General features: G+C 27.3%; 198 protein-coding genes, 4 pseudogenes and 2 riboswitches (1 of these 204 cut by a window edge). Of the genes and pseudogenes, 170 read left to right on the top strand and 32 right to left on the bottom strand.

Annotated features, from left to right (window positions below; all coding sequences use genetic code 11):
• The first annotated feature begins 128 nt into the window (after positions 1 to 128).
• The 3 genes from AAT22_RS12940 (at position 129) to AAT22_RS12930 (ending at position 3,251) form a co-directional block, all read left to right on the top strand.
• Positions 129 to 1,409, top strand: coding sequence for an ABC transporter permease (locus AAT22_RS12940; RefSeq protein ID WP_207642013.1), 1,281 nt, complete (start codon positions 129 to 131; stop codon positions 1,407 to 1,409).
• A 160-nt stretch (positions 1,410 to 1,569) separates the two neighbouring features.
• On the top strand, positions 1,570 to 2,241 hold the full coding sequence (locus tag AAT22_RS12935; protein WP_047001513.1) for a response regulator transcription factor: 672 nt from the start codon (positions 1,570 to 1,572) through the stop codon (positions 2,239 to 2,241).
• Positions 2,238 to 3,251, top strand: coding sequence for a sensor histidine kinase (locus tag AAT22_RS12930; protein WP_047001512.1), 1,014 nt, complete (start codon positions 2,238 to 2,240; stop codon positions 3,249 to 3,251). Before AAT22_RS12935 ends, AAT22_RS12930 begins: the two co-directional genes overlap by 4 nt.
• A 45-nt stretch (positions 3,252 to 3,296) precedes the next feature.
• On the opposite strand, the gene AAT22_RS19560 is transcribed toward AAT22_RS12930, so the two are convergent.
• The 4 genes and pseudogenes from AAT22_RS19560 to AAT22_RS19145 form a co-directional block, all read right to left on the bottom strand.
• On the bottom strand, positions 3,297 to 3,731 hold the full coding sequence (locus AAT22_RS19560) for an LPXTG cell wall anchor domain-containing protein (protein WP_278279858.1): 435 nt from the start codon (positions 3,729 to 3,731) through the stop codon (positions 3,297 to 3,299).
• Between the two features lie 651 nt (positions 3,732 to 4,382).
• Positions 4,383 to 5,144, bottom strand: a pseudogene (locus AAT22_RS19555) (family 10 glycosylhydrolase); the annotation flags it as partial.
• Positions 5,145 to 5,240: 96 nt separating this feature from the next.
• A complete protein-coding gene (locus AAT22_RS19150) occupies positions 5,241 to 5,393 on the bottom strand; it encodes a hypothetical protein (RefSeq protein WP_156174328.1) in 153 nt (50 codons plus the stop codon).
• 84 nt (positions 5,394 to 5,477) lie between these two features.
• On the bottom strand, positions 5,478 to 5,645 hold the full coding sequence (locus AAT22_RS19145; protein ID WP_156174327.1) for a hypothetical protein: 168 nt from the start codon (positions 5,643 to 5,645) through the stop codon (positions 5,478 to 5,480).
• A gap of 243 nt (positions 5,646 to 5,888) precedes the next feature.
• On the opposite strand from AAT22_RS19145, the gene pulA reads away from it, so the two are divergent.
• Positions 5,889 to 8,816 carry a type I pullulanase gene (pulA, locus tag AAT22_RS12920; RefSeq protein ID WP_047001534.1) on the top strand — a complete coding sequence of 976 codons (2,928 nt, stop codon included), beginning with the start codon at positions 5,889 to 5,891 and terminating at the stop codon, positions 8,814 to 8,816.
• A 314-nt stretch (positions 8,817 to 9,130) separates the two neighbouring features.
• On the opposite strand, the gene thiT is transcribed toward pulA, so the two are convergent.
• Entirely contained in the window at positions 9,131 to 9,784 is a 654-nt protein-coding gene (gene thiT, locus AAT22_RS12915) for an energy-coupled thiamine transporter ThiT (RefSeq protein ID WP_047001510.1), read from the bottom strand.
• 62 nt (positions 9,785 to 9,846) lie between these two features.
• Positions 9,847 to 9,947, bottom strand: a riboswitch (TPP riboswitch).
• A 188-nt stretch (positions 9,948 to 10,135) separates the two neighbouring features.
• Here thiT and AAT22_RS19455 point away from each other — a divergent pair.
• On the top strand, positions 10,136 to 11,212 hold the full coding sequence (locus tag AAT22_RS19455; protein ID WP_047001509.1) for a L,D-transpeptidase family protein: 1,077 nt from the start codon (positions 10,136 to 10,138) through the stop codon (positions 11,210 to 11,212).
• A gap of 124 nt (positions 11,213 to 11,336) precedes the next feature.
• Here AAT22_RS19455 and AAT22_RS12905 read toward each other — a convergent pair whose 3' ends face one another.
• Entirely contained in the window at positions 11,337 to 11,906 is a 570-nt protein-coding gene (locus AAT22_RS12905; protein WP_016206629.1) for a hypothetical protein, read from the bottom strand.
• A 218-nt stretch (positions 11,907 to 12,124) separates the two neighbouring features.
• Between AAT22_RS12905 and AAT22_RS12900 the strand changes: the two genes are divergently transcribed.
• Together AAT22_RS12900 and AAT22_RS12895 are read left to right on the top strand one after the other, a co-directional pair.
• Positions 12,125 to 12,469: a phenylpyruvate tautomerase MIF-related protein gene (locus tag AAT22_RS12900; RefSeq protein WP_016206630.1), complete on the top strand. Its 345-nt coding sequence runs from the start codon at positions 12,125 to 12,127 to the stop codon at positions 12,467 to 12,469.
• A 39-nt stretch (positions 12,470 to 12,508) separates the two neighbouring features.
• Positions 12,509 to 12,964 carry a GNAT family N-acetyltransferase gene (locus tag AAT22_RS12895; protein WP_047001508.1) on the top strand — a complete coding sequence of 152 codons (456 nt, stop codon included), beginning with the start codon at positions 12,509 to 12,511 and terminating at the stop codon, positions 12,962 to 12,964.
• Between the two features lie 139 nt (positions 12,965 to 13,103).
• On the opposite strand, the gene AAT22_RS12890 is transcribed toward AAT22_RS12895, so the two are convergent.
• Complete coding sequence (locus AAT22_RS12890) at positions 13,104 to 14,450, bottom strand: MATE family efflux transporter (protein WP_047001507.1); 1,347 nt, start codon at positions 14,448 to 14,450, stop codon at positions 13,104 to 13,106.
• A gap of 414 nt (positions 14,451 to 14,864) precedes the next feature.
• On the opposite strand from AAT22_RS12890, the gene AAT22_RS12885 reads away from it, so the two are divergent.
• Positions 14,865 to 16,076, top strand: coding sequence for a crosslink repair DNA glycosylase YcaQ family protein (locus AAT22_RS12885; protein WP_047001506.1), 1,212 nt, complete (start codon positions 14,865 to 14,867; stop codon positions 16,074 to 16,076).
• Positions 16,077 to 16,224: 148 nt separating this feature from the next.
• On the opposite strand, the gene AAT22_RS12880 is transcribed toward AAT22_RS12885, so the two are convergent.
• Together AAT22_RS12880 and AAT22_RS12875 are read right to left on the bottom strand one after the other, a co-directional pair.
• Positions 16,225 to 17,958 carry an ABC transporter ATP-binding protein gene (locus AAT22_RS12880; protein ID WP_047001505.1) on the bottom strand — a complete coding sequence of 578 codons (1,734 nt, stop codon included), beginning with the start codon at positions 17,956 to 17,958 and terminating at the stop codon, positions 16,225 to 16,227.
• A gap of 14 nt (positions 17,959 to 17,972) precedes the next feature.
• On the bottom strand, positions 17,973 to 19,691 hold the full coding sequence (locus AAT22_RS12875; RefSeq protein ID WP_047001504.1) for an ABC transporter ATP-binding protein: 1,719 nt from the start codon (positions 19,689 to 19,691) through the stop codon (positions 17,973 to 17,975).
• 341 nt (positions 19,692 to 20,032) lie between these two features.
• Between AAT22_RS12875 and AAT22_RS12870 the strand changes: the two genes are divergently transcribed.
• From AAT22_RS12870 to AAT22_RS12845, 7 genes are all read left to right on the top strand, one after another.
• Entirely contained in the window at positions 20,033 to 20,830 is a 798-nt protein-coding gene (locus AAT22_RS12870) for a DUF368 domain-containing protein (protein WP_016206641.1), read from the top strand.
• 228 nt (positions 20,831 to 21,058) lie between these two features.
• A complete protein-coding gene (locus AAT22_RS12865; RefSeq protein WP_016206642.1) occupies positions 21,059 to 21,334 on the top strand; it encodes a hypothetical protein in 276 nt (91 codons plus the stop codon).
• Between the two features lie 129 nt (positions 21,335 to 21,463).
• On the top strand, positions 21,464 to 21,994 hold the full coding sequence (locus tag AAT22_RS12860; RefSeq protein WP_047001503.1) for a flavodoxin domain-containing protein: 531 nt from the start codon (positions 21,464 to 21,466) through the stop codon (positions 21,992 to 21,994).
• 84 nt (positions 21,995 to 22,078) lie between these two features.
• Positions 22,079 to 22,213, top strand: coding sequence for a hypothetical protein (locus AAT22_RS19550; protein WP_278279856.1), 135 nt, complete (start codon positions 22,079 to 22,081; stop codon positions 22,211 to 22,213).
• 27 nt (positions 22,214 to 22,240) lie between these two features.
• Positions 22,241 to 22,498 carry a GNAT family N-acetyltransferase gene (locus AAT22_RS19450; protein ID WP_347457010.1) on the top strand — a complete coding sequence of 86 codons (258 nt, stop codon included), beginning with the start codon at positions 22,241 to 22,243 and terminating at the stop codon, positions 22,496 to 22,498.
• Between the two features lie 582 nt (positions 22,499 to 23,080).
• Complete coding sequence (locus AAT22_RS12850) at positions 23,081 to 23,272, top strand: hypothetical protein (protein WP_047001502.1); 192 nt, start codon at positions 23,081 to 23,083, stop codon at positions 23,270 to 23,272.
• Positions 23,273 to 23,540: 268 nt separating this feature from the next.
• Positions 23,541 to 23,984: a hypothetical protein gene (locus tag AAT22_RS12845; RefSeq protein WP_016206646.1), complete on the top strand. Its 444-nt coding sequence runs from the start codon at positions 23,541 to 23,543 to the stop codon at positions 23,982 to 23,984.
• A gap of 88 nt (positions 23,985 to 24,072) precedes the next feature.
• Here the strand turns inward: AAT22_RS12845 and AAT22_RS12840 are convergent, their stop codons facing one another.
• The gene (locus AAT22_RS12840; RefSeq protein ID WP_016206647.1) at positions 24,073 to 24,933 is read right to left on the bottom strand and encodes an AraC family transcriptional regulator; all 861 of its coding nucleotides are present in this window, start codon (positions 24,931 to 24,933) and stop codon (positions 24,073 to 24,075) included.
• A gap of 143 nt (positions 24,934 to 25,076) precedes the next feature.
• Here AAT22_RS12840 and kduI point away from each other — a divergent pair, with 143 nt between their 5' ends.
• The 8 genes from kduI (at position 25,077) to AAT22_RS12805 (ending at position 30,944) form a co-directional block, all read left to right on the top strand.
• Complete coding sequence (gene kduI, locus AAT22_RS12835) at positions 25,077 to 25,904, top strand: 5-dehydro-4-deoxy-D-glucuronate isomerase (RefSeq protein ID WP_047001501.1); 828 nt, start codon at positions 25,077 to 25,079, stop codon at positions 25,902 to 25,904.
• Between the two features lie 53 nt (positions 25,905 to 25,957).
• Positions 25,958 to 26,746 (top strand): gluconate 5-dehydrogenase, encoded by a 789-nt coding sequence (locus AAT22_RS12830; protein ID WP_016206648.1) that lies wholly within the window; start codon positions 25,958 to 25,960, stop codon positions 26,744 to 26,746.
• Positions 26,747 to 26,829: 83 nt separating this feature from the next.
• Entirely contained in the window at positions 26,830 to 27,468 is a 639-nt protein-coding gene (locus AAT22_RS12825; RefSeq protein ID WP_047001533.1) for an RpiB/LacA/LacB family sugar-phosphate isomerase, read from the top strand.
• A 24-nt stretch (positions 27,469 to 27,492) separates the two neighbouring features.
• A complete protein-coding gene (locus tag AAT22_RS12820) occupies positions 27,493 to 28,278 on the top strand; it encodes a carbohydrate-binding protein (RefSeq protein WP_047001500.1) in 786 nt (261 codons plus the stop codon).
• A gap of 151 nt (positions 28,279 to 28,429) precedes the next feature.
• Entirely contained in the window at positions 28,430 to 28,588 is a 159-nt protein-coding gene (locus tag AAT22_RS19300) for a hypothetical protein (protein ID WP_016206651.1), read from the top strand.
• Between the two features lie 100 nt (positions 28,589 to 28,688).
• Positions 28,689 to 29,045 carry an AraC family transcriptional regulator gene (locus tag AAT22_RS12815; protein WP_047001499.1) on the top strand — a complete coding sequence of 119 codons (357 nt, stop codon included), beginning with the start codon at positions 28,689 to 28,691 and terminating at the stop codon, positions 29,043 to 29,045.
• A 39-nt stretch (positions 29,046 to 29,084) separates the two neighbouring features.
• Positions 29,085 to 29,960, top strand: a complete 876-nt coding sequence (locus AAT22_RS12810; protein ID WP_016206653.1) for a methionyl aminopeptidase — start codon at positions 29,085 to 29,087, stop codon at positions 29,958 to 29,960.
• 108 nt (positions 29,961 to 30,068) lie between these two features.
• Positions 30,069 to 30,944 (top strand): PHP domain-containing protein, encoded by an 876-nt coding sequence (locus AAT22_RS12805; RefSeq protein ID WP_047001498.1) that lies wholly within the window; start codon positions 30,069 to 30,071, stop codon positions 30,942 to 30,944.
• A gap of 119 nt (positions 30,945 to 31,063) precedes the next feature.
• Here the strand turns inward: AAT22_RS12805 and AAT22_RS12800 are convergent, their stop codons facing one another.
• Positions 31,064 to 33,046, bottom strand: a complete 1,983-nt coding sequence (locus tag AAT22_RS12800) for a methyl-accepting chemotaxis protein (RefSeq protein ID WP_242849822.1) — start codon at positions 33,044 to 33,046, stop codon at positions 31,064 to 31,066.
• Between the two features lie 336 nt (positions 33,047 to 33,382).
• Between AAT22_RS12800 and AAT22_RS12795 the strand changes: the two genes are divergently transcribed.
• From AAT22_RS12795 to AAT22_RS12775, 5 genes are all read left to right on the top strand, one after another.
• On the top strand, positions 33,383 to 33,814 hold the full coding sequence (locus AAT22_RS12795) for a MarR family transcriptional regulator (protein WP_016206656.1): 432 nt from the start codon (positions 33,383 to 33,385) through the stop codon (positions 33,812 to 33,814).
• A gap of 146 nt (positions 33,815 to 33,960) precedes the next feature.
• Positions 33,961 to 35,697, top strand: coding sequence for an ABC transporter ATP-binding protein (locus AAT22_RS12790; RefSeq protein ID WP_047001497.1), 1,737 nt, complete (start codon positions 33,961 to 33,963; stop codon positions 35,695 to 35,697).
• A gap of 46 nt (positions 35,698 to 35,743) precedes the next feature.
• Entirely contained in the window at positions 35,744 to 37,621 is a 1,878-nt protein-coding gene (locus AAT22_RS12785) for an ABC transporter ATP-binding protein (protein WP_242849824.1), read from the top strand.
• A gap of 442 nt (positions 37,622 to 38,063) precedes the next feature.
• Positions 38,064 to 40,934 carry an exo-beta-N-acetylmuramidase NamZ domain-containing protein gene (locus AAT22_RS12780; RefSeq protein ID WP_052953961.1) on the top strand — a complete coding sequence of 957 codons (2,871 nt, stop codon included), beginning with the start codon at positions 38,064 to 38,066 and terminating at the stop codon, positions 40,932 to 40,934.
• A gap of 222 nt (positions 40,935 to 41,156) precedes the next feature.
• Entirely contained in the window at positions 41,157 to 41,840 is a 684-nt protein-coding gene (locus tag AAT22_RS12775; protein WP_047001495.1) for a 5'-methylthioadenosine/adenosylhomocysteine nucleosidase, read from the top strand.
• Positions 41,841 to 41,979: 139 nt separating this feature from the next.
• Here AAT22_RS12775 and AAT22_RS12770 read toward each other — a convergent pair whose 3' ends face one another.
• Positions 41,980 to 42,756 (bottom strand): hypothetical protein, encoded by a 777-nt coding sequence (locus AAT22_RS12770; RefSeq protein WP_047001494.1) that lies wholly within the window; start codon positions 42,754 to 42,756, stop codon positions 41,980 to 41,982.
• A 346-nt stretch (positions 42,757 to 43,102) separates the two neighbouring features.
• Between AAT22_RS12770 and AAT22_RS12765 the strand changes: the two genes are divergently transcribed.
• From AAT22_RS12765 to AAT22_RS12755, 4 genes are all read left to right on the top strand, one after another.
• Complete coding sequence (locus AAT22_RS12765) at positions 43,103 to 43,696, top strand: GNAT family N-acetyltransferase (protein WP_047001493.1); 594 nt, start codon at positions 43,103 to 43,105, stop codon at positions 43,694 to 43,696.
• Between the two features lie 67 nt (positions 43,697 to 43,763).
• Positions 43,764 to 44,147, top strand: a complete 384-nt coding sequence (locus AAT22_RS12760) for a VOC family protein (protein ID WP_047001492.1) — start codon at positions 43,764 to 43,766, stop codon at positions 44,145 to 44,147.
• Between the two features lie 23 nt (positions 44,148 to 44,170).
• Positions 44,171 to 44,329, top strand: coding sequence for a hypothetical protein (locus AAT22_RS19135; RefSeq protein WP_156174326.1), 159 nt, complete (start codon positions 44,171 to 44,173; stop codon positions 44,327 to 44,329).
• 61 nt (positions 44,330 to 44,390) lie between these two features.
• Complete coding sequence (locus AAT22_RS12755) at positions 44,391 to 44,855, top strand: pyridoxamine 5'-phosphate oxidase family protein (protein ID WP_047001531.1); 465 nt, start codon at positions 44,391 to 44,393, stop codon at positions 44,853 to 44,855.
• 118 nt (positions 44,856 to 44,973) lie between these two features.
• Here the strand turns inward: AAT22_RS12755 and AAT22_RS12750 are convergent, their stop codons facing one another.
• Entirely contained in the window at positions 44,974 to 45,270 is a 297-nt protein-coding gene (locus AAT22_RS12750; RefSeq protein WP_016206663.1) for a YciI family protein, read from the bottom strand.
• A gap of 158 nt (positions 45,271 to 45,428) precedes the next feature.
• Between AAT22_RS12750 and AAT22_RS12745 the strand changes: the two genes are divergently transcribed.
• The 7 genes from AAT22_RS12745 to AAT22_RS12715 all read left to right on the top strand — a co-directional run bounded on the left by AAT22_RS12745 (position 45,429) and on the right by AAT22_RS12715 (position 49,714).
• Positions 45,429 to 45,950, top strand: a complete 522-nt coding sequence (locus AAT22_RS12745; protein ID WP_016206664.1) for a GNAT family N-acetyltransferase — start codon at positions 45,429 to 45,431, stop codon at positions 45,948 to 45,950.
• 63 nt (positions 45,951 to 46,013) lie between these two features.
• Positions 46,014 to 46,844: a nucleotidyltransferase domain-containing protein gene (locus AAT22_RS12740; RefSeq protein ID WP_047001491.1), complete on the top strand. Its 831-nt coding sequence runs from the start codon at positions 46,014 to 46,016 to the stop codon at positions 46,842 to 46,844.
• 48 nt (positions 46,845 to 46,892) lie between these two features.
• Positions 46,893 to 47,819: a serine hydrolase gene (locus AAT22_RS12735; RefSeq protein WP_047001490.1), complete on the top strand. Its 927-nt coding sequence runs from the start codon at positions 46,893 to 46,895 to the stop codon at positions 47,817 to 47,819.
• Between the two features lie 52 nt (positions 47,820 to 47,871).
• Positions 47,872 to 48,303 carry a VOC family protein gene (locus AAT22_RS12730; RefSeq protein WP_016206668.1) on the top strand — a complete coding sequence of 144 codons (432 nt, stop codon included), beginning with the start codon at positions 47,872 to 47,874 and terminating at the stop codon, positions 48,301 to 48,303.
• 219 nt (positions 48,304 to 48,522) lie between these two features.
• A complete protein-coding gene (locus tag AAT22_RS12725) occupies positions 48,523 to 48,993 on the top strand; it encodes a hypothetical protein (RefSeq protein ID WP_016206671.1) in 471 nt (156 codons plus the stop codon).
• A 96-nt stretch (positions 48,994 to 49,089) separates the two neighbouring features.
• Positions 49,090 to 49,341, top strand: a complete 252-nt coding sequence (locus AAT22_RS12720; protein ID WP_016206672.1) for a hypothetical protein — start codon at positions 49,090 to 49,092, stop codon at positions 49,339 to 49,341.
• 91 nt (positions 49,342 to 49,432) lie between these two features.
• On the top strand, positions 49,433 to 49,714 hold the full coding sequence (locus AAT22_RS12715) for a hypothetical protein (protein WP_047001489.1): 282 nt from the start codon (positions 49,433 to 49,435) through the stop codon (positions 49,712 to 49,714).
• A 110-nt stretch (positions 49,715 to 49,824) separates the two neighbouring features.
• Here the strand turns inward: AAT22_RS12715 and AAT22_RS12710 are convergent, their stop codons facing one another.
• Entirely contained in the window at positions 49,825 to 50,733 is a 909-nt protein-coding gene (locus AAT22_RS12710) for a biotin--[acetyl-CoA-carboxylase] ligase (RefSeq protein ID WP_047001488.1), read from the bottom strand.
• Between the two features lie 219 nt (positions 50,734 to 50,952).
• Between AAT22_RS12710 and AAT22_RS12705 the strand changes: the two genes are divergently transcribed.
• From AAT22_RS12705 to AAT22_RS12605, 21 genes are all read left to right on the top strand, one after another.
• Positions 50,953 to 51,333: a hypothetical protein gene (locus AAT22_RS12705; protein ID WP_047001487.1), complete on the top strand. Its 381-nt coding sequence runs from the start codon at positions 50,953 to 50,955 to the stop codon at positions 51,331 to 51,333.
• 80 nt (positions 51,334 to 51,413) lie between these two features.
• Positions 51,414 to 51,602, top strand: a complete 189-nt coding sequence (locus AAT22_RS12700; protein ID WP_047001486.1) for a hypothetical protein — start codon at positions 51,414 to 51,416, stop codon at positions 51,600 to 51,602.
• A gap of 326 nt (positions 51,603 to 51,928) precedes the next feature.
• The gene (locus AAT22_RS12695) at positions 51,929 to 52,906 is read left to right on the top strand and encodes an ROK family protein (protein WP_047001485.1); all 978 of its coding nucleotides are present in this window, start codon (positions 51,929 to 51,931) and stop codon (positions 52,904 to 52,906) included.
• Position 52,907: 1 nt separating this feature from the next.
• Complete coding sequence (locus AAT22_RS12690) at positions 52,908 to 53,555, top strand: SIS domain-containing protein (protein ID WP_047001484.1); 648 nt, start codon at positions 52,908 to 52,910, stop codon at positions 53,553 to 53,555.
• A 59-nt stretch (positions 53,556 to 53,614) separates the two neighbouring features.
• The gene (locus AAT22_RS12685) at positions 53,615 to 55,231 is read left to right on the top strand and encodes a response regulator (RefSeq protein ID WP_047001483.1); all 1,617 of its coding nucleotides are present in this window, start codon (positions 53,615 to 53,617) and stop codon (positions 55,229 to 55,231) included.
• 10 nt (positions 55,232 to 55,241) lie between these two features.
• A complete protein-coding gene (locus AAT22_RS12680) occupies positions 55,242 to 56,258 on the top strand; it encodes a histidine kinase (protein ID WP_047001530.1) in 1,017 nt (338 codons plus the stop codon).
• A gap of 10 nt (positions 56,259 to 56,268) precedes the next feature.
• Entirely contained in the window at positions 56,269 to 57,726 is a 1,458-nt protein-coding gene (locus tag AAT22_RS12675) for an ATP-binding cassette domain-containing protein (protein WP_047001482.1), read from the top strand.
• Between the two features lie 106 nt (positions 57,727 to 57,832).
• A complete protein-coding gene (locus AAT22_RS12670; RefSeq protein ID WP_016206683.1) occupies positions 57,833 to 59,341 on the top strand; it encodes a sugar ABC transporter ATP-binding protein in 1,509 nt (502 codons plus the stop codon).
• Positions 59,342 to 59,386: 45 nt separating this feature from the next.
• Positions 59,387 to 60,415 (top strand): ABC transporter permease, encoded by a 1,029-nt coding sequence (locus tag AAT22_RS12665; protein ID WP_047001529.1) that lies wholly within the window; start codon positions 59,387 to 59,389, stop codon positions 60,413 to 60,415.
• A 34-nt stretch (positions 60,416 to 60,449) separates the two neighbouring features.
• Entirely contained in the window at positions 60,450 to 61,385 is a 936-nt protein-coding gene (locus AAT22_RS12660; protein ID WP_016206685.1) for an ABC transporter substrate-binding protein, read from the top strand.
• Between the two features lie 129 nt (positions 61,386 to 61,514).
• Positions 61,515 to 62,345 (top strand): pentapeptide repeat-containing protein, encoded by an 831-nt coding sequence (locus tag AAT22_RS12655; protein ID WP_016206686.1) that lies wholly within the window; start codon positions 61,515 to 61,517, stop codon positions 62,343 to 62,345.
• 82 nt (positions 62,346 to 62,427) lie between these two features.
• On the top strand, positions 62,428 to 62,973 hold the full coding sequence (locus AAT22_RS12650; protein WP_016206687.1) for a GNAT family protein: 546 nt from the start codon (positions 62,428 to 62,430) through the stop codon (positions 62,971 to 62,973).
• Between the two features lie 102 nt (positions 62,974 to 63,075).
• Positions 63,076 to 63,972, top strand: coding sequence for a GNAT family N-acetyltransferase (locus AAT22_RS12645; protein WP_047001481.1), 897 nt, complete (start codon positions 63,076 to 63,078; stop codon positions 63,970 to 63,972).
• A gap of 311 nt (positions 63,973 to 64,283) precedes the next feature.
• Positions 64,284 to 64,679 (top strand): hypothetical protein, encoded by a 396-nt coding sequence (locus AAT22_RS12640; protein WP_016206689.1) that lies wholly within the window; start codon positions 64,284 to 64,286, stop codon positions 64,677 to 64,679.
• Positions 64,680 to 64,912: 233 nt separating this feature from the next.
• Positions 64,913 to 65,401: a CarD family transcriptional regulator gene (locus tag AAT22_RS12635; protein WP_016206690.1), complete on the top strand. Its 489-nt coding sequence runs from the start codon at positions 64,913 to 64,915 to the stop codon at positions 65,399 to 65,401.
• 611 nt (positions 65,402 to 66,012) lie between these two features.
• A complete protein-coding gene (locus tag AAT22_RS12630) occupies positions 66,013 to 66,924 on the top strand; it encodes an ABC transporter ATP-binding protein (RefSeq protein WP_047001480.1) in 912 nt (303 codons plus the stop codon).
• Between the two features lie 3 nt (positions 66,925 to 66,927).
• Complete coding sequence (locus tag AAT22_RS12625; protein ID WP_047001479.1) at positions 66,928 to 67,674, top strand: ABC transporter permease; 747 nt, start codon at positions 66,928 to 66,930, stop codon at positions 67,672 to 67,674.
• A 14-nt stretch (positions 67,675 to 67,688) separates the two neighbouring features.
• The gene (locus tag AAT22_RS12620; protein WP_047001478.1) at positions 67,689 to 68,402 is read left to right on the top strand and encodes an ABC transporter permease; all 714 of its coding nucleotides are present in this window, start codon (positions 67,689 to 67,691) and stop codon (positions 68,400 to 68,402) included.
• 57 nt (positions 68,403 to 68,459) lie between these two features.
• Positions 68,460 to 69,164 carry a response regulator transcription factor gene (locus AAT22_RS12615; RefSeq protein ID WP_047001477.1) on the top strand — a complete coding sequence of 235 codons (705 nt, stop codon included), beginning with the start codon at positions 68,460 to 68,462 and terminating at the stop codon, positions 69,162 to 69,164.
• 1 nt (position 69,165) lies between these two features.
• Positions 69,166 to 70,566 carry a HAMP domain-containing sensor histidine kinase gene (locus tag AAT22_RS12610; RefSeq protein ID WP_047001476.1) on the top strand — a complete coding sequence of 467 codons (1,401 nt, stop codon included), beginning with the start codon at positions 69,166 to 69,168 and terminating at the stop codon, positions 70,564 to 70,566.
• 165 nt (positions 70,567 to 70,731) lie between these two features.
• Positions 70,732 to 71,688: a metallophosphoesterase gene (locus tag AAT22_RS12605; protein WP_047001475.1), complete on the top strand. Its 957-nt coding sequence runs from the start codon at positions 70,732 to 70,734 to the stop codon at positions 71,686 to 71,688.
• Positions 71,689 to 71,810: 122 nt separating this feature from the next.
• Here AAT22_RS12605 and AAT22_RS12600 read toward each other — a convergent pair whose 3' ends face one another.
• From AAT22_RS12600 to AAT22_RS19365, 3 genes are all read right to left on the bottom strand, one after another.
• Complete coding sequence (locus AAT22_RS12600) at positions 71,811 to 72,551, bottom strand: cupin domain-containing protein (RefSeq protein ID WP_047001474.1); 741 nt, start codon at positions 72,549 to 72,551, stop codon at positions 71,811 to 71,813.
• A gap of 227 nt (positions 72,552 to 72,778) precedes the next feature.
• Positions 72,779 to 72,946 (bottom strand): hypothetical protein, encoded by a 168-nt coding sequence (locus AAT22_RS19445; RefSeq protein ID WP_242849821.1) that lies wholly within the window; start codon positions 72,944 to 72,946, stop codon positions 72,779 to 72,781.
• Between the two features lie 309 nt (positions 72,947 to 73,255).
• Complete coding sequence (locus tag AAT22_RS19365; protein WP_207642012.1) at positions 73,256 to 73,972, bottom strand: hypothetical protein; 717 nt, start codon at positions 73,970 to 73,972, stop codon at positions 73,256 to 73,258.
• A 363-nt stretch (positions 73,973 to 74,335) separates the two neighbouring features.
• Between AAT22_RS19365 and AAT22_RS12590 the strand changes: the two genes are divergently transcribed.
• The 4 genes from AAT22_RS12590 (at position 74,336) to AAT22_RS12575 (ending at position 79,303) form a co-directional block, all read left to right on the top strand.
• Positions 74,336 to 76,051 carry a methyl-accepting chemotaxis protein gene (locus AAT22_RS12590; protein ID WP_084820766.1) on the top strand — a complete coding sequence of 572 codons (1,716 nt, stop codon included), beginning with the start codon at positions 74,336 to 74,338 and terminating at the stop codon, positions 76,049 to 76,051.
• A gap of 132 nt (positions 76,052 to 76,183) precedes the next feature.
• A complete protein-coding gene (locus tag AAT22_RS12585; RefSeq protein ID WP_016206701.1) occupies positions 76,184 to 76,798 on the top strand; it encodes a nuclease-related domain-containing protein in 615 nt (204 codons plus the stop codon).
• A gap of 47 nt (positions 76,799 to 76,845) precedes the next feature.
• Positions 76,846 to 77,565: an MBL fold metallo-hydrolase gene (locus AAT22_RS12580; RefSeq protein WP_047001473.1), complete on the top strand. Its 720-nt coding sequence runs from the start codon at positions 76,846 to 76,848 to the stop codon at positions 77,563 to 77,565.
• A gap of 271 nt (positions 77,566 to 77,836) precedes the next feature.
• Positions 77,837 to 79,303 carry a protein adenylyltransferase SelO gene (locus AAT22_RS12575; RefSeq protein ID WP_047001472.1) on the top strand — a complete coding sequence of 489 codons (1,467 nt, stop codon included), beginning with the start codon at positions 77,837 to 77,839 and terminating at the stop codon, positions 79,301 to 79,303.
• 96 nt (positions 79,304 to 79,399) lie between these two features.
• On the opposite strand, the gene AAT22_RS12570 is transcribed toward AAT22_RS12575, so the two are convergent.
• Positions 79,400 to 79,633: a hypothetical protein gene (locus AAT22_RS12570; protein WP_047001471.1), complete on the bottom strand. Its 234-nt coding sequence runs from the start codon at positions 79,631 to 79,633 to the stop codon at positions 79,400 to 79,402.
• Positions 79,634 to 79,968: 335 nt separating this feature from the next.
• Between AAT22_RS12570 and AAT22_RS12565 the strand changes: the two genes are divergently transcribed.
• The 3 genes from AAT22_RS12565 to AAT22_RS12555 all read left to right on the top strand — a co-directional run bounded on the left by AAT22_RS12565 (position 79,969) and on the right by AAT22_RS12555 (position 83,368).
• Entirely contained in the window at positions 79,969 to 81,153 is a 1,185-nt protein-coding gene (locus tag AAT22_RS12565) for a sensor histidine kinase (protein ID WP_242849820.1), read from the top strand.
• A 3-nt stretch (positions 81,154 to 81,156) separates the two neighbouring features.
• Positions 81,157 to 81,852 (top strand): response regulator transcription factor, encoded by a 696-nt coding sequence (locus AAT22_RS12560; protein WP_052953960.1) that lies wholly within the window; start codon positions 81,157 to 81,159, stop codon positions 81,850 to 81,852.
• Positions 81,853 to 81,970: 118 nt separating this feature from the next.
• The gene (locus tag AAT22_RS12555; RefSeq protein WP_047001469.1) at positions 81,971 to 83,368 is read left to right on the top strand and encodes a dienelactone hydrolase family protein; all 1,398 of its coding nucleotides are present in this window, start codon (positions 81,971 to 81,973) and stop codon (positions 83,366 to 83,368) included.
• Positions 83,369 to 83,624: 256 nt separating this feature from the next.
• On the opposite strand, the gene AAT22_RS12550 is transcribed toward AAT22_RS12555, so the two are convergent.
• The 3 genes from AAT22_RS12550 to AAT22_RS12540 form a co-directional block, all read right to left on the bottom strand.
• Entirely contained in the window at positions 83,625 to 84,569 is a 945-nt protein-coding gene (locus tag AAT22_RS12550; protein ID WP_047001468.1) for a DNRLRE domain-containing protein, read from the bottom strand.
• A 139-nt stretch (positions 84,570 to 84,708) separates the two neighbouring features.
• Entirely contained in the window at positions 84,709 to 85,002 is a 294-nt protein-coding gene (locus AAT22_RS12545) for a hypothetical protein (RefSeq protein ID WP_016206708.1), read from the bottom strand.
• Positions 85,003 to 85,167: 165 nt separating this feature from the next.
• Positions 85,168 to 86,907 (bottom strand): TPR domain-containing glycosyltransferase, encoded by a 1,740-nt coding sequence (locus tag AAT22_RS12540; protein ID WP_047001467.1) that lies wholly within the window; start codon positions 86,905 to 86,907, stop codon positions 85,168 to 85,170.
• Between the two features lie 154 nt (positions 86,908 to 87,061).
• On the opposite strand from AAT22_RS12540, the gene AAT22_RS12535 reads away from it, so the two are divergent.
• The 9 genes and pseudogenes from AAT22_RS12535 to AAT22_RS19440 form a co-directional block, all read left to right on the top strand.
• The gene (locus tag AAT22_RS12535) at positions 87,062 to 88,732 is read left to right on the top strand and encodes a glycosyltransferase (protein ID WP_047001466.1); all 1,671 of its coding nucleotides are present in this window, start codon (positions 87,062 to 87,064) and stop codon (positions 88,730 to 88,732) included.
• Between the two features lie 729 nt (positions 88,733 to 89,461).
• Entirely contained in the window at positions 89,462 to 90,076 is a 615-nt protein-coding gene (locus tag AAT22_RS12530) for a DUF6273 domain-containing protein (RefSeq protein ID WP_047001465.1), read from the top strand.
• 72 nt (positions 90,077 to 90,148) lie between these two features.
• A complete protein-coding gene (locus AAT22_RS12525) occupies positions 90,149 to 90,625 on the top strand; it encodes a pyridoxamine 5'-phosphate oxidase family protein (RefSeq protein ID WP_047001464.1) in 477 nt (158 codons plus the stop codon).
• 368 nt (positions 90,626 to 90,993) lie between these two features.
• On the top strand, positions 90,994 to 91,314 hold the full coding sequence (locus AAT22_RS12520) for a PadR family transcriptional regulator (RefSeq protein ID WP_156174324.1): 321 nt from the start codon (positions 90,994 to 90,996) through the stop codon (positions 91,312 to 91,314).
• A gap of 15 nt (positions 91,315 to 91,329) precedes the next feature.
• On the top strand, positions 91,330 to 92,058 hold the full coding sequence (locus AAT22_RS12515; RefSeq protein WP_047001463.1) for a DUF2812 domain-containing protein: 729 nt from the start codon (positions 91,330 to 91,332) through the stop codon (positions 92,056 to 92,058).
• A 169-nt stretch (positions 92,059 to 92,227) separates the two neighbouring features.
• Complete coding sequence (locus AAT22_RS19125; RefSeq protein ID WP_156174323.1) at positions 92,228 to 92,392, top strand: hypothetical protein; 165 nt, start codon at positions 92,228 to 92,230, stop codon at positions 92,390 to 92,392.
• Between the two features lies 1 nt (position 92,393).
• Positions 92,394 to 92,510, top strand: a pseudogene (locus AAT22_RS18845) (ATPase); the annotation flags it as partial.
• A gap of 398 nt (positions 92,511 to 92,908) precedes the next feature.
• Positions 92,909 to 93,403: a helix-turn-helix transcriptional regulator gene (locus AAT22_RS12510; RefSeq protein WP_052953959.1), complete on the top strand. Its 495-nt coding sequence runs from the start codon at positions 92,909 to 92,911 to the stop codon at positions 93,401 to 93,403.
• A 235-nt stretch (positions 93,404 to 93,638) separates the two neighbouring features.
• Positions 93,639 to 93,907, top strand: a pseudogene (locus AAT22_RS19440) (transposase); the annotation flags it as partial.
• Positions 93,908 to 94,014: 107 nt separating this feature from the next.
• On the opposite strand, the gene AAT22_RS12505 reads toward AAT22_RS19440, so the two are convergent.
• Entirely contained in the window at positions 94,015 to 94,569 is a 555-nt protein-coding gene (locus tag AAT22_RS12505; protein ID WP_047001462.1) for a class I SAM-dependent methyltransferase, read from the bottom strand.
• A gap of 184 nt (positions 94,570 to 94,753) precedes the next feature.
• On the opposite strand from AAT22_RS12505, the gene AAT22_RS19120 reads away from it, so the two are divergent.
• The 24 genes from AAT22_RS19120 (at position 94,754) to AAT22_RS12400 (ending at position 117,816) form a co-directional block, all read left to right on the top strand.
• Complete coding sequence (locus AAT22_RS19120) at positions 94,754 to 94,909, top strand: DUF6132 family protein (protein ID WP_008678881.1); 156 nt, start codon at positions 94,754 to 94,756, stop codon at positions 94,907 to 94,909.
• A 414-nt stretch (positions 94,910 to 95,323) separates the two neighbouring features.
• Positions 95,324 to 96,058, top strand: coding sequence for a glucose 1-dehydrogenase (locus AAT22_RS12500; RefSeq protein ID WP_047001461.1), 735 nt, complete (start codon positions 95,324 to 95,326; stop codon positions 96,056 to 96,058).
• 1,194 nt (positions 96,059 to 97,252) lie between these two features.
• Complete coding sequence (locus AAT22_RS12495; RefSeq protein ID WP_047001460.1) at positions 97,253 to 98,476, top strand: MBL fold metallo-hydrolase; 1,224 nt, start codon at positions 97,253 to 97,255, stop codon at positions 98,474 to 98,476.
• Positions 98,476 to 99,975 (top strand): hypothetical protein, encoded by a 1,500-nt coding sequence (locus AAT22_RS12490; RefSeq protein WP_047001459.1) that lies wholly within the window; start codon positions 98,476 to 98,478, stop codon positions 99,973 to 99,975. Before AAT22_RS12495 ends, AAT22_RS12490 begins: the two co-directional genes overlap by 1 nt.
• A gap of 5 nt (positions 99,976 to 99,980) precedes the next feature.
• The gene (locus tag AAT22_RS12485) at positions 99,981 to 102,506 is read left to right on the top strand and encodes a DEAD/DEAH box helicase (protein WP_047001458.1); all 2,526 of its coding nucleotides are present in this window, start codon (positions 99,981 to 99,983) and stop codon (positions 102,504 to 102,506) included.
• Between the two features lie 98 nt (positions 102,507 to 102,604).
• Positions 102,605 to 102,796: a hypothetical protein gene (locus tag AAT22_RS19115; RefSeq protein WP_156174322.1), complete on the top strand. Its 192-nt coding sequence runs from the start codon at positions 102,605 to 102,607 to the stop codon at positions 102,794 to 102,796.
• Positions 102,797 to 103,116: 320 nt separating this feature from the next.
• Positions 103,117 to 103,254 (top strand): hypothetical protein, encoded by a 138-nt coding sequence (locus tag AAT22_RS19110; protein ID WP_156174321.1) that lies wholly within the window; start codon positions 103,117 to 103,119, stop codon positions 103,252 to 103,254.
• Positions 103,255 to 103,591: 337 nt separating this feature from the next.
• Entirely contained in the window at positions 103,592 to 103,855 is a 264-nt protein-coding gene (locus AAT22_RS12480; protein WP_047001457.1) for a hypothetical protein, read from the top strand.
• 514 nt (positions 103,856 to 104,369) lie between these two features.
• Positions 104,370 to 105,281: a site-specific integrase gene (locus tag AAT22_RS12475; protein WP_047001456.1), complete on the top strand. Its 912-nt coding sequence runs from the start codon at positions 104,370 to 104,372 to the stop codon at positions 105,279 to 105,281.
• A 92-nt stretch (positions 105,282 to 105,373) separates the two neighbouring features.
• The gene (locus tag AAT22_RS12470; protein WP_047001455.1) at positions 105,374 to 105,898 is read left to right on the top strand and encodes a hypothetical protein; all 525 of its coding nucleotides are present in this window, start codon (positions 105,374 to 105,376) and stop codon (positions 105,896 to 105,898) included.
• 81 nt (positions 105,899 to 105,979) lie between these two features.
• Complete coding sequence (locus AAT22_RS12465) at positions 105,980 to 106,291, top strand: hypothetical protein (RefSeq protein WP_047001454.1); 312 nt, start codon at positions 105,980 to 105,982, stop codon at positions 106,289 to 106,291.
• Positions 106,278 to 106,742: a hypothetical protein gene (locus tag AAT22_RS12460; protein ID WP_047001453.1), complete on the top strand. Its 465-nt coding sequence runs from the start codon at positions 106,278 to 106,280 to the stop codon at positions 106,740 to 106,742. The genes AAT22_RS12465 and AAT22_RS12460 overlap by 14 nt, the downstream gene beginning before the upstream one ends.
• A complete protein-coding gene (locus AAT22_RS12455; protein ID WP_047001452.1) occupies positions 106,736 to 106,930 on the top strand; it encodes an SWIM zinc finger family protein in 195 nt (64 codons plus the stop codon). The genes AAT22_RS12460 and AAT22_RS12455 overlap by 7 nt, the downstream gene beginning before the upstream one ends.
• Before the next feature lie 126 nt (positions 106,931 to 107,056).
• On the top strand, positions 107,057 to 107,251 hold the full coding sequence (locus tag AAT22_RS12450) for a hypothetical protein (RefSeq protein WP_047001451.1): 195 nt from the start codon (positions 107,057 to 107,059) through the stop codon (positions 107,249 to 107,251).
• 19 nt (positions 107,252 to 107,270) lie between these two features.
• Positions 107,271 to 108,809, top strand: coding sequence for a recombinase family protein (locus tag AAT22_RS12445; RefSeq protein ID WP_052953958.1), 1,539 nt, complete (start codon positions 107,271 to 107,273; stop codon positions 108,807 to 108,809).
• Positions 108,810 to 108,956: 147 nt separating this feature from the next.
• A complete protein-coding gene (locus tag AAT22_RS12440; protein WP_047001450.1) occupies positions 108,957 to 109,160 on the top strand; it encodes a DUF4177 domain-containing protein in 204 nt (67 codons plus the stop codon).
• 637 nt (positions 109,161 to 109,797) lie between these two features.
• Positions 109,798 to 110,094, top strand: a complete 297-nt coding sequence (locus AAT22_RS12435) for a DUF1062 domain-containing protein (RefSeq protein ID WP_047001524.1) — start codon at positions 109,798 to 109,800, stop codon at positions 110,092 to 110,094.
• Between the two features lie 489 nt (positions 110,095 to 110,583).
• Positions 110,584 to 111,252: a response regulator transcription factor gene (locus AAT22_RS12430; RefSeq protein WP_047001449.1), complete on the top strand. Its 669-nt coding sequence runs from the start codon at positions 110,584 to 110,586 to the stop codon at positions 111,250 to 111,252.
• Complete coding sequence (locus AAT22_RS12425; protein ID WP_047001448.1) at positions 111,249 to 112,259, top strand: sensor histidine kinase; 1,011 nt, start codon at positions 111,249 to 111,251, stop codon at positions 112,257 to 112,259. Before AAT22_RS12430 ends, AAT22_RS12425 begins: the two co-directional genes overlap by 4 nt.
• Positions 112,260 to 112,353: 94 nt before the next feature.
• Positions 112,354 to 113,121 (top strand): ABC transporter ATP-binding protein, encoded by a 768-nt coding sequence (locus AAT22_RS12420; RefSeq protein WP_047001447.1) that lies wholly within the window; start codon positions 112,354 to 112,356, stop codon positions 113,119 to 113,121.
• Positions 113,111 to 115,168, top strand: a complete 2,058-nt coding sequence (locus AAT22_RS12415; RefSeq protein ID WP_047001446.1) for an ABC transporter permease — start codon at positions 113,111 to 113,113, stop codon at positions 115,166 to 115,168. Before AAT22_RS12420 ends, AAT22_RS12415 begins: the two co-directional genes overlap by 11 nt.
• 174 nt (positions 115,169 to 115,342) lie before the next feature.
• Positions 115,343 to 116,209, top strand: a complete 867-nt coding sequence (locus AAT22_RS12410) for a transglutaminase-like domain-containing protein (RefSeq protein WP_047001445.1) — start codon at positions 115,343 to 115,345, stop codon at positions 116,207 to 116,209.
• A 10-nt stretch (positions 116,210 to 116,219) separates the two neighbouring features.
• Complete coding sequence (locus AAT22_RS12405; RefSeq protein WP_047001444.1) at positions 116,220 to 117,077, top strand: AraC family transcriptional regulator; 858 nt, start codon at positions 116,220 to 116,222, stop codon at positions 117,075 to 117,077.
• A 196-nt stretch (positions 117,078 to 117,273) separates the two neighbouring features.
• Positions 117,274 to 117,816 (top strand): DUF1697 domain-containing protein, encoded by a 543-nt coding sequence (locus AAT22_RS12400; protein ID WP_016207562.1) that lies wholly within the window; start codon positions 117,274 to 117,276, stop codon positions 117,814 to 117,816.
• A gap of 183 nt (positions 117,817 to 117,999) precedes the next feature.
• Here the strand turns inward: AAT22_RS12400 and AAT22_RS12395 are convergent, their stop codons facing one another.
• Positions 118,000 to 118,749: an acyl-ACP thioesterase domain-containing protein gene (locus tag AAT22_RS12395; protein WP_047001443.1), complete on the bottom strand. Its 750-nt coding sequence runs from the start codon at positions 118,747 to 118,749 to the stop codon at positions 118,000 to 118,002.
• Between the two features lie 304 nt (positions 118,750 to 119,053).
• Between AAT22_RS12395 and AAT22_RS12390 the strand changes: the two genes are divergently transcribed.
• The 8 genes from AAT22_RS12390 to AAT22_RS12355 all read left to right on the top strand — a co-directional run bounded on the left by AAT22_RS12390 (position 119,054) and on the right by AAT22_RS12355 (position 128,773).
• Complete coding sequence (locus tag AAT22_RS12390) at positions 119,054 to 119,893, top strand: helix-turn-helix transcriptional regulator (protein WP_047001442.1); 840 nt, start codon at positions 119,054 to 119,056, stop codon at positions 119,891 to 119,893.
• Between the two features lie 413 nt (positions 119,894 to 120,306).
• Complete coding sequence (locus AAT22_RS12385) at positions 120,307 to 121,596, top strand: sugar ABC transporter substrate-binding protein (RefSeq protein WP_047001441.1); 1,290 nt, start codon at positions 120,307 to 120,309, stop codon at positions 121,594 to 121,596.
• A gap of 12 nt (positions 121,597 to 121,608) precedes the next feature.
• The gene (locus AAT22_RS12380; protein ID WP_047001440.1) at positions 121,609 to 122,526 is read left to right on the top strand and encodes a sugar ABC transporter permease; all 918 of its coding nucleotides are present in this window, start codon (positions 121,609 to 121,611) and stop codon (positions 122,524 to 122,526) included.
• Between the two features lie 14 nt (positions 122,527 to 122,540).
• A complete protein-coding gene (locus AAT22_RS12375; protein ID WP_047001523.1) occupies positions 122,541 to 123,395 on the top strand; it encodes a carbohydrate ABC transporter permease in 855 nt (284 codons plus the stop codon).
• 17 nt (positions 123,396 to 123,412) lie between these two features.
• Positions 123,413 to 125,176 (top strand): FAD-dependent oxidoreductase, encoded by a 1,764-nt coding sequence (locus AAT22_RS12370; protein WP_047001439.1) that lies wholly within the window; start codon positions 123,413 to 123,415, stop codon positions 125,174 to 125,176.
• 134 nt (positions 125,177 to 125,310) lie between these two features.
• Positions 125,311 to 126,426 carry a response regulator gene (locus AAT22_RS12365; RefSeq protein ID WP_047001438.1) on the top strand — a complete coding sequence of 372 codons (1,116 nt, stop codon included), beginning with the start codon at positions 125,311 to 125,313 and terminating at the stop codon, positions 126,424 to 126,426.
• A 9-nt stretch (positions 126,427 to 126,435) separates the two neighbouring features.
• A complete protein-coding gene (locus AAT22_RS12360) occupies positions 126,436 to 128,244 on the top strand; it encodes a sensor histidine kinase (RefSeq protein WP_047001437.1) in 1,809 nt (602 codons plus the stop codon).
• Positions 128,245 to 128,437: 193 nt separating this feature from the next.
• The gene (locus AAT22_RS12355; protein ID WP_047001436.1) at positions 128,438 to 128,773 is read left to right on the top strand and encodes a rubredoxin-like domain-containing protein; all 336 of its coding nucleotides are present in this window, start codon (positions 128,438 to 128,440) and stop codon (positions 128,771 to 128,773) included.
• A 199-nt stretch (positions 128,774 to 128,972) separates the two neighbouring features.
• On the opposite strand, the gene AAT22_RS12350 is transcribed toward AAT22_RS12355, so the two are convergent.
• Complete coding sequence (locus AAT22_RS12350) at positions 128,973 to 130,283, bottom strand: DUF4317 domain-containing protein (RefSeq protein ID WP_047001435.1); 1,311 nt, start codon at positions 130,281 to 130,283, stop codon at positions 128,973 to 128,975.
• A gap of 456 nt (positions 130,284 to 130,739) precedes the next feature.
• Here AAT22_RS12350 and helD point away from each other — a divergent pair, with 456 nt between their 5' ends.
• Positions 130,740 to 132,983 carry an RNA polymerase recycling motor HelD gene (helD, locus tag AAT22_RS12345; RefSeq protein WP_016207573.1) on the top strand — a complete coding sequence of 748 codons (2,244 nt, stop codon included), beginning with the start codon at positions 130,740 to 130,742 and terminating at the stop codon, positions 132,981 to 132,983.
• Between the two features lie 77 nt (positions 132,984 to 133,060).
• Here the strand turns inward: helD and AAT22_RS12340 are convergent, their stop codons facing one another.
• Together AAT22_RS12340 and AAT22_RS12335 are read right to left on the bottom strand one after the other, a co-directional pair.
• Positions 133,061 to 133,990, bottom strand: coding sequence for a TDT family transporter (locus tag AAT22_RS12340; protein ID WP_172655020.1), 930 nt, complete (start codon positions 133,988 to 133,990; stop codon positions 133,061 to 133,063).
• A gap of 11 nt (positions 133,991 to 134,001) precedes the next feature.
• Positions 134,002 to 134,487: a C-GCAxxG-C-C family protein gene (locus tag AAT22_RS12335; protein ID WP_016207575.1), complete on the bottom strand. Its 486-nt coding sequence runs from the start codon at positions 134,485 to 134,487 to the stop codon at positions 134,002 to 134,004.
• Between the two features lie 218 nt (positions 134,488 to 134,705).
• On the opposite strand from AAT22_RS12335, the gene AAT22_RS12330 reads away from it, so the two are divergent.
• Genes AAT22_RS12330 through AAT22_RS12320 form a run of 3 tightly spaced genes read left to right on the top strand, consistent with a single transcriptional unit; the run spans position 134,706 to position 137,353 of the window.
• Positions 134,706 to 136,001, top strand: a complete 1,296-nt coding sequence (locus AAT22_RS12330; RefSeq protein WP_016207576.1) for an SPFH domain-containing protein — start codon at positions 134,706 to 134,708, stop codon at positions 135,999 to 136,001.
• Between the two features lie 18 nt (positions 136,002 to 136,019).
• On the top strand, positions 136,020 to 136,685 hold the full coding sequence (locus AAT22_RS12325; protein WP_016207577.1) for a hypothetical protein: 666 nt from the start codon (positions 136,020 to 136,022) through the stop codon (positions 136,683 to 136,685).
• 26 nt (positions 136,686 to 136,711) lie between these two features.
• Complete coding sequence (locus AAT22_RS12320; RefSeq protein WP_047001433.1) at positions 136,712 to 137,353, top strand: hypothetical protein; 642 nt, start codon at positions 136,712 to 136,714, stop codon at positions 137,351 to 137,353.
• 177 nt (positions 137,354 to 137,530) lie between these two features.
• Here the strand turns inward: AAT22_RS12320 and AAT22_RS12315 are convergent, their stop codons facing one another.
• Positions 137,531 to 138,382: a Cof-type HAD-IIB family hydrolase gene (locus AAT22_RS12315; RefSeq protein WP_047001432.1), complete on the bottom strand. Its 852-nt coding sequence runs from the start codon at positions 138,380 to 138,382 to the stop codon at positions 137,531 to 137,533.
• Positions 138,383 to 138,611: 229 nt separating this feature from the next.
• Between AAT22_RS12315 and AAT22_RS18835 the strand changes: the two genes are divergently transcribed.
• From AAT22_RS18835 to AAT22_RS12190, 25 genes are all read left to right on the top strand, one after another.
• Complete coding sequence (locus AAT22_RS18835; protein ID WP_084820765.1) at positions 138,612 to 139,583, top strand: DUF2087 domain-containing protein; 972 nt, start codon at positions 138,612 to 138,614, stop codon at positions 139,581 to 139,583.
• Positions 139,584 to 139,871: 288 nt separating this feature from the next.
• On the top strand, positions 139,872 to 140,741 hold the full coding sequence (locus AAT22_RS12305) for an AraC family transcriptional regulator (RefSeq protein WP_047001431.1): 870 nt from the start codon (positions 139,872 to 139,874) through the stop codon (positions 140,739 to 140,741).
• Positions 140,742 to 140,930: 189 nt separating this feature from the next.
• Positions 140,931 to 142,079, top strand: a complete 1,149-nt coding sequence (locus AAT22_RS12300) for a 1-propanol dehydrogenase PduQ (RefSeq protein WP_047001430.1) — start codon at positions 140,931 to 140,933, stop codon at positions 142,077 to 142,079.
• Between the two features lie 163 nt (positions 142,080 to 142,242).
• The gene (locus AAT22_RS12295) at positions 142,243 to 143,079 is read left to right on the top strand and encodes a GyrI-like domain-containing protein (RefSeq protein ID WP_047001429.1); all 837 of its coding nucleotides are present in this window, start codon (positions 142,243 to 142,245) and stop codon (positions 143,077 to 143,079) included.
• A gap of 516 nt (positions 143,080 to 143,595) precedes the next feature.
• Positions 143,596 to 144,723 (top strand): membrane protein, encoded by a 1,128-nt coding sequence (locus AAT22_RS12290; RefSeq protein ID WP_047001428.1) that lies wholly within the window; start codon positions 143,596 to 143,598, stop codon positions 144,721 to 144,723.
• Positions 144,710 to 144,976: a hypothetical protein gene (locus AAT22_RS12285; RefSeq protein ID WP_016207586.1), complete on the top strand. Its 267-nt coding sequence runs from the start codon at positions 144,710 to 144,712 to the stop codon at positions 144,974 to 144,976. Before AAT22_RS12290 ends, AAT22_RS12285 begins: the two co-directional genes overlap by 14 nt.
• Before the next feature lie 84 nt (positions 144,977 to 145,060).
• The gene (locus tag AAT22_RS12280; protein WP_016207587.1) at positions 145,061 to 145,357 is read left to right on the top strand and encodes a BMC domain-containing protein; all 297 of its coding nucleotides are present in this window, start codon (positions 145,061 to 145,063) and stop codon (positions 145,355 to 145,357) included.
• Between the two features lie 25 nt (positions 145,358 to 145,382).
• Positions 145,383 to 145,688, top strand: a complete 306-nt coding sequence (locus tag AAT22_RS12275; protein ID WP_016207588.1) for a BMC domain-containing protein — start codon at positions 145,383 to 145,385, stop codon at positions 145,686 to 145,688.
• A 62-nt stretch (positions 145,689 to 145,750) separates the two neighbouring features.
• Positions 145,751 to 147,241 carry an aldehyde dehydrogenase family protein gene (locus AAT22_RS12270; RefSeq protein WP_047001427.1) on the top strand — a complete coding sequence of 497 codons (1,491 nt, stop codon included), beginning with the start codon at positions 145,751 to 145,753 and terminating at the stop codon, positions 147,239 to 147,241.
• A 49-nt stretch (positions 147,242 to 147,290) separates the two neighbouring features.
• Entirely contained in the window at positions 147,291 to 149,831 is a 2,541-nt protein-coding gene (gene cutC, locus AAT22_RS12265) for a choline trimethylamine-lyase (RefSeq protein ID WP_016207590.1), read from the top strand.
• Positions 149,832 to 149,885: 54 nt separating this feature from the next.
• The gene (gene cutD, locus AAT22_RS12260) at positions 149,886 to 150,839 is read left to right on the top strand and encodes a choline TMA-lyase-activating enzyme (protein ID WP_016207591.1); all 954 of its coding nucleotides are present in this window, start codon (positions 149,886 to 149,888) and stop codon (positions 150,837 to 150,839) included.
• A gap of 37 nt (positions 150,840 to 150,876) precedes the next feature.
• Positions 150,877 to 151,230, top strand: a complete 354-nt coding sequence (locus AAT22_RS12255) for a BMC domain-containing protein (protein WP_016207592.1) — start codon at positions 150,877 to 150,879, stop codon at positions 151,228 to 151,230.
• The gene (locus tag AAT22_RS12250; protein WP_016207593.1) at positions 151,227 to 151,667 is read left to right on the top strand and encodes a EutP/PduV family microcompartment system protein; all 441 of its coding nucleotides are present in this window, start codon (positions 151,227 to 151,229) and stop codon (positions 151,665 to 151,667) included. The genes AAT22_RS12255 and AAT22_RS12250 overlap by 4 nt, the downstream gene beginning before the upstream one ends.
• A 13-nt stretch (positions 151,668 to 151,680) precedes the next feature.
• The gene (locus tag AAT22_RS12245; RefSeq protein WP_047001426.1) at positions 151,681 to 152,337 is read left to right on the top strand and encodes an ATP--cob(I)alamin adenosyltransferase; all 657 of its coding nucleotides are present in this window, start codon (positions 151,681 to 151,683) and stop codon (positions 152,335 to 152,337) included.
• Positions 152,319 to 153,164 carry an ethanolamine utilization protein EutJ gene (gene eutJ, locus AAT22_RS12240; protein ID WP_047001425.1) on the top strand — a complete coding sequence of 282 codons (846 nt, stop codon included), beginning with the start codon at positions 152,319 to 152,321 and terminating at the stop codon, positions 153,162 to 153,164. Before AAT22_RS12245 ends, eutJ begins: the two co-directional genes overlap by 19 nt.
• Positions 153,165 to 153,178: 14 nt before the next feature.
• Positions 153,179 to 153,481: a BMC domain-containing protein gene (locus tag AAT22_RS12235; protein WP_047001424.1), complete on the top strand. Its 303-nt coding sequence runs from the start codon at positions 153,179 to 153,181 to the stop codon at positions 153,479 to 153,481.
• Complete coding sequence (locus AAT22_RS12230) at positions 153,478 to 153,741, top strand: EutN/CcmL family microcompartment protein (RefSeq protein ID WP_016207597.1); 264 nt, start codon at positions 153,478 to 153,480, stop codon at positions 153,739 to 153,741. Before AAT22_RS12235 ends, AAT22_RS12230 begins: the two co-directional genes overlap by 4 nt.
• A 17-nt stretch (positions 153,742 to 153,758) precedes the next feature.
• Entirely contained in the window at positions 153,759 to 155,087 is a 1,329-nt protein-coding gene (locus AAT22_RS12225) for a 4Fe-4S dicluster domain-containing protein (protein WP_047001423.1), read from the top strand.
• A 1-nt stretch (position 155,088) separates the two neighbouring features.
• The gene (locus AAT22_RS12220) at positions 155,089 to 155,637 is read left to right on the top strand and encodes a BMC domain-containing protein (protein ID WP_016207599.1); all 549 of its coding nucleotides are present in this window, start codon (positions 155,089 to 155,091) and stop codon (positions 155,635 to 155,637) included.
• Positions 155,638 to 155,691: 54 nt separating this feature from the next.
• A complete protein-coding gene (locus tag AAT22_RS12215) occupies positions 155,692 to 156,351 on the top strand; it encodes a cupin domain-containing protein (protein ID WP_016207600.1) in 660 nt (219 codons plus the stop codon).
• Between the two features lie 24 nt (positions 156,352 to 156,375).
• Positions 156,376 to 157,023, top strand: a complete 648-nt coding sequence (locus AAT22_RS12210; RefSeq protein WP_047001422.1) for a BMC domain-containing protein — start codon at positions 156,376 to 156,378, stop codon at positions 157,021 to 157,023.
• 38 nt (positions 157,024 to 157,061) lie between these two features.
• Complete coding sequence (locus tag AAT22_RS12205; RefSeq protein ID WP_047001421.1) at positions 157,062 to 158,621, top strand: acetaldehyde dehydrogenase (acetylating); 1,560 nt, start codon at positions 157,062 to 157,064, stop codon at positions 158,619 to 158,621.
• Positions 158,622 to 159,266: a phosphate propanoyltransferase gene (locus AAT22_RS12200; RefSeq protein ID WP_016207602.1), complete on the top strand. Its 645-nt coding sequence runs from the start codon at positions 158,622 to 158,624 to the stop codon at positions 159,264 to 159,266.
• Between the two features lie 87 nt (positions 159,267 to 159,353).
• Entirely contained in the window at positions 159,354 to 159,644 is a 291-nt protein-coding gene (gene eutM / locus AAT22_RS12195; protein WP_016207603.1) for an ethanolamine utilization microcompartment protein EutM, read from the top strand.
• Between the two features lie 292 nt (positions 159,645 to 159,936).
• Entirely contained in the window at positions 159,937 to 160,977 is a 1,041-nt protein-coding gene (locus AAT22_RS12190; RefSeq protein ID WP_047001420.1) for a helix-turn-helix transcriptional regulator, read from the top strand.
• A 67-nt stretch (positions 160,978 to 161,044) separates the two neighbouring features.
• On the opposite strand, the gene AAT22_RS12185 is transcribed toward AAT22_RS12190, so the two are convergent.
• The gene (locus tag AAT22_RS12185) at positions 161,045 to 161,434 is read right to left on the bottom strand and encodes a MerR family transcriptional regulator (protein ID WP_016207605.1); all 390 of its coding nucleotides are present in this window, start codon (positions 161,432 to 161,434) and stop codon (positions 161,045 to 161,047) included.
• Positions 161,435 to 161,729: 295 nt separating this feature from the next.
• Between AAT22_RS12185 and AAT22_RS12180 the strand changes: the two genes are divergently transcribed.
• Entirely contained in the window at positions 161,730 to 162,548 is an 819-nt protein-coding gene (locus AAT22_RS12180; RefSeq protein ID WP_016207606.1) for an aldo/keto reductase, read from the top strand.
• A gap of 181 nt (positions 162,549 to 162,729) precedes the next feature.
• On the opposite strand, the gene AAT22_RS12175 is transcribed toward AAT22_RS12180, so the two are convergent.
• Both AAT22_RS12175 and AAT22_RS12170 read right to left on the bottom strand, forming a co-directional pair.
• Positions 162,730 to 163,209 carry a DUF6773 family protein gene (locus AAT22_RS12175; RefSeq protein ID WP_047001419.1) on the bottom strand — a complete coding sequence of 160 codons (480 nt, stop codon included), beginning with the start codon at positions 163,207 to 163,209 and terminating at the stop codon, positions 162,730 to 162,732.
• On the bottom strand, positions 163,206 to 163,406 hold the full coding sequence (locus tag AAT22_RS12170) for a helix-turn-helix transcriptional regulator (protein ID WP_047001418.1): 201 nt from the start codon (positions 163,404 to 163,406) through the stop codon (positions 163,206 to 163,208). Before AAT22_RS12170 ends, AAT22_RS12175 begins: the two co-directional genes overlap by 4 nt.
• A gap of 292 nt (positions 163,407 to 163,698) precedes the next feature.
• On the opposite strand from AAT22_RS12170, the gene AAT22_RS12165 reads away from it, so the two are divergent.
• The 28 genes and pseudogenes from AAT22_RS12165 (at position 163,699) to AAT22_RS12035 (ending at position 190,396) form a co-directional block, all read left to right on the top strand.
• On the top strand, positions 163,699 to 164,829 hold the full coding sequence (locus AAT22_RS12165; protein ID WP_016207607.1) for a DEAD/DEAH box helicase: 1,131 nt from the start codon (positions 163,699 to 163,701) through the stop codon (positions 164,827 to 164,829).
• A gap of 61 nt (positions 164,830 to 164,890) precedes the next feature.
• Positions 164,891 to 164,990: riboswitch (purine riboswitch) on the top strand.
• 57 nt (positions 164,991 to 165,047) lie between these two features.
• Complete coding sequence (gene add / locus AAT22_RS12160; RefSeq protein ID WP_016207608.1) at positions 165,048 to 166,043, top strand: adenosine deaminase; 996 nt, start codon at positions 165,048 to 165,050, stop codon at positions 166,041 to 166,043.
• Positions 166,044 to 166,155: 112 nt separating this feature from the next.
• Complete coding sequence (locus AAT22_RS12155) at positions 166,156 to 166,785, top strand: plasmid pRiA4b ORF-3 family protein (protein WP_047001417.1); 630 nt, start codon at positions 166,156 to 166,158, stop codon at positions 166,783 to 166,785.
• A 226-nt stretch (positions 166,786 to 167,011) separates the two neighbouring features.
• Positions 167,012 to 167,374, top strand: coding sequence for a hypothetical protein (locus AAT22_RS12150; protein ID WP_016207610.1), 363 nt, complete (start codon positions 167,012 to 167,014; stop codon positions 167,372 to 167,374).
• Positions 167,375 to 167,532: 158 nt separating this feature from the next.
• Positions 167,533 to 168,507 carry a UV DNA damage repair endonuclease UvsE gene (uvsE, locus tag AAT22_RS12145; protein ID WP_047001416.1) on the top strand — a complete coding sequence of 325 codons (975 nt, stop codon included), beginning with the start codon at positions 167,533 to 167,535 and terminating at the stop codon, positions 168,505 to 168,507.
• 103 nt (positions 168,508 to 168,610) lie between these two features.
• Positions 168,611 to 170,377 (top strand): methyl-accepting chemotaxis protein, encoded by a 1,767-nt coding sequence (locus AAT22_RS12140; protein WP_047001415.1) that lies wholly within the window; start codon positions 168,611 to 168,613, stop codon positions 170,375 to 170,377.
• 198 nt (positions 170,378 to 170,575) lie between these two features.
• On the top strand, positions 170,576 to 172,234 hold the full coding sequence (locus AAT22_RS12135) for a SulP family inorganic anion transporter (RefSeq protein WP_347456979.1): 1,659 nt from the start codon (positions 170,576 to 170,578) through the stop codon (positions 172,232 to 172,234).
• Between the two features lie 264 nt (positions 172,235 to 172,498).
• Entirely contained in the window at positions 172,499 to 174,046 is a 1,548-nt protein-coding gene (locus AAT22_RS12130) for a glycosyl hydrolase family 18 protein (RefSeq protein WP_047001414.1), read from the top strand.
• A gap of 191 nt (positions 174,047 to 174,237) precedes the next feature.
• Positions 174,238 to 175,167 carry a DMT family transporter gene (locus AAT22_RS12125; RefSeq protein ID WP_016207615.1) on the top strand — a complete coding sequence of 310 codons (930 nt, stop codon included), beginning with the start codon at positions 174,238 to 174,240 and terminating at the stop codon, positions 175,165 to 175,167.
• Between the two features lie 22 nt (positions 175,168 to 175,189).
• On the top strand, positions 175,190 to 176,341 hold the full coding sequence (locus AAT22_RS12120) for a sensor histidine kinase (protein ID WP_016207616.1): 1,152 nt from the start codon (positions 175,190 to 175,192) through the stop codon (positions 176,339 to 176,341).
• 1 nt (position 176,342) lies between these two features.
• Positions 176,343 to 176,987, top strand: coding sequence for a response regulator transcription factor (locus tag AAT22_RS12115; RefSeq protein WP_040436767.1), 645 nt, complete (start codon positions 176,343 to 176,345; stop codon positions 176,985 to 176,987).
• An 85-nt stretch (positions 176,988 to 177,072) separates the two neighbouring features.
• Positions 177,073 to 178,008 (top strand): ABC transporter ATP-binding protein, encoded by a 936-nt coding sequence (locus AAT22_RS12110; protein ID WP_016207618.1) that lies wholly within the window; start codon positions 177,073 to 177,075, stop codon positions 178,006 to 178,008.
• 11 nt (positions 178,009 to 178,019) lie between these two features.
• Positions 178,020 to 179,117 (top strand): ABC transporter permease, encoded by a 1,098-nt coding sequence (locus AAT22_RS12105; protein WP_047001413.1) that lies wholly within the window; start codon positions 178,020 to 178,022, stop codon positions 179,115 to 179,117.
• Complete coding sequence (locus AAT22_RS19435) at positions 179,108 to 179,275, top strand: hypothetical protein (RefSeq protein ID WP_242849819.1); 168 nt, start codon at positions 179,108 to 179,110, stop codon at positions 179,273 to 179,275. Before AAT22_RS12105 ends, AAT22_RS19435 begins: the two co-directional genes overlap by 10 nt.
• Positions 179,276 to 179,290: 15 nt before the next feature.
• Positions 179,291 to 180,178: pseudogene (locus AAT22_RS12100) on the top strand (ABC transporter permease); the annotation flags it as partial.
• A gap of 64 nt (positions 180,179 to 180,242) precedes the next feature.
• Entirely contained in the window at positions 180,243 to 180,437 is a 195-nt protein-coding gene (locus AAT22_RS12095; RefSeq protein ID WP_016207621.1) for a hypothetical protein, read from the top strand.
• Positions 180,438 to 180,463: 26 nt separating this feature from the next.
• Positions 180,464 to 180,673 (top strand): hypothetical protein, encoded by a 210-nt coding sequence (locus AAT22_RS12090; RefSeq protein WP_016207622.1) that lies wholly within the window; start codon positions 180,464 to 180,466, stop codon positions 180,671 to 180,673.
• 204 nt (positions 180,674 to 180,877) lie between these two features.
• On the top strand, positions 180,878 to 181,471 hold the full coding sequence (locus AAT22_RS12085) for a class I SAM-dependent methyltransferase (RefSeq protein WP_052953957.1): 594 nt from the start codon (positions 180,878 to 180,880) through the stop codon (positions 181,469 to 181,471).
• Between the two features lie 36 nt (positions 181,472 to 181,507).
• Positions 181,508 to 182,380, top strand: a complete 873-nt coding sequence (locus AAT22_RS12080; RefSeq protein WP_047001412.1) for a class I SAM-dependent methyltransferase — start codon at positions 181,508 to 181,510, stop codon at positions 182,378 to 182,380.
• Entirely contained in the window at positions 182,370 to 183,587 is a 1,218-nt protein-coding gene (locus AAT22_RS12075; RefSeq protein ID WP_047001411.1) for a radical SAM protein, read from the top strand. Before AAT22_RS12080 ends, AAT22_RS12075 begins: the two co-directional genes overlap by 11 nt.
• Before the next feature lie 416 nt (positions 183,588 to 184,003).
• Complete coding sequence (locus AAT22_RS12070; RefSeq protein ID WP_047001410.1) at positions 184,004 to 185,416, top strand: HAMP domain-containing sensor histidine kinase; 1,413 nt, start codon at positions 184,004 to 184,006, stop codon at positions 185,414 to 185,416.
• On the top strand, positions 185,417 to 186,067 hold the full coding sequence (locus AAT22_RS12065) for a hypothetical protein (protein WP_047001409.1): 651 nt from the start codon (positions 185,417 to 185,419) through the stop codon (positions 186,065 to 186,067).
• 4 nt (positions 186,068 to 186,071) lie between these two features.
• Entirely contained in the window at positions 186,072 to 186,752 is a 681-nt protein-coding gene (locus tag AAT22_RS12060) for a response regulator transcription factor (protein WP_047001408.1), read from the top strand.
• Positions 186,753 to 186,863: 111 nt separating this feature from the next.
• Complete coding sequence (locus tag AAT22_RS12055; RefSeq protein ID WP_016207628.1) at positions 186,864 to 187,598, top strand: M15 family metallopeptidase; 735 nt, start codon at positions 186,864 to 186,866, stop codon at positions 187,596 to 187,598.
• A gap of 239 nt (positions 187,599 to 187,837) precedes the next feature.
• Entirely contained in the window at positions 187,838 to 188,419 is a 582-nt protein-coding gene (locus AAT22_RS12050; RefSeq protein WP_016207629.1) for a hypothetical protein, read from the top strand.
• Positions 188,420 to 188,731: 312 nt separating this feature from the next.
• The gene (locus AAT22_RS12045) at positions 188,732 to 189,409 is read left to right on the top strand and encodes a cadmium resistance transporter (RefSeq protein ID WP_047001407.1); all 678 of its coding nucleotides are present in this window, start codon (positions 188,732 to 188,734) and stop codon (positions 189,407 to 189,409) included.
• 105 nt (positions 189,410 to 189,514) lie between these two features.
• On the top strand, positions 189,515 to 189,979 hold the full coding sequence (locus tag AAT22_RS12040) for a GNAT family N-acetyltransferase (protein ID WP_047001406.1): 465 nt from the start codon (positions 189,515 to 189,517) through the stop codon (positions 189,977 to 189,979).
• Between the two features lie 48 nt (positions 189,980 to 190,027).
• A complete protein-coding gene (locus tag AAT22_RS12035) occupies positions 190,028 to 190,396 on the top strand; it encodes an ACT domain-containing protein (RefSeq protein WP_016207631.1) in 369 nt (122 codons plus the stop codon).
• Between the two features lie 140 nt (positions 190,397 to 190,536).
• On the opposite strand, the gene AAT22_RS12030 is transcribed toward AAT22_RS12035, so the two are convergent.
• The gene (locus tag AAT22_RS12030; RefSeq protein ID WP_047001405.1) at positions 190,537 to 190,920 is read right to left on the bottom strand and encodes a hypothetical protein; all 384 of its coding nucleotides are present in this window, start codon (positions 190,918 to 190,920) and stop codon (positions 190,537 to 190,539) included.
• A 406-nt stretch (positions 190,921 to 191,326) separates the two neighbouring features.
• On the opposite strand from AAT22_RS12030, the gene AAT22_RS12025 reads away from it, so the two are divergent.
• The 4 genes from AAT22_RS12025 to AAT22_RS12010 all read left to right on the top strand — a co-directional run bounded on the left by AAT22_RS12025 (position 191,327) and on the right by AAT22_RS12010 (position 195,207).
• The gene (locus AAT22_RS12025; RefSeq protein ID WP_242849818.1) at positions 191,327 to 192,472 is read left to right on the top strand and encodes a M20 peptidase aminoacylase family protein; all 1,146 of its coding nucleotides are present in this window, start codon (positions 191,327 to 191,329) and stop codon (positions 192,470 to 192,472) included.
• 233 nt (positions 192,473 to 192,705) lie between these two features.
• On the top strand, positions 192,706 to 193,179 hold the full coding sequence (locus AAT22_RS12020; protein ID WP_016207634.1) for a hypothetical protein: 474 nt from the start codon (positions 192,706 to 192,708) through the stop codon (positions 193,177 to 193,179).
• Complete coding sequence (locus tag AAT22_RS12015) at positions 193,172 to 194,515, top strand: TrkH family potassium uptake protein (RefSeq protein WP_047001404.1); 1,344 nt, start codon at positions 193,172 to 193,174, stop codon at positions 194,513 to 194,515. Before AAT22_RS12020 ends, AAT22_RS12015 begins: the two co-directional genes overlap by 8 nt.
• A gap of 38 nt (positions 194,516 to 194,553) precedes the next feature.
• The gene (locus AAT22_RS12010) at positions 194,554 to 195,207 is read left to right on the top strand and encodes a TrkA family potassium uptake protein (RefSeq protein ID WP_047001403.1); all 654 of its coding nucleotides are present in this window, start codon (positions 194,554 to 194,556) and stop codon (positions 195,205 to 195,207) included.
• A 73-nt stretch (positions 195,208 to 195,280) separates the two neighbouring features.
• Here AAT22_RS12010 and AAT22_RS12005 read toward each other — a convergent pair whose 3' ends face one another.
• Positions 195,281 to 195,701: the 3' portion of a response regulator gene (locus AAT22_RS12005; protein WP_047001402.1), read on the bottom strand. 278 nt of this gene lie beyond the right edge of the window; the window shows 421 of its 699 coding nt (coding positions 279–699); its start codon lies off the right edge, out of view — the gene reads right to left on this strand; the stop codon is at positions 195,281 to 195,283.

Genomic DNA, 195,701 nt, shown 5'->3' with positions numbered 1-195,701 from the left:
ATACTTTGTCAGCAGTCTGAATTATAAATATTATAATATTTATAATATCAATAATTATTTTATCAGTAGCATATTACTTAGTTATTAAGGCTGGATTAAATCCAGAAGATAGTAAGTTTGTTTTTTCTTTGATATTAGGAATAATAGGAACATTGCTATTTTTTATAAGTTTAGGTGGCTTTAGCATTTATATAGTTCAAAAAAATAAGAAGATCTATTTTAAAAAGCTTAATATATTTGTGTTAAGACAAATAAGCAGTAAGATTAATACTAATTTTGTATCTATGACAGTAATTTCATTAATGTTATTTTTAACTATAACAACACTTTCAACGGGTCTTAGTTTTAAGAATGCTTTAGAAAATAGTTTGAAAGATTCAACACCATTTTCGGCATCAGCATTTATGTATTTGGATGAAAAATCTAATTCAAAGAATATAGAAGAAAATCTTAATAAATTAAATTTTAAATTTAATGAAGATGAAAGATATGTAATATATACAGAATATAATTCAAAGGAGAAATTAGAGGATATTCTTAAGGATTATATGAAGAAATCAGAAGATGTAAGAACCTTTGGAGACAATAAAATTGAATTTATAAAGCTATCAGAATATAATAATATTTTAAATCTTAGAGGTGAAAAAGAAGTATATTTAAACAAAGATGAAGTTTTAATTTCTTCAATGTTTGTAGATAAAATTAAAGAAATCAATAAGTTTATTAAAAATGAAAAAACTATAACTTTAAGTAATAAAGAGTATAAAATAGCAAATTCAGAATTAATAGTAGAATCTTTTTATACTGACCAAGTATCAGGAAATATGTTTACTGTTATAGTTCCAGATGATTTTAGCGGAGAATTAATCCCTTCAAGGTCAATTTTAAATGTTAATTATCCAGAAGATAAGTATGAAGAAAAATATGTTGACTTATTTATGGATTTTATGAGTGAAAATTATACAAGCGACGATTATACTGATTTCATATTAGGTTATACAAGAAATCAAATTTATACTGGCAATAGAAGTATGACAACCATAATATTATTTATAACAATATATTTGGGCATAGTATTTTTAATTTCTAGTGCTGCAATACTATCACTACAGCAATTATCAGAGGCTGCAGATAGTAAGGAAAGATATAGTTCACTTAAGCGAATTGGAGCATCTAAAAAGATGATAAATAAAACTATATTTAAACAAACTTTAATATACTTTATGATTCCTCTTATTTTAGCCATAGTACATTCAATAGTAGGAATTAGAGTTATAAATGATTTTATAATATTATTTAACAAGCCAAGCATAGGGGCATCATCATTTGTTACTTTATTTACCTTAGTATCAGTTTATGCAGGATATTTTTATGCGACATACACTGGATGCAAAAATATAGTTAAATAGGAAAAATAGCAGCCTAACAAGGTTGCTATTTTTTGATATTGTATAGTATATAAATTATAGGAGGAAATAATTTAAGATTATATTATAAATAGTAAGTTTTGGTATATAATAAATATATTAATAAATTATGTAATAATAAAATTTATTATAGAGGTGAAAAATGTATAAGATTGTTATAGTTGAAGATTCAGAGTTCATAAGAGTGGAGCTTAAGACATATTTGGAACGATATGGATATGAAGTTGAAGCACCAGATTCATTTGAAAATATAATTGAATATATTAATAAAAGTAATGCAAATTTAATTTTACTTGATATAAATCTTCCTCTTTATGATGGGTATTATATATGTAGAGAAGTAAGAAAAAAATCAGATGTTCCTATAATAGTAGTTACAAGTAGAGATAGTCAAGTTGATGAGCTTATGAGTATGAATTTGGGGGCAGATGACTTTATTACAAAGCCATATAATACTGAAATACTAATTGCTAGAGTGTCTGCAATATTAAAGAGAAGTTATGGTAAAAATAGTAATGAAGAAATAATGAATTATGGGGATTTAAAATTAAATCTTGCAAATGGAAGTATATCATATAACTCTAATAATATAGAATTAACAAAAAATGAACTTAGGATTTTAGCATATTTAATAAAAAATAGAGGTAAAATTGTTTCAAGGGATACATTAATGGATGCATTATGGCAATCAGACTTATTTTTGGATGATAATACCCTATCAGTAAATGTAACTAGATTAAGAAAGAAGATTGAAGAAATAGGATTAAGTAATATTATAGAAACTAGAAGAGGATTAGGATATATAATGCCATGAATATATTAGAATATATTAAAGATAGAAAAGTTAGAATAATAATAAATATTTTCTTATTTATTATTGTAGCAATTACATTAATTGTTGCGGGTGTAAATAACTGGTTTGTTGTACTAATATTTTCAACATGGATATTACCGTTATTTATAAATATTTTTGCTGAATATTTTAAGCAAAACAGCTTTTATAAAAATATGATTTCTGTATTAGAAAATTTAGATAAAAAGTACTTACTCCCAGAAGTAATTGAAGAGCCTGAATTTTTAGAGGGAAAAATAGTTTATGATGCTTTAAAAGAAACAAATAAAAATATGAACGAGAATGTTAAATACTATAAGGAAAAGCAAGCAGAATATAGAGAATACATAGAAACTTGGGTTCATGAAATAAAAACTCCAATTGCTTCAACTAAATTAATATTAGAAAATGGAGAAAGTGAAAATTCATCTAAAATATCTTATCAGATAAAAAAGATAGAAGGATATATAGAACAAGTACTATACTATTCAAAAAGCGAAGATATAAGTAAGGATTATATTATAAAAGAATTTAATTTATCAGAAGCTGTTAAAATAGCAATAAAAAATAACTCTAAGGATTTTATAAATAAAAAAATAGCTTTGAAGCTTAATGAAATAGATATAATGATTTTTAGTGATATAAAATGGGTAAGTTTTATTATAAATCAAATTATAGGAAATTCAATAAAATATACACAAAAGGGAAAAGGAGAAATAAGAATATATACTAAGGCTAATGTAAATAGTAATTCTTTAATAATACAAGATAATGGAATTGGAATAAATAAAAGGGATATAAATAGAGTATTTGAAAAAGGATTTACAGGAGAAAATGGCAGGATATTTGGTAAGTCAACTGGTATAGGCTTATATTTATGCAAAAGCTTGTGTGAAAAATTAGGATTAGGTATTAAATTAGAATCACAGAGTAATGTAGGAACGCAAGTTGAAATAGTATTTCCAATAGGTAAGTTCACGTTATTTAATTAGTTATTTTAACAAAGGACAAGTAAAACTTGTCCTTTGTAATTATAGCTATTTCTTTTTAAATAAGCTTACCCCAGCTATAGTAAGCATTGATGCAAAGCTCAATAATATTGAAGAATTTTTTCCTCCTGTAGTAGGAAGTTTATTACCATTATTATTTTTTTCTTCAACAGGATTTTTAGTAGAATTTTCTTTTAATTCTTTTATTTTGGCCTCAGCTTTTATAAGCTTGTCTAAGTTAGTTATTGCTGAATCATTATTTGCAATAGTAACTAAATTTCTTGCAGCTTTAATAACATCTTCATCCTTTAAAGTTAAAGTTTCTAAAGTTGGAAGCTTGTCTATTGCAGAAATAGCAGCATTTTCCTTTAATATTTGTTCTTGCTTAATTTTTTCTATCTTAAGCTCTTCTATTTTATTTTCAGCAGAAATTAATACATTTAAATTAGTAACATATAAATCATTGTTTAAAGCTTTAACCAATGATCTAGCAGCAGTAACAATTGATTCATCATCTAATGTGAGTTTATCTAAAGATGGAATTTTATTAATTGCTTCTATAACAGGAAGCGCAGCAGCTTCATTATCTAAGGTTTCTTTATTAAATATTTTAGCGTCATTTTCTACAGAAGCATTATCTATTACTGTAACTGCATAAGTATAAGTTTTAGTAGAATCTATATTAGTATCAATAAACTCTCTACCAGATTTTACTCCGAAACGAGCAACTAAATTCCTAGGATTGGTTATATCAACTGTATCTAAATTTCCTTCTTGTCTGTAAATACAATAAAATTTACTATCACTATTACTATCATCCCAGCTTAGCTTAATTGTATTATCTTTAATTTCATATTTTGCGTTAGTAACAGGAAGAGTTTCTATTTTATCAAGCCAAGGCTTTCCAGGAACATTGGCAGGTAAGTTTAAATAGCTAGTTTGTAAAATTTTATTAGCATGATTTAATATATCAAATTTATCACCAGAAGTTACAACAGTCTTAGGTAGAAGTTTATCAAAAGAAAAGAAAGCACTTCCTTTAACGTTTTCAAATTTTTGATTAAATCTTAATTGATTAGCTATTTCATATGGATTTTTAAAATTATTATCCCAAGACGCATCTATATATTTATAATTAGGGTGTCCAATGTAAAGATGAGAATTGCTAACTCCTTTAAATTGATCATCCCACCATTTAAGTAATTCACCATATGGGGCAGCAGCAGTATTAAAAGCCCAATAAATCTGAGGCGTTAAATAGTCAACTAATCCTTCTTTTACCCATTTTCTTGTGTTAGCAAATTGATCTCTTAGACTTGATGTGGATCCAACTGGTGTATTAGAACCCTCAGAATAATTTTCTGCATGTCCCCATATTCCAAATGGCGAAATACCAAATTGTATAGATCTATTTTCATTCATATTGATAGTAGTAACTTTATTTTTTACTGCATTAATTAAAAGATCTATATTATTTTCTCTCCACTTAGCAGCATTTTCAACAGTGTATTCCCCAAATCCCCTATTATAATCTAGGAAAGTTTGCTTATCTAAATCTTGTGCATAGAAAAAGATATCTTTACCATTATCAGTATACTTATATGGATAAAAATAATCATCAAAATGAATTGCATCAACATCATATTTTGTTGCAACTTCCTCTATTCTTGAAACAACATAGTCAATAACTTCTGGTTTACCTGGATCTAAAAATAGCTTATTTTGAAATTCATAAACTAAAGCAGGGTTATTTCTAGCAACGTTATTTTCTGCAAGTTCGTTTAACTTTTCAGTAATAGATCTTTTATCAACATTGTTTGTGACTCTATATGGGTTAAACCAAGCATGGAATTCCATACCTCTTTTATGAGTTTCAGATATTAACCACTCTAATGGGTCAAATCCATTAAAAACAGGATCCTTGCCTTAGAATGTATAACTACTTCCACCCTTATGAAGATATTGATACCATGGAGCAATATCTGATGGATACTAAGCATCAAGCATAGGACTTACTTGAAAAGTAACAGCATTTAAATTCAATTCTTCAAATTTATTTAGAATTGAAGAAAGTTCAGTTTTAAATTCTTCTTCAGCAGATAAATTTGGATCACTTGTAACATCAGAAATATCAATATTTACCACAGTGGATAACCAGGCAGTTCTAAATTGCTCTTTTGGATTAACAAACTCATCTGGAATAGTTACTTGAGATCCATTTTTATAAAGTTATACTGGAGTGCTTTCATCGTACTCTACTTCTCCAGTGGCAAAGTTATAAGTTTTAAAATTAAATAAAGGTGACTCATTGTTCATTGCAAATGAGTTTTGCCAAGTGAAGGCTTGGCTTGAAATACTAGCTAGTAAAAATAAAGTCAAAGTTTTTTTCTTTATCATAATAATCTCCTAAATAATGAATAATAATACTTTTATATAAAAGTTTACAAGTTAATAATATTGCAACGCAAAAGAATTTATATTTCAATATTATTTAGAAAAAATGAAATTAATTTTCAAATATCTTTTAAGAGTTAACTTCAAAGTATTAATAGAATGATATAGTGACTATAATAAGACATACAGGGGCAATAATTATTTATGAGCATAAAATATAATAGAAGAATTTTAGGAGTTGAAAAAATGATAGATTATAAGGGTATTTATTATAATGATATAAACAATGACAACTCTTTAAAAGTACAAGAAAGATACAATAAAGAAATTAATAATATCAATTCATTAGAGATAAAAGCATCATGTAATGAGTTTTATTTAGAACAAGATATACAATTAATAGCATTAAAAGAATCTATATTTGGAATAAAAGAAATAAGAGATGTTAATTGGAAAATTGACTATTTAGGAAAAGATATAACATTAATAAATAATAAAATTAAAATTAGTAAAAATTTAAAAGAAAAAAAATCAATTAAAGTGACGTGTTTAGATAAAATAACAGGTGAAGAAGCATGTAGAGAGTTCCCAATAATTCTAAAAGAAGTAAAAGATACATTAATACATTTTATAAAAAGTGATGGTGATTATTGCGGTAACGGATATAAATGGGATCTCTGGAGTTTTTCAAATTATGGGAAGTCCTATGCGATAGAATTAGAAGAAAAAAATGATTTTGGAAGATGTGCCTTTGTTAAAGAAGAAAATATAATTGCAAGAAGAAGAGCTTGGGGAGACAACTGGGGAAATGATTGGTCAGAGCAAACAGCAACCTTTGAAATACCTGAATCAATTAAAAATTGTTATATTATTTATGGTGAAAACAAACTTATAACAAATTTAGAAGATGTGATTGAATATATAAAGCCTAAAATAGATATAGCACTAATGGATAATAATGATAATATAACAGCTTTTTTATCCAAAGCTCCAATAGATGGAACAAAATTTTATATTTATATAAATGGAATTAAGAAAGAAAATTGTAAATATATAATTGATAAATTATCAAAAAAAATAGAGTTTATGGATTTAAATTTAGATATAAATCCAAGTGATTTAATTGAAATAAGAGCGAATAACACCTTTCTTCCATGCAAGGTTACAATGAGAAGATACTTAGATAAATATTATTATCATGAAAATGATATGGGAATTGTATATGATGAAAAAAAAATTCACCTAAGAATCTGGGCTCCAACAGCTTTCAAAATAAATTTGTGTCTATATGAAAATTGGTATGATACTAATGAAAATACGAAAATTTCATACGAAATGAAAAAAGATAATAAAAGTGGGACTTATTATGTAAATATAGATAGGAAAAGTAGTGAATATAAATTTTATTTATATGAAATTTATTTTAAAGATATAGATAGAAAAGGAAAAGAATATATAAAAATAAATTATGCAGTAGATCCATATGCAGTATCGGTAGGAATAAATGGAGAAAAAGGATTTTTAATAGATATAAACAATGTTAAATCAATGCCTCTAGGATGGGTGTTTGATAAAAGACCACAGCTTTTAAGAAAGGAAGATTCTATAATATATGAAATTCATGTAAGAGATTTTACTATAAGTGATGATAGTGGAATAGATAAAAAAATAAGAGGAAAATATTTAGGATTAGCTAAAGAAGGAACAACTTATAAAGATAAAAATAGAAAAGTTATTATAAAAACAGGAGTTGATCATTTAAAAGAACTTGGGATAACCCATGTACATTTGTTGCCAATATTTGATTTTGGATCTGTTGATGAGAGAAAATCTAATAAAAATGGAAATAGAAATTGGGGGTATGATCCTAAAAATTATAATGCTCCAGAAGGAAGTTATTCAAGCGATGCATATAATCCAATTTCAAGAATAATAGAGCTTAGAGAAATGATAAAGGTACTTCATAAAAATGGAATAAGAGTAATTATGGATGTAGTTTACAATCATATGCAAGAAACTAGAGGGTTAGATAATATAGTTCCATCTTACTATTTTAGAACTGATTATAGAGGAAGATTTACAAATGGATCAGGGTGTGGTAATGAAATAGCAACTGAGAGACCTATGGTAAGAAAGTTTATAATTGATTCTATAAGACATTGGCTCAAGAATTACCATATAGATGGATTAAGGTTTGATCTTATGGAATTAATTGATATAGATACAATTAAAGAAGTAATAAAAGTAAGTAAAGAAATCGATGATAATATATTAATTTATGGTGAACCATGGAAAGGAGGAAATTCACCTCTTACAAATGGAGCACATAAAGGTAGTCAAAGAGGGGAAGATTTTTCTGTTTTTAATGATATATTTAGAGACTTTATAAGAGGAAATAATAGCCCTTCTAATGGATTTGTTAATGGAAACTCACATGATGGAGCTACTGCTTGGAGCATAATAGAGGGCTTAAAAGGATCAATAAATACGCTGACACTTAATCCAAGAGAAAGTATAAATTATGTAGATGCTCATGACAATTATACCCTTTGGGATCAAATAGAAAAAAGTTTAACACAAAATATAAAAGCTGAGGATTATAGAAAAATAACAGAAGAAAATATTTTAGACAATAATTTAGTGAGAAGAAATATACTAGCCTTATCAATAATATTGACAGCTCAAGGAATCCCATTTATTCAAGGAGGAGTAGAGTTATTAAGAACCAAAAATGGTGATCATAACAGCTATAAGAGTCCAGACAATATAAACGCTATATTTTGGAGGGATAAAGCAAAATATATTAGTGTATTTAATTATATAAAAGGGCTTATAGATATTAGAAAAAAGTTTAATTCTTTTAAATTAAGTACAAGAGAAGAAATAAACAATATTGAAATCTCATTTTTAAACGGAGACGAAAATGCTGGAGTAATAAAGTGGCACTTTAAAAATTTTAATAGTATAGAAAAAGACATAAATGATTTAATAGTCGTGTACAATGGAACTTCAATAGATAATTATGATATAAAGCAATATATACCAAATTTCCAAAATGAAGATTGGAGCATAATTGCTGATTCTAATAAGGCAGGTATAGACGTATTAAAGAAAGTTAAAACATCAGAAATTCCTAGATTAAAATCATATTCAATTATGATTTTATACTCATAAGAGTTAAATTGCGAAGCAATTTATATAGTTCACAGCGCACAATTCACAGTTCACAGTTTTTGGAATAAAGTAACAGGTAACAGGTTATGATATAAATTGCAAAGCAATTTATAAATGAAAGAATGAAAAAATTTAGGTTATTTTGCTGCACAAAACTAACTACTGTCCCTAAGCTTACCTTGAAGTAGATGTTTCTTAATTTTTAATTATAGTTTACATCTAGTACTTGTTACCTGATACCTGTTCCTTGTTACCTAAAAAAATAAAACAACTGTGCATTGTGCCTTGTGAACTGAAAAATGCTTCGCAAAATTTTACAACTGTGTACTATGAAGACTAGAACTTTTTTCTATAATTCTATTTAATGGCAGTAATGCAATGATAACTAAAACTACAATTAAGTTTCCTCCAACAACTGAACCATTAACAATTAGAGAATAAAGGGAAGGAGACCATCCATCAGGAGCAAATTGCCCAAAGAATAGAACACCTGATATAAAGTGAAATATAAATCTTACAAACATACCTATAAAAGTTCCAATTAGCTTTTTATTTTTGAAATATCCAGCAAGCCCAATAGCCATGAAAGGAAGAGGATAATCAAATAGTACTTGAATTGGATGAAGTATATAAGGACTTAAGATTAAATAAATAACTCCAAATAAGAATCCAGCAAGCATACCAATTTCAGGTCCATAAATAAAGGAAATTATTAAAATTGGTACCATACTTCCTAAATTTATACTTCCTGCGCCATTAGGCAAGTCTACTATTTTTATAAGATGAAGTATTGTAGCTAGTGCTAAAGCTATACCTATTCTAGACATTATTTTAGCATCCAGCTTAATCCTTTTAAACTTTATAAGAGCTAATATTAAAATTATTATTCCTATTAAAGTTGCCAAAGAAAGTGGGCTTTTAAAAATTTCAATAAAACTTTCTTTTATTGTGTTAATAAAATTATTCATAAAAAATACCTCCTAAAATATGCTAGGAGGTATCTATATAGCTTAATAAAAAATTAATTCTACAAAATACATTGTGACTTTCCTACGCTGGTATTATCCAGATCAGGTAAAGAGGGTTAATGATTAATCATTTCTCAGCCAAAAGGCACCCCTAGCACTTAAATTATTTAATTTATAAGTAAAGTTTATATAAAAATAATTAAAAAGTCAATAAATTTTATTAGTAGATATTTGTAATAAATTACCGTTTATTTATTTTTCAAAAAAAGGTACTATATATTTAAGGACACAGTGCATAGTTTAATGAATAAATTTTTATATTATTTATAATAGTTTATAGGATGGGGAAAAATGAGAAACAAAAAAAAGATAAAAGCAATAATAATTTTTCTTATATCTATTATTATTTTAATAAGTAGTAGTATTTATATTGTGAAAGCAAATAATGATAGAAAATTAAAAGTGCAAATAGAAGAAATAATTAAAGAATTTGATGATATTGAAATTATTAATATGAATAGTAATGAAGAAAATGTATATAACCATCTAAAAGAAAATTTTAATGGAAACATAGCTAATAAGAATTTAAATGGAGCAAATGATATTATAACTCAATTAAGTAATTTAAAATCATCAGTGGAAAAAAGAATTAAAGATGAAGAAGATAAAAAACTAGAAGAAGAAAAGATAAAAGAAGATTTAGGGAAAAAAGCTGTTGAGAAAGAAAAAAATGAGGAAAATGATTCTACAGTTTTAGAAAATAATAATAATGAAATAACTAATAGTAACAATAGTACACAAACTCAAAACAATAATAATCCTAAAATTGCTAATACATCTGTAGCAAAAAGCTCAAATCAAATAATTTCTGTTGTAAGTACAGGGGGAAGTACAGCGGAGTTAGTTTTATGGCAGAAAGATAGTAATGGTAATTGGTATGAATATGACAGTATGTTTGCAAGATTAGGTGAAAATGGAATGAAGAATGCAAGTGAAGTATATGAAATGGACTTATGCACCCCAACTGGAGTATATAGTTTAACAGAAGCATTTGGAGTAGCACAGAATCCAGGAAGTAAGATTCCATATAGAGTACTAGATGGGTCTGAATATTGGGTAGATGATGAAAGTTCATCTTACTATAATACAATGCAGTTTGGCTCTGCAAATGGAAGATGGAATTCAGCAGAGCATTTAATAGAGCATAGTAATGCATATAAATATTCATTAGTAATAGACTATAATAGATGGCCTGTAATTCCAGGAAAAAGCTCTGCAATATTCTTACATGTAGATGTTGGAATTCCTACATGGGGGTGTGTAGCTGTAGAATTAAATAAAATGAAGGAAATTCTACAATGGATAAATCCATCAGAAAATCCTCAAATAATGATTGCTTTAAATTATAGTACACTTTACTCTTATTAAGATATATTGGAATTATATAAAAGTTAGAAATAATTTTACATAAATATAGAAAAATATTTTACTATAATAAGGCTGGAATTATAAACAATATGATTCCAACCTTATTTTTTATAATTATTTTTAATTAGCCATATCGATAAATTCTTCTTTTTCTTGGAGAGGCAAGATAATTATAAGCAGATGTCCAATAAGAGATTAAATGTGGTTTATATTTTAGAACATCCTTTAAAAACTTATCAAACAAGTGAAGCTTGACTAATATTTTAATTATATCTTTAGGATATGGAGTTATTTTTGAATAAGGTTTTCTTGGATCTATTATCATAATTTTACCCTTTGAATCTACAAATATATGAGCATTTCTTATATTAATTCTTTTAAACTTTAATCTTTTTAAATCTTCAATAAGATCGATTATTTCTACTGATAGATTATATGGTAAGCCGTGTTTTGAAATATATTCAAAGAGATTATCACCACTTACATAGTCTCTTATTAAAATATTACTTATCCTTAATATAGGCTTAGGGAAAAAAGGGCTATCTAAGGTTTTTCTAAGGATTTCTTCTTCATTCTTAGCAGATTTTATGTTTTTAAATGTTTTAAGAGCATATCCTTCAGGGGTCAAGTATACAGAGCCTTCAGCTCCAGATCCTAAAAGTTTACAATCTTGAATTTCTAATAAGTATTTCATATTACCACTCTATAATAATTACTTTTAGATATTATATGCAAAAAAAGAAAATATGATATTAAATAAGTATTAATTAATGTAATAATAATATTAAAGGTAGGAAATATTAATTTTGTGCTATGATATATATAATTAATACAACTATTTACAGTTTTTATATTTAGATTTATAATTATCTAATTAATAGATTGTAGATAAGAAGTATGGAGGGGATAAGATTGCCATTTATAGATTCTAAAGTAACTGTAAAGTTAAATAAAGAAAAAAAAGATATATTAAAAGCTAAATTAGCAAATATAATAAAAAATATTCCAGGAAAAAGTGAAAATTATCTTATGATAGGATTTCAAGATGAATATTCACTATATTTTCAAGGTAAGGAATTAAATTATGGAGCATTTATAGAAGTTAAAATTTTTGGTAAAGCTTCAAAAGAATCTTTAGATAAAGTGACTAAAGAAATTTGTGAATTATACGAGTTAGAATTAAACATTCCTCAAAATGCAATATATATTAAATATGAAGAAGTAGAAAATTGGGGATTTAATGGTTTTAATTTTTAATTAAATTTTGCTTTTATATATCCTTTAGGGGGAATAAAGATGGAGTGGAAAATAAAAAGATTTGATGATTTAACCATAAGGGAACTCTATAGTATTCTAGAATTAAGAAATAAAGTGTTTGTTGTGGAACAAGAATGTATTTATCAAGACTGTGATGGAAAAGATTTAAGTTCATATCATTTATTTGCTATAGAAAATAATGAAGTTTTAGCTTATTTAAGAATACTAGATAAAGGAATTTCTTATGATGAAATATCTATTGGTCGTGTAGTAGTAAATAAAATCCATAGGGGAAAAGACTTAGGGAAAAAAGCAATGGAAAAAGCAATTGAATATATAAATGATATTTATGGTAAAAGTAAAATTAGAATATCAGCACAAGTGTATATAAAAGACTTTTATAAGAGTTTAGGATTTGAAGATGTTTCTAACGTATATTTAGAGGATGATATTCCTCACATAGAAATGCTAAGAGATATTGAAGATGACAATTAATAAAAAGGAAATTATAAAAAGTATTATTTAGTAGTAACTTTTATAATTTCCTTTTTAACTTCTATTTAATTAGTAATAATGAAGTTTGTCTTAATGTTAAATAAAGAAATAAGGAAACTTATATATTTCTAATTTTTCATTATGCTGCTAATTGTTTTTCTTTTAGAAGTACATTAATTCTTTTAAAGTAAGTGATTCCAAGAGGAATAGCAGCAGCAAACCAAGCAGCAGGGTCAGCTAAAGCAATTCCAGTAAAGTCTATTAATCTTGGTAATGTAAATGCAACTACAGTTCTAGCTATCATTTCAGCAACTCCAGCCATCATAGGAACAAAACTATCACCAATTCCTTGAAGAGTATTTCTATATATAAAAATTAATCCTAGTGGAATATAAAATATAGAAACTGTATTTAAATAATGCCTTGCATATGATATTACTTCTAAATCATTTCCGTCTATAAATAATTTTGTAAAGGCACCGCCAAATGATATTACTACAATTGTTGAGACTATACTTACAATAATACTAATAATAGTACATTTTTTAACCCCTTCTTTTATACGATCTATTCTCCCAGCACCAAGATTTTGCCCAGAATAAGTAGCCATTGCAACTCCAAAGGTAACAGCAGGCTGCATAACAAGCTGTTGAACTTTAGAAGCAGCAGTATATGAAGCTATTATTTTAGAACCAAAGTTATTAAGAGCACCTTGAAGTACCATAGCTCCAGCAGCAGTTATAGAAAATTGAAGTGCCATTGGAACACCAATTCTCAATTGTTTTTGAACATAGTTTTTTCTTAGTTTCCAGTGATGTTTTTTTAATTTTAATATAGGAAACTTCTTTACTATATATATTGCACATAATATTGCAGATATTGATTGAGAAATAATAGTAGCATAAGCAGCTCCAGCTACACCCATTGAAAAATTAAAGATAAACACAATATCTAAAACTACATTTAGTATTGAAGCAATAATTAAAAAGTATAGAGGAGTTTTACTATCTCCAAGAGCTCTTAATATACTTGACAGCATGTTATAAAATATTATTGCAACATTACCAGCATAAATAATAATGATATAAGACAAGGAATCATTAATAATATCAGCTGGTGTATTCATAAGTTCAAGTAAAGGTTTTGCAGAAATCATACTTATAAAAGTAACTATAATAGTCATAATTATTGATAAAATTAAGGAACTTGCAAAGGCTTTTTTTACACCTTCTTCGTCATTAGCTCCAAATCTTTGTGCAACTAAAACAGAAAAACCACCTGTTAATCCAATAACAAATCCATTAACTAAAAAAGCCATAGCACCGGTAGAGCCTACAGCTGCTAATGCGTTAACACCAAGGAATTTACCAACTATTATAGTATCAGCCATACTATAAAATTGTTGAAATATATTACCTATAAGTAAAGGAATAGAAAATGTTAAAATTAGTTTTACAGGATTTCCTGTTGTCATATCTTTTGTCATAAATAGCCCTCCATTTATATAAAATCCATAATAAATTTACACATATAAAATAATCTAACATTATAAAAACTTTCTCAATAATAACATTATAAAAAGTTATTATCAATATTATTTCAAATTTAGAAAATAAATTTGAGTTTTTAATACAAATAACAATTATAGAATTAGTAGAAATTTAATGCAATAAATATATAAAAAATATCTAAATGTGTACAAAATATACAAAAATAATAGATGAATTTAATAACTTTGTAACAACTTAAACAAACTATGTAAAAATATGTTAAACTATATTTATAAAAAAGAGGTTTAAAATGTAGTGTTATGAAATTAATTTAATTACAAAATGTAAACTGAATCATTATTATATAAATGTAAAATTAGATAAGAATAAAATTTTTGAGAGGTAAAAATATGCAAGTAATTAATATATCAAAGGAAGAATTAAGAAGATTCCTAGTAGTATATCAAGGATTATACACTAATAATACCTTTATTGGGGAAGAGGGAATTAAAAAGTTTATAGAGCGAGTTGGATGCATTCAATATGATCCGCTAAATGTTGTAGGAAGGAATGCAGATTTAGTTATTCAATCAAGAATAGAAGATTATGATCCTGTAATGTTAGAGGATTTACTTTATAATAAAAGAGAATTAATAGATGGATGGGATAAAATGATGGCTATATATTCTGTTAAAGATTGGCCATATTTTAAGAGAGTAAGAGATGAAAGAAAAAAAGAAGTTGAAAATGTATTAAAGAATAGGAACTCACTTGATGCAATAAACTACGTTGAACCTGTAAAAGAATTAATACAAAAAAATGGTTCCACTATCCCATCAGAAATTGATTTAGGTTCTGTAGAAAAAGGAAGATGGGGACATGGAAAGCTCTCAAGTGCTACAATGGATTATATGTGGAATAGTGGAGAGCTTGGAGTCAAGGAAAAGAAGAATACTCAAAAGAAATATGATTTAATTGAAAGATTATTACCTTCTGAAATATTATATGAGTCAGAGCCATTTCAAAATGATGAAGAGTTCTATAAATGGTATGTTAAAAGAAGAATAGGTAGCATAGGAGCTTACTGGGATAGAAGTGGAGAAGGTTGGCTAGGTAATTATATTTCTAACAAAACTTTAAGACAAAGAGTATTAAATGGATTAGTAGATGAAGGAGAATTAGTACTTATTAGAGTAGAAAATTTAAAAGAAACATTCTATTTAAGGAAAGAAGATATATCAATTTTAAATTATTCTACTTCAATTAATAGAAGTAATGTAAAATTTTTAGCCCCATTAGATAATTTAATTTGGGATAGGAAGTTAACTAGAGATATTTTTGATTTTGAGTATACTTGGGAAGTATATAAGCCAATAGACAAAAGAAAATATGGATATTATGTTTTGCCAGTTTTATATGGAGATAGAATTGTAGCAAGATTTGAACCAGAACTTCATAGAGGGAATAAGCCATTAGTAATAAAAAATTGGTGGTGGGAAGATAATTTTGAAGTTACTAATGATTGCATAGATTCTGTAAAAGAAGCCTTAGATAAGTTCTGTAAATATTTAAAAGCAGATGGAATACCAAAAGATTCATTTAACAAAATAAATAGAATATAAATATTTGCTGAAGATATTGAAATTGACCTTAAGATTAAGATATTAAATAAATTTAAAAAATAAAAATATATACTACTATTACTACAAATTTAAGGATATACTAATAAGCCTTTTAATAGAGAATTATTAGTATATCCTTATAAAATTTTTATGCTAAAGCAAATTGACTATTATATAGGTTAGCATAAAAACCACCTTTATTTAATAGTTCAGTATGATTCCCTTGTTCTATAACTTTACCATTATTCATAACTAAGATTAAATCAGCTTCACGAATAGTTGAAAGCCTATGAGCTACAATAAAGGTTGTTCTACCTTCCATTAATTTATTAAAAGCTTTTTGAATATAAATTTCTGTACGTGTATCTATACTGCTAGTTGCTTCATCTAATATAAGCATTGGCGGTTTAGATAACATAATTCTAGCAATACATAGCAGTTGCTTTTGTCCTTGAGATAGGGAACTATCATCTGTAAGTACAGTATCATAACCTTTAGGTAAATTCATTATAAATTTATGGGCATGAGCATTTTTTGCAGCAGATATTATTTCTTGTAAGGAAGCATCGGGCTTGCCATAAGCTATGTTTTCCTTAACTGTACCAGAATATAGCCAAGTGTCTTGAAGGACCATACCATATAAACCTCTTGTACTACTTCTAGTTACATTATCTATATTAATACCATCTATTTTTATTTCTCCAGAATTTATATTATAGAATCTCATAAGTAAATTAATTAGCGTTGTTTTACCACAACCAGTTGGACCAACTATTGCAATTTTAGATCCAGGTTTAACTTTTAAATTAAAATTTTCAATTAAACTTTTATCTGCGCTATATGAAAATGAAACATCATTTATATCTATATATCCTTCACAAGTATTTAAGGTAATAGAATCCTTAGAATCTGAAGTTTCTTCTTTTTCATCTAGAATTTTAAATACTCTACTTGCAGATGTAAATGCAGCTTGAAGTTCTGTTATAACTCCTGATATTTCATTAAATGGCTTAGTATATTGATTAGCATAACTTAAAAATGAAGAAAGCTGACCTATGCTTATAGTACCATTAATAGCACTAATAGCACCAATTATTCCTACGGTTGCATAAACTAGTCCATTAACAAATCTTGTGCAAGGATTGGTTAGTGCAGAATAAAATTGAGCTTTTTGGCCATAGGTATATAATTTCTTATTTATATCTTCAAAAGCTTGTTTAGATCTATCTTCAAAGGAAAAGGCTTTAACTATCTTTTGATTTCCTATCATTTCTTCAACATATCCACTTAATTCGCCTCGGACTTGGGATTGCTTTCTAAACATAGAATGACAATGCTTAGCTATTGTAGAAGCTGTAAATAGAGATAAAGGAGTTATTATAACAACTATTAAAGTAATTTTAATATTTATTGAAAGCATAAATATTAAAGTTCCAATTATAGTTATTACTCCAGTAAAAAGTTGTGAAAATCCTTGAAGAAGTCCGTCAGACACAATTTCTATATCATTAATTACTCCATTCATTATATTTCCATGAGAAGTACTATCTATATACTTTAATGGCAAGGAATTTAGTTTATTAAAAACATCAATTCTTAAATCTTTAATAGTTTTATAACTCACAATATTAGTACATCTAGTCATAATAAGTTGAAGAATTGGCGAAAATATAACTGTTATTGAAAGGAGAATTAATATTTTAAATAATTTTGAAAAGTTAACATTTCCTGGCCCTATTAATAAGTCTATTCCTTCTCCTATAATTATTGGAGTAAAAAGTGTAAGAGTTATGTTAATTACTGCAGTAAAAAAAGCTAGAATTGTATATTTATTATATGGTTTTGTATATTTCAAGATCCTTTTTAGTAATGGAAGATTCATGTATCAGTCACCTCCTAATTTTTTAATTGAGAAGAATAAATTTCTTTATATACTTCACAATTTTCAATTAGATAATCATGACTGCCAATACCAGCTATTTCACCATTATCTAGAACTATTATTTTATCTGCATTTTTAATACTGCTAGCTCTTTGAGAAACCATTATTACTGTAGTATCTTTGACTTTTTCTTTTAAAGCTTTTCTAAGATTAGCATCTGTAGTGAAATCTAATGCACTTGAGCTATCATCTAATATAAGTATTTCAGGATTAGAAACTAAAGCTCTGGCAATTGTAAGTCTTTGCTTTTGTCCACCAGACAAATTTTTACCTCCTTGAAGTATAGGAGTATCATATTGTTTTGGTAAGGATTGTACAAAAGATGATGACTGAGAAATTTCTAAGGCAGCTTCAATTTCACTTAAAGTTACATCTTCTTTTCCCCATTTTAAGTTTTCTAATAAAGTACCTGTAAATAATACAGCTTTTTGAGGTACTATTCCTATTAAATTCCTAAGAGATTTTAGTGAATAATTTTTAACATCAATTCCATTTACAAGTACTTGTCCCTTTGATGAGTCATAAAATCTTGGAATTAAATTAATAAGAGTTGATTTTCCTGAACCAGTGCCTCCTATAATCCCAATGGTTTCATTTTTATTAATAGTAAAAGATATATTGCTTAATGAATATTCATTAGAGTTAGTATATGAAAAGCAAACATTTTTAAACTCTATAAATGGATTAGTGGTGATATTATTAAGTTTAATAATATTATTTTCTGTTATTGTAGATTCAATTTCAAGTATTTCACTTACCCTATTAGCAGAAGTTGATGCTTTAGTTAATATAACTATTAATTGAGCAAAAACTATTAATGTAAGAAGAATTTGAGTTATATAATTTACAAATGCTATTGTTTCACCTTGAGTTAATGAGCCAGAATTTACTTTTATACCACCAAACCATAGGATAGCAACAATAGATAAATTCATAATTATATATGTAAGTGGATTAAGAAGAGCAGAGACTTTTCCAACGTTAATAGATATATCACTTAAATCATTACTAGCATTTTTAAATCTTAACTTTTCATTTTCTTCATTTGAAAAAGCTTTAATAACTCTTGTACCCTCAAGATTTTCTCTAGTTATTAAGGAAATAGTATCTAATTTATTTTGTATTATTTTATATAAAGGAAGAGATTTGCTCATTACGAAGTAAATAGTAAGAGTAATAAGTGGTATAGTAATTAAAAAAATCAAAGATAATTTTAAATCTAATGCCAAAGCCATTATAGTTGATCCAATTATTATAAATGGAGCTCTAGACCCCAGTCTTATCATCATAGCAACTCCATTTTGTATTTGATTTACATCATTTGTTATACGAGTAATTAATGTTGGAGTACCAATTTTATCAATTTCGCTATGAGAAAATGTATTAATCTTACTAAATAAGGAACTTCTAATAGCGGTACCTACACCTTGAGAAGCCTTGGAAGCATAATATTGACAAACCAAGGCAAAGATAAGTCCAGTAATTCCAAGCAATATAAGTATTCCACCCATTTTAAAGATATAAATCATATCTTTATTTTTTACACCTACATCAATAATTTTGGCCATAACTATTGGAATAAATAACTCCAAGATGGCTTCTATTAATTTAAAAATAGGGCCTAGTATAGATTCTTTTTTGTAGTCTTTTAAAAATTGTATTAATTTTATCAATATGCATCAGTCCTTTATCAATAATGTTACAACTAAATCCTATTATAACATTAAGTTTCAATAATAAAAGTTTTATAGAATATCTTAAATTTATGAAAGCATATAAAATGTATATTAAAATTAAAACTCTTTAGCTTATTTTTGGAAAATCTTTAGAATTTCATGCAGGGATATTTCTAATATTAATGTTAAAATTACTATGTTATAAATACTATAAATAGGTAAGCTAAAACTACTATTTTAATAGCTATATTAAATAAATCTTAGAATTTTGACATAGTAATAAATAGTATGATAGTATGAAAACAACACAATATAAATAATATCGTAGAGGTGAAAAAATGGAATTTTTAAAGAATTTTTTTAAAGGAGTAGCAATTAGTATATCTCAAATAGTTCCAGGTGTCAGTGGAGGAACTATAGCAATGATTCTTGGGATATATGATAAGTTATTACATTCAGTTAATAATATTTTAAGTGATTTTAAAAATCAATATAAGATATTATTACAAGTTGGAATGGGTGCAGTAGTAGGAATATTCTTATTTAGCAATATAGTGAAAACCTTATTTGATAACTATCCTATACCAGTTGGATATTTATTTATTGGTGTTATATTAGGCGGAGCTCCACTTATGTTTAAAAAAGCAACTGTAAAGGGGTTGAAAAAAAGTAGTATTTTATATTTAGTAGTTGGTATATTAATAGTTTTAATGATGGGAACACCAAATAATGATGCATCATCAATAATTACATCATTAACTATAGGTAACTTTTTATGGCTTTTTGTTGGTGGGGTAGTAGTAGCAGTAGCGCTTATATTACCAGGAATAAGCGGATCATTTATGCTATATGTTTTGGGGTTATATAATACAGTCATAACAGCAGTTGTTCAAATGAATATTCCAGTTTTAATACCAATAGCAATTGGTGGAATTGTTGGTACATTAGCAACAGCTAAAATAATTGAAATCTTATTATTAAAATATCCTGAGCAAACATATATATTAATATTTGGCTTTATATTAGGTTCAGTATTTTCAGTATTTCCAGGAGTTGACGGATTAAGTAGTGCAATAGGAATACTTCTTGGAATATTAGGATTTATATTCACATATTACATAAGTAGAAATGAATAATATATTATGAAGTTAGTTAACTTATGATTATATTTAAAGCTGTAAACTAGTTAAATAATTTACTTAAAATAAATTATTAAAGGACTCCAAAGGAATTTTTTATTTTTATGAAGAATAAGTTTTTATGAATTAATTTTTCTAATATATGGGAAATGATATTTAATTAACATTATAACTTGTGTATAATAATATAAAATACATTTTTTTATTTAAGAAAGGAATATACATATGGAAATAAAGAATAAAACTTGGTCAATACTAGCTATTATTTTTTCTACAATAACTCTTATATCAATATCAATATATTTTTTAGGATATATAAATCTTAATTTTGTAATAGTAATATTGGGATTAAGTCAATTGTTTTCAGGAATAAGCCAAATTGAACTAGCAAATAGAATTAATTCTAATCCCGTTAGAAAAAGAAATAAAAATGTGGGGATACTTTTAGTTATTATAGGTTGTATAATTTCTACTATGTCTATAGTTGAAATATTACAATAATAATCAATTTGCCAAATAAAGTATAGAGGGTTTATTGAAAATGGATATATCGTCTAATATAGAAGTATTTTAAAGTAATAGATTAATTATGTAGGTATAAAAATAATTATGGTTATGGGAGATGAGAATGTGTCAAAAGTAGCAGTTGTGTATAAAAGTAAATATGGAGCAACAAAAAAATATGCAGAATGGTTAGCAGAAGATATAAAAGCAGATTTATATTCACAAGAAAAATGTAAAATAGAAAATCTTCAAAAGTATGAGATTATTATTTATGGTGGAGGAATTTATGCTTCTGGAATCTCGGGGTTATCGATAATTAAAAAGAATTATAATAAATTAAAAGATAAAAAAATAATAGTATTTGCAGTTGGAGCATCACCATATGATGAAAAAGCTTATAATGAGTTAAAGAAACATAACTTAACTGGAGACTTAGTAAGCATTAAATTGTTTTATCTAAGAGGAATGTTTAATTTGAAAGTTATGACTTTTAAAGATAAATTACTAATTGGAATGTTAAAAGGATTTTTAAGCAAGAAGGGTTCATCAGAATTAGAACCTTGGGAAAAAGCATTAATTGAATCTATCAACAACGAATCGGATTGGACAAGTAGGGAAAATTTAAAAGAAATTGAAAAACACATATGCTTAATATAACTATAAAATTAAAAATAACATAAATATGAATTTTATAAAATATTTGAATATACCAATAATATAGTAGGAGTTGGGGGTGGGCTTTTGATATATAGACAATTTAATAAATCAGAACTAGATTTACTAAAAGATATTGATAGGAAAAAGATAGTAAATGAAGTTTATTATTATATAAATAAAAAGACGGAATTAGTAGATGAATACTATAATATAGAATAATGGAATTTAAAAGAACTAAATGAATATATTGACAGACTTATTAATATACAAAAAAGAGCTGGAAAAATATATGTAGCTTTTGATAATGGTAAGATAGTTGGACTTGTTGCATTAGAAAGTAAATTAATTGGCGAAAAATTAGATCAACTTAAACTAGATATGCTATATATAAGTACCAATTATCGTAAACAGGGAATAGGAAAAATGTTAGTAAATTTAGTATGTAAAGCTGCTATAAAACTAGGAGCAAAAAAGTTATATATATATATCAGCAATTCCATTTAAAAATACTATAGATTTTTACTTTGCTTTAGGAGATAAAATAACAGGTGAAATAAATAAATCATTATTTGAATTAGAGCCATTTGATATACATATGGCTTTAGACTTAGAAATTTTTATATACAAAACAAGTTAAAAATACTTAAATTATATTTTTTTACATTTATTTGTTTACAAAATGTGGATAATGGTATATAATAATAAAGTAGTAAAATAATTAATTAAATATGGAGAATATTAAATAAATATAAATAAGGAGGTAGAGTTATGTCTATGAATTTAATATGCAACAAAAATAAAATTGAATATAGATTGTTTTTAATTAGTAGCTCTGCCAGCGGAGATATTTTATAATTTTTTAATTTTAATTTATCAATTAAGTATATCGCCATGAGTTATTATTCTCATGGTTTTTTTATGCATTTATTTATTAATGAACGTGATATTTTAATGGCCCTGGGAAAACTAGGGTCATTTTTAATATAAAAAATAAATTAAAGGAGGATGTTATTATGAATATGTTTATCAAAATTAGAGAAAATAATAAGAAAGTAGGAGAAATAATAAGAATTGGAGGAATTATATATGTACACTATCGGAGAATTTAATAATAGTACTAACATTAATAGTGAAAAAAATACTGTAGAACTTGAACAATATTGCAAAGATGAAGGATTAAACTCAACTCAACTTAGAAGAGATGCATATAAATCATCAAAAGATAGAAGAAATAGCATAATTGAAAATATTTCTACATTAATAAAAAAGATAATTTAATAAAAAGTATAATGAGATGGGATATAAATAATAAGATGCTTGGCATATCAAATATGTTGAGCATTTTTTCAAAAATTAAAATAAAAAGGTTAGTGAATAAATAATTTCACAAATTATTTAAATTGTAAGTTAAAAATATATATTATATAAAAACAAGAATAAAGCAAACAAGATTAAGAAAAATCTTACATTATTTTATAGATAAATGATATAATTTAATTTAGAATTAAATTTTTAATGTTTAAGTTTAAGTAAGTGGAGGATAAAAATGGGAGTTGCATTTAAAGAAATAAATTTTAGTAGATTGGTGGACAAGCTTAGTCCTTGTTGTCTTTCTGAAAATGAATGTGGAGTTTGCGAAAGAGAAACATGTCTAGTTGGGTATGGGACTGAATGTATAAAAAAATGCATGATTAATAAAGTAACATATGTTGTAGATGGCTACTATAATATTCCTATAACAGATACAAGAATATATGACAAAGAATATATAATGGATGGAGTAGTAGATATCTTAAAGACTTGTAAAAGTTGCAAAGAAAATCATTTCGAAAATTGTATAGTAAACATATTAAGAAGTTGTTATGAAGTAATTTTGCTTGGAGAAGAAAAAGATTATAAAGGAAGTGCATTTGTTTACCTTAATGAATTAAAAGAAACTAACCCAGAAATTGCAGATATATTATTTAAAAAATATATGACAAGAAACTAAATAAAAGTATAAAATAAAAAATGGAAAATTTTTCACCTCAGGGGTGGGAAATTTTCCATTTTTGGTATTATTAATTAATTACAATTTATTAGCTTGTACTAAAAGTTGAATACTTTTTAGGTGAAAAACCAACAGCTTTTTTGAATGTTTTAAGAAAATTGCTGTAGTCATTAAAACCACATTTTTCACAAACATCATTGACATTTTCACCATTAGCTAGCATGGATTTTGCTATAGAAATCCTTCTTCCGGATATATATTTATTAATTGTTGTACCAGTTGCAGATTTAAATATTCTACAAATATAAGATGTGCTTAAATAAAAATTACTTGCCAAATGCTCAATTGTAATTGGCTCAGTTATATTTGCATTTATATATTCTATTATTTCATCTACTTGTTGATTATATTTGTAGGAGTATTCTTCAGACAGTGGCTTTTCATTACTTATATAAATTTTATTAATAAAAGTCATTAATTCTAAAAATGTAGCATATTCAATTATATCGTTTCCAAAACCTTCAGAGGCTAGGATTTTATTTATGAAATAGTTAAACCTACCCTGCTGCTCTTTATTTAAAGAAATTCTATGACTAAAGTTTTTATTTCGGCTAGAAAAGCAGTAATTTAAGTCAGTTTTACTAGTAGAAGATGATATTAAAAAATCAGGCTCAATTGAAAGTACAATCCTCTCATGAACTATTTTATCTAATTTAGATATGTAATGACTTTCAAATTGATTAATAACGAATAAGTCTCCAGGTTTAATATCATAAAATTTATTACCAATAAGAATTTGCTTTCCCCCTGTTATTGAGTAGTAAATTTCATAAGAGTCATGTATATGCATAGCCATAGATTTTTCTTCTTTATATAAATGAGCAATAGAAAAATATTGATTTTCTAAGGCACTTTTTATAGCTGCTTCACATGAATTAAATTCAATCACAATAATCCCTCCTTGATAATTTACAATAATTATAATTCTTAAGTTCAATATTTGCAATATTTATGACATGAAATCACAAGAAATAGAAAATTTAAAATGTTAAACTATAGTTACAAGATAAGATATAGAGGAGGAGAGGAAAGATGGAATTAAGAACAGCAGCATCACCAAAAGATGTAAAGCATTATACGACAAAGGAATTAAGAGAAGAGTTTTTAATTCAAAGTTTATTTGAAAAAGATGAAGTTAAAATGGTATATAGCCATATTGATAGAATTATAATAGGGGCTGCAGTACCAGTAAATCCTTTAATATTAAAAGCTGGAGAAGAACTTAGAGCTAAGTATTTTTTAGAAAGAAGAGAACTTGGAGTAATTAATATAGGTGGTAAAGGGACTATTACACTAGATGGGCAAAAATACTCATTAGATTATAAAGATGGTATGTATATTGGAATGGGAACTAAAGATATTGAATTTGCTAGTGAAGATGAAAATAATCCAGCAAAATTTTATTTCAATAGTGCACCAGCCCATAAGGAGTATCCAACAGTTTTAATAAAACCAGAAGATTGTGTAACAGTAGAGCTTGGATCATTAGAGGAATCTAATCATAGAGTAATAAGAAAATATATACTTCCAGGACAAGTTGAAAGTTGCCAATTAGTTATGGGGATGACTCAATTAAAGCCAGGAAGTGTTTGGAATACAATGCCATGCCATACACATGATCGAAGAATGGAAGTTTATTTATATTTCGATATTAAGGATGATAACTTTGTAATGCATTATATGGGAGAACCTACAGAAACAAGGCATATTGTTATAAGAAATGAAGAAGCAGTTATATCACCAAGTTGGTCAATACATTCAGGGGCAGGTACAAGAGCGTACACCTTTATCTGGGGGATGGTTGGAGAAAATCAAGATTTTGATGATATGGATGCTGTAAAATTAAGCGAATTAAGATAATTATATAAATATAAAAATAATACTATTAAATATAATTTTAGGAGGATTTTATTATGGATATTATGAAGAGTTTTTCATTAGAGGGAAAGGTAGCTTTAGTAACTGGAGCATCTTATGGAATAGGATTTTCAATAGCAAAATCATATGGAGAAGCAGGAGCAACTGTAGTTTTTAATGATATCAATCAAGATTTAGTTAATAAAGGAATTGAGGCGTATGCAGAACATGGAATAAAAGCATATGGATATGTTTGTGATGTCACAGATGAAGATGGTGTAGTTGCAATGGTTAAAAAGATAGAGGAAGAAGTAGGTATAATAGATATACTTGTAAATAACGCAGGAATAATAAGAAGAGTTCCAATGCTTGAAATGAAAGCAGAAGATTTCCGTAAAGTAATAGATGTAGATTTAAATGCACCATTTATAGTATCTAAGGCAGTAATACCAGGAATGATTAAAAAGGGTCATGGAAAGATAATAAACATATGCTCAATGATGAGTGAACTTGGAAGAGAAACAGTTTCAGCTTATGCAGCAGCGAAAGGTGGACTTAAGATGTTAACAAAAAATATAGCATCAGAGTATGGTGAATATAATATACAATGTAACGGCATAGGCCCTGGATATATAGAAACGCCACAAACTGCACCACTTAGAACTGAGGGACATCCTTTCAATAACTTTATTATCTCTAAAACTCCAGCAGCACGTTGGGGAACAACAGATGATCTTACAGGACCAGCTATATTCTTAGCATCAGATGCTTCTGACTTTGTTAATGGCCATATTTTATATGTAGATGGTGGTATATTAGCTTATATCGGAAAGCAACCACAATAATAGTGCTCCCCTGGGGTGTAAAATTTACCAATTGGTAAATTTTACACCCCAGGGGTAAGAAATAATTGGAAGGAGAATTAAAAATGAAAATTGCTTTAATAAATGAAAATAGTCAAGCAGCAAAAAATTCAATGATATATGATACATTAAAAAAGGTAGTAGAATCAAAAGGACATGAAGTTTTTAATTATGGAATGTATAGTGCTGAAGATGAAGCACAATTAACATATGTTCAAAATGGTATCTTAACAGCAATATTATTAAATTCTGGAGCAGCAGATTATGTAATAACAGGTTGTGGAACAGGAGAAGGAGCAATGCTTGCATGTAATTCTTTCCCAGGAGTGCTATGTGGGCATGTTGTAGATCCATCAGATGCATACATGTTTGCTCAAATTAATGATGGTAATGCGATATCACTTCCTTTTGCTAAAGGATTTGGATGGGGAGCAGAATTAAATCTTGAATATATTTTTGAAAAATTATTTGAAGGCAGGAGTGGGCAAGGATATCCAAAAGATAGAGTTATTCCAGAACAAAGAAATAAGAAAATATTAGATGAAGTTAAGAAAGTTACACATACAGATATGTTAACAATTTTACAAAGAATAGATCAAGATTTATTAAGAGGCGCTGTAGGTGGTGCTAAATTTAAGGAATATTTTTATGAAAATTGCAAAAATGATGAAATAAAAGAATATATTAAAAATCTTTTAGGTTAGTATATCTAAATTTAAGGAGATATTATGATTCAATTATCATTAAAGATATTAGATAAAGATGGAAATATTAAAGCTGAAAATAAAGAATGTAATGAAGTTAGACTTGTATTTAAAGAAGAATACAAAGAAGGTGATAGGATTCAAATTGAAACATCTAATAAAGAAATTTATCTTGTAGCAGAAATTGATGATGCAATGGGAGAATCTTTAATATATGTAACAGAAAATCTTATAACATATGAAATTCCTTTTGGAGAGAAGAAAGTAAGCTATTCACCAAAGGTGTTTTATGGAGAAAAACATTTATTATCAGTAAGAATTGCTAGAAAAGAAGAAGTAGAATGTTATAGAAATTTAGCATTAAACAAAATGGATCAGCAAGGCCTTATTGGTGTGTATCCACATGCTTCTGCAAATGTAGAAACTAGAGGAGAAGCTGTTTTTGCAGCTAGAAACGCTATAAACGGTAACTGTGAAAATCATGACCATGGAAAATGGCCATATGAATCATGGGGAATAGGCATGAGAGATGACGCTTGCTTTAAAATTGATTTTGGAAGAGAAATAATTACAGATAAAATTGTTTTATATACAAGATCAGATTTTCCACATGATAACTGGTGGGTAAAAGTTACTTTTAGATTCTCAGATAACTCTGAGTTAATATGTGATCTAGAAAAAAGCGATAAGGCGCATATTATAACATTCCCAGAAAAAAAGATAAGTTGGTTAACATTTAGTGATTTAATAAAAGCTGATGATCCATCACCTTTCCCAGCATTGAGTCAAATCCAAGTTTTTGGGAAATAAGAATTGCCTAATAAATATTCTAAAATAGATTTATTAGATAAATATTAAAAAGACTGTACCTTTGATTTTAGTTCCATTTTAGTATGTGAAATTAAAATCGAGGTACAGTTTTTATATTGCACTAAAATGGAAAATATATAATAATATTAGTATGGATAGCCAAGATCTAATGACGTTACTAAAAATTAAAATAAAGATGAAAAAAGAATTAACTTCAGATGAGAAGGGCATGTTAGCATGCTATGATAGGCCAGTTGATTTTACAAGAAGAAAAAATATTGACGAGATAATTAATTATGTTAAGAAATAGCCATAATAAAAAATAAATTCTATTTAGTAAGATATTATTACAAGTTATATCAAGTTTTATGTATTCAAAAATGATAACATTTAATTAAGGAGTGATAAAGTTGTCAGTAAAAACTATAGAAAATATGGTTGATTGGATAGAAGAAAATATAAAAGAAAATCCAACTTTAGAACAAATGTCTAATTATGTTGGGTACTCTTCTTTTTATTGTTCAGAAAAATTTCATGAGTATGTTGGTGTAACGTTTAAAAAGTATATTGCAAATAGAAAGATAAGTTTAGCAGCAGTAGATATTAAAAATACAAAACGTAGAGTATTAGATATCGCTGTAGAATATGGTTTTTCTTCCCAGGAAGCATTTACAAGGGCTTTTGTTAAGGCATATGGATATACACCAAATAATTATAGACGTCAATCATCTGAAATTTTATTGTTTGAAAAAGCTAAGATAACTTAATACTTAAATTACTCCTAATTTTAAAGAAGAGGTAAAAATATGCTTAATAAAATAGGGAGAAATGATTTATGTTGGTGTGGTAGCCAAAAGAAATATAAATTCTGCCATGAAGATTTTGATAAGAAGATAATTAATTTTAAAATGCAAGGTCATATTGTACCATCAAGAAAAATTATTAAGACAAAAGAGCAAATTGATGGTATAAGAGAAAGTGGAAAAGTTAATATTGCTATATTAGACTATATTTCAAATAAAATATGTGTGGGAATGTCAACAGAAGAGATAGATAAACTTGTACATTCCAAGACTATAGAATTGGGAGGGATTCCAGCAACATTAGGATATGAAGGATATCCTAAAAGTTCATGTACATCTATTAATAGTCAAGTATGCCATGGAATACCTTCAGAGCTAGATAAATTAAAGGATGGAGATATTATTAATGTAGATATATCTACTATTTATAAAGGTTATTATTCAGATTCATCAAGGATGTTTTGTATTGGTGAAGTAAGTGAAGAAAAAAAGAATCTTGTTAAAATAGCTAAGGAGTGTATTGAAAAAGGCTTAGAGCAAGTCAAGCCCTGGAGATTTTTAGGTGATATGGGATATGCAGTGCATCAATATGCACTGAAAAATGGATACTCAGTTGTAGAGGAAATTGGGGGACATGGAGTTGGGTTAGAACTTCATGAAGATCCTTGGATAAGCTATATATCAAAACCTAAAACTGAAATGCTTATGATTCCAGGAATGATATTTACAATTGAACCTATGTTGAATATGGGGACTAGTGAAGTGTTTTTAGACCAGGAGAATGAGTGGACAATATATACAGCAGATTCTATGCCATCTGCACAATGGGAAGTAACTGTACTGGTAACAGATGATGGATATGAAATTTTAGCATATTAATTAAACATAAGAGTAAAATTATCTATATTTGAAAATTAATTATAATAAAATAATTGTATAATATAGATGGAATTATAATAAAATATAGATATTTACAAGGAGAAGGATATGAGTAAAATAGATTTGCATATGCATTCATGTTTTAGTGATGATGGAGAATTGACTCCAGAAGAAATTATTGATAGAGCTATAAAAAATAATGTTGAAATAATTTCTATAAGTGATCATAATTCAGTAAGAGCAGTAGACCGTGCTTTAAGCTATAGTAAGAATAAAAATATAACAGTTATACCAGGAATAGAAATAGATTGCACATTTAATAATAGAAATTTACATTTGCTTGGATATAATATAGATTATAAGTCAAAGGATTTCTATAATATTGAAGAAGATATTTTAAGTCAAGAAAAAAGGGCTTCAAAAGAAAAAATAAGATTAATAAAAGAATATACAAATTTAAATATTTTTGAAGATGAAGTTATTAAAAGATCATCAAATGGAGTTGTTACAGGAGAATTAATAGCAGAAATCTTATTAGAAGATAGTGAAAATAGAAAATCATTAATATTAAAACCTTATTTAGAAGGTGGAAATAGGAGTGATATGCCTTATGTAAATTTTTATTGGGATTATTTTGCACAAGGAAAGCCAGCATATGTGCCAATAAAATTTATAAGTTTAAAAGAAGCCATTAGATTAATCCATAAGAATGGAGGAAAAGCAGTAATAGCACATCCAGGGAATAATTTAAAAGACAAGTTAGATTTAATAGATAATTTAATAGAAGAAGGAATAGAAGGAATAGAGGTTTTTAGTAGTTATCATACAAAAGAGCAAATTGAATATTTTTATACTAAGGCTATAAAAAATAATATGATAATAACTTGTGGAAGTGATTTTCATGGAAAGACAAAGCCTAATATAGAAATTGGAAGGTTTAAATTTGAGCCTAGAGATATTTCAATAGATAAAATATTAAAATAGGAGAAACAATAATTCGTTTCTCCTATTAATATTTTAAGATAATATTGACCTCATTGGTTTAATAAATGTTAATTAATATATTACTTATCTATTAGATAAAGTAAATATAAAATTTATATCTATATCTTAAATTGTTGTATTATTTCAGTTAATTTTTGAGCAAGCTCAGCTTGACTTTGTGCTGTTTGAGCCACTTGTTCTATTGCTTTTGTTGTTTCATTCATATTTTCTTTTATAGTATCGGCATTTTCAGTAGATTCTTGTGAAGATTCAGCCATATTTTGAATTGCTTCAGTTACTTGTCCAACAGTAGCAGTAATTTCTTCTGACATTGCAGCAATTTCATCTGACATATTACTTACGAAGTCAGAGTCATTATAATATTGATTTCCTGTTTGCTCATATTCTTCATAGTTTTTCATTATGTCTATATTAATAAATTTTAATAAATCATTACCAGTATCTATACTTTTAATAAATACCTGTTTTACTGATTCTATAGTATTTTGTATTTCTACTACAGCCGAAGAAGACTGTTCAGCAAGTTTCCTAACTTCTTCAGCAACAACAGCAAATCCTTTTCCCTGTTCTCCAGCTCTTGCAGCTTCAATAGCAGCATTTAGTGCTAGTAGATTAGTTTGCTCAGAGATAGAAGATATGGTTTCAGCCATTACCCTAATAGTATCTATTACAGAACTCTCTTTAATTAAGTTATTCATATTAGATTCTTTTTGAATATATAAATCTTTAGTTGTTTTTTTAGCTTTTTTACTAATCTCTTTAGCTACACTAGCCCTATCTTTAGCTTTACTAGCATTATTGCTTCCATCCATAGACTTAGAAGATAGAATGTTTATACTAGAATCTACTTCTTGAATAGATGCACTTATTTCTTCAGTAGTAGCACTAGATTCTTGCATACTACTTGCTATAGTATTAACAGCTTCATTAATTGTTATAGTTTTGGCAGAAAGTTCTTCAACAGTTGCAGAAAGCTCTTCAGAAGAAGCACTTATATTTTCTGCATTCTCTATTACAGATTCTATAATAGAATGAATACTTTTTGACATTTTATTTAAATGATTACTCATTTGTCCGAATTCATCATTACTTTCTATATCAAGTTGATCTGTTAAATCTCCATTTGCCATTTTCATAGCAAAATTATTAACTTTCTTTAAAATTTTTCCTATATAATTTGCAAATAATACAATAACTATAACTACCAATAAAATTGATATTAAAATTATTACACCAATTTTATTCATAAGAGAACTTACTTCTAAATAAATTTCACTTTCTGGAATGGATATAGCAATAGTCCAATTAGTTTCATCTATAGCCTTATAATATACTTTTTCAATACCATAATCATCACTAAAGGTTCCTTGACCACTTTTTTCAGATAAAATTTTCTTTCCTAAATCAGCAAGTGTAGAATTTTCATCATCTTTTATATTTGTTTTCATTATCTTAGATTCATCTGCATCAGCAATATACAATCCATCTTTATCAATTAAGAATGCTCTACCATTGTTTCCAACCTTCATATTCTTGATGTTATTTTGCAGAGTAGTTAAATTTATATCAGCTGTAGAAACTCCAATAAATTTATTATTTGAATCATAAAATGGAGTTGTACAAGTTAACATAGATACATCAGTAACGGGATCATAATAAGGAGATGTCCAAACAACCTTTTCATTTGTAGCTTTTCCCAATGTGTACCAATCATCTAATGTAAAATTAGTATTAGTATATTGATCTGAGTATATAGCTTTTCCATTATCTTTATAAGCATAAGGTCCAAAGAATTCAATTTCTTTATTATACTTAAATGGTTCAAACCATATTCCTGCACCAAAGGTTTCATCATTAGTTTCTATTAAATTTACTAATATACTAGACAAATTATCTTTAGTTAAAGATGAATATGAAGATTGAGCAACCTTAGCTAAGCTCTCAGATATTTTCTTATGTCTTTCTAAACTTTTTTCAATTTCCTGTAGTTTTTTATCAAGTTCATTATTCATATTTAATTCAATTTCTTTATTTATTATTTGTTTTGAAGTTAAATAACTCATTGATCCTAATGCAAGCATTTAAATAATAATTACAGGAAGTAGTAATAATAACATTTTTACTTTGCTACTTTTAATGTTTTTACCTTTAAATTTCATGATATCCCCCAAAAATTAATTATATATTTGAATAATAATTAAAATTAAATTGAAATTTTAATTAAATTCCAAAGAATAAAAAATACCACTTATATTTTAGCATTTTTATTTTCAAATTACTACAATATAAAACATTATTTGATATGAAATTCAGATTATTTATGTAAATATATTTTAGAAATTAAATCAATAAATTGACAAGTAGATTAAATAGTTATATAATTAGTTAGAAGTCTAACAAAAGTGTAGGTGTAATTAATGAGTGAAGTAAAACATATCGGAAGAAAAATAAATATTTTGTCTCATAAAATTAAAAGAAGAATAGGAAAAGTATCACTAGAATATGGGATAAGCAGTATGCAAGCAAAAATTCTGGGGTTTATATCTCATCAAGCACCTAAAAGAGATATTTTTCAAAAAACAATCGAAGAAGAATTTGATATTAGACGTTCTTCGGTAACAAGTGTACTTTCTTTGATGGAAAAAAATGGGCTTATTAAAAGAATAAGTGTTTGTGAAGATGCAAGGCTTAAAAAGATTATTTTAACTGATAAAGGAATAGAAGTTCATAAATCTGTACATAAAGAAATAGAAATTGTAGAATCTATAATTTTTAATTCTTTAAAAGAAGAGGAGCTTGAATTGTTTAATGAAATATTGGAAAAGTTAACTAAAAATATTGCAGAGTAATGCAATTTTTTTAATTGTATTTAGTTAGAAACCTAACAAAAGTAAATATTTAAAATAGAGAATTTTATTGTTATAGGTGGGAAACTAATAAAATAAAGTAATTTTTTTAATTTTAAAGTTAGAAATCTAACAAAGGGAGGAATAGTATGATTAAAAAATTATCTAGTTATATTAGGGAGTATAAAAAGGATTCTATCTTAACTCCTGCTTTTATTGCAATTGAAGTAATACTTGAAGTAATTATTCCTGTTTTAATGGCTATGATTATTGATAATGGGGTAGAGAAGGGAGATATGAAATATGTAACTATACTTGGAGTAATTATGCTAGTTATGGCTTTTGTATCTCTGACATTTGGAGCTTTAGCTGGAAAAACTGGAGCTAAGGCATCTACAGGATTTGCAAAAAATTTAAGAAAAGGAATGTTTTATAAAATACAAGATTACTCCTTTTCCAATATAGACAAATATTCAACAGCAGGATTAGTAACAAGATTAACTACGGACGTAACAAACGTACAAAATGCATACTTAATGATTATTAGAACATTTGCAAGAGCGCCATTTATGCTTATAGCTGCGATGGTAATGAGTTTTTATATTAATTCAAGAATGGCATTAATATTCTTAGGAGCAATTATATTTCTTGGAATTTCTTTATATTTTGTAATTTCAAATGCTCATCCTATTTTCAAAAAGGTTTTTAGAAAATATGATGATTTAAATGCAAGTGTACAGGAAAACTTAACAGGTATTCGTGTAGTAAAAGCTTATGTAAGAGAAGATCATGAAATAGATAAGTTTCATAAGGCTTCACAAAACTTATATAACATGTTTATAAAGGCAGAAAAAATAATAATTTTAAATGCACCTATAATGCAATTTACTATGTATACAATTATCTTATTATTTTCTTGGTTTGGTGCAAAGATGATAGTATCAAGCGATATGAAAACTGGGGAACTTATGAGTTTATTCACATATGCTGGTAACATTTTAATGAGTCTTATGATGATATCAATGGTTTTTGTTATGGTTACAATGGCAAAATCATCAGCAGAAAGAATTGTTGAAGTATTAGAAGAAGAAAGTGATTTGAAAAACTCTGAAAATCCTATATATGAAGTTAAAGATGGTTCTATTGAATTTGATAATGTTAATTTTAGCTATGGGAAAAAAGAAGATAATTTAAATTTAGAAAATATAAACTTAAAAATTAAATCAGGAGAAACTATTGGAATCATAGGTGGAACAGGAAGTGCAAAGTCAACATTTGTACAACTTATTCCAAGACTTTATGATGTAACAAGTGGATCATTAAAAATTGGTGGATTAGATGTTAGAGATTATGATATTGAAACATTAAGAAATGAAGTTTCAATGGTTCTTCAAAAGAATGTGCTTTTCTCAGGAACAATAAATGAAAACTTAAGATGGGGTAATAAAGATGCTACTGATGAAGAAATAGTGCAGGCGTGTAATGCTGCACAAGCTAGTGAATTTATAGAAAATTTCCCAGATAAATATGATACTTATATTGAACAAGGTGGAACAAATGTGTCAGGTGGGCAAAAGCAAAGATTATGTATTGCAAGGGCATTACTTAAGAAACCTAAAATACTAATTTTAGATGATTCAACAAGTGCTGTAGACACAAAGACTGATGCACTAATTAGAAAGTCATTCAAGCAATCAATTCCACATACTACCAAAATAATTATTGCACAACGTATTTCTTCAGTTGAAGATGCAGATAAAATAATAGTATTAAACGATGGTAAAATTGATGGAATTGGAACTCATGAAGAACTATTAAGAACAAATGAAATATACAAAGAAGTATATGATTGTCAAGTGAAAGGAGCTGGTGAAGATGAAGCCTAATAATGTACAAAAAGTAAGAAGTAATGGCCCAGGAGCACCAGGAAAAATGTCAGCTAGAAAAGGAAGTAAAAATCCCATGAAGACATTAAGCAGGCTTTTGGAATATGTCTTCAAGGAATATAAACTAAAGTTTTTAATAGTTATAATTTGTATATTAATTAGTTCACTTGCAACTGTAGCAAGTACATTATTTCTCAAAACTTTAATAGATGATTATATTACACCATTTTTAGGACAATCAAGTCCTAATTTCATGCCATTACTAAAAACAATAGGAATGATGGCGGTAATATACTATATAGGAACATTATCAACTTATATATATAATAGAATTATGATAGTTGTAGCTCAAGGAAGTCTTAAGAAAATTAGAGATGATATGTTTGAGCATATGGAAAGTTTACCAATAAAATATTTTGATACTCATTCTCATGGAGAAATAATGAGTTTGTATACTAATGATACAGATACACTAAGGCAAATGATAAGTCAAAGCTTACCACAATTAATATCATCAATAATAACTGTAGTTAGTGTATTTATTTCAATGATAATTTTAAGTATTCCTCTTACATTTGTTGCACTAGTAATGATTTTCGTAATGTTTAAAGTTATAAAAACCATTGGAGGTAAAAGTTCACTTTACTTTGGAAAACAACAAAAGGATTTAGGAAAAGTTAATGGATTTATAGAAGAAATGATGGAAGGACAAAAGGTTATTAAAGTTTTTTGTCATGAAGATGAATCTAAGATAAATTTCGATAAATTAAATGATGATTTATGCGATAGTGCTTATAAAGCTAATACTTTTGCAAATATATTAATGCCTATAATGGGTAACTTAAGTTATATAAATTATGTTCTTACTGCAGTTGTGGGAGGTCTTTTAGCCATAGGCGGTGTTGGAGGATTTACTTTAGGTGCACTTGCGTCATTTTTACAACTTACTAGAAATTTAAATCAGCCAATAGGACAAATGTCACAACAATTTAACTCTGTAATTATGGCGCTTGCAGGAGCAGAAAGAATTTTTGAACTTCTAGATGAAGATCATGAAACTGATGACGGATATGTAACATTAGTTAATGCTAAAGTAAAACCAAATGGAGAGTTAGAAGAAGTAAAAGAACGTACTGGTATATGGGCATGGAAGCATCCTCATAGCGATGGTACAATTACTTACAAAAGAATGCTAGGAGATATGGTATTTGATGATGTAGACTTTGGATATGATGATAAAAAGATAATTCTTCATAATATAAAACTATTTGCGAAGCCAGGTCAAAAGGTAGCTTTCGTTGGAGCAACTGGTGCAGGAAAAACTACAATAACTAATTTAATTAATAGATTCTATGATATACAAGATGGTAAAATCAGATATGATGGAATCAACATTAATAAAATTAAAAAAGATGATTTAAGAAGATCACTAGGAATAGTACTTCAAGATACTCATCTATTTACAGGAACAATAGCAGATAACATTAGATATGGTAAGTTAGATGCAACTGATGAGGAAGTATTTGCAGCTGCAAAGTTAGCTAATGCAGATACATTTATTAAACATTTATCACAAGGATATGACACGCTGATAACAGGAGATGGAGCAAATTTATCACAAGGACAAAGACAACTTTTAGCAATTGCTAGAGCTGCTATTGCCGATCCTCCAGTATTAATTTTGGATGAAGCTACTTCAAGTATAGATACAAGAACTGAAGCAATAGTTCAAGAGGGTATGGATAAACTTATGCATGGTAGAACAGTATTTGTTATTGCTCATAGACTTTCTACAGTTAAGAACTCAGATGTAATTATGGTTCTTGAACAAGGAAGAATAATAGAGCGTGGAAATCATGATGATTTAATACAGCAAAAAGGAAAATACTATCAACTCTATACAGGAGCTTTTGAGCTGCAATAAATATAAAAATCTCAAGTATTTTATGTACTTGGGATTTTTTATTTTAAATATTAAAAAAGTGAAATAGAATAATATTTAAAAGTTAAAGTGTTGAAACTTAATTTCTAAAATGTTACAATGGTAATAAATGTAAATGTAGTGTTGTTACTATAAGTTAGCTATGATACTATCTTTAAAAGGTTTTATAAGGCGTATTTTTAATTATTAATAGAGACAATTCAAAAATTAAAAAAGAGAGGGGGAAAATTATTTTAATAATTATATATTATAAAAAATGTTAGTTAGAAATACCTATGATAAAAGATTTGGTATTTATTATACCTATTTATATTATTATGTACAAAAGTTTATATTGTTGGACTTTTTAAAACTTAGCATGGAGGATTATCATACATTTTTTATTAATTGCTGAAAAATTATTATTAAATAGGGGGATAATTTAATGAATTTAAAGTTAAAAAGAAAACTTGGAATAATTACATGTGGATTTTTAATTTCTACAGTATTATTTCAAGATAAAGAAATAAAAACTGTAAATGCAAGTAGTAATGTACAAGTAAAATTAGGTATAGACAATTTAGATAAGAATTTAGATATTTTTGAAGGAAAAAAAGTAGGATTAATAACAAATCCATCTGGTGTTGATAGTAATTTTACAAGTTCAATAGATGTATTATATGAAAAAACAAATTTAACAACATTATTTGCCGCTGAACATGGAATAAGAGGTAATGCACAAGCTGGAGATAGTGTAGGGAATGAAGTTGATGAAGTTACTAAACTTCCAGTTCATAGTTTATATGGAGCAACTAAAAAACCAACTGCAGAAATGCTTCAAAACGTTGATATATTAGCATATGATATGCAAGATGTAGGAGCAAGATTTTACACATATATAAATACACTAGCATATGCAATGGAAGCTTGTGCTGAAAATGACAAAACTTTTGTTGTGTTTGATAGACCAAATCCAATTGGAGGTGAGGTTCAAGGAAATTTACTTAATATTGATTATAGTTCATTTGTAGGAATGTATCCTATAGTTCAAAGATATGGGATGACAGTAGGAGAATATGCAAAATTCATAAATGAAGAATTTAATATTAATTGTAAACTTGAAGTTGTAGAAATGGAAGGCTGGACTCGTGATATGTATTATGATGAAACAGGATTAGATACATGGGTAATGCCTTCACCAAACATGCCTACACTAACTACTTCAATAGTATATACTGGTACTTGTGTTTTTGAAGGAACCAATGTATCAGAAGGAAGAGGAACAACGAGACCATTTGAATTAATAGGAGCTCCATGGATTGACCCAATGAATCTTAGTAATGAACTAAATTCTTTAGGGTTACCTGGTGTTAAATTTAGAGCAGCTTCATTTACTCCAACATTTTCAAAATATTCAGCAGCAGATAAGGCAAATTACCCAACAGGTAAAAATCAAGTTTGTGGTGGAGTACAATTATATGTAACTGATAGAGATAAATTTAATGCTGTAAAGACAGGTTATGCTATGTTATATACAATTAGAGATATGTATCCAGAAAAGTTTCAATATTTAAGTACTAACTTTATAGACAAGCTAACAGGAAATAGCTATGTAAGGGAAGGTAAATATACATTAGAAGAATTATATTCAATAGTTGATAATGAATCTAATGATTTTAAGACTAAAACAGAAAAGTACTATATTTACAAAGCATCAAACAAAAATGAAGACGATAACAATAGTACTAAGCTTGGTATAGATAATATTGATAATAATTTAGAGATATTCAAAGATAAAAGAGTGGGGCTCATAACTAATCCATCAGGTATTGATAGTAATTTCAAAAGCTCTATAGATGTATTATACGAAAAGACTAATTTAACAGCATTGTTTGCAGCAGAGCATGGTATTAGAGGATATGCACAAGCTGGAGATGGTGTTGGAAATGAGGTAGATAATATTACTAAACTTCCAGTTTATAGTTTATATGGTACAACTAAAAAGCCAACTACAGAAATGCTTCAAAATGTAGATATATTAGCTTATGATATGCAGGATGTAGGAGCTAGATTCTACACATATATAAATACATTAGCATATGCAATGGAAGCTTGTGCTGAAAATAATAAAACTTTTGTTGTATTTGATAGACCCAATCCTATAGCTAGTGAAGTTCAAGGTAATTTGCTTGATACTGAATTTAGTTCTTTTGTAGGAATGTATCCAATAGTTCAAAGGTATGGATTAACTGTTGGTGAATATGCACAATATATTAATGATAAATTTAATATCAATTGTGATTTAAAAGTAGTTAAAATGAGTGGATGGTCACAAGATATGTACTATGATGAAACAGGATTAGATACATGGGTAATGCCTTCACCAAATATGCCAACATTAGATACAGCTTTAGTATATACAGGAACTTGTGTATTTGAAGGAACCAATGTATCAGAAGGAAGAGGAACAACAAGGCCATTTGAATTAATAGGAGCGCCATGGATAAATCCTATAGATTTAGCTAATGAACTAAATTCTTTGAATTTACCAGGAGTGAAATTTAGAGCAGCTTCATTTACACCACAATTTTCAAAGTACTCAGCATTAGATACTGCAAATTATCCAACCGGAAAAAATCAAGTTTGTGGTGGAGTACAATTATATGTAACAGATAGAGATAATTTTAATGGTGTTAAGACAGGTTATGCTATGTTATATACAGTTAGAGATATGTATCCAGATAAATTTCAATATTTAAGTACTAATTTTATAGATAAGCTAACAGGAAATAGCTATGTAAGAGAAGGTAAATATACATTGGAAGAATTATATGAAATAGTTGATAAAGAATCAGAAGAATTTAAAGCAGAAATAGAAAATTATAGAATATATATACCTGAAGAACCTATTAATAATGTTCCTGTTATAACTGCAAATGATAAAACAATAAAATTAAATGAAGATTTTAATCCATTAAAGGATGTAACAGCTTATGATGATGAGGATGGAGATTTAACAGCATCTATAAAGGTTGAAGAAAATACTGTAGATACTAGTAAAGCTGGAGAATATATAGTTAACTACAGTGTTTCTGATAGCGAGGGTGCCAGTACTTCTAAAAAAATAAATGTTACAGTTATAAAAGATAATGAAGATGATAATAATGGTAACACAAATAATAACTCAGGAAGTTTACCTCAAACTGGTAGTAATGTGAATGGTTCATTGTTATTAATAATTATATCCTTATGCATGATATATATGGGGAAAGTAATTTTAGAAAATAAATCTAAGAAAGTAATAGATAAAAAGTAAAATCAGAATATTAGGTGATTTGCACTAAATAAAAAGCTATAAGCACTAAATGGAGTTCACTTCATTTAAGCTTGTAGCTTTTTCAGTCATATACTATTAAATAATATGATAGTATTGATAAATATGAGGAATATATTTACAATTGACTCAAAGGGTTATATAGTTATATAAAGATTAATGAATAAATTAGGATAAGTTAATTATTAAATGGGAGATGAATTTATGAGAATAGGAATTATAGCACCTTCAGAAGATGAAATAAGACCTTTTATTAATGAGATTTCAAATAGGAAATTAGAATATCATGCAATGTTAAAATTTTATATTGGTAAATATGCTGATATAGAAGTTGTTGCACTATATTGTGGTGTTTGTAAAGTTAACGCAGCAATTGCAACTCAAATTTTAATAGATAAGTTTCAAATAACTAATATTATTGTAACTGGAGTAGCAGGAGCAATTGATAAAAGCTTAGGTATTGGAGATACAGTTATTTCAAGAGAAGTAGTATATCACGATGTTGCTGAAGAAATATTAACAGAATATCATCCATGGATGAAAACTATATATTTTGAAAGTGATAAGAATTTATTATCTTTATGTAGGACAATAGTTAATGATAACATTTTTAGTCAAAATATATTATTTGGGAAAATAGTTACAGGAGAAGCATTTATAGATGATAAGGGGAGAAGTGAAATAATATCTAAGTATGATCCGCTTTGTGTAGATATGGAAACAGCAAGTATTGCGCATGTTTGTTATGTAAATCAAATTCCTTTTATAGCTATAAGGTCAATAACAGATACTGAAGATGAAAGTGGTGTAGATGTTTTTGAATCTAATTGTTTAATGGCAGCAAATAAGTCTGTTGATATTGTAAAAAAGCTATTATCAATAATATGATACTTATGCATGGAGGAATAAAGAAAAGCAATAGTATATAAACTAAAAGTATATTAACTTATTATAAAGGTTACTACACTTTTAGTTTATTATGAAGGATATTAAAGTTAAAATTAAACTCTTCATTATTAAGATGATCCTAAAGCTTAGGATCATAGACAATTTTGTAATAGCAGTTATTATTTTCTATTCTAATAACTTCGTATCTATCATCATCAATTTTATTAAAGAACACCATATAGTCTTTAATTTTCTTAGAATCCATATCTCCTATATAGCTATCTATCTTTTCATAATTCAAATTATTAATTTCAACTAAAGTGTTTCTAAATTCATTTAATTTTGAATCCTTAAAATTAAAGTTTTCGTCTATATTTTCTATTGAAGCTTTATATATTATATCAGAAAAAGTATTGTTTTCAGGAGTTCTTAAACTTGGATCTATTTGCGTTATACTAATATTTAGATCAACATTTAAAACTTCATTTTCGGTAAAATACTTAATTGTCTCTGCACCTTGTGATGATAAAGTTTCTAGTAGATTAACACCATGCTCACCATCAAATCTACTGATTCTATCCTCAATAGGTTCAACATACTTTAAATCTAAGAAATTATTTTTACAAAACTCCTTAATTAAATTTATTCCCTGTATATATTTATCTACAAAGGTGTTATTTCTTAATTCAGGATTAGAAACATTCTTACTATTATCAGGAATTTCAATTTTATCTCTATCTTCGATAATATTTTTCATGTCTACATTATTTTTATTTTTCTCTGAGGACTCAGTTTCATTGTTATTTTTAATTATAGGAGGATTCTTTTGGTCAAGTTTATAATTACTTTGAAATTTATTGCAACCAATTAAAAATATACTTAACATGCATAGTGAAATCACTCTAACAAATTTCATTTATAACACTCCTTTTACAAATATTTACTTTATGTATAGTATATATCAAATATTATATTTATTCTATACATAAATTAGACATTACATAAGTTTATAAAAAATAGAAATTTATTTAGTTATAGATTTGAAATAAAGAAATTTTAATTAAATAATACAACTAAATAAAATACTCGTAAATAAGTATTAAATATAATAAATAAGAAGAAATTATATAACAAAAGAAGGATATACATTAAATCTATAATTATGATATAATTACCAAAAAAGAAGTGTAATTTATATAAAATAGTTAAGATTTTACCAATAAAGATAAAAATAAAACTGAAGCATACTGGGAGGATAAAAAATGGATATAAAAATAAGAATCGCTAGTGAAAATGATGCAGAAGAAATTTTACAAATATATGCACCATATATAAGGGATACAATAATAACTTTTGAATATGAAGTACCAGCAATTGAAGAATTTAAAAATCGTATTAGAAAAATATCAAAAGATTATCCTTATTTAGTTTGTACTTTAGATGAAAAGATAATTGGATATGCATATTCATATAGGCATAAAGAAAGAGCAGCTTATCAATGGAATGTTGAGTTATCTGTTTATATCGATAATAAATATCTACATTATGGGTTAGGAAAAGCTTTTTATACGGCTTTAATTGAAATATCTAAACTACAAAATATTCAAAATATATATGGAGTAGTTACATCTAATAATATAAATAGTGAAAAATTACACGAGTATTTTGGATTTAATAAATTAGGAGTTTATCATAATACGGGATATAAATTTGATAAATGGCATGATGTTACTTGGTTTGAAAAAAGAGTTAATGAATATTATGGTGAACCAAATCCTTTATTATCAATTAAAGATATTGATAAAGGGGTATTTAATGAGATTATAGACAAGTGTTGTAAGATGATAAAATTATAAAATGACCTTATAACACATCTATTATAGAGCAGCTATAGATTAATAGTTTCATGTGGAGGTAGATATTATGAAAGAAATATTATATATGTTACATTGTGTTTTCCCAACATCTGATATAAAAAAGACAGCAGCTTATTATAAAGAGGTACTAGGATTCAGAGTGGAAGAATATCTTGATGTAAGTGAACCACATATTTGTTTGTATCGTGATTTTACTGAGATTATTTTGACAAAATCAAATGGACAGGAAGTAATTCCAAATAGAAAGCTATATGGATATGGTTATGATGCATATTTTATAACAAATAATCAAGAAATCTTACAAGAGGAATTAAAAAATTCAGGAGCTAAAATTGTTCGTAAATTATCACATACTGATTATTGTAATAAAGAGTTTGTTATTGAAGATATTGATGGCAGGTGGATAGGTTTTGGAATAAAAGAAATTTAAAATCATTTAAGGAGACAGACTAATTGGAAGCTTTGATAAGAATTTTAAATGAAAATATATTAGAAAATAATACTTGTGTTGAAATGAACTTTTGTATTGATGATGATATGGAATATAAAGATTGTTGGCTTGGAAAAATGTTAGATAAGAATAATATTAATAAGGAAATACAATATATTTAGAAAAATTATAAGTGAATAAAACGTGATAGTTTATATTAAAAGGGATTATGAAGGAGTTAATATGTTTAATGGAATAAGAAGAAGTGATAGAAAAATTGATAGGTTAGAAGCAATACAACTATTAAAAAAGTGTGAATATGGAGTTTTATCTACGATGAATGAAAATGGATATCCTTATGGGGTTCCATTAAGTTATATTTATACAAATGATTCAATATATTTTCATAGTGCATTAGAAGGACATAAGTTAGAAAACTTGAAAAATAATGATAAAGTATCTTTTTGTGTAGTTGGACAAACAAATGTATTGCCAGATAAGTTTAGCACTAAATATGAAAGTGTAATAATCTTTGGGAGTGCAAAAGAAGTTTTTGATGATGAAAAAAATGTAGTTCTTTTGGAATTAATAAATAAATATTCACCAGATTATATAGAAAAGGGTAAAATATATATTAAAAATGCAGGTTCAAAAACTAAAGTTATAAAAGTAAATATAGATCATATATCTGGAAAGGCAAGAAGATAATTTAATAGATAGGATTTATTATGAATAATACCTATAAATTATATACATTTTTAAGGAAATCTAAGAGTTCCCTTAAAAATGTATTAATCTATTAGTATTATCATTTGATTATTTAAATTTATCTATCAAACCATTCATTAGTTTGTGGATGAGTATAGTGAGGAGTAAATTCTATAATATTATATTCTTGAGAACCAGAAATTTTAAGTGGATCAGAATTTAAATAAGCTTTGATTTCTTCGATAGAATTAGCTTTCATGATTAAAATTCCGCCACTCATATTTTCCTTAAGTCCTGTTATTAATGTTACACCTCTTTCTATTGCTTTTTGAGAATAAGCTATATGTTCCTTCATAACACTTTCATCTATTTCTAAAGTAGAGTTTAATGTACCTTCAATAATGAAATATTTCACTTTTATTAACCTCCTTTATATAAAATATAATATACATATTATATCATAATAATAACTAACAACGAATTATTATTTGTTGAAATTTATAAAGCTTATTGAATTATTTTAAGAGGAGTTTAAAATTTATTTATAATAAATAGCATAGGGGGCAAGTTAGAATGAAGTTTTTAATAAGACCAATAGATATTGGAGATGGAAAAGGAATAAATTTACTTAGGCGTATGCCAGGTGTGTTTGAAAATATACTTGGCATCCCATCAGAGAGAGTAAAACGTAATGAGGATTTTATTATGAATATGGATGGCAACCATCACCAATTTGTAGCTGTAATAGAGGATAAAAATGGTGAAGAAATTATTATTGGTACTGCAGGTTTAGTGATAAATGCAAATCCTCGCACGCGACATAGTGGTAGTATAGGTATTATGATTCATAAGGACTATCAAAATATTGGCGTTGGAACTGCATTAATGGAAGCTTTACTTGATGTTGCAGACAACTGGTTGATGCTGATTCGTGTTGAATTAGGAGTTTTTGAAGATAATAAAAGGGCTATTCACCTTTATGAAAAACTAGGCTTTGAAAAGGAAGGGCTTAAACGCCTTGCAGCTATTAGGAATGGTAAATATGAAAATGAATACGTAATGGCAAGAATAAATCCAAAATATATAAAAAAATAGTTGTATAAAATCATAAACAATAAATGACAATTTGTTAATTTAAGATAAATATAGGAGATAAATATGATTATTAAAAAAATTTTAGATGAAATAACTACCGAACTTAAAGGTATTCCTGGTATTGTAGGAATAGTTTTAGGAGGTTCAAGAGCGAGAGGTACAAACCATCAAGATTCTGATATTGATATCGGTATATATTACAATGAATCAGAGGGGTTTAAAGTTAGTGAAATTGATAAAATTGCTACAAAGCTAGATGATGAACATAGAATAAATTTAGTTAGTTCATTAGGAGAATGGGGTCCTTGGGTAAATGCAGGAGGATGGCTAGTAATTCAAGGATATCATGTAGATTTTATATTTCGTGATGTAAAACGTGTATCGAAAGTAATTGATGATTGTTTAAATGGAAAAATTTCATCAAATTATCAGACAGGACATCCACATGCTTATTTAAACTCTATGTATATGGGAGAAGTAGCAATTTGTAAGATATTAGATGATCCTAAAAATAAAATTACCGAATTAAAAGAAAAAACTATACCTTATTCAGAAAATTTAAGAAATGCAATAATTGGTTGGTATATGTTTGAAGCCTCTTTTTCTCTAATGTTTGCTAAATCAAATATAGACAAAGATGATATTTCATATGTTTGTGGTCATTGCTTCAGAAGTATTTCTTCCTTAAATCAAGTTTTATTTGCTTTAAATAATGAGTATTGTATTAATGAGAAAAAAGCAGTAAAAATGATAGATGCTTTTAAAAGTAAGCCGCAAAATTATAAGAAAAGAATAGATGAGCTTATTACTTTAATTTCTTTTAATGAAAGTAATACAAGAAAAGGAGTAGAAATACTTGAGGAACTTGTTAATGAAGTGAAAGCTTTATGTTAGATGCCTATATAATATATATAAAATGAATTATAAATGGAGAATAATGTAATGAATAATGAAATATTAAAAGATTTAATAGTATCAGTAAAAGATCAAAACCTTCACGTGCTTAATGTTGTTGTTAGGAAAAATGGAAATATAATTGCAAAATATGATTTTGAAGAAGAAAAGCCAATACTTTTATATTCTGTAAGCAAGACATTTACATCAATAGCAGTAGGAATTTCAATTAGTGAAGGATATCTTAATCTTACAGATAAGATTATAGATTTTTTTCCTGAGGCAAAAGAGATACCTATGAATGAATATTTAAAAGAAATTACTATTCATGATTTGCTTTGTATGGGAAGTGGTCATGGAGAGTGTCCTGTAATGAAAGCTGACTGGAGTGATGATAAGGAGTGGGATATATCTCAATTATTTTTTAATGAGCCAATTATATTTAAACCAGGTACTCGTTTTATATATGATAATTCAGCAACTTATATGCTTTCAAAGATTATAAGTATAACAACAGGAAGTAAATTAGATGAATACTTAAATGAAAAGGTATTTAAATATTTACAAATACCGAAACCTAAATGGGATACATGCCCAAAGGGAATTCCACAAGGGTTTTCTGGGGTGTATTTAACAGCTGATGAGTTGTCCAGATTTGGGCAGCTAATACTTAATAAAGGAATATGGAATGGAAATCAACTTATTCCTTCAAGTTATATAGAGCAAGCAACATCTGTTCAGATTCAAACAAAAGATTTTAATGAAAAGTTTGCAACAGAAGATCATCATCAAGGATATGGCTATCAAATGTGGATGAATTCATATAATGGTTCATATCGTATGGATGGGTTATATGGTAATTATGTAGTGATTTTGCCAGATAAGAATGCAGTTGTAACTTATGTTTCAAATGAGCCCAAGAATATGACAGGGATTCTAGAACTTACATGGAATACTTTAATAGATAAATTATAATTATTTAAAAAATAAAAACTGGCTATAAAAATATTATATGAGGAGATTGAGAATGAATAAAATTACATGTATTTGTTTAGGGGTAAGAAGTATGGAAAGAGCGATAAAGTTCTATAGAGATGGACTTGGATTTAAAACTGATGAAAAAGAAGACAATCCAAAAGTAGTGTTCTTTGATACAGCAGGAACAAAATTTGAGCTTTATCCTTTAGATTTATTAGCTGAGGATATAAATGAAGAAAATCCTCCAAAAATAAATAGTGGATTTTCAGGTATCACATTAGCATATAATGTAGAATTTAAAGAAGATGTTGATAAAGTTATTGAGTTAGCTAGAAGTGCTGGAGCGACTATAGTTAAAGAACCTCAAGATGTATTTTGGGGGGGATATCATGCATATTTTAGTGATCTTGATGGTTATTATTGGGAAGTTGCATGGGGACCTAATTTTAAATACGATGAAAATGGGTTACTTATTTTATAAGCTATCTATTTGGATTTAGTTTGATTGGAGAATATCAAAAATGTAATTACAATCCTACCTTTGAAATGTTAAAAAATATGTTCAAGTGGACAAAAGATTTTGAAGATAAGCGAGATAAATATGAAAATATGCTGTTATGCTATGAAGATAAATTAATAAGAATAAAAAATGTTAAAGAGTTGAATATGAATATATAAGTTAAGTTTTGGAGGAAATTATATGTTAGGACATATAGGATTTTCATATATAGGATTAGTTTATTTATTGATGTTATTTATTCCTAATATTATCTGGATAAAGCATCAGCCAGAAAATTATGATTATAGCAATGAAAACAAAATATTGCTCATATTTGAGCGTGTTGGACAAGTAGCTGTAACATGTTGTGCTTTAATTTTTTCAGATTTTAATATTACTACTTTTTCTCTTTGGAGTCTCTGGCTAATCCTATCATTTATTTTAATGGTTTTATATGAGGCATATTGGGTTAGGTATTTTACAGGAGAACCTACATTGAAAAATTTCTATCGTAGTTTATATGGTATTCCAGTTCCTGGAGCAACTCTTCCTATTATGGCATTTTTGTTATTAGGAGTATATGGGAAGGTAATTTGGATGATTGTATCTATAATAATTCTTGGGATTGGTCATATAGGGATACATTTTCAGCACTTGAAGCAGATAGAATAGAATTAAAAAATATGTTATAATCTATTCAGAATAATATTAAGTTAAATTGATTTCATTTAACTAATATGGAAACTGAAGCTTGAAAGGAGAATAAATATGCTTGAATATAAATTTGATACTCAATTATTAATTGAGGGGAATAATCTTTCAGAAGATGCAATTAATGAATATATAACTAAAAATATTGAGGGAGATTGTTTACTTGCAGTTGGAGATGAAGATTTGATAAAGGTTCATTTTCATACTAATACTCCATGGAGGGTACTTGAGTATTGTGCTTCTTTAGGAGATATATATGATGTTGTTATTGAAAACATGGAACGTCAAGAAAATGGCCTGCAAGGTTAATATATAGAAGCAGCTAATTATATGAATAACTTATTATTCAAAAGTGAATATGCTGTGTTTATCAACTTATAAGAAAAGAGGAGTATAGTCTATGGATAATGAAAAATGTGATCTGATTCATCCTAATGGTGTTAAAGAAAAGAAATTAGAAGTAATTGGTGGCTATACAATTAAATACCATGCTAACGGAATTACTATGTGGTCTAAAGGTAAGATTGTAAATAATCAACCAGAAGGATATTGGGAATGGTATCGACCAGATGGTACAATTAAACGTTCAGGGTACTTTGAAAATGGAGAACCAATTGGTGAATGGATTACATATGATAATAAAGGAGAAAAACACAAAATAACTCAAAAAGGTAAAAGATAATAATAGAGAGTGTAAGTTTAATTTTTTACAACTTATTTTTTATCCTAATCCATGGGAAAAAGACATACAAAACTAAATACTGTCCAAAGAGCCTAGATTTCCTAGGCTCTTTATAGTTTAATACTTACTTCACCAGAAGATAATAATCTAATAGTACCATCTTCCATTTTGACTTTAAGTCTACATTCATCATCAATTTCAAGAACAGTGGCTTTTTCACAAGATTTATTAGAAAATATAGTTACTTCTTTATCAATTAATAGAGATCTCATTTTATAAGATTTCAGAAAAGATCTATCTTCTATATGTTTGTAATAATCCCAAAAGCGGTCTAAAACTTCAGATATAAGCTTACTTCTAATATTAATGGACGTATGAGAATAATCTTCAAAAATTCCAGTTGCTATATCTTTAATTTCCTTTGCAAAGCCTTCTTTTGGTGCCATTACATTAATACCAATACCTAAAACAGCATAGTCAATTGTATTACTTTGAAAATTAAAAGATGCTTCTGTTAATATTCCACATACCTTTTTATTGTCACAATATATATCATTAACCCATTTTATTTTAGCTTCCTTATCAGAAACAGCTTCTATAGCTTCAGCAACAGCAACAGCAGCAGCGGTAGTAATAAGAAATGATATTGAAGCACTTATCTGTGGACGTAAAAGAATACTCATATAAATTCCTGTATCCTTTGGTGAATGGAACCTTCTACCTAATCTTCCTCGGCCTTCAGTTTGCTCTTCCGAAATAATTACAGCACCTTCTTTTTCTCCATTAATTGCCAGTTCTTTTATTGCTGTATTGGTAGAATTAATTGTTTTATATACATTTATATTAAACTCATTATTATTTTCACTTAAATATTTATTTATAATTTCAGAGGATAAGACATCTTCATTATTATTTTCACTTAAATATTTATTTATAATTTCAGAGGATAAGACATCTTCATTATTAGAAAATATATAATTATCTTTATTAATTTCTAAAGATTTATTATCTAAATTCATTGTTATCACCTATAATGTTTTAATAATTTTATTTTATTAAATATTATAACACACAAATTTTTTTTAAAATATAAATTTATATAATTTTATAAAGCTATTACTATCCAAACAAAAGATATATATGTTATTATTTATATATAAGCCAATAATTGGTATATAATTAAATATATTTCAATAGTAAATAATAATAAAACTATTTTTGAAAAGAGAGAAGATAAATTGAATAAAAGAATCAAATTTTCAATAGGAATTATATTTGTCTTAATAGGTATAATTATAATGGGATATTTATTTAGATTAGATAGATTTGGATCATCAAAAATTTCATGGGTTGATTGCATAAAAATAAATAATAGCATATATTATAGTGACTATGTAAGAGAAATAGTGGAAGGGAATTTAATTGATGAAAAAATAGAAGAAGTAAGGTTTAATATTTCTGAAAAGGTTACCAATGATAGGTATAGGTTTAGGAATGGAGATGCAACTTTTTTAAAAGAAAAAACAGAAATATATAGCTTAAAAACAGAAGATAAAGCTATAGCTGTAAAAATTGATGAAGCATATTTTATATATAAAATAGATGATAAGCAAGGATAATAATTTTAATGACTTACATCTGTTAATTAGAAGAAAATGAAATGGTAATTTAACTATTAATATAAAAGGAGAGATTATTTTTGGAAAGGAAAGTGAAGAATATATACTTAATTATATTCATGATTGGATTACTACTAAATTTTATTCTATCAAAGGATGAAAGAGCATATATATTGATATCAATATTTGGACTAATTGGGTTCTTTGTAGAAACAATTTTTAATAAGCTAGATTCCAAATCAATAGCAAATGTAGAAGATGAAATTTAATAATTTAAGTAAAAAGCAAAAAAAGATTTGTGTAATTTAATTTTACATAAATCTTTTTCCTTATATATGACTTAATAAAGTTATTTTTAAAATGATATGATAAAGAATAAAAATGGTGTAAGTAAATTAAATAAAGAGTTAAAGAAAGCTGATTTTTACACAAGTGGAAGTCAGTTTTTTATTATGTAAAAGTATAAAATTTAAAAATTGAGTAAATATGATTATTTATGTAAACTTTTTTACGTAAATGAGAAGTAGTGGAATAATTGAGGTAATGTTAAAATAAGGATATAATACAAAATAATGTTGAGAGGGAGATAACTATTATGTTATTAATTGGTGTTGATATAGGTGGAACAAAATGTGCTGTTAATTTAGGCGAAATATCCGGAGATGAAGTAAAAATCATTTATAAATGTAATATTAAGGAGACAAAAAAATATTTACCTCAAGAAATGATGGATGCTTTAGTTAAAGATATTTTATTTTGTAAAGGATTAACTAGTGGTGATGAAATACAGGGAATAGGAATTAGCTGTGGAGGGCCTTTAGATGGCAAAAAGGGAATAATAATGTCGCCACCTAATTTACCAGGATGGGACAACATTAATATAACAAAGTATTTTAAAGAAAAAACAGGGTTAAAGTCTTGGCTTTGTAATGATGCTAATGCTTGTGCTTTGGCAGAATGGAAACTTGGCGCAGGAAGAGGAACTTCTAACATGATTTTCATGACTTTTGGTACAGGCCTTGGAGCAGGTCTTATTTTAGATAACCGGTTATATTCAGGCACAAATGATATGGCTGGAGAATTAGGACATATAAGACTTAGTGAGTTTGGTCCTGTTGGCTATGGGAAAATAGGTTCATTTGAAGGTTTTTGTAGTGGAGGAGGTATTGCTCAATTAGCGAAAAGTGTAATTCTTGAAGAGCTACAAAGAGGAAATAAACCAGCCATATGTCCTGATTTATCTGAAATAGAAAACTTAACAGCTGAGAAGGTTGGGAATTTTGCTAAAAAAGGAGATGAAGTGGCAAAGAAAATTTTAAAGATAGTAGGAATAAATTTAGGTAAGGGATTATCAATTTTAATAGATTTATTAAACCCAGAAAAAATTGTTATTGGAAGTATTTTTGTTAGGTGCTATGAAGAAATTTGGCCATGGGCAAATAAAGTTATAGAGGAAGAGTCCCTTCTTATAAGTAGAAAAGTTTGTCAAGTGGTGCCAAGTAAATTATCTGAATCAGTAGGGGATGTTGCAGCTTTAGTTATAGCAGAATATTATTCAAATTTGGAGGGATAAGATGAAAGCAAGAACTAAAAAGAATTTAGAAGATTTTTTTAAACGTAATAATCAATTAATTCCTATAAAGAAGGAAATCTTAGAAATTTGTGAAGCAATAACATACTGTTATGAAAATGGTGGACAAGTTTTGATATGTGGTAATGGTGGAAGTAGCTCAGATTCAGACCATATAGTAGGGGAACTTATGAAGGGATTTTTATTGCAAAGACCTTTAGAAAAAAAGTTAATTGAAAGATTCAAGAGCCTTTATGGTGAATATGGAGAAGATATATCAAAAAAATTACAAAGAGCTTTACCAGCAATTAGCTTAAATACTCAAACAGCTCTTATATCAGCATTCAATAATGATGTAGATCCAGATTTAACTTATGCTCAGCAAGTTATGGGGTATGGAAGATGTGGTGATATAGTGATTGGAATTAGTACTTCAGGTAATGCAATTAATGTTTATAATGCATTGATTACAGGGAAAGCAATAGGAGCTAAAACAATAGCATTTACAGGTAGGGATGGAGGAAAAATATCTAAAATATCTGACTATTCATTTATAGCTCCAGAAAAAGAAACTTATCTTATTCAAGAATATCATTTAATTGTATATCATTTTGTTTGCATGTATGTAGAATCTGAATTATTTGATTTATAATGCAAGAAAGTTCTGTAAGTCTATGAAAACAATAAATAAAGGAGAATAAGAATTTTATTATGATGAAGGTTATAATTGCTGATGATGAGGTAAAGGTATGTCAACTTATATATAAGCTTATAGACTGGAATGAATTAGATATGGAGGTTGTAGGGATTTCACATAATGGAATAGATGCATTAGAACAAGTCAAAGAAAAGAAACCTGATATAGTTATTACTGATATCCGTATGCCTGGATATGATGGAATAGAATTAATTAGACTTTGTAGAGAAATAAATGAATATATTGATTTTATTATAATAAGTGGATATGCACAATTTGAATATGCACAAAAGGTTATTAAGTATGGGGTATGTGATTATTTATTAAAACCTATAAAAAAGGAAGAACTTATTAATAATCTAGAGAAGATGAAAGAGAAATATGCAGATAGAATGAATAAGCTTACTAATGAAGAAAAGCTAAAAGCTCGTCTTAAGGTTGATATAGAGAAGCTTAGATCTAGGATTTTCACAGAGATATTACTTAACAAATCTATACAAAATTTAGATTTGAAAATTCAAAATATAAATGAAGAATATCATTATAAATTTCAAGAAGGAAACTTTCAAATAGTTACTATTAAAATAGATCTTGGAGTTAAAGAAATAGAAAAAAATAAAATTAGTATTTTGAAGTCAAAGGCCACAGACATATTTAATAATCATTTATTTTCAGAATGTTTCGATTTAGAAATATATTTTCAAGATAGTGTAGGATATTGTATTTTAAATTATAAAGAAAGTTGTAAGAAAATAATTAGAAAGAAACTCAAATTAGCTTTAGATGAACTATTAATACAAAAAAATATATTTATGGATTTAGAGGTAACTCTAGGTATAGGTAGTATAGTTGAAGACTTAAGTAAGCTATATCAATCTTTTAGAGTAGCTTATTATGCAATGGAAGAAAGAATATTATTAGGAAGAGGAAAATTAATTGAAAACGTTGAGATTAGAGATAATCATCAATATATTACAGGAGTTCTTAGTGAATTAAATAAATCTATGGAAAAGTCCATTGAAATTTTAGATAAAGATTTATTAATAGCATCTGTAGATGAATTTAAGAAAATGCTTGTAGAAAATCAAAACATATCAGGAGAGGAGATAATTGATTCAGTAAATGAAATTTTCAAGATATATGTTATTTTAGTAAGAAATAATATGATGGAAATAGAAAATAAAAATGAATTTAGTAATGAATTTAGTATATACATTAATAATTGTGGTTCTGTTGAAGAAATATTTGAATATTTAAAAAATAAATTTTTAAAGTCATTAGATAAAATTATTGAAGGCAAGAGGCAAGCTGATACTAAACCAATTCGTGTAGCTAAGGAATATATAAAACAAAACTATATGAAGCAAATAAGTTTAGAGGAAGTGAGTTCCTTTGTTGGATTTAACTCATCTTATTTTAGTCACCTGTTTAAAAAAGAAAGTGGGAAAAATTTCTTAGAATATCTTTCAGAAACAAGAATGAATAAGGCTAAAGAATTCTTAAAAGAAACAAATTTAAGCATAGCAGTAATATGTGAAAAGGTAGGTTACTGTGATATAAAGCATTTTACAAAAAGTTTTAAAAAAATTGCGGGAATAAAGCCAAATGAATATAGAAAATTATATTCATAAAGGAGTAATTATGAAAAATAAAAAAAAGCAGTATATCTCAAAAAACATTTTATATATGTATATTACTATGGAAAGCTTTATAGCTAGTTTACTTACAATACTTATGATTATATCCTTTATAGAAAAAAAATATGTGATAGTTGTAGGGCTTAGTTATATTATTTTTATTATTATTTCTTATATAAGTTATAAGTATATATATGTACCATATAAAGAGAATTCTAAGGTGTTAAAACTTTTTGCTAAAGGTTATACTATACAAGGTATATTTGATCAAAATACATTTCTAAGCCCTGAAATAGAAGAGCTAACTAAAAAATTTAAAGAGGTTATTCAAGGAAAGGAATTAATTACTGCTTCAAAAAAACAAGCTGAATATCTTGCATTACAAAATCAAATTAACCCACATTTTTTATATAATACTCTTGAAGGAATCAGAGGTGAAACTTTAAGTGCAGGATTAGATAGTGTGGCTAAAATGACAGAAGCACTTGAAACTTTTTTTCGTTACACAATTTCTAATGTGGAAAACTTAGTTAGTTTAGAAGATGAGTTATGTAATATAGAAAATTATTATATTATTCAACAATATCGATTTGGAGAAAGAGTAAATTTAAAAATAGATATAAATAGAGAAGACGAAGAAAAGATTTTAAAATATAAAATTCCAAAACTAACTTTGCAGCCAATTGTAGAAAACGCCATTTATCATGGAATAGAGAAAAAAATTACTAATGGAAATATTAGTATAAAAATTGAAACCACTAAAAATCGTATGATAATTACTATTTCAGATGATGGATCAGGGATTGAAGAAGAGTTACTTAAAAAGTTAAACAAGAAGTTAAATATAATTTCCTTTGATAATATTAATATAAATAACCAAAAAAAAGGGGGCATTGCTTTAGTTAATGTAAATAGAAGAATAAAGCTTTTATTTGGAGAAGAGTACGGAATATTAATTTATAGTAGGGTTAATGCAGGAACAGATGTTGAAATAACCCTACCATTAATAGAAGGTTTCTAGAGGTAATTTTATGAGTGAAGAAATATTGAGATTAGAAAATATAATTCAATTTAAGGAAGAAAGAAAAGTCCTAGATAACTTTAATCTACGTGTTTTAAAGGGGGAAATCATGGGACTAATATTTCTTAATGACTATGGCAAGGAAGCGCTTATTGAATTGCTTTGTGAAAATGTCCCGATACATTATGGCCGGGTTTATTTTGATGAAGTTTTGATAAATAATTATGAGTATAGCAGCCAAAGGAGGAATAAGGTTGCTATTATAGATAAAAAAAGTAGATTAGTTGATGATTTAACAGTTTCAGATAATGTTTTTGTAATTCGTAAAGGATTCAAAAAGTATTTAATTAATAGAAATATACTTAACTCTCAACTTAAGATATTTATGACTGAATTGAATATTAATATTGATGGAAATAAAATAGTACGTAAATTATCAGCTTTTGAACGATGTGTCGTAGAAATTTTAAAAGCTATGATAGGAGGAATTAAGCTAATAGTAGTTAAGGACTTAAGTAATTATTTAAGTTCAACTGAATTAATAAAATTTCAGAATATTATTAAATATTATTGTGAGGCTGGAATAGCCTTTATTTATATATGTAGCCATCATGAAGAAGCTTATAAAATATGCAATAGACTATACTTATCTGAAAATGGAAGGATACAAAAAATACTAAACAAGAATGACTTTACTGAAGAAAAGATTGGTCCTTATATTATTGATTTTAATGAAATTAAGATCAATGAGTTTATAGAAGAAAATAAGGAAGGAATATTAAAATTTAAAAATATATGGACTAAAAATTTAAAAGGAATGAACTTCAAAATAAAAAAAGGTCAATGCACAATAATTTTAGATTTAAGTAATACAGCACTAGAAGAAATAGTAAGCCTTATTAATGGAAATTTACAACCAATCAAAGGAAGTTTGCTTTTTGAAGGAAATAATTATTTTAAGAAAAAACATATTAATATTATAAAAAATGGTGTAGCTTTTATTGGAGAAGAACCAATTAAAAATATGATATTTGAAGAGATGAGTTATATGGATAATTTATGCTTTTTAATAGATAGGAAGAAAAATGGAATCTCTTTAAGTAGAAGGATTAGAAAAAGTATTGTAAATGAATATGAACCTTTGGTAGGAAAAGATATATATGAAAAAGATATTTCAAATTTATCACTTACAGCTTTATATAGTCTTATTTATTATAGAATTCATTTATACAATCCTAAAATAGTATTTTGCTTTCAGCCTTTTTATGGCGCGGATATGTATTTAAGAAAACATATAATTAACTTGATAAATGAACTTAAAAAAAGAGGTATTACTGTTATTATTATTGGAATAGCTCTTGAAGATTCATTAATTCTTGGTGATCATCTTATTGTTATAGAAGAGGGAAAAGTAAGAAATGAATATGATAGAAATGAATTTAATTATATAGATAAAGTAAACGTTTAAAGAACAAAAAAATGACCCTGTAAATCCAAAGTTTGCCCCCTTACTGTAAAAAATATGAAATGTTATACTAAAGATGTTAAGAGAAGCAGTAGGGAGGATGGTTTAAATGGAGGATTATATAGTTGAGGCAAAGCATGTAACAAAAAGCTTTTCTGGGGTAAAAGCATTAGATGATGTAAGCTTTAATTTAAAAGCTGGAGAGGTTATGGCACTACTAGGAGAAAATGGTGCAGGTAAATCAACTCTTATGAAAATATTAAGTGGTGTTTATACAAGAGATTATGGTGAAATAAAAATTTTAGGAGAAAATGTTGGAAATTTAACTCCTAAAAAAGCCCAAGAATTAGGAGTTGCGATTATTCATCAAGAAATAAGCATGTGCCCACATCTTTCTGTTACAGAAAATATTTTTCTAGGGCGTGAAAAATCTCATTTAGATATTCTTTCTAATAAAGAAATGAATAAGGAAGCAAAAAAAATCTTAGATAGAATGAATATTGATATTCCACCAGATACTATAGTTGGAGAACTTTCAGTATCTAAGCAGCAAATGATAGAAATAGCTAAAGCAGTTTCAACAAATGCAAGAATATTAATAATGGACGAGCCTACATCTGCATTAACTTCTAGAGAAATTGATGAGTTATTTGAAATTATTGAAAGGTTAAAAAAAGACGGTTGTGGCATAGTATATATATCTCATAGATTAGAAGAACTTCAACATATAGTTGATAGAGTTACAATAATGAGAGACGGAAAATATATTACATCTATGAATTTTGAAGATACTACAATGACTGAAATTATTTCTAACATGGTTGGAAGAGAAATAAAAGAAAAATTCCCAAGAGTAACATGTAAGAGAGGGAAAAAGATTTTAGAGATAAAAAATTTAAGGTCTGGAAAATCAGTTAAGAATGTTAATTTTAATCTATATGAAGGAGAAATTGTTGGTATAGCAGGTTTAGTTGGAGCAGGACGTACAGAAACAACAAGGGCAATTTTTGGAATGGATCCAAAAGAATCTGGAGAAATTATTTTAGATGGTAAAAATATTAAGATAAATAAACCTTTAGATGCTATTAAAGCAGGAATAGTTCTTGCTCCAGAAGATAGAAAAAAAGATGGATTATGTACAAAATTAAGCATTAGAGAAAACGTTTCCTTACCAAATTTAGATTTACTTTGTAGTAAATTTGGAGTTGTAAATAAGAAAAAAGAAAAAGAAATGACTAATAAGGCAGTTAATGATTTTAAAGTCAAGTTAGCTAGTATAGAATTGAATGCTGGAAGTCTTTCAGGAGGTAATCAACAAAAAATCGTTGTTGGTAAATGGTTAGCTAGGAATTCAAGAGTTGTAATTTTTGATGAGCCTACTAGAGGTATTGATGTTGCAGTAAAGGTTGAAATTTATAATCTTATGAACAAATTAAAGCAAGAAGGAATTGGCGTATTATTTATATCTTCTGAATTACCAGAAATAATGGGAATTAGTGATAGAATCTTAGTTATGTGTGATGGAAGAATAACAGGAGAATTAGATATAAATGACGCTACCCAAGATTTAATTTTAGAATACGCTACTAAATTTGAAAGTAAGGATTTAGTTAATTAAGCTAAGGAGGGGTTAAAAGTGGAAAATGTTGAAAAACAAGGAGCAATGAGAAAATTATTTAAAGTGAGAGGTATGGGGCAAGTAATTACAGTAACCTTTGGGCTTATTATTCTTTGTGTAGTGTTTGGTATTTTAAATCCTATTTTCTTTTCAAGTCAAAATGTAGGTAATTTACTTAGACAAATAGCACCAATACTAATAATTGGTATTGGACAATCCTATGTTTTAATAACAGGAAATATTGATTTATCAATTGGTTCAGTAGTTGGTATGAGCTGTATGATTGCAGCAACTCTTATGACTAAGGGTGTAGGGCCTATGCTTGCTGTATTAATTACATTAGTATGTTGTTTACTTCTAGGCGTTTTAAATGGAGCATTAGTAGCAAAATGTAAATTGCCACCATTTATTGCAACTTTAGGTACAATGACTATAGCAAGAGGTATAGCTCAAATTGTAAATAATAACTATAATACAGATTCAATTGGTAATGCAGCAAAAGGTTTTAGAAATTTATTTTATTATGGGAAAACCTTAGGACTTTATAATACAATTTGGATTGCAATTTTATTATGGGTTGTTTTCAATTTTATTTTAAGTAAAACTCGTACCGGTCGTCATATTTATGCTATTGGAAGTAATGTTGAAGCAGCTAAGCTATCAGGTGTAGATATAGCAGCTACAACAACAAAAGCTTATGTTGTAAGTGCATTTTGTGCTTGTATAGTTGGATTAGTTATATGTGCTACAAGTGGGATGGGAACAATGGATGCAGGTAATACCTATGAGATGTATGCAGTTGCAGCATCCGTAATAGGAGGAGTAAGTACCCTTGGTGGACAAGGTATTTTACTTGGAACTGTAATAGGAGCTTCCATTTGGGGTGTATTACAAAATGGATTACAATTTGTAGGTGCACCAGTAGCTATAAGAAATATAGTAATTGGTATAATAGTAGTTGTATCTGTATTATTAGATATAATACTTAGAAGTGGGAAATTTAGAAGATCTAAATTAACAAACGATAAAAAGAGGGTAATAGAAAATAATGAAAATAAAGTTGAGAAATTATAGCGAAAGCTTTAATTAAAAATAGGAGGTTTTATTAATGAAAAAGAAATTAATATCATTAGTTTTAGGATTAACAGTTTTAGGAACAGTATTAACAGGATGTAGTGGAAAAGCAGAAGAAACTGGCGGTAAGTCAGAAGGAAAGAGTAAAGTATATTTAATTACTATGGACCAAATGGATCAACATTGGGTTAACGTAGATGCAGGGGCTAAAAAAGCTGCTGGAGAACTAGGAAATATTGAATATACTTGGCTAGCACCAGATGTTAAAGACGATGCTAAGCAAATTGAAGCAATTAATAATGCAGTAGCAGGAGGAGCAAATGCAATACTTTTAGCAGCAAATGGACCAGATGCTGTAACTCAAGCTCTAGAAGAAGCTAAAAATGCTGGGGTTAAAATAATTTATGTTGACTCTGCAGCAGATTTTCCAGCAGAACAAACATTAGCAACAGATAATGAAGCAGCAGGAAAAACAGCAGGAACAGAAATGATAAATGCTTTAAAGAAAGCAGGAGTTACTGAGGGATCCATTGGTATAGTAAATGTTAACTCTGCAACAGCTTCAACTGTAGCACGTGAAAAAGGTTTCCGTTCAGCTTTTGATGGTACAAGTTTTAAAATATTAGAAACTCAATATGGTGAAGGTGATGCTGCAAAATCAAAGGAAATTGCTGCTAACTATATTACTCAAGGTGTTGTAGGTATATTTGGTGCTAATGAAGGTTCAACAGTAGGAGCAGGTAACGCTATACAAGAATCAGGTAAAAAAGTTATTGGTGTAGGTTTTGATAAGTCAGATATGATTCTTGAATTAATAAAGAATGGACATCTTCTTTGTACAATGGCTCAAAATCCAGATGTTATGGGATATGAAGGTATGAAAACTGCTGCTAAAGTATTAGCAGGAGAAAAAATAGAGAAGAAAAATGTTGATACTGGAGTTTCTGTTATAAACGCTGAAGCTTTATAATCTCTATTATATTCAAATAAATTCCAGCCCGAAGAAAAAATAAAGTTGTTATGGTAAATTCATAACAACTTTATTTTATATTATGATATAATTAACATAATATATTTTATGAATGTGAGATGGATAAAAATGAATTATAAAGAGCTACAGCCTGACTGTGAAAAGTGTTTTGGGCTATGTTGTGTTGCATTATACTTTTCAGCTATTGATGGATTCCCTGTAAATAAAGATGCAGGAAAACCTTGCATTAATTTAAAAGGAGATTTTAAATGTAAAGTTCATGGAGAGCTAAATAAAAAAGGATTAAAGGGCTGTATAGCGTATGACTGTATTGGTGCAGGTCAAAAGGTAGCTCAAGTTACTTATTTGGGACATGATTGGAAGAAAAAGCCTGAATCTTCAAAGCAAATGTTTGATGTTTTCATTATTATGAAGCAACTTCATGAAATGCTTTGGTACCTTAATGAAGCTGTTAGATTGCAATATAATAACAATATTAATAAAGAAATGTTGATTAAAAAAATAGATGAAATAAAGAATATAACAAATTTAGAAGCAAAGTCAATTATAAAATTAGATTTAATATTAACTAGAATGGGAGTTAATAAGTTGCTTTTGCAAACAAGTGAATTCCTAAGGTTAAAAGTTAATAGTGATAAAAAATCATTAAAAGGTAAAAAAGCTTTAGGCGGAGGCTTAAATCTTATGGGAGCTGATCTTAGAAAAAAGGATTTAAGAGGTGTAAATTTAAGTGGGGCCTTTTTAATTGCAGCAAATTTAAAAAATGTAGATTTAAGTTGGACAGATTTAATTGGTGCTGACTTAAGAGATGCAGATTTAAGCGGAGCTAATTTAAGAAATAGTATTTTTATAACCCAAGCTCAAATTAATAGTGCTAAAGGTGATGTTAATACAAAATTACCTGAATCCCTTAGCAAACCAAATCATTGGTTAATATAAGAGAATAAATAGCAAGAGATATCGTATTACTTATAATGATAGTACGATATTTTTTTATTAATAATATTAATGGAGGAATTTTATGGTTATTACTGATAAAATAATAAAAGGGAAAAATCTAAGGTATATACTTCGCTGTCCAATAAAAGAAGATGCTGAAGAATTATCTAAATTAAGAGTTAAGATAGATGGAGAAACAGAAAATCTTGATAGGGAATCAGGGGAAGGGTTATTAACCAAAGAAGACTTTGAAAGAATTATTTATGAAGACTCAATATCTAAAACAAATATATTTTTAATAGCAGAGGCAGAGGAAAAGATAGTAGGATTCACGAGGTGTGAAGGAAGTAAATTAAGTAAATTTAGACATAAAGCAGAATTTGGAATATGCATATTAAAAGAATATTGGGGATATGGAATTGGTAAGGCACTTATAGAAAGTGTACTAATATGCGTAAAAAATACCGAAATTAAAAAGATATCATTAACAGTTGTAGAAACAAATAAAAAAGCAATTGAGATATATAAAAGATATGGATTTGTACAAGAGGGATTATTAATAAATGATCGTATTCATAAAGATGGTAATTGGTATAATACAGTTATTATGGGGAAATTTTCGGAATAATTTGATATAATATAAAAAATATTTAAATTCAAAATAAACTTTTTTATACATAGCGTAAATGAAGAAGAAATAAAAAAATAAACTTAAATTGGAGTGAAATTAATGGATAATGTAAATAATGAATTATTAGATAGACGTATTATTATAAAAAAATATATAAATGAGGAAGAAAATAATAGAATAAAAGAGTTAGAAGATGTTTGTATAGAAGAAGATGAGGTAAATTTAAAGCTTGAATTAGAGTATAGAGCACAAGTTTATAAGGAGTATAAAAAATCTCCTAATGATATAAATGAGTTTTTATATTATGTAAATAATAAATTAATAGGTTATTTAGGAATATCAAGTTTTGGAAGAAATATTGCAGAAATAAATGGAATGGTTCATCCAAGATTCAGAAGGCAAGGAATATTTTCTAAGCTTTTAAGTATATCACTAGATGAATGTAAAAAAAGGAACTTTAACAATATATTATTGCTTTGTGATGATAAATCAAAAGCTGCAAATGAATTTATAAAAAGTATAAAATCTAACTATTCATTTTCTGAGTGCAGAATGAAATGTACAAATTGGAGTGCACAACCTAGTGAAAAAAATATTATTTTAAAAGATGCAAAAAATAAAGATATATGTGAAATAGAAAATTTAAATGAAATTTTCTTTGGACTAGCTAGTAGCGAACAAATATTACCAGAAGATGAGGAAAAAAATAATATTATAACTTATTTAATTCAATTAGATAATAAAATAATTGGTAAGATAAAAGTTGACAAAGAATTAACATCAGCTTTTATTAGTGGATTTGGAATAATTCCTGAATTTAGGAATAAAGGATATGGAAAGGCAGCATTAACAGAAGTTTTGAATAACTTAAAGAAAGAAGATATAAATACAGTTGGTTTAGATGTGGAAATAAGAAATAAAAATGCATTGAATTTATATAAAGCTTGTGGATTTAAAGAGCAATCAATCATGAATTATTATGAAGTAAATATTTAAATCTTATGTATTTATAGTATTAAAGAAAGTATTATGTATTAGAATTTAACTAGTTCTTAAAGAAAACTATAAGTTATCTTTGAGAACTCTTTTATTTTTTAGCTTTAATTATAAATTCGAATAAAACTTACACAGATTCAGATTGATTTATGTTTCTTAATAAAGTATATCTTTCAGTAGGTTAAAATTTAACTATTAAAGTATGAAATATATTCTAAAAGGATAATATTTTATTGAAAAACAATAAAATATTATTGACTTACTATAAATATTCAATTATTATATAAGATATAACGGGAAGGGAGATATGTATGAAAAGGAATTTAATAGTTTTAATTAGTACTATTTTATTATTAGTAGTAAGTATTTTCTTTATAGGATGTTCAAGTTGTAAAAGTAGAGATAAAGTAAGGGAATATAATGTTATAGTTTTCAATAATTGTAAAGAGCCTATAAAAAACTTTGGTTATAAAACAAATAATTCGTCTGGTGGAGCTAGTTATGCAGATAGTAGCCTAATAAAATATGGAGATAATATGAAACTGCTTATAATGAGTAATGACTTTGTATTAAGCGTTACTGATAAGAATAATAATACATTTAATAGTCAACAATTTAATATTGATCTTACAAATAAAGAGAAAATATATAAAGTTTCAGTAGAAAAAACTGAAAATGGTATATGGGAATTTAAATTAGAGGGATAGTAAAATAAGTATTTTATCATGTATTAATTTATTACTTAGGAGATTAATGGGGATTATATATAATTAAGTATGTTTTATAATAAATTAGATAAATATTTATATTATTTAGAAGGATTTTGAGAAATGTTAATATATTTGTGTTATAATTAGTATACAACAGGTAGTTCCTAAAAGTTTTTAGCTGTAGGGACTACCTTTTTCATTATAAATCAAATACATAAGGAGGTAAATTTATGTTTAAGATAAATGATTATGTTGTATATGGTTCAAATGGAGTTTGTATGGTCAAAGATATAGAAAAAGTGACCTTGAGAAGTGAGGAATTGGAGTATTATATTTTATCTCCAGTTTATAATGATAGGATGACTATTAAGATTCCTGTAAACAATAAAAAAATATCAATGAGAGAGCTTATGACAAAAGTTGAAATAATGAATTTAATTGGAGAAATTTCTAAAAATGAAATTGTTGAAATAGAAGATTCAAGAAAGAAAGTTGAAGAATATAAGGCTATCATTAAAAAAGGAAATGCTGAGGATCTGATAAAGGTTATAAACTCTATAAAATTAGAAGAAAATGAAAAAAGTTTAATAGGTAAAAAACTTAATAAAACAGATGAAGATATTATGCTTAGTGCTAGAAAGCAGTTATATCAAGAAATGGCAATAGTATTAGCAATTAATGTAGATGAAGTACAAGATTATATTAAAAGTAATATGTAAATTTAAATTAATAATTTATAACATTTATAGGTCTAGAAATCAAAATCCTATATTTTATAGTTAAATGTTATATAATAATTATGGATATATAATTTAAGTTAAATATATAAGGTTATATATATAATATAAAGTTAAGTACAAATTATATTAATAAGAAAATAATAATACATTCTTTATATTTTTATAACTTATATATAAATGATCTAGACTTAAAATGACTGTTACACAATTATTGTGAAGCAGCCATTTTAAAGTTATTTTTTTAAAAGTCATATCAAAAAATTCAGTTCTACACACTTAATAAATCAAATCAATTATAATTTCATCACAAATTACAAATTTTAATTAAAGTAAATTTATCATGTTTAGTAGTTTCATATTTAATTATATTAATAATTTCATATCCATTAGTAATACCAACCTTATAGAAAATACTGCTCTTATATACAAATTTATTCTCAACAAATTTAGAAGTCTTAACTTAATATATAATTGGAAAATAGTTGGGCCTTAGGGATGATATTAAATTAAGGTAGAATTAAGGATAGCTAAAATCAACATTAAGATTGGCCATATATAATTAGCTCATAAAGTTAAAGAGGAGAGTAGTTATGAGCCAATATATTGTTAAAACAGAAAATTTAATTAAAAAGTTTAATAATGTAAATAGTGTAGATAACATAAATTTAAAGGTTAGAGAAGGAGAAATTTATGGTTTTTTAGGTCCAAATGGAGCTGGAAAATCTACAACTATAAAAATGATATTAGGATTAATAAAACCTAATAGTGGAGAAATAAGTGTTTTTGGAAAATCAATTAAGGATGATAGAGAAGAAATATTAAAGAATATAGGTGCTTTAGTTGAAAGTCCTTCTTATTATGGACATTTAACAGCTTATGAAAATTTAGATATATTAAGAAGAGTACTAAAATTAAGTAAAAGTGAAATAGAAGAAAAGTTAAAATTAGTAAGTCTATGGAATGCTAAAAATAAAAAGGTTAGAGAGTTTTCATTAGGTATGAAACAAAGATTAGGAATAGCACAAGCACTTATGGGAAATCCAAAGCTTTTGATTTTAGATGAACCAACTAATGGATTAGATCCGGCCGGAATTATAGAAATAAGGAATTTAATAAAATATTTAGCTAAAGAAAGAAATATTACAATAATTATTTCAAGTCATATATTAAGTGAAATTGAATTAGTTGCTACAGAAGTAGCTGTAATAAATAAAGGGAAATTATTATATCAAGGATCATTAGATAACTTAAAGAAAAATTCAACTAATGAAGTATTAATACGTCTAGAAAATCATGAGGATAAGGAGTTAGTATTTAAGCTACTTATCTCTAGAAAGTATAAAGTTCAAGAGGATAATGGAACATTAAAAGTTAAAGGAAATAGTATATCTGCATCTACCATTTGTAGAGAACTTATTATGGCAGGATATGATATTAACTATTTATCACAAGAAAAAAGCTCTTTAGAGGAAATATTCTTAGGATTAACTAAGGAGGTTTAAGTCATGTTAGTAAATTTAATAAAAAATGAATTTAGTAAAGAAAAAAGAAATCTAGTAATTCTATTTATATTAGCAATTCCACTAGGTGTAGCAGCCCTCTTATGTATAGATTTTTTTATAAGATATGAAAGTTGGCTATTACCTCAAGCTATGGAAAAAGGTTTAACATCATGGCAAGTTCTAATTAAAGAACAAAGAATACTGTATTTCAATGATTTTATGCCTATGTTTGCTGCATTGATTTTAGTTACATTATTTGAAAGTGAATATAAAAATAATTCATGGACATTTTTATTAACTCAACCAATAAAAAGGAGTAATATATTAATATCAAAATATATAGTAGCAAGCTTTTATTCTACAATAATGCTACTTTTAAATATGATTTCCTTAATAATAGTAGGAATAATATTTAAGTTTAAAGAGCCAATACCATGGAAGTTTTTAATCGTTATGTTTGTAATACAATTAATATCATCATTAGTAATAATGATTATACACTTATTTATAAATTTGAAAAATAAAAATTTACTTATATCTTTATGCATATCAGCAGTGCTAAGTGTTGTTTCTTCAAATATCTATTATAATGGATTCTTTATTAAAAATATTAATCCATATGGATTTTCCTTATTTTCAATAACTCAAGGGAAAAATGAAATAACTTTAGTTTTAATTATATCAATATCTATATTATTAATAGGCTCTTTGTTAGTTAAAGCTTATTTTAATAATAAGAAAATTTATTAGATGGAGGGATAAACGTGGAATTACTAAAAGTAGAATTGTTAAAAATTAAAAAGAGCTATTTATTATTTTTAGCTATAATTATCCCAATACCAGTAGTACTAGCAATAATGAAAAGAATACAGACAATGGGGAGTATGGTTGGAATAAGTATTAATGAAGAAATATTTATGTTTTCAGCAATTGCTTATTTATCATTCCTTTTACCACTTCAAAATATATATACAGCATGTGTGATAACTAAAGTTGAAAATGATAATTGTGGTTGGAAACAATTAATGCTTTTACCTATTAAGAAAAGTAGTATTTATTTTTCAAAATACAAAGTGATGTTGATTGCATTAAGTATTTCAATATTATCATATATTACTTGTATAGTTTTATCTGAATTTTATTTGAATAAAAGTATAAGTTTCAATTTCCAAATATTATCATACGGAATGCAAATTTTTATAACAACTTTGCCTATATTAATTTTATTATTTATAATTGGGAGAAACTTTTCAAGTATAATACCATTAATTTCAATTGGAATTATTATGTTGATTACAAATATATTTATAGCACAAAGTAGATTCTGGATTTATGCTCCTTGGACATATTCAATTATGATATTTGGAGGAAATATAAGTGATTTTGAAAGAAATATAATACTATGTATATCCATATTAATATCTATTTTGATGTTTTTTCTAGATTTCATGAGCTTTACCAAGTCAGATATAAAATAAAAAATAGTTATGGTAAAATATAACTAATAGATTAAATATTAAAAAGGAGTTAACATCATGATTACGGATGAAATATTAAATAAGAAAGTATTATTAGTAGATGATGAAAGAGAATTATTAACATTATTAAAAGAAGTATTTATAAAAGAAGGATTTAGACAAATATATGAAGTGGATAATGGCATAGATGCAATATTATCAGTTAAAGAAAAAAATCCAGATATAATAATTTTAGATGTTAATTTACCTGATATAGATGGATATAAAGTTTGTGATAGAATTAGAAAATTTTCTACGAGTCCAATAATATTTTTAACTGCAATGGGTGAAGATGAAGAAAAAATTAAGGGGCTAGAAGCTGGTGGAGACGATTATGTAACTAAGCCTTTTAATATCAAAGAAGTTGTTCTTAGAGTTAAATCTCAACTAAGAAGAGGTAGTTTAGTAAGTGAAATTAAAACTAATATATATACTTTTGGAAATATATCTATTAATGAGGAAACAGGAGAAGTAAAAAAAGGTGAAGAAAATATATCACTAACAGCTAAAGAATATTCACTAATTTTATTTCTTGCCAAAAATATTAATAGAGTATTTAGTAAAAGCTCATTATGTGAGGAAGTTTGGGGATATGAATATGATGGATATGATAATACAATTATGGTTCATATAAGACATTTGAGAGAAAAGCTAGAAGATAAACCAAGTGATCCAAAGCATATAAAAACTTTAAAGGGGATTGGCTATAAGCTAGTTGATTAGTATGAAAGTAAAATTAACCATTAAGTTACTTATATCTATGATCATAGTTTATTATATAACTATGACAGTTTATGTAGTGCTAAACTTAGTAATATATAATAGTAATATAACTTTTGGAGAAAAAGTTTTTAGTGTATCATTTAATATTTCAAAATTTATGGAACAATATATAGAAGATCTTGAAAAAGGTAATGATTTTAGTTTAGATGATAATAATATAAATAAATTAACTCAAAATAATATATGGATACAGGTTTTAGATAAAGAAAATAAGGAAGTATATGAAGTAAATAAACCTGAAAATATACCAAATAGTTATCTTACGGCAGAATTAATAGAATTTATACAAGATCCATGGGGAAGTAGTGCACCTACTACTATTTCTACCAATAATATAGCTAAAGGAAATGAGAACTATACATTATTAATTGGGTTTCCAATAGATAAAATTTTCAGATTTAAAATGACACTTACGGATGAAAGTTTTAAATATCATATTTCAATAATTATTTTTTCATTAATTCTAATGACTATTGTGGCGTACATATTTAGTAGGAATTTAGTTAAGCCAATGGTATCAGTTGTTGAAGATATTGATGATTTAAAAAATGGAATATATATAAATAAGAAAAATAAGCAAGGAATATTTAAAGAAGTAAGTAAGAATATTAATAATTTATCACTTATTTTAAAGGAGAATGAGCTTCAAAGGAAAGAAGCAGATAAAGCAAAAGAAGAATGGATAGCTAATATTAGTCATGATTTAAAAACTCCATTAAGTTCAATCAAAGGATATGCTGAACTATTAAAGGGAGATCAATATGAAATAAATATTGAAGAAGCAAAAAGATATGGTACTGCTATTTTAGATAACAGTAACTATATTCAAGAGTTAGTGAATGATTTATCTTTAGTTTATAAATTGAAGAATAAAGTACTGCCTATTAAATTTAAAGAAGAGAACTTAATTAATTTATTACAAGAAAGTATAATAGATTTATTAAATAATAGTAAGTATAGCAACAGAGAAATAAATTTTAATTATTATGATGACAATATAATATTAGATTGTGATAAAAAATATTTAAAGAGAGCTATAAATAATTTTATAATTAATTCCGTAGAACATAATTCTAAAGATACTATTGTTATCGTTTCTGTTTTAAAGAAAGAGAATAATATAAATATAATAATAGAAGATAATGGCTATGGAATAAAAGAAGAGGATTTTAAGAATATTTTTACTAGATATTATAGAGGCGTAAATACAAGTTCAGCTTATAATGGCTCAGGACTTGGAATGGCAATAGCTAAAGAAGTAATAGATTGTCATGATGGAGTAATTAATATAGAAAGTGAAGTTGGATTAGGCACTAAAATAATTATAGTTTTAAAGAATTAATTATCTATGAAATATAATCGAAATTAATTGATAATAATTATTGAATTGGATATAATATAAGTATATTATAAGAAAAATATTAAAAATGTTTTAGAATATGTATAAAAAATGAGCTATTTAAGGCTCATTTTTTATACATATAACTAATAGAACAGAGGTGATAAAATGAAAAAATTTAAATTAATAATTATTACAATTATAATAGCTCTTATTATAGGGGTAATAGCGTTTATATATATAAATAAGCCTAAACCTATTGCTAAGATTACTCAGGTATCAACATCAAATGCAGATCTGACTTTTGCTGTATTAGGAGACGTTCATGAGAATATTGATCACTTTCAAGAAGCTATTAATGATTTATATACAATAAATCCTAGTATGGATGCATTAGTGTTAAATGGTGATTCAGTAGATCAAGGATTAGATAAACAATATGATTCTATGAAGAATGTTTTGAAGAAAAATAATGATTTGCTACCAAAAACAATAATAAAGAATATTGGAAATCATGAGTTTTTTGATTATAATATTGAAACTAACTCAGCAGAGCAGGTTGAGAGCTTTATAAATAGATATCTTGAATTCTCAGGAGAAGAAAAAGTATATCATGATACCTGGATAAAAAACTATCATTTTATATCACTAGGATCAGAAGATGGTAATTCTGAAACTATTAATTCTGTAACAGCATTTATATCAAATGAGCAATTAGAGTGGTTTAAAGAAAAGCTAGCTGAAGATTATCAAAAGGGAAAACCAATATTTGTGTTTTTTCATCAGCCATTAGATTATGGAAATGGTTCATGGATTGGTATTAAGCAAAGCGAAGAAATTAAAGAAATATTATCACAATATCCAGAAGTAATAATGTTTGCCTCTCATACTCATAGAAATTTAGAAGAAGATAGTATAGTTTTAGATAAACCATTTACAATAGTTAATACAGGAGCTGTTCATTATACTATTATACGTGATGCAAATAGTGAAGGTGGTAGAAGAATAGAATCAGATTATATTAAGGGAATCTATATTGAAGTAAATGGAAATAATGTTACTATTAAAGGTAGAAATATTAAAGAAAAGCAATGGATATTTACTAAGGAAATTAATAAACAATAATTAAGTTAAATATAAATTGAAAAACAAATATAATAAAAAGCCCAAAGTATATAAATACAATACTTTTGGGCTTTTTATTATCCTTATTACTTAATAAAATTTTTATGAAAAAGTTGATTCTTTTACCAATAGCTACGAGTATTTCTAGTGTTATTTACATTTGAACTTTCAGTTTCTGCAGCTTCTGCATCTGCTTTTGTTCTATGAACTGTACCCTGTGGATGATGAGGGGGTGCGTAAATAGAATATACTTTAAGTGTCTTAGATCCAGTATTGACTATATTGTGCCAAGTACCAGCTGGTACCATTACAGCAAAGTCATCACGAATTCTTCTTTCAAAATCTAAGTTGTTTTGATCGTTGCCCATTCTAACAACTCCCATACCATCTTCAACTCTTATAAATTGATCAGTATCAGGATGCATTTCTAGGCCTATTTCGCCGCCAACTTCAATACTCATTAATGTAACTTGTAGATGGGTTCCTGTCCATAAAGCAGTACGGAAATTACTATTTTGTTTAGTAGCTTCATCGATATTAACTACAAATGGCTCTGGACCATAATCCATTAGGTTAATTAAATTATTATCTTCAGGTTCCTGAATATCAGATCTAAAATAAGCATCTCTTCCATTAGTAAAAGGAACATATTGATCACTAAATTGATTATAGAATTCTGGACTGTATGCTGCAGTATTAATATAATAAGGATGTGGATATCCTCTATAAATATTATTTGGATTATTATACATTAGCATATCAGGGTAATAAGGATAGTTGTAGCTTCTATACATATTGTTTAAGCTATACATTGGTGTATTAGGGTAATAAGGTAAATTATACCCATAATACTCATTATGCATATTTACCATTCCTTTCTTAGATGTATAGCATTAATATATGCTAGATATTTAAGAGTGTGAAAATGTTGATAAAACTGATATAAAAGTTTGAAGCATATAATTTAAAGTTAATGTTGATTAAAATAATAGTTATGAAAAGATTATTTTATGATTTTTCATAAAATCGTTAAAACTATAGTTGAGAATTTTTAGATACAAATTTTTACAGTATATATTTATACTACGCTCTAAGCAATTTTCATAGTTTTTAAAACAGTTTCAATAGGAATATTGTTTTTAGCACAATCATAAATCCATTGAATGTTATCTTTTTTAACATTGTTTCTGCAAATTATTAAGCCTTTAGCAAAAGAATCTTTAGCATTTTCTTGAATTGAGCAGAAAATGTAAGTCAAAGAAATTAGGACTAAGATTCTATCGATAGATTTAGTCGATCTTACTTGGTAAGAGTTTAATCCAAGATTATTCTTTGTTTGTTTAAAGAAAACTTCAATTGGCCAACGTTTGCTATAATACTCAAGGATTGTTTTAGTGCTAAGTTCAGTGTCTGTGCATAAGAATGCATGTAGTGCTCTATCTTTCTTAAATGCATTTTCAGGCCAGCAAAATAAAACTACAGCATTATCTATACCATTAAGATTTCCTTCGTAACGATAAGTCCAATATTTAGAATTGTTTACTGTAACGAGGTAAACATCATTCTTTTAAATATATTGAGCGAAATCCTTAACTTGAATGCTAATTCCTTTAGGATAGATAACTCTGTTAGTTTTTAGTGCTCCAATAAGATGGTATCCTTTTTGAAAATGAGCATTTATAACATCTTTATTGGTAAACCACGAATCACATAGACCGTAGGCTTTGCCTTTAGGCGAAGGAAGCTTAGCCACTATTTCACAAACCATTTGTATCTTGCTTTTTTTGCCTTTTTCATAACGTTCAATAGAATATGGCAAAACTTTTTTACCATCGGAAAGCATAGTAGCAAGTAACTGATGCCCATATACTTGTTTGCCTTTTAAATGAGAATGATGAAAACTTGCTTCTTGAATTGTATTTTCAGCCTTTGACGAGGGCTTAGTCTTTTCAGAAATAGTATCATCATAAATTGCAAATATAGGGTTATCATCAGAAGAATTTTCAAAAATTCTTTTTACAACAAACTTTTTAATGCCTTTCCATGCGTAATTAATATTCCATTTGCCTTCACTTAAAAATTTACCAAAAGTAGTTCTATGACAATCGGCAAGGCTTAACAGGACGATATCAGTTACTGTTCCTTTATAACCTTTTTGTATAGATCCTTTGATAAATTGCTCAATATGCTTTAACACAGGTTTACAGAAGTATAAGAAAAATCCAAGTTCAAATAAAAACTGGTTTATTTTTGATTTTTCTGTTAAAATACTTCTATGATACATATTACTTCACTCCTGTTGTTAAGGTTTTTTCGCAAATTAATTTATACAACAAAATGTGAAGTTTGTCTCTATTTTTTTATAAAATTTTGTAACTGTAAATATATGTTATGAAATTTTCTCAACTATAGATTTAATAAAAAATTCTAGGATAGGAAAATTATATTTTAATAAGAAAATTTTTGTGTACATTTAATTAATTATTTAGTTATAATTAGTTTTGTCAACTAAAATAATTTAATAATAATATATTTTTCTCAGCAAATAAATTTGGGAAAATAAATTTAAAATAAGAAAGGAGTGATAAATAGAAATATATTTTTAAGAAATGATTGAATAAGTAACTAAAGTAGGGGGAAGAAACAAATGAAGTTTTTTATGAATTTGTCAGTAAATAAAAAGTTAACTACTATATTTTCTATAATAAGTATATCAGCATTGATAATAGGTGTTCAAGGAATAATAGGTTCTGGAATTATAAATAAGAATGCAAAATTAATTTATAGTGATAATTTAATTTCTATAAAAAATTTAGCTTCAATAAAAGCAAATTTAAATTATGATAATAGTACTTTAATTGAGATGATTTATATAAAGGATAAAGATAAATTGCAAGAAAAAATAAACATTATAGGCAAAATACAACTAGAAAATGACACATACATGAAGGAATATGAAGCGATAAAATTTACTGAAGAAGAAGAAAAGTTGTATTTAGATTTTCAGAATGAATTAAAAAGTTATAGGGACTTAAGAAATAAAGCAATAGGCTTTGTACAAGATAATAAATATGATGAAGCAATTAATATTTATAATTCAGACGTTGCTCCTAAAGTAGAATCTATGTTTAATAAATTACAAAAAAGTATTGATATAAATGAAAATTTAGCTGAAGTAGCTAATTCAAATAATATATCAGAGTACAAAAGAATAATGTACATAATAATAATTTCTACTATTTTACTATATATATTAATGAGTATTTTTGCTACAGTAATAAGCAATTCAATAACAAAACCATTAAATAAAATAAAAGACCTTGCTGAAAGATTATCAAAGTATGACTTTTCAAGTCCTATTGTCATTATAAGCAAAGACGAATTCGGACAAACAGGAATTGCTTTAAATACTGCACAGGAAAATGTAAATAATTTAATAAAAATGATTATGGATAATTCTCAAGATATAAGTGCAGCATCAGAAGAACTTTCAGCAACAGCAGAGGAGTTATTGTCAAAGGCAGAAATTATTGATGAATCAATAAGTAATATAACGGTAGGGATTCAAGAATCAAGTGCTACAGCTGAAGAAATAAGTGCTTCTGTACAAGAAGTAGATTCAAGTATAGAAATATTAGCATCAACTGCTATGGAAGGAAGTAATAATGCAAATAAGTCTAAAGAAAGAGCTATCAAAGCTAAAAGTAATAGTGAGCAAATAATTTTAGATACAAAGAATGTATATGTTGAAAAGCAAAAAAATATGCAAAAAGCCATTGAGGACGGGAAAGTAGTAGATAGAATAAAGGTTATGGCAGACACTATAGGAAGCATAGCAGAACAAACTAACTTACTTGCATTAAATGCAGCAATAGAAGCAGCAAGAGCAGGAGAACAAGGAAAAGGTTTTGCTGTAGTAGCAGATGAAGTAAGAAAACTTGCAGAAGAATCTAAAAAATCAGTAATAGATATACAGGAAACTATTAAACAGGTTCAATTTGCATTTAAAACTAGTATAGATACAGGAAAAGATATATTGGAATTTATAAATAAAAATGTAAATGAGCAATTTAACGCATATCAACAAACTGGGGATGAATATTATAGTGATTCTGATTTAGTAAGTAGAATGTCTGATGAAATTGCTTCTATGTCAGAAGAAATTTCAGCTACAGCAGGACAAGTAAGTGAAGCTGTACAAACTATGGCAGAATCATCTCAAAGTTCAAGTGAAGAAGTAGTTACAATAAAAGAAAGTATGGATGAAACTACAAAGGCTATAGAACAAGTAGCTGTAACAGCTCAAAGTCAAGCAGAATTAGCTCAAAAGCTTAATGAAATGATACAAAGATTTAAAATTTAACTATTTATTTAAATAGAGATATTAAATTATCTCTATTTTTTAATTTCTTTTCTTCTTATTTACAAAGAATATTATAAATTATAAAATATAAGTAAAAATTCAAGACGTTAAAGTAAAGCTAGGAGATTCAATATGAACATACAAAAGATAATGATAATTACAATGCTATTAATAATAGTAGTACTAATTATAATTAGTAAAATAAAATCTAGAAAAAAAATAAATTTAGGTGAAGAAAAAGTAAATAATATTTTAAGTAAATTATCAGGATACAAATTATTAAGTGATATAATGATAAAAAGAGATATTGGTACAAGCCAAATAGACCATATTTTAATAGGGAAAAAGGGAATATTTGTAATAGAAACGAAGGATTATAGCGGCTTAATATATGGGGAAGAATATTCAAAATACTGGACGCAAATTATAAATAGAAATAAAAATCAATTTTATAATCCAATAAGACAAAATTATGGACATGTAAAAGCTTTAGAAGAGTATTTACATAAGAAGGATATATTTATTTCAATAATAGTATTTACAGATAAATCAAAGCTAAAAAAAGTAAAAGCGGAGACTCCAGTGATTCAATTAAAGAAGCTCAAGAAATTTATAAAAAGATATTCATCAGATATAAAAATTTCAAAAGAAGAAATAGAAGAAATATATAATTTAGTAAAAAGAGCCAATATAAATAGTACTAGAGAAAGAAAAAAGCATGTTAAAAGGATAAGAAAGACTTATTAAAATGATACGAAATTTATAATATCGTAGTATATTTTAGGAGGGGTATTATGAGCAAGATTAATATATTAGAGGTAATATTTACTTCTAATAATGAAATTAATATTTTATATCCAGTTATAATAGAAGATGAAAATGAAATGATTCTAATAGATTGTGGATATCCTAATTTTTTAGAACTGATTGAAGATACTGCAGTTAGAGATGGAATTAATATTAAAAAATTATCTAAAATAATTATAACTCATCATGATTTCGCTCATATGGGATCTTTAACAGCATTTAAGAGAAAATATCCTAACATAAAGATATTAGCATCTAAAGAAGAAGCTCCGTATATAAATGGTGACAAAAAGTCATTAAGATTACAACAAGCAAAGTTTATATATAATACTTTACCAGAAGAAGAAAAGGAAGGTGCAAGAAACTTTGAGGCAATGTTAGAGTCAATTGAAAGTTGTACGGTAGATATGGAGTTAAAGGATAAAGATTGTTTTGATTTTTGTGGAGGAATAGAAATAGTTTCTACACCAGGACATATGCCAGGGCACATATCAATTTATCATAAAGAAAGCAAATCATTAATAGCCGGTGATGCTGTAGTTTTAGAGAATGGAAAATTAGATATTGCATTGCCACAATATACTTTGGACATAAATGAAGCTAAAAAATCTATTAAAAAGCTTTTAGAATATGATATTGATCAAATAATATGTTATCACGGTGGAATATATGAAAATAATATAATAGAATCACTTAAAGAAATATAACTCTTTTAATGGAAGTAAAAATATAGTTTTAGGATTATGAAGAAAATAGTAGAACTTCATAATCTTTTTTTATTTTAGTTTTATGATTTAAAAACTAATAAATAATTTATATATGGTATAATATATAAGTAATAGTATTTTTCTAAAAATAATAATTATTAGAGTTGAGTGTTGTAAAAATATAAATTAATACATGTATAATAAGTTATTAGAAGCAAAAACTAAAAATGAATAATTAAATATTTATATAAAGTTAAGAAAAGGAGAAGATATGAAAGAATTAAGAGATAAAGGTTTTAAGTTGGATAATAGTTATTCAAAGCTTTCAGATATATTTTTTACTGTACAAACCCCAAGCAAAGTTCCATCACCTAAATTAGTTGCTCTTAACTATTCATTAATAAATTCATTAGGATTAGATTCAAAATTTTTACAAAGCAATGAAGGTGTGGAGTTTCTTGCAGGAAATAAAATTCTAGATAAATCTACAATAATTGCCCAAGCATATGCAGGACATCAGTTTGGACATTTTACAATGCTTGGAGATGGCAGAGCTGTATTAATAGGAGAGCACATATCTCCTAAAGGAGAACGTGTAGATATTCAACTTAAAGGTTCAGGTAGAACACCATATTCAAGAGGCGGAGATGGAAAAGCGGCATTGGGTCCAATGCTAAGAGAATACATTATAAGTGAAGCAATGAATTCATTTGGGATTCCTACAACACGTAGTTTAGCTGTAGTTACAACTGGGGAGTCAATAATCCGAGAAAGTTATTTAAAAGGAGCAGTATTAACTCGTATTGCATCAAGCCATATACGTGTAGGAACTTTTGAATTTGCTGCAAGATTTGGAAATATTCATGAGCTTAAAGAATTAACAGATTATACTATAAATAGGCATTACCCTAATATAATCAATGAAGAAAATAGGTATTTATTATTCTTACAAAATGTAATAAAAAAACAGGCAGAACTTATAGCAAAATGGCAATTAGCTGGATTTATTCATGGAGTTATGAATACAGATAACATGACAATTAGTGGAGAAACTATTGATTATGGGCCTTGCGCATTTATGGATGTATATGATCCTAAAACAGTATTTAGCTCTATTGATGTTCAAGGAAGATATTCTTATGAAAATCAGCCTAAACTTGCAGCATGGAATCTTGCAAGATTTGCTGAAATATTAGTACCATTAATACATGAAAATCAAGATGAGGCTATAGAAATGGCTCAAAATTCAGTTTTAGAGTTTGAAAATATATATAAGAAAAATTGGTTATCTGGAATGAGGTCAAAGCTTGGAATATTTAATGAAGAAACTGAAGATGAAAGGTTAATTGAAAATCTTTTAAATATGATGCATAAATATGGTGCTGATTATACCAACACCTTTAGTTCATTAACTCTCGACAAAAAAGATGATATTGCAATGTTTAGTACATCTGAATTTAGCAAATGGAATAAGTTGTGGGAAGATAGATTAACAAGGCAGCCAGAAACAAAAGAATCAGTTAAACAACTTATGCAAAATTCTAATCCTTATATAATTCCACGTAATCATCGGGTAGAGGAAGCATTAACCGCTGCTTCAAAAAATGATGATTATGGAGTTATGGATAGACTTTTAGATGCTCTTTCAAAGCCATTTGCATATTCAAAAGAACAATATGAGTACTCAACGCTGCCAGAGCCTTCAAATAACAAATATAGAACATTTTGCGGAACATAAGTAATAAATTAAAATTATAGTAAAGAAAAAACTATGTTAAAAAGGGCTTACCATAAAAAGTAATGCCCTTATTTATTTAAAGTATTTTAGTTTATTTTAATGCTTTAAATTCTTAGAAAACTGTACCATGATTGATTGAACCTCTTCAACATTTTCTGGTTTCAATAAAGCAATCATTGTAGGAATAAATTTTGAAATATAATCATGTGTAAAAGTACCTTCAGATTGTTTTTTGAAACTTTCAGCTAGTAATGCTTTGGCTTCTTCAACTTTATTTTCTTGTACTCTTTCTAAAATAAAAGTAAAAAATTGTTCTTGTCCTTGATTCATTCCTTTACCTCCTAGTAAATGAACTATATTCATTTAATCTTTAAATAACAAAAGTTTATCGTAATGATTATATTATACCTTGTAATTCTATGTCAAACAGTAAAAATATTAATCTAAATAGAAAAAAGAATTAAGAAATAAAATAGGTAATTAAACTAGGAATTAGAAACTTGTAATAAAGCTAAGTAAAAGATTATCTACATTTGTATATGTATAAACTAAAGTAATTTTATAAGTTGATAGATAATTCTAATAGGAATATAATAAAAGTAGTATATACAATAGAAAACATCCAAAGTAATATAATTAAGAGTAATAGTGTTATGGGGGAATTTATGACAAAGATTTTTGATATTAGAAATTTTACAAATTGGATAAAGTTATTTAATTATATTTCTGCCACAATTCTATTAATTGTTAATAACAATTTTCAAAGCTTGATATATATTATACCAACTATTGTGCTTGTATTTTTGGTTAATTACTCAAGAGATTATTTCATAGTTTCAAAGAATAAATCGATAGCCTATATAATAATAAGTATGACCTTTGAAATGATTCTTATATTATCAATAAGCTTTTTTGATAAAAATAATATCAATTTGCTTTTATTTTTTGTTTTTGTATCTTCAATGGTAATTATACATAAATTCATATATTCAATATTCTTAATCATTGTTTATTTAAGTTCTACATTTACTATATATATCGTACAAAATGGATTTACTCAAGCTATGCAGTCCTTTTTGGCTATGATTTTTAACTATGGAGTTGCAATAGCTTTTGTGGTTGGTATGAGTTATTTAGTAAAGGTTCAAATTAGTGAAAAGGAAAAGCTAGCAAGAATGAATGAAGAGCTAGAAGAAACCTATAAGAAGCTTATAGAAAGTTCAGCAGCAGCGGAAAAACTTATAGTGGAAAAAGAAAGAACTCGAATGGCTAGAGAAATTCATGATACTCTTGCACATACCTTAACAACCTTGATTATCCAACTTGAAGCTTGCAAAAAACTAGCATCAAAAGCTCCTTATAGGCTTCCTGAAGAATTAGAAAAGGCACAGAAATTATCAAGAAGTGGATTTAATGATGTAAAACGAAGTATAAAAGCATTGAGACCTGAAGTAATGGAGGAAAAATCTTTTTTTTCATCTATTAATGCTATTATCAATGAAACAATGGAGAATACCAAGGCAAAAGTAACCTTAAACAATTTACTACCTAAAGAACTAAAATTAGAATCACAAATGGAGATTACATTATTTAGAGTTATACAAGAGAGTATTACAAATTCTATAAGACATGGACAAGCATCTGAAATTGAAATTAATATGGAAATAAAAGATAATATATTCAAATTAAGTATAAATGATAATGGAATTGGATGTTCAAATCTTAAAAAAGGATATGGAACTCAAGGAATTGAAGAAAGAGTTGAAAGTTTAAAAGGAACTGTAGAATTTTATAGTTCTAAAGGAAAAGGTTTTAAAACAAATGTATTAATTCCTTGTGAGGTGTTATAAAAAGTGAAAATTAAAGTAATGATTACAGATGATCAAAGATTGATGAGAGAAGGACTTAAAAACATACTTGACTTAGAAGATGATTTAACAGTGGTTCAGTTGTGTGAAAATGGAAAAGATACTTTAGAAAAACTACCTAGTGTAAGGCCAGATGTAATACTTATGGATATACGTATGCCGATTATGGATGGGGTGGAGTGTACTAGAATTATAAAACAGCAATATCCAGAGGTTAAGATATTGATTTTAACAACTTTTGATGATGATGAATTTATAATAGATGCCTTAAAAAATGGAGCAGTGGGTTATATTCTAAAAGATTTGTCTTCTGAAAAATTAGTATCATCTATTAGAGATGCTTATAAAGGAAACTCAATTATGCAACCAGAAATTGCAGCAAAGGTAATTTCTCATATTTCAGAATCTATAAATTATAGTGATTTCAAGTCTATGAATAAAGATAGTCAAGAAATCTCTATTATTTCGAAAGAAGTAAATACTAAATTAAAGCTTACCAATAGAGAAAGAGAAATACTTAATTTAGTGGGAGAAGGCATGTCAAATACAGAAATAGCTAAAAAGCTGTATATTTCAGTTGGTACGGTTAAGAATTATATAAGTAACCTTTATAGCAAGTTGGAAGTGGAGGATAGAAGTAAATTGACTTTATATGCTATTAAAGAGAATTCAAGCAATTAAATATATGATTCAAGTCATATATTATTATGACTTAAGTTGTTACTTCAGACAGATGTGTAAAAGACTTCCATGGAATACAATTAATATATAATAAATTGTAAGTTTGTGGAGGTTCACTATGTTAACTATTTTAGAAATCCTTATAATAGTATTAAATATTCCTATGCTCTTATGGCCATTAATGACCAGTAAGAAAATACCTAGAGTTATTGATTTTACTCCTTTGGCAGCTGTAGGTGTTCTTATACTTCACCTTTTCATTGATAAGAATACTATAGTAACAAGATTTATTCCACTTTATATATTCACAATAATAATGTTTCTAATTTCAATTCCAAGAATTTTTAGACGCAATCATAAGGAGCCAAAACATGGGTTGTTAGCTGGTATTCGTCGAGTATTTCAGTTATTTTTATTAGCAGTGTGTGTATTTATTCCAACAGTTGTATTACCTTTTCATTCACTTCCAGAACCAACAGGTAACTTCGATGTAGGTACTGTGGTTGTAGATTTTATAGATGATAATCGTATAGAAACACTTTCTAAAACAAGTGGTAATCGTAAAATTGCAGTTCAGTTTTGGTATCCTTCAGATAGAGAAGGAAAAGTTGTTAAGTATGATATGGAAGGTGCTCAAATTTCTAATGCACAGAAAGAGTATCCTTTAGTTATATTCTCTCATGGTGCTTTTGGTATGCGTATGAGTAATGCTTCAACTTGTAGAGAATTAGCTAGTCATGGATATGTTGTAGCTAGTATTGATCATACTTATCAAGCTTTCTATACTTCATTTGCAGATGGTAAATCAGCAATTGTAAATAATGAGTTTTTAAATGAAGCAATAGGAGTTCAGTTAGATGATATAAAAGGACAAGAGGCTTTTGATATTACTCATTCATGGCTAGATTTAAGAACCAAGGATATTGAACTTGTAATTAATAGTATAAAAGTAGGAAATCTGGGAACATCAGGTGAAGTTTTAAAGGGACATATGGATTTAAATAACATTGGACTTTTTGGACATTCTCTTGGAGGAGCTGCATCAGCTGAGGTTGCAAGAAATCGAGAAGATGTAAAGGCTGATATTGTTATTGATGGAACTATGATAGGAGACATTAAAGGATTAAATAGTGATAATAGTGAAATAATCACAGAAGAAGACTTTAATAAACCTCTTATGTTAATGTATGGGGCTTTATTTCAAGAGAATGAAGGTAAAAACGATGATTACCTACCAAATATAAAAGCTTATAACAATTCTAAAAATGCTGCATATTCACTATGTATAAAGGATTCTGGGCATTTAAATTTTACAGACCTTCCAAGAATATCACCATTTTTAGCTAAAAAGCTTGGAGTTGGAGAAATAGATTCCTTTGAATGTATAAAAATAGTTAACGATTATTCCTTAGCTTTCTTTGATAAGCATATTAAGAATCAAGAAAATTCATTATTAGAAGATAATATTTCTAATCTTCAAATTGAATTTAGTAGAAAAGTTCCTAAGATAGATTAAGATTAAGAAATTTAAGGTAGATTTACGCAAAAGTTAGAATCTGCCTTTATTTTTTTTATGATATGAATAATCGACATTTATGAATTATTTAAAAGATATCAAATAAACTAAATTTATATTACAAATATTAGAATAAATAAATGCAATAGTAAGAATAAACCTTTAATAAAAAAAGGTCCTAGAAGGTAATAAAAGTTAAGAAGTAAATTAATTAAATATGAAAGTAATTTTAATGTGTATGGTTACTGAATCCTTCTTAAGGATTTATCACAGGACCTTTATATGAGCCATATAAGTTCACTGACTGGGTATCTCCAGGTTGAATTTCAGGTACTACCGCAATTTGATAGGTTTTATTTATAGGTAAACTATTGGCGTTCGATGAATTAATATAAACATCAGACGTATAGTAATAGTCTTTTTGTCCAGTTAGAGCCCTTGTGACTTCAACTTCTATAATTATATTATATACTGAATAAGGGGCTACATTTCCAGTAACATCAACATCTACAATAGTACCAGAATTTGGGCTTGGAGTAGGTGGAACTGGTGGTGGATTAGGTCTACAACAAATATCTTTGCAAATTTTAGCAAACATTTCTTTAAGTTCGTCCTTGCATATTTTAAGACATTCTTCATTACAATTTTTAGTGTTATGATCTCTACAGATAGTTTTATTATATCTGATATCACCAAGATGCTCATAGTGAACTTTCAGAAATGGAATTAGATAAGTATCATGATTTTTTACTGAGCCAAAATTTACAATAGTACCAGTACTCCTTCCATAGATAATAATCCCCTTATTACTTGGCCTATTTTTTATCCACGCAGAAACTATATTAGTGACATTTATTGTCACGGCAACTTTAGATGTTAGTGGGTAAAAATTTATTATTGAATAGTGATCATAATTTGGAGCATTGTTGTATGTTGTATATGTGCTGAAGTAATCTCTCAGCGGACTTATTGATAGTTTTTGATCAATATTATTAAAAAATTGATCAGTTTTAAAAAGTACAAGCTCAGCACTAGATATAACAATATCAGAAGGTAGAGATGAAACATCAAAAAATAAATAGCTATAGTAAGTATTTTTATTATCAAATCCTATTGTTATTGTGCCCTCATTTAAGCTTTTATCTGGATATTTACTTGTAACAGTAAGACTCTTTGCTGCTGGAATAATTATATTTGCCATTTTACCACCTCATGATAGAGATATATATAAGAAGAAAATGAGTTCCAATAATTTATTTATTACATGGTATTTTATTGAAACTCACTTTAAAATTCTTTATACCTTAGTTTCTTTAAATGAAGCCTTTAATATTTTATTCTTATTGAAGGTCTACTTCACCTATAATAGCACCGAAGGAAGTAAAGGTAACTGCATCAGAAGCAGAAATCACAGGAACAGCTGCGATTGTTATACTTTCACTAACAGCACTTGGTGAGGAGGTTGAATTAACGTATTCCTTTGTTAGATAAAAATATTCAAATCCAGATTCAAATCTAGAAACTGTTATTTGCATAACTTCTACAAATGCAGTATTAGCTGGAACTGTACCAAGGATACTAACATATCTACCAGATGCAGTTTGAGGACTATCAAAGTTAGCATTAAATGCCATTGCAAATCATCTCCATAGTTTTATTTTGAATAATTAGTACTCTATCATAAGATATGATAGAGTACTAATGAATGTGATATAAATATTAAGTAATGTTGAAATAACTTAAGATTTTTTTTGTAGAAGAATTGAATTCATTATAGACAGCGAAGTAACATCTATTTTTTAATTTAATTTAATAGATTTAATAAACTCTTTATAGGAAAAATCCAAATAGCCATATTTATAATATAACTTACCTAAATTTAAAGATATGCTATCATCACTAATGTGATTAAGTAGCTTTAGGGCCTTATTAAATTCATCAAAGCAGTTTCCTCTTAAAAGAACTTCCAGAAGATTAAATATAGATTGCAATAGGCTCTTGGAGGTAACAGTATCTTCTAAAATAGTATCTGAATTTCCTTTAATCAATGATATAAAGCTATTATATATGATAATTTCTTCTGGCTCATTAAAGTTTTTAGCAACACTAATTAAATTATCAACATCTTGATATCTTTCTGTAAATAGAGAACACAAGATACAACAGTATACTGAAGTATTTAAATATTCTTCATCAGTTACTTTATTGAGATTTTCTAAAGCAGCTGTATAATTTTTTAGGTAGTACAAATAAATACCTTTATAAAAAGAAATTTTTTGAGTATTTTCTGTAGACTCCTCTATATTGTTAATATAATCATAAGCTATGTCAAACTTATTTTGTATAGAAAAGACTTTTGATAGTAAAAAGGTAGTGTCCTCATCTATAGTATCAAAGTAGCTTTCTAATTGACTTTGTATTTGCTTAATATCAGTATTGTTTTTAAATAATATTTCAGAAATTTTAAAAAGAGCATCTGTTAATTTACAATTTATTTTAAGGGTTGTATTTAAATAATCATAAGCATCATCATAGGCACCAATATTATATGCAATAATTCCTAGCAGATAATATGATTTATAGGTAGAAATACCTGAAATTTCTCTTAGAAGCACTGGGGATTCTCCCATAGATATACACTTTTTAGCAGACTCAATAGCTGATAGATATTTTCGCTTTTTATAAAATATATTTGCTTTACAGAATTCGTATTCAGTACAGGCAGGATAATATTTTTGTCCGATTTCAATTAATTTTAAACATTCATCAAGATTGTTTAAAGTTTCGTGGCATGAAATCATTTTTAAAATTAATTTTGATCCAAAGCCAGCTGTAGGAGTAAAATTCTTGTATGCTTTATTTAAATACTTTAAGGCTTCAGAATAGTCTCCTTTAGCAGAATACTCAACTCCCATATTATAAAGCATAAACGCATTATTTGGATCATTCTTAAGCATCTTTTCAATTATAACCATATTTCTTTTTCTTTTATTTTTTTTTATAATAGTCTCGTTAAGATACCCATAGTGATAAAATCTTATATCAACTAACCCTAAGAAAACTTGTTTTTTTTCATCCTCACTTCCAGGTGTAATTTGTTCATGGATGTCACCAATAAATTTATAGCCTTTACCATTTCTTATAAATCTAATATTCAAATTAGAATATATATTATAATTTTTTAAATCTCCAGAGTAGCTAAGCGTTTCTCCAAAATAAGCATTTAACTTATTTTCTTCATTATTAATGAGTAAAGCTACTTTATCTTTATCTTCCTTTACTAATTCATCATCAGCATCCATAATTAGGATCCAATCTTTTGAAGCTTTGCTTAAAGAATAATTTCTAGCATTTGCAAAACTATTATCCCATTTATAAAAAAATATTTTTGCACCATAACTTTCAGCTATTTCAACTGTACTATCTGTAGAACCAGTATCAACTAATATAATTTCATCTACGATGTCTTTAACACTTTCGAGACAACGAGACAATGTATTTTCTTCATTTTTTACAATCATACATAAACTTAATGACATGTTACCAATCTCCTTGTAAATAAGTGAATAGATTTTAAATAGTATATAGTAATATATGATTAAATTAGTCTATTGTGCTCAATAATTGTAACAAAAGAAGGTTTTGAGTATATTATAGCTATTAGAAAATTTAAAGGTATAAAGGAGAGCAAAGATGCCTACAAGTTGGTACCAAGCAATTTCTAGTATTTTAGATCAGATACAGAGTGAAAATCCTAGGTCAATTTTAGATATAGGAGTAGGATTTGGAAAGTATGGTTTAATGGTGAGGGAAATACTTGATTTGCCTTTTGAAAGATATAATAAGGATCAATGGTTAATAAACATTGAAGGTATAGAAGCTTTTGAAAAATATAAAAATCCTATACATGACTATGTGTACAATAAGATATATTATGGAGATGCTAGGGAGGTAATAAAGAATCTTCCAAAGTATGATTGTATATTACTTATAGATGTATTGGAGCATTTTGAAAAAGAAGATGGGAAAAAATTTATTAAGGAACTTATGAATCATGTTAATAAGTCATTAATAATATCTACACCAAGATATCCAGCAAAGCAAGAAGAGTATTTAGGTAATAAATATGAAGAACATAAGAGTAAGTGGTCTATTATAGACTTTATAAATTATGATTTTTCTTATAAAGAAGTTCAAATTGGATATAACTTTGCAGAATTATTTCAAATTTTCCCGAAAGAAAATATAAATAAACAATTTAATAATATTATTAATATAGATAAAAGCAATATAGATAAAAAGAAACTATCTATAGGATATATACTTCCTCATAAGAATTTAACTGGTGGACTGAAGATGCTTTTGTCACAGATGAAAGAATTAAGGAAAAGAGGACATAAAATAGTTGGATTTATTAAAGGAAAAGAGGGAGATACTGTTATTCCAGAGTGGTTTGATACAAAAATAGATCAAGAGGTAATAGTTCCTTTAGATAAATCTTATATAGAATATATAGATCAATGTGATGTTGTAGTATGTGGATTTTTTAATCAAATTTATGAGTTGAAGGATAGTAAAATACCAGTAGTTTACTGTGAACAGGGAAGCGAATTCATTTTTGGTGATTACGGGGATTTATCATCTAAACACCCCTATAGAGAAGAACTATTAAAAATTTATAGGTGTAATTTTAACTTAGCTAGCGTATCGGAAACTATAAGTAAAGTATTAAAAGCGAGATTTAATAGAGAATCATATATAATACCTAATTTTATAGATATTGATTTATATTATACTGAATCACACCAGTTTAATAACTCTATCCTATTAGTAGGAAACCCTGGTTTAAAATTTAAAGGTTTTAATACAGCAGTTCAAACATTACAAAAGGTTTGGGATATTGGGTATAGGTTTAGTGTAAATTGGATATGTCAGGTAATTCCACAAATAAAAGGCATTAACTTTCCAATTAATTTTATAGAGAAGCCATCTCAAAAAGATTTAGCAGAGTATTATAGAAAATCAGATTTATTTTTATTTACTTCAGTATATGAAGGGTTTGGTATGCCTCCATTAGAGGCTATGGCATCTGGAGTTCCTGTAATAACAACTAACTGCGGAGGAATAAATGAATTTATTACTAATGGATATAATGGTTTAGTTTCAGATGTATATGACTCAGACTCATTATCTTCTTTAGTAATTTCTGTATTAACTAATAAGGAATTAAGAGAATCATTAAGCAAAAGAGGAAGAGAAACTGCACTAAACTTCAATATAGATAATAGTATTAGTAAATTAGAAGAGTATTTATTAAGTATAGTTAGTGAAAGTAAAGAAAAGCAGATACAGTCAGAAGGTTAAGTTTATTTAAGAGAGTATAGTTTTCTTAAGTAAGATGAAATATCAACATTAATAATGTATAAGATAAATTTATATTATATTAAAGAAAGTAGAACCTTCAGATTATTGAGGTTCTATTTTTTCTTATAATAGAAAAATGAGAATTTCATTAATATCTGAGAAATTAATGTTTATTTTATAAGTGTAATATTATGTTAATAAATGTAATATATGTTATAATTAACATTAGGAATATTATAAAAAAGGGGAGAGAGGATTATGGCTAAAGTTTCTTTATTTTTTGGAGCTGGTGCTGAATGTTATTATGGGCTACCATAGGGTGGAAAATTTGCACTTGATATTTTTAGAATGAATACTAGTGATGATAAGATAAATTTAAAAGAACAATTAAATAATGTTGATAAGCAATCAAATTATGCAAGATGGTTACCATAAGGCTTTGATAATAAAAAACTAACTGCTTTCACAAAGACACAATATCAATCAATAGTAAAAGGCAGTTTAGAAAATAAAAGAAACAATATATTAGAGTACTTAAATAATTTAGATGAAAATGTTAACTTAATATAACAGAGATTGTATGATAATGAACTTGATATAGATAGAGTATTTTTAAATATAACAGGTTTAGAATTAGGTTCTATAATTAGTTTAATGAAATAAAGTCAAATCCAGTACTAGTAGGAAATAACTCACTTGATGAAAACAAAAAGGAGGGGAAGTGCTTAAATGGAAGATATAAAAATCGGATCATCTTTATCTTTTAGAGGTTATAATTGGCGTGTGCTTTACATAGAAGACAATGCTGCGTTAATTATAACGGAAGATATTATAGAACAACGGCCTTACCATGATGATTATAAAGATATAACATGGGCTGAATGTGGATTAAGAAAATATCTTAATGGTGAATTTTATGACAAATTCAATGATACTGATAAATCAAGAATAATTGAAGTAACAAATAAAAATTTAGATAATCCATGGTATGGTACAAAGGGCGGAGACGATACGAAAGACAGTATATTTTTATTAGGCATTGAAGATGTAGTATGCAGATATTTTGGAGACAGCAGCGAAAAACTGCAAAATCGGAGTAAAAAACAAAATTATTGGTTTCAAAGAAAAGACGAGAACAACAATAAGAGAATAGCAAAGTTTATGGGTTATGATTATTGGTGGTGGCTTCGGTCGCCTGGCCGTATTAATCGTGTTGCTGCATATGTTCATGGTAACCCAGGTGGTTGTGTGGGGATTAATAGAAATAGTGTATTCTTTCGTAGTTTTGGAGCACAACGAGATGGTGGTGTCCGTCCCGCTTTGTGGTTGAAGCTGGAATTGTAAATCTTAGGTCACTTTTAAAGTGATTTAACTATAATCACAACATAAAATAATTAAGTTTAAAGGAGAATTAAAATGAGTAAATATGAAAATGCGATGAAACTTATAGAAGAACGTTGTGGAAATGGCAAAGAGGAAGTTATCGCCCTTGCAACAATATCACTATCCTTAAACACTGTCGGTAATCCTCGTCCTGCTGTCCGTATGGTATGTGCTTATTATGAAGACTGCACTTTTTATGTTTCTACTGATGTAACAAAAAATAAGATGCTACAAATTGAGAAGAATAACGAGGTTTCCGTTGGTGGTTTAGGGTGGTATACTTTCCAGGGCACAGCTGAAAATCTCGGTTGGGTCAAGGATGAGAAGAACAGAGAAATTAGAGCGAAATTTAAAAAAGTCTTTGATTGGTTCGATGAAGTTGGCGACGAAGATAATCCTAACTCAATCGTCTTGCGTATTTCTCTTACAGAGGGTACAATTATAGACAACGAAAAAAAATATGGTGAACATATTTATGAAATTGATTTCATAAATAAAACAGCAAAATAAACCCATAAAGAATATGAGAAATTGATTATATAAGCATAGTAAAGTTATCTTTACCTTGAATACGACCATCTGTAGATAGTTTAAAGGGCTATTTATAGGTGGTTGTATTTTTTATGATTGAAACTTTGAAAAAGCAAATAGAAAGATAAAACCAACTAAAATTTAGAATACTTTAAATATTGGATAGAAAAGAGAAAATAGTGCTAACCAGCAGTAATTAATGTTGGTTAATAAAAAACTTAAATTATGAGTACTTGTATGAGTTTACAAAATAATATATGTGAATATTTGACAATTGTATCATTTATTGATATATTATATTTAATGATATATCAATAAATGATATATATAATAGAAAGGAGAATTTTATGCCAAGAAAAGATTCTATTGATATTGGGGAACTAACAGATTCTGCTTTTTATATTTTATCTAGTGTTATTGAGGAAAAGCACGGATACCTAATTATGAAAACTATTGAGAACCTTACTAATAATGAAGTTACTATTGGTCCTGCATCACTTTATACAACACTAAAAAAGCTTTTATCAGCAGATTTAGTGGAGTTAAGTTCTGACACAGATGATAATAAAAAAGTATATAAAATAACAAATAAAGGACGAGAGATGCTCATAAAAGAGATTGAGCGTAAAAAACAGATGGTTAAATTTGCTGAAAATTTTTTGGATTAGGAAAGGGTGATATTCTTGAGAAGTAAATATATAATGATTAATGGTCTTGCTTTTAGTGAAGAAAGTGATATGGAAAAACTAAGAAATTATGCAAAGGAAGGTTGGATACTGGAGGACATAGTAGGAGGTTTTTTCTATAAGCTAAGAAAAGATAAGCCTCAAAATATAGTGTATAGTTTAGATTATCAATTGGATGCCGATGGAGAGTATTTTACTATATTCAAAGAAGCAGGATGGGAGCTTGTTCTTTCTGTCAATAACCAAATGCATATTTTTTTAGCGCAAGCTGGGACTAAGCCTATTTATAGTGATAGTAAATCGGAAATAGATAAATATACACGTGTAAGAAATCAAACAAGAATGGGAACAATCTATTCTTTAATAATAGCTATAGTATTAATAAGCTTGTTAGTTATTTCTGCAATAGCTATAAGACCTATATTTCTAATTATATTAGCGTTATTAGTAATTGATATTTTCATATTTATCTTTAATTTTATGCCTTACTTAGCGTATAACTCTAGAATTAAGCAAATAAACAGGTATGGTAGATGTAAAAGTGAAGCAGAAAATAACAAAATCACATGGAAATTATATGCAATTGCAGGCGTTCTATGGTTAGCTATAGGAATATGGCATTTAATTGGGAAACTATATTTTTCCGCAATATTTTTTATAATTTTTGGTGTTTATTTTATTTTTTCAAGTTCAGTCTACTTTAAGAAGTATAAAAAGTCTTTTTAAATTTTATTCAAAACATTTAATATGTAAAAATCTCATTTACAAGATATACAGAGAAGTATATCTGTGGAGAACAAAAATTAGTAGGTAATTTAAAAGAGAGTATGTTTATTATTTGATGAATTCGGTATATAATATTATATAAATAACTTTCTTCTAGGAGGTACTTTATATGAAAAATAAGGATATTAATTTATATGATATTTTCACAAAATATTCCTATAATGATATTATGAAATTACTTCAAAGCTCAAAAAGTAAAGAAGAACAAGATTTTTATGCAAATTTATCCAACATCATATTACAACGAGAGCAAATGAAAATTATAGGTAAGTAATATGAAAAATTACACTATATTTGCTGGAGTTAATGGAGCAGGAAAAACTTCTATATATAAATCTATTTATTATAATGAAAATATGGATGAGAAAAGAATAAACACTGATGAAATAGTTAATTTGGGAAGATAGAAATTGTCCTAATTGGTTAAATATGAATTTTAATAATAAGCAGTAGAAGTTAAGCAAATTTTACTGCTTATTTTTTATGAAAATATATATTAAAACTTAGAATTGAAATATTTATAATTATAGTAGAAAAAATATATGAGTTAAATTGGTAAAAATTTAAATAATAATGAGTTTGAAAAAATGATTTTAGAAGAAATTTAAGTTACAAGTATCATTATCAATCTATTGACATATATGAGTATTTTAAATTATGCGTAGAATCGTATCATAAATGAGTTTTTTACTAAACTTGTAATATTCTACTTTTACTCTATCGATTCTACTTGTGGTGGGTTTCAATATAGTGATTTTGGAATTATTATACTATTAAAGGTGGTGTAATCATGGATACAAAAAAAATCGGAAGATTTATAGCAGATGCTAGAAAAAAGAAAAAACTTACACAGGCAGAACTTGGAGAATATCTAAATGTAACTGATAAAGCAGTTTCAAAATGGGAGTGTGGTAAGTGTCTACCAGATAGTTCATTATTTGAAGAGATAAGTAAAGTATTGGAGGTTTCAATGAGTGAATTATTAAAGGGTGAATATATTGAAGAAGAAAATGTAGAGGTAGAAAGCAATAAAACTATAAACTCATTACTTAATGAGATTCAAAAATTGAAAAGAAATGAATCATTGGTTGGGGCTTTATGTGCCATATTAATATCATTTATTACAGCAATCTATTCTGTTATATGGCAACCTGGTGTAAAAGCTTATCAACAATTTTTCTCAGGATTTATTGAAGCTATCAGTGGTGGATGCCTTATTATAGGAATAATTCTTATATTCTATACATGGGTAAAGTATTCAGAAAAAAACTCAAATAATAAATAGAAATCAATTAATGTTTACGAATATATGTAAGAGTGAGATCATGTAGAATATGTACAGTAGAATAAAAGTATAGAACCTCATTTATTTATAATACGGAGAACTATACCATAAATAAATAACATTTTATTTTAAAATAATGAGTCATTATGATATTGGCTCATTTTTATTTATGAAATAAGAATGAGGTTTTATGCACTATATTGAGATGATAAAATTTATATAGAAAATAGACAGGAGAAACTGTTTATGACAAGAATTTGTTAAAGATGTTCTTGAAAATATTTTAGTTGGTGAAATGGAAGAACGACTAGGAAGAAATAGATATTAATGTAGCGAATCAAATAATTAAGGTAATAAGAATTATAGGAATGGGGTTATAGTAGAAAGAATTTAAAAAGCTCCTTCGCGACGTTGACTTAGACGTACCCCGTGACAGAAATACTGAGTTTGAGCCACAGATCATAAAAAAAATATGAAACTGTATGTACCAAATTAGATAAAAAACAATAAAAATAAAAACTACACAAAATTATCTAGTCGCTCTTAAATTTACAAATAAAGCTATGGAAATAATATTTAAATACTATTTCCATAGATCTAATATAATAAAACTACTTAGTGGCAATTAAAGAAATTAATTTATTTGAGTTATTTAATTCTTTAATGTTTTTAAATCCTGACAAGTCCAAGTCTTGTAATATACTTTCCTTTGTTACAAAGTGTTTATGAACTCCCTCTTTCCAATCACAAATTAAAAGCTTACCATCATTTTTTAAAACTCTTTTTGCATCTTTTAATAAGCTTACAGGATCTTTTAGCTCATGATGAACTGTGATCATAAAAACTAAGTCAGCAGTATTTTCAGCTAAAGGTATTTCATTTTCACTCATTATTGATACGGATAGCCTTCCAGTTGAGGCATCCTTTCTATTTTCCTTTACCCATTTAATCATATCTTCAGAAATATCAAATCCTAATCCCTTAGAATTTGGTAATTTACTTAAAAAGGTTTCAGAAAATATACCAGTACCTATACCAATATCTACAATTGTACTATCTTTAGGTAATTGTAATTCTTCTATAATTTTATCTAAATCAATTAAACTTAATCTTTCAGGATTATTTAGTTTATTTAATTTTTTTACATCAAATTTATGATTATTCATTTATATTCTCCCTTACTAAATGAAATGCTATAGTTTATTTTTAGTAAAATAAATACATGCTTATTATATAAATTATAATAACTTAATTTAATATATATTTCAGTGACTAAGTTACATATAAAAATTTGTTTTTACCTTAATATTAGATATAACAAATACTTTTATAATAAGGAGATTTTTAATTATGGGAAAATATATTATTGCTTCAATTATTGGTGCTTTATTAGGATATATATACTATAAAAAAATTGGATGTGCCAGTGGAACATGTCCAATAACTTCTAATAAATATGTATCTATTATATATGGTGCTCTTTTAGCAAATCTATTTGTTTCTTAAAAGTCTAAAAATAATTAGCATTTTATAATCTAAGATAGGTAAAGAAAATAAAAATTCCAAGTTTTCTTTTAGGTATTATAATCAATCATTGGTGGTAGTATATATTGAAAAAATAGTCGTATAATTTTCAAAGAAAGAATAAAACCTTAGGCTTGTTGTTCACATTTATGTGATTGACCAATCTACAGTTTATTAATCTTCTTTTATATTGGTGTTAGTTATAAACTTATAGATACTTTAAGCTGAACTAACTATTTGTTAGTAAGAAAGAAAATATATATAATTACAGGATGATATTTGCTAATAAATAACAATTATCCTGTAGGTTCAATTCAAAAATTGTAATATCTAAAAATGGATATGAATTAATGAATATGATATAAATAAAAAAATTTAGTTAAGGAGAAATTATAAATGGAACGTTTAAAAAATAAAGTGGCAATTATTACTGGTGGAGCAAGAGGTATGGGAGCATCTCATGTACGTTTATTTGCAAGTGAAGGTGCAAAAGTTGTCTTTACTGACTTAAATGAAGAACAAGGTAGAATACTAGAGAAAGAAATAGGTGGTAATGTAAAATTTATAAAACAAGATGTTACAGATGCCGCTAGTTGGGAAAAGGTTGTAGAGGATACTGAAAAAATATTTGGACAAGTTAATATTTTAGTGAATAATGCTGGTATAAGTATAAATAAACCTTTATTAGAAATTACTGAAGATGAATATAGAAAAATTGTAGATATAAATCAAGTATCTGTTTTTCTTGGGACTAAGGCAGTAGCGGCTTCTATGAAGAAAGTAGGAAATGGTTCAATAGTAAATATTTCATCTATGAATGGATTAGTAGGTGGTGCAATTGGTTATACAGATACAAAATTTGCAGTTCGTGGAATGACAAAGGCAGCAGCAATTCAATTGTCACCACTTGGAATTAGAGTAAATTCAGTACATCCAGGTGTAATAGAAACACCGATGGTTACTGAAGGAGATTCATATGAAGTAATTAAGAAACTTTCTAAACAAATTCCAATTAGAAGAATGGCTAAATCTGAAGAAGTTTCAAACCTAGTACTTTATCTTGCTTCAGATGAATCAAGTTATTCAACAGGATCAGAATTTGTTATCGATGGTGGATTGACTGCAATGTAGATTAAGAGTATGTTATAAAAATAGTAACTTCGAATTTCTAGTCGGCGCTACATTTTTTATATTTTATATATTAATGTAATTGATAAACATTTTAAATAAATGAAAAAGTAGTATTAGGCAAGTTATATAAATTCCTAATACTACTTTTTTTACTTTATTATGGATATAATAAGTTATTATGCTAATTTTATCAGTTAATCCGCTTGATTTTTTAGCAAACTTACGGCGGTATGGATATGTACAACGTCCAATATAAACATCAATAAATAGACAGATGAAAAGGATAATCGTATTAATATGCTTTATTTAATACAAAAAGGAAGAGATGTACTTCCTAAAATAGAAGCAGTGTTTTTAAAATTAGCAGATATTTTTACAAGAGATTTATTATATCTATTTTTATAATTAGGTTACTTGCTGTAACAGGAATAGCAAATATAATGTTGGCTAATAGTATTTATGAAATGGAAGATGACTTATAAAATAAAAGATACACCCAGCTAATATATATATGTATTAGAAGTAAAGAATCTTGTAATAAGTAATTTAATATATTTAGAGACTTTGTTTATTGGATTTGTAATACTGTAGCATGTAATACAAAATAAATAGAAATTATAATACATTCACATATTAAGAGATAAAAGTTGTTGAGATAGGATTTAAAAGACTATCTTATTTTTTTGTTACGGAGTGGTGAAGCGTATCTGTGGAGAACCAAAATTATTAGAAAAATAATTTAATGAATTAACCAGAGTAATATAATATTTAACTAAAAAAACAGCTGAACTTGTATCAGTTGTTTTTTTTATGTTGGTAATTTAGAAGTGGTTTTTTTATTATATTTTAGAAATATTTAAAATAATATCTAAAATAGCAATTTTATATAAAAGATAAACCTAATCTATTTTTATTATAAATATATTTAATGGATACTATAGAAATAAGTTTGATAAATAATTTGGAATAATGTATGTTTATAATTTTCTTGAATTTTAATTAATCTCATACCTCTATTTGTAACTTCCAAAATTATAGGATTAGGATAGGTAGTTTGTGGTAATTTCTTAAGCGTATTAACTATTAATAATTTATATTTATTTTAACAAGTTTTTATAAGACTCAAGGGAAAGATATGTAAAAAAGAAAAATTGTGTTATTATTTATATATAAATTGGTTAAAGGATTGAGATTATGATGAATAATATTGAAATAATGAGTTTCCCTGCAAGTTATGGTGAAAGTTTTTTAGTAAAGATTCAACAAGAAAAAAAGTATTATAATATTTTAATTGATTGTGGATTTAAAGATACATATAGAAAATACATAAAGCCTGAAGTGCTAGAATGTAAAAGAATAGATTTAGCAATTTTTACACATATAGATGATGATCATATTTCTGGTGCTTTAGAACTTTTTTCAGATGAAGAAATTTTAAATAAAGTTACTATAGGAGAAATATGGTTTAATGATTTATTTAAATTTGCTATTCATAAAAAGTTACAGTACACTAATTCAATAGAAAGTAAAGATAAATCGCTGGATTTTATGCATAACAATAATAGGGAATCATTATTTGATGATGAGGTAAGTTATGAAAAAGCTAAAACTTTATCTAGTTACTTGATTAATGATAAATTCATGAATAAATGGAACACTTTATTTGATGGGCTTGTAGAAACTGAAATAAACTCATATAAAGAGCTTTATTTAAATAAGGATATAAAAATAGTTGTATTATCTCCAAGTAAGGAAAGGTTAGATGAGTTATTCTTAGAGTGGTGCAATTATTTAAAAATAGATATTGATAAAATATCAGTAGATGAAAAAATGGTAGAGAATTGTAATAATTATTTTTCTAGTATTGATAAGCAAATAAAGAGAGAGAGATTTGATGAACAATGTTCAAATGATGAATTTGATATATCAGAATTAGCAGAGAAAGATTTTAATGAAAATACTACTGCTAATAATGCGTCTATTGCCTTTTTTATAGAAACGTTAGATAGGAAAATATTATTTTTAGGGGATTCTAAAGCGGAAGATGTTGAAATAAGTTTAAAGAAGTATATTTCCGATAAAAAAATTAACAAAATAGATTTTGAACTAGTAAAAGTAAGTCATCATGGGAGTAAAAATAATACAGATACAAACTTTTTTAATATAGCAAGTTCTAAAAAATACTTAATAGCGACTAATGGAAAAAGGTTTAAACATCCTGACTTAGAATGCTTAAGTAAAATAATAGTTAAACAAAAAGAATTTAAAAAACTATATTTTAATTATTATCATTCAAGAGTCTACAATAAGCTAGAAGATAAAAACTTGAAATCACAATATAATTATGAAATGGACATGCCAGATAGTTTAGACATAGATAAAACACTAATAATAAAGCTAATGGATGGTGAAGAGTAATGAACTATAGTTTTGTTTGTAGATTAATATGTAATGGTAAGTTTAAAGGTACAGCTTTTTTTATAAGAAAAAACATAGTGATTACAGCAGCACACAACTTTAAAGATATAGATTTATCAACGGCAGCACTATGTATTAAATTTGAATCACCAAATATTCAAGAATTAGAGGTTGAAAGCGTTATCAATGTAAGTGATTTAGATTTTGTACAACTTATATTAAAGAGAAACGTTAGTTATGATGAATTTCCAGAAATTTCAGTAGAAGATATTGATGCGGCAGATGCATTAACAACATTCGGTTATCCAAATGATCATCAGTCATTTATTAAGCTAGATTATTATACCGAGTTAACAGGAGAGGCAGCTGACCATAGTTTAATGGTAAATTACGAAGAGGAAGGGGCAAGATGGAATGGCATTTCAGGAGCACCTTTAATTTGTGATGGATATATAAATGGTATAGTTATAAAAAATAATGGTGGAGATGGTCTAAAAACTAGACTCAAAATTGTCAGCTTTAATAAGATAATAAATTATTTAGTAGATAACGATTTAAAAGAGGCTTTAGAGAATATACCACAAAAATTTACTACATCACAATTATATCAACGAATGATAAATAACAAAGAGCTGTGTGATAAGTTGTATTATAGCACAAAGTATAAGTCAGATGAAACTAATCTTGATATGAATTTGCATTTTTTGAGAATTAATGAGAGAAAAAGAGTTGATATGTATGGATTTAATTCATATATACAAGATGCAATAGGTTCATACTCTTTAATGCTTGATGATTTATATAGCAATAAACAGGTTGATAAATATGATGAAAAAATAAAAAGGTTTATATATACTAGTGAAAGAATAGCAAAAGTAAAAGCAAGAATGAATATTAAAGAAAATATAGGCCTAATTATGTTATGGATTCTTTCAGAAGGAATATTGTTAATACCTAGAATTGGTAGATTTTTGGTTGAGAGAGAAGGTACTTTATTTGAAGAAGATCTATATTTTAAGAGAAGTGAGGAAAGGGTAACTTTAGTTATTCCTTTTGTATCTATTTATGAAGACTTATTTGAGTCAATAGAAAATATACTTAAAAGCATAAATAAAAGTATTAGTAGCGAAACAGACTTAGTTGATTATGATTCAATAGAATGGGATGGAAATGCAGTAAGTTGTCTTGATTATAGATCACAGGTGATGATAAATAAAGTATTGAGTGGAAATAAAGAGCAAAAGGTTAATGTAGAGATAACAAGTTTAATAATATATAGTACAGATATGTATGGTAATATACCAGAGGTAATTGATAATGATTCAAGGGCTATAAAATTTTTTGAACAAAAGTTCTTTGGAGATTTTAGGAAGGATATAGGAGGATACTTGAAAATGATTCCAAAGTATGAATTTATAGATAGAATTAAATTAAACTTATTTATAGTGCCAATTTCAACTATCAGTGATCTAGATACAATTTATGAAGAGAGTAGGTAATTAAGATGGTTTTATTAAATAAGACTGATGTTGAATTTATTGATAAATTAATTAATAAGTATACTATTTTATATATAAAGAATGATTTCATTAACGCAGAAATTAGTGGTGATGTAGATTTGCGCGAAGTTAAAATTGGATTAGGAATATCTAATCTGATGTCAACATCAAAGAAGTACTCATATCAAATGAGAGCTTTAAAATTTGCAACAGTCATATCGAATATTATTGATAGTCCTATTTTATTAAAACGATGTGTGAATATCTTGAAAAATCTTACTATTTTCACATTTGAAGATGTATTAGCTAGGAAAAAAGGATATAAGGATACTTTAATCCAAACAAGGGGAGTTGCCTTATTTGAAAGTTTGTATATGGAAGAGTTCTTCACTAAGAGATTTGGAAATATAGAAGAACGAATTAATAAGTTTCAGTTAGAAGTAAGCAACGCAATAGAGTATTCACAAAACATTAGTGTATCAGCTCCAACATCTATTGGAAAGTCATTCTTAATGAAGAAGATACTTATAGATTTCTTATTAGAAAAAGATGGGGGGAATATAATTTACTTGGTTCCTACGAGAGCTCTTATCAATGAGGTTATGAATGATATACAGAAGGAGATTAACTATCAAGGGATATCAGGCAGATTCTTTGTTAGTTGTTCTTCGGAAATCAGCATAGATAAACTCACCAAGAGAGGTGTATTTGTCTTAACTCAGGAGAGGTTAAATCAATTATGCAGTAATATTGAAGGGAGTTTTTTAAAAGTAGACCTAATTATAATTGATGAAGCACAGCAGATAATGCATGGTGCACGGGGGGTGCTTTTAGAGTATACTATCAAAAGAGCAAAAGATATTTGGAAGTATGCTAAGCTTTTCTTTATTAGCCCTCTTATACAAAATCCTCAAATATTTATTGATAGGTTTAAACTGGATAATGAGTATCATCTGAATGAGAAACGCCCATCAGTGAATCAGAATATAATTAAATTGGAGAAAAGCAGCAAGAGGTCTCGCATTGATATAAAATACAATGGAATATTAGTGGGTGACTTTGAATTTAAGAAAGCTAAACTAAAAAAGCAAGAAGATAGGATTGCATATATTATAAATTCATTTAATAATGGTGAAAATTCAATCATTTATTGCAATATTCAGAGCCTTACGAGGAAAGTATGTAATACATTAATCAATACTTATGAGTATCCAATAGATGAGAATCCCGAGTTGGATGAATTTTCAAACTTCTTAAAAAATTATATATGTGATCAATATGATTTAGTAAATCTAATAAAAAGGGGTCTTGCATATCATTATAGCAAATTACCAAGCATTATAAAATTGGGCATAGAAGATTTGGCATCAAAAGGATATCTTAAAATAGTTGCTTGTACATCTACATTATTAGAGGGAATAAATGTACAAGCTAATAACATATACATTTTTAATCCTAGTAAAAATGCACAGCCTTTAACCAACTTAGATTTTTGGAATCTTTCAGGGAGAGCAGGAAGGATGAGTAAAGATATTTGTGGGAATATTATATGTATAGATTTTGGTAAGTGGTTTGAGAAAAGTTACGCAAAAAGAGAAATAGAAGATGTTGAATTTAAGAAAAATTTAGTTATAAGAAATGACATTAAAAAGTTTTCTGAGTTTACAAGAAATAAAGAAGAAATAGTTATAACGAGAGCAAATAAAAAAGAAATAGAAACATTTCAGCAAGTAGAGGGAGTACTTATTCTTGAGAAAATTGAAGGTGTGAATATTATTGAGACATATTCAGATCAAGGCAATTTAGAAGAAATTAAAGAGGTAGAGTGTATAATAACGGATATAGTTCAAAAAAACGTTGTTCCGGAAGAATTATTAAAAAAATTAGTTGGAATAGATATTAAATCTCTTAATAACCTGTGGAATTTATTTGAAAGAAACACAAAAAGTATACAAGCATATATACCAATAAATCCATTTGGAGAAGGCGTAAATAAAAGATTCAAGGATATTTTAGATATAATTAATGATGTTTTTTTCAATAATACAAATAGCGAAAAGCGTTTAGCAGCAATTAGAGTAGTCGCTTTAAATTGGATGCAGGAGAAAAGTTTAAAGAGTATATTATTCCATAATTTTGATCCTAAGCAATATACATCTAAAGAAATTAATAATAGAATAGAAGAATCAATTAGTTTTTTAAATGACGATATAAGATTTACATTTAGCAAGTATATATATGCATATCAAGAAACTTTAAAAACATTCTTAGAAAATACAGATAGACATATGTATATTGAGAAAATACCAAATTACCCTCTGTTTTTGGAATTTGGAGCATCAAATAAAGTGACTTTAGAGTTAATGACGCTGGGAATATTTAGAGAGGGCGCTATAGAGGTAGCTAAATATATTTATGGAGAAGATTCTAAATTAATAATTGATGAGTTAAAACATTTAGATTTAAGTACCATAAATATGAATACCTATATAAAGAAAAAATTAAAAGAGAAGATAGATTTGATGATATAATATTTAAAAATCAAAGATAAAGAGCAATTTTACAGCAGAATAAAAATTTAATTAATAAGTATAATATATATTTATTATGAAAAGAACCAAATAAGTAAATGTTAATAAATAAGCCAATGATATTAAGGGTACTGTCATTGGCTTATGTTATTAATTATTATGTAAATGATGTTTGTAAAATGAGTGATTTAACTAAGAATAATATAGATTCTCTTTATAAAGGAATAACTTTAGCTATAAATAACAGAATAAATAAAGTTGTTTCAACAATAAATTCTCAAATGATATAGTCAGATAAATTTATTTAATATGTTTAGGTTATATGGTACAGTGAATAACCTTTTGAAAGTTGATATAGATAACATGAATGTATCCTGCGATTTTAGTTTTAAAACAAAACGTAATTATGATAAAAATTATTAAGATATAAAACAATGTAAAATTGTAATTTTTGTAAATTTAATTAAAAAATAAAAAAGTTTAGAAAGGGCAGAGCATAGTTTTGAAAGAATTGAACAAATAGAGTTGTTTTAGGAGTTATTGTTATGAAATATCAGTTAAGTTTAGCAGGATATTGGAAAAAGAGTTGCGGGGGGATTTAGGACAGGTTTTGGATTATAGAAGTGGCAATGTATATAATGAATACTTTTGTGGTCCTGGTGAGATAATATTAAGAGAGTATGAAGATAAATATAGGAAGCTTGTAAAAGATATAAATTATGAATTTTATTTTCACGTAGTATTTTAAGTAGATGGAAGACTCTTGTTCTTATATGCTAAAGGGAATACGATAGATAGATTTAAAATTTTTTATGATGAGAAATACAATTATATATTAGATCTAAAAAAGATAAGTAAAAAGTACTTATATGATAATGGCTTTTATTTTTATAGTGATATACTTTTATAAAAGATTAACAAAAGTTTTACAAAATATTAGAACAATTTGTTAAATTGAATAAAATTTAAAAGGAAAATGAGTGATATAAGATTACTGGAAATAAAATAGACCAATTTTATAAGATTCTTTCAACTATATAGGGAAAAAGATTGAGATAATTGTATTTTGTAATAAGGGTATTGCGATGAATGAATATAAAATAGGATTCACAAACAAGGACAGAAAAAGAATTTCAATATTATCTTTCGAACTAAAAGATGATGAAAGTTTTAGTCCATGTATAAGGAATTCTTTTAGGGATGCTAAGTTTGCAAAAAAGATTTTTAAAATAATTGCCGAGGATAAAAACATTGATAAGAAGATATATAGCATTTCATCCTTGGAATGTGAAGAAATATTTAAATTTTGTGAATATATAGAGGAAATGTTAGTTGTTAATTCTTTTTAACTTGAAAGTGTGAGATATCTTTCATTATAGTTTAGCTATATTTAAAGGTATTTTTTATTTTACAAAGGTATTTAAATTTATATATTTAGTGGAACTTGTTTTGAAAATTAAATTGAACAACTCTTTTATAAAAAGGGATTATATAGATTATAAATAGGAATTAACAATTATTTAGCAGTGTTAGCTTTAAAAGCAGCATCTATGGTGTTTAATACTGCAATCCGTTGTAGCTATATTTATAAATATAGTTACGCTTGCAAAGGTAAGTATACGGGATTATTACTAACCAGAAATTTTATGTGCATAGCAAATCGTCTCAGTTTTACTGAGACGATTTGCAGCAGGGCTGTAAATCCTTATCACGTAAGGGATAAGCGAAACGATTAACTTGAAAATTTGATGAAAAAAATAAGTGGAAATTTTAGAAAAATTATTATAAAAATCTTATCTAATAAATTGATAATGGATAAGAAGTATGTATACTGTCTTTAAATTATTAAAGGAGATGGTATATATGAAGAAAGAAATAGATAAATACAATTGGGAGTTAGATGAAAAAACACAAAATATTTATGATAACTTATGTGTTCAAATAGAAAAGATATTTAGACATTGTAATCAAGGATCGTACAAAACACGTGAAAGGTATGAGGATGGAGTTAAAAACTTTGCAAAATTTATGGCTGATGTATTTAAAAAGCAGAATCTAAATAATATAAAGCCTAAACATTTGTATGCTTATACAGAGTTTATGCAAGATGTTGGATACTCAACAAGTTATATTACTACTAACTTGTCGGCTTTTAGGTTTTTCTATGATCAAGTAGGAAATGATAGCAGTAAGTTACCTAACAATAATAAATTAGGTGTAATTAGCAGAAGTAAAGAAGAAAGAATAGGAGATAATAAGGCTTGGTCACCAATGGAGATAGAAACATTTGTTAGATATGCAAGAGATGTAGGACAAGAGAGATATGGGGATATGGTAAGACTAAGTAGTCAATTGGGACTTAGGTTACATGAGGTATGTAGATTAGATAAAGGACATTTGGGACAAGCATTAGATGAGGGGAAGATATCTATTAAGGGAAAAGGAGGGATTGTTAGAGATGTGCAGGTAATAGATAAGACTTTAATAGAAAGGCTATATGAGAGTACCAAAAGAGGTCACAAAGTATTCATAATGGATGGGGTGCAAACACATAAGGTTATAAAGAATATACAAATGTTCATCTATAATAACCAGGATAAATTTGTGTTAGATAAAGATAAACAACTAACATTTCATGGATTAAGGCATTTTTATTGTCAGAATAGATACAAGGAACTAATTAAAAGTGGATTAACTGACTTGCAAGCTAGAAAAATTGTAAGTAGAGAGTTAGGTCACTATAGAATAAGTATTACAGAAATATATTTAAATTAGTGAATTATTAAAAAATCTTGGTTTAAAAGTTGAAAGTAGGATATGTACTCTATATAATACATTAAACTTTTAGATTAAAGGAGAGATGTATTATGGAGAAAGAATTTATAAAATTTAGCAAGGATTTTATGTATGTTATAGGAGACAATGGCGATAGAGTAGATGTACCCCAATTAGTTGCTAAAGCATTTAATAGGCATAGATATGTTAAAGAAACTAAGGAGTTACAAGTACAGTGTGTCCAGTGTAAAATTTGGATTGCAATTATGAAAATTATTGACGGTAAATTTGTAGATATACATGATAAATCTATGATAGATAAGATATTTATAAGAGATAGACAAGAATTCTATTTTAGTAATAGATGCTTAAACTGTAAGGAGAAATTAACAGTAAAAAAAGAAAGTAATATTATTAATCAAATTGAAAAAAATAATAAATATAGTCTCTATTTGAAACCTTCAAATAAAGAGTATTTAGAATTTAAAGCAGCAGCTTTAGGCATAGATATTGCAGAAACATTAAATAGAATTATAGAAAAAGATAAAACAGTAGATAACATACAAAAGTTAAAAGATGAATTTGCTAAAAGAGTAGATAGAAAATTTAAATTGTAAACATTGCGCTAACAACGCTAAAAGCATCCTGTAAAGGATGCTTTTTTGCGGTATTATCCAGTAAGAAGGAGGTGAAGATTTATGGGAGATACTGAAATAAAATGTTTTGATAGTAGTAATTTTACAAAAGAAAACAATTATTATATACAACTACTTTATCGAATTTTAAGAAAAGACGGTAAACCTATAACAGAGTTTAATAAGGATAATGCTCTTATCTTAAATAGAGTACAAGTCATATATGATTTATTTAATAAAGAAAGTAACGTAGAATTTGAAAGAGCAAAAATAGAAGTAAATATAAAAATAGCAGCTAAAGATACTCATGATGAAATTTTCATTATAGAGAAGAAAATTAGTGATGATACAGGGGAATTTTATGCTGATAGTTAATACAGATGCAAGTAGTAAAAAGGAAAAGCCTAATATTTTAATAGGATATGTTATTTATAAAGATGATGTAGTTATGAGTAAAGATGTTCGAGAAATTGATATAACAAAAGAAATAGAGGCTAAAAAAATTAATGAAACTATATATATAGAATTACTTTCAGTGAATTTTGTTTTAGAGGAATTACTAAACAATCAGATTTATGATGAAGCTGAAATTAATATTTATAATAATAATACTAGTGTAATTTATATACTAAACAGGCTCTTTAGACATAAAAGAAAAACAACTAAAATAGAAGAAATTTTAAAAGTAGAATTAGAAAATGCGAAAAATATGATAAGTAGGATTGGAACCGTAAAATTTAAGTATATTAGTAGCAAAGATAACAAGGCTCATAATACCCTAGAAATTATAGAAAAGCATGTAAAGTATATACGAAATTTATGCTAATAAGAAAATGGGAAGAAGATATTAAAGAGTTAAGCATTGAAAATATTAAGGAAGAAGAATTTCTTGTAACAACGGCAAAGGGAAATAAATTTAGAGTAAACATAGAAAATGATATATGTACATGCAAGTATTTTTATTATAATAGGAAAACTTGCAAGCATATTATTGCCTGTAAAAGATATAAGTAAAAGCATAGCCATTAGCATTTAAAGCTAGTGGCTAAAAAAATATAAAAAAATATCAGCTCAAAATTTGATTTTAGATTTTATATCCGTATATTGTCTAAAAATTAAGTTTTGGAGGTGATGTAGTATATGTATGACACATTTACTTTTAATAAAATAAAGACAAGGGTGACAAGAGATAATTTAGAAAATGGATGTTATATATCTAATAGCAGTCAAGTATTAGGTAGCATTGATATAGATGAAGATAACATGGAACAATTATTTGATCCAATATTAGAAGTGTTTTATAACATTTTACAAAAGGAAGGAAAATTACAATAGAAGAAAGGAAGTAGATATTATGAAAATGAGAGTTGTAGCATATGCAAGATATAGTTCAGATAACCAAAGGGAGGAGAGTATATATGCACAGTTAAGAGCAATAAAGGATTATGCCAAACAAAATAATATGATAATTGTAAAGACCTATGCAGATAGGGCTATGAGTGGAACGAAGGATAATAGACCAGATTTTATGCAGATGATAATGGATAGTAGAAAAGGGATATTTGATGCAGTCATTGTTCATAAATTGAATAGATTTTCTCGTAATAAGTATGATGCTGCAAAATATAAACATAAATTGCAAAGGAATAATGTTAAACTATTAAGTGTATTAGAAAAGTTAGATGATAGCCCAGAAAGTGGGATAATGGAATCTCTATTAGTTGGTATGGCCGAGTATGAATCAAAAAAACTGGCTAGAGAAGTCATGAAAGGTTCTTTAGAAAATGCAAGAACATGTAGACATAATGGTGGATTACCTCCCCTTGGATATAGAGTTGATTCAAGAACACAGCTATATATAATAAATGAAGAAACTTCACCAATTATAAGACTTATATATGATTCTTATATCAATGGTAAAGGATATAATTATATTGCTAATGAATTAAATAAAAAAGGATTAAAGACAGCAAAGGGAAACAAGTTAACTGTATCTACAGTCAAAGATATATTAAAAAATGAAAAATACATTGGAACTTATACTTACAATAAAGCTGAAGCAAAAAATGTTGATGGGAAAAGAAATTCACATAAATCAAAAATTGAAGATCAAATAATTAAAATAGAGGGTGGAATGCCAGCTATTATTGATAAAAAAGATTTTGAAGAAGTTAAAAGAATTATGGAAAGAAATAAAAAAATTCATAACACCTACAATGCAAAAGAAGTTTATCTACTTTCAGGACTAATAGAATGTGGAGAATGTGGTGCTAAAATGAATGGAAATATATCTTATTATAAAAGTAATGGAGAAAAATTAAGATATATAATGTATCGTTGTACCTCAAAGTCTGGAGAAAGCAAAGAGCATACTAAAAGCATAAGAAGAGATATCTTAGAAGAATATATTATTACAGAGATGGAGAAAGTTATTTTTTCAGATCAAGCCATAAATTATTTAGTGAAAGAGTTAAGTAAGTTTTCAAATTCTAAAGGAAAGCAAATGCAGGATGAATTGAGATTTACTAAAAATAAATTATCTAAAATAGAAAAGGATATAGAAAACATTTTGTTAGTAGTTGCAGAAGGCAATAGACATGCTAGCTTAATGGACAGGCTATCTAAATTAGAAGAAGAGAAAGAAAGTTTAGTTATACAATTGGAAGAGACTAAATTAAGTTATCCAGAAACAGAACCAATTACAGCTTCTTATTTAAAGAAGATATTTAAGGAACATAAAGATATATTAGAACAAAGAGATAAGCAACTTATAAAGAAGTTTATTGCGTTATATGTAGAGAAAGTTATGGTGTTTGAGGACTACGTAGATGTAGTCTTTAAATTATCACCACTTTTGGTTCAACGTAGTCACGCTGAACCTTACCATAAGTAAATGGGTCTTTACTAAAATTGGATAGAGTGTGTTTAAATTAAGTTATAATGAGTTTTCAAGCAATTATAGATTAATTATATGCAATAATGTATAATAAAAATGTACATTAATATAGAGATAAATTTAAATTTAAAAGGGGGAACTTTTATGAATTATGTAGTGATGCAAGTAGTTTTAAAAGAAAAATTTCTTGGAACAGGGTCTGGAAATCTGACGGAATTAGAAGAAGTCATAAATGCTCAAGCGGCAAAGGGATATCGATTACATACAATTACTACAGCGGCATCAGGAAGTAAAGGGATGCTTGGTGGAGATAGAATTCAAGCGACATTAGTGTTTGAAAAATTATAATTATAAATTCCTGTTTTACGGAGATATCAATTGATATATAAATCAAAACAAATATATATTATAAATTTAGAAACAAAAAAACTTTTACTTGTGTTTAGGGATACATGTAAAAGTTTTTATTTTTAGAAGGGAGAAATATATAATGAAAAAGATTCATTTAAGAGCAATTTAGAGAGGTAAATCCAGTAAAGAATGATTTATTAAAAATAGATAGTGAATTAGAAAAACTAGATAAGAAAAGAGTTAAATTATTTTAAGTGTTTTCAATGAAATTTTAATAATCTTTAAAGTTTTCAGTTAATTCCATAGATGTTATATAGCTTATCTCAATGAGGTAGGCTTATTTATGTTCTCTAAAAAATCTATATGATAGTAACATGAATAAATAGGATTGTACTACAAAATAATGGGTAACTATGATCTTTATCATATTGGCTCATTTTTATTTACTAAATGAGAATGAGGTTCTATGCACTATGTAGTGCTGATAAAATATAAATATACATTACAAAAGACTGGAGGAATTGTTTATGACAAGAGATATTTTTAATGCATAGCAGAGGCTATCGCATTATTATAAAAATGTAATGAAATAGCCTTTGCAAATCCTAAAAATTGAATGACTAGGAGGAGCAAAATGAGCTATTTAAAAAAATATCAATGGGAACTAGTTCCTGAGAATTTGCCGGTGGTAAAAAGAAATTGCCCTAAATGTAATCAAAAATCACATTATATAAATAGTGAGAAATTTAGAGTAAATGCAAATAAAAATAGCATTGATATTTGGTTAATTTATCAGTGTGAAAAATGTAAATCTACTTGGAATATGACAATATATGAAAGAATAAATCCTAGTGATATTAATAAATATAAATATGAAAAAATTCTTTCTAATGACAAGGAATTAGCTAGAGAATATGCCTTTAATTTGTAAGAGATGGGATGGAGATACATGTTTTGAAGGAAGTAGAGAATATAGAAGTTTTACAAGTTATAATATAAGCTGATTTATCAACATGTATGAATGTAATTAAGATATAGAGAGTTTAGTTTGGAATAATAAATGACTTTCTACTGATATGGAAACTATATCACAAATAAAATAAATTTATAGCTTTAGGCATTCAAATATCAAGCCTAAAGCTATTTTTAGTGTATAGGAAATTATAAAAATGTTACCATTATTAATAATATTTTATAATTTCAATCCTTTAGTTTTCAAGTGGAAATATGTAAGTTTGCATTGACTTGGAGCGAGGCGACAAAATAAGTAAATTTACATATTCCCATTTTTTTACAACCTAAAATACCATATAGTAAATCAAACTTAAATATAACTTTTAAGGAAAATTTTATTATTTGTAACTCCATAATGCTAGTATAATAAATATTAAGAATAATTTAGATTAAGGATTTGTTAAATATGTACACTATAATGATAATTGATGATAATGAGCAACTGCAAAATGGAATAGGAAATGTATTAGCTAGTAATGGATATTCCGTTATTAAACCAAGGGAGTTTTGTAATATTCCTTATTTAGTAAAAGAAAATAATCCAAGTCTTATATTATTAGATATAAATTTGCCTGAAAGTGATGGGTTTAAAATTTGTACTGAAATAAGAAGTTTTTCAAGAGTTCCAATTATATTTATAACAAGTAGAGATACTAATATAGATGAATTAATGGGTATAACATTAGGAGGAGATGATTTTATAACTAAGCCTTATAATACTCAAATTCTTTTAGCAAGGATAAATTCTCTTCTTAAAAGAGCTTATCCTAGTGATGGAACTGCAGATGTTATTGAACATAATGGAGCTAAGATAAATATTTTATCAAGCACTGTTGAGTATAATGGTAAAGTTATTGAGCTTACTAAAAATGAACTTAAAATATTACATTACTTATTAAATAATAGGGGTAAGATAGTATCTAGAGTAGATATTATGGAATATCTTTGGGATAGCTCTATGTTTGTAAATGATAATACTCTTACAGTCAATATTGGTAGGATAAGAAGTAAATTTGAGGATATTGGATTAAAAGATTATATAAAAACTAAAAGAGGGCAAGGTTATTTAGTATGAGTTTAGGTGATTTCTTAAAAAGTAGATTTTCGGTGATATTTTTAAACTTAATTAGCTTAGTAACTTTATTAGTTTTTCTTTTTAGTGTAGGAAATACTGTAGATACTTTAAAGATAATATCAGTTACATGGATCATAGTGCTTGGAACTTATTTATTCTTTCAATATAAAAATAGAAAATCATTTTTTAGTGAGCTTTCACAGAGTATAGACAATTTAGATAAAAAGTATTTAATTAGTGAGGTTATTGATAAGCCAGTTTATTTAGAAGCAGAACCTTATTATTACTTACTAAAAAGGGCTGGGAAGTCAATGAGAGAAGAAATAAATTCTATTAAAAATGAAAGAAAGGAATACAAAGAATATATTGAACAGTGGATACATGAAGTTAAAACTCCAATAGCATCTATTAAACTTATTGAAGAAAATAATAAGACAAAGATATCAAGGCTTGTGCTACAGGAACTTGAGACTTTAGATAGATATGTGGAGCAAGCTTTATTTTATGCAAGAAGTGAAGAAGTAGAAAAAGATTACTTAATAAAAGAAATGTCATTAGAAAATTGTATAAATAAAGTAATAATAAAAAATAAACAAATATTTATTTTGAATAACATAGATGTTGAAATAGAAAATGTAGATAAAAATGTATATTGTGATAGCAAATGGCTTGAGTTTATTTTAAATCAAATTGTAGTTAATGCTAGCAAGTATAGAAATTTAGAAAATCCGAAGGTGAAAATATATACTGAGGATGTTAAAAATGGAATTCAACTTATAATAGAAGATAATGGTCTTGGGATACCCAAAGCTGAAATAAATAGAGTTTTTGAAAAAGGTTTTACAGGCAGCAGGGGAAGATTAAATAACAAATCTACAGGAATAGGATTATATTTATGTAAAAAGTTGTGCGAAAAATTAGGCTTAACAATATATATAGAATCAAAAGAAAACTTATATACAAAGGTTCTAATAATATTTCCAAAAGGAAGCTTTGTTATGAAATAGATTTGTATAAAGTGACAACATTGTAACATTAAAGTAATATTAAATCTAATTAGATGGGGTTTAAATGTTGTACAATCCTATTGAGGTGAGATAAATGGAAAAGATATTAAGTATAAAAAACGTTGAAAAATATTATGGAAACAAAGTGAATGTAGTTAAAGCTGTTGATGATATAACTTTTGACGTATATAAAAGTGAATTTGTAGGTGTTATGGGACCATCTGGATCAGGAAAGACGACGTTATTAAATATGATAGCAACAATTGATGATGTTAGTTCTGGCAATATTTATTTGGATGAAGAAGATTTAACTGAAATAAATCAAAAGAACATAGCAAAGTTTAGAAAGGAAAACTTAGGATTTATATTTCAAGACTTTAATTTATTAGATACACTAACTATTCATGAAAATATAGCTTTAGCACTTACTATAAATAAAACTAAAAAAAGTGAAATAGATAATAAAGTGTTAAATATAGCAAGAAAAATTGGAATAGAAGATTTACTAGAAAAATACCCTTATGAAGTATCTGGAGGACAAAAACAAAGAACTGCTTGTGCAAGGGCATTAGTGACTAATCCTAAACTTATATTAGCTGATGAGCCAACAGGAGCACTTGATTCTAAATCTGCTCAAATGTTAATAGAAATGATGTCAAATTTAAATAAAGATTTAGGTGCAACTATATTAATGGTAACTCATGATTCATTTACAGCTAGTTATTGTAATAGGATATTATTTATTAAGGATGGTAAAATATTTACAGAACTAGTGAAAGGTGAAGATACACGTAGACAGTTTTTTAATAAAATATTAGATGTAGTGGCATTATTAGGTGGTGATGTAAGAGATGTACGTTAAATTAGCCAAAAGTAATGCAAAAAAATCTATTAAGGATTATTTAATTTATTTTATTACAATAACAATATGCGTAAGCTTATTTTATGCTATTACATCACTTTCAAGTTCAAGTTATGAACTAATTACTGAGGAATCTTATAACTTTAGAAATTTAAAATTAATATTAAAGTATTCAACTTATATAATTACAGCAATGCTTATTTTACTTGTAGCTTATGTAAATAAATACATAATAAGAAGACGTCAAAGAGAGTTTTCAATATATATACTACATGGAATGGAACAAAAAAATGTGGCATTGATGTTTTTCATTGAAACACTCGTAATTGGAATTTTAGCTATAATATCGGGAATATTTGTGGGGACTTTATTTTCTCAAGTAATTACAGCTATAGTTTTAATAAGTGCAAAGCAAGAAGTAGCATTTAGCTTTAAGTTATATATGGATACGGTAGGAATTACATTTATATTCTTTATATCTATGTTTTGTATAATAGGATTGTATAATATTATAGTTTTAAGAAAAATAAAACTTATAGATATGTTAAATGCACATAAGCAAGTTGAGTTTCAATTTAAAAGAAGTGGGAAAGTTTATAGTGCAATATTTGCATTATCAATAATTTTATATATAATATGTGGCTATTGTACTTTTAAATTAATAAATACAAAAATTGATTATAGTATAAAATCTTTAATGTTTATAGCTATATCACTTTTGGCTTTTATAATAGGAACTTATGCACTATTTTATTCTATTTCTTATATACTTATACACATAAAAAATAAGTATATTAATTTTAAGTACGAAGGTACAAATTTATTTTTAATAGGAACACTGGTATCTAAAATAAAGTCAGCTCCAATACTAATGGCTACTATAGCAATGACCTTTTTAGGAGCGATGATAAGTTTTATAATTACACTTGTAATGGCTCAGTGGGCTATAGGATATTTAGATATGAGAGTTCCTTATGATGTAGAAATAAGAAATAATTATAGTAATGGATTTTTAACAGAAAACAATATAACTGATATTAAAGATATACCTCAATTAGATTATAGTGAGATTATAGATTACTTAAATGACAAGGATCATGATGTAAATAGTTATTGCGAGGTAGAAAAATATTTTATAAATAAAGATGATTTTTATAACAAAGATAAAAATAATGTTTCAACTATAGCTATAAGTTTAAGTGATTTTAATAAACTAAGAAGTATGCTAGGGTATGATGAAATAGAGCTTAAGGATAATGAGTTTACAACTCAATGGCATAGTGCAGTCAATGATGAAGAAATAAGTAATTATATTAAAGATTATGCTAATTTGAATGTAAATGGAGAAGAACTAAAACTAAGTGAAAATTCAAATTATAAAGAATCTATTGGAGAAGGGCTTTATGGATCTTACGTAAATAATATTATAATTTTACCAGATAAGGTATGCGATAATCTTACTTTTGCAGAGAAAAACTTTGTAGCTAATATTAATAATAAAATGAGTTATGAAGAAGCTGATGATTTTCAATACAAGTATGTTAATGAGTGGTTTAGAAAAAGTAATGATGAATTTATAAAAAAATATGATATATCATCTAGTGTAGTTAGAGTCAGAATAAAATCATCGGAAACTAATAATATCTTAAATATGACTTTAGCTATGAGAATTCTTGGAATATATTTAGGTGTAGTATTACTTATGATAAGCTTAACAATTTTATCACTTAGTCAGCTTGCAGATTCCATTGAGCATAAAGATAGATTTAGTGTGCTAAAAAGATTAGGGGTTGAGGATAAAGAAATTAATAAGATTATATTAAAGCAAATTTCATTATATTTTATAATTCCTATATCTATAGCCATGGTTGGAGTTATAGTTTTTATTTATAATTATTATCTGATTTATAAAGATATAATTAGTACCTATATTGGCGATATTACATTTGTTTTAAGTATAATTACTGGAATTGTATTAATGATTGGAATTTATATATGTTACTTTGGAGGAACATATTATACTTTTAAGAGAAATGTTAATAGTTAAATTTATTTGATTATAAATTTATATGAATTTTTATATCAATATTTATTATTAATAAAAAAAGCATAAAATATCACTCATCATAATTCTGAGGATAGTATAATTGATTAAAATAGAAGACAAAGGGTTTTAAAACTATTCTTTGTATCTATTAAAATGATAGGAGTGATTATTATAATGGAAAATAATCTTAGATTTTATCAAGAGCATGATATTATGACAGAAATAAAAACCATGGAAGATATGGTTACCAATATACCAAAGGATATAAAAACTATTGTATCTTATGTACAAAATATATTGCTCCATCAACATTGGAGTGAGGCTTATGGAGTGAAGCTTAGCGATAAAAGAAAAGAAGAACCATTTGTACGAAGGTTTGAAGATAAACTGATTTTTTTAAAAAATATTGGATATAATCATATATCTAATAAAAATCAAAATGTAAATAAAATGATAGGGATATGTCGTGATTTTACTTTAGTAGCAGCTGCACTTTGCAGGGAGGCAGGTATTCCCGCTAGGGCAAGGTGTGGCTTTGCAAGTTATTTAGAAAAAGGCAAATATATTGATCATTGGGTTATTGAATACTGGAATGAAGATAAGAAAAGGTGGGTAATGGTGGATGCACAACTAGATGACATCCAGATAGATAAATTAAAAGTGACTTTTGACCCTCTAGATATAAGTAAAGAGTATTTCATAACAGGGCCAAGAGCTTGGATGATGTGCCGAGAAGGCTTAATTGAACCTGAGTTGTTTGGAATTTTTAAATGGTGGGGATATGATTATTTAAGATGCAATTTAATCTTAGATACTAATTCACTACTAAAGCTTACAATGCAGCCATGGGATATGTGGGAAGGATATAAAAGTATGCCAATAGAAAAATGGACACAGAAAGACTATGAAGTAATGGATCATTTATCTAGTCTTGCCATGAATGTTGATAATAACTTTAAGGATTTATATAATTATGTTCAAAGGAATGATAAAATAAAAGTACCTGATGATTTGGATAAGGTTATTAATAGTTTAAAATAAGGTGATAGATATGTGTTATATAAATTCCATAAAGAAAGCATTAAATTATATTGAAAACAATTTGCAGGAGGATATTGATTTATCCGCAATATCAAAAGAAGCGGGATATTCTCTTTATCACTTTCATCGTATTTTTAAAGGTATAGTTGGAGATTCAATGAAGGATTACGTTAGGAAGAGAAGATTTACAGAAGCTGCAAAAGAATTGGTATATACAAATAAGTCTATTGTAGAAATAGCTGTAAAATATGGCTATGAATCAAGAGAGGGCTTTAGTAGGGCTTTTGAAAAAGTTTATGGAAGAAATCCATCAGAGGTAAGACGAGATAATTTGCTTTATTTTATAAGAGAACCAATAAATGTTGATTATATGATGTTTCAATTAAAACTAACTACAGAAGGATTAACTCCTTTGTATCGTAATCTTCCTGAAAGATATGTAGTAGGAAAGAAGTGGAAGGTGAAGGCAGATGGGAGCAATTTACAAGACATACCATTATTGTGGCAAAAGTGGAATAATGAGAAAGAAAGCGAAAAGATAATAAATCGTAAGTGTGCTGATGAAATTATGGGAATTTGTATATTTTCTCAAGGAGATGCATTTGATTATATGATAGGTCATGAAGTTAATACTATGGAATATGTTCCAGAGGATATGGTGATATATAGATTAGAACCCTCACTTTATGCAGTTTTTAGAGTTATTGGACCAATAACAGAAAGTGTACAAAAAACTTGGGATTATATATATTCAGTATGGCTTAGTGAATCAAAATATAGACATCGAAACATGGATGACATTGAGTATTATTATTATAATGAAGATGAACTTGTTGCTGATCTTTATATACCTATTAGTAATTATTAATATATACAAATAAAAAAGGACTTACTATGATAAGGAAGTCCTTTAAACATATTTTAAGAACAATTCATATTAATAAAGAAATTAACATTATATAAAGAAAGAGCAAACAAAACATCTACTTAAAAACTATTATTATAAAAAGTATAATAAAGAGCAATGATTTAAAAAATATTTGTAAAAAATAGGAGATAAATATATGATTTATGTTGCTTTACTAAGAGGAATAAATGTCGGTGGAAAAAATAAAATAGATATGAAATTGCTGAAAGAAACTTTTATACTAGCAGGAATGGAATCTGTTATTACATATATTAATTCTGGAAATGTGATTTTTACAGATATGAAACATACAAAGTCAGAAATAGCAGAATTTCTCGAAGAAGCTATATTTAGAGATTTTCAGTTAAATATTAAAGTATTGATCCGTAGCCAAAATGATTTTGAGCATATGATGAAAATTCTACCAGAATCATGGAAGAATGATAAAACTATGAGAAGTGACGTATTATTTTTATGGGAAGAATTCGATAGAGAAACAGTTATTAATGAATTTAAAATTAATAAAGAAGTAGATACTGTTATTTATGTAGCAGGAGCAATTCTATGGACATTAGATAAAGCAAATATTACGAAAAGTGGGTTAAATAAACTTGTAGGAACCGACTTATATAAAAAAATGACAGTGAGAAACGTTAATACTACCCGTAAAATATATGAAATTATGAAAGGGATAGAATAACCTGAATTAAAATAACATAGTATATTTATGATAGCTTCTAATAGCATCTTATTTATTGTCGAAATGCAAAAGGTTATCATAAGTAAGTAACACGGATATTTAAATTTTTTTCCATAGATAAATTAAAAATGATCGTGTATTCAATAGATAACACGATCATTTTTTCTCTGTTATATAAAGATATCATTTTTTCTTCCATATTATTTGCAGTTTTGTAAGAAGCATTCCACTATCACTTGTAATATTATGAATTGTATTAATACCGTTATTTTCATCATAAACCACTTCAGATGAAATATGTAGTGTATCTCCATCAGTTGTTTCCTTTTTAAACAATACTTTAATGTTAAATAAATTATATTCGGTTAAAATAGATCTTGGTAGAGTATCCATAGCCATTTCGATATACTTTACATTATTCACATGCCCATTAGAGTCAATATCACTATATCTAACAGGATAGTTTTTCATGTAATCTGCTTTTTGAATTTTAGGTATATCATCTAAAACAGGTACTTCATCTAATTCTTTTTTAAGACCATATATTTCGCTTTGTTCAGAGGATATCCTCATAGGACGTCTCTTTTCAAAATCTATCAATATAGCGGTTGAAAAAACTTCTCCCATAACTTTTCCTTCAGAGTTTTTTATAGTATTTTGTCTATAACCATAGAATTTTTTTGCACCTAATACCTTAGTTTGAACTTTTATTTCATCTCTTAATTTAGGATATTCATATATAGTTATATCATATTTTAAAAGTACCCAAATACAATTATTTTGAGCAAAGCCTTCCTTAGTTTCTCCTAAAGAGTCAGATTGGGATATAATAACATCCCATAAGAAATCTCCTAAAGATGAAAATTTACATTTATGTTCAGAGTCAACATCAAAAAAGTTTATTGTATAGTCCTTTTCAAAAATATCATTCAATTATAGTCCCTCCTTTTTTAGTTTAAATATGTTTTATATTAAATATTGTATCATAGTTTTAGAAATTTCATATATTTTACAGAATATCTAGAAGATAATGGACTTAATAAATATTAATAAATTTTCTTATAAGTACGATAGTTTAAGTATTGCCGATTATTGATTACTTCTTACATATAGGGACTTATCAATCTAAGAAATCATAGAAAATATAGTAATGCAACCGATGGTTGACAAAAAGAAATTATTAGTTGGTAGATAAAAACAGGTATATTTTGTATAATTTTTAATGGAGGTGAAGAAATTGAAGTTATCGGAAAAATTACAATTATTAAGAAACAATAATAGGCTATCTCAAGAAGAGCTAGCAGAGAAATTAGGAATATCAAGACAAGCAATTTCAAAATGGGAGTCTGGTAAATCAATACCAGATTTAAACAAATTAGTATCGATATCTGAATTATACAATGTAACTATTGATAGTTTAGTTAAGGATACTGATGAAATTTATATCTTAGACAGTAATGAAATAAAAATTAGTGAAGAGCAAAAACCTGAAAAAGTAGATGATAAAAAAACACAGTTAGTTATTAATATAAATAGGGGTTATCCATTAGAATATGAATATAAAAGTAATAAAATATTATTTGGACTACCGCTAGTGCATATTAATATTGGTAGAGGGTTTAAAAAATCAAGGGGTATAATTTCAATAGGAAATATATCATGTGGAATAATATCATTAGGGTTTATATCATATGGAATTTTAAGTTTTGGTTTTATATCTATTGGTCTAATCACATTAGCACTTTTATCAATAGGATTATTGCTAGCAGTGGGAGTTATTTCTTTGGGGATTTTTTCTATTGGCGCAGTATCTGTAGGAATCTTTTCTATTGGAGCAATATCAATAGGGAAATATGCTGTGGGGGCTAGTGCGATAGCATCAGACATAGCTATAGGTGATTATGCAAGAGCTAATATAGCTATAGGAAATAATGCAGAAGGAACACAATCGATTTCTCTACAAACTTCAGCAAGTGATATAAAAAATTTAATAAAGCAAGAATATCCTAATTTAAGTGAGTGGGTTATTAATATAATAGATTCCATTATTAAAAATATTAGAATAGGGGGAAGATAATATTAGATTATGGTTTGAAGCAAATAACTCAATATATCAGAGAAATAATTTATATTTAAACTACTAGAAGTAACTATAGGGCTACATCTGAATTTTTTAAAATTATTCAGTATATAGCCTTATTTTTATATTATCCAGAATGATATACAATCTCATACATATATACCATTATATAATCTTACTAATATAAATTAATTATAGATTAATAGTAGTACTTTGAAAATTAGAAAATAATACTTTATGGATAAAATAGTGCACTTTTTCCTTTATAAAATTTATTTTTTTATTTTATGTTAAAATTGCAATACTAAATTTGAAAAGTAGCACCATTTAATTACCCTTAGAAAACATTTACAATGATATTAAGCTAGTAGTGAGGACACCTAATTATATAAAATTTATGGAGGGGTAAAATGAAAAAAATTAAAATTTTAGTTTCAAGCCTTTTAATATTTAGTATATTTTCTGGAGTTAGCTGTTCAAGTAAGACAGATAAAGTGAGTAATGAACCTAAAGAAAAGACTAATTTAGTATGGGCAGGTTGGAGTGGAGAAGAAGAAGCCAATAAAGAAACAATAAAAGAAATTATTGATACTTATAATACTTCAACAGATATGTCTGAAGTTTCATGGGTTGGCTGGCCTTGGGCTAATACATTGCAGCAGCTAATAATAAGAACTCAAAGTAATCAAGATCTTGATGTGGCACAAGTAGATATGGCATGGCTTGCGACTTTAGCAAAGATGGATGTATTAGTAGATTTAAATGAGATATTAGGAGAAGATTGGATGAAGCAAAACTTATCAGATGCATCCTTAAACTCTGGAAACATTGATGGAAAGCAACTTGCAGTTCCTTGGACTCAAGCATCTATAGGAATGGTTTATAATCCTACTATATTAAAAAATGCAGGTGTTGATAAGGTTCCACAAACTGTAGAGGAGTTTGAAGCAGCACTTAAAAAGATTAAAGAATATGATAAAGATATAATTCCTTATGCAGCAGCAACTAAAGAAGCAGGAAGTATAGCTAAAGATGTAAATGCATGGTTTTGGACTTTTGGTGGTCAATATATAGATGATGATGGAAAGGTTGTAATAAATAGTGAGGCAAATGAAAAAGCATTAACTTGGTATAAAGGTTTAAAGGATAAAGGTTATATAGCAATGGATTTAACAAGATTTGATGCAAGACAATTATTTGCCCAAAATAAAGTTGCTTTCTATGATGACGCTATACTTGCAAGAGGTATTGCTAAGAGCAATGGAGTTTTAGAAGATAATCTTAACGAAACAATAAAGCCAATGGAAAGACCTGTTTTAAAAGCAGGAGACAAGCCTCAATCTACACTATGGGGGCATCAATTAGTTATATTTAAGAGCGCTAAAGATAAAGAGAAGGCTGGAGATTTTATAAAATATTTAATAAGTGAAGAAACTTCCCTTAAATACTTTGAGGCTTCAGGATCTGTTCCTGTAATGAAATCAGCTATTAACAGTGAAAAGGTTAAAAATGATAATTGGTCAAGTGAATGGCTTAAGATAACTGAAACTGGGAAAAAAGCAGAAACACAAAAATTTGAGAATGACAGCCAATTAGCAACTATAATTACTGAAGAAATTCAAAACACTCTACTTGGAGCTAAAACTCCTAAGAAGGCATTAGAAGATGCACAAATGAGGCTTGAGCAAAACATCAACTAAGGAGGTTACTATATGCAATCAAATTTATTTTTAAATAATAAATCTGATGATATGATAAAAAAGAATAAACTAACAGATAGCCAATTTGGCTTTCTGTTAGTACTACCAGCCCTTATAGTTTTTTCTCTAATAGTACTATATCCTTTTTTATCATCAGTTTCACATAGCTTTTTTAAGGCAGGAATGTTAACTACTGAGAAAAGCTTTATAGGATTAAATAATTTCAAAAGCATTCTTTCAGATCCTAATTTTACTAAAATTCTAATAAATACTTTTATATTTGTTTTTGGAACAACTTTTCTATCATTTATATTAGGATTCATATGGGCAATAATCTTAAATCAAGGATTTAAAGGATCAGAATTCCTTCGAGGTATTACTCTTGTTAATTGGATAATACCTGGAACAGCTATAGGATTTTTGTGGATGTGGATATTTCATGGTCAATTTGGAGTTTTGAACTATATATTAAGAAGCTTAGGGATTATAAAGGAGAATATTACATGGCTAGCTGATCCTAAATTTTCAATGTTGGCAGTTGTAATTGCAAGAACTTGGCAGTACATGCCATGGTTTATGGCACTTCTTATAGGGGGATTAAAAGGTATATCTAATGATATGGTTGAAGCAGCAAGAATTGATGGTGCAAATAATTTTAAAGTGTTTACAAAAATAGTTCTTCCATCTATGAGAAATATTATATTCTTCATTTTACTTTTAGGTATTATAGCAGGGCTACAGCATTTTGATATTATATGGGTTATGACTACAGGCGGGCCTGGTATATCAACAACTACATTATCAGTTGAAGTGTACAAAACTGCTTTTCAAAATTGGAACCTGGGTAGGGCTTCTGCTATGGGGACAATATGGGTTGCTATATTATCTGTATTTATGTTTTTATATCTAAAAATGCAGAAAGAAAAGTAAAGGAGGAAGCTATTATGTCAGAATTTAAATTGTTTGATAGCAAAAGTAAAGGATTTAAAATATTTTTTATACTTTCACTAATTATAGTAGGATTATTTGTACTTTTACCATTATATTGGATAATAATAACAGCATTAAAGCCAGCGAAAGATGCCTTTAATGTTAATCCAAGCTTGTTCCCCAAGAGTATAACTTTTGATAATTTTATACAAGTAATAACAGATAAGAGAATACTTATATATCTTAGAAATAGTTTATTTGTATCTTTCGTAAGCTGCTTTATATCTACGGTTTTATGTACTTACGCAGGATATAGCTTTTCAAAGTTTAGATATAAAGGGAGAAAGTCATTTATGATGCTAGTAATGACTGCTCAAATGTTTCCTTTTGCAGTACTACTTTTAACAATATATACAGTAATGCGTAAATTTAATTTATTAGATAATTATCTATCGCTAATTCTGTCATTTGTTACATTTACTTTGCCAATGGGGACTCTAACATTGAAATCATATTTTGATGAGATACCAGATTCTTTAATAGAGTCAGGAAGTATAGATGGAGCATCAAGAATGACTATAATGCATAAAATAATATTTCCTTTAGTAGTACCTGGAGTAATATCTACCGCAATATATGGGTTTGTTTGGAGTTGGAATGATCTTTTATATTCATTGACTCTTGTTACCTCAGCTGCAAAAAGGACTTTAGCTCCAGGATTGTCATTAACATATATGGGAGAATTTCAAAACAATTGGTCTAATATGATGGCAGCTTCTATATTTGTATCAATACCGGTTGCTTTAATATTTATATTTTTGCAGAGATACTTTATTCAAGGTATTACTTCTGGTTCAGTAAAAGGTTAAATTTGTGAGGTATAAGAATGAATAAAAAAATTATAATTAAAGATTATGAAGTAGTGGTTATTGGTGGAGGTATGGCTGGGGTATGTGCAGCAATAGCAAGTGCACGACATGGAGCAAAGACTGCATTAGTAAGTAATCGTCCAGTACTTGGAGGAAATGCTAGTTCTGAAATAAGAATGCATATATGTGGTGCAGATTATCATGGATTTAGAAAAAATGCTAGAGAAACGGGAATAATAGAAGAAATTTTATTGGACAATAAAAGAGTTAATAGAAGTAATTCTTTTTCAATATTAGATACTATCTTATGGGAAAAAACAAAATTTCAAGAAAATCTTGATCTATATTTAAATACACATATTACAGAAGTAATTAAAGATAAAAATAAAATTACTATGGTCAGTGGAGAGCAGTTAACTACAGAAAAGGTACTTAAGTTGAATGGGAAAATATTTATAGACGCTACAGGTGATGGTACTATCGGTTATTTATCTGGTGCAGAATACATGACAGGGAGAGAAGGAAAAGATACTTTTGGAGAAAAGTTTGCTCCTGATAAAGAAGATAATCATACTATGGGAAACACTCTATTATTTACAGCTATAGATATGGGAAAAAAAGTTGACTTTATAAAACCATCTTGGGCTAATACTTATCATGAGAAAGATTTAGCTTACAGAGAACATCATGAAATCAATAGTGGATACTGGTGGATTGAAATTGGCGGTGATGATTTGGATGTAATACAGGATGGTGAAGAAATAAGAGATGAACTCTTAAAGGCTGTATATGGTGTATGGGATCATATAAAAAACTCAGGAAATCATAATGCAGATAATTTTGCATTAGACTGGATTGGATTTTTACCAGGGAAAAGAGAAAGTAGAAGAATATTAGGAGATTATGTTTTAAAGGAACAGGATTTATTTGATGGTAAAATATTTGAAGATGCGATAGCTTATGGTGGCTGGCCTATGGATATGCATACTGTGGGAGGCATAAGGACTAGAATAGAGCCAAATGACTTTATTATGATGGATGATTTATATACAATACCATATAGATCAATCTACTCTAAAAATATAAATAATTTAATGTTGGCGGGAAGGGATATAAGTGCTTCACACATGGCTTTTGGATCAACACGAGTTATGGCAACATGTGCAGTTATTGGCCAGGCTTCAGGAACAGCTGCTGCTATGTGTATAAGTAAGCAAGTTATTCCAAGAGAGATTAATAAGCACATACATGAACTTCAGCAAATACTAATGAAAGAAGACTGTTATATACCAGGTTTTAAAAATGAAGATAAAGATGATTTAGCATTATTTTCAAGAGTAAGGGCTTCAAGCTTCATTAAAAATTGTGAACCTGAAAATATTATAAATGGATATTCAAGAACAGTTAAAGATCAAATAAATGCGTGGATTACAGATGAGAATGACAAGAATCCATGGATTGAATTATATTTTGATAATAATATTTCACCTAAAGAAGTAATTATAAAATTTGATTCTAATCTATCAAAAGAAATAATGGTTTCCTTGACTCATAGTGTTAGAAATCGCCAGCAAGAAGGCACTCCAAAGGAAATAGTAAAAGATTATGATATTGAGTTTTATAATGGAGAAGTATTAGTATCAAAAAGAGGAGTTAGGGATAATCATAGAAGACGTAGTTGTTCTAAGTTTAATAATATTACCTGTAACAGAATAAGAGTTAAACCTTTAAATACATGGGGATCAGATAATATGTGCATCTATGAAATTAGGATATATTAAGAAGGCTATCTTTTGATAGTCTTTTATCTTTTGAGAAATTTGAGATATTAGATATAAAGGATTTTGAAGTAGTATGAAGAATAATATAAAATGTAAACTAGATAAAATTATTTGAATTACTGGTGGTGATATAAGTGTATAATCTTGTCATAGCAGATGATGAAAAGAACATAAGGGAAGGCTTAAGTAAATTTATTGATTGGAAAGATCTCGGGTTCAATGTTGTAATGAAATGTGAGGATGGAGAAGAGGTAATAGATTATATAAATACCATGTCTGTAGATGTAGTACTTTGTGATATTAGAATGAATAGAAAATCTGGGCTTGATGTAGCTAAGTTTGTGTCTGAAAACCCTAGGGATATAAAGGTTGTTTTAATGAGTGGTTATCAGGAATTTGAATATGCTAAAAAAGCTTTAGAATATAATGTAGTTTCTTATATAGTAAAGCCTATAGAAATGAGAGAAATTAAAGAAAAGTTTATAAAAATAAAAAGTGATCTTGATGTTTTGAAAAATATTAATGAAAAAATGAATGAGGAAAAGAAAAAAGTAATTGACATACAAAGGGATTTTAGTGTGCTTATAGATATGCAGTCTAATTTAATAGAATCTTTTTTGAACTTTGATAAGATTTTTATCTATAATATTTTTAAGGATATATCAAGTAAAGTAGTAAATATGCCTTTTAATTCTGGGATAAAGTTTTTAGAGAACACTTTAGTACTTTTGCTAAATAAAATAATCGGCTTATACTTAGGATTAAATATAAAAGAAGACTTGATAAATATAATAAGAACTATTAGTGAATCTAAAAATTATAATAGTGCACTTGATGTTTTTGAACTATGGATAAATTCAGCAGTAAATGGAATTGAAGAAAATAATAACAGTAATTATAAATTAGTTATAAAAAAAGCAAATAAGTATATTGAAAAAAACTATATGTACGATTTGACCTTAGAAAAGATTTCTGAAATCGTATTCCTAAGTCCTGTTTATTTAAGTAAGGTTTATAAGAAAGAGATGGGGATTAATTTTATTGACTATGTAACCCAAATAAGAATAGAAAGATCAAAAGAGCTTTTAAATAATAGAAATCTAAAGGTCTACGAGATATCAGAACTTGTGGGCTATAAAAATCTTAAATATTTCTACAAGATATTCAAAAGATATACAGGATATACTCCGAATAAGTATAGGGAAGTCCTTGTTAAGAGTAAGTGTATTAAATATAAAGAATATAAATAGGTGTTTTTTATGGGGAAAATTAAGAACTTGAATATATGGAAGTATATAAAAGAATACAGATTTAATAGTATTTTAGTAAAGTATTTTATAACCATTAATCTTTTTATAACTTTTCCGCTATTTTTAGCATTATTTATTGCTTTTAATCATTTAAATAATATTTATAAAGATCAAATAATGAATGCTAACTTGGCTGCTTTATCAAGAACAAAAGATAGCATTGATATGATAAGCAGGCAGGTTGAAACTACTCTTTTAAGCCTTGCTACCGATTTGGAAGTAGAAAATATATTAAGATTTAATAGTAGGAACTATGATGAAAAAAACTCAGATATGTTAAAAAGTATAAATAACATAGAAAAGGTAATAAATACTTATGTATATTATGGAGATTTCATAAACTCTATTTGTATTTATTCAGAAAAAAGTGATTATAAGATTGTTACAAGCAATATGTCATATATAGATTGGAAGTATAGTGATACTCTTGAAAAGGAATTTCATAAAAATATTTCTAAAAGCTATTGGACATCTGTTATCCCAGAAAAAAATACAATATCATTTTTTAGAGCCATACCCTTATATTCTACTGAAAAAAGTGGAGTAGTTGTAGTTAGTATTGATATTGATAGTTTTAATAAACTTATAAATCAAAATAAAGAGTTTACTATTGAGAATTTTTATATACTAAATGATGATTCAATAATATTTAATAAAGATACAAAGCTATTAAATAAAAATATTAGTAGTATAAAAGCACTACAAGAAATAAACATATCAAATTTAGGAAGAGGAAGTACAATTACAATAGATGGAAAAGAGTATTTTATAAATAATATCAAATCTAATTATAATGACTGGAACTTTATATCTCTTATAAGTACGAAGGATAATAAATTAAGAGTAAATAGAATTAGAGATATAATGATTGGATTTTTAATTTTTAGTATAAGTTTAGTACTTATTATTTCATTTCTTATAGCTGTTAAGCTTTTTACTCCAATAGAAGAGATGGTTAGAATACTAGAGAAGAAAAATTATGATGTCATGCCAATTTATAGCAAATCAAATATAAATGAGCTCAAAATAATATCAAGAGGATTGGAAAATTCTATAAGTGATGTTCAATATCTTAAGAAAGAGCTTAATAATAGAATGAGATTACTGAAAAAAGCTAGATCTATAGCACTTCAATCACAAATTAATTCTCACTTTCTATTTAATACTTTAGAGAACATAAAGTGGAAGGTTATGGAGTTTACCAATGGGGAAAATGAAGGAAGTCATATGATTTCCAATTTATCAAAACTTTTGAGAATAAGTCTTAATACAAAAGGTTATATGAATACTTTGAAAAATGAAATTGAGCATGTAAAGATATATTTGGAAATACAAAAAATAAGATATGAGAACAAGTTTGAAGTTTTATATGATATTCATGAAGAAACCTTGGAATCCATGCTTCCTAAAATAACTTTGCAGCCAATTGTAGAAAATGCAATATACCACGGAATAAAGCCAACAAATAAGAAGTGTACTTTAGCAATAAGATCGTTCCTTTTAGAAGATAAGATTTTAATAGAGATAAATGATGATGGTGCAGGGATGCAAGAAGAAGATTGTAGATCTATTAATAAGGAGCTTCAAACAGAATATATAAAAGAGGAAAACCATATTGGAATAAAAAATGTTAACCAAAGAATAAAACTTAGTTTTGGAGAAGACTATGGTATAGAAATAAAAAGTAAGATTAATATTGGAACAAGTATAATTATATCAATACCTTCGGATTCTAAAATTAATTCCAATGAAATTTGATATATATTTGTGAATAAAGATAGAATTTATATTAATATTTCATAGAATTATAACTTCTTTTAAGAGTTAAGAACATACAAATAAATAATAAAAATTATTAGTTGACAATAAATATTATTTAAGTTAATATATTAATATAAAGTTGAATAAAAAAAGTTGAAAATTATAGATAGAATATGAAGGAGAAATGATTATGAAAAAGTTATTTAAATGTACTGTATGTGGATATATACATGAAGGAATGCAAGCACCAGAAGTGTGCCCAAAATGTAATTTAGGAAAAGAAAAATTTGTTGAACTTACTAGTGAAGAAGCTGAAAAGATTTATTCATCAGATAGAACTAATGACATTCATTCTGAAATAATTGTATTAGCAAATAAGATAGCTAAGCTTGCACAAGAAGGAATAGAAATAAACTTAGATCCAAAATGTGTAAATGGCTTTGAAAAAGCAAAAAATGAAGCTTGGACTATAAAGCAAAGATGTAAAGCAGAACTTGCAGGACATATGGCTAACGGTAAGTGGTAAGATTACACTAAGATAGTTAATAAGATATTAGAAAATAAGCTATGTAAGTAAAAATATTTGTCAGTAAAATTTAAAGTGTTTTTTCTTGCATGGCTTTTAAAGTTTTATCGCAAAAGTTTAATATATAATTAAGTGACATTTGTATTGAGAGGAATATCCATTAGGGATGTTCCTCATTATTTTTTATTGAAAATATTAATTAAATTAGATCATCTATTCCATTAACTGTAGTTTGTTCATCTTCACTAATAGGAATAACTATGCATTTTTGACCATCAATTATTTTAGATTTAATTTGAGGTATCTTTTCAGGTTTTACTTGAAGAATAACATCATATTCAGGCTCTTCATCTAAAATCATATTATCAGTAGTACTTTCTAAATTATCATGATCTTCTGTAGCTGCAGGATTTTCGTTATCTACTGCAACTTCCTTTTTAACTTGCTCAAGTCTAGTTTGAAGTATTTCTACTTGTTTTTCCAACTGTTTTTCTTTTTTGATTTGTTCATTAGCCTTAAGTACTTTTGCATCAATTAAATTTTCTACTAAAGGAAGGTCATCACCAAATGTTTCTACATAGGATTTTTCAATTTTTGCAGTAATTTCTTCTGGAATTCCACTTTCTATCAATAAGTTTTGCATGTCAGCCTTGGTTAGACTTATAGGTTCAGAATCTGTATCATCATATATAGAATTGTATTCATCAAGCATATTATTTAAGTTTTCTTGTACTTCCATAAAGATTTTCTCGGATTTTTTTTCATCAGAGCTAAAAGTATCTTTAATAATTGATTGGAAGGTTTCTTTTTGTATAGTAGCAGTTTGCTTTGAATAACAACCTAAAGCATTTTCCATTAATTCAGGATGTGTATCCTTTGCATTTTTTGTGTAGTACATAATGGAATTAACGTCTGAGCTACGATCAATAAATGCAGGAAATACAAAACCATTAATTGGAGCTTCAACTACCCAATCTCTAATACGTGCCTTTATTTTATTATCTTCTTCAAAATATCTAAGACCAGGCTCTGAAAGTGAAACAGGGCATATTGCACATAAAATATATTCATATACTTCTTCTGATTCATCTATCTTAGCATTATCTTTTGTTTTGGTGATAACATCGTATGCATCATGAAAAATTAGTATTAAAAAATTACCTGTATAATCATAATTATCTATAATTGAGTCATAAAAATTATCAAGAATAATATCGTCCTTTAATTGACTATTTTTAAGCTGCATAAGGAATATTTGCTTTTCATTTATAAGATCTTCATTGGTTGGAAAATTAAGCTCTAGAATATTATTACCAATAGTTCCAGATAAAACTTTCTTGGAAATTTCTAAGTATTTAAAGTATTCATCTTCATCTAAGTTTAGAAAAGTTTCTCTAAACTTTAATATAATATGCTTTTCTCCATTAACATAGCAACCACACATTTTAGTAAAGGTGCAATGATCTTTCTTTAAACGTCTTTTTAGCTCAAGTATATCTTTTTTTCTCATATATAAACCTCTCAATCTAGTTTTATATTTCTATTACTAATCTATTGAATTGTTAAAGTATTTATGTCATTAGTAAGTTTTGTGAATTAAATCAAAGTCTTGTACATTTATTTTAGTATAATATTTTTTTCAAATTAATTAAAGGTATTATTATAAATAAGATTGAATAGTAAAATAATGATGGAAATGATACTTTAAGTTTCAAGTTATATGATAAAAGAAATAGATTTTGGAGGTTAAATATGAGCACAATAAGTGAAAATAATAGATAGATAAAAAATCAAACATTAAAATTTATTGACATGAAAAATAGAAGTGATATAATAAGATTTGAAATCACTTTTTGACAAGGTGTAAAATATAATCCCTCAATTATATTTTACACCTTTAAAAGATTGATGTCAATAGAATTTATAAATTATTTTAATAATTTTATATTAAGGAGAGTGAAGTAGTATGAATAGCAATAATTATGAATGGAACTTTGAAAATCAATGGCTACAAGAGGTACTTAAAGAGGTTAAAAATCAATTTGATGAAAAGCATAATTTTAAAGAAAAATTTAGAAAAGAAACTCTTGAAACACAAAAGCAACTATGGGAAGATGTAGGGTCTGTTTCAGTAACTAATGGATTAGATCAAATTGTAGATTTCATGGAATTTATAACTACAATGAAAATTCAAAAAAGAAGACATGAATTTACAAGAAAGCTTGAAGAAAAATATGAAAAAATGCTTTTATCTCCTTATTTTGCAAGAATAGATTTTAATGAAGAAGGAAAAGAAATTCCGGAAAAATATTATATAGGAATTTCTAATTTAATTAATAATGATTTTGATTTTTTAGTATATGATTGGAGAGCACCAATATCTAGTATGTTTTATGATTACGAAATTGGGAAAGCTGGATATACATGTCCTGAAGGGGTTATTAATGGTAATCTTACACTAAAAAGACAATACAAAATTAATAATGGTAAACTTGAGTATATGTTTGATAGTAATATTAAGATAGATGATGAAATGTTGCAGGATATTTTAGCTAAGAGTAGTGATAGTAAGATGAAAGCTATAGTAACAACTATTCAAAGAGAACAAAATCAAATAATTCGTAATGAAGAGTATAAGAATTTGATTGTGCAAGGACCAGCAGGAAGTGGAAAAACTTCAGTTGCACTTCATAGAATTGCTTATTTATTATACAAACATAGAGAAAAAATATCACCTCAAAATATACTAATCTTTTCTCCAAATAATATTTTTAATGACTATATTTCAGATGTATTACCACAGCTTGGTGAAGATAATATGTGTCAAACTACATTTAAAGAGTATATGCATAAAGCTTTAGGAAATGAGATTATTAAGGAAGAATATTGTGAGATGATGGAATATATACTAGATTCTAAGAATGAGGATAGATATAAGGAGAGAGTTAAAAGCATAAAATTTAAGTCATCAAAACAATTCATAAGTATCTTAAAGGAATATGTAAATTACTTAGAAAGTACTAATAGAAAATTTAAAGATATAGTTTTTAAAGATAATTTAATAATATCAGCTAAAGGAATTGAAGAGTTATTTTTTAATGATTATAGTAATATGCCATTAAAAAGAAGACTTGAAAAGTTAAGGGAAAGAATATTATATCTTTTAGAGCCTTATGAAAAGAGTAGAATGGGGGAAGTGACTAAAGATATAAAGGATTATGGCAGCTATGTTGATGATGAAGAGGTTATTAAACAAAGTAAGTCAATTGTAAAAAATGAAATAGAAAAGATACATTCAGAAATATATGAAATGACAGAATTTAATATAATTGATATCTATAAAAAGTTATTTGAGAATATAGAATATTTTTCAAAGATATCAAACACAGAGTATGATAAAGAAGATATCAAAGAAGTTAAGATGTATACATTAGAAATGTTAAAATACAAAAAAATTAATTATGAAGATCAACATGTGCTTTTATATCTTAAAGGAGCATTAGGTGATATTTTAAAAATTTCAGAAATTAAATATGTTATTATTGATGAAGCACAAGATTATACTCAATTACAATATGAAATATTATATAATCTTTTTAGAAATGCCAATATTACTATACTTGGAGATTTAAATCAATCTATAAACCCATTTATGAATCTTGGAAATTATGAAAATATATTACATGTATTTCCAAAAGATGATACATGTATAATCAATTTAACAAAAAGTTATAGATCTACAATAGAAATTACTGATTTTTCTAAAAAGATTTTAAATAACAATATTAATTATGAATCAGTAGCAAGAAGTGGAGATAAACCAGTTGTTTTTGGATTTTCAAATGGAAATGATATAAAAGAGCAATTACTTAAGGATATAAAAGTATATAAAGAGCAAGGATATAAATCAATTGGAATTATTACAAAAACTATAAAAGAAGCACAGGATGTTCATAGTTTTCTTAAAGATAAGGTACATGTTAATGCTCTTCTAAATGATGAGGATGAGTATGTAAATGATACATTAGTAATTCCATCTTTTCTAGCTAAAGGATTAGAATTTGATGTAGTCCTTATATATGATGCAGGCGATAAAAATTATAATTGTGAGGAAGAAAGATTACTTTTTTATACAGCTTGTACTAGGGCCCTTCATATTTTACGTATATACTATTTAGGTAAATGTACAAAGTTGCTTAAACTTAACTAGGATTAATAATAAATTAAAAATTACTAAAAAATAGCAGCTTCATTTTGGAAGTTGCTATTTTTATAAATTTATAAGTGCTATTGAGTTACTGAATGCTCATTTTTTTCTGGAATTAAAAAAAGTATAAATCTGCATAATGTATATATTACTAATATAGTTGCTACTATTGTTTGTAATAAAACAACATATTTTAGAAACACTATAGTATATCCTATTTTACTTAAGTAAGCCATAGTCATTTTTGTTGCAATTCCACTTATAACAAAAGGAAAGGTGAATGCTGAATAACTTGGAAAAAATGACATTTTTAAATAACTTGGTAATTTAAATAGAACCATAATATATGTTATGAATGCTAAAATAGCCAAAAAACTTATCAATATTAATGACTTAGTTTGCACTGATTGAATATATCCAGCAAGGCAAAGGTTTACAGGAGCTGCATATATACAAAATAATGGTTTAGCTGGGTTAGGAATTTCTTTATATTTAGTATATCTATAGGTTACAACTACAAGTAATATTATACACAATGTAAATGCGAACCAAAATGCTGCTGTTCCTATATTTGTTTTTTCAAAAGCTGGAGCAGAAACACTTGCAACAGCTAGTCCAACATAAACTATGAAATATGTTGTAAAAACTTTTTTTATGTTAAACTTTAATATAAATTTTATTGAAAAATATATTATTAAAGATAAATGAAGAAGTATTCCTAAGTACCAAATATAAATAGCCTTTTGTCCTATAAATGGTTTTATATAAGTAGATAAAAGCATTATGGACATTGGAAATGTTGCAGATACACCGGCCGTAATTGGATTTTTCATATCTTCTTTTATCATGGATGGATACATTACAACTTTACATAGCAATAGTAATCCTAAAATTAAGGATATAATTCCGCATACTAAACGTATAGATTCAGAGTAGCTTTGAAGTAAATTACCTAAAGCAGCAAAACCTAGCATTACCCCTGAAATAGGAAGTGGTATTTTCTTTATCATATTGCACACTCCTATACTGTAACTAAATTATCTGTGTTAATTAAATTTAATTCTCTTACTATTATTTCAGCAACTTTTCCAGCAACCATGCCCGTAAAATGTATACATTGCTCTTTATGAGCGCCAGATGACATATCAAAGCCTTTAGTTAATATACGGCAACAAAGAGCATTTTTACCATTAGCTTCTTTAAACCAGTCATGTAATTCTTTTGCAACCTCTAAATTCTTTTCAACCTTAGAATCCCCTTGTTTAGTACGTCCGAAGAATAGTCCTAATGCCATTACCCCACCTGAAACTGCGCCACATAGACATTTAGAACGGCCTATACCAACAGGAAATCCTGATGCCATTGATATTACTTCTTCAGGTATATCTAACTCAAAGTTAGAACGTATTGAACTTATTAGTGCTTCAGAACAAAAAAAACCTCCTCTAAACAAATCTTCAGCATCTTGAGATATTTTCTTTACGCTTACCTCTTTTTTCCAATTCATACAAAAAACCTCCATTATATATAATCATCTTTATTATAAACTAGAAGGAAATTAAATACAAATTTATATTTTAATGATATAAGACTCAGTAATATGAGCTATGTAATAATTATAAAAGGTAAAGTTTTATTGACTAAATAATTACAAGTTAATATAATTTAATTGTTATAATGTAATATTTTATAAAAAAAAGAAATATGGGGAAGTGGTGAGTAATAATGGCTATTGTTGAAGTCGTTAAGTATAACGGAGGAACGGACTTATTTGCATGGAAATATCCTAATGAAGAGTTAGGAACATGGACTCAGTTAATTGTAAATGAGTCACAGGAGGCAATTTTATTTAAAGGTGGAAAGGCATTAGATGTATTTGGAAGTGGTAGACATACACTAGATACATCCAATATTCCAGTTTTGAATAAATTAGTCAATTTACCTTTTGGTGGTAGGTCTCCTTTTACTGCTGAGGTTTGGTATGTAAATAAAGTTTATGATTTAGATGTAAAGTGGGGGACAGCCTCACCTATTCAATTACAGGATCCAAAATACAACATATTTGTTCCAGTAAGAGCCTTTGGACAATTTGGAATACAAATAGAAGATTCTAAAAAGTTCATAGTAAAGCTAGTTGGAACAATGCCTGTTTTTGATAAGAAAAGTATGATTAACTACTTTAGAGGTCTATATTTAACTAAAGTAAAGGATTCTATATCTACTTATTTAGTTAAAAAGCAAATAAGTATTCTAGAGATAAATGCTTATTTAGAAGAATTATCTGAAGAACTTCAAAAAAAGATGATAGATGTTCTTAATGATTATGGTATTAAATTAGTATCATTCTATGTTAATGATATAAATGTACCAGAAGATGATAAAGCAGTAATTAGATTAAAGGATGCTTTATCTAAGAAAGCTGAAATGGATATAATAGGATTTAACTATCAACAAGAAAGGTCCTTTGACACTTTAGAGGGCGCAGCAACTAATCCAAATTCAATACAAGGTAATATTATGGGGGTTGGAATGGGACTTGGAATGGGTGTTGGAGTAGGTGGAGCTGTAGGATCACAATTTAGTGGACTTACTAGTAATATTTCCACAAAAACTGAAACAAAGAAATGTCCAAAATGCAATGCTGAAATAAGTAAAGATACGAAATTTTGTGGTGAATGTGGATATGATACTATTGTAAAAGTAGAAGGGAAGAATACTGAAATAAAGTGTTCATCTTGTGGAGCAAAATTAACTGAAAATACTAAGTTTTGTCCAGAGTGTGGTGATAGATATAATCCATGTCCAAATTGTAAAGGAGATATGCCAGAAGGTGCAACAATTTGTCCTATATGTAATGAACCACTTCCTAGAAAGTGTCCAGGCTGTGGTGTAGATATTTTTAATAAAAATTCTAAGTTCTGTTCAGAATGTGGAATGTCATTAGTTAAGAAGTGTGGCAAATGTGGTAGTGAAATAGAGGGAGAACCAAAATTCTGTCATGAATGTGGTAACAAACTATAATATAAGGGGGGATATAGAATGAGTGAAGATAAATGGTCAAAAAGTATACTTATAAGTGGAGGAATTGTATTTTTTGTAACAATCCTTATTTATTTTATTGGATGTAGAAATATAATTAAGGTTCCTATGGTACTGTTATCATTACTTTTCATAATTTTAGCTGAAGTAGTGACTTTTCTTATAACAGCAAAGACTAAGAAAGACGTATTAAGAAGTAGCGTAATTACAGCATTATCTTTATATCTTCTTTCTACTATAGTATTAGCTTTAGTATTTGTTAATATCTTAATGGTATTTTTAACTTTATATATAATAATAAATATAGTGCTAATGGGAATTACGGGTATAGCTTTAATTATATTAAATAATTTTGCAGATCGTGTAAATGAAAGCAATAATAGGACTTTAGCAGCAGAGGGAATAATGATTGAATGCGAAAGTAGAATTCAATCTTACATGAATAATAATGAGTACAGTGAACATAAAGAAGAATTAAACAAAATTTATGAGAATATAAAATATAGTGATATTTCATCAGAATGTGATATGGAAGGATCATTACTGCAAAAGATAGAAGGTATATCAGAAAATAAAGAAAAATTACCAGAGTACTTAAAAGAAATTTCTTTTCTTATAAAAGAAAGAAATATAAAGGTAAAGAGTATGAAAAAGGGATCAATATAATTTTTTAATGTATGGAGGGGAAATAAATGAATAATAATGATGATAATAAGAAAATAAATCCATTATATTCTTGGCCTGTAATTATAATATCTATTATAGTATTTTGGCCATTAGCAATATTCTTAGTATATAAAAGGGTTAGAATTGATAAAAAAGCTGGATTTACTATTGGTAGACTTGTAAGGTATGGATCATATTTATGCTTCTTTATGGCGGGAATAGGAATAATAGCTTGTTTAGGTCAAGGATTCACAGGGCAAGATGTGGGAATGATTTTATTCTTCCTTATTGCAGGAGTAACATTATTTATGTTTGCTAAGAAGCTATCAAGTAATGCAGAAAAATATAAGAAGTATATTTCTATAATTATAAATGGAAATGAATATATTTTAGATAATATTGCAAGTGCTATGTCCTTACCTATAAATATTGTAAAAAAAGACTTGAAGGATATGATTAATAATGGATATTTCCAAGGTGCTTATATAAATGATAGTACTAACGAAATAGTTTTACCAAAGACAAGTAAGGAAAATATTAATGAGACTACATTTAATAATAGTGTACCACAAGATGAAGTGAAAGTTATAACATGTAAATGTTGCGGAGCTCAAAACAAGGTAACTTCTAGTGGAGCAGAATGTGAATATTGTGGATCACTACTATAATATTTGCAAATATAAATTAAATAAATAGAATGATACGAAAATCTCAGATAAATACTAATTATCTGAGATTTTTATATGAAATATATAAATAGATATTCTTATAAATATAAATTTGAAAATTAACTTTTCTGAAAAATAAATATTTTTGTAAGATGCATAAGAAGTTAGGTATAGTTTTTAAATATCTATACCTTTAATATATTTACTTAGGGTATATGCAATACCATCTTCTTCATTAGACAAAGTAACTTCATTAGCTATAGCTTTCAAATCATCTACTGCATTAGCCATAGCTACACCAATACCAGCATATTTAACCATAGAAGCATCATTATGACCATCTCCAAAAGCAATCATTTCTTCTTTTTTATAGCCCATAGGAATTAACACAGAATCTAAGGCTTTAGCTTTATCAATTCCTTTGGCAGTAAATTCAAAATAGAAATCTGCTGTAAACATACAATTTAAAGTATCTTTAAATGGTTCCATCATTTCTTTGTAGTGAGCTTTTAAATACTCAGGTTCTCCAGCAGTTAAAATCTTATTTAATGGATAATCAGCAAAAGCTGCTAAATCATCTTTTTCACACAGTTTGAATTTGCCACCACGAGCTTCATATTGAATTATATTAAAAGGTACTCCTTTATAATTTATTTCATTGTCAAAAACATTGTTGACATACATATAGTCATCTTTATCTATCATAGGCTTAACGTTAAAATTTTTCATATGCTCTAGAACAGCTTGTCCCTCTTCGATGCTCATAGTTTCATTAAAGAAAACTTTATTATTTTCACAGTCAACAACCTTAGAACCGTTAAAGGCAACTAAAAGACCATTGTTTTCATTCATTTTTAATTCTTTAGCTAAATCCATTAATCCAGATGTAGGTCTTCCTGAAGCCAAAACTAGTATGGCTCCTTTTTCCTGTGCTTTAATTAAAGCATCTTTAGTTTTTTTAGTTACTACTTTTTTACTATTAGTTAATGTACCATCTACATCCAAAATAATTACTTTTATATCACTCATTTATATTTCCTCCATAGTTCTTTTTATTTAATTATACTAGCATTAAGCCTATAAGTGAATTCATTAATTAAATAATGAGTAATTTATATTAAAAAGTAATATAGTTTAAAATAATAAAATTATTAATTCTTGTTAAAGAATATAAATTAGAGAGTTAATGAGTTAAATATTTGACTTATACACAAATAAATGTTATTATGTCTATAAAATTGATAGATGAGAGGGAAAAATGAAAGAACTTATTCGTAATGCAACAATAGAAGATTTTAAGCGTGGATATATATGGAATAATGAGAAAGGTGAATTTATATGCTTAATATGTCAAAAGAATATTGGTAAAAATAATATTAGTATAAATAATCACATGTCAATTCATGGGACTTCTATAGAAAGATTACTATTGTTAGATAAGAAATATACTGGTTTGACTGAAATTCAAAAAGAGTTACTTGATATGTTATCTAGTAAATGTAGTGATAAAGAAATAGCAAACAATCTTTCTTGTTCAGAATCTACAGTAAGAAATATTAGATTTGCATTAAGGGAAAGAGCAAGGCAGGCAAGAGCTTTTTTAGCTATTATGGAATTAATTGATGAAAATTCCTCTAAGTCAGTAAATCATAAGATTAGATATTTTCCAGTTAAAGAAGAAAAAAGAAAAGCATTATTACCTAGATTTGCTAATTTGTTTGAGCCAAATAGATTTTATACAGAAGAAGAAGTTAAAAAAATAATTAAAAAAATCTATGATGATGATGCATTAATAAGAAGGTATTTAGTAGATTATGGCTATTTAAAGAGAGATAAGTATGGGGAAAAATATTATAGAGTTGAGGTGGAAAGTACTATGGAAAATGTGAAAAGAAAAGAGCTTATAAATAATTATAAGCAGCAAGAAGTTGAGATGGGAATAATTCAAGTATACAATACAATTAATGGATTTTCATTTGTAGATATATGCCAAAATTTATATAAACCATTTGAATCAATAAAGTTTAAATTGAACTTAGGAAAAATAAGAATTAAGAATTTTCAAGAAGATTGGGATAAGTATGGAGAAAATGTATTTGAGTTTATAATTGTAGAAAAACTTAAGAAAAAAGAAAATTCTACAGACAAAGAAACACTTGATGATTTAAAAGAACTTTTAAATCTTTGGATTGATAATCAAGGGGATAATTTAAAATTATATAATAAGTAAAATAATTAATAGCAACGTAATAAGAAAATATAAGATATCATATTTTGTTTTATACTGATTATGATTTACAACTAATATAAAATATCCTTAGCTACAACTAACAAATAGCTAAGGATATTTTTATAGAATCATATATTTCTTCTATAGTAAATAGATGGTTTTTCCAAATTTATGATATTATATATATTAATTATTTTGCTTTCCCAAATAATATAGTCTGCAAAATGCGGCATGAAAAGTCGAGTAGTATTACTATAAAAAAGATATTATTTAATGAGAGGTGAGGAAATGGATTGGATAAATAAATTAAATGAGTCAATAAACTATATAGAAGAAAATCTTACAGGGGAAATATCTTATGAAGTTATTTCAAAAATTGCTGGATGTTCTGTTTATAATTTTCAAAGAATGTTTTCATATATAGCTGATAAGCCCTTATCTGAATATATAAGAAATAGACGCTTAACTATGGCAGCTTTTGAGTTGTTAAATAATAATGAAAGAATAATTGACATTTCTTTAAAATATGGATACGAATCTCAAGATGCATTTACAAGAGCTTTTAAAAACTTTCATGGGGTATTACCATCAAAGGTTAGAAATGAAACGGTACAGTTAAGATCTTGTCCTAAAATCTCATTTCAAATTACAATAAAAGGAGAAAATCATATGAATTATAAAATTGAACAATGGCCTGAATTTAAAGTAATGGGAATATCACAAAAGTTAAAAACTGAAAAGGCTTTTGAAGTAATTCCAAAGTTATGGGAAGATGTTTGGAAGGATGGGACTATGCAAAATCTTTTAGACAACTTTCCTAACTATAGACCATCAGGATTCTTGGGGATCGCACAAGGAGGAGAATGGGGAGAATCTGAAGATATGGAGTATATTATAGCTGTAACAAATTACGTTGATACGGCAAAATGCGAATATGTTCCAGTAATTGAAGGGATGAAGGAATTTACGTATCCAGCAGCAACATGGGCAGTTTTTGAAGCAAATGGAGAATTACCAGGAGTAATACAAAATGTCTATAAACAATTCTATAGCGAATGGCTTCCAAACTCAGGGTATGAACTAGATAATCTTCCAGTTATTGAATGTTATATGCAAGAAAATCAACAAGAAGTTTGGATTGCTGTTGTAAAAAAATAATTTTAAAGGGATATTGACTTGTAGTAAATTTATATAAGTATTTGCTATATGAAAATGATTGTAGTATAATTAACAAATAAAGATTTATTTTGATTGATATAATTAATTTGTAGGTTAATTATTGTTTTGATTTTAAAGAATAGCTAAATTATTCATATTTCACAAACTTTAAATTAGGGAGAAATTTATATGAAAGAATTTAGTGTTAGCACCAATATTTATTTTGGAGAAGGTTCTTTAAATAGGTTAAGTAAAATAAAAGATGAAAAAGTGATGATTGTATGTGATAAATTTATAGAATCGTCAGGTATGGCTTCTAAAATTCAAGAGAAACTAGTTAATTGTGATGTTACTATATTTAGTGATATAGTTCCAGATCCTTCAGTTGAAATTATTGCATCAGGAATTCAAACATTAAAAAATTGTGGTGCAAGAACTATAATAGCTCTTGGTGGTGGTTCTTCAATTGATGCAGCTAAGGCAATAAGAGAATATTCAAAGCAGCTTTTAGGAGCTGATTTTGAAATAGAAGAATGTTTTGCTATACCAACTACAAGTGGGACAGGTTCTGAGGCTACTCAATATGCAGTAATAACTGATAAAAGCGAAGGGTTAAAATATGCTTTGTCAGATAAATCACTTCTTCCTATGGTAGCAATACTTGATCCATCACTTGTAACATCTGTACCTAAGTCTATTACAGCAGATACTGGTATGGATGTAATTACACATGCAATAGAAGCTTATGTTTCTAAAGATGCAAATGATTTTTCAGATGCATTAGCAGAAAAAGCTATTTCTTTAGCCTTTAAATTTTTGCCAGAAGCTTTTGATAATGGAAATAATTTATTAGCAAGAGAAAAAATTCATAATGCATCTTGTTTAGCAGGGATGGCATTTAATTCAGCTGGACTTGGAATTACTCATAGTTTAGCTCATGCAGTAGGTGGAAAGTTGCATATATCTCATGGAAGAATTAATGCAATAATACTTCCTCATGTTATAGAATATAATGCTAATTTAAAAATAGACAACTATAATAGTGAGTATGATATAGCTGCTAGAAAATATCAAAGATTAGCAAAAGTGTTGAATTTACATGCCTCTACAGTGAATATAGGAGTTAATAATTTAATTAAGTGTATTATTGAACTTCAAAAGAAGTTAATGATTCCTTTAACACTAAAAGATCAAGGCTCAGATTTAGGTTTATTATGTGAAGTAAAGGAAGAAATAATAAACGCAGCTATGAAGGATATTTGTACTGCAACAAATCCTAGAGAAGTAACAAATAAAGATTTATTAAAGATTCTAGATAGATTTACAGGAATTAAGTAATTTAAAAACCACTCATTTTTGGGTGGTTTTCTCTTTTATTTATCTAATTTTTAATGGTAGATATTGAAAATAAATATAAATTTAAGTAAACTATAAACAAATAATATATTACTGAATTTCATTACAGCTAAGATTTTGGGGAGAAAATATGGGAGGTTGTTTTATGAGAGAAAGTGACTTGTATTCGATAGGGAAGGTAGAGGAATTATGTAATTTATCCAAAAAAGCTCTAAGATATTATGATAAAATGGGGATATTATCTCCTGATAAGGTATCTGATGAAAGTGGGTATAGATATTATAGTAAAAAGACTTTATTATCAGTACCAATGATAAAATACTATAAACAAAGTGGGTTTAAGCTTGAAGAAATGAAAGCATTTCTTGAAGGAACATCTTATTCAGTTTTTGAAAAAAGCTTTAGAAATAAGATAGATGAGTTAAAGGCAGAAGAAAGTGAAATAGGTTTAAAACTTAAATCTATAAAGGATTGGTATGACCTTATAATGGAAGCACAGACGGTTATAGAAAATGAAATTAATGAAGTATCAATAAAATATATAGATAGTTGTAGAATGATATACTTAGATCAAGATTTTAAGTATGATTATATGGATTCTATTATTAATATAGAGTTTACCAACTACATAGAAAGTAAAAGTAATGCTATAACAGGTCCTGTAATAATAAAATTTCCTTCTTTTAAAGACAAGATGAATGGAAAGTGTAATAAGATGAAAATTATGCAAGAGACTATATTAAAATGTAAAGAATGTGAAACTATTGAATATGGTGGATGTATGGTAGCATCTTGTTATCATATAGGATCACATGAAACTATAAATGAAACATATAAAAAAATAAGTAATTGGGCGGATAAAAATAAATACACTTATGAAGAAAGCTCATATGAAAGATATGTTACTGATTATTGGACAACTAAAAATGCAGATAAATTTGTAACAGAAGTAATGGTTAAAATTAGCAAATATAAAAAGTGAACAAAATGAAAACGTTACCCTAAGGGGGAATGTATAAATATTAAAAATAGGCATTTTAAGAGATAAATAGTTATAGATTTATCTTTTAAAATGCTTTTTTTATATTTGAAGTTATTATATGAATAAAATTTTATGTAGTAAAATAACAAATATTAGTAGATAAAACCTTTGGATTTACCAAGTTTTAGAATTAATTAAATGAAAAGCTAATACGAAAAATATGAGCCTTAAAATTTATATATAAATATGCATAATTTCATATTGACTTTCCCCTAAGGGGAACAGAATATAATTTAATCAAGAATAAAAAATACCTACAAAACATAAGATAAAAAGCTATTTTTAAATCAAGACATATTAAATAACCATAGATAAAATTATATCAATCATAAATTTAAACAGGTTATATAAGTATATTTTATATTTGTAGAACCCTTGAAATGATCATTATAAATCTTTATTTAATGATAATATAAAACGAAACGTGATAACGTTTAAATGGAGGGAGTTTTATTTATGAGTGAAATGTCAGGAGTGGCTAATTCGTCTGCAATTGCTGCTAAAAAGAAATTATCATCTAATTTTCTTAAAAAAGGTATATCTATTGCACTATTCTCAGGGCTTATGTATGGATTTTATTCAGCATTTATGACACTTGGAATGAAGAAAGGTGTTTGGGCAGATTGGTATGGTGATAACAACACAGGATTATCAGTGCTTGTAATTACATACTTGTTAGGGGCCCTTGGTAGTGCAGTAAATGATACATGTAGTGCTGTATGGGCGATTGCTTATGCAACTATAAAGGGGAAAATTGGTGATTTCTTTAGATGTATTAGAACAACTCCAGGTGGAGTAATGATTTTAGCAGCATTGATTGGAGGACCAATTTCAAGTACTGCTTATGTTGTTGGACTTCAAATGGCTGGATCAATAGTTATTCCAATTACGGCACTTTGCCCAGCTATTGGCGCTATTTTAGGCAGGATATTATTTAAACAAGAATTGAACAAAAGAATGATGGCAGGTATTGTAATCTGTGTTGCATCAAGTTTCCTTATTGGAAGTACTAGCCTTTCGGGAGATGCTCCAGAAGGAATGTTTCTTGGATTGTGTATTGCTTTTATAGCTGCTCTTGGATGGGGATTTGAAGGATGTGTTGCTGGATATGGTACATCAATGATTGATTCAGAAATTGGAATTACAATACGTCAAGCAACTTCAGGTTTATCAAATCTAATAATTTTAGTTCCTATCTTCGGTATGATATTTGGAGATGGTGTTGGTTTTTCAATTAATTTAGTTACTCAAGCATTCACTAGTGGTTCTGCTATGATTTGGTTTGCTTTAAGTGGACTTTGTGCATTTGTTTCATACATGTGTTGGTATAACGGCAACAGTATGTGTGGTGCTGCTCTTGGAATGGCATGTAATGGTACTTATTCGTTTTGGGGACCTTTCTGTTGTTGGATTGTTCTTGGAGTATTTGCAGGAATGGATGGATGGGCATTGCTTCCAATAGTTTGGATAGCAGCTGTTCTTATGATTTTTGGTATTCTAGTTATTGCTATGAATCCACTTGATTTATTCAAAAAGAAGAATAAAGATCATGATAAGGAGGTAGATAATTATGAAACCACTTAATTATGCTATATTAAAGTATTTTACTAATGTTGAAGAAGCTTGTGCTGATGATGTGATTAATGAATTAAAAGGTCAGTACGGTAAATTCAAAGCTCTTAATAAGAAGGATGTAATTACAGCTTTAATGACAGCTGAAGCAAATGGACTCCTTGAAGAAACAAGATTTGACATGGATAAAAATGGTGAATTAAGAGTTTATTATCATGCACATGAAGATGGTGCAGCAACAATAAACAGGTATATTAAAGATTAAAAAGTTAATTAAAAAATTTAGAAATTTTTTAATTAAGGCAAAGTATAATAAAAACTTTCTAAATGTGAGAGGAGGTAATTATAAATGAGATATTATGGTGAAGAAGCTTTAGGACTTGTAGAAACAATAGGATTAGTTCCTGCACTTGAAGCAGCTGATAAAATGCTAAAAGCTGCAAATGTTGAACTGATATCGTATGAAAATGTTGGATCAACTTTGGTAACGATTATGGTAAAAGGCGATGTTGCTGCAGTTAGATCAGCAGTGGAGGCTGGTGCAGAAGCAGCTGCAGCAATTGGAAAGTTAACCGCTAAAAATGTTATGCCAAGACCTATTAGAGAAGTTGGAGATATTGTTTCAGTACATGACATAGATTCTTAATTTTAATGGAAGGAAAGGTGTGTAAATGGCAAGATATGAAGCTTTAGGATTAATTGAAACTTTTGGCTTAGTATTTGTCTTAGAAGCAGCAGATGCTATGTGTAAAGCAGCGGATGTTGAACTTATAGGATATGAAAATGTTGCATCAGGATATATATCGGTATTAGTTCGTGGAGATGTAGGAGCTTGCAAGACAGCTGTTGAGGCTGGAGTAAAGGCAGTTGAAAGTATGGAAGGTGGAAATCTTTATAGTTCAGTTGTTATTGCAAGACCACATCAAGATTTAGAAAAAATCATTGAAAGATATAAAATTACTAATTTAATGCCTTAAATAAAAAGTTAAGTTTAAAAAAGAGTATATTACAATTATTTTTAAGAAAAGGAGAGAAAGAAATGAACATAATAGATAACGATTTACTCTCCATACAAGAGGCGAGAATTCTTGCTGAAAATGCTCGTGAAGCTCAAAAAAAATTAGCAACTTTTTCTCAAGAAAAACTTGATGAAATAGTTGAAAGGATGACTGAAGAAATAGAAAAGCATATATGCGAACTAGCTATCATGTCTTGTGATGAAACAGAGTACGGCAAAATGGAAGATAAATGTATAAAAAATCAATTTGTTTGCAAGTATTTATGTCACAGGTTAAAAGATATAAAGTGTGTTGGGATAATCAATGAAGATAAAGAAAATAAGACTATGGATGTAGGTGTACCAATGGGAGTAATAATTGCTTTTTGTCCATCAACTAGTCCAGTTTCAACAACTATATATAAAGCTTTGATTGCAATAAAATCAGGAAATGCAATTATATTTTCACCTCATCCAAGGGCTAAAAATACTATTTCAAGAACTTTAGATATTTTGATTCGTGCAGCAGAAGGTTATGGACTACCAGAAGGAGCGCTTACTTACCTTCATAATGTTACAAATAATGGCACATTAGAGCTTATGAATCATAAAGATAGTTCATTAATAATAAATACTGGAGTACCAAGTTTACTAAAAGAATCATATAAATCTGGAAAACCAGTGATATATGGAGGAACTGGCAACGGCCCAGCATTTATAGAGCGTACAGCAGATATAAAACAAGCTGTTAAAGATATAATAGATAGCAAAACCTTTGATAATGGAGTTGTTTCGGCTGCTGAACAGTCAATTGTTGTGGATAGCTGCATAGAGTTTGAAGTAAGAAAAGAATTAGAAAAAAGTGGAGCATATTTTATGACTGAAGAAGAATCAAATATGCTTGGCTTAATCTTTTTCAATAATGATGGAAGTGTTAATTCAGACGTGGTTGGTAAATCAGTACAAGAATTAGCAAAAAGAGCAGGATTTAGTGTAGCTAAAGACATAAAGGTTCTTATTTCAAAACAAAAATATGTTTCTAAGAGTAATCCATACTCTAGAGAAAAGCTTTGCCCAGTATTAGCATATTACATTGAAGATGATTGGATGCATGCATGTGAAAAATGTATTGAATTATTATTAAGTGAAAGACATGGACATACTTTGATTATTCATTCAAAAGATGAAGAAGTTATCCGTCAATTTGCACTAAAAAAACCAGTAGGAAGAGTATTAGTAAATACTCCTGGAGCTTTAGGAAGCATGGGTGCAACTACTAATTTATTTCCATCAATGACACTAGGAAGTGGTTCAGCTGGTCATGGAATGACATCTGATAATGTTTCACCAATGAATTTGATCTATATCAGAAAGGTTGGGTATGGAATACGTAAAATTAATGAAATATCTAATTTACAATTAGTAGAAAATGTATCTCTATCTAAGGTATCAGAGAAAAATAAGGATTATGATTTGGAAAATATAGATTTTCTTGAAAATGTTTTAAAAAGAATTTTAGAAAATATTAAATAAAAATCAAGTCATTAATTTGAAAAATTTATAAGAAATGAGAGGTAAGGATTTGGATATTCGTGAATTTTCAACTAAATTTATGGAAGCTACTCAACATATGTCTTCTGAAGAAAGAGCCTCTTTAATGAAGATGTTTGAGAATATATCAAAAGAAATAATAAAAGAAGAACCAGCTACAAGTACAGTAGTAAGCGATGAAGGCGATAAAATTCCTGATGGAATTACAGAGCGTCTAGTAAAATTAAAAGAAAATTATTTAAAACAAGTGCCAACAATAACAACACATCGTGCAAGAGCTATTACCAAAATAGCTAAAGAAAATCCAGGTATGCCTAAGATTTTATTACGTGCTAAATGTTTTAAGTATTGTTGTGAAACGGCACCATTAGTAATTCAAGATAATGAATTAATTGTAGGGGCACCTTGTGGAGCACCTCGTGCTGGTGCATTTTCTCCAGATATAGCATGGAGATGGATGGTTGATGAAATTGATACTATAGGAAATCGTGCTCAAGATCCATTTTATATATCTGATGAAGATAAGAAAATTATGAAAGAAGAATTATTCCCATATTGGGCAGGTAAATCTGTTGATGAATATTGTGAAGATCAATATCGTGAAGCAGGTGTTTGGGAACTTTCAGGAGAATCATTTGTTTCAGATTGCTCTTATCATGCTATTAATGGTGGAGGAGATTCAAACCCAGGCTATGATGTAATTCTAATGAAGAAGGGTATGCTAGATATTCAACAAGATGCAAAAGATAATCTGGAAAAGCTTAGCTATGAAAACCCTGAGGATATAGAAAAAATTTATTTTTATAAAGCAGTTATTGATACCACAGAAGGCGTAATGATTTATGCTAAACGTTTATCGGAATATGCTAAGGAATTAGCAGCTAAAGAAACAAATCCTAAACGTAAAGCAGAATTAGAAAAAATATCTGAAATTAACGCAAGAGTTCCTGCTCATAGACCAAATACATTTTGGGAAGCGATACAAGCAGTTTGGACAATAGAATCTTTATTAGTAGTTGAAGAAAATCAAACAGGTATGTCTATAGGTCGTGTTGACCAATACATGTATGAATTCTATAAAGGTGATATTGAATCAGGAAGAATGAATGATTTCCAAGCATTTGAATTAGCAGGTTGTATGCTTATTAAAATGTCTGAAATGATGTGGATTACAAGTGAAGGAGGTTCTAAATTCTTTGCTGGATATCAACCATTTGTAAATATGTGTGTTGGTGGAGTTACAAGAGATGGACGTGATGCTACTAACGAATTAACTTACTTACTTATGGATGCTGTTCGTCATGTTAAGATTTATCAACCATCATTAGCATGCCGTATTCACAATAAATCTCCTCATAAATATCTTAAGAAGATAGTTGATGTAGTTCGTGCAGGAATGGGATTCCCAGCATGTCATTTTGATGACGTTCATATAAAAATGATGTTAGCAAAAGGGGTTAGTATTGAAGACGCAAGAGATTATTGTTTAATGGGATGTGTTGAACCACAAAAGTCAGGTAGATTATATCAATGGACATCTACAGCATATACACAATGGCCAATATGTATTGAACTTGTTCTTAATAATGGAGTACCACTTTGGTATAAAAAACAAGTGTGTCCAGATATGGGTAACATAGATAATTTTAAAACCTATGAAGAATTTGAGAATGCAGTTAAGGAGCAAATAAAATATATAACTAAATGGAGCAGTGTTGCAACTGTAATTTCACAAAGAGTGCATAAAGATCTAGCACCAAAACCTTTAATGTCAATAATGTATGAGGGATGTATGGAAAAGGGTAGAGGTGTTGAAGCTGGAGGAGCAATGTATAACTTTGGCCCAGGGGTAGTTTGGAGTGGACTTGCCACTTATACTGACTCAATGGCTGCTATTAAAAAATTAGTATTTGAAGAAAAAAAATATACATTAAGAGAATTAAATGAAGCTCTAAAGGCTGATTTTATTGGATATGAAAAGATTAGGAAAGATTGTTTAGAAGCACCTAAGTACGGTAATGATGATGATTATGCAGATTATATAGCTGCCGATTTAATCAACTTTACCGAAATGGAGCATCGTAAGTACAAGACATTGTATTCTGTATTAAGTCATGGAACTTTATCAATTTCAAATAATACTCCATTTGGACAATTAACTGGAGCTACAGCAAATGGGCGTAGAGCATGGATGCCATTATCAGATGGAATAAGTCCATCACAAGGATCAGATTATAAAGGGCCTACAGCAATAATAAAATCTGTGTCTAAAATGGCTTGTGACAATATGAATATTGGTATGGTTCATAACTTTAAGCTTATAGCTGGACTTCTTGATACTAAAGAAGGTGAAGATGGAATCATAACTTTATTACGTAGTGCTTGCACTCTTGGAATTGGAGAAGTTCAATTTAACTATTTAGATAATAATACGCTAATTGAGGCACAAAAGCATCCAGAACAATATCGTGATTTAATTGTTCGTGTGGCCGGATATAGTGCATTCTTCGTTGAACTATGTAAAGATGTTCAAGATGAAATAATTAGTAGAACAATGCTTACACACTTCTAAAATATATAGATTTTTGAAGCTTAAGACAATAAAAAAGACTGGAGATTGAATAGTATGGGAAATAAGAACTTAGGAGTAATCGAACGAAAAGCAACAATTTTCAATGTACAAAAATACAATATGTACGACGGACCAGGAGTAAGAACTCTTATATTCTTTCAAGGATGCCCACTTCGTTGTAAATGGTGTGCTAATCCTGAAGGAATGATTAAAAAATATAGAGTTATGTTTAAAAGCAATTCATGTGTAAATTGTGGCGCTTGTGTTTCTGTTTGTCCTGTTGGAATACATACTATTTCCAATGAAAGCTTAAAGCATGAGGTAAATCGTAATATAGAGTGTATTGGATGCAGAAAATGCGTTGATGCTTGTTTGAACTCAGCATTATCTATAGTTGGTGAAGTAAAAACAATTTCTGAACTTGTAGAAATTGTTGAGGAAGACAGAGCTTTTTATGAAGCTTCAGGTGGAGGAGTCACTTTAGGTGGTGGTGAAGTTTTAATGCAACCAGAAGCAGCAAGTAGTTTACTTATGGCATGTAAACAAGAAGGAATAAATACCGCAATTGAAACTTGTGGATATGCCAAGCTAGAATCAGTATTAAAAGTTGCTGAGTTTACAGATTTATTTCTCTTTGATATAAAGCATATTAATTCTGATAAACACTTTGAGCTAACTGGAGTTAGAAATGAACAAATATTAGAAAATTTAAAGGAACTTCTTCGCCGTAAATATAAAGTTAAAATTAGAATGCCTTTATTAAAGGGAGTAAATGATCACAAAGAAGATATTGAAGATATTATAAAGTTTTTAATGCCTTTTAAGGATTATAAAAATTTTAAAGGAATTGATTTACTTCCATATCATAAAATGGGGGTAAATAAATACAAGCAATTAGGAATTGAATATCCAATTGAAGGAGATCCAAGCTTAAGTAATGAAGATTTAAATAAAATTGAAAGCTGGATTAAAAAATATGATTTATCTGTTAAAGTGATTCGCCATTAAAAATTTCAAATAAATAATAAAATGGAAGGTAAGGCTTATGGGAGAGTTTCTTGAAAGAAATATACAACGTGTTATACAAGAGTCAGTACCAGGAAAACAAATTACAATTGCTCATGTTATTGCTTCACCAATGCCTGATATATATGAACGATTAGGAATCGATGAAAAAGGAGCTATAGGAATTTTGACTTTAACACCTTATGAAACAGCTATTATTGCAGCAGATATTGCTACAAAAGTTGCAGATGTTGAAATTGGATTCTTGGATCGTTTTACAGGATCTGTAGTTATAAATGGTGATGTACAAAGCGTTGAAACGGCACTTAATGCTGTAAATGATAAATTGAAAAATTTACTTGGATTTACTACTGCTCCTATAACAAGAACATGAGAAAGAAACGAGTAATGGTAATAGGTCCATCAAGATGTGGAAAAACTACATTGGTAAATGAACTAAATGATTACCATGGTGAATTAAAAAGAACACAGGATATGATTTATGGCAAAAATACAATTGATGTACCTGGATCATATATAGAAAATTCTTGGATGTACAAGCATATAATTGCAGCGGCTCAAGATGCCTCTCATGTATTAATTTTAATTGATCAATCTAGATGTACAGATGTATATCCTCATGGATTTGCAAAATCCTTTAGATGTCCAGTAATCGGAGTAATAACTAAATGTGATTTGATGGAAGAAAATAAAGAGATTTGTATAAAGAAACTTAAGCTTATAGGAATTTCTGAACCATATTTTCATATTAGTTCTTCTAAAGGAATAGGTATTGATTCTTTAAAAAAATATTTATTTGGAAGTGGGTAAAATAAAGGGGGCAATGATGAAATTTATTACTGAAGAGTATTTAAGAGATTTATATAAAAAAGAACCTTTTAGTACTTATCAATTGAATCAAGGAGAGCGCCTTACACCTGGAGCAAAGCAATATCTATCTGATAGAGGAATAAGAATGTCAGATGAAGTTTCATACAATAAAAAAGCTAATGATATAAAAGAATCAAAAACATTGCAAATTGGATGTAAGAAGAGGCTTTATTATAAATTAAAATCTATGGAAGCAGAATTTCTCGTAGTAAGCCGTGATGTTTTAAAGGATGATATTATATTATCTCAAAATATTATTGCATTGGGTAAAAAAATCACAAATATTAGAAATTTTATAGCAGGAGAAAAGGAGTTAGAAAAACTTAGCTGTCAGGAATGTACAGGAATAAACTCAACTAATTTTTATGATGATATTGATGACTGCTTCGAAATTACAGAATTTCATATGCAACTTAATAAAAGTAATGAAATATTAAAATTGCATGTACTTCGCTGTAAGGTTCATGAGTTAGAATTATATCTTTCTGAATTTTATAAAGATGATAATTTAGGTCAGGATGTTATAAAAAGTGTTAACTCAATTATTAACTCTTTATCTCAGATAATTTGTTCAATTGTTGGAGGGAAAATATGTCAGAGGGGAAATTAACTTTTGAATATTGTGACAAGCTTGTTCATGATTTTGAAAAAGTTATAGATAAGGCTATTGTAGGAAATTCAAAGGTTTACTATACAGGTGTTGATTTAGGAACTGCGTGTATAGTTATAGCTGTATTAGATGAAAATTATAGGCCAGTTGCAGGTGCTTATAGATATGCAGATGTAGTACGTGATGGAATGGTTGTTGATTATATTGGAGCTGTTAAGATTGTAAGGGAGCTCAAAGAAGAAATTGAAGAGAAATTAGGTAAGGAACTAGTTTATGCTGCAGCAGCAATTCCACCTGGAACAGATGCTTTGGATTCAGGAGCAATTAAAAATGTAGTACAAGCTGCCGGATTTGAACTTACAAATTTGTTAGATGAACCTACTGCTGCAAATGAAGTTCTTAAAATTGCAAATGGAGCAGTTGTTGATATAGGTGGTGGAACAACAGGAATATCTATTTTAAAAGATGGGAAAGTAGTTTATATTGCTGATGAACCAACTGGTGGAACTCATTTTTCATTAGTTATATCAGGGGCTTATGGAATGACTTTTTCAGAAGCTGATAAGTTTAAAAGAGATAACAGAAGACATAAAGAATTAATTCCGGTATTAAAGCCGGTAGTAGAAAAAGTTTCTTCTATTATTAATCAACATATAAATGGATATGATGTTAATGAAATTTCTTTAGTAGGAGGAACTTGCTGCTTAACTGGAATAGAAGAAATTATTGAAAAGCAAACAGGGATTTACACTCATAAGCCTCATAATCCAATGTTTGTAACACCACTTGGTATAGCACTTAGTTGTACAAAAGAGATTATTGAATAAGGAGAGTGAATAGTATGGAGTTTAGAATTATAAAATCACCATCTGAAGGTACTTTAGATATTCTAAGACGACGTATGGGAGCAAATTGTAAAACTGACTTAGATAATGCTGATGCAATTGGCCTTGTTCAAGGAAGAATGATAGAAATGATTTGTGCAGCAGATATTGCAGAAAAGGCTGTTGGTGTTACAGTTGAGGATGTTAGAGGCAGTTGTCCACAAAATATGATTTTAATTGCGATTTTTGGAGATACAGCATCTGTTGAATCAGCGATTAAAGAAATCAAAATCAAGATGGAAGAAGGAAAAACATTATGATAACGGCAAAACTTATTGGCAACGTGTGGGCAACAAGAAAAGCTGAAGCATTAAGTGGATTTAAACTTATGTTGGCTGAGGAAATAGGTGGAATTAATGAAGGAAGAAGATTAATAGTAGTTGATATTATTAGTGCAGGCATAGGAGATAGAGTAATTATATGCACCGGATCCTCTGCTCGTAGGATGTTAGGGAATGATGATATACCAGTTGATGCAGTAGTTGTAGGAATCATTGATGAAGATTGTAATTTTAAATAAATTTAGGAGGTATAACTATGAGTCTTTTAGATAAAGTAAAGGATGCAGGAGTTATTGGAGCAGGTGGAGCAGGATTTCCTACTCATGCTAAATTAGCAGCAAAGGCAGAATATGTACTTCTAAATGGAGCAGAATGTGAACCTCTTTTGAGAGTTGACCAACAATTAATGGAAATCTTCCCAGATGAAATAATTAAAGGTTTTGAAGTTGCCAGGGAGCTTGTTTCTGCAGACAAAGGAATTATAGGAATAAAAGGAAAGCATGAAAAAGTAATCTCTATTTTAAGAGATAGAATTATAAAACTACAAATGAGCGATGTGCTTGAAGTAAAGGAACTTCCAGATATATATCCAGCAGGTGATGAACAAGTGTTAGTTTATGAGCTTACAGGGAGAATTGTTCCAGAAGCAGGTATTCCTATTCAAGTTGGATGTGTAGTTGTAAATAGTGAAACAGCTTTAAATATTTATAATGCATCTATAGGGAAATCAGTTACAGAAAAGTATATAACTGTTTCAGGAAATGTACCAAATCCATTAACATTAAAAGTTCCTATTGGCACAAAAATTATTGATGTATTAAGGCTTAGTGGAATAGATAATTTTAATGATTATGCAGTTATTGATGGCGGACCTATGATGGGACCTGTAATGAAAAGTTTAGATGGTTATGTAACTAAGAAAAATAAGGGATTTGTAATTCTAAAAAAGGAGCATCCATTAATACGTAAAAAGTCTGTTGAAATGAATCAAGCTCGTAGAGTAAACAGAGCTTCTTGTGAACAATGTAGAATGTGTACAGATATGTGCCCACGTTATTTACTTGGACATGGAACTCAGCCTCATAAGATGATGAGGGCTATGGCATATAATCTTGAAGATGTAGAAGGACAAAAAATAGCTCAATTATGCTGCCAGTGTAATTTATGTGAATTATTTTCTTGTCCAGCTGGACTTTATCCTAAAGCAGCAAATTTATATTTCAAGCAACAGCTTATGGAAAAGAATATTAGGTATAAAGCATCAAAAGATAATTTTGAAGTAAGACAAGCTCGTGAATATAGATTAATACCAAGTAAGAGACTTATTGCAAGGCTAGGCTTAAGAGAATTTGATAAACCAGCTCCTTTAACTAATATTACAGTAGAACCTGAAACAGTTTGTATTGCTACACAACAACATGTTGGTGCTCCAGCTATTTCTAATGTAGTTATAGGTGATTATGTTAAAGCTGGTGATTTAATAGGTAATATTAAAGAAGGAACTTTAGGAGCTACAATACATGCGAGTATTTCAGGAATTGTTACAGAAATTGAAAATAATTTTATAACTATAAGGAGGGGTTAATGTGGCTAATGCAATAGGAATGGTTGAGTTTACAAGTATTGCACGTGGAATTTATGCAACAGATCAAATGCTTAAGACTTCAGAAGTTGAAATAGTTACAGCTAGCTCTGTTTGCCCAGGAAAATACATTGCAATAGTTAATGGTGATGTTGCAGCTGTAAATGAATCGGTAAGTGTGGGAGAGAAAATGGCAGGAGAGTTTTGGATCGATTCGATGATTATTCCAAATGTGAGCCCATTGGTTTTCCCTGCAATAACAGGAGCAACAATGCCTGATAGAATCCAGGCACTAGGAATACTAGAATCTTTTTCAATAGCTAACATGGTTATATCAGCAGATGCTGTTTTAAAGGCAGCTAATTTAGATCCAATAGAGCTTAGATTAGGAACTGGATTAGGAGGTAAATCATTTTTCACATTTACTGGTGATGTAGCTGCAGTTGAAGCTGGCATTGAAGCTGGAAAATCAATTATGGAAGAAAAGGGATTACTAGTTAATGCAGAGATTATACCATCTCCATCTGAAAGATTACTACAGTCTTTACTTTAAAAATCAGTAAAGACATTGTATAAAATTAATTTTATAATGAAAGGATGTGAGTAAATGAAGAGGTTAATTGTTGCAAAAGATGTTGAAGCTTTAATAAAACAAGGTGAAACAAAATTTTATGTTGATAGTGATGTAATTATTACACCATCAGCTAAGGATTTGGCAAAAGCTAGTGGAATAGAATTTTCAACAGAAGTTAATAGATGTGAAGTAAAACAATCTGAAGTACAAAATTTATGTACAAATGGAATGGATAGCGAAATGCTGTTGACTTTCTTTAAGACAATGATGGATAAAGGATTATTACAAGAAATGCTTAATTGTTTGAATAAGCCAAGCACACCATATGTTTCTGAAAACGATAAAGATGGATTAAAGGTTATTAGAGGCAATACAGTTAAAATGGATGTATTTGATACAGGAAATCCAAATGCAAAGGCCTATTATCAAGAATTAGTAAATAAGGACGAATCTAAGATGAGTGCTGGATTTTTAACAATTGAAAATTCACGGTTTGATTGGGAATTAACTTATGAAGAAATTGATTACGTAATTGAAGGAACATTGACAATTGAAATTAATGGAAAAACTTATACTGCATACCCTGGAGATGTACTATTTGTTCCATCAGGTTCTAAGGTAGTTTGGAGTTCACCAGATAAAGCAAGAGTATTCTATACTACTTATCCTGCAAACTGGGCGGATCTTTTATAGCATAACTTTTAGGAGGATTAATCTATGAAAGCACTTGGATTAATAGAAACAAAGGGACTATTAGCAGCAATAGAAAGTGCAGATACAATGTTAAAAGCAGCAGATGTTAGTATTTTTGAGAAGACTTATGTTGGGGGTGGCCTTGTTTCAGTAGCGGTAACTGGAGATATAGCAGCAGTAAAGGCGGCTGTTGAAGCTGGTGTAGCAGCAGTAAAGAAACTAGATGCTTCATTACTAGTTTTAGAACATGTAATACCACGTCCACATGAAGAATTATATAGTATTATTGGAATCAAAAATATACCAACTACCATAGAAAAATTAGATATTACTCATGGTATTAATAATAGTGAGGTAAATGTCCATGATGAAAATAATATGAATCTTATTACCAATAATGATACTAATACAAGTACTGAAGCTAAGGAAAGTTCAAATGAAGAAACAAATGTTTCTTTACCAATAGATATAGATATTTTACAAAAAAATGACTTAGATGATCTAATAACTAAGGATGGAATAGAAAAGGCTATTGAGGTGTTAAATAAGATTAAGTTATCAGAACTTAGAAGTTTAGCTCGTCAATATGAAGATTTAGAGATTACAGGAAAAGCAATCTCCAAAGCAAGTAAGAAGTTATTAATAACTAAAATAATTGAATATTACAAATAACTTCAATATATAAATACTGTAATAGGAGGAATGACAAAATGGAAACTTTTGATAGAGATTTACGCTCTATACAAGAAGCAAGAAACCTTGCAAGATTAGGAAAAGTTGCTTCAGAAAAAATTGCTGATTATACTGAAGAGCAAATTGATAGAATTTTATGTAATATGGTTAAAGTTGCTGAAGAAAACTCAGTATGTTTAGCGCAAATGGCAGTAGAAGAAACTGGATTTGGTAAAGTTGAAGATAAGACTTATAAAAATCATATGGCATCTACAATTTTGTATGACGCAATAAAAGATATGAAGACTATTGGTGTAATTAAAGAGGATGAAATCAATAAGCTGATTGAAATTGCAGAACCAGTTGGATTAGTAATGGGAATAATACCATCTACAAATCCAACATCAACTACAATTTTTAAATCTATGATTGCAATTAAATCTAGAAATGCTGTAGTATTTTCTCCACATCCATCTGCGGCAGAATGTACAATTAAGGCAGCTAAACTAATGAATGATGCAGCTATTGAAGCAGGGGCTCCTAATAATATTATAGGATGTATTACTACACCAACTATTGGTGCAACTAATGAATTAATGAAAAGCAAAGAAGTTGCAATTATTATAGCTACTGGTGGACCTGGCATGGTAAAAGCTGCTTACAGTTCTGGTAAGCCAGCACTTGGAGTTGGAGCAGGTAATTCTCCAGCATATATAGAAAGAACAGCAAATGTAGAACAAGCAGTTAGAAATATAATTGCAAGTAAGACATTTGACAATGGTACTATTTGTGCATCAGAACAATCAATTATATGTGAAGAATGTAATTATGATAGAGTTGTTGAAGAATTCACAAAACAGGGTGGATACTTCATGACAACAGATGAAACTAATAAAGTTTGTAATTTACTATTTAAAAATGGCCACAACATGAATGCTAAGTTTGTTGGTAGATCACCTCAAGTCATAGCAAATGCGGCTGGGATATCTATACCAGCCGGTACTAAGGTACTTATTGGAAAGCAAGATGGAGTAGGTGAAGGATACCCATTATCTTTTGAAAAACTTACAACAGTACTTGGATTCTATACAGTAAAAGACTGGCATGAAGCATGTGAATTGAGCATTAAATTACTTCAAAATGGAATTGGACATACAATGAGTATCCATACAGAAGATAGAGATTTAGTAATGAAATTTGCTAGAAAGCCAGCTGCTCGTATTTTAGTTAATACAGGAGGAAGTCAAGGGGGAACTGGCGGAAGTACTGGGCTAATGCCATCATTTACACTTGGATGTGGTACTTGGGGAGGAAGCTCAGTATCTGAAAATGTTACTCCAATGCATTTAGTTAATATAAAGAGAGTTGCTTATGGATTAAAAGATTGTGCAACATTAGCTTCTTCAGATTCAACTTTTAATCGTATAAAAACTGCTGATAACTGTCATTCTACACAAAATCAATGCAGAACACTAAGTCCTGCTGAATATGTAGCTTCGTCAAAGAGTACTAGCACTGAAAATAGTACAGTCACTAATAATGATGAGCTTATGAAATTAGTTAATCAAATAGTAAAAGCCATGAAGGGGGAACTCTAAATGGAAGATAGATGTGAAGCTATATTGAAGCTGTTATTGGAAGCTGTAAAAGTTAATACAGAGGTGAAAAGTGATTCATCTGAAATTCCAGTGGGTGTTTCTAATAGGCATGTACATCTTTCACATAAAGATTTAAACATTTTATTTGGTGACAATTATCAACTAACTAAATTAAAAGATTTATCACAACCTGGTCAATATGCATGTAAAGAAACAGTTACTATTTGTGGACCTAAGGGAGCTATAGAGAAAGTTAGAATTCTTGGACCTACAAGAAGTAAAAGCCAAGTTGAGATATTAACTGGAGATTGTTTTAAGCTTGGAGTTATTCCGCACACAAGATTATCAGGTGATTTATGTAGAACACCTGGGATTACTATAATTGGACCTAAAGGTTCTATACAAATTGAAGAAGGATTAATAGTTGCACAAAGGCATATACACATGACTCCAGAAGATGCTATTAACTTTGGTGTTTCTGATGGTCAAATAGTGTCTATAAAATTTGATGATTTAAGAGGTGGTATCTATAGTAATGTAGCCATTAGAGCAAATGATACATCTATACTTGAATGTCATATTGATACTGAAGAAGCAAACGCTATGAATATTAACTCAAAATCAAAGATAAAAATTATAAAATAAACTTATAAGTAGATTATAATTCAAAAATTATAATATAAAAAATAAAAAAATATTAAATAAAAAGAAAGAATTTAGGAGGATTTAAAAATGAAATATGATGCTTTAGGAATGATCGAAACAAAGGGATTAGTTGGTTCAATAGAGGCTGCAGATGCTATGGTTAAGGCTGCAAACGTATATTTAATAGGTAAAGAATATGTTGGCGGAGGACTTGTAACTGTTATGGTTAGAGGTGATGTTGGAGCAGTAAAAGCTGCTACTGATGCTGGTGCTGCTGCAGCACAACGTGTCGGAGAATTAGTTTCAGTTCATGTTATTCCACGTCCACATTCAGAAGTAGAAGTAATACTTCCAACAGCTAAAGAAACTGTAAAGTAAGTATAAGCAACATAATAACATAAATTTAGAAAGAAGCTGTATTAAAGTTAAGTTTAGTACAGCTTCTTTAATGATGAAAAATAGAAGCATATTTTAACAATGGAGTAATTAAAGTAATGTTAACTAAGGTAAATAAAGAAGTTTCTAACATTAATAGAATAGAAATTAAATAATATAACCAGCAGTTAATTTTATTTAATAAAACATGATATAAATTCACTTGTTAGTTTAAAAGGCTTTTGCTATTGTATAAATAGGAAAGGCCTTTTAAATTTATTGAGGAGATGTTCAAATGAAAATTAATGAAGTAATACGTAAATATAGGAAAGAACAAAATTTAACTCAGGAGCAGGTTGCTAATCATCTAGGAGTTACTGCTCCAGCTGTAAACAAGTGGGAAAATGGAATATCATATCCAGATATTACTTTATTAGCTCCGTTAGCAAGAATACTAAATATAAATATTGATACTTTACTTTCTTTTAAAGATGATCTTACTGATATAGAAATCAATCAATTTATTAAAGATATTTCAGGTGAAATTAGCTCTTTGGGTTATATAAAAACTTTTAATAAAGTTAGCAATAAGGTTAAAGAGTATCCTAATTGTTATAAGTTAATTTTATATGTGGCTCAAATAATGAATGCTTATTTAGCTATGGGCGTAGAAACAGTATCAGAACAAGAAAAATATCAGAAGCAAATAACAGCTTGGTTTGAAATAGTTACTTTTAGTAATAACAAAGAATTGGCTAATATGGCAATAATCTCTCTATCACAGGAGTATATGAATAAAGGAGAGTATGAAAAAGCACAAAAATTATTAGATAAAATTCCTCTAAGTGGTTTTGATAAAAGAACTACACAGGCCACTTTGTTTATTAAGAGAGGTGAGTATGAAGAAGCATATGAAATATATGAAAAAATGTTATATCAGTATATAAATAATGTAATAAATATCTTGATGCAATTAATATCACTTTTATGTGAAGAAAAAAATTATGAAAAAGCATTAAAGTATTCTGAATTAGTAGATAAGGTAGCAAATAACTTTGACTTAGGCAAATATATAGGGGCATCATCTAAATTGCCAATTTATTTAGTATTGAAAGATAAGAATAAAAGTATAGAAACTTTAGAAGAAATAATAAAGGGAATTGATTCATTAACATGCGCCAGAAATTCTAAACTTTATCAACATATGAGGTTTAAAGAAGAAGATGGAATAGAAGAAATGGAAAAAATGATAAAAGACTCTTTAAAAGTAGATAAAGAATTAGATTTTCTTCGAGATAACCCAAGGTTTAAATTTCTTATGGATAAATTAAAATAAAATTGAAGAATGGTTACTTAACAGTAAACAAAATCTCACCTCTAGGATTAAAATATTAAATTGGAAGTTATTTGGACCCCAGGGGTGAATCTATATGGAAAATTCCAATTTCTTTATAATGATCTATTTTATAATTAATGGTATTTAAGCTTTGTTTTAAATATTCAATTTGATTTAATATATCTTTCTTATGATGTTCTAATATATCCTTTCTTTCTTCACAAGTTTTTTCACCTTGAAGACAAAGATTCATAAATTCTTTAATTTCAGATAAAGACATTCCACTATTTTTTAGACAACAAATTAATTCAAGCCAGTTAACATCATTTTCAGTATATAGTCGTATGCCAGTGGAACTTCTCTTCAATAAAGGCATCAATCCTTCTCTATCATAATATCTTAAAGTATGTTCAGATAGTTTTATTTTTTCAGAAACTTGTTTTATTGTATATTTCATAAATGGAATCCCCCATAAAATTATAATTTATTGATTTAAAGTAAACTGTAATCTTTAGCCTAATTATAGAAGATAAAAAATAAAAGGTAAAGAAAGATTTTATAGTAGCTATAATAAGGACATACAATTTCAGAAATGAAATATATTACTAAATAATAATAAATAAAATAAAGTATATAAGTTAAACTAATATTATAAAGTGAAATTATTTTAAAATAAAATTTGACTTAGAGTAAACTCTAAGGTTTATAATTATGGTAAAGAAAATTTTTACAATAATGTAGGAGGTTATGCTATGAAAATAGACAGTAAGATAAAAATGAATACGGGTACTGAAATTTATCAATTTGGATTAGGGGTTTGGCAAAGTGGACCTGAAACTAAGGAAGCTGTTCTTGCTGCATTAAAAGCAGGATATAGACATATTGATACTGCGGCTATATATAAAAATGAAGAAGCTGTAGGTGAAGCAATAAGAGAAAGTAAAATTCCAAGAGAAGAACTGTTTATAACAACAAAACTATGGAATCAAGATATGAGAGATCATAAAGTAATGGAAGCTTTTGAATTAAGCTTAAAGAAACTTGGCTTGGACTATGTAGATTTATATTTAATACATTGGCCAGTTAAAAATGAATACATTCCATCATATAAAATAATGGAAGAAATTTATAAAAGTGGTAGGGCTAAAGCTATTGGAGTATCAAATTTTAAAACTCATCATCTTCAAGATTTATTAGATAATACAGAAATTGTTCCAGCAGTAAATCAAATGGAATTTAATCCTCAAATGCAAGATTATGATATTTTAGAAATGTGCAGAGAAAAAGGTATTGTATTTGAATCTTGGTCACCACTTGGTTCAGGGGCTTGTCTTGATGATGAAGAATTAAAGGAAATAGGAAGGAAGTACAATAAATCAGTAGCCCAAGTTATTATTAGATGGTTATTGCAAAAGGGAATAGTAGTATTCCCTAAATCAGTACATGAAGCAAGAATAAAGGAAAATGCAGATGTATTTGATTTTGAACTAACTAATGAAGACATAAAATTAATTGATGGAATGAATAAGAACTTAAGAACTGGGGCAGATCCAGATACTTTCACTTTCTAATGATTATTTTAAATTATATATAAATTTAGATTTGCAAAGAATAAATGTAAATATAAAAACACATATAAGTATCAATAAAAAAGCAATCCAATAAAGTTAATGAATGGATTGCTTTTTTATAATAAAATATAAATTTGTAATTTACTTTATTAAAATAGTAGGTGTTATGAAAAGATATATCTTACTCATCACTATCTAATATAGACTGAATTTGTTTTTGCTTTCTTTTATTTATTAGATAAAGAATTTCAAAGCCTATAAAGCTAATAATAGTTGCGCACAAAAAGGTCATGGCTGAAATTAATATAGTATTTAGACTATTTGTTTTAAATAAATCTCCTAGTTTTATATAATTAAGGGTAGTATTTATAATTGCAATTACAAGCCCACTAACAAGACTATTTATCACAACAATTTTTTGGCTGTGTTTTGAAGATTCAAACAGATCATTCCCAACCATTATATTACGAATAATAATATATATAGAAATGGCAATAAATAAAATTATCTCTACTGCATATTGTGAAAACGGTGCATTAAACATATATTGTTGAACTAAAACTGATAAAAGCAATCCATAAAAAGTTATTTGAAATGCATCACTTCCTATTTTCCTTTTTTGCATTAAAATTCTTTCGTCTTGAATTTTTTGATTTCTCATTGAACATCCTCCCAAAATAAATCATTTAATGTTTTACCAAGTGCTTTGCATATTGCAATGCAGAGATTAAGTGTTGGATTATAGGTGCCTGATTCGATTAATCCAATAGTTTGTCTTGTTACTCCAACAATTTTGGCTAAATCCTCTTGTTTCATATCGCATTCTAAACGAGCAATCTTCATTCTTTTATTTTTCATATTTTACCTCCTTATAGCATAAGTGTAACTTAAACATTTCTTAATGTCAACTATATATTGCATTTTGTAATTTATATAAGTTGTTATTATTGTGGATGTAGTTAGTGCTTAATATGTATTTTATAAATTAATTCTATTAATATAATAATAAGAGTCAAAAATTAATAATAAAAATTTTACCCCTGGGGTCCAATTAATTTCCAACTTATAATATACTTTGACAATTTATAAAAGTATTGATAAAGTTAATATGCAAATGAATAAGAGGTAATTTAATGAAAGAGGTATAGTTATGGAAATTAATTTTGAAAGTCTTAAAATAAATGAAAAAATAATTAGTGGATTAAATACTATGGGAATAAAAGAACCTACTGAAATACAAAAGGAAATTATTCTACCGGCTATTAATAAAGAAAATTTAATTGGTCAGTCTGAAACAGGTACAGGAAAAACTCTAGCTTATCTTCTACCTATAATAGAAAATATCGATACAAGTAAAAAAGAAATACAATGTATAATATTAGCTCCAACTCATGAGTTAGCTATTCAAATAAATAATACAATAAATGAGGTAAAAAAATCAGCCAACTTAGAAATCACATCTACACCTTTAATAGGAAGTGCAAATATTAAAAGGCAAATAGATAATTTAAAGGCAAAACCTCATATTATTGTTGGATCAGCAGGAAGAATATTCGAATTGATGGGTAAAAAGAAAGTAACAGCTCATACTATAAAAACTATTGTTATTGATGAAGTTGATAAGCTTTTAGATAAAAATAATCTTCCAGTTATAAAAAATATAATAAAATCTACACAAAATCAAACTCAACTTATGATGTTTTCAGCCACATTAAATAATAAAACTTTAGAAATTGCTAAAGATTTAGCTAAAGATATAAAAGTTATATCAGTTAAAAATAATAAAGTTAATGAAAATATAAAACACAGCTATATAAAAACTGATTATAGGAAAAAAATTGAGACATTAAGAAAACTTTTAAACTCAATTAAAGGTGAAAAAGTCTTAGTATTTAATAATGACAGCTATACAACTAATACCACTATAGAATATTTGTCTTTTAACAATGTGAAAGTAGATGCAATAGGCGGCAGTGGCAAAATGGAAGATAGAAAAAGAGCTTTAGAAAATTTCAGAAAAGGAAAAATCCAAGTTTTAATAGCTTCAGATATAGCGGCAAGAGGACTAGACATAAAAGAAGTTAATTATGTTATTAATTTTGATATTCCAGAAGATCCTAATGATTATTTACATAGAGCTGGAAGAGTAGGAAGGGCAGGCAAGTCTGGAGAAGTATTTTCACTTGTTAATGAAAGAGAAGAAAACTTAATAGAAATATACGAAAAGAACTTTAAAATAGACATTTCAGAAAGGACTCTATATAAGGGAAATATAGAATAAGAAAGTCAAAAATGTATATTGACTATTTTAATATATGTGCTAAAATTAATATTAATTTAAATAGAGATATATTAAATAGCTTCGTATAACCCTAATAATATGGATTAGGGGTTTCTACCAAGAACCAATAATTCTTGATTACGAGGAAATCATTTTATTTGTGATTTCTTCGTAGTCAAGAATTTTTTTTATAAAAATTTAGAGGAGGATTTAATTTCATGGATATTAGTAACTTACCTAAAATAGAACTTCATTGTCATTTAGATGGAAGTTTAAGAGTTGAGACGGTTATAGAGCTTGCGAAAAGAGAAAATATAAAATTAGACAGTTATGAGTATGACTATGTTAAAAATCTACTGGTTGTTTCAGAGAAATGTAATTCATTAGATGAATACTTAAAAAAATTCGATTTACCAAATGAAGTCCTGCAAACAAAGGAAAACTTAAAAAGGGCAGCTTATGAATTATTAGAAGATGCAGCAAAAGAAAATGTGAAATATATTGAGGTGAGATTTGCCCCGGTACTGCATACAAAAAAAGGACTAGCTTTAGAAGAAATAATAGAAAGTGTTATAAATGGAATAAAAGAAGCTGAAAAAGATTATGAGATAAAAGGTAATGTAATAATTTCTTGTATGAGAAGCTTAGAAATATCTCATATATACGATTCAATAAAAGCTGGGAAAAAATATCTTGGCAGAGGGGTTGTTGCAATAGATTTAGCAGCATCAGAAAAAGAAGATTTTGTTTATGAATATATAGATTCGATGAAATTTGCTAAGGAGTTAGGGTTTAGAATCACAGTACATGCTGGAGAAACTGGCTTTGGGAAAAATGTAAGAGATGCAATAAATTTTTTAGGAGCTGAAAGAATAGGTCATGGCGTTTATATATATAATGACAAAGATGCTTATAATCTAGTTAAAGAAATGGGAGTAACTTTAGAAATGTGCCCTAAAAGCAATATTGACACAAAAGCAGTAAAAACCTATGTAGAGCATCCTATATATAAATATCATAAAGATGATATAAAGGTTAGCTTAAGTACTGATAACAGAACTGTATCTAATGTAAATTTGACTGAAGAAACAGAAAAACTAATAGAAACATTTAATGTTAATATAGATGAATATAAAGAAATTTATATAAATAGTATAAATGCCGCTTTTTGTGATGATGAAACAAAAAAACTTTTAATGAAGACTATACCTTAAAATAAATTAATTTCCAATTCTTAAAGGAAAGTAAAACAAACTGAAATTGGAAATATAAAAAATTGCTAAATGGCTAAAATAAAGATATATTATAAGCGTAAGGAGGCCATCTATGAAAGCATATAAGACAAAGATAGAACTTATAGATAGTATTCCATTAATATATAGAAAAGTTATAGTTCCATCAGGAATTACTTTTGAAATGCTACATTATATAATTCAATTTTCAATGGGATGGCAAAATATTTATTTATATGATTTTAATATTAAAGAAGAAAATTTAAGAATAACTTCTGATAAAAAAACTATTTCTGAATATGAATTTTATTCTAAATTGAAATTAAATAATAGAAATGATCCTTACGGTTTTATAAAAGATATGTTAAAGATTAAACTCTTGCTTAGTAAAGAGGTTTATATAGATGATTATTTAAATAAAGAAAATAAAATTGAATATATATATGACTTTGGAGATTATTGGAAACACAATATAACCTTAGAAGAAGTAATTGAAGATTATATATATGATTATCCTAAATGTATAGAAGCAGAAGGAAATTGTCCTCCAGAAGATATTGGAGGAATAGAAGGATATACAGAATTTTTAAAAATAATTAATGATAAAACTCATCCAGAATATGAAAATATGCTTTCATTAGTAAGTAAACAAAATTATCAAGAAGTTTTTGATTGCGAAAGTGCTAACTTATTTATGAGAAAATATTATGAAAAAGATAAGTAGTAATTTAAACTAATGTTAATAAATGAAAATAAGTTCACTCAATTTAATACCTCTTAATCCCAAATATGTACTAGTGGGATAGTGTGAATTTATTTCAACTATAAATTTTAATATAATAACATAAAAATAGCAATTGTATTTTAGAATATTATTATATAAGCTCTTTAGCACCTTTATATATAAATAATGAATATAATATTTATATATAAGTATTTTTGGAGGAGCGATGACAAGTATATATAGATATTGTTTTGAGGATATCGTAACAATTAATATAATTTCAGATGCTGTTAATAGAATTAATAATAAACCAGCTCTAGAAGAATTCCTACGAAAAACTTCATTAGGCCAAGACACATATATTAAAATATTAGAATTAACTTTTGAAGCTGAGCCAATTTTTAAGACATTTATTTATCAAGATAATCTTTTTAGGGTGAAAATTGATGGATTAAATACTAGCAATCCATTTGTAAGAAGAGTCGTAGGTACTAGATTAGTTGAAAGAGAATATACAGATAAAGTTTTATATGATTTATATTATGGTAATAATTTTATGGATAATGTTTTTTGGTATAGAAAAGTATAAAAGTTTAAAATTTTGAGAATGTTAGTATAAAAGGTATGTGTACTCTTTAGGAAATTGTGAGAAGTTTCTTATGAGTATAGTTTTTTATAATTTCATTCTTTTACTTTTTTATAAGAAAATATAATCTGAAATACTTTTAAAAGATTAGGAGAAAATCTATGAAAATTAGACTTGGATATGTTGCTATTTCAAATGTATTAGGAAAAAAAGTAACAAGTTCTAGCACGGTTACTTTCACTAATTATAATAAAATTACATCAGAAGAAAAAAAATTAGAAAAACTAAAAATTGTTACTAGTTCAAATTTAAATGCTTTACAAGAGTTATTAAGATATAATATAGAAAATAATATACATTTTTATAGAATAACTTCAGCTTTAATACCACTAGTTACTCATCCTGAAGTTGGATACTGGGGACATAGAGAAATATTTAAAAAGGATTTTGAATATATAGGTAGGCTTATTAAAAATTCTAATATGAGAGTTGATACTCATCCAGATGAGTTTAATGTTATAAACAGTAATAATCCAAAAGTAGTGGAAAATACTCTAAAAAATTTAATGAGACAAGTAGACTGGTTTGAAGATATGAATTACAAAGAAGGTAAAATGGTAATTCATATAGGGGGAGCAACAGGAGGCAAAGAAGACGCAATAAAAAGATTTATTAAACATTTCAATGGATTTCCTAAAGAATTAAAAGAAAAATTAATTATAGAAAATGATGATAGAACATACACAGCAAAGGAAACATTGAACTTGTGTAAAACATTAAATACTCCAATGGTTTTAGATATTCATCATCACAATTGTAATAATTATGGAGAAGATATTAAAGATATCTTAGATGATATACTTAATACTTGGGAAAATGAAAGTTTACCGCCTAAAATGCATTTTTCTTCACCAAAAGATAGAAGTTTAATAGATAAAGTTGATAAAAGACATTCAGATTTTATAAATGTTAAAGATTTTATAAATTTTATAGAAATTTTAAAAGGATTTAATAAGGATATAGATATAATGTTAGAATGTAAAGAAAAAGATGTAGCATTATTTAAATTAGTAGAGGATATAAAAAGCATTAAACCAGAATACAAATGGATTGATAAAACAATATTCATTATTTAACAATTAGATTTATTTTTTAATAATTAATTAAAAATATGTAGATAAATTTTGAATCTTCCCTTAGAATATAAGCATATTAAATAATGTACTAAGGAGGATTTTTATGAAAAAAGTTAGATATAAATTAATTATGCTTACTGTTTTTATTTCACTTGTAACAGCTATAATTATAAGTGTTACAATAACCTTTAGAAATATACAAACGAATAATAATCTTTTGAAAATTCAAAAGGAGAATTTAAATAATGATTATGATGAAAGAATTAAGGAGCAAGTAGAAATTGCGATATCTATGATAGATGCAATTAACGAGAAAGCTAAAAATGGTGAAATTACTATTGATGAAGCTAAAAAACAAAGTGCAGATTTATTAAGAAAATTGAAATTTGGAGAAGACGGATACTTTTGGGCTGATAATATTGATGGAACTAATATTGTTCTTTTAGGTTCAGAGACTGAGGGAACAAATAGATTAGATACTAAAGATAGTACAGGAAAGTATCTAATAAAAGAAATTATTGAAAATGGTAAGAAAGAAGGTGGTGGGTACACAGATTATTGGTTTCCTAAGAGTGGAGAAACTGAGGCATCACTTAAAAGGGGATACAGTAAATTATATACTCCATACAATTGGATTATAGGAACCGGAAACTACATAGATAATATAGATGAGGTTATATTAGAAAGAGAATACATATTAAAAAAGGACATTCAAGTAGGAATTATAATTAATGTTTTTTTAGTTATAGGGGCATTAATTGTAGCAGTTATTTTATCTGTAATAACTAGCAAACAATTAACTAATCCATTAATTAAAATAAAAGATTTTGCATTAAGATTATCTGGCTATGATTTTAGTGATCCAATTCATATAAGAAGTAAAGATGAATTTGGACAAACAGCAGAAGCTTTAAATGAAGCACAAAAAAATGTAAAAACCTTAGTATCTTTAATTATCGATGAATCTCAAAATATAGGAGCATCTTCAGAAGAACTTTCAGCAACAGTAGAAGAGTTATTTTCTAAAATTGTAATTATAGACGAAGCTGTAGAATCAATTACATCTGCTATTCAAGAATCAGGCGCTGTTACAGAAGAAATAAGTGCCTCTATCGAAGAAGTAGATTCAAGTATAAATGTATTATCTGGAAAGTCCATGGATGGAAGTAACATATCAAATGCTGCAAAGGAAAGAGCTTTAGCAGTTAAAGATAACAGTAACAAAGCTATTGAAGAAACTAGAGAAGTATATAATGAAAAGAAAGAAAAAATGGAAAAAGCAATTGAAGCAGTAATGGTTGTAGAAAGTATAAAGGTTATGGCAGATACTATTGGAAATATAGCAGATCAAACTAATTTACTTGCATTAAATGCAGCAATTGAAGCAGCTAGAGCAGGGGAACAAGGTAAGGGATTTGCTGTTGTTGCAGATGAAGTAAGAAAGCTTGCAGAGCAGTCATCTAATGCAGTAGGAAATATTCAAGAAACTATTTTAAAAGTACAATATGCATTTAAAAATAGTATTGAAGCAGGAAGTGAAATATTGGAATTTATTAATAGCAATGTAAATATGCAATTAGATGCGTATGGAGAAACAGGAGCTAAATATTATGATGATTCAGAATTTGTAAGCCAAATGTCAGATGAAATTGCTGCAATGTCTGAAGAAATAACAGCTACAGTTGGACAAGTTAGTGAGGCTGTGCAAAGTATGGCTGAATCATCTCAAGAGTCTAGTGAAAAAGCAGAAGATATAAGAGAAAGCATGAGAGAAACTACAAAAGCAATTGAACAAATTGCAAAGACAGCTCAAAGCCAAGCAGAACTTGCTCAAAAGTTAAATGAAATGGTACAAAAATTTAATATATAATTTTTAAGGGAAGTCCATTGACTTCCCTTAATTTAACTTTTAAGTTTCCATAATTTCATCTCAAATTATTATATAATCCTTTGAATTTAATTGCTAAGATTGGAATTTGTGAATCAATAAAGTATATCTTTATTTAACATAACTTGTATTATTTTATAAGTAGAGGTAAAATACCTATGGACAACATATGAACAAAGTATGAAGAAGGGAATGAATATAATGTTTAAAAGTTATATTAAAGACATTAAAAATGAATTCAAGGGATATGGTTTGTTAAATTTAAAACAAGATCTAATGGCAGGAATAACTGTTACAGCAGTTGCACTACCACTAGCATTAGCTTTTGGGGTTAGTTCTGGAGCAACAGCAGCAGCAGGATTAATAACAGCTATATTATCTGGGGTAGTAATAGGGGCACTATCTGGAGGATCTTTTCAAATATCAGGACCAACAGGAGCTATGAGTGCAATTTTAGTTGCATTATTTCAAAAATATGGACTAGAAGGTGTATGGATAGCAGGTGCGCTTGCAGGCATTATTCTTATATTAGCAGGTATATTTAAATTAGGTAAGATTGTTTCATATATACCAACACCAGTAATAACTGGCTTTACATCAGGTATTGCATTAATAATAGCAATAGGGCAATTAGATAACTTTTTCGGAGTTTCAACTAAATCATCTGAATCAGCAGCAATAAAAGTATTGAATTTTCTTAGTACCCCATTACACCCAAATTGGTATGCTATCTCAATTGGGTTGTTGGTTGTTATTATTATGATGATATGGCCTAAAAAATTTAATAATATAATTCCATCATCTTTAATTGCATTAATAATAATTTTGGTAATAAATATGATATTTAAATTACCAGTAGATATAATTGGTGATATACCTCAAAAGTTACTTTTAGATGACAGGCTTCATATTACTTCAATAAACTTTGAAATTGTAAAAAGCGTGTTAGTACCAGCTATAAGTATTGCAGCATTAGCAATGATTGAAAGTTTATTATGTGGTGAAGTTGGAAAGAAGATGAAAGGTGATACTTTTGATGCAAATAGAGAATTAATTGCACAGGGAGTTGGTAATTTTATAATACCTTTCTTTGGAGGAGTACCTGCAACTGCGGCTATTGCAAGAACAAGTGTAGCTATAAAGTCAGGTGCGCAAACTAGGTTAGTGAGTATGTTTCATTCTGTATTTTTAATGTTGTCAATGTTTTTATTAGCACCAGTGATGTCTAGTATTCCATTATCAGCACTTGCAGGAATTCTTATGGTAACAGCTTGGAGAATGAACGAATGGGAAAATATAAAATACATATTCTCTAAAAAGTTTAAAGGTGCAATATTAAAATTTTTAATAACTATGTTCGCAACAGTAGCACTAGATTTAACTCAAGCAATATTAATAGGGGTAATATTTTCTAGTTTATTATTTATAGTAAAGATTGCAAATATGGATATATCAGTAAGTGAAGTAGATGAAAAAAGGTTAGATAATATAGTATCAAAAAGTAATAATTTATCAAGTATTAAAGTTATGTATTTTACTGGCCCATTATTTTTTGCAACAACAGAAAAATTTAAAAAGGAAATTTTATCAATAAGAGATGCTAAAGTTATAATATTATCAATGAGGGGAGTTCCGCTAATCGATACATCAGCATTGCAAGCATTATCAGAAGTTATTGAAGAAATAGAAAGTAGAGGCTGTAGAATTATGTTATGTGGTCTGCAGCAGTCTGTTAAAGATATTATTGATAAATCAGGATTTGAAGAAAAATTAGGCAGTAATATGATTTTCTGGAGTGCAGATCAAGCAATTAAAAGTGCAAAAACAATAGTAGCGTAATTATATAGCAAAGAATAAATAACATAAACTAGCTGAAATTTAAGTAAGCTAGTTTATTAGTTTTACAATAAAGATTAAAAATATATTGCATAAAATGTTTACATAATATCAAAATATTGTAAAATATAAGTAAGGGCGTTAGTTATTTTATTTGTGGAGGTGATGTTATATAAAATCTTAAAGATTATATCTTAAAGATAAAAGTTAAGATTGTGATAGACGGAAGATAAATAATTTTTTAGTTGGTATAAGGGAAGGGATAATATGTATAAAGATTTCAAAAAATTCTTATCACTGTTTATTGTTACACTAATAATAATGACTATTACGCCAAGTTCAAAATTTAAAGCTGACACCAATATAGCTGGTAATGGAAGATTACTTGTTGGTTATTGGCATAATTTTGATAATGGAGCTGGAATTGTTAAAATAAGAGATGTAGATCCAGCATGGGACGTAATAAATGTTTCATTTGGAGAAACTTATAGCGATAGAGCAGTTGTAGAGTTACATCCAGTTTATAATGAAAAGGAGTTTATAGCTGATATCGATTATGTACAAAGTAAAGGTAAGAAAGTAGTCTTATCTTTAGGTGGTGCAGAAGGAACAATTCAAATTCCAACAGATGCAGCAAGAGAAAAGTTTATGACATCACTTACAGGTTTAATAGATAAGTATGGATTTGATGGAATAGATATTGATCTTGAAGGTGGAAGCGGAATGATACTTCAACCAGGAGATACAGACCTTAAAAATCCTATTACACCTCAAATAGTCAATTTTATTAAAATTATTAAAGCTTTAGTTGCAAAATATGGAGATGATTTTATTATAAGTATGGCTCCAGAATTATCATACGTTCAGGGCGGAAACACTGGTTATGCAACTAATTGGGGAGCATATCTTCCGCTTATAGATGCAGTAAGAAATGAACTTGATTATCTTCAAGTTCAACATTATAACTGCGGAGGTAATATGGCTCTTGATGGAGTTACCTATAATCAAGGAACAGCTGATTTCCAAGTTGCTATGGTAGAAATGCTACTACAAGGTTTTCAGACAAGAGCATCAAAAAACAGCTTCTTTGCTCCATTAAAGCAAGAGCAAGTAGTAATTGGTGTTCCAGCATCACAAAAAGGAACACTAAATCCAAATTCAGGATATATTCCACCAACAGAAATGCTTAAAGCTTTAAATTATTTAATAAAAGGACAATCCTATGGTGGTTCTTATAAAATGATTGGAGAAAAGTATCCAAATTTAAGAGGAATAATGGCTTGGTCAATAAATTGGGATAATGTAAATAATAAGGAATTCGTTAAAAGCTATAGACCATTTTTTGATTCATTATCACCAATAGTCCCAGAAAGACCATCACTAAAAGCGGCATCAATTAAAGCTTCAACAGTTTCTAATAAAAACTATTCATTAACTATTGATGTACCTGCTTATAATACTGCAATATCATATGAATTATTTGAAGATGGTAAATCCATAGCAACAGGTACATTAACATCAGGATTAACATCTAACCAAGTAGTTAAAAGAGATTTTATTAATAAGAGTTATGGAACCTATAATTATTCAGTAACAGTTAAGGATACAGCTGGGGTAGCTGTAACTTCAGCAAATTGTGTTGTAGAAGTTAAAGAAGTTGAAGTGCCATCAGTACAAGAATGGCAACCAGGAGTTAGTTATAAAATAGGAGATAAGGTGACTTATCAAAGCAAAACTTATGAATGTATATTTACTCACACATCAAATATAGCTTGGATACCAGGAACAGTTCCTACTTTATGGAAACAATTATAATACTATAAAAAATTAATATTTAAAGTTTGGTATAAGGTAGCTAACTATATTTTTATAGTTAGCTACTGAAGCTAAACTATGGATTAATGAAGAGCAAGTAATAATAACAATTATAGTCCCTTTTTATTATAAACCAGTGTATAATAAATTCTATGAACTTTATAAATAGCTTCTAGAAGGGATGAATATACTTGGATAAATCGAAATTTTATACTAATAGGATAAATATAATTATAATTTCAGGAATTTGTACATTTTTATGGGGGAGTGCTTTTCCTGCTATAAAAGTAGGATATGAAATATTTAATATAGCAAGTAGTGATATTGGTTCAAAGCTTATTTTTGCTGGATATAGATTTTCCTTGGCAGGAATTTTTGTATTAATAATAAAATTATCAATAAAGCAAAGTATCTTTAATTTATCCATTAAAGATGTAAAAGAAATTACTATATTAGGATTCGTACAAACAACTTTTCAATATATATTTTTTTATTTAGGAATGACATACACAACTGGAGTAAGAGGTTCAATTATAAATGGAACAGGTACTTTTTTTAGTATTATATTGGCACATTTCATATATAAAAATGATAAGTTAAATTTAAGTAAGATTTTAGGTTGTATAGTAGGATTTACTGGAGTTGTAATAATAAATATTGGAAAATCTTCTGTCTTAGAAGGAGGATTTTCTCTTAGAGGTGAAGGATTTATAATGCTTGCAGCCTTTATGACTTCAGTTTCAGCAATATATAGTAAGAAGATAAGCCAAAATAAAGATGCATATACTGTAACTGGATATCAATTAGCAGTAGGAGGACTAGCTTTAATATTAATAGGACATTTATTAGGAGGAAATCTTTCAAACTTTAATGCTAAATCTACTTCATTATTAATGTATATGTCGTTATTATCATCAGTAGCATTTGCATTATGGTCACAACTTTTAAAATACAATAAAGTCGGAGTAATTTCTATTTTTAATTTTCTAATTCCTATCTTTGGAACTATACTTTCAGCTATAGTACTTAAAGAAAACATATTTGATATAAAGATATTTGTAGCTTTAATATTAGTTTGTGTTGGAATTTATTTAGTATATAAAAAGAAGGATATTTTATAAATAAAAAAGCTTGGAGAAGAACATGGAAAAAAGTAAAGAACTTTTATTAATACGATATATATCTTTTATTATTCTGATAGCTCAAATTTTCATTGAGGAAGGAAACACAGGCATTTTAAGTATAATATTTGTTTTATTATTTATACTTAACAATAATCTTAGAATATTTCATTTTAGTAATGATAAATTAATTATTATCTCAATGATTATTGAAATAATAATATCACCAATAGCCTGTTTAAACTTTGGAGGAAATATTTTATTTTACTTAATAGGATTAATAATAGATGCATTTACATTAAAATATAAGAAAATAAAGTATATATTTATAGTTTTAATATCTTTGATAGCATTATCTATCAGAAGCAATAAAAGTATTGAAGAAGGTTTTGTTAATTTAGTTATTATGTTTATTTTTATAATTCTTTTGAATTACATATCAAGATTATATAGCACAAAAAATGAAGCACAAAAATTATATGACAAACTTAAAATGTCTGAAGAAAAATTAATTGAAGTAAATAGCCAGTTGGAAGAATATCTCACTTCAATAGAAGAGCTAACAGTACTTAAGGAGAGAAATAGAATATCTAGAGAAATACATGATAGTGTTGGACATTCTTTATCAACAGCTATGATTCAACTATCTGCAATGGAAAGTATAGCTAATAAAGAAGGAAGTATGCTAAGGAATATGGCAAGAAACTTAAGAGAATTTATAAATGAAAGTTTTCAAGATGTTAAAAAGGCAGTAAGTGAACTTAAGTCTGATGATTATGATAATTATAGAGGAATAATTAGAATCCAAGATTTGTGCAAGAATTTTGAGAAAATGTCAGGAGTAGAGGTAAATATTACTTTATCAAAGGGAAATTGGACGCTTTCTACAAAGCAAAGCAGCCACTTATATAGAATAACCCAAGAAGTATTATCTAATGCTTTAAGACATGGAAAATCATCCAAAGTTAAAGTAATTATAAACTTTATAGAAAATGAGGTTGTAATATCTTTTAAAGACAATGGAGTAGGAACTGATATTATAAAAGAAAGTGGCTTTGGGCTTAAAAATATAAGAGAAAGAGTTGAAGAAATAGGTGGAACAATTGATATGAATTCAGAAGTTGGAGCGGGATTCTTTATAAAACTTGTAATTCCAAAAGAAAGTGAGAGCTGAAATTATGAAAATAAAAATATTAATTGTAGATGATGAAAAATTAATTAGAGAAGGCTTGAAAATTATGCTTTCAACTTTTGATGATATAGATGTTATTGGCACTGCTGAAAATGGATATAAAGCTTTAGAAATATGTAAAAGTAAAGAAATTGATGTAGTTCTTATGGATATAAGGATGAAAGATTGTGATGGCGTTATGGGAACTAGACTTATTAAGGAGCAATTTACTAAGATTAAAGTTATAATATTAACTACTTTTAAGGACAAAGAATATATTCAAGATGCATTGAAGTATGGAGCATTTGGATATTTATTAAAGGATAGTTCTCATGAAGTTATTTATGAAGGTATAAAAACAGCTTACATGGGAAACATGGTTGTTCATCCTGAAGTTGCAAATGAAATTCTTATTAATAGTAATTATAGTTTAAATAATAAGGAAATAGGAAAGTATGATTTTTCAGATAAAGAAATTCAAATTATCAAGTACATCGCTGAAGGATTAACAAATAAAGAAATTTCAGAAAAGCTTTATTTATCTGAAGGAACTATAAAAAATAATATTACAAACATATTATCTAAATTAAATCTTAGAGATAGAACACAAATTGCAATTTTTGCATTTAAAAATAGAATAGTGACTTAAGTCATTTTGATAGTGACTTATAGTGATGGCAAGCCCCCTAGCTTTATCTTATTATATAATTAAGAAAAGATTAGGGGGCATTTATATGAATATAATAGAAGTAAAAAATGTTACAAAAAGATTTAATGATAAATTAGTTTTAGATAATGTAAGTTATGAAGTTAAGAAAGGAGAAATATTTGGATTTATAGGACCTAACGGAGCTGGGAAATCAACACTAATAAATATAATGACTAGCCTATTAACCCCAGACAGCGGAACTGTTAGAATTTGTGGTTATGATATTTTGAAGAATCCAATAAAAGCTAAAGAATGCATAGGTTATGTGCCGCAAGATATTTCATTAATAGAAGAGCTAAATGCTTATGATAACTTAGAGTTTTTTGGTGCATTATATGGCTTAAAGGGAAAAGAGCTTAAAGAAAGAATAAAAGAAGCTTTAGAAGTTACTGGACTTTATGATAAGAAAAAAGAAAAAGTAAAAAAATTTTCAGGTGGAATGAAAAGAAGACTTAATATTGCAGCAGCCATTATGCATCATCCTAAAGTATTAATAATGGATGAACCTACTGTTGGAGTTGACCCACAATCAAGAAATCATATATTTACTTTTACAAAAAATATCTGTACAGAATGGGGAACAACTGTTATATATACTTCTCACTATATGGAGGAGGTAGAGGAGTTATGCAAAAGGGTTTTTATTATAGATTTAGGTAAGGAAGTGGCTTATGGAACTAAGGAAGAAATTAAGACTTCTGTTTTTCCTAATAACAAGGTAATAATAGAAGGAAGTGATATTACAGGAGAAATTATTTTGAAAATAGAAAAATTAGTTGGAGTAATAAAGGTTAAAGAGCAAGAAAGTAATTTATTTTTAACTATAGATTCAAACTTTAAACTTCATAATGTATTGAGTATTATAGAGGAATATGGAATTAATATAAAAAAGATAAGTTATGAAGATGTAAGGCTTGAAGATGTATTCTTAGCCTTAACAGGAAAAATGCTAAGAGATTAGAGGTGAGATAAGTGAAATTAATATATTATACGAAGACGACTTTAAAAGGAATGATATCTAATGGGGTTCTAACAATCTTATATTTTATACTATTTCCAGTTTTATTAGCATCTTTCATGGGATTTTTTCAGAAAGCAATTACGGAAAGTCCATTAAAATTGAAAACTTTAAAGGTACAAATAAATGATATGGATAATAGTAATATGTCTAAAGATTTAATAGCATTTTTAGAAAGTGATGATATGAAAGAACTTGTTTTAATAACTGATAAAAAAGCAAATATAGAAATTTTGATACCAAAGGGATATGAGAGTAATGTAGTATCTTTAAAAGGTGGAAAAATAAATATAAATAAGTTAGGAGAAGGATTTAATAACTCTACAAATACATTAAAAACTATTTTAGATAAATATCATGAAGGTCTTTATATTAATTTATCTGGTGGATCAAATAAAAATTTGCAGACAATTACAGAAAATTCAGTAGTTGAAAAGATTGATATAAACTCTAAAAAATCATCAACTACCTATGAAAAAATGGCTGCATCAATGATTTCTTTTGTAATTAGTATGCTTATTCTTGGACTTATACAATCTAATTATACAGAATCAAGTATAAATTTTGATAAAAGAATAAAATCAACACCTATAACTAAAAATCAATATTTTTATTATGATTCTTTTGCTTTACTTGTATATTCAACTATAATCATTTCTGGATATGTATTTTTCTTTAGAATTATAGGAATAAGCTTTAAAGGCAGTATCTTTCCTTTAATTACATTAATTTTAACTACATCTATTTTAGTAGTTTCAATAAGCAAATGTATTTATACTTTCTTTGGAGCTGTATATGGTAAAGTTGTTGGGATATTAGTTTTTACATTTCCTATATTAGGTATGGTAGAAACCTTTACTGGAGCAGGAGCTGAACTGAGAATTTTAGATCCAACTCATTATATTTCAAAACTTTTTACTTTATACAATTTAAATGGAAATTTTAGTTTAAATAATAAGGATTTAATATTAATACTTTGCTTTTCACTAATATTATTTATGATTTCAGTGTTAAAAATAACTTTATCTAAGGGGGGAAGAAGATGCGCTTAATAAGATTAATATTAATTAATTTAAGAAGAAATTTAAAAAGTCCAGTTATTTTAATGATGACCTTTCTTCTTCCTATGGTAGTTTTATTTGGAGTAGTTGGTCCGAAATCTGATGATCCATCTTTAGGTAAAATAGGAATATTAGATAAATCTCCATGAAAATATTCGAAAGATTTAATAAATATATTATCTGAAAAGTATGATATAAAAGAGCTAAAAGGAGAAGTAGAAGATAATTATAATGATTTAAGAGATAAAAAATTAGGCGTTATATATGTTATAGACGAAGATTTCGAGGAATTTATAGATAATGGTGAAATGCCTAAAGTAAAATGTTATAGTATTGAAGCTGACATTGGAGCAGTTCTTGGAGATAATATTATAAGTGATTATGTTAATAATTTACTTAAAGAAGGTATAAATGATGGGCTTAGCACTAATACGGTAACAACTATAATAGTAGATAAATTTCAAGAAAATAAAACTGATTATGTTATGGCTATTCTTATGATATGCTATTTTATGATGATAGGAGGTTCTATATTAATTGATGATATAATTAAGCTTAAGGCACAGAAGGTATTAAGAAGAACAATATCAACCGGTAATTCTGATAAAGTAATTTTAGGCTCCTTATATCTATCAGCATTTATTCTTCAAAGTTTAATAAGTTCAATAACTTTAATTTTAGCAATTAAATTATTTAAAATACAAAACTATAATTTAGGTGAAGGAATATTAGTTATAACTTTATGCAGTTTAGTTACTACATCATTAATTGTATTTACTACTAGATGGTTAAAAAATCAAACTATAGCAAGTTTAGCAGTTGTAATCTTTGGATTATTATCCTTTGGACTTGGAATATTTGGTGGAGGCATAGAAGAATTTGATAATGTTCCACAGATAATAAGTAGTTTAAGTATAATATCACCTTTTTCTTGGTTAATTCAAATTATTAATGAAGGGAAAATATTAATTCCAATTATAGTAATAATATTAATGTCAGGAGTATTCTTTACAGCAGGAAGCTTTAGACTTAGAGATTATGTTAAAGAGTAGTAATAGACACATTTTTAGTTATTTGCTAAAATGTAGTGAATAAAACTTATGGAGGGGAATTAAAATGATTTCTAAAAAGCAACTTAAAGATGAAATAATAACTTATGATATAATAACTTACAAAGATGAAGATGGAAAGCAAGTAGAATATGTTGAAGTTATCTTAACAGATAGAATTATTGAAGTTTATATGGATATTAGGGAGGTTAATATAGGGCTTATAGCAAACAAAATTATAGAAGATAATTTATATAAATAGATTAATAGTATTGGAGTTGATAATTTATGAGAAAATTTAATAAATATCTTAAATGGGGATTATTAGTAAATTTAATATGGTTAGTATCAAGTCGTTTCAATTTACTTCCAGACTTTATAGAAGGCTTTTGCGTTGGGCTAGGTATTGTTCTATTATTAAATGGAATTTATATTGAAAGCCATAATTTAAAAAAGTTAAAGAAATATAAAAGAAATTTTTTAAATAAGATAAAGTAAAGATCTAAATTGTAGATATAAAGGCTAAGGTAAATAGATATGATTATTTCACATATTCTATTTATCTTAGCTAATTTTTTATATTTATTATTTATAATAAAATACATATGTTAGAAAAAATTAAGAAATATATTTTAAATTTGTAAGAGCTACATGTTATCATATAGTTAGTAAAAATTAACAAAGGTTTTAAGGGGATATTAAATGAGTTATTTATTTAAATATTACAGTAAGCAATATGATAAATTCATGAAGATATTTCATTTAGATAAAAATAAAGAAATAATAAAGGTAATTAAGGATGTTAATAATTTAGATATTTTAGATATAGGTGGAGGTACAGGGACTCTTTCAGATATTTTAATAAATCTAGGTGCGGATGTAACTATTCTTGATCCAGAAAAAAAAATGACTAATATAGCTAAGGTGAAAAATAATAAAGTTAAAATAATTAATGGATATTCAACTAATATAGATTTGAAAGATAATTCATTTGATTTAATTATAATGAGAGATTCATTTCATCATATAAAAGATAAAGAAGAAACTTTAAAAGAATGTAATAGATTACTTAATAATAATGGCAAAATTTTAATTTATGAATTTGATAGAACACATATAGTAACTAAACTTATATGTTTTTTTGAAAGAAGTTGCTTTGAGAAGGTTAAAATGTTATCAAAAAATGAAATGAAAAAGTTGGCTTCTAGATATTTTAATAATGGAGAAATAATTGAAATATCTAGCTATGAATATATATATTTAGGAGAGATCTTGAAGGGTAGTATAAATCCTTAGATAAAAAACAGCTATAAAAATCAAAGGGGTTATTTTATGAATGTATTAAAAGGGCTATATAAAATTATAAACTTATTTTTATGTAAAAAGTATACAAATTTAAATGATATAGCAAATTCCTATACAAGAGTAAGTGAAAATTACAACAAGTCTTTCTTAAAAGAAATGCACAAATACAATAAAGAAATGTTAAATAAAGTTATTATAAGGTATAGTGATGATAAAGTTAACTTATCACCTAATATTCTTGATCTTGCTTGCGGGACAGGCTTCAATAGTAACTTTATAAATTCAAGAATCAAGAACTCAAAATTTACTTTAGTAGATATATCAGAAGGGATGCTAAATCAAGCGAAAAACAACTACAGCTTAAATGCGGAGTTTATAGAAAATGATATGATATCTTTCCTTAAGAATTCCAAAGATAATACCTTTGATATTGTTATATGTGCCTGGGCAATTAAATATCAAAACCCGCATGAAATTATAAAGGAAGTTTCTAGGGTTTTAAAAAAAGATGGGTATTTTGCCGTAATAGTTAACTTGAAAGATACATTACCAGAGGTTAGAAAGATATATCCAAAACTTATTTTGAAAAATTATACTAAGGTAAATAGAATAATGAAAGAACTTCCAAATCCAATTAGTCATAAAAGCTTTAGAAGATGGTTTGAAAAAGAAAACTTTAAGAAATTAGAAATAGCAAGTGGATCACATAAGTTTTCTTTTAAGGATACTAAAGATTTAGTTTTATTTATTACATCAACAGGAGCTCTAGCTGGATTCGATGCTATGGTGGATATGGAAGATGAAAGTATTAAAGATTCAATGATTAAACTATTTAATGAAAAAAAGATTAATACAATTACTCATAAATATGTTTGGGGGATTTTTAGAAATGATAAGTAATGCAATTCCAATTATAAAAGCAATGATAAATAATAACGTAAGAAAAAATTTCTTTTATATACATATGCGATTTAAAGAAAGCAAAAATTATAAGGCTATAAATATTATAAAATGTGGAATGAATGTTATAAAAAATGATAGACTGGTTATTCATAATGGTAATTTTGTAGTTAACTCATTTTTACCACCTTTAAATAGTATAGCTTATAAAAGTATTGTAGATGCAGTTCCAGGAGAGAAGGCTGAATTCTTTTATAATCATACTACAGGAAGAAGGCTGGCTCCAATTTCTACTTATATAGCTATTACAGGAAGATGCATGTATAATTGCTGGCATTGTAGTGCAAAAAGATTTATTAAAGATAAGGAAGATAAATCAAAGGAAATGACAACCAATGAAATAAAAGACATTATAAAATCACTTCAAGATTTAGGTGTTGGAATAATTGGGTTTACAGGTGGTGAACCTCTTCTTAGATTGGACTTAGAGGAAATAATAAGTAGTATTGATAACAGAAGTATTTCTTATTTATTTACAAATGGGTATTCATTAAATATTAATAAAGCAAAAACACTAAAAAAAGCAGGACTTTTTGGTATAGGAATAAGTATAGATAGCATATATAAAGAAAATCATGATAAAAAAAGGGGTTATAATGGAGCATATGAAAATTCAATTTCAGCGATAAAAAACTCTAAGGAAGCTGGACTTTATACTATGGCACAAACTGTATGTACAAAAGAAATGCTAAAGAGTGGGGAAATATATAAATTAGGTAAGTTTTTAAAAACATTAGGAGTAGATGAACTTAGAATTCTAGAACCTATACCATGTGGATCCCTTTTAGTAAAGTCAAATGAAATATTTTCTAAGGAAGACAAAGATGAACTTATTGATCTTCATATAAAATTTAATAAAGATAAAAATTATCCTAAGACATCTGTTTTTCCATATGTTGAATCAAAAGATCAATTTGGATGTGGAGCAGGGGTACAACATTCTTATATAGATAATGAAGGAAATTTTTTGCCTTGTGACTTTGTTCCAGAAGCATTTGGAAATGTTCTAAAGGAGGATATAAAAGATATATGGGATAAAATGCATGAGAAATTGGGAAGAGCTAAAACATATTGTTATGCAAAAAAGTGTGATAAATGCAGTGAAAATGATTCACCTAGGTACTATAAGTTACTTAGAGGAGAATAATTATAAAATATCAATTTAAATACTAGGATAACCTATGCTTAGTATATAAAAATATCCTCAAAATGTAAGATGGAGAAACTATATGAAAGCCTATCTGCTTAAGTTTATACTAAGTGGGTAGGCTTTCATATAGTTATATTAAATCATTTATAACCATAGAAGATTTTTAAGTAAGTAATAAGAATATACAACTTTGAAACAAGTATTATTTAATTTATAAACATTTATTTTATATTATTAGTAAATAAGGAAATTAACATAAAGAAAAATTCATAAGCACAATAACACTCAATAGGTTACATAATTAAATTAAGGATTATATTTGCTAATTAAAGATAATTAAACTAAAATTTATATATAAAAATATTGATAAATACTATAAATCATTAGACAATAAAAGGAGGTTATATTAGCAGATGAAAATTTGGGAAAAAATATTTATATATTCTATATTACTATTTATTTTATTGTTTAATGGAGCTGGAATAATAATAATTGAAACTATATATAATAGAAATTTAAATGTTGTAATAACAACAGGTTTAAATGAGTACGAGGCAGTTAAAAATTCTATATACCCCAATATGGATATTGTTAGTACTGATAATTTAGAAAGCATAGATAAACTTGAAGGTTTACTTAGGGAGTTCGTATATAGTGGAAATAGTATAAAGAACATAGAAGTATTTAGTGAAGATAACCAGAAAATTATTAATATTTCAGAAGTAAAAATTAAAGAAGAAAGGCAAGAAGTAGTAGCTGCCAATTTAGATGAAGAATTATTTATTATTAGAGATGTGAATAGTAGAAAATTATTATTCATAAGTTCAAGGATTAGAATAAATAATTTAGAATATAAAATAGTCTTAACTAAAGATATTACATTTATTAATGATGATAGATTATCTAATTATAAGTTGTTTTTAATGTTAACAAGTATAATCACAATATTACTAGCCATTGGAATGTACATAATTTCAAAATTAATAACTAATCCAATTAAATACTTGATAGAAGTTTCAAATAGCATAAAAAGTGGTGAATATTATAAAAGAGCAAAATATGATGCTGATGATGAGTTTGGAATTTTAGCTGAAAACTTTAACTCTATGATTCAAGTAATAGAAGAAAAAATTGATGAACTTAAAGAAAATAGTAACGAAAAGCAAAGATTTATAGATAATCTAACACATGAAATAAAGACTCCAGTAACATCCATAATTGGATATTCAGAATTACTTCAAAAAGATAATATTAGTGATGAAATCAAATTTAAATCGTTACAGTATATAAATTCTCAATCCAAAAGATTAGAAAAATTAAGTTCAACCCTTACAAAATTAATACTAATTAAAAATAATGATGCTGAAAAAAATAGATTTCTAATTAAAGAAACTATAGAAAAGTCTATAAATGATTTAAGATACAAAGTAGATAATAAGGAGATAGAAGTAAATATACAAGTAGAGGATAATTATATATTTGGAGATAAACAACTTATTGAAGTTTTATTAAGTAATTTACTAGATAATTCAATAAAAGCATCTAAAAAGGGAAAGAAAATTAGAATATATGGTAAAAACATAGATGATGACAAATACCAACTGCAAATAATAGATGAAGGGATAGGAATATCAAAAGAAAATTTAAAGAAAGTTAAAGAACCATTTTATATGGTAGATAAATCAAGAGGCGTGGGAAAAAATAATATGGGGCTAGGGCTAGCTATATGTAATGAAATCTGTATAAGAAATGATATAAATTTTGAAATTTATAGTGAAGAAAATAACGGAACAGCAATAACATTAATATTTAAAGGAGTGAATTAAGTGGGAAAGAGAATTAGATTAGGCATATTATTTATATTAATTTGTATGTTACTATTACTTATTAAATCATTATTCACTTCTTATAATGAAAATGTTATATATTCAGACAAAATAATTCCTGAATATAGTAATAATAGTTTACCTAATAATTATGTTTCTAGGGAAGAAGCAATAAATAAAGCATTAGAAGTATTAAAAAATGGCTTTTCGATAACATTAGATAGAGAGAAAATTTATGAGGACATTCAAATATATAAGAAAGATAAAAAAATGGTATGGATGGTAAACCTTGCTAATAAGAGTGAGTCAGAGATTAATCAAAAATACTATTGTGAAATAGCAGTAGAAACAGGTGAGATATTAAGTGTAGGAAGATCTTATAATATAGATAATAAATTAAGTGAAAAAGATTATCTAACTATGGATTATAAGATAAGTGATATTAATCTAGATAAATTTAAGGAAATCATCAAACCATTAACTGACGAATTACATATAACAATTAAAGAAGAAAATATTAATATAAGCTATAATCATAGGGGATTAATTTATTTAGAATTATTTGAAGGCAGTGAATCAACAAAGGGTTATTTATTTCTTGTAGATTATGAAAATAATAATATAATTAGTTTTTATAGAGAGGCAGTTTGATGATATGAAGAAAAATATAAAAATACTGGTAGTTGAAGACGATATTGCCATTAGAGATTTAATATCAATAAACTTAGAGATTTATGGATATAATGTTATAACAGCAGAAGATGGAGAAGATGGAAAAGAAAAATTTGATTCTAATGAAATTGATTTAGTTCTTCTTGATGTTATGCTTCCTAAAATAGATGGGTTTGAATTAATTAGTATTATAAAGACCAAGGATATTCCCGTGATTTTTATTACAGCTAAAGATTCAGTAATGGATAGAGTAAAAGGATTAAGATTAGGTGCAGATGATTATCTAGTTAAGCCTTTTGAAAGTATAGAACTTTTGGCAAGAATTGAAGCTGTGTTAAGACGGTATAATAAAAATGATAATAATGACAAAAGTTGTGATATTATTAAGTTTAAGAATATTGAAATAGATATAGATAAAAGACTCATAACCTTAGATGGTAATCAAGTAGATATAACTTTAAAAGAATTTGAATTAATAATACTATTTCTAAATAATTGCAATATTGCATTATCTAGAGATCGAATATTAGACAAAGTATGGGGATATAATTATTATGGAGGAACTAGAACTGTAGATATACATATTCAAAGATTAAGAGATAAGTTAAATTTGAAAGATAATATAAAGACTGTATATAAAGTAGGCTATAGATTTGAAAAGTAAATTTCATCTATATTAAAACTATATAAATAATATTTTACAACTTTGATACAAGTAATATATTATAAAGAAAAATTCCCTTGTTATATTAAAGTACGAAGGGAAGTGATTAGTATGTCTAAATTTAAAAAAAGAAGAATAAGAAGAATAAGAAGAATGATATTATTAGGGATAACTTTTATTTTATCTACGATTATAATCGAAAAGCTTATAAAAATACAAAATATAAATAATGAGCAAATAAATATATCAAAAGGGGAAACTAATTTTGAAAGTAAATCTATAAATAATATTAATAATAATATAAAAAGTATTATATTGGTTAATAAAACTTTTGGCTTAGAAAAAGGATATGAACCTGAAGATTTAGTAGAGATAGAAGTAAAATCTAATAAAGAGATTTTATTAAGAAGAGAAGCAAATAAAAATTTGGAAAGAATGTTTGAAGATGCTAAGAAAGAAGGAATAAATTTATTAGCAGTCTCAGGATATAGATCATATGAATATCAGGAGGATGTTTATAATAATGAAGTTTATAACAATGGAAAAGAGTATGCTGATAAGTATGTAGCCAAGCCAGGATATAGTGAGCATCAAACTGGTCTTGTAGTTGATGTTTTGGCAGTTAACTATACAAAGATGGACGAAAATTTTGAGAATACTAAAGAATGTATGTGGCTCCATAAAAATATTCATAAATACGGATTCATTCTTAGATACTTAAAGGGAAAAGAAAATATTACGGGCTATAATTATGAACCATGGCACATACGTTATGTTGGTACTGAGCATTCACTTAAAATAAAAGAAAAAGATTTAACATTAGAAGAGTATTTAGGTAAAAGTTAATATTACTTATTATTTAAATATATATATAGACAATTAAAATAAAAGAAGGCCTATAGAACTTTGTAGTTATTATAAGGTTTTATAGGCTTATCTAAAGTTATTAATTATTTCTTCATAGTTTCAAGTATATTAAGTAATAAATTCACAGTGATATTATATCCTTTATAGCATATTATGTATTATATGGTTAAGTCTTGACCTTCTGATAAATAGATTATTGTGAAGTTGTGGTGATAGAAATGAGTAAAAATAATTGTAATCCATTTGCAGGTGGAAAAGTACCCCCTTGTAGCGCTTTTTTAGGTAATACTAATCCAATAATTAAAGATGGACAATTAATTTTCACAAATGATAATAGAGTTTTTTATTTTATAAGAACAACATCCAATACCAGCGATTCTAGTAATAATTCTCAACTTGGCACTTCAAATGTACAAACAAATTTACAAATTAGCTTAACTACATTTTTGGTAGGTTTATATATAAATGAAGTACAGCTTGGAAATATTAGTCACTCTAAAAAAAATACAATACATAATGATATGGCGGCAAATGACTTTATTAATAGCACACTTGAAAATAATCCAGAAGTAAATGTTGATTATACACCATCATTAGTAATTGTTGTATCTAATACAAATGCTATTCTTTCAATATATACTAATACAATAAATATTACTCCATTGAACTACTATATATTATTTATATTGAATAGATTAGAGAATCATCCAGGATTATTTTTTGGAAATAATGCTTATGCAACTGAAGATCCAATAAACTTTAGTTTAGCAGCTTTAGCACTTAGATTTCCTTTTGATTAAATAAAACTTCAAACTATCTTTAAGTATTCTAATTAGTATGACACCAAGAGAATTACCTAGTTCTGAAAAAGCCTTATTTTATTAATATAATTTAAAATTTTAAAATCTCGCTATAATGCAATGAAAAAAGATAATGATTATACAGAAATAATTATTAAAACTCCATATATTAAAAATTCCATTTTGAATTCATTGTTACTGTCTAAATAGTACTTAAGGTAAAAGAATATACATAAAGCAAGAACTAGAATTGCTATAAGATATGCTATAATATTAAGAAAAGAAAATATAACTACATTATAGGGGTATAACATGAGTGGAACAATAATAACAGCATTAATTTCATTTGTATGTACTAATGTCGATGATATATTTATACTTATGCTATTTTTCTCGAAAATAAATAAAAGTATAAAAGTATATCATATAATTTTGGGACAGTATTTAGGTATATGTGTTTTACTTATAATAAGTATTATAGGAGCTTTAGGGATATCTATAGTTCCACCTAAATATGTAGGGTTGCTTGGATTATTCCCTATATATTTAGGTGTAAATGAATATTTTAAATATAAAAAAGAAAGTAAAAAGAATGAAAGTGAAAATCAGAAAGAAAAGCAAGATACAGATTTAAATAAAATAACAGAAAACTATAATAATAGTATAGCAATAGTTATAAAAAAAGTTATCAATCCGAGTGTTTTTAAAGTAGCTAGTGTGACTTTAGCCAATGGGGGAGATAATATTGGAATATATATACCACTTTTTTCAAATATGAATTCAATAGAAATTTTTATAACAATAATAACATTTATTTTTCTTATAGCAATATGGTGCTATATTGCTAAAACTTTATCAGAATATAGCTTTATTAAAAAAAATATTGAAAAATATAAGCATATAGTTATACCAATAGTATTTATAGGGTTAGGAATATTTATAATGGTAGAAAGTGACACAATACCATTAATATATAATAAAATATTTTAGTGTAACAAAAAATATAAATTTTATCAAGTTATTTGAAAAGTGAAAAATTAAATACTATTTCTATATTAAAAAGACAAATAAGAAGTTTTAGAGGAGATATTAAAAATGGTACATACAACATTGAAGAAATTATGTGATTATCCTGAATATTTGGAAAAGGCAGCTTGTTGGTTCTCAGAAAAATGGTGTATTTCAGTTGACGCGTACAAAGAAAGTATCCAAGAATGTATTGATTTAAAAATGGGAGTACCACAATGGTATATTGTTTTAGATGATAAAGAAGAAATTATCGCAGGAGCAGGAGTTATAGAAAATGATTTTCATGACAGAAAAGATCTAAAACCTAATTTATGTGCTTTGTTTGTTGAAGAAAAATATCGAAATCAAGGAATAGCAAAGTATATTTTAAATTTTGTCAAAAGAGACTTAGGGAATATAGGTATTAAAAAGCTATATTTAGTAACAGATCATACAAAATTTTATGAAGAATGTGGCTGGGATTTTCTAACGATAGTAAATGGAGAGGGTGGAAATCTTCAACGAATGTATATTACTTCTACATCACACTAAGGCTTAATGGTTTAAAATATAAAATAACTAGAAAGGAAATGTAATGTTATGGAAATAAAAATAATAGATCAAGATTTTTCAATATGTAAAGTTGAAGATTTATCACAAATAGATTATTCAAATGAGTTTTGCTTTATTAGTAAGACGGACGAAGAGTTATCAATAGTATGTAGCACAAAATTGATACCAGCAAATGTGATTCAATGTGATAATGGATGGCGGGGATTTAGGATACAAGGTATATTAGATTTTTCTCTTATAGGAATTTTGTCAAAAATATCTACATTATTAGCAGAAAATAAAATTGGAATATTCGCGGTATCAACTTATAATACAGATTATATATTTACTAAGGAAGTAAACTTTGACAAAGCAATAAAAATCCTTAAAAGAAATGGATATATAATAAAAAATTAAGCAAAAGCACTTATTATGCTATTGCTTAATTTTTTATTAAAATTCAAATATACATATTAAATAGTGAAAGAAATATATTTATATTTCTTTTAAAATTAGGAAAATAACTTTTTTTATATTTAAAAAGAAATTATAATACCTTATTTCTTAAAAATTATCAGATCACAACTATCTCCTGTTATAGTTATAAAATAAGGTATTTTATTGATTTTTTTTATTATTTTTATTTTGAAATCAAAATAAATTCTAAAGATATCAAGATTATAAGCAACGAGATTAGCATCTGAAAAATAAGCTTTTACTTTTCTATCATTAGCATAATAAGCATAAGGAATTTTTGATAAACCAGCACCATAACCTTTATTACTAATCATATCTACAAAATTAGATAAAATAAGTATATCTCCAACATCTATATTTTCGGAGTCTAAAACTAGAGTTAAGTCACCAATTTTGTTTTTACTTATAATACTAATATCATTAATATCCACAAATTTTTTGAGTGATAATTCATATATTTTCATAATAATTATATCTACATACCTATGTATGTTCCTCCAAAGACTTATTTATATATAATATATTTAATAAATATAATTTATGAATGAATTATAAAATCGCATTGAAAACTGTAAGTATATGTAATTATTATAGCTTTGAGAGGAGGTAGACAAGATTAAGAGTTAAGTTTTAATTTTGTAACCCAAATAAAAAAATTAAATGATGTAAAAAAATAGATAAAGTACTTATAAGGTAATTAAAGAGGAAAACAGAAGTTTGAATATAAAGAAAGTTGTAGATAAGGTAAATTTTTCTAGGAAGTGAGAATAATATAAATCAAGGAATATTAGACGAGAGATTTAAAAATTAAATAATATATAAACGAATTCTTAAGATAGCTTGATTCAAGCTGAGAGAGGAGGCATAAAAGTGACAGTATTTATAAATGAAAAGGAATTAAGTGATAAATTAATTAAATATAGACGTGAATTACATGAAAATCCTGAATTGTCTATGGAGGAGTATGGAACTACTAAACGTATTCGTCGGTGGTTAAAGGAGGAAGATATAGAAATATTAGATTTGCCTTTAGCAACAGGAGTTGTTGCAGAAATAAAGGGGGATTATTCAGGCCCAATTATTGGTTTAAGAAGTGATATTGATGCACTGCCAATTTTAGAAACAACAGGTTTACAATTTTCATCTAAAAATTTTGGTTTAATGCATGCTTGTGGGCATGATTTCCATACTGCATCAATTTTAGGAGCAGCCATTATTATAAAAAATCGTAAATCAGAATTACACGGAACTGTCAGAATTATATTTCAGCCAGCAGAAGAAAATGCAAAAGGTGCTAATATAATTATTAAATCAGGAGCACTTGATAATGTGGAAGCTATATTTGGAATGCATAACAAACCAGATCTCCCAGTAGGTACAATAGGAATAAGATCAGGTCCACTTATGGCAAGTGTAGATAGATTTGAGATAGATGTGGTTGGAGTAGGTGGACATGCTGGAATACCTGAAAAAACTATTGATCCTATCATAGTAGCAAGTCAAATCGTTTCTGGATTACAAACAGTAGTAAACCGTAACTTAAGTCCGTTTAGTAATGTTGTTATCAGTATAACTCGTTTTCAAGCAGGTAATACTTGGAACGTAATACCGGAAAGAGCAGAGCTTGAAGGTACAGTAAGGACATTTCAAGATGATATTCGCCAAATTATTCCCAAATTAATGAAACGAAATGTAGAAGGAATCGCATCAGCCTTTGGAGCAAAGATAGATTTTAGATGGTATTCTTATTTACCTATTGTTAATAATTCAGAGAAGTTTATAAAAGTAGCTACTGAAGCAGCAACAGAATTAGGATATAATGCTGTATTAGCAAATCAAAGCACTGGAGGTGAGGATTTTGCATTATATCAAAATAAAGTTCCAGGATTTTTTGTTTGGATGGGAGTTGGAGGAGAGAAAGATTGGCATCATCCTTCTTATAATTTAAATGAAGATTCATTAATTATTGCTGCTAATTACTTTTCTAACTTAGCAATTAAGGTACTATTAGGTTAATTGTATTAAGTTATATTTAAGAAAGGCTTTTGAATTATATAATTTAAAAGTCTTTTTTATCTGTGTCAAAATATTAAACAATATCTAAGGTGTTAAAAAAACGTTAAGAAAATTATGTCTAAATATAATGAAATAATAATACTAAAATATAATATTAAACCTAAAATTTATACGTTTAGAGTTATTATAGAGAAGAATTAAATCATTTTATGTATTAAATTAGGGGGAGTAGTATGGAATATATTTTAGGATTGATAATATTAATTATGATATTTCTAGGTTACCGGGTTATGAAAAAAATTGATGATTTCTTGGAATTGCCAACTACTTTTCCAAAAGAAAAGAAATATGTGGATTATGGAGGAGTTATACTTGTTTATGGAAAATCAGATTTTGCAGATGGGATTTTAAATATTCTTGAAGAAAATGGTGAGCCATATGTGCACATTAATGATGTAGGCATAATAAATTTTGAAGAATCTTATATATGTTTTTTAGCAGTAGATAGTGATGATTATAAAAATCTCATAATGAGCAGAAATATAGAAATAGGGTCTAATATTAGTAATCAAGTGCTCTTATGTAATGATTTACTTTATCAAAATATATTTTATAGAAATAATGTACCATTTGTTTATGTTAACGATGGTCCGGAAAAAATGATTATGCTTGCTAAGCAAAGAATTAAGGTGACAAAAAATGATTAAAAAATGGATTAACAATTTAAGTTATACACGTATTATTGCATTCAGCTTTCTTTTAGTTATAGTAGTAGGAAGTATTTTTTTATGTTTTCCTTTTTCATCACGAAATAGAGAATGGACTCCATTTATAGATGCATTATTTACTGCAACAAGTGCAACAGGGGTTACTGGTCTTATTGTATATGATACATTTACTTATTGGTCTATATTTGGACAAATAGTTATACTACTTATGATACAAATTGGTGGTATTGGATTAATGACTATAATTAGTATGTTTGCTATTTTTGCTAAAAAGAAAATTGGACTTTATGAAAGAATGATATTAATGCAATCATCAGGAAATATGCGCATTAGTGGTATTGTAAAGCTAGTAAAACGCATTATTATGGGAACAGTTATCTTTGAAGGAGCTGGAGCAGTTATACTTGCAAGTAAGTTTATTCCTAAAATGGGGTTTTGGGAAGGACTTTACAATGGTATATTTCATTCTATATCTGCTTTTTGTAATGCGGGATTTGATCTCATGGGAAAGTACGAAGAATTTTCTTCTTTTACAGGTTATGAAACAGACATGATTGTAAGCATTACAATAGTGATATTAATTATAATAGGTGGAATTGGTTTTTTAGTATGGGATGATATACTAAAAAATAAATATCATTTTAGAGAGTATTCACTCCATTCTAAAATAGTAATTATAACAACAGTAGTATTAATTACCCTAGGAACTGTAGGATATTATTTGTTTGAAGCAAGTACTAATTTAAGAGAATTAACAATACCTGAGAAGATTATTTCTTCATTATTTATGTCAGTTACAACAAGAACAGCTGGATTTAATTCAATGGATCTTACTACATTATCAGAATCAGGAAGTATTTTAACTATGATACTAATGTTTATTGGTGGAAGCCCTGGATCAACTGCTGGTGGTATAAAAACAACAACATTAGCAATAGTAATAATTGCAGCCTTTTCAATGTCAAAAGGGAGAAATGATGTAACTGTCTTCAAGAAGCAACTTGAAGAAAGCCTTATAAAACAAGCTGCTGTCATAACATATGTTTATTTAGCAGGAGTATTAACTGCAACAATGATTATATGCTTTGTAGAAAAAATAAGTGCTTCTACTGTAATGTTTGAAGTAATATCTGCAGCAGCAACAGTAGGACTTTCAAAAGGAATAACACCGTCTCTCGGAGTTTTTTCAAAAATAATATTAATAGTGCTTATGTATGGTGGAAGAATAGGTGGGTTATCATTGTTATTAGTATTTGGAGAAAAAAAGAAGGAAGCTCCATTAAAAAGGCCGCTTGAAAAGGTAATGATAGGTTAATTATATATTTACATATAGATAATGAAATGGAGGATAAAATGAAATCAATACTTGTAATTGGAATGGGAATTTTAGGAAAACATCTTGCAAGTAAAATGCAGGAACTTGGAAATGATGTAATGATTGTTGATAAAAGTGATGAAGTAATTCAAGAATTATCACCAATATTTAAGGACTCCTTTGTTGGAGATTGTACAAAGGAAGGTGTATTGCGATCCTTAGGAGTTAATAATTTTGATTACTGCTTTGTAGCAATTGGTGAAGATTTTTATGCTTCTTTAGAAATTACATCAATATTAAAAGAACTTGGAGCAAAATTTGTTGTATCAAAAGCTAAGAGAGAGCGTCAAACTGAGTTTTTAAAAAAGGTAGGAGCTGATGAGGTTTTTTATCCTGAAAAGGAAATTGCAGAAAAACTTGCAGTAAGATATAATGCTACAAATATCTTTGACTATATAGAACTTACTTCTGAATACTGCATATTAGAAATACCAATAGCACCTAATTGGCTTGGAAAAACTATCGAAAATATTAATGTAAGAGCTACATATAAGGTTAACATTATTGCAATAAAGAATAAAAGTTCATTAAATCCAGCACCAGGTGGAAAATATGTGTTTAAAGAAGATGACCATATAGTAGTAATGGGGCTTTCTACTGATGTATTTAGACTTTCTTCGAAAACAGAATAAAGTAATAAAAGGTTGCTGCACAAATTAAAATATTCTAGATGATGAATAGAAGTATAATTGTGCAACAACCTTTTTATTTTTTATCTATGAATCTATAGCCTATTCCAATTTCAGTAAGTATAAAGCGCGGATGGGAAGTATCATTTTCAATTTTACGGCGTAAACTTGCCATGCAAACACGTATGCTCTTGGAATCACCACTTTCTGAATATCCCCATACTTCCTTCATAATCTGCCTGTGAGTAACAACCTTTCCACAATTAGAAACTAGTAAAAAAAGCAATTTGTATTCAAGTGGTGTAAGGTGAATTTCCTTTTGACCAAGAAATATTCGTCTTCTTTCGGTATCAACTGTAAGATCATCAAAATGGTAAATACTTTCTGGTTGAATAAAATTCTCTCTAACAATGAAACGTTCCATTACACGAACTCTAGCAAGAAGTTCACCCATAGAAAAAGGTTTTGTAACGTAATCATTAGCGCCAGCATCAAGG

The organism is Clostridium sp. C8, from assembly GCF_001010885.1.
Taxonomy (GTDB): domain Bacteria; phylum Bacillota; class Clostridia; order Clostridiales; family Clostridiaceae; genus Clostridium; species Clostridium sartagoforme.
Note: the sequence above shows the minus strand (reverse complement) of the source record. Positions and strands in the feature narration are given on the sequence as shown.

Bases quoted from the DNA above. Each gene is read 5' to 3' on its own strand.
- AAT22_RS12935 (WP_047001513.1), top strand. From the start codon at position 1,570: ATGTATAAGATTGTTATAGTTGAAGATTCAGAGTTCATAAGAGTGGAG.
- AAT22_RS12930 (WP_047001512.1), top strand. From the start codon at position 2,238: ATGAATATATTAGAATATATTAAAGATAGAAAAGTTAGAATAATAATA.
- AAT22_RS19145 (WP_156174327.1), bottom strand. From the start codon at position 5,645: ATGATAAAGAAAAAAACTTTGACTTTATTTTTACTAGCTAGTATTTCA.
- pulA (WP_047001534.1), top strand. From the start codon at position 5,889: ATGATAGATTATAAGGGTATTTATTATAATGATATAAACAATGACAAC.
- thiT (WP_047001510.1), bottom strand. From the start codon at position 9,784: ATGAATAATTTTATTAACACAATAAAAGAAAGTTTTATTGAAATTTTT.
- AAT22_RS19455 (WP_047001509.1), top strand. From the start codon at position 10,136: ATGAGAAACAAAAAAAAGATAAAAGCAATAATAATTTTTCTTATATCT.
- AAT22_RS12905 (WP_016206629.1), bottom strand. From the start codon at position 11,906: ATGAAATACTTATTAGAAATTCAAGATTGTAAACTTTTAGGATCTGGA.
- AAT22_RS12895 (WP_047001508.1), top strand. From the start codon at position 12,509: ATGGAGTGGAAAATAAAAAGATTTGATGATTTAACCATAAGGGAACTC.
- AAT22_RS12890 (WP_047001507.1), bottom strand. From the start codon at position 14,450: ATGACAAAAGATATGACAACAGGAAATCCTGTAAAACTAATTTTAACA.
- AAT22_RS12885 (WP_047001506.1), top strand. From the start codon at position 14,865: ATGCAAGTAATTAATATATCAAAGGAAGAATTAAGAAGATTCCTAGTA.
- AAT22_RS12880 (WP_047001505.1), bottom strand. From the start codon at position 17,958: ATGAATCTTCCATTACTAAAAAGGATCTTGAAATATACAAAACCATAT.
- AAT22_RS12870 (WP_016206641.1), top strand. From the start codon at position 20,033: ATGGAATTTTTAAAGAATTTTTTTAAAGGAGTAGCAATTAGTATATCT.
- AAT22_RS12865 (WP_016206642.1), top strand. From the start codon at position 21,059: ATGGAAATAAAGAATAAAACTTGGTCAATACTAGCTATTATTTTTTCT.
- AAT22_RS12850 (WP_047001502.1), top strand. From the start codon at position 23,081: ATGTACACTATCGGAGAATTTAATAATAGTACTAACATTAATAGTGAA.
- AAT22_RS12845 (WP_016206646.1), top strand. From the start codon at position 23,541: ATGGGAGTTGCATTTAAAGAAATAAATTTTAGTAGATTGGTGGACAAG.
- kduI (WP_047001501.1), top strand. From the start codon at position 25,077: ATGGAATTAAGAACAGCAGCATCACCAAAAGATGTAAAGCATTATACG.
- AAT22_RS12830 (WP_016206648.1), top strand. From the start codon at position 25,958: ATGGATATTATGAAGAGTTTTTCATTAGAGGGAAAGGTAGCTTTAGTA.
- AAT22_RS12825 (WP_047001533.1), top strand. From the start codon at position 26,830: ATGAAAATTGCTTTAATAAATGAAAATAGTCAAGCAGCAAAAAATTCA.
- AAT22_RS12820 (WP_047001500.1), top strand. From the start codon at position 27,493: ATGATTCAATTATCATTAAAGATATTAGATAAAGATGGAAATATTAAA.
- AAT22_RS19300 (WP_016206651.1), top strand. From the start codon at position 28,430: ATGGATAGCCAAGATCTAATGACGTTACTAAAAATTAAAATAAAGATG.
- AAT22_RS12810 (WP_016206653.1), top strand. From the start codon at position 29,085: ATGCTTAATAAAATAGGGAGAAATGATTTATGTTGGTGTGGTAGCCAA.
- AAT22_RS12805 (WP_047001498.1), top strand. From the start codon at position 30,069: ATGAGTAAAATAGATTTGCATATGCATTCATGTTTTAGTGATGATGGA.
- AAT22_RS12800 (WP_242849822.1), bottom strand. From the start codon at position 33,046: ATGCTTGCATTAGGATCAATGAGTTATTTAACTTCAAAACAAATAATA.
- AAT22_RS12795 (WP_016206656.1), top strand. From the start codon at position 33,383: ATGAGTGAAGTAAAACATATCGGAAGAAAAATAAATATTTTGTCTCAT.
- AAT22_RS12790 (WP_047001497.1), top strand. From the start codon at position 33,961: ATGATTAAAAAATTATCTAGTTATATTAGGGAGTATAAAAAGGATTCT.
- AAT22_RS12785 (WP_242849824.1), top strand. From the start codon at position 35,744: ATGTCAGCTAGAAAAGGAAGTAAAAATCCCATGAAGACATTAAGCAGG.
- AAT22_RS12780 (WP_052953961.1), top strand. From the start codon at position 38,064: ATGAATTTAAAGTTAAAAAGAAAACTTGGAATAATTACATGTGGATTT.
- AAT22_RS12775 (WP_047001495.1), top strand. From the start codon at position 41,157: ATGAGAATAGGAATTATAGCACCTTCAGAAGATGAAATAAGACCTTTT.
- AAT22_RS12770 (WP_047001494.1), bottom strand. From the start codon at position 42,756: ATGAAATTTGTTAGAGTGATTTCACTATGCATGTTAAGTATATTTTTA.
- AAT22_RS12765 (WP_047001493.1), top strand. From the start codon at position 43,103: ATGGATATAAAAATAAGAATCGCTAGTGAAAATGATGCAGAAGAAATT.
- AAT22_RS12760 (WP_047001492.1), top strand. From the start codon at position 43,764: ATGAAAGAAATATTATATATGTTACATTGTGTTTTCCCAACATCTGAT.
- AAT22_RS12755 (WP_047001531.1), top strand. From the start codon at position 44,391: ATGTTTAATGGAATAAGAAGAAGTGATAGAAAAATTGATAGGTTAGAA.
- AAT22_RS12745 (WP_016206664.1), top strand. From the start codon at position 45,429: ATGAAGTTTTTAATAAGACCAATAGATATTGGAGATGGAAAAGGAATA.
- AAT22_RS12740 (WP_047001491.1), top strand. From the start codon at position 46,014: ATGATTATTAAAAAAATTTTAGATGAAATAACTACCGAACTTAAAGGT.
- AAT22_RS12735 (WP_047001490.1), top strand. From the start codon at position 46,893: ATGAATAATGAAATATTAAAAGATTTAATAGTATCAGTAAAAGATCAA.
- AAT22_RS12730 (WP_016206668.1), top strand. From the start codon at position 47,872: ATGAATAAAATTACATGTATTTGTTTAGGGGTAAGAAGTATGGAAAGA.
- AAT22_RS12725 (WP_016206671.1), top strand. From the start codon at position 48,523: ATGTTAGGACATATAGGATTTTCATATATAGGATTAGTTTATTTATTG.
- AAT22_RS12720 (WP_016206672.1), top strand. From the start codon at position 49,090: ATGCTTGAATATAAATTTGATACTCAATTATTAATTGAGGGGAATAAT.
- AAT22_RS12715 (WP_047001489.1), top strand. From the start codon at position 49,433: ATGGATAATGAAAAATGTGATCTGATTCATCCTAATGGTGTTAAAGAA.
- AAT22_RS12710 (WP_047001488.1), bottom strand. From the start codon at position 50,733: ATGAATTTAGATAATAAATCTTTAGAAATTAATAAAGATAATTATATA.
- AAT22_RS12695 (WP_047001485.1), top strand. From the start codon at position 51,929: ATGTTATTAATTGGTGTTGATATAGGTGGAACAAAATGTGCTGTTAAT.
- AAT22_RS12690 (WP_047001484.1), top strand. From the start codon at position 52,908: ATGAAAGCAAGAACTAAAAAGAATTTAGAAGATTTTTTTAAACGTAAT.
- AAT22_RS12685 (WP_047001483.1), top strand. From the start codon at position 53,615: ATGATGAAGGTTATAATTGCTGATGATGAGGTAAAGGTATGTCAACTT.
- AAT22_RS12680 (WP_047001530.1), top strand. From the start codon at position 55,242: ATGAAAAATAAAAAAAAGCAGTATATCTCAAAAAACATTTTATATATG.
- AAT22_RS12675 (WP_047001482.1), top strand. From the start codon at position 56,269: ATGAGTGAAGAAATATTGAGATTAGAAAATATAATTCAATTTAAGGAA.
- AAT22_RS12670 (WP_016206683.1), top strand. From the start codon at position 57,833: ATGGAGGATTATATAGTTGAGGCAAAGCATGTAACAAAAAGCTTTTCT.
- AAT22_RS12665 (WP_047001529.1), top strand. From the start codon at position 59,387: ATGAGAAAATTATTTAAAGTGAGAGGTATGGGGCAAGTAATTACAGTA.
- AAT22_RS12660 (WP_016206685.1), top strand. From the start codon at position 60,450: ATGAAAAAGAAATTAATATCATTAGTTTTAGGATTAACAGTTTTAGGA.
- AAT22_RS12655 (WP_016206686.1), top strand. From the start codon at position 61,515: ATGAATTATAAAGAGCTACAGCCTGACTGTGAAAAGTGTTTTGGGCTA.
- AAT22_RS12650 (WP_016206687.1), top strand. From the start codon at position 62,428: ATGGTTATTACTGATAAAATAATAAAAGGGAAAAATCTAAGGTATATA.
- AAT22_RS12645 (WP_047001481.1), top strand. From the start codon at position 63,076: ATGGATAATGTAAATAATGAATTATTAGATAGACGTATTATTATAAAA.
- AAT22_RS12640 (WP_016206689.1), top strand. From the start codon at position 64,284: ATGAAAAGGAATTTAATAGTTTTAATTAGTACTATTTTATTATTAGTA.
- AAT22_RS12635 (WP_016206690.1), top strand. From the start codon at position 64,913: ATGTTTAAGATAAATGATTATGTTGTATATGGTTCAAATGGAGTTTGT.
- AAT22_RS12630 (WP_047001480.1), top strand. From the start codon at position 66,013: ATGAGCCAATATATTGTTAAAACAGAAAATTTAATTAAAAAGTTTAAT.
- AAT22_RS12625 (WP_047001479.1), top strand. From the start codon at position 66,928: ATGTTAGTAAATTTAATAAAAAATGAATTTAGTAAAGAAAAAAGAAAT.
- AAT22_RS12615 (WP_047001477.1), top strand. From the start codon at position 68,460: ATGATTACGGATGAAATATTAAATAAGAAAGTATTATTAGTAGATGAT.
- AAT22_RS12610 (WP_047001476.1), top strand. From the start codon at position 69,166: ATGAAAGTAAAATTAACCATTAAGTTACTTATATCTATGATCATAGTT.
- AAT22_RS12605 (WP_047001475.1), top strand. From the start codon at position 70,732: ATGAAAAAATTTAAATTAATAATTATTACAATTATAATAGCTCTTATT.
- AAT22_RS12600 (WP_047001474.1), bottom strand. From the start codon at position 72,551: ATGCATAATGAGTATTATGGGTATAATTTACCTTATTACCCTAATACA.
- AAT22_RS19365 (WP_207642012.1), bottom strand. From the start codon at position 73,972: ATGTATCATAGAAGTATTTTAACAGAAAAATCAAAAATAAACCAGTTT.
- AAT22_RS12590 (WP_084820766.1), top strand. From the start codon at position 74,336: ATGAAGTTTTTTATGAATTTGTCAGTAAATAAAAAGTTAACTACTATA.
- AAT22_RS12585 (WP_016206701.1), top strand. From the start codon at position 76,184: ATGAACATACAAAAGATAATGATAATTACAATGCTATTAATAATAGTA.
- AAT22_RS12580 (WP_047001473.1), top strand. From the start codon at position 76,846: ATGAGCAAGATTAATATATTAGAGGTAATATTTACTTCTAATAATGAA.
- AAT22_RS12575 (WP_047001472.1), top strand. From the start codon at position 77,837: ATGAAAGAATTAAGAGATAAAGGTTTTAAGTTGGATAATAGTTATTCA.
- AAT22_RS12570 (WP_047001471.1), bottom strand. From the start codon at position 79,633: ATGAATCAAGGACAAGAACAATTTTTTACTTTTATTTTAGAAAGAGTA.
- AAT22_RS12565 (WP_242849820.1), top strand. From the start codon at position 79,969: ATGACAAAGATTTTTGATATTAGAAATTTTACAAATTGGATAAAGTTA.
- AAT22_RS12555 (WP_047001469.1), top strand. From the start codon at position 81,971: ATGTTAACTATTTTAGAAATCCTTATAATAGTATTAAATATTCCTATG.
- AAT22_RS12550 (WP_047001468.1), bottom strand. From the start codon at position 84,569: ATGGCAAATATAATTATTCCAGCAGCAAAGAGTCTTACTGTTACAAGT.
- AAT22_RS12545 (WP_016206708.1), bottom strand. From the start codon at position 85,002: ATGGCATTTAATGCTAACTTTGATAGTCCTCAAACTGCATCTGGTAGA.
- AAT22_RS12540 (WP_047001467.1), bottom strand. From the start codon at position 86,907: ATGTCATTAAGTTTATGTATGATTGTAAAAAATGAAGAAAATACATTG.
- AAT22_RS12535 (WP_047001466.1), top strand. From the start codon at position 87,062: ATGCCTACAAGTTGGTACCAAGCAATTTCTAGTATTTTAGATCAGATA.
- AAT22_RS12530 (WP_047001465.1), top strand. From the start codon at position 89,462: ATGGAAGATATAAAAATCGGATCATCTTTATCTTTTAGAGGTTATAAT.
- AAT22_RS12525 (WP_047001464.1), top strand. From the start codon at position 90,149: ATGAGTAAATATGAAAATGCGATGAAACTTATAGAAGAACGTTGTGGA.
- AAT22_RS12520 (WP_156174324.1), top strand. From the start codon at position 90,994: ATGCCAAGAAAAGATTCTATTGATATTGGGGAACTAACAGATTCTGCT.
- AAT22_RS19125 (WP_156174323.1), top strand. From the start codon at position 92,228: ATGAAAAATAAGGATATTAATTTATATGATATTTTCACAAAATATTCC.
- AAT22_RS12510 (WP_052953959.1), top strand. From the start codon at position 92,909: ATGGATACAAAAAAAATCGGAAGATTTATAGCAGATGCTAGAAAAAAG.
- AAT22_RS12505 (WP_047001462.1), bottom strand. From the start codon at position 94,569: ATGAATAATCATAAATTTGATGTAAAAAAATTAAATAAACTAAATAAT.
- AAT22_RS19120 (WP_008678881.1), top strand. From the start codon at position 94,754: ATGGGAAAATATATTATTGCTTCAATTATTGGTGCTTTATTAGGATAT.
- AAT22_RS12500 (WP_047001461.1), top strand. From the start codon at position 95,324: ATGGAACGTTTAAAAAATAAAGTGGCAATTATTACTGGTGGAGCAAGA.
- AAT22_RS12495 (WP_047001460.1), top strand. From the start codon at position 97,253: ATGATGAATAATATTGAAATAATGAGTTTCCCTGCAAGTTATGGTGAA.
- AAT22_RS12490 (WP_047001459.1), top strand. From the start codon at position 98,476: ATGAACTATAGTTTTGTTTGTAGATTAATATGTAATGGTAAGTTTAAA.
- AAT22_RS12485 (WP_047001458.1), top strand. From the start codon at position 99,981: ATGGTTTTATTAAATAAGACTGATGTTGAATTTATTGATAAATTAATT.
- AAT22_RS19115 (WP_156174322.1), top strand. From the start codon at position 102,605: ATGTTAATAAATAAGCCAATGATATTAAGGGTACTGTCATTGGCTTAT.
- AAT22_RS12480 (WP_047001457.1), top strand. From the start codon at position 103,592: ATGAATGAATATAAAATAGGATTCACAAACAAGGACAGAAAAAGAATT.
- AAT22_RS12475 (WP_047001456.1), top strand. From the start codon at position 104,370: ATGAAGAAAGAAATAGATAAATACAATTGGGAGTTAGATGAAAAAACA.
- AAT22_RS12470 (WP_047001455.1), top strand. From the start codon at position 105,374: ATGGAGAAAGAATTTATAAAATTTAGCAAGGATTTTATGTATGTTATA.
- AAT22_RS12465 (WP_047001454.1), top strand. From the start codon at position 105,980: ATGGGAGATACTGAAATAAAATGTTTTGATAGTAGTAATTTTACAAAA.
- AAT22_RS12460 (WP_047001453.1), top strand. From the start codon at position 106,278: ATGCTGATAGTTAATACAGATGCAAGTAGTAAAAAGGAAAAGCCTAAT.
- AAT22_RS12455 (WP_047001452.1), top strand. From the start codon at position 106,736: ATGCTAATAAGAAAATGGGAAGAAGATATTAAAGAGTTAAGCATTGAA.
- AAT22_RS12450 (WP_047001451.1), top strand. From the start codon at position 107,057: ATGTATGACACATTTACTTTTAATAAAATAAAGACAAGGGTGACAAGA.
- AAT22_RS12445 (WP_052953958.1), top strand. From the start codon at position 107,271: ATGAAAATGAGAGTTGTAGCATATGCAAGATATAGTTCAGATAACCAA.
- AAT22_RS12440 (WP_047001450.1), top strand. From the start codon at position 108,957: ATGAATTATGTAGTGATGCAAGTAGTTTTAAAAGAAAAATTTCTTGGA.
- AAT22_RS12435 (WP_047001524.1), top strand. From the start codon at position 109,798: ATGAGCTATTTAAAAAAATATCAATGGGAACTAGTTCCTGAGAATTTG.
- AAT22_RS12430 (WP_047001449.1), top strand. From the start codon at position 110,584: ATGTACACTATAATGATAATTGATGATAATGAGCAACTGCAAAATGGA.
- AAT22_RS12425 (WP_047001448.1), top strand. From the start codon at position 111,249: ATGAGTTTAGGTGATTTCTTAAAAAGTAGATTTTCGGTGATATTTTTA.
- AAT22_RS12420 (WP_047001447.1), top strand. From the start codon at position 112,354: ATGGAAAAGATATTAAGTATAAAAAACGTTGAAAAATATTATGGAAAC.
- AAT22_RS12415 (WP_047001446.1), top strand. From the start codon at position 113,111: ATGTACGTTAAATTAGCCAAAAGTAATGCAAAAAAATCTATTAAGGAT.
- AAT22_RS12410 (WP_047001445.1), top strand. From the start codon at position 115,343: ATGGAAAATAATCTTAGATTTTATCAAGAGCATGATATTATGACAGAA.
- AAT22_RS12405 (WP_047001444.1), top strand. From the start codon at position 116,220: ATGTGTTATATAAATTCCATAAAGAAAGCATTAAATTATATTGAAAAC.
- AAT22_RS12400 (WP_016207562.1), top strand. From the start codon at position 117,274: ATGATTTATGTTGCTTTACTAAGAGGAATAAATGTCGGTGGAAAAAAT.
- AAT22_RS12385 (WP_047001441.1), top strand. From the start codon at position 120,307: ATGAAAAAAATTAAAATTTTAGTTTCAAGCCTTTTAATATTTAGTATA.
- AAT22_RS12380 (WP_047001440.1), top strand. From the start codon at position 121,609: ATGCAATCAAATTTATTTTTAAATAATAAATCTGATGATATGATAAAA.
- AAT22_RS12375 (WP_047001523.1), top strand. From the start codon at position 122,541: ATGTCAGAATTTAAATTGTTTGATAGCAAAAGTAAAGGATTTAAAATA.
- AAT22_RS12370 (WP_047001439.1), top strand. From the start codon at position 123,413: ATGAATAAAAAAATTATAATTAAAGATTATGAAGTAGTGGTTATTGGT.
- AAT22_RS12360 (WP_047001437.1), top strand. From the start codon at position 126,436: ATGGGGAAAATTAAGAACTTGAATATATGGAAGTATATAAAAGAATAC.
- AAT22_RS12355 (WP_047001436.1), top strand. From the start codon at position 128,438: ATGAAAAAGTTATTTAAATGTACTGTATGTGGATATATACATGAAGGA.
- AAT22_RS12350 (WP_047001435.1), bottom strand. From the start codon at position 130,283: ATGAGAAAAAAAGATATACTTGAGCTAAAAAGACGTTTAAAGAAAGAT.
- helD (WP_016207573.1), top strand. From the start codon at position 130,740: ATGAATAGCAATAATTATGAATGGAACTTTGAAAATCAATGGCTACAA.
- AAT22_RS12340 (WP_172655020.1), bottom strand. From the start codon at position 133,990: ATGATAAAGAAAATACCACTTCCTATTTCAGGGGTAATGCTAGGTTTT.
- AAT22_RS12335 (WP_016207575.1), bottom strand. From the start codon at position 134,487: ATGAATTGGAAAAAAGAGGTAAGCGTAAAGAAAATATCTCAAGATGCT.
- AAT22_RS12330 (WP_016207576.1), top strand. From the start codon at position 134,706: ATGGCTATTGTTGAAGTCGTTAAGTATAACGGAGGAACGGACTTATTT.
- AAT22_RS12325 (WP_016207577.1), top strand. From the start codon at position 136,020: ATGAGTGAAGATAAATGGTCAAAAAGTATACTTATAAGTGGAGGAATT.
- AAT22_RS12320 (WP_047001433.1), top strand. From the start codon at position 136,712: ATGAATAATAATGATGATAATAAGAAAATAAATCCATTATATTCTTGG.
- AAT22_RS12315 (WP_047001432.1), bottom strand. From the start codon at position 138,382: ATGAGTGATATAAAAGTAATTATTTTGGATGTAGATGGTACATTAACT.
- AAT22_RS18835 (WP_084820765.1), top strand. From the start codon at position 138,612: ATGAAAGAACTTATTCGTAATGCAACAATAGAAGATTTTAAGCGTGGA.
- AAT22_RS12305 (WP_047001431.1), top strand. From the start codon at position 139,872: ATGGATTGGATAAATAAATTAAATGAGTCAATAAACTATATAGAAGAA.
- AAT22_RS12300 (WP_047001430.1), top strand. From the start codon at position 140,931: ATGAAAGAATTTAGTGTTAGCACCAATATTTATTTTGGAGAAGGTTCT.
- AAT22_RS12295 (WP_047001429.1), top strand. From the start codon at position 142,243: ATGAGAGAAAGTGACTTGTATTCGATAGGGAAGGTAGAGGAATTATGT.
- AAT22_RS12290 (WP_047001428.1), top strand. From the start codon at position 143,596: ATGAGTGAAATGTCAGGAGTGGCTAATTCGTCTGCAATTGCTGCTAAA.
- AAT22_RS12285 (WP_016207586.1), top strand. From the start codon at position 144,710: ATGAAACCACTTAATTATGCTATATTAAAGTATTTTACTAATGTTGAA.
- AAT22_RS12280 (WP_016207587.1), top strand. From the start codon at position 145,061: ATGAGATATTATGGTGAAGAAGCTTTAGGACTTGTAGAAACAATAGGA.
- AAT22_RS12275 (WP_016207588.1), top strand. From the start codon at position 145,383: ATGGCAAGATATGAAGCTTTAGGATTAATTGAAACTTTTGGCTTAGTA.
- AAT22_RS12270 (WP_047001427.1), top strand. From the start codon at position 145,751: ATGAACATAATAGATAACGATTTACTCTCCATACAAGAGGCGAGAATT.
- cutD (WP_016207591.1), top strand. From the start codon at position 149,886: ATGGGAAATAAGAACTTAGGAGTAATCGAACGAAAAGCAACAATTTTC.
- AAT22_RS12255 (WP_016207592.1), top strand. From the start codon at position 150,877: ATGGGAGAGTTTCTTGAAAGAAATATACAACGTGTTATACAAGAGTCA.
- AAT22_RS12250 (WP_016207593.1), top strand. From the start codon at position 151,227: ATGAGAAAGAAACGAGTAATGGTAATAGGTCCATCAAGATGTGGAAAA.
- AAT22_RS12245 (WP_047001426.1), top strand. From the start codon at position 151,681: ATGATGAAATTTATTACTGAAGAGTATTTAAGAGATTTATATAAAAAA.
- eutJ (WP_047001425.1), top strand. From the start codon at position 152,319: ATGTCAGAGGGGAAATTAACTTTTGAATATTGTGACAAGCTTGTTCAT.
- AAT22_RS12235 (WP_047001424.1), top strand. From the start codon at position 153,179: ATGGAGTTTAGAATTATAAAATCACCATCTGAAGGTACTTTAGATATT.
- AAT22_RS12230 (WP_016207597.1), top strand. From the start codon at position 153,478: ATGATAACGGCAAAACTTATTGGCAACGTGTGGGCAACAAGAAAAGCT.
- AAT22_RS12225 (WP_047001423.1), top strand. From the start codon at position 153,759: ATGAGTCTTTTAGATAAAGTAAAGGATGCAGGAGTTATTGGAGCAGGT.
- AAT22_RS12215 (WP_016207600.1), top strand. From the start codon at position 155,692: ATGAAGAGGTTAATTGTTGCAAAAGATGTTGAAGCTTTAATAAAACAA.
- AAT22_RS12210 (WP_047001422.1), top strand. From the start codon at position 156,376: ATGAAAGCACTTGGATTAATAGAAACAAAGGGACTATTAGCAGCAATA.
- AAT22_RS12205 (WP_047001421.1), top strand. From the start codon at position 157,062: ATGGAAACTTTTGATAGAGATTTACGCTCTATACAAGAAGCAAGAAAC.
- AAT22_RS12200 (WP_016207602.1), top strand. From the start codon at position 158,622: ATGGAAGATAGATGTGAAGCTATATTGAAGCTGTTATTGGAAGCTGTA.
- eutM (WP_016207603.1), top strand. From the start codon at position 159,354: ATGAAATATGATGCTTTAGGAATGATCGAAACAAAGGGATTAGTTGGT.
- AAT22_RS12190 (WP_047001420.1), top strand. From the start codon at position 159,937: ATGAAAATTAATGAAGTAATACGTAAATATAGGAAAGAACAAAATTTA.
- AAT22_RS12185 (WP_016207605.1), bottom strand. From the start codon at position 161,434: ATGAAATATACAATAAAACAAGTTTCTGAAAAAATAAAACTATCTGAA.
- AAT22_RS12180 (WP_016207606.1), top strand. From the start codon at position 161,730: ATGAAAATAGACAGTAAGATAAAAATGAATACGGGTACTGAAATTTAT.
- AAT22_RS12175 (WP_047001419.1), bottom strand. From the start codon at position 163,209: ATGAGAAATCAAAAAATTCAAGACGAAAGAATTTTAATGCAAAAAAGG.
- AAT22_RS12170 (WP_047001418.1), bottom strand. From the start codon at position 163,406: ATGAAAAATAAAAGAATGAAGATTGCTCGTTTAGAATGCGATATGAAA.
- AAT22_RS12165 (WP_016207607.1), top strand. From the start codon at position 163,699: ATGGAAATTAATTTTGAAAGTCTTAAAATAAATGAAAAAATAATTAGT.
- add (WP_016207608.1), top strand. From the start codon at position 165,048: ATGGATATTAGTAACTTACCTAAAATAGAACTTCATTGTCATTTAGAT.
- AAT22_RS12155 (WP_047001417.1), top strand. From the start codon at position 166,156: ATGAAAGCATATAAGACAAAGATAGAACTTATAGATAGTATTCCATTA.
- AAT22_RS12150 (WP_016207610.1), top strand. From the start codon at position 167,012: ATGACAAGTATATATAGATATTGTTTTGAGGATATCGTAACAATTAAT.
- uvsE (WP_047001416.1), top strand. From the start codon at position 167,533: ATGAAAATTAGACTTGGATATGTTGCTATTTCAAATGTATTAGGAAAA.
- AAT22_RS12140 (WP_047001415.1), top strand. From the start codon at position 168,611: ATGAAAAAAGTTAGATATAAATTAATTATGCTTACTGTTTTTATTTCA.
- AAT22_RS12135 (WP_347456979.1), top strand. From the start codon at position 170,576: ATGAAGAAGGGAATGAATATAATGTTTAAAAGTTATATTAAAGACATT.
- AAT22_RS12130 (WP_047001414.1), top strand. From the start codon at position 172,499: ATGTATAAAGATTTCAAAAAATTCTTATCACTGTTTATTGTTACACTA.
- AAT22_RS12120 (WP_016207616.1), top strand. From the start codon at position 175,190: ATGGAAAAAAGTAAAGAACTTTTATTAATACGATATATATCTTTTATT.
- AAT22_RS12110 (WP_016207618.1), top strand. From the start codon at position 177,073: ATGAATATAATAGAAGTAAAAAATGTTACAAAAAGATTTAATGATAAA.
- AAT22_RS19435 (WP_242849819.1), top strand. From the start codon at position 179,108: ATGCGCTTAATAAGATTAATATTAATTAATTTAAGAAGAAATTTAAAA.
- AAT22_RS12095 (WP_016207621.1), top strand. From the start codon at position 180,243: ATGATTTCTAAAAAGCAACTTAAAGATGAAATAATAACTTATGATATA.
- AAT22_RS12090 (WP_016207622.1), top strand. From the start codon at position 180,464: ATGAGAAAATTTAATAAATATCTTAAATGGGGATTATTAGTAAATTTA.
- AAT22_RS12085 (WP_052953957.1), top strand. From the start codon at position 180,878: ATGAGTTATTTATTTAAATATTACAGTAAGCAATATGATAAATTCATG.
- AAT22_RS12080 (WP_047001412.1), top strand. From the start codon at position 181,508: ATGAATGTATTAAAAGGGCTATATAAAATTATAAACTTATTTTTATGT.
- AAT22_RS12075 (WP_047001411.1), top strand. From the start codon at position 182,370: ATGATAAGTAATGCAATTCCAATTATAAAAGCAATGATAAATAATAAC.
- AAT22_RS12070 (WP_047001410.1), top strand. From the start codon at position 184,004: ATGAAAATTTGGGAAAAAATATTTATATATTCTATATTACTATTTATT.
- AAT22_RS12060 (WP_047001408.1), top strand. From the start codon at position 186,072: ATGAAGAAAAATATAAAAATACTGGTAGTTGAAGACGATATTGCCATT.
- AAT22_RS12055 (WP_016207628.1), top strand. From the start codon at position 186,864: ATGTCTAAATTTAAAAAAAGAAGAATAAGAAGAATAAGAAGAATGATA.
- AAT22_RS12050 (WP_016207629.1), top strand. From the start codon at position 187,838: ATGAGTAAAAATAATTGTAATCCATTTGCAGGTGGAAAAGTACCCCCT.
- AAT22_RS12045 (WP_047001407.1), top strand. From the start codon at position 188,732: ATGAGTGGAACAATAATAACAGCATTAATTTCATTTGTATGTACTAAT.
- AAT22_RS12040 (WP_047001406.1), top strand. From the start codon at position 189,515: ATGGTACATACAACATTGAAGAAATTATGTGATTATCCTGAATATTTG.
- AAT22_RS12035 (WP_016207631.1), top strand. From the start codon at position 190,028: ATGGAAATAAAAATAATAGATCAAGATTTTTCAATATGTAAAGTTGAA.
- AAT22_RS12030 (WP_047001405.1), bottom strand. From the start codon at position 190,920: ATGAAAATATATGAATTATCACTCAAAAAATTTGTGGATATTAATGAT.
- AAT22_RS12020 (WP_016207634.1), top strand. From the start codon at position 192,706: ATGGAATATATTTTAGGATTGATAATATTAATTATGATATTTCTAGGT.
- AAT22_RS12015 (WP_047001404.1), top strand. From the start codon at position 193,172: ATGATTAAAAAATGGATTAACAATTTAAGTTATACACGTATTATTGCA.
- AAT22_RS12010 (WP_047001403.1), top strand. From the start codon at position 194,554: ATGAAATCAATACTTGTAATTGGAATGGGAATTTTAGGAAAACATCTT.